This window comes from Gelidibacter maritimus, from assembly GCF_014062315.1.
Lineage (GTDB): Bacteria > Bacteroidota > Bacteroidia > Flavobacteriales > Flavobacteriaceae > Gelidibacter > Gelidibacter maritimus.
The window spans coordinates 1-230,686 of the sequence record NZ_JACGLT010000001.1; the positions used below are offsets into that span (position 1 = coordinate 1).

General features: G+C 37.3%; 204 protein-coding genes, 2 rRNA genes, 1 other RNA gene and 1 riboswitch (1 of these 208 cut by a window edge). Of the genes, 84 read left to right on the top strand and 123 right to left on the bottom strand.

Going from position 1 to position 230,686, the window contains the following annotated elements:
• Positions 1-70 precede the first annotated feature (70 nt).
• Positions 71-2,910: ribosomal RNA gene (locus H3Z82_RS00005) — 23S ribosomal RNA — on the top strand.
• Between the two features lie 125 nt (positions 2,911-3,035).
• Positions 3,036-3,144: ribosomal RNA gene (rrf, locus tag H3Z82_RS00010) — 5S ribosomal RNA — on the top strand.
• Between the two features lie 334 nt (positions 3,145-3,478).
• Here rrf and H3Z82_RS00015 read toward each other — a convergent pair.
• The 11 genes from H3Z82_RS00015 to H3Z82_RS00065 all read right to left on the bottom strand — a co-directional run bounded on the left by H3Z82_RS00015 (position 3,479) and on the right by H3Z82_RS00065 (position 17,030).
• Positions 3,479-3,709, bottom strand: a complete 231-nt coding sequence (locus tag H3Z82_RS00015; protein ID WP_182201829.1) for a DUF6095 family protein — start codon at positions 3,707-3,709, stop codon at positions 3,479-3,481.
• A complete protein-coding gene (gene murQ / locus H3Z82_RS00020) occupies positions 3,687-4,517 on the bottom strand; it encodes an N-acetylmuramic acid 6-phosphate etherase (protein WP_182201830.1) in 831 nt (276 codons plus the stop codon). The genes H3Z82_RS00015 and murQ overlap by 23 nt, the downstream gene beginning before the upstream one ends.
• Positions 4,518-4,700: 183 nt before the next feature.
• Positions 4,701-5,513, bottom strand: coding sequence for a DUF4249 domain-containing protein (locus tag H3Z82_RS00025; protein ID WP_182201831.1), 813 nt, complete (start codon positions 5,511-5,513; stop codon positions 4,701-4,703).
• A 3-nt stretch (positions 5,514-5,516) separates the two neighbouring features.
• Entirely contained in the window at positions 5,517-7,892 is a 2,376-nt protein-coding gene (locus H3Z82_RS00030) for a TonB-dependent receptor (RefSeq protein ID WP_182201832.1), read from the bottom strand.
• A gap of 103 nt (positions 7,893-7,995) precedes the next feature.
• Positions 7,996-10,233 (bottom strand): NADP-dependent isocitrate dehydrogenase, encoded by a 2,238-nt coding sequence (locus H3Z82_RS00035; protein ID WP_182201833.1) that lies wholly within the window; start codon positions 10,231-10,233, stop codon positions 7,996-7,998.
• Positions 10,234-10,327: 94 nt separating this feature from the next.
• Positions 10,328-10,900: a pentapeptide repeat-containing protein gene (locus H3Z82_RS00040; RefSeq protein WP_182201834.1), complete on the bottom strand. Its 573-nt coding sequence runs from the start codon at positions 10,898-10,900 to the stop codon at positions 10,328-10,330.
• A gap of 703 nt (positions 10,901-11,603) precedes the next feature.
• Positions 11,604-11,954 carry a 50S ribosomal protein L19 gene (gene rplS / locus H3Z82_RS00045; protein WP_182201835.1) on the bottom strand — a complete coding sequence of 117 codons (351 nt, stop codon included), beginning with the start codon at positions 11,952-11,954 and terminating at the stop codon, positions 11,604-11,606.
• A gap of 237 nt (positions 11,955-12,191) precedes the next feature.
• Entirely contained in the window at positions 12,192-12,869 is a 678-nt protein-coding gene (gene trmD, locus H3Z82_RS00050; RefSeq protein WP_182201836.1) for a tRNA (guanosine(37)-N1)-methyltransferase TrmD, read from the bottom strand.
• A 341-nt stretch (positions 12,870-13,210) separates the two neighbouring features.
• Positions 13,211-13,828 carry a tRNA (guanine-N1)-methyltransferase gene (locus H3Z82_RS00055; protein WP_182201837.1) on the bottom strand — a complete coding sequence of 206 codons (618 nt, stop codon included), beginning with the start codon at positions 13,826-13,828 and terminating at the stop codon, positions 13,211-13,213.
• A gap of 156 nt (positions 13,829-13,984) precedes the next feature.
• The gene (locus H3Z82_RS00060) at positions 13,985-15,433 is read right to left on the bottom strand and encodes a glyceraldehyde-3-phosphate dehydrogenase (RefSeq protein ID WP_182201838.1); all 1,449 of its coding nucleotides are present in this window, start codon (positions 15,431-15,433) and stop codon (positions 13,985-13,987) included.
• 181 nt (positions 15,434-15,614) lie between these two features.
• Positions 15,615-17,030, bottom strand: a complete 1,416-nt coding sequence (locus H3Z82_RS00065; protein ID WP_182201839.1) for a trypsin-like peptidase domain-containing protein — start codon at positions 17,028-17,030, stop codon at positions 15,615-15,617.
• A 176-nt stretch (positions 17,031-17,206) separates the two neighbouring features.
• Between H3Z82_RS00065 and dapF the strand changes: the two genes are divergently transcribed.
• The 5 genes from dapF to H3Z82_RS00090 all read left to right on the top strand — a co-directional run bounded on the left by dapF (position 17,207) and on the right by H3Z82_RS00090 (position 21,237).
• On the top strand, positions 17,207-17,986 hold the full coding sequence (gene dapF, locus H3Z82_RS00070) for a diaminopimelate epimerase (RefSeq protein WP_182201840.1): 780 nt from the start codon (positions 17,207-17,209) through the stop codon (positions 17,984-17,986).
• Positions 17,986-18,510: a GNAT family N-acetyltransferase gene (locus tag H3Z82_RS00075; protein WP_182202248.1), complete on the top strand. Its 525-nt coding sequence runs from the start codon at positions 17,986-17,988 to the stop codon at positions 18,508-18,510. The genes dapF and H3Z82_RS00075 overlap by 1 nt, the downstream gene beginning before the upstream one ends.
• A complete protein-coding gene (gene mltG, locus H3Z82_RS00080; protein ID WP_182201841.1) occupies positions 18,510-19,553 on the top strand; it encodes an endolytic transglycosylase MltG in 1,044 nt (347 codons plus the stop codon). The genes H3Z82_RS00075 and mltG overlap by 1 nt, the downstream gene beginning before the upstream one ends.
• A gap of 3 nt (positions 19,554-19,556) precedes the next feature.
• Positions 19,557-20,462, top strand: a complete 906-nt coding sequence (locus tag H3Z82_RS00085; protein WP_182201842.1) for a DUF2279 domain-containing protein — start codon at positions 19,557-19,559, stop codon at positions 20,460-20,462.
• Positions 20,463-20,568: 106 nt separating this feature from the next.
• On the top strand, positions 20,569-21,237 hold the full coding sequence (locus tag H3Z82_RS00090; protein ID WP_182201843.1) for a peptidoglycan-binding protein LysM: 669 nt from the start codon (positions 20,569-20,571) through the stop codon (positions 21,235-21,237).
• Here the strand turns inward: H3Z82_RS00090 and H3Z82_RS00095 are convergent, their stop codons facing one another.
• The 4 genes from H3Z82_RS00095 to dnaA form a co-directional block, all read right to left on the bottom strand.
• Positions 21,238-21,954 (bottom strand): SAM-dependent methyltransferase, encoded by a 717-nt coding sequence (locus H3Z82_RS00095; protein WP_182201844.1) that lies wholly within the window; start codon positions 21,952-21,954, stop codon positions 21,238-21,240. It lies immediately after the preceding gene.
• Positions 21,954-23,357, bottom strand: a complete 1,404-nt coding sequence (locus H3Z82_RS00100) for a PQQ-dependent sugar dehydrogenase (protein WP_182201845.1) — start codon at positions 23,355-23,357, stop codon at positions 21,954-21,956. The genes H3Z82_RS00095 and H3Z82_RS00100 overlap by 1 nt, the downstream gene beginning before the upstream one ends.
• Positions 23,358-23,419: 62 nt before the next feature.
• A complete protein-coding gene (locus tag H3Z82_RS00105; protein WP_182201846.1) occupies positions 23,420-23,875 on the bottom strand; it encodes a low molecular weight protein-tyrosine-phosphatase in 456 nt (151 codons plus the stop codon).
• 139 nt (positions 23,876-24,014) lie between these two features.
• Positions 24,015-25,442: a chromosomal replication initiator protein DnaA gene (dnaA, locus tag H3Z82_RS00110; RefSeq protein ID WP_182201847.1), complete on the bottom strand. Its 1,428-nt coding sequence runs from the start codon at positions 25,440-25,442 to the stop codon at positions 24,015-24,017.
• A gap of 191 nt (positions 25,443-25,633) precedes the next feature.
• On the opposite strand from dnaA, the gene H3Z82_RS00115 reads away from it, so the two are divergent.
• Complete coding sequence (locus H3Z82_RS00115) at positions 25,634-26,044, top strand: acyl-CoA thioesterase (RefSeq protein WP_182201848.1); 411 nt, start codon at positions 25,634-25,636, stop codon at positions 26,042-26,044.
• On the opposite strand, the gene H3Z82_RS00120 is transcribed toward H3Z82_RS00115, so the two are convergent.
• Genes H3Z82_RS00120 through ribD form a run of 4 tightly spaced genes read right to left on the bottom strand, consistent with a single transcriptional unit; the run spans position 26,041 to position 29,203 of the window.
• On the bottom strand, positions 26,041-26,661 hold the full coding sequence (locus H3Z82_RS00120; RefSeq protein WP_182201849.1) for an IMPACT family protein: 621 nt from the start codon (positions 26,659-26,661) through the stop codon (positions 26,041-26,043). The two genes, H3Z82_RS00115 and H3Z82_RS00120, sit on opposite strands and share 4 nt — an antisense overlap.
• Before the next feature lies 1 nt (position 26,662).
• A complete protein-coding gene (locus tag H3Z82_RS00125; RefSeq protein WP_182201850.1) occupies positions 26,663-27,526 on the bottom strand; it encodes a GRP family sugar transporter in 864 nt (287 codons plus the stop codon).
• Positions 27,523-28,134: an HAD family hydrolase gene (locus H3Z82_RS00130; protein WP_182201851.1), complete on the bottom strand. Its 612-nt coding sequence runs from the start codon at positions 28,132-28,134 to the stop codon at positions 27,523-27,525. Before H3Z82_RS00130 ends, H3Z82_RS00125 begins: the two co-directional genes overlap by 4 nt.
• A complete protein-coding gene (gene ribD, locus H3Z82_RS00135) occupies positions 28,127-29,203 on the bottom strand; it encodes a bifunctional diaminohydroxyphosphoribosylaminopyrimidine deaminase/5-amino-6-(5-phosphoribosylamino)uracil reductase RibD (protein WP_182201852.1) in 1,077 nt (358 codons plus the stop codon). Before ribD ends, H3Z82_RS00130 begins: the two co-directional genes overlap by 8 nt.
• Before the next feature lie 35 nt (positions 29,204-29,238).
• Between ribD and H3Z82_RS00140 the strand changes: the two genes are divergently transcribed.
• Together H3Z82_RS00140 and prmC are read left to right on the top strand one after the other, a co-directional pair.
• A complete protein-coding gene (locus tag H3Z82_RS00140) occupies positions 29,239-29,730 on the top strand; it encodes a GNAT family N-acetyltransferase (RefSeq protein ID WP_317172378.1) in 492 nt (163 codons plus the stop codon).
• Positions 29,730-30,590, top strand: coding sequence for a peptide chain release factor N(5)-glutamine methyltransferase (gene prmC, locus H3Z82_RS00145; RefSeq protein WP_182201853.1), 861 nt, complete (start codon positions 29,730-29,732; stop codon positions 30,588-30,590). The genes H3Z82_RS00140 and prmC overlap by 1 nt, the downstream gene beginning before the upstream one ends.
• 33 nt (positions 30,591-30,623) lie before the next feature.
• Here prmC and H3Z82_RS00150 read toward each other — a convergent pair whose 3' ends face one another.
• Positions 30,624-31,349, bottom strand: coding sequence for a copper homeostasis protein CutC (locus tag H3Z82_RS00150; protein ID WP_182201854.1), 726 nt, complete (start codon positions 31,347-31,349; stop codon positions 30,624-30,626).
• Between the two features lie 57 nt (positions 31,350-31,406).
• Positions 31,407-33,671 carry a beta-N-acetylhexosaminidase gene (locus H3Z82_RS00155; protein WP_182201855.1) on the bottom strand — a complete coding sequence of 755 codons (2,265 nt, stop codon included), beginning with the start codon at positions 33,669-33,671 and terminating at the stop codon, positions 31,407-31,409.
• A gap of 62 nt (positions 33,672-33,733) precedes the next feature.
• Between H3Z82_RS00155 and ligA the strand changes: the two genes are divergently transcribed.
• The 3 genes from ligA (at position 33,734) to H3Z82_RS00170 (ending at position 38,003) form a co-directional block, all read left to right on the top strand.
• Positions 33,734-35,728 carry an NAD-dependent DNA ligase LigA gene (ligA, locus tag H3Z82_RS00160; protein WP_182201856.1) on the top strand — a complete coding sequence of 665 codons (1,995 nt, stop codon included), beginning with the start codon at positions 33,734-33,736 and terminating at the stop codon, positions 35,726-35,728.
• A 97-nt stretch (positions 35,729-35,825) separates the two neighbouring features.
• Positions 35,826-36,560 carry a hypothetical protein gene (locus tag H3Z82_RS00165; protein WP_182201857.1) on the top strand — a complete coding sequence of 245 codons (735 nt, stop codon included), beginning with the start codon at positions 35,826-35,828 and terminating at the stop codon, positions 36,558-36,560.
• A gap of 678 nt (positions 36,561-37,238) precedes the next feature.
• Positions 37,239-38,003: a hypothetical protein gene (locus H3Z82_RS00170; protein ID WP_182201858.1), complete on the top strand. Its 765-nt coding sequence runs from the start codon at positions 37,239-37,241 to the stop codon at positions 38,001-38,003.
• On the opposite strand, the gene H3Z82_RS00175 is transcribed toward H3Z82_RS00170, so the two are convergent.
• Complete coding sequence (locus H3Z82_RS00175; RefSeq protein WP_182201859.1) at positions 38,000-38,911, bottom strand: bifunctional metallophosphatase/5'-nucleotidase; 912 nt, start codon at positions 38,909-38,911, stop codon at positions 38,000-38,002. The genes H3Z82_RS00170 and H3Z82_RS00175 overlap by 4 nt on opposite strands.
• A 121-nt stretch (positions 38,912-39,032) precedes the next feature.
• Positions 39,033-39,791 carry a 5'-nucleotidase C-terminal domain-containing protein gene (locus tag H3Z82_RS00180; RefSeq protein WP_182201860.1) on the bottom strand — a complete coding sequence of 253 codons (759 nt, stop codon included), beginning with the start codon at positions 39,789-39,791 and terminating at the stop codon, positions 39,033-39,035.
• Positions 39,792-39,858: 67 nt separating this feature from the next.
• Here H3Z82_RS00180 and H3Z82_RS00185 point away from each other — a divergent pair, with 67 nt between their 5' ends.
• The 13 genes from H3Z82_RS00185 to H3Z82_RS00245 all read left to right on the top strand — a co-directional run bounded on the left by H3Z82_RS00185 (position 39,859) and on the right by H3Z82_RS00245 (position 52,593).
• On the top strand, positions 39,859-40,377 hold the full coding sequence (locus H3Z82_RS00185; protein WP_182201861.1) for a DUF6913 domain-containing protein: 519 nt from the start codon (positions 39,859-39,861) through the stop codon (positions 40,375-40,377).
• On the top strand, positions 40,377-41,255 hold the full coding sequence (gene dapA / locus H3Z82_RS00190) for a 4-hydroxy-tetrahydrodipicolinate synthase (protein WP_182201862.1): 879 nt from the start codon (positions 40,377-40,379) through the stop codon (positions 41,253-41,255). The genes H3Z82_RS00185 and dapA overlap by 1 nt, the downstream gene beginning before the upstream one ends.
• A 207-nt stretch (positions 41,256-41,462) precedes the next feature.
• The gene (locus tag H3Z82_RS00195; RefSeq protein WP_182201863.1) at positions 41,463-42,278 is read left to right on the top strand and encodes an outer membrane protein assembly factor BamD; all 816 of its coding nucleotides are present in this window, start codon (positions 41,463-41,465) and stop codon (positions 42,276-42,278) included.
• Positions 42,279-42,291: 13 nt separating this feature from the next.
• Positions 42,292-42,624, top strand: coding sequence for a DNA-directed RNA polymerase subunit omega (locus H3Z82_RS00200; protein WP_182202250.1), 333 nt, complete (start codon positions 42,292-42,294; stop codon positions 42,622-42,624).
• A gap of 5 nt (positions 42,625-42,629) precedes the next feature.
• Positions 42,630-43,862, top strand: a complete 1,233-nt coding sequence (coaBC, locus tag H3Z82_RS00205) for a bifunctional phosphopantothenoylcysteine decarboxylase/phosphopantothenate--cysteine ligase CoaBC (RefSeq protein ID WP_182201864.1) — start codon at positions 42,630-42,632, stop codon at positions 43,860-43,862.
• On the top strand, positions 43,855-44,742 hold the full coding sequence (porD, locus tag H3Z82_RS00210) for a type IX secretion system protein PorD (protein ID WP_182201865.1): 888 nt from the start codon (positions 43,855-43,857) through the stop codon (positions 44,740-44,742). The genes coaBC and porD overlap by 8 nt, the downstream gene beginning before the upstream one ends.
• Before the next feature lie 89 nt (positions 44,743-44,831).
• Entirely contained in the window at positions 44,832-46,484 is a 1,653-nt protein-coding gene (gene recN, locus H3Z82_RS00215; RefSeq protein WP_182201866.1) for a DNA repair protein RecN, read from the top strand.
• 289 nt (positions 46,485-46,773) lie between these two features.
• Entirely contained in the window at positions 46,774-47,589 is an 816-nt protein-coding gene (locus H3Z82_RS00220) for an enoyl-ACP reductase FabI (protein WP_182201867.1), read from the top strand.
• Between the two features lie 81 nt (positions 47,590-47,670).
• Entirely contained in the window at positions 47,671-48,681 is a 1,011-nt protein-coding gene (locus tag H3Z82_RS00225; RefSeq protein ID WP_182201868.1) for a glycosyltransferase, read from the top strand.
• Positions 48,671-49,639, top strand: a complete 969-nt coding sequence (locus H3Z82_RS00230; RefSeq protein WP_182201869.1) for a YbbR-like domain-containing protein — start codon at positions 48,671-48,673, stop codon at positions 49,637-49,639. The genes H3Z82_RS00225 and H3Z82_RS00230 overlap by 11 nt, the downstream gene beginning before the upstream one ends.
• A 3-nt stretch (positions 49,640-49,642) precedes the next feature.
• Positions 49,643-50,236 carry a dephospho-CoA kinase gene (gene coaE, locus H3Z82_RS00235; protein ID WP_182201870.1) on the top strand — a complete coding sequence of 198 codons (594 nt, stop codon included), beginning with the start codon at positions 49,643-49,645 and terminating at the stop codon, positions 50,234-50,236.
• A 65-nt stretch (positions 50,237-50,301) separates the two neighbouring features.
• Positions 50,302-51,879 (top strand): sensor histidine kinase, encoded by a 1,578-nt coding sequence (locus H3Z82_RS00240; RefSeq protein WP_317172382.1) that lies wholly within the window; start codon positions 50,302-50,304, stop codon positions 51,877-51,879.
• Positions 51,880-51,882: 3 nt separating this feature from the next.
• A complete protein-coding gene (locus H3Z82_RS00245) occupies positions 51,883-52,593 on the top strand; it encodes a response regulator transcription factor (RefSeq protein ID WP_182201871.1) in 711 nt (236 codons plus the stop codon).
• 117 nt (positions 52,594-52,710) lie between these two features.
• Here H3Z82_RS00245 and H3Z82_RS00250 read toward each other — a convergent pair whose 3' ends face one another.
• The 9 genes from H3Z82_RS00250 to H3Z82_RS00290 all read right to left on the bottom strand — a co-directional run bounded on the left by H3Z82_RS00250 (position 52,711) and on the right by H3Z82_RS00290 (position 62,337).
• The gene (locus H3Z82_RS00250) at positions 52,711-52,902 is read right to left on the bottom strand and encodes a cold-shock protein (protein ID WP_182201872.1); all 192 of its coding nucleotides are present in this window, start codon (positions 52,900-52,902) and stop codon (positions 52,711-52,713) included.
• Positions 52,903-53,017: 115 nt separating this feature from the next.
• Positions 53,018-53,923, bottom strand: a complete 906-nt coding sequence (gene miaA, locus H3Z82_RS00255) for a tRNA (adenosine(37)-N6)-dimethylallyltransferase MiaA (protein ID WP_182201873.1) — start codon at positions 53,921-53,923, stop codon at positions 53,018-53,020.
• A gap of 24 nt (positions 53,924-53,947) precedes the next feature.
• A complete protein-coding gene (locus tag H3Z82_RS00260; protein WP_182201874.1) occupies positions 53,948-54,811 on the bottom strand; it encodes an ion transporter in 864 nt (287 codons plus the stop codon).
• A 25-nt stretch (positions 54,812-54,836) separates the two neighbouring features.
• Positions 54,837-56,792, bottom strand: coding sequence for a DUF3857 domain-containing protein (locus H3Z82_RS00265; protein ID WP_182201875.1), 1,956 nt, complete (start codon positions 56,790-56,792; stop codon positions 54,837-54,839).
• The gene (locus H3Z82_RS00270; protein WP_182202252.1) at positions 56,789-58,156 is read right to left on the bottom strand and encodes an exonuclease domain-containing protein; all 1,368 of its coding nucleotides are present in this window, start codon (positions 58,154-58,156) and stop codon (positions 56,789-56,791) included. The genes H3Z82_RS00265 and H3Z82_RS00270 overlap by 4 nt, the downstream gene beginning before the upstream one ends.
• Positions 58,157-58,208: 52 nt before the next feature.
• Positions 58,209-58,874, bottom strand: a complete 666-nt coding sequence (locus tag H3Z82_RS00275) for a YggS family pyridoxal phosphate-dependent enzyme (protein ID WP_182201876.1) — start codon at positions 58,872-58,874, stop codon at positions 58,209-58,211.
• A 59-nt stretch (positions 58,875-58,933) separates the two neighbouring features.
• A complete protein-coding gene (locus tag H3Z82_RS00280; protein WP_182201877.1) occupies positions 58,934-60,172 on the bottom strand; it encodes a DUF1015 domain-containing protein in 1,239 nt (412 codons plus the stop codon).
• 152 nt (positions 60,173-60,324) lie between these two features.
• Entirely contained in the window at positions 60,325-61,212 is an 888-nt protein-coding gene (locus H3Z82_RS00285; RefSeq protein ID WP_182201878.1) for a 3-hydroxyacyl-CoA dehydrogenase family protein, read from the bottom strand.
• A 165-nt stretch (positions 61,213-61,377) separates the two neighbouring features.
• A complete protein-coding gene (locus H3Z82_RS00290; protein WP_182201879.1) occupies positions 61,378-62,337 on the bottom strand; it encodes a Gfo/Idh/MocA family protein in 960 nt (319 codons plus the stop codon).
• Positions 62,338-62,622: 285 nt separating this feature from the next.
• On the opposite strand from H3Z82_RS00290, the gene H3Z82_RS00295 reads away from it, so the two are divergent.
• Positions 62,623-63,264 carry a protein-L-isoaspartate(D-aspartate) O-methyltransferase gene (locus H3Z82_RS00295; protein ID WP_182201880.1) on the top strand — a complete coding sequence of 214 codons (642 nt, stop codon included), beginning with the start codon at positions 62,623-62,625 and terminating at the stop codon, positions 63,262-63,264.
• Between the two features lie 7 nt (positions 63,265-63,271).
• Here H3Z82_RS00295 and H3Z82_RS00300 read toward each other — a convergent pair whose 3' ends face one another.
• Together H3Z82_RS00300 and smpB are read right to left on the bottom strand one after the other, a co-directional pair.
• On the bottom strand, positions 63,272-65,752 hold the full coding sequence (locus H3Z82_RS00300; RefSeq protein WP_182201881.1) for a DUF5686 and carboxypeptidase regulatory-like domain-containing protein: 2,481 nt from the start codon (positions 65,750-65,752) through the stop codon (positions 63,272-63,274).
• A 276-nt stretch (positions 65,753-66,028) separates the two neighbouring features.
• Entirely contained in the window at positions 66,029-66,487 is a 459-nt protein-coding gene (gene smpB / locus H3Z82_RS00305; protein WP_182201882.1) for an SsrA-binding protein SmpB, read from the bottom strand.
• Positions 66,488-66,576: 89 nt separating this feature from the next.
• Between smpB and H3Z82_RS00310 the strand changes: the two genes are divergently transcribed.
• The gene (locus H3Z82_RS00310) at positions 66,577-67,341 is read left to right on the top strand and encodes a DUF6503 family protein (protein WP_235982192.1); all 765 of its coding nucleotides are present in this window, start codon (positions 66,577-66,579) and stop codon (positions 67,339-67,341) included.
• On the opposite strand, the gene H3Z82_RS00315 is transcribed toward H3Z82_RS00310, so the two are convergent.
• From H3Z82_RS00315 to clpB, 5 genes are all read right to left on the bottom strand, one after another.
• Positions 67,334-67,843, bottom strand: coding sequence for a SixA phosphatase family protein (locus H3Z82_RS00315; protein ID WP_182201883.1), 510 nt, complete (start codon positions 67,841-67,843; stop codon positions 67,334-67,336). The two genes, H3Z82_RS00310 and H3Z82_RS00315, sit on opposite strands and share 8 nt — an antisense overlap.
• 22 nt (positions 67,844-67,865) lie before the next feature.
• Positions 67,866-68,564: a purine-nucleoside phosphorylase gene (gene deoD / locus H3Z82_RS00320; protein WP_182201884.1), complete on the bottom strand. Its 699-nt coding sequence runs from the start codon at positions 68,562-68,564 to the stop codon at positions 67,866-67,868.
• 35 nt (positions 68,565-68,599) lie between these two features.
• Positions 68,600-69,256 carry a deoxyribose-phosphate aldolase gene (deoC, locus tag H3Z82_RS00325; protein ID WP_182201885.1) on the bottom strand — a complete coding sequence of 219 codons (657 nt, stop codon included), beginning with the start codon at positions 69,254-69,256 and terminating at the stop codon, positions 68,600-68,602.
• 332 nt (positions 69,257-69,588) lie between these two features.
• Positions 69,589-69,981 carry a hypothetical protein gene (locus H3Z82_RS00330; protein ID WP_182201886.1) on the bottom strand — a complete coding sequence of 131 codons (393 nt, stop codon included), beginning with the start codon at positions 69,979-69,981 and terminating at the stop codon, positions 69,589-69,591.
• A 176-nt stretch (positions 69,982-70,157) separates the two neighbouring features.
• Positions 70,158-72,770, bottom strand: a complete 2,613-nt coding sequence (clpB, locus tag H3Z82_RS00335; RefSeq protein ID WP_182201887.1) for an ATP-dependent chaperone ClpB — start codon at positions 72,768-72,770, stop codon at positions 70,158-70,160.
• Positions 72,771-73,201: 431 nt separating this feature from the next.
• Between clpB and ytxJ the strand changes: the two genes are divergently transcribed.
• Positions 73,202-73,612: a bacillithiol system redox-active protein YtxJ gene (gene ytxJ / locus H3Z82_RS00340; RefSeq protein WP_182201888.1), complete on the top strand. Its 411-nt coding sequence runs from the start codon at positions 73,202-73,204 to the stop codon at positions 73,610-73,612.
• A gap of 120 nt (positions 73,613-73,732) precedes the next feature.
• Here ytxJ and H3Z82_RS00345 read toward each other — a convergent pair whose 3' ends face one another.
• Both H3Z82_RS00345 and fahA read right to left on the bottom strand, forming a co-directional pair.
• Entirely contained in the window at positions 73,733-74,914 is a 1,182-nt protein-coding gene (locus H3Z82_RS00345) for a hypothetical protein (RefSeq protein ID WP_220459106.1), read from the bottom strand.
• Between the two features lie 159 nt (positions 74,915-75,073).
• Positions 75,074-76,363, bottom strand: a complete 1,290-nt coding sequence (gene fahA / locus H3Z82_RS00350) for a fumarylacetoacetase (protein ID WP_182201889.1) — start codon at positions 76,361-76,363, stop codon at positions 75,074-75,076.
• 243 nt (positions 76,364-76,606) lie between these two features.
• On the opposite strand from fahA, the gene H3Z82_RS00355 reads away from it, so the two are divergent.
• Positions 76,607-77,878, top strand: coding sequence for a serine hydroxymethyltransferase (locus tag H3Z82_RS00355; protein ID WP_182201890.1), 1,272 nt, complete (start codon positions 76,607-76,609; stop codon positions 77,876-77,878).
• Positions 77,879-77,942: 64 nt separating this feature from the next.
• Here the strand turns inward: H3Z82_RS00355 and H3Z82_RS00360 are convergent, their stop codons facing one another.
• The 4 genes from H3Z82_RS00360 to H3Z82_RS00375 all read right to left on the bottom strand — a co-directional run bounded on the left by H3Z82_RS00360 (position 77,943) and on the right by H3Z82_RS00375 (position 82,003).
• Positions 77,943-79,505 carry a right-handed parallel beta-helix repeat-containing protein gene (locus H3Z82_RS00360; protein ID WP_182201891.1) on the bottom strand — a complete coding sequence of 521 codons (1,563 nt, stop codon included), beginning with the start codon at positions 79,503-79,505 and terminating at the stop codon, positions 77,943-77,945.
• Between the two features lie 170 nt (positions 79,506-79,675).
• Positions 79,676-80,428, bottom strand: a complete 753-nt coding sequence (locus H3Z82_RS00365; protein WP_182201892.1) for a carboxypeptidase-like regulatory domain-containing protein — start codon at positions 80,426-80,428, stop codon at positions 79,676-79,678.
• Between the two features lie 92 nt (positions 80,429-80,520).
• Positions 80,521-80,910 carry an acyl-CoA thioesterase gene (locus H3Z82_RS00370; protein WP_182201893.1) on the bottom strand — a complete coding sequence of 130 codons (390 nt, stop codon included), beginning with the start codon at positions 80,908-80,910 and terminating at the stop codon, positions 80,521-80,523.
• 58 nt (positions 80,911-80,968) lie between these two features.
• Positions 80,969-82,003 carry a glutaminyl-peptide cyclotransferase gene (locus H3Z82_RS00375; RefSeq protein ID WP_182201894.1) on the bottom strand — a complete coding sequence of 345 codons (1,035 nt, stop codon included), beginning with the start codon at positions 82,001-82,003 and terminating at the stop codon, positions 80,969-80,971.
• Positions 82,004-82,091: 88 nt separating this feature from the next.
• Between H3Z82_RS00375 and ffs the strand changes: the two genes are divergently transcribed.
• From ffs to fsa, 3 genes are all read left to right on the top strand, one after another.
• Positions 82,092-82,190: signal recognition particle sRNA small type (gene ffs / locus H3Z82_RS00380), an RNA gene on the top strand.
• Positions 82,191-82,331: 141 nt separating this feature from the next.
• A complete protein-coding gene (locus H3Z82_RS00385; protein WP_182201895.1) occupies positions 82,332-83,135 on the top strand; it encodes an SDR family oxidoreductase in 804 nt (267 codons plus the stop codon).
• A gap of 115 nt (positions 83,136-83,250) precedes the next feature.
• Positions 83,251-83,904 carry a fructose-6-phosphate aldolase gene (gene fsa, locus H3Z82_RS00390; RefSeq protein ID WP_182201896.1) on the top strand — a complete coding sequence of 218 codons (654 nt, stop codon included), beginning with the start codon at positions 83,251-83,253 and terminating at the stop codon, positions 83,902-83,904.
• A gap of 188 nt (positions 83,905-84,092) precedes the next feature.
• Here the strand turns inward: fsa and H3Z82_RS00395 are convergent, their stop codons facing one another.
• Positions 84,093-85,523 (bottom strand): redoxin domain-containing protein, encoded by a 1,431-nt coding sequence (locus H3Z82_RS00395; protein ID WP_182201897.1) that lies wholly within the window; start codon positions 85,521-85,523, stop codon positions 84,093-84,095.
• Between the two features lie 241 nt (positions 85,524-85,764).
• On the opposite strand from H3Z82_RS00395, the gene H3Z82_RS00400 reads away from it, so the two are divergent.
• Entirely contained in the window at positions 85,765-87,390 is a 1,626-nt protein-coding gene (locus H3Z82_RS00400; RefSeq protein ID WP_182201898.1) for an ABC-F family ATP-binding cassette domain-containing protein, read from the top strand.
• Between the two features lie 46 nt (positions 87,391-87,436).
• Here the strand turns inward: H3Z82_RS00400 and H3Z82_RS00405 are convergent, their stop codons facing one another.
• From H3Z82_RS00405 to H3Z82_RS00435, 7 genes are all read right to left on the bottom strand, one after another.
• A complete protein-coding gene (locus tag H3Z82_RS00405) occupies positions 87,437-87,673 on the bottom strand; it encodes a putative signal transducing protein (RefSeq protein ID WP_235982194.1) in 237 nt (78 codons plus the stop codon).
• Between the two features lie 883 nt (positions 87,674-88,556).
• Complete coding sequence (locus H3Z82_RS00410; protein WP_182201899.1) at positions 88,557-88,814, bottom strand: DUF6952 family protein; 258 nt, start codon at positions 88,812-88,814, stop codon at positions 88,557-88,559.
• Positions 88,795-89,109: a thioredoxin family protein gene (locus H3Z82_RS00415; protein ID WP_182201900.1), complete on the bottom strand. Its 315-nt coding sequence runs from the start codon at positions 89,107-89,109 to the stop codon at positions 88,795-88,797. Before H3Z82_RS00415 ends, H3Z82_RS00410 begins: the two co-directional genes overlap by 20 nt.
• Positions 89,110-89,233: 124 nt before the next feature.
• Positions 89,234-89,878, bottom strand: a complete 645-nt coding sequence (locus H3Z82_RS00420; protein WP_182201901.1) for a peroxiredoxin — start codon at positions 89,876-89,878, stop codon at positions 89,234-89,236.
• 212 nt (positions 89,879-90,090) lie between these two features.
• Positions 90,091-91,578: a Na+/H+ antiporter NhaC gene (nhaC, locus tag H3Z82_RS00425; protein ID WP_182201902.1), complete on the bottom strand. Its 1,488-nt coding sequence runs from the start codon at positions 91,576-91,578 to the stop codon at positions 90,091-90,093.
• A gap of 496 nt (positions 91,579-92,074) precedes the next feature.
• A complete protein-coding gene (locus H3Z82_RS00430; RefSeq protein WP_182201903.1) occupies positions 92,075-93,940 on the bottom strand; it encodes a DEAD/DEAH box helicase in 1,866 nt (621 codons plus the stop codon).
• A 173-nt stretch (positions 93,941-94,113) separates the two neighbouring features.
• Entirely contained in the window at positions 94,114-94,689 is a 576-nt protein-coding gene (locus H3Z82_RS00435; RefSeq protein WP_182201904.1) for a non-canonical purine NTP diphosphatase, read from the bottom strand.
• Positions 94,690-95,004: 315 nt separating this feature from the next.
• Between H3Z82_RS00435 and H3Z82_RS00440 the strand changes: the two genes are divergently transcribed.
• Positions 95,005-95,760 (top strand): LytR/AlgR family response regulator transcription factor, encoded by a 756-nt coding sequence (locus tag H3Z82_RS00440; protein WP_182201905.1) that lies wholly within the window; start codon positions 95,005-95,007, stop codon positions 95,758-95,760.
• On the opposite strand, the gene H3Z82_RS00445 is transcribed toward H3Z82_RS00440, so the two are convergent.
• The 4 genes from H3Z82_RS00445 to H3Z82_RS00460 form a co-directional block, all read right to left on the bottom strand.
• On the bottom strand, positions 95,761-96,933 hold the full coding sequence (locus H3Z82_RS00445; protein WP_182201906.1) for an LETM1-related biofilm-associated protein: 1,173 nt from the start codon (positions 96,931-96,933) through the stop codon (positions 95,761-95,763). It lies immediately after the preceding gene.
• A gap of 312 nt (positions 96,934-97,245) precedes the next feature.
• Positions 97,246-98,331 carry an acyltransferase family protein gene (locus H3Z82_RS00450; protein WP_182201907.1) on the bottom strand — a complete coding sequence of 362 codons (1,086 nt, stop codon included), beginning with the start codon at positions 98,329-98,331 and terminating at the stop codon, positions 97,246-97,248.
• 68 nt (positions 98,332-98,399) lie between these two features.
• A complete protein-coding gene (locus H3Z82_RS00455; RefSeq protein ID WP_182201908.1) occupies positions 98,400-99,122 on the bottom strand; it encodes a LytR/AlgR family response regulator transcription factor in 723 nt (240 codons plus the stop codon).
• Between the two features lie 70 nt (positions 99,123-99,192).
• A complete protein-coding gene (locus H3Z82_RS00460) occupies positions 99,193-100,161 on the bottom strand; it encodes a sensor histidine kinase (RefSeq protein ID WP_182201909.1) in 969 nt (322 codons plus the stop codon).
• Positions 100,162-100,476: 315 nt separating this feature from the next.
• Here H3Z82_RS00460 and H3Z82_RS00465 point away from each other — a divergent pair, with 315 nt between their 5' ends.
• The 4 genes from H3Z82_RS00465 to H3Z82_RS00480 all read left to right on the top strand — a co-directional run bounded on the left by H3Z82_RS00465 (position 100,477) and on the right by H3Z82_RS00480 (position 108,986).
• Positions 100,477-103,674 (top strand): SusC/RagA family TonB-linked outer membrane protein, encoded by a 3,198-nt coding sequence (locus H3Z82_RS00465; RefSeq protein WP_182201910.1) that lies wholly within the window; start codon positions 100,477-100,479, stop codon positions 103,672-103,674.
• 11 nt (positions 103,675-103,685) lie between these two features.
• Positions 103,686-105,203 carry a SusD/RagB family nutrient-binding outer membrane lipoprotein gene (locus H3Z82_RS00470; protein ID WP_182201911.1) on the top strand — a complete coding sequence of 506 codons (1,518 nt, stop codon included), beginning with the start codon at positions 103,686-103,688 and terminating at the stop codon, positions 105,201-105,203.
• Between the two features lie 381 nt (positions 105,204-105,584).
• A complete protein-coding gene (locus H3Z82_RS00475) occupies positions 105,585-106,595 on the top strand; it encodes a glycosyl hydrolase family 18 protein (protein ID WP_182201912.1) in 1,011 nt (336 codons plus the stop codon).
• Positions 106,596-106,934: 339 nt separating this feature from the next.
• Entirely contained in the window at positions 106,935-108,986 is a 2,052-nt protein-coding gene (locus tag H3Z82_RS00480) for a beta-N-acetylhexosaminidase (RefSeq protein ID WP_182201913.1), read from the top strand.
• Positions 108,987-109,056: 70 nt separating this feature from the next.
• On the opposite strand, the gene H3Z82_RS00485 is transcribed toward H3Z82_RS00480, so the two are convergent.
• From H3Z82_RS00485 to H3Z82_RS00525, 9 genes are all read right to left on the bottom strand, one after another.
• Positions 109,057-109,902, bottom strand: coding sequence for an SMP-30/gluconolactonase/LRE family protein (locus tag H3Z82_RS00485; protein WP_182201914.1), 846 nt, complete (start codon positions 109,900-109,902; stop codon positions 109,057-109,059).
• Positions 109,903-109,928: 26 nt separating this feature from the next.
• Entirely contained in the window at positions 109,929-110,315 is a 387-nt protein-coding gene (locus H3Z82_RS00490) for a hypothetical protein (RefSeq protein WP_182201915.1), read from the bottom strand.
• Between the two features lie 354 nt (positions 110,316-110,669).
• A complete protein-coding gene (locus tag H3Z82_RS00495) occupies positions 110,670-111,335 on the bottom strand; it encodes an SHOCT domain-containing protein (RefSeq protein WP_182201916.1) in 666 nt (221 codons plus the stop codon).
• 425 nt (positions 111,336-111,760) lie between these two features.
• On the bottom strand, positions 111,761-112,048 hold the full coding sequence (locus tag H3Z82_RS00500) for a helix-turn-helix domain-containing protein (RefSeq protein ID WP_182201917.1): 288 nt from the start codon (positions 112,046-112,048) through the stop codon (positions 111,761-111,763).
• Complete coding sequence (locus H3Z82_RS00505) at positions 112,045-112,386, bottom strand: type II toxin-antitoxin system RelE/ParE family toxin (RefSeq protein WP_182201918.1); 342 nt, start codon at positions 112,384-112,386, stop codon at positions 112,045-112,047. Before H3Z82_RS00505 ends, H3Z82_RS00500 begins: the two co-directional genes overlap by 4 nt.
• Positions 112,387-112,815: 429 nt before the next feature.
• Positions 112,816-113,121 carry a hypothetical protein gene (locus H3Z82_RS00510; RefSeq protein ID WP_182201919.1) on the bottom strand — a complete coding sequence of 102 codons (306 nt, stop codon included), beginning with the start codon at positions 113,119-113,121 and terminating at the stop codon, positions 112,816-112,818.
• 73 nt (positions 113,122-113,194) lie between these two features.
• Positions 113,195-113,905 carry a membrane or secreted protein gene (locus H3Z82_RS00515; protein WP_182201920.1) on the bottom strand — a complete coding sequence of 237 codons (711 nt, stop codon included), beginning with the start codon at positions 113,903-113,905 and terminating at the stop codon, positions 113,195-113,197.
• Positions 113,906-114,167: 262 nt separating this feature from the next.
• Positions 114,168-115,649 (bottom strand): potassium/proton antiporter, encoded by a 1,482-nt coding sequence (locus H3Z82_RS00520; RefSeq protein ID WP_182201921.1) that lies wholly within the window; start codon positions 115,647-115,649, stop codon positions 114,168-114,170.
• A 481-nt stretch (positions 115,650-116,130) separates the two neighbouring features.
• Positions 116,131-117,150 carry a cytochrome-c peroxidase gene (locus tag H3Z82_RS00525; RefSeq protein ID WP_182201922.1) on the bottom strand — a complete coding sequence of 340 codons (1,020 nt, stop codon included), beginning with the start codon at positions 117,148-117,150 and terminating at the stop codon, positions 116,131-116,133.
• A 276-nt stretch (positions 117,151-117,426) separates the two neighbouring features.
• Here H3Z82_RS00525 and H3Z82_RS00530 point away from each other — a divergent pair, with 276 nt between their 5' ends.
• The 3 genes from H3Z82_RS00530 (at position 117,427) to H3Z82_RS00540 (ending at position 121,842) form a co-directional block, all read left to right on the top strand.
• Complete coding sequence (locus H3Z82_RS00530; protein WP_182201923.1) at positions 117,427-117,972, top strand: hypothetical protein; 546 nt, start codon at positions 117,427-117,429, stop codon at positions 117,970-117,972.
• A 197-nt stretch (positions 117,973-118,169) separates the two neighbouring features.
• Entirely contained in the window at positions 118,170-120,509 is a 2,340-nt protein-coding gene (locus H3Z82_RS00535; RefSeq protein WP_182201924.1) for a TonB-dependent receptor, read from the top strand.
• 4 nt (positions 120,510-120,513) lie between these two features.
• Positions 120,514-121,842, top strand: a complete 1,329-nt coding sequence (locus tag H3Z82_RS00540) for a hypothetical protein (protein WP_182201925.1) — start codon at positions 120,514-120,516, stop codon at positions 121,840-121,842.
• Between the two features lie 960 nt (positions 121,843-122,802).
• Here the strand turns inward: H3Z82_RS00540 and tnpA are convergent.
• Positions 122,803-123,255, bottom strand: coding sequence for an IS200/IS605 family transposase (gene tnpA, locus H3Z82_RS00545; protein WP_182201926.1), 453 nt, complete (start codon positions 123,253-123,255; stop codon positions 122,803-122,805).
• A gap of 172 nt (positions 123,256-123,427) precedes the next feature.
• Between tnpA and H3Z82_RS00550 the strand changes: the two genes are divergently transcribed.
• On the top strand, positions 123,428-124,987 hold the full coding sequence (locus H3Z82_RS00550) for a serine hydrolase (RefSeq protein ID WP_182201927.1): 1,560 nt from the start codon (positions 123,428-123,430) through the stop codon (positions 124,985-124,987).
• 4 nt (positions 124,988-124,991) lie between these two features.
• Here H3Z82_RS00550 and H3Z82_RS00555 read toward each other — a convergent pair whose 3' ends face one another.
• The 7 genes from H3Z82_RS00555 to H3Z82_RS00585 form a co-directional block, all read right to left on the bottom strand.
• Positions 124,992-125,285, bottom strand: coding sequence for a cupin domain-containing protein (locus tag H3Z82_RS00555; protein ID WP_182201928.1), 294 nt, complete (start codon positions 125,283-125,285; stop codon positions 124,992-124,994).
• Between the two features lie 70 nt (positions 125,286-125,355).
• Positions 125,356-126,648, bottom strand: a complete 1,293-nt coding sequence (locus H3Z82_RS00560) for an alkaline phosphatase family protein (protein WP_182201929.1) — start codon at positions 126,646-126,648, stop codon at positions 125,356-125,358.
• Between the two features lie 937 nt (positions 126,649-127,585).
• A complete protein-coding gene (locus H3Z82_RS00565; RefSeq protein WP_182201930.1) occupies positions 127,586-127,837 on the bottom strand; it encodes a hypothetical protein in 252 nt (83 codons plus the stop codon).
• A 161-nt stretch (positions 127,838-127,998) separates the two neighbouring features.
• Positions 127,999-128,457: a hypothetical protein gene (locus H3Z82_RS00570; protein WP_182201931.1), complete on the bottom strand. Its 459-nt coding sequence runs from the start codon at positions 128,455-128,457 to the stop codon at positions 127,999-128,001.
• 123 nt (positions 128,458-128,580) lie between these two features.
• Positions 128,581-129,396: an anti-sigma factor gene (locus H3Z82_RS00575; protein WP_182201932.1), complete on the bottom strand. Its 816-nt coding sequence runs from the start codon at positions 129,394-129,396 to the stop codon at positions 128,581-128,583.
• A gap of 1 nt (position 129,397) precedes the next feature.
• Complete coding sequence (locus H3Z82_RS00580) at positions 129,398-129,928, bottom strand: RNA polymerase sigma factor (RefSeq protein WP_182201933.1); 531 nt, start codon at positions 129,926-129,928, stop codon at positions 129,398-129,400.
• Between the two features lie 100 nt (positions 129,929-130,028).
• Positions 130,029-130,610 (bottom strand): superoxide dismutase family protein, encoded by a 582-nt coding sequence (locus H3Z82_RS00585; RefSeq protein WP_182201934.1) that lies wholly within the window; start codon positions 130,608-130,610, stop codon positions 130,029-130,031.
• Between the two features lie 233 nt (positions 130,611-130,843).
• Here H3Z82_RS00585 and hemN point away from each other — a divergent pair, with 233 nt between their 5' ends.
• The 17 genes from hemN to H3Z82_RS00670 all read left to right on the top strand — a co-directional run bounded on the left by hemN (position 130,844) and on the right by H3Z82_RS00670 (position 149,103).
• Positions 130,844-132,208: an oxygen-independent coproporphyrinogen III oxidase gene (gene hemN, locus H3Z82_RS00590; protein ID WP_182201935.1), complete on the top strand. Its 1,365-nt coding sequence runs from the start codon at positions 130,844-130,846 to the stop codon at positions 132,206-132,208.
• Positions 132,209-132,313: 105 nt separating this feature from the next.
• Positions 132,314-133,144 (top strand): universal stress protein, encoded by an 831-nt coding sequence (locus H3Z82_RS00595; RefSeq protein ID WP_182201936.1) that lies wholly within the window; start codon positions 132,314-132,316, stop codon positions 133,142-133,144.
• Between the two features lie 181 nt (positions 133,145-133,325).
• Positions 133,326-134,771 (top strand): copper-containing nitrite reductase, encoded by a 1,446-nt coding sequence (nirK, locus tag H3Z82_RS00600; protein ID WP_182201937.1) that lies wholly within the window; start codon positions 133,326-133,328, stop codon positions 134,769-134,771.
• 158 nt (positions 134,772-134,929) lie between these two features.
• Positions 134,930-135,715, top strand: a complete 786-nt coding sequence (locus H3Z82_RS00605) for a formylglycine-generating enzyme family protein (RefSeq protein WP_182201938.1) — start codon at positions 134,930-134,932, stop codon at positions 135,713-135,715.
• Entirely contained in the window at positions 135,712-136,434 is a 723-nt protein-coding gene (locus H3Z82_RS00610; protein WP_182201939.1) for an SCO family protein, read from the top strand. Before H3Z82_RS00605 ends, H3Z82_RS00610 begins: the two co-directional genes overlap by 4 nt.
• A gap of 60 nt (positions 136,435-136,494) precedes the next feature.
• Positions 136,495-137,754 carry an alginate export family protein gene (locus H3Z82_RS00615; RefSeq protein ID WP_182201940.1) on the top strand — a complete coding sequence of 420 codons (1,260 nt, stop codon included), beginning with the start codon at positions 136,495-136,497 and terminating at the stop codon, positions 137,752-137,754.
• Positions 137,755-138,097: 343 nt separating this feature from the next.
• Complete coding sequence (locus H3Z82_RS00620; RefSeq protein WP_182201941.1) at positions 138,098-138,586, top strand: c-type cytochrome; 489 nt, start codon at positions 138,098-138,100, stop codon at positions 138,584-138,586.
• A 67-nt stretch (positions 138,587-138,653) separates the two neighbouring features.
• A complete protein-coding gene (locus H3Z82_RS00625; protein WP_182201942.1) occupies positions 138,654-139,223 on the top strand; it encodes a fasciclin domain-containing protein in 570 nt (189 codons plus the stop codon).
• A gap of 33 nt (positions 139,224-139,256) precedes the next feature.
• Entirely contained in the window at positions 139,257-141,224 is a 1,968-nt protein-coding gene (nosZ, locus tag H3Z82_RS00630; protein ID WP_182201943.1) for a Sec-dependent nitrous-oxide reductase, read from the top strand.
• A gap of 141 nt (positions 141,225-141,365) precedes the next feature.
• The gene (locus H3Z82_RS00635; protein WP_182201944.1) at positions 141,366-141,980 is read left to right on the top strand and encodes a hypothetical protein; all 615 of its coding nucleotides are present in this window, start codon (positions 141,366-141,368) and stop codon (positions 141,978-141,980) included.
• A gap of 108 nt (positions 141,981-142,088) precedes the next feature.
• Positions 142,089-142,529: a nitrous oxide reductase accessory protein NosL gene (locus H3Z82_RS00640; RefSeq protein WP_182201945.1), complete on the top strand. Its 441-nt coding sequence runs from the start codon at positions 142,089-142,091 to the stop codon at positions 142,527-142,529.
• A 121-nt stretch (positions 142,530-142,650) separates the two neighbouring features.
• Positions 142,651-143,904 (top strand): nitrous oxide reductase family maturation protein NosD, encoded by a 1,254-nt coding sequence (locus H3Z82_RS00645; RefSeq protein WP_235982196.1) that lies wholly within the window; start codon positions 142,651-142,653, stop codon positions 143,902-143,904.
• Positions 143,891-144,598 (top strand): ABC transporter ATP-binding protein, encoded by a 708-nt coding sequence (locus H3Z82_RS00650; protein WP_182201946.1) that lies wholly within the window; start codon positions 143,891-143,893, stop codon positions 144,596-144,598. Before H3Z82_RS00645 ends, H3Z82_RS00650 begins: the two co-directional genes overlap by 14 nt.
• Positions 144,591-145,373 (top strand): ABC transporter permease, encoded by a 783-nt coding sequence (locus H3Z82_RS00655; RefSeq protein WP_182201947.1) that lies wholly within the window; start codon positions 144,591-144,593, stop codon positions 145,371-145,373. Before H3Z82_RS00650 ends, H3Z82_RS00655 begins: the two co-directional genes overlap by 8 nt.
• Before the next feature lie 64 nt (positions 145,374-145,437).
• Positions 145,438-145,833: a hypothetical protein gene (locus H3Z82_RS00660; RefSeq protein WP_182201948.1), complete on the top strand. Its 396-nt coding sequence runs from the start codon at positions 145,438-145,440 to the stop codon at positions 145,831-145,833.
• Between the two features lie 289 nt (positions 145,834-146,122).
• Positions 146,123-146,971, top strand: coding sequence for a hypothetical protein (locus H3Z82_RS00665; RefSeq protein WP_182201949.1), 849 nt, complete (start codon positions 146,123-146,125; stop codon positions 146,969-146,971).
• A 134-nt stretch (positions 146,972-147,105) separates the two neighbouring features.
• Positions 147,106-149,103, top strand: coding sequence for a TonB-copper family protein (locus H3Z82_RS00670; protein WP_182201950.1), 1,998 nt, complete (start codon positions 147,106-147,108; stop codon positions 149,101-149,103).
• A 1-nt stretch (position 149,104) separates the two neighbouring features.
• On the opposite strand, the gene H3Z82_RS00675 is transcribed toward H3Z82_RS00670, so the two are convergent.
• The 12 genes from H3Z82_RS00675 to H3Z82_RS00730 all read right to left on the bottom strand — a co-directional run bounded on the left by H3Z82_RS00675 (position 149,105) and on the right by H3Z82_RS00730 (position 161,190).
• On the bottom strand, positions 149,105-149,566 hold the full coding sequence (locus H3Z82_RS00675; RefSeq protein WP_182201951.1) for a hemerythrin domain-containing protein: 462 nt from the start codon (positions 149,564-149,566) through the stop codon (positions 149,105-149,107).
• Positions 149,538-150,764, bottom strand: a complete 1,227-nt coding sequence (locus H3Z82_RS00680; protein WP_182201952.1) for a hypothetical protein — start codon at positions 150,762-150,764, stop codon at positions 149,538-149,540. The genes H3Z82_RS00675 and H3Z82_RS00680 overlap by 29 nt, the downstream gene beginning before the upstream one ends.
• Positions 150,765-151,014: 250 nt before the next feature.
• Entirely contained in the window at positions 151,015-151,746 is a 732-nt protein-coding gene (ric, locus tag H3Z82_RS00685; RefSeq protein WP_182201953.1) for an iron-sulfur cluster repair di-iron protein, read from the bottom strand.
• Between the two features lie 102 nt (positions 151,747-151,848).
• Positions 151,849-152,283, bottom strand: a complete 435-nt coding sequence (locus tag H3Z82_RS00690; RefSeq protein WP_182201954.1) for an RrF2 family transcriptional regulator — start codon at positions 152,281-152,283, stop codon at positions 151,849-151,851.
• An 80-nt stretch (positions 152,284-152,363) separates the two neighbouring features.
• Entirely contained in the window at positions 152,364-153,065 is a 702-nt protein-coding gene (locus H3Z82_RS00695) for a sulfite exporter TauE/SafE family protein (RefSeq protein WP_182201955.1), read from the bottom strand.
• Positions 153,066-153,512: a FixH family protein gene (locus tag H3Z82_RS00700; RefSeq protein ID WP_182201956.1), complete on the bottom strand. Its 447-nt coding sequence runs from the start codon at positions 153,510-153,512 to the stop codon at positions 153,066-153,068.
• A gap of 128 nt (positions 153,513-153,640) precedes the next feature.
• A complete protein-coding gene (gene ccoG, locus H3Z82_RS00705) occupies positions 153,641-155,065 on the bottom strand; it encodes a cytochrome c oxidase accessory protein CcoG (RefSeq protein ID WP_182201957.1) in 1,425 nt (474 codons plus the stop codon).
• A gap of 67 nt (positions 155,066-155,132) precedes the next feature.
• On the bottom strand, positions 155,133-156,011 hold the full coding sequence (locus tag H3Z82_RS00710) for a cbb3-type cytochrome c oxidase N-terminal domain-containing protein (protein WP_182201958.1): 879 nt from the start codon (positions 156,009-156,011) through the stop codon (positions 155,133-155,135).
• Positions 156,008-156,193 carry a CcoQ/FixQ family Cbb3-type cytochrome c oxidase assembly chaperone gene (locus H3Z82_RS00715; protein ID WP_182201959.1) on the bottom strand — a complete coding sequence of 62 codons (186 nt, stop codon included), beginning with the start codon at positions 156,191-156,193 and terminating at the stop codon, positions 156,008-156,010. Before H3Z82_RS00715 ends, H3Z82_RS00710 begins: the two co-directional genes overlap by 4 nt.
• A 5-nt stretch (positions 156,194-156,198) precedes the next feature.
• Positions 156,199-158,382, bottom strand: a complete 2,184-nt coding sequence (gene ccoN, locus H3Z82_RS00720; RefSeq protein WP_182201960.1) for a cytochrome-c oxidase, cbb3-type subunit I — start codon at positions 158,380-158,382, stop codon at positions 156,199-156,201.
• Between the two features lie 9 nt (positions 158,383-158,391).
• Positions 158,392-158,586 (bottom strand): cbb3-type cytochrome oxidase assembly protein CcoS, encoded by a 195-nt coding sequence (gene ccoS / locus H3Z82_RS00725; protein ID WP_182201961.1) that lies wholly within the window; start codon positions 158,584-158,586, stop codon positions 158,392-158,394.
• A 216-nt stretch (positions 158,587-158,802) separates the two neighbouring features.
• Positions 158,803-161,190: a heavy metal translocating P-type ATPase gene (locus H3Z82_RS00730; RefSeq protein WP_182201962.1), complete on the bottom strand. Its 2,388-nt coding sequence runs from the start codon at positions 161,188-161,190 to the stop codon at positions 158,803-158,805.
• Positions 161,191-161,334: 144 nt separating this feature from the next.
• On the opposite strand from H3Z82_RS00730, the gene H3Z82_RS00735 reads away from it, so the two are divergent.
• The gene (locus H3Z82_RS00735; RefSeq protein WP_235982198.1) at positions 161,335-161,970 is read left to right on the top strand and encodes a Crp/Fnr family transcriptional regulator; all 636 of its coding nucleotides are present in this window, start codon (positions 161,335-161,337) and stop codon (positions 161,968-161,970) included.
• A 131-nt stretch (positions 161,971-162,101) separates the two neighbouring features.
• Here the strand turns inward: H3Z82_RS00735 and H3Z82_RS00740 are convergent, their stop codons facing one another.
• Positions 162,102-164,048: a S9 family peptidase gene (locus tag H3Z82_RS00740; protein ID WP_182201964.1), complete on the bottom strand. Its 1,947-nt coding sequence runs from the start codon at positions 164,046-164,048 to the stop codon at positions 162,102-162,104.
• A 163-nt stretch (positions 164,049-164,211) separates the two neighbouring features.
• Here H3Z82_RS00740 and H3Z82_RS00745 point away from each other — a divergent pair, with 163 nt between their 5' ends.
• From H3Z82_RS00745 to H3Z82_RS00755, 3 genes are all read left to right on the top strand, one after another.
• The gene (locus H3Z82_RS00745; RefSeq protein WP_182201965.1) at positions 164,212-165,339 is read left to right on the top strand and encodes a vWA domain-containing protein; all 1,128 of its coding nucleotides are present in this window, start codon (positions 164,212-164,214) and stop codon (positions 165,337-165,339) included.
• 141 nt (positions 165,340-165,480) lie between these two features.
• Positions 165,481-166,947, top strand: a complete 1,467-nt coding sequence (locus H3Z82_RS00750) for a MoxR family ATPase (protein ID WP_182201966.1) — start codon at positions 165,481-165,483, stop codon at positions 166,945-166,947.
• Positions 166,948-167,104: 157 nt separating this feature from the next.
• A complete protein-coding gene (locus H3Z82_RS00755) occupies positions 167,105-167,254 on the top strand; it encodes a hypothetical protein (protein WP_182201967.1) in 150 nt (49 codons plus the stop codon).
• A gap of 133 nt (positions 167,255-167,387) precedes the next feature.
• On the opposite strand, the gene H3Z82_RS00760 is transcribed toward H3Z82_RS00755, so the two are convergent.
• The 9 genes from H3Z82_RS00760 to H3Z82_RS00800 all read right to left on the bottom strand — a co-directional run bounded on the left by H3Z82_RS00760 (position 167,388) and on the right by H3Z82_RS00800 (position 178,765).
• The gene (locus H3Z82_RS00760; protein ID WP_182201968.1) at positions 167,388-169,010 is read right to left on the bottom strand and encodes a M1 family metallopeptidase; all 1,623 of its coding nucleotides are present in this window, start codon (positions 169,008-169,010) and stop codon (positions 167,388-167,390) included.
• A 3-nt stretch (positions 169,011-169,013) separates the two neighbouring features.
• Positions 169,014-170,351, bottom strand: a complete 1,338-nt coding sequence (locus H3Z82_RS00765) for a M28 family peptidase (protein WP_182201969.1) — start codon at positions 170,349-170,351, stop codon at positions 169,014-169,016.
• A 46-nt stretch (positions 170,352-170,397) separates the two neighbouring features.
• Entirely contained in the window at positions 170,398-171,699 is a 1,302-nt protein-coding gene (locus tag H3Z82_RS19555) for a DUF6265 family protein (RefSeq protein WP_235982205.1), read from the bottom strand.
• Positions 171,700-171,988: 289 nt separating this feature from the next.
• Positions 171,989-173,794 carry an acyl-CoA dehydrogenase family protein gene (locus tag H3Z82_RS00775; RefSeq protein ID WP_182201970.1) on the bottom strand — a complete coding sequence of 602 codons (1,806 nt, stop codon included), beginning with the start codon at positions 173,792-173,794 and terminating at the stop codon, positions 171,989-171,991.
• A gap of 39 nt (positions 173,795-173,833) precedes the next feature.
• Complete coding sequence (locus tag H3Z82_RS00780) at positions 173,834-174,187, bottom strand: four helix bundle protein (protein WP_182201971.1); 354 nt, start codon at positions 174,185-174,187, stop codon at positions 173,834-173,836.
• Between the two features lie 32 nt (positions 174,188-174,219).
• A complete protein-coding gene (locus tag H3Z82_RS00785; RefSeq protein ID WP_182201972.1) occupies positions 174,220-175,413 on the bottom strand; it encodes an acetyl-CoA C-acyltransferase in 1,194 nt (397 codons plus the stop codon).
• 30 nt (positions 175,414-175,443) lie between these two features.
• A complete protein-coding gene (locus tag H3Z82_RS00790; protein WP_182201973.1) occupies positions 175,444-175,800 on the bottom strand; it encodes a four helix bundle protein in 357 nt (118 codons plus the stop codon).
• Between the two features lie 114 nt (positions 175,801-175,914).
• Positions 175,915-178,308 (bottom strand): 3-hydroxyacyl-CoA dehydrogenase/enoyl-CoA hydratase family protein, encoded by a 2,394-nt coding sequence (locus H3Z82_RS00795; RefSeq protein ID WP_182201974.1) that lies wholly within the window; start codon positions 178,306-178,308, stop codon positions 175,915-175,917.
• Positions 178,309-178,312: 4 nt separating this feature from the next.
• Positions 178,313-178,765 carry a MarR family winged helix-turn-helix transcriptional regulator gene (locus tag H3Z82_RS00800; RefSeq protein WP_182201975.1) on the bottom strand — a complete coding sequence of 151 codons (453 nt, stop codon included), beginning with the start codon at positions 178,763-178,765 and terminating at the stop codon, positions 178,313-178,315.
• 185 nt (positions 178,766-178,950) lie between these two features.
• Between H3Z82_RS00800 and H3Z82_RS00805 the strand changes: the two genes are divergently transcribed.
• Positions 178,951-180,885 (top strand): LTA synthase family protein, encoded by a 1,935-nt coding sequence (locus H3Z82_RS00805; RefSeq protein WP_182201976.1) that lies wholly within the window; start codon positions 178,951-178,953, stop codon positions 180,883-180,885.
• 30 nt (positions 180,886-180,915) lie between these two features.
• Here H3Z82_RS00805 and H3Z82_RS00810 read toward each other — a convergent pair whose 3' ends face one another.
• The 3 genes from H3Z82_RS00810 to H3Z82_RS00820 form a co-directional block, all read right to left on the bottom strand.
• Positions 180,916-182,688: an AMP-dependent synthetase/ligase gene (locus H3Z82_RS00810; protein ID WP_182201977.1), complete on the bottom strand. Its 1,773-nt coding sequence runs from the start codon at positions 182,686-182,688 to the stop codon at positions 180,916-180,918.
• A 122-nt stretch (positions 182,689-182,810) separates the two neighbouring features.
• On the bottom strand, positions 182,811-186,518 hold the full coding sequence (purL, locus tag H3Z82_RS00815; RefSeq protein WP_182201978.1) for a phosphoribosylformylglycinamidine synthase: 3,708 nt from the start codon (positions 186,516-186,518) through the stop codon (positions 182,811-182,813).
• 317 nt (positions 186,519-186,835) lie between these two features.
• Complete coding sequence (locus H3Z82_RS00820; RefSeq protein WP_182201979.1) at positions 186,836-188,047, bottom strand: RsmB/NOP family class I SAM-dependent RNA methyltransferase; 1,212 nt, start codon at positions 188,045-188,047, stop codon at positions 186,836-186,838.
• A gap of 154 nt (positions 188,048-188,201) precedes the next feature.
• Between H3Z82_RS00820 and H3Z82_RS00825 the strand changes: the two genes are divergently transcribed.
• Entirely contained in the window at positions 188,202-189,248 is a 1,047-nt protein-coding gene (locus H3Z82_RS00825; RefSeq protein WP_182201980.1) for a WD40/YVTN/BNR-like repeat-containing protein, read from the top strand.
• A gap of 94 nt (positions 189,249-189,342) precedes the next feature.
• Here H3Z82_RS00825 and H3Z82_RS00830 read toward each other — a convergent pair whose 3' ends face one another.
• From H3Z82_RS00830 to H3Z82_RS00860, 7 genes are all read right to left on the bottom strand, one after another.
• Entirely contained in the window at positions 189,343-189,789 is a 447-nt protein-coding gene (locus H3Z82_RS00830) for a hypothetical protein (RefSeq protein ID WP_182201981.1), read from the bottom strand.
• Positions 189,786-190,310 (bottom strand): hypothetical protein, encoded by a 525-nt coding sequence (locus H3Z82_RS00835; RefSeq protein ID WP_182201982.1) that lies wholly within the window; start codon positions 190,308-190,310, stop codon positions 189,786-189,788. The genes H3Z82_RS00830 and H3Z82_RS00835 overlap by 4 nt, the downstream gene beginning before the upstream one ends.
• Positions 190,311-190,343: 33 nt before the next feature.
• A complete protein-coding gene (locus tag H3Z82_RS00840; RefSeq protein WP_182201983.1) occupies positions 190,344-190,886 on the bottom strand; it encodes an RNA polymerase sigma factor in 543 nt (180 codons plus the stop codon).
• A gap of 796 nt (positions 190,887-191,682) precedes the next feature.
• Complete coding sequence (locus H3Z82_RS00845; RefSeq protein ID WP_182201984.1) at positions 191,683-193,509, bottom strand: ABC transporter ATP-binding protein; 1,827 nt, start codon at positions 193,507-193,509, stop codon at positions 191,683-191,685.
• Entirely contained in the window at positions 193,510-195,237 is a 1,728-nt protein-coding gene (locus tag H3Z82_RS00850; protein ID WP_182201985.1) for a phospho-sugar mutase, read from the bottom strand. It abuts the gene before it with no gap.
• A gap of 80 nt (positions 195,238-195,317) precedes the next feature.
• Positions 195,318-196,265, bottom strand: a complete 948-nt coding sequence (locus H3Z82_RS00855; RefSeq protein ID WP_182201986.1) for a glycosyltransferase family 2 protein — start codon at positions 196,263-196,265, stop codon at positions 195,318-195,320.
• 57 nt (positions 196,266-196,322) lie between these two features.
• The gene (locus tag H3Z82_RS00860; protein WP_182201987.1) at positions 196,323-196,847 is read right to left on the bottom strand and encodes a DUF4199 domain-containing protein; all 525 of its coding nucleotides are present in this window, start codon (positions 196,845-196,847) and stop codon (positions 196,323-196,325) included.
• Between the two features lie 239 nt (positions 196,848-197,086).
• Here H3Z82_RS00860 and H3Z82_RS00865 point away from each other — a divergent pair, with 239 nt between their 5' ends.
• The 4 genes from H3Z82_RS00865 to H3Z82_RS00880 all read left to right on the top strand — a co-directional run bounded on the left by H3Z82_RS00865 (position 197,087) and on the right by H3Z82_RS00880 (position 201,039).
• Positions 197,087-197,338 (top strand): type B 50S ribosomal protein L31, encoded by a 252-nt coding sequence (locus H3Z82_RS00865; protein ID WP_182201988.1) that lies wholly within the window; start codon positions 197,087-197,089, stop codon positions 197,336-197,338.
• A 195-nt stretch (positions 197,339-197,533) separates the two neighbouring features.
• A complete protein-coding gene (locus H3Z82_RS00870; protein ID WP_182201989.1) occupies positions 197,534-198,709 on the top strand; it encodes a GlmU family protein in 1,176 nt (391 codons plus the stop codon).
• Between the two features lie 370 nt (positions 198,710-199,079).
• The gene (gene mtaB, locus H3Z82_RS00875; protein ID WP_182201990.1) at positions 199,080-200,405 is read left to right on the top strand and encodes a tRNA (N(6)-L-threonylcarbamoyladenosine(37)-C(2))-methylthiotransferase MtaB; all 1,326 of its coding nucleotides are present in this window, start codon (positions 199,080-199,082) and stop codon (positions 200,403-200,405) included.
• Between the two features lie 124 nt (positions 200,406-200,529).
• Complete coding sequence (locus tag H3Z82_RS00880) at positions 200,530-201,039, top strand: hypothetical protein (RefSeq protein ID WP_182201991.1); 510 nt, start codon at positions 200,530-200,532, stop codon at positions 201,037-201,039.
• A gap of 33 nt (positions 201,040-201,072) precedes the next feature.
• Here H3Z82_RS00880 and H3Z82_RS00885 read toward each other — a convergent pair whose 3' ends face one another.
• A complete protein-coding gene (locus H3Z82_RS00885; protein ID WP_182201992.1) occupies positions 201,073-201,369 on the bottom strand; it encodes an N-acetyltransferase in 297 nt (98 codons plus the stop codon).
• A 209-nt stretch (positions 201,370-201,578) separates the two neighbouring features.
• Here H3Z82_RS00885 and H3Z82_RS00890 point away from each other — a divergent pair, with 209 nt between their 5' ends.
• From H3Z82_RS00890 to cls, 3 genes are read left to right on the top strand one after another with little or no spacing between them, the layout of a single operon-like run.
• Positions 201,579-202,247, top strand: coding sequence for an alpha/beta fold hydrolase (locus H3Z82_RS00890; protein ID WP_182201993.1), 669 nt, complete (start codon positions 201,579-201,581; stop codon positions 202,245-202,247).
• 40 nt (positions 202,248-202,287) lie between these two features.
• On the top strand, positions 202,288-203,217 hold the full coding sequence (locus H3Z82_RS00895) for a lytic transglycosylase domain-containing protein (RefSeq protein WP_182201994.1): 930 nt from the start codon (positions 202,288-202,290) through the stop codon (positions 203,215-203,217).
• 35 nt (positions 203,218-203,252) lie between these two features.
• Positions 203,253-204,674 carry a cardiolipin synthase gene (gene cls / locus H3Z82_RS00900; RefSeq protein WP_235982210.1) on the top strand — a complete coding sequence of 474 codons (1,422 nt, stop codon included), beginning with the start codon at positions 203,253-203,255 and terminating at the stop codon, positions 204,672-204,674.
• Between the two features lie 12 nt (positions 204,675-204,686).
• Here cls and H3Z82_RS00905 read toward each other — a convergent pair whose 3' ends face one another.
• The 3 genes from H3Z82_RS00905 to H3Z82_RS00915 all read right to left on the bottom strand — a co-directional run bounded on the left by H3Z82_RS00905 (position 204,687) and on the right by H3Z82_RS00915 (position 207,054).
• Positions 204,687-205,385 carry a hypothetical protein gene (locus H3Z82_RS00905; protein ID WP_182201996.1) on the bottom strand — a complete coding sequence of 233 codons (699 nt, stop codon included), beginning with the start codon at positions 205,383-205,385 and terminating at the stop codon, positions 204,687-204,689.
• Positions 205,386-205,612: 227 nt separating this feature from the next.
• Positions 205,613-206,176 carry a DUF2892 domain-containing protein gene (locus H3Z82_RS00910; RefSeq protein ID WP_182201997.1) on the bottom strand — a complete coding sequence of 188 codons (564 nt, stop codon included), beginning with the start codon at positions 206,174-206,176 and terminating at the stop codon, positions 205,613-205,615.
• Positions 206,177-206,178: 2 nt separating this feature from the next.
• On the bottom strand, positions 206,179-207,054 hold the full coding sequence (locus H3Z82_RS00915; RefSeq protein WP_182201998.1) for a DUF6263 family protein: 876 nt from the start codon (positions 207,052-207,054) through the stop codon (positions 206,179-206,181).
• A 265-nt stretch (positions 207,055-207,319) separates the two neighbouring features.
• On the opposite strand from H3Z82_RS00915, the gene rpmH reads away from it, so the two are divergent.
• From rpmH to H3Z82_RS00935, 4 genes are all read left to right on the top strand, one after another.
• Positions 207,320-207,481: a 50S ribosomal protein L34 gene (rpmH, locus tag H3Z82_RS00920; protein WP_182201999.1), complete on the top strand. Its 162-nt coding sequence runs from the start codon at positions 207,320-207,322 to the stop codon at positions 207,479-207,481.
• A 168-nt stretch (positions 207,482-207,649) separates the two neighbouring features.
• A complete protein-coding gene (carB, locus tag H3Z82_RS00925; RefSeq protein ID WP_182202000.1) occupies positions 207,650-210,502 on the top strand; it encodes a carbamoyl-phosphate synthase large subunit in 2,853 nt (950 codons plus the stop codon).
• Positions 210,503-210,618: 116 nt separating this feature from the next.
• Positions 210,619-211,122 carry an ankyrin repeat domain-containing protein gene (locus H3Z82_RS00930; protein ID WP_182202258.1) on the top strand — a complete coding sequence of 168 codons (504 nt, stop codon included), beginning with the start codon at positions 210,619-210,621 and terminating at the stop codon, positions 211,120-211,122.
• Positions 211,119-211,898, top strand: coding sequence for a T9SS type A sorting domain-containing protein (locus H3Z82_RS00935; protein ID WP_182202001.1), 780 nt, complete (start codon positions 211,119-211,121; stop codon positions 211,896-211,898). Before H3Z82_RS00930 ends, H3Z82_RS00935 begins: the two co-directional genes overlap by 4 nt.
• Positions 211,899-211,949: 51 nt before the next feature.
• Here H3Z82_RS00935 and H3Z82_RS00940 read toward each other — a convergent pair whose 3' ends face one another.
• From H3Z82_RS00940 to H3Z82_RS00970, 7 genes are all read right to left on the bottom strand, one after another.
• Positions 211,950-212,663: a DUF3307 domain-containing protein gene (locus H3Z82_RS00940; RefSeq protein ID WP_182202002.1), complete on the bottom strand. Its 714-nt coding sequence runs from the start codon at positions 212,661-212,663 to the stop codon at positions 211,950-211,952.
• Positions 212,660-213,277, bottom strand: coding sequence for a transcriptional regulator (locus H3Z82_RS00945; protein ID WP_182202003.1), 618 nt, complete (start codon positions 213,275-213,277; stop codon positions 212,660-212,662). Before H3Z82_RS00945 ends, H3Z82_RS00940 begins: the two co-directional genes overlap by 4 nt.
• A gap of 132 nt (positions 213,278-213,409) precedes the next feature.
• Entirely contained in the window at positions 213,410-213,979 is a 570-nt protein-coding gene (locus H3Z82_RS00950; protein WP_235982212.1) for an acyl-CoA thioesterase, read from the bottom strand.
• A complete protein-coding gene (rmuC, locus tag H3Z82_RS00955) occupies positions 213,966-215,351 on the bottom strand; it encodes a DNA recombination protein RmuC (RefSeq protein ID WP_182202004.1) in 1,386 nt (461 codons plus the stop codon). The genes H3Z82_RS00950 and rmuC overlap by 14 nt, the downstream gene beginning before the upstream one ends.
• Positions 215,352-215,551: 200 nt before the next feature.
• Entirely contained in the window at positions 215,552-216,346 is a 795-nt protein-coding gene (locus H3Z82_RS00960) for an ABC transporter ATP-binding protein (RefSeq protein ID WP_182202005.1), read from the bottom strand.
• Between the two features lie 128 nt (positions 216,347-216,474).
• A complete protein-coding gene (locus H3Z82_RS00965) occupies positions 216,475-217,497 on the bottom strand; it encodes a FecCD family ABC transporter permease (protein ID WP_182202006.1) in 1,023 nt (340 codons plus the stop codon).
• Positions 217,498-217,559: 62 nt separating this feature from the next.
• Complete coding sequence (locus H3Z82_RS00970; RefSeq protein ID WP_182202007.1) at positions 217,560-218,705, bottom strand: ABC transporter substrate-binding protein; 1,146 nt, start codon at positions 218,703-218,705, stop codon at positions 217,560-217,562.
• A 117-nt stretch (positions 218,706-218,822) separates the two neighbouring features.
• A riboswitch (cobalamin riboswitch) is annotated at positions 218,823-219,018 on the top strand.
• A gap of 28 nt (positions 219,019-219,046) precedes the next feature.
• On the opposite strand from H3Z82_RS00970, the gene H3Z82_RS00975 reads away from it, so the two are divergent.
• Together H3Z82_RS00975 and H3Z82_RS00980 are read left to right on the top strand one after the other, a co-directional pair.
• Entirely contained in the window at positions 219,047-220,876 is a 1,830-nt protein-coding gene (locus tag H3Z82_RS00975; RefSeq protein ID WP_182202008.1) for a TonB-dependent receptor plug domain-containing protein, read from the top strand.
• A gap of 4 nt (positions 220,877-220,880) precedes the next feature.
• Positions 220,881-221,939 (top strand): DUF5074 domain-containing protein, encoded by a 1,059-nt coding sequence (locus H3Z82_RS00980; protein WP_182202009.1) that lies wholly within the window; start codon positions 220,881-220,883, stop codon positions 221,937-221,939.
• A 63-nt stretch (positions 221,940-222,002) separates the two neighbouring features.
• Here H3Z82_RS00980 and H3Z82_RS00985 read toward each other — a convergent pair whose 3' ends face one another.
• A complete protein-coding gene (locus H3Z82_RS00985) occupies positions 222,003-223,481 on the bottom strand; it encodes a S41 family peptidase (RefSeq protein ID WP_182202010.1) in 1,479 nt (492 codons plus the stop codon).
• 155 nt (positions 223,482-223,636) lie between these two features.
• Here H3Z82_RS00985 and H3Z82_RS00990 point away from each other — a divergent pair, with 155 nt between their 5' ends.
• Genes H3Z82_RS00990 through H3Z82_RS01005 form a run of 4 tightly spaced genes read left to right on the top strand, consistent with a single transcriptional unit; the run spans position 223,637 to position 225,839 of the window.
• Positions 223,637-224,146, top strand: a complete 510-nt coding sequence (locus tag H3Z82_RS00990; protein ID WP_182202011.1) for an RNA polymerase sigma factor — start codon at positions 223,637-223,639, stop codon at positions 224,144-224,146.
• Positions 224,133-224,645 carry a hypothetical protein gene (locus H3Z82_RS00995; protein ID WP_182202012.1) on the top strand — a complete coding sequence of 171 codons (513 nt, stop codon included), beginning with the start codon at positions 224,133-224,135 and terminating at the stop codon, positions 224,643-224,645. Before H3Z82_RS00990 ends, H3Z82_RS00995 begins: the two co-directional genes overlap by 14 nt.
• A 19-nt stretch (positions 224,646-224,664) precedes the next feature.
• Positions 224,665-225,291, top strand: coding sequence for a DUF4252 domain-containing protein (locus H3Z82_RS01000; RefSeq protein WP_182202013.1), 627 nt, complete (start codon positions 224,665-224,667; stop codon positions 225,289-225,291).
• Between the two features lie 2 nt (positions 225,292-225,293).
• Positions 225,294-225,839 carry a DUF4252 domain-containing protein gene (locus H3Z82_RS01005; protein ID WP_182202014.1) on the top strand — a complete coding sequence of 182 codons (546 nt, stop codon included), beginning with the start codon at positions 225,294-225,296 and terminating at the stop codon, positions 225,837-225,839.
• A 21-nt stretch (positions 225,840-225,860) separates the two neighbouring features.
• Here H3Z82_RS01005 and H3Z82_RS01010 read toward each other — a convergent pair whose 3' ends face one another.
• The 3 genes from H3Z82_RS01010 to H3Z82_RS01020 all read right to left on the bottom strand — a co-directional run bounded on the left by H3Z82_RS01010 (position 225,861) and on the right by H3Z82_RS01020 (position 228,133).
• A complete protein-coding gene (locus tag H3Z82_RS01010) occupies positions 225,861-226,049 on the bottom strand; it encodes a hypothetical protein (RefSeq protein ID WP_182202015.1) in 189 nt (62 codons plus the stop codon).
• Positions 226,050-227,393, bottom strand: a complete 1,344-nt coding sequence (purB, locus tag H3Z82_RS01015; RefSeq protein WP_182202016.1) for an adenylosuccinate lyase — start codon at positions 227,391-227,393, stop codon at positions 226,050-226,052.
• A gap of 167 nt (positions 227,394-227,560) precedes the next feature.
• Positions 227,561-228,133, bottom strand: a complete 573-nt coding sequence (locus tag H3Z82_RS01020) for an adenylosuccinate lyase (protein WP_182202017.1) — start codon at positions 228,131-228,133, stop codon at positions 227,561-227,563.
• Positions 228,134-228,243: 110 nt separating this feature from the next.
• Between H3Z82_RS01020 and H3Z82_RS01025 the strand changes: the two genes are divergently transcribed.
• Entirely contained in the window at positions 228,244-229,476 is a 1,233-nt protein-coding gene (locus H3Z82_RS01025; protein WP_182202018.1) for a glycosyltransferase family 4 protein, read from the top strand.
• A 48-nt stretch (positions 229,477-229,524) separates the two neighbouring features.
• Here the strand turns inward: H3Z82_RS01025 and H3Z82_RS01030 are convergent, their stop codons facing one another.
• Together H3Z82_RS01030 and egtB are read right to left on the bottom strand one after the other, a co-directional pair.
• The gene (locus H3Z82_RS01030; protein WP_182202019.1) at positions 229,525-230,472 is read right to left on the bottom strand and encodes an L-histidine N(alpha)-methyltransferase; all 948 of its coding nucleotides are present in this window, start codon (positions 230,470-230,472) and stop codon (positions 229,525-229,527) included.
• A gap of 3 nt (positions 230,473-230,475) precedes the next feature.
• On the bottom strand, positions 230,476-230,686 hold the 3' end of the coding sequence (egtB, locus tag H3Z82_RS01035; RefSeq protein ID WP_182202020.1) for an ergothioneine biosynthesis protein EgtB. 938 nt of this gene lie beyond the right edge of the window; only the last 211 of its 1,149 coding nucleotides appear in the window; the start codon falls outside the window, past its right edge; its stop codon occupies positions 230,476-230,478.

Below are 230,686 nucleotides of genomic sequence, written 5' to 3' on the forward strand. Positions count from 1 at the left end.
TAGTAACACGTAGTCATTCCTGGTTTACGAGCTAAGGGATGATTGCAAACTCATTAAAAGACAAAAAGTACAATAAGCTACATAAGAGCGTATGGGGAATGCCTAGGCTCTCAGAGGCGATGAAGGACGTGATAAGCTGCGAAAAGCTGCGGGGACTGGCACATACAGGTCGATCCGCAGATATCCGAATGGGGCAACCCACCATATTGAAGATATGGTATCCAGCAATGGAAGCAAACCCGGAGAACTGAAACATCTAAGTACCCGGAGGAGAAGAAAACAAAAGTGATTCCGTAAGTAGTGGCGAGCGAACGCGGATTAGCCCAAACCGGCCTTGTTACGGCAATGTCGGGGTTGTAGGACCACAATGTTCGATGCATCAAGAACCAGAGCACGTTGGAAAGCGTGGCCATAGACGGTGATAGCCCGGTATGGGCAATTGATGTTGAGATAGTGGTATCCTGAGTAGTGCGGGGCACGTGAAACCCTGTACGAATTTGGCGGGACCATCCGTTAAGGCTAAATACTCCTGAGAGACCGATAGTGAACCAGTACCGTGAGGGAAAGGTGAAAAGAACCCTGAATAAGGGAGTGAAAGAGAACCTGAAACCATACGCTTACAAGCGGTCGGAGTCCCGATTTATCGGGATGACGGCGTGCCTTTTGCATAATGAGCCTACGAGTTACCGTTGCCAGCGAGGTTAAGTGGTTAAGCCACGGATCCGTAGCGAAAGCGAGTCTGAACAGGGCGCTTTAGTTGGTAGTGGTAGACGCGAAACCGTGTGATCTACCCATGGGCAGGTTGAAGTTTAGGTAACACTAAATGGAGGACCGAACCGCCAGACGTTGAAAAGTCTTCGGATGACCTGTGGGTAGGGGTGAAAGGCCAATCAAACTCGGAAATAGCTCGTACTCCCCGAAATGCATTTAGGTGCAGCGTTGATTTATAGTTCTGTAGAGGTAGAGCTACTGATTGGATGCGGGGGCTTCACCGCCTACCAATTCCTGACAAACTCCGAATGCTACAGGATGTTGATCAGCAGTGAGGGCTTGGGTGCTAAGGTCCAAGTCCGAGAGGGAAAGAACCCAGACCATCAGCTAAGGTCCCCAAATATATGTTAAGTTGAAATAACGCGGTCGAACTGCACAGACAGCTAGGATGTTGGCTTGGAAGCAGCCATTCATTTAAAGAGTGCGTAACAGCTCACTAGTCGAGCGGTTCGGCATGGATAATAATCGGGCATAAACATATTACCGAAGCTATGGATCCGCCACGTGCGGATGGTAGGGGAGCATTGTAGTGTCGTCGAAGGTGTGATGTGAGTCATGCTGGAGAAGCTACAAAAGAAAATGTAGGCATAAGTAACGATAATGCGGGCGAGAAACCCGCACACCGAAAGACTAAGGTTTCCTCAGCTATGCTAATCAGCTGAGGGTTAGTCGGGACCTAACGCGAACCCGAAAGGGGTAGTGGATGGACAACCAGTTAATATTCTGGTACCTGCTCACGTTAAAAGTGACGGAGGCGTATATTTGGTGCGTGCTGACGGAATAGCACGTTGAAGCGAGCAGCAATGCCGCGATAGTACACCGAGGCTACGGCCAAGGTGATAATCCAGAGAAGCGACTTCCAAGAAAAGCGAGTGAAGCAGCCCGTACCGCAAACCGACACAGGTAGTTGGGATGAGAATTCTAAGGTGCTCGAGAGATTCATGGCTAAGGAACTAGGCAAAATAGACGCGTAACTTCGGGAGAAGCGTCGCCCCCCTCCGGGGGGGCCGCAGTGAAAGAGTCCAGGCGACTGTTTATCAAAAACACAGAGCTTTGCTAAATCGAAAGATGACGTATAAGGCTTGACACCTGCCCGGTGCTGGAAGGTTAAGAGGAGGGTTTATGCGCCTCGGCGCAGAAGATCTGAATTGAAGCCCCAGTAAACGGCGGCCGTAACTATAACGGTCCTAAGGTAGCGAAATTCCTTGTCGGGTAAGTTCCGACCTGCACGAATGGTGCAACGATCTGGACACTGTCTCAGCCATGAGCTCGGTGAAATTGTAGTATCGGTGAAGATGCCGATTACCCGCAGTGGGACGAAAAGACCCCGTGCACCTTTACTATAGCTTAGTATTGGTTTTGGATAAGTAATGTGTAGGATAGGTGGGAGACTTCGATCCTGCGTCGCCAGGCGTAGGTTAGTCATTGTTGAAATACCACCCTTTGCTTGTCTAGAGTCTAACCCTTGGACAAAGGGGACAGTGCTTGGTGGGTAGTTTGACTGGGGTGGTCGCCTCCAAAAGAGTAACGGAGGCTTCTAAAGGTTCCCTCAGCACGCTTGGTAACCGTGCGCAGAGTGCAATGGCATAAGGGGGCTTGACTGAGAGACAAACAGGTCGATCAGGTACGAAAGTAGAGCATAGTGATCCGGTGGTTCCGCATGGAAGGGCCATCGCTCAAAGGATAAAAGGTACGCCGGGGATAACAGGCTGATCTCCCCCAAGAGCTCATATCGACGGGGGGGTTTGGCACCTCGATGTCGGCTCGTCACATCCTGGGGCTGGAGAAGGTCCCAAGGGTTGGGCTGTTCGCCCATTAAAGTGGCACGCGAGCTGGGTTCAGAACGTCGTGAGACAGTTCGGTCTCTATCTACTGTGGGCGTTAGAAATTTGAGTGGATCTGACTCTAGTACGAGAGGACCGAGTTGGACGAACCTCTGGTGCACCAGTTGTCACGCCAGTGGCATTGCTGGGTAGCTACGTTCGGAAGGGATAAGCGCTGAAAGCATATAAGCGCGAAACCCACCACAAGATGAGATTTCTTTAAAGGGCCGTGGAAGATGACCACGTCGATAGGCCATAGGTGTAAAGGCAGCAATGTCACAGCCGAGTGGTACTAATAGCCCATAGGCTTATTGTACGCCTGTTTTTTAGAGTACAACAGTTTTTTATGTATAGACACACCAAGTGTGCTTTTTTCAATATGTCACGATATTTGTCTTTCTTTTAAAGAAAGAGATCCCGCATCAGGTGCGGGATAAAGCTTAAGGTGGTTATAGCGACGGGGCTCACCTCTTACCATTCCGAACAGAGAAGTTAAGCCCGTTTGCGCCGATGGTACTGCATCTCGTGGGAGAGTAGGTCGCCGCCTTTTTTAGAGAATCCCTTCATGGAAACATGAAGGGATTTTTTTTTTGCGCTCTACCGACAGGCCCAGGCCTGGCAGTACGCGCAATCTGTCCCTAACCTTACCTGAATCTCATCAGAAACCAATGACAACCGTAGAGTGTCAGTTAATCCGAATCAAAAAAATGGATTCTATTAACGAAATGCAAAATCTCATTGATACAAAATACCGGTCAATAGCATCATTAAATCAACGGTAATCCGAATGCGAATTCTTGTTCTTTAAGAAAATTGTAAATAATGTTTGAAGAAATTGTCAATACTGATACCAATAGCTCGGAGTAGAAAGCTGCTGAAATTGGTTAATCATTGAACAAACTTTGCATAATAATATAGATGCCTCTAAATAAAAAGAAAATAGCTCCAATACAAAGTAGAATAGCAAGAATCAGAACTAAAATATAGGTGGGCTTATCTTGATTGCTGAACGCAAGATAGAGGACGGTTGGTCCTGTAAACATCAGTACTAGACATATGCCCAAATTCTGAAGTCCTTTAACCAAAAGATTTTTATTTGTGCGTTTTGTTTCCATAAGTGTAGTTTTGAATTGCAGACCTTACATTTTGGTGGGTTTCTAAAAGTGCTTGAGCTTCCATAAAATCAATATTAAGCTCCGTCATAATCATTTTAATACCTCTATCTACCAATTTATTATTGCTTAATTGCATATCCACCATTTTGTTGCCTTTAATTTTACCTAGTTGGATCATTGCAGCTGTCGAAATCATGTTCAATACCAACTTTTGAGCGGTACCAGCTTTCATTCTTGAACTACCGGTTACAAACTCTGGACCAACGATAACTTCTATAGGAAATTGTGCGGTTTGAGATAGTGGACTATTATGGTTGCAGGAAATGGAACCTGTGATAACATTATGAGTATTGCAGGCTTCTAAGGCAGAAATCACGTAAGGCGTAGTTCCGGAAGCAGCGATACCAATTACAACATCATTAGAATTGACATCGTAATCTTGTAAGTCATGCCATCCTTGGTCTGTAGAATCTTCTGCAAATTCGACCGCATTTCTAATTGCTCCGTCACCGCCTGCAATCAAGCCAACTACCAGATCAGGGCTTACACCGAAGGTTGGCGGACATTCTGAAGCATCCAAAACACCCATGCGTCCACTTGTACCTGCACCGATATAAAATAGGCGTCCTCCTGATTTTAATTTTGGAATGATTTGCTTGATCAAAGCCTCAATTTGCGGCATTGCTTTTTCGACAGCAAATGCTACCGTTTTGTCTTCTGCGTTGATGTTGATGAGTAATTCTGAAACGCTCATTTTTTCCAAATGATCGTAAGGTGAATCTTGTTCTGTGGTTTTATTGAATTGCATAAGACAAAAATACGAAATTTTGTTAATGACTCTAATAATATGGGTGGGTTAGTGATGGTAACGGCATCCTTTTTATGCGCGTTTGATTTGAATTCAGAAGCTATACCTTATTCGCATAAAAAGATACAGTGAACAGCACGCCGCTTTGAACAGTAAAGTGAAAAGCGGAACCTCCAAATAAATCTACTGAATGGTATAAATTACCTCTGATACTTCAGAAAGTCTAAAATAACCTAAAGGGAAGTTGTCAGGATTGGTTTCATTAATACAATTACCTCTGACTGTGGTGGGCTGGGCTTCAAATGGACCACCACCATTACTATTCTGCTGGAGTAAAATGAACATATAGTTGTAAAACCGTTCAGATACGCCGTGGTTGCGAATAGTGACTTGGTCTCCAACATCTAAGTCTTCTTCTGAATAAAAACCAAAAATTTGATTGCCATTATTATATTTATCATCGTAAACGGCCAAGGTTGGAATGGCCGGAATATCACTTATGAATTCGAAAAAATAAAAATTAGTTTCATCGGCAGGATCGGTATAGTAGGCCTTCAGTTCGGTGTCTTCTCCTGAAAAACCGCCTTCAAGGGTTTGTCCCACATAATCAATAGGTACAACAGATTTCATAGTCTCTGTGGCTATGTATACTTCCTCATCATAGGTAATTTTTAATGAATAAGTGTTGTTGATAATAGGAGCAAATTCGGTGTTCTTATAAATGCCTGTCGTTCCTTCTTCCACAAAGTTGTAAACCACATTATCTTGGTCTGTAATAACAACGGTAGCCCCGTTGGCTGGTGGAATAGTGTTGTTAAAATAAGGAGCTGTTAGTGAGAGCTTCACAAATTGCTTATTGCCAGAAGTACCTTTAATCCAATTTATGGAGGCTTCAATTACCAATTTCGGTTCTGTATTATTTAGATCGGGGTCAATGATATCTTCACATGATGTTTGAAGAAATAGTATAGATAATATGAATAAATACTTTTTCATTTTCTAAAATTTAAAATTATATGAAATTGAAGGGATAATTCCAAAAAGTGACAGTCTGCTAGCTTCATTGACACCGGTATCACGATTTTCCTTGAATGCTATTGAGGCTGCATTTTTACGACTATACAGGTTATAAATACTAAAAATCCATTCTCCTTTCCATTTTTTTGCAGAATTTGGATGTGGATTGTAATTGGCAGACAGGTCCAACCGGTGATAATTGGTTAGTCGGCTGGAGTTTCTCCCTTCATAATTGGGAATGGAAATTCCGTTGTATTCATATTGGCCATTTGGAAAAGTAGTTGGCTGCCCTGTCTGAAAGATAAAATTACTGCTCAAGCTCCATTTCTTGTTCAACTCATAACTTGATGTTATGGAAATATCATGAGTTTTATCGTACGGTGTGTTGTACCAATTACCATCGTTAATTCCAGTCTCAAAAGAAGTCCTGCCTGGAGTTTGCTGTTCCGATTTTGAAAGCGTATAGGCCATCCATCCTTTTAGACGTCCGTCGTTTTTTCTTAGCAGTACTTCCAATCCGTAGGCTCTGGCTTTTCCGTTTAAGATGACCTGCTCGATGGCATCGTTAGCAATAAGGTTGGCACCATCTATATAGTCAATCCGGTTTTTGATGTCTTTATAGAAGGCCTCAACTTCCAACGAATATTTGGTGTCTTTAAATGTTCTAAAATAGCCCAAAGCGACCTGATCCAAAAGTTGTGGTTTGATATATTTACCACTTGGTGCCCACACATCCAATGGGGTAGGAGAGCTGGTATTGGAAAGTAGGTGCAAGTATTGACTCATTCGGTTATAGCTTGCCTTAATTGATGAAATCTCATTGATTTGGTAGGCCATGGCCAATCTCGGTTCGAAATTTATAAACGACTCTATTACATCAGATCGGTTATAATTATCGACACCAATAGCTTCTGCCTTTTCATAAATTTGAAGATCTTCATTGAAACTGACTGGCTGATTATTATCGTAGCTATTTAATTCTGTCTGTCCCAACCGATGGAATGAGCTCAATCTTAACCCGTAAGAAATGGCAAAATTGGTATTTATTTGATGCTCGGCGTCGATATAGATGGCATTTTCGAAAGCATATTTCTTAATGAGGTCATAAGGATTAATTCCGGAAGTTTCCGAGGTCGGATTTATTTCTCCGGGATTAAAAGTAAGGTAGAGGCTGTTTAAACCATATTCCAGCTTAAAGTTGGAAGAGATATAATGTTTAAGGTCGTATTTTAGATTGAAGTTTTTAATTCCTGATGTCCAATCAAACTCCACGAATTTAAGCGCTAACCCGTAGTAGTAATCCGAATAAATGAGAGACAGGTTCGAAAATAATTTATCTGAATACAAATGGTTCCATCGGAAATTCAATACCGTATTTCCGTAGCTATTATCAAAACTGTCGGAAATTTGAAAAACGTCTCTGCCAAAATAACCAGAGAGGTAGATATTATTATTGTTATTGATGTTCAAACTTATTTTGGTGTTGAGATCATAAAAATAGGCCTTGCTATCGAGGTCAAATAGAGGGAAGAACAAGTGCGCGTAGCTTGAACGACCACCTAATAAAAACGATCCTTTTTCCTTTACTATGGGGCCTTCGGCAAGCAATCTGCTTGAAACGATTCCGATGCCACCGTTCATTTGAAATGTATTGCTATTGCCTTCCTTTTGATATATATCCAAAACAGAAGATACGCGTCCACCGTATTTTGCGGGAATTCCTCCTTTGTAAAGCTTTAAATCCTTTATGGCATCTGGGTTAAAGACGGAGAACAAACCAAAAAGATGCGAGGAATTAAAGATGATTGCTTCATCTAAAAGAATTAAATTTTGATCTGCCGCACCACCTCTGACATTAAATCCGGAAGAACCTTCTCCAGCATTGCTGACGCCAGGTAAAAGGGTAATTGATTTGATGACATCTACTTCTCCTAAGACCACCGGAATCTGTTTGATAGTATTTATGGATAAGGAATTGACACTCATTTGTGGTTTACGAATGTTCAGTTTCTCAACATTTTCAGTAATAACGATCTCGTCCAAGCTTTCAGTAGATTCGGTAAGTTTGAAATTGAGTGTTTTGTTTTCATCCATCGTAATGGTTTCGGAAATACTATTAAAACCCAAATAACTGATTTGAAAATTGTAATTTCCTTTTGCCAAGGTGATGGAATAGAATCCGTATTCATTGGTAATGGTTCCCGTTTGCAGCTCTGGAAAGATAATATTGACCCCGATTAAGGTTTCATTACTATGTTGATCTGTGATTTTTCCGCTTAGCGTAAATTTTTCCTGTGCGGTGATATATAGTGACAAACATAGCGTCAGCCATAGACATACTTTAAGTTTAGAGGTCATCTGCAATTTTTTATTAAAAATAAAAAAAGCTCCTCGATAAAAGGAGCTTTTTGTGTTAATTTTGTTTAATTATTTTTTAATAACTATAAACAAATTTGAACCTTTAAATAGTTTTATTCTTATTATTAATAATCGCATTTAACGTTGAACTTGGTCGCATAGCTGTGCTAAGCTTCTCTTCATTTGGATTGTAATAACCGCCAATTGAGACAGGTTTGCCTTGAACCTCGATTAGTTCTGAATTGATAACGCTTTCATTGGATTTTAGCACCTCCGAAAGTGTTTTGAATTCTTCTTGCAATTGCATGTCCAATGTTTGGTTAGCCAAGGCTTCTGCCCAATAGAGAGCCAAATAGAAATGACTGCCTCTATTGTCCAATTCGCCTGCTTTACGTAAAGGTGATTTTCCATTATCCAATAATTTACCGGTCGCTTCATCTAAAGTGTCCGCTAAAATCTGAGCTTTAGGATTGTCATTTGTTTCCGCCAAATGCTCTAAGGATACCGCTAAGGCCAAAAATTCGCCCAACGAATCCCAGCGTAAATGATCTTCTTCAACAAATTGTTCAACGTGTTTTGGAGCAGATCCTCCAGCACCTGTTTCAAACAGTCCGCCTCCATTCATTAAGGGCACAATAGATAACATTTTTGCACTGGTTCCCAATTCTAAAATAGGGAAGAGGTCTGTTAAATAATCACGCAAAACATTTCCTGTCACGGAAATCGTGTCCTTTCCATCTTTAATGCGTGCCAAAGTAAAGGTGGTTGCTTCTGATGGAGACAGGATTTTTATGTCCAAGCCTTGAGTATCGTGGTTTGGAAGGTATTGATTCACTTTCTTGATCAATTCAGCATCATGTGCTCTATTTTCGTCCAACCAAAAAACAGCAGGCGTATCAGAAGCTTTTGCTCTTGTTACAGCTAACTTTATCCAATCTTGGATTGGTGCATCTTTAACTTGGCACATTCTCCAAATATCTCCGGTTTCAACATCATGTTCAATGATTGTTTTTCCTTCTGAATTGATGACCACAACTTTTCCATCATTGGTCATTTCAAAAGTTTTGTCATGAGAACCATATTCTTCGGCTTTTTGTGCCATCAGACCAACATTGGGAACTGTCCCCATAGTTGTTGGGTCAAAAGCACCATGTTTTTTACAGAAATCGATGGTCGCTTGATATAAACCAGCATAACTGCTATCAGGAATAACGGCTAAGGTGTCTTCAGGTCTTCCTTGGGCGTTCCACATTTTACCAGAGGTTCTGATCATTGCTGGCATGGAGGCATCAATAATGACATCACTTGGCACATGAAGATTGGTGATGCCTTTATCTGAATTAACCATAGCCAAATCCGGACCGGCAGCAATGGCATCTGCAATAGCAGTTTTAATCTCATTGCGTTTTGCTTCAGGAAGTTCGTTCAGTTCATCATATAAATTAGCTAAACCATTGCTTGGACTGAACCCAATTTGTTTAAATTCGGCTTGATATTTTTCAAATACATCTTTGAAATAGACTTGCACGGCATGACCGAAAATGATCGGATCAGAGACCTTCATCATGGTTGCCTTTAAATGCACAGAAAGAAGCACATCTTTAGCCTTGGCATCAGAAACAGCTTCTTTTAAAAATGCAATCAATGCTTTTTTGCGCATGACTGAAGCGTCAATAATTTCACCATCCTTTAATTTCAAATTATCTTTCAAAATGGTTTCTTTCCCTTCCTTTCCAATAAATTTAATGCTGACGATATCCGCCTTAGAAATGGTTAAGGATTTTTCTGTATGAAAGAAATCGCCCTCAGACATGGTCGCCACCTGAGTTTTTGAATTTGGTGACCATTCGCCCATGGAATGCGGGTTTTTCTTGGCGTAATTTTTAACAGCTCTCGGTGCCCGTCGGTCAGAATTCCCTTCACGAAGTACTGGGTTAACTGCACTTCCTTTAACTTTATCATAACGTGATCTGATGTCTTTATCTTCTTCTGTCTGAACTTCGTCAGGATAATTTGGAATATTGAATCCTTGAGATTTTAGCTCAGCAATAGCTTCTTTAAGTTGCGGCACTGAAGCACTGATGTTTGGTAGTTTAATGATATTTGCTTCAGGCTCTTTAACCAGTTGCCCTAATTCGGCCAAGGCATCTGATACTTTTTGATCTTCATTCAAATAATCAGGAAAAAGTGCTAAAATCCGTGCTGCCAATGAAATGTCCTTGGTGGCAATCTCAATATTGGACGATGCGGTAAATGACTTGATAATTGGTAATAACGATCGGGTTGCCAAAGCAGGTGCCTCGTCTGTTTTTGTATAAATGATAGTGGAAGTTTTCGGCATAAGTACTGTGAATTTAAATTTTATAGATTAGCCCGAAATTAGGCTGTGCAAATATACGAAAATGAGTTTAGCATCGAAAGCAGAAAGCGTTCAATTAAACGATATTGATTTGATAATGATGTAATAATCCCAGCACATTTTCTTTAGAGAACTTAGCTCGTACAATGGTGTTGTTTTCAGGGTTTATAACAAAGTTTTTTGAGCTGCTTAAATCGCTGCTTTTAAGATTGGTCTGCTCGAAAATTGCATGTTTAAAATCGCAGGCATCAAATAACGCATTGTTTAGAACTGCTTCAGCGAAATTGACTTGATTGAGATTGCACTTGACGAACTTGATACCATTTAATTTCAATTTGTAAAAGGAAGAAAATTGGAGTTGACAATTTGCAAAATTAAAGGATAATAAAAACGGGTTGCAATCCTGAAATTGGGCTCCAACCAATTTACAATCCATAAAATCAACGTCTCTAAAGATGGTGTATTTAAGATTGGCGTTGCTGAAATTGCAGGTATTAAATTCGCATTCTATAAAAGTGGTGGAGGACAAATCAGCTTCAGCGAAGTTGCAGTTTGTAAAAACACAATTGTCGTATTCTGCTTTTTTAAATGGCTTTACGGTAAAATCTTTATTAGAGAAATGTTCGGAATCTATAAAGGTTGGTGTCATGGGTTGGATTAAGAAATGAGCAGCCGAAGTTAGGTGTAATCTATTATAAAAACAAAAGCCATATCATTGTAGTTAAACTACCTTGACATGGCTTTCTTTTGAAACAGTGACGTGATCTAATTAACATTGCTGTTAAATCAGCCGACTAAAACTCACGTTTTACAATCGTCTTTTTCAATTCAAGTTTACTATTTCAATAAAACATTCCTTAACTTTCAAAATGTATTGACCTGTTAACGAAATGTTCTGGTAATTGTTTTTCTTGATGTCATAAATCTTGCAACTCGTTTTCACGACATACAACATCTATAACATTGCTTCCTACCTTAGTATTTACTTTCGTTGCTACCATCTTTGGAAACTTTCAACTTTCCTAGTTACACCCTGCCGAAGCATGATGCACTTTTTAAAGTATCATGATTTTTCAGTTTTTCACGCATACACGTAACTCTTGAAAAACCTCAAAAAACAATCTTATAAAGAACGTTACTTTATTCGATTTGAATTAAATTCAATTTTTTATGTTAAAACCAACACTGAGGTTGTTATCAAATCGTTTTACTAATTTACAAAAAAAAGTTGTCCTGGCCAAAATATTTAGCTGCTTAGTTATCAACTGGCTATAAACTTAACTTATTAACAATTGTTCATAAAAAAAAGCCTTGAATACATCAAGGCTTTTTTAAATATATGTTTGAGGTTATTATCCTCTTCTTTCTTTAATTCTTGCTTTTCTACCAGTAAGATCTCTAAAATAGAAAATACGGGCACGTCTAACTTTACCTCTCTTGTTCACTTCAATTTTCTGAAGGGCAGGAAGATTGATTGGAAAGATACGTTCTACACCAACTATCCCAGACATTTTACGGATGGTAAAGGTTTCTGAACTTCCAGAGCCTTTACGTTGCAATACCACACCTCTAAAGAACTGAGTACGTTTTTTATCACCCTCTCTAATTTCGTAATACACAGTGATTGTATCACCTGCACCGAATTGAGGATATTCTTTTTTTTCTACAAATTCGTCTTGTACAAATTTCACTAAAGAATTCATTTCTTTTAATTTTTAAGATTGATCCAGACCAACATTCACGTAAATCGTCAGAGGTTAATCTGAAATTGGATGCAAAAGTAAGGAATAATTAATAATTAACAATTAATATTTAAAAAAAATATTCTTTCCAGTTTTTAGAGAAGTTGGGTATTGAAGCACGCTTTAAATATGGTGGATCAAGCGCCAAGTTCCAACATCATTTTGAATTAAATGTCAGAACTCAATATGGGGCAACGATCAATCCTTTAGCAAATCCGGTCGTCGTTCCTTGGTATGTTCGTAGGCTTGCTCTTCCCGCCACTTTTCTATATTCGCAAAGTGACCAGAAAATAAAACTTCAGGTACTTTCAAACCTTTATACTCCCGAGGCTTGGTATAAATAGGGGGTGCCAATAAATGATCTTGAAAAGAGTCAGTCAAGGCGGATGTTTCATTTCCCAGTACGCCTGGAATTAACCGTATGATTGCATCGCATAGGACAGCCGCGCCCAATTCGCCTCCTGAAAGTACGTAATCGCCAATTGAAATCTCTTTAGTAATCAATAAATCCCTTACCCGTTGGTCCACACCTTTATAGTGGCCGCACAGAATTATAATGTTTTTTTTAAGAGAAAGCGTATTGGCCATACCTTGGTTCAAGGTATGCCCATCGGGTGTCATATATATGATTTCGTCATAATCTCGTTCTTCCTTTAATTTAGAAATGCACTTGTCAATGGGCTCAATCATCATCACCATTCCTGCACCGCCACCAAATTGTGTGTCATCTATTGATTTATAGCGATCTGAGGTGTAGTCTCTTAAATTATGAAAATGCACTTCAACCAGGCCTGCGTCGATTGCGCGTCTTAATATGGAGGCTTCAAAAGGGCTTTTAAGTAACTCTGGTAAAACTGTGATGATATCTATACGCATGTTATTCAGTCATTAATTGGCAGTCCACAGGCATCGAAAAGAATTGAAGTCATCTGCTTATTACTATTTGGTGGGTTAGGTAGTAGCTCTTGCACAGTGATAAGAACTGTCTCAGGCCAACCATCTATAAATTATGTTAAATCTTTTAATCTATCTTCTAATGTGACTATGCTTCAGGAAAATAAAGAAACCTTAAGTAGTTAAATCAAGAGAAACTGTGACTAATGGTTTTAGTTAAATGCAAAGATGCGAAAAACTATATGATTTTCTGTAATGCTTCCAGACTTCTGTAATAATGGAATCAAAAAAAAATCTGCAAGGTGCTTACAGATTTTTTAGATTTATTTTATTGTTTTTTGTTTGTTGATTTCGTCCTGTAGCTGTCGTCTCACTTTCTGTTCACGCTCCAGCGCTGTTCGTCTGTGCTCTTCGAATTCTTCTTCTGTTTCCAACAATGATTTTTTTGCTAATCTGGTTACAGAGTTGCTGTTTCTAAATTTATAAATAAAAATTAACAGCAACGCAAAAAGCGCCCCGATGATGCTCCACATTAATACGTTATAATTATTTTTACTCATTTGCAACCCGAATAATGCCATATTGTCTTTCTCCTCATTGGTGTCAGCCAAAGTGGCTTGGGTTTCAGATAAATTACTTTTTAGAGTTGTAATTTCTGCAACTTGACTGTCAACTACATTTTGAGTATCTACTAAATCTTTTCGGATGGCCTTCAACGAATCCATGGTATGGGCCTTTAATGTATATAGCCAGGTTTTTTTGACCACCTTATAATCCTGGTAATTATTCGACTTTTGAATCACATATTCAAATTGATTGTCCACTGTGCCTTCGGTTAACGATAGTTTGTCATTTTCGTCATTGGTTGTTTGTTGGGCATGTGAAACGATAGAAAACAAGCAGCAAAATATTGTGATGCTTAAAGATTTTAATGAATGCATTTGTTTGATTTTTCTAATGTGGTTAAATTTCGAACAAGATAAAAAAAATATGTAGATGTATACTAATATTTAAAACAAATAGCCTCACGGTTAGGAGGCTATTTTATATACGGTTGAAGTTTTATTTTAGATGTTTTACGATTGGAAGTTCCACAACTAATAATAGGTGAAACGTCTTACTTTAGAAATATATTTTGCCAGCCTGATAACTTGGTGGCTATAACCATACTCATTATCATACCAAACATATAAAATGATGTTTTTGCCACCCTCTCTTACTATAGTTGCTTTGCTGTCATAAATTGCTGGTGCAGAACAGCCCACAATATCGCTGGATACGAGCTCATCGTTCAGTTCAAATTTTATTTGTTCAACAAGATTGCCTTCCAGGGCATATTTTTTCATAATGGTATTAATGCCGTCAAGCGATGTGGGTTTGTCAAGCTCTAAATTCAATATGGCCAATGACCCGTTTGGAACTGGAACACGAATGGCATTGGAGGTCAATTTCCCCTCCAGGGTTGGGAGTGCTTTTGAGACCGCACTTCCGGCACCAGTTTCTGTAATAACCATATTCAAAGCTGCTGCGCGCCCACGACGGTATTTATTATGGAAATTGTCTACTAAATTCTGATCATTGGTATAGGAGTGTATCGTTTCTAAATGGCCATACTTCACACCAAAGGTGTCTTCAATGACTTTTAATACTGGTGTAATTGCGTTGGTGGTACAGGATGCAGCAGAAAAAATATCAACTTTATCCGGATTGTAATCTAAATGATTGACCCCGTGAACAATATTTGGGACCCCTTTACCAGGTGCCGTCAATAGCACCTTGCTGATGCCATTTGATTTGAGGTGTCTGTTTAGTGCTTCTTGATCTCTGAAAGCACCAGTATTGTCAATGACCAAAGCGTCTTTAATGCCGTATTTTGTATAATCAATATCTTCTGGGGCATTGGCTGAAATAACGTTTACCGTTGTGCCATTAATAATAAGCGCACTGTTTTCAAGATCGGTAATTACAGTACCTGAAAAATTGCCATGTACAGAATCGTTTCGAAGCAAGGACGCTCTCTTTTCTAAAACAACTTGATCGATTTTTCCACGGGTGACAATAGCTCTCAGACGCATTTGACTGCCTTTGCCGGTTTTTGCCATTAGTTCTCTTGCCAATAACCGGCCAATTCTTCCAAAGCCATATAAAACGACATCTTTGGGCTTTATAGAATCAATTTTTCTTGCGCTTTTAAGTTTATCGGCAACAAAGGCGGTGGCATTGGAATATTTCTGATCTTCCAAATGGAATTCATAGGTCAATTTTCCGATATCCAATTTTGCTGGAGGTACATCCAAGGTTTTGATGGCCTGAGCAATTTCTACTGAATCGAAAATTGAAATTGGTTTCTGAACAAATTCACCGGCATATTCATGCAGATTTAATATGTCGCTGACATTTCTATCAATCAGTTCATTTCTAAATAGAACAAGCTCAATGGATTTGTCATACCATAAATCGCTAACTATCTTAATAAATTCAACCGTTGCTTTTCGTCTATCCGCCTGAAAAGCCAATTCATTTTCATAAGTTCCGTTCAAACTCATTGTTTTAAAAGTTTATGTGTCCCCATGGTATGAAGACACGTTGATGTTGTGTTTTTATCCGAAGTTTCGGACTGCAAAAGTAACATATTTCAATCGTTTTCGTAACGTTTTGCAGAAATAAAAAACCCTATGGTAAAGTTGGTTACCATAGGGTCATTACTGTAATAACGATTGTTATATTTTATTTAAAAATAAAACTCTCTTTTTGGCCTGAACTATTAATGATGGATAACTTTCTAAGGTTCTTCTCAAGATTATCACCATGTTTTTGTTTTAATTTGATAATGTCATCCACGCTGTTGATTTTTTGATCATTAATTTCCGTAATGATATAACCTCTATTGATACCTAAATTCTTGTAAAGTGCATAATTCTCATTTTTAACGACGACTACACCATTATTGATGTTTGCACTTTTTTTAAGGTCATTCGGAATATTTCTCAATTGCATGTTTAAAAAATCAACGGTCATAATTTCCGTTTTCGATAAGGTAACCGGAATAACTTTTTCATCTCCATTTCTAATCAGAGTTAGATTAACCACGTCATTCGGTCGTTTTGTGCTCAAATAGCCGCTCAAATCGGAGAATTTGGAAATATTAATATTGTCAATTTTTTTGATGATATCACCTTTCTTGACGCCAGCTTTTTCTGCGCCTGAATTTTCTTCTACATCGCTAACATAAAATCCTTGAGTTGTATTGACCTCAAAAGTTTCAGCAGATTTACTGTTCAGTTCGCCTCCTCTAACTCCTAAGATGCCTTTTTGAACATTACCAAACTCCATAATGTCCTCAACAACTTTCCTGGCGATATTACTAGGTACTGCAAAGGAATATCCAATATAAGAACCAGTTTGTGATGTAATGGCCGTATTGATTCCAATGAGTTCACCACGCGTATTGACCAGGGCTCCACCTGAGTTACCAGGGTTAACGGCAGCATCGGTTTGAATAAACGATTGTGCCTGTGTCCCAGATAGGTCTCTGGATTTTGCGCTAATAATACCAGCAGTAACTGTGGAGGTTAAATTAAATGGATTGCCCACTGCCAAAACCCACTCACCAACTTTAGCTTGATCAGAATCTCCAAAAGTTGCAAAAGCCAAATCAGTACTGGCATCAATCTTTAATAAGGCAATATCTGTTTTTTCATCGGTTCCGATAAGTTCGGCATCATATATTCTATTGTCATTTAACGTTATGGAAAGCTTTTGGGCGCCATTGATCACATGGTTATTTGTAATGATATAACCGTCTGGCGAAATAATAACACCACTGCCGGTTCCCACTTGGGCGCGCTCCGTGTTTCTACCCATAAACAGATCCTGTAGGGTCATAGGGGCTCTGCTGATAGTTGTATTTTTTACGTGCACTACAGTATGAACAGCATCATTTGCCGCCTCAGTAAAATCTGGAACATTTAATGTACCGTAAGACGCCACTGCCTTATGGCTGGTAGGAAAATAAGATAAGGTAGGTTCAGAGCTCGTTGTAATCAGAGCTTCACTTTCTTCCTCAATAAAAAACTTATAGGCAGAAAGTGTCATGATTCCACCTAATGCAGAGACTAAAATTAGGGTTAAAATCTTTTTCATTTTGAATATAGTTTATTAATGAATTATGAAATTAATAAGATAAAATATGGGTTTATAACGATTAAAATTAGCTTTTTGTTGCACGAAAAATGTTTGTTTAACGGATTTTAACGCCAACTTTAACGGTCGTTTAACACCTCAATAAACCGTCAATAATCCTTATATTTGCCAAATCTATGAAACAGACCTTCTATAAATATCAAGGCACAGGCAATGATTTTGTGATGATTGACAATCGTTATCTATCTTTTGACAAAAACGATACCAAACTCATAAAATCCATGTGCAGCAGACGTTTTGGCATTGGAGCTGACGGGCTTATCCTTTTAGAGAACCACGAAACCTTGGATTTTAAGATGGTTTATTTTAATGCTGACGGCAATGAAAGTTCCATGTGTGGTAATGGAGGAAGGTGCATTGTTGCCTTTGCAAAATTCCTTGGGATTATTGAAAACCGTACAAGTTTTGAGGCCATTGACGGCCTACATCACGCTGAGATAGCAAAGACTACTGTAAGACTCCAAATGCAAGATGTCAGTCATTTGGAAAAATTTGATTCGCACGTTTTTTTAAATACAGGTTCACCACACCATGTGCAAATGGAAGATGATTTGACTCAACTTGATATAAAAAAAATTGGCTCTACAATTAGGTATGGTGCTCCGTATAATGAAGCGGGAACAAACGTAAACTTTGTTACGAAGATTTCAGACGAATTGTTTTCAGTAAGAACTTATGAGCGGGGTGTTGAAGATGAAACCTTGTCTTGTGGTACGGGAGTGACGGCAGTTGCATTGGCGATGAACCATATTGGAGAAACAAATAATAATCTAATAACCTTAAATGTTCAAGGAGGAACGCTTCAAGTGTCGTTTGAAAAAAACGGGCTAAGCTTAGGCTATAAAAACATTTGGTTGATCGGGCCTGCGGTTCAGGTTTTTAAAGGAGAGATATGATGGTCACGTTAAAGGGGATACACATTTATTTAAGAGCTTTAGAGCCTGAAGATATAAGCTTTTTGTCTGACATCGAAAACGATGAACGTTTATGGGAGTTGAGCCATACGCAAACACCATATTCCCAGTACATCTTAAAGGAATATCTGGCAAATTCACATCAAGATATTTTTGAGGCCAAGCAGTTGCGTTTGGTTATATCCGATTATGAAGATCATCCTCTGGGGATGATTGATTTATTTGATTTTGATTTTAAGAACAGTCGCGCCGGCGTTGGGATTTTAGTCAAAAATATTGAAAACCGACAGAAAGGATACGGAAAAGAGGCCCTCCAGCTATTGATTAATTATTGTTTTACGCATCTTAATCTGCATCAACTTTATTGCAATATTTCTGAAGATAACCTTGATAGCATCAAATTATTTACCAATCAGGGATTTGAAAAGGTGGGTCTCAAAAAAGATTGGACCTTTCATAAAAACGTCTATAAAAACGAATATTTACTCCAACTCATAAATCGCTAATGTATATAAAAAAAATTCTCGTTGCCATTGCACTCATTGGCTTAGTAGTGGCCGCTGTAATAGCCTACATGATATATCAAACCATGTTTGTTTCCAATACGGCATTTAATAATGATGTTGCCTATATTTACATTCCGACCAATGCGACCTATCAGGATGTTCGGTCAGAATTGGAGCCCTTATTAAAAGATCTTGATAAATTTGATGCTCTTGCCGAACGCAAAAAATATACAACCAATATTAAAGCGGGTAGGTATGCCATAAGGAATGGGATGAATAACAATGATATTATCAATTCCATTAGGAGTAACAATATCCCCGTAAAATTATCATTTAACAATCAAGAGTCTTTGCAACGGTTGGCGGGACGTGTTTCTACTCAAATAGAAGCGGATAGTTTAGAATTGTATGCTGTAATGTCTTCTTCTGAGTTTTTAAAAGCTAATAACTTTTCATCCAAAACAGCTTTGGGGATGTATGTTCCCAATAGTTATGAGTTTTTTTGGAATACTTCTGCTGAACAATTTAGAGAGCGCATGCTCAAGGAGTACCATCGCTTTTGGAATGATGAGCGAATGGCAAAGGCAAATGCGTTGGATTTAACCCCAGATGAGGTGATGACAATGGCGTCAATTGTGCAAAAGGAGACCGCAAAAGTAGATGAACGTAAGCGTGTTGCTGGTGTTTATATGAATCGGTTGAAGATTGGAATGCCCTTGCAAGCAGACCCGACGGTTATTTATGCCATAAAACATACCTCTGGAGATTTTGATCAGATAATCAAACGCGTGCTTTATAAAGATTTGGTCATCGACTCCCCTTATAACACTTATAAATACGCCGGATTGCCACCGGGTTTAATTACGATGCCAGATATCAGCGCCATTGATGCTGTTCTCGATTATGAAAAGCACGATTATTTTTATTTTGTGGCAGACGTCAAAAATTTTGGCTATCATAAGTTTGCCAAGACTTTGTCGCAGCATAATGTCAACAGACAGGAGTATGTACGGTGGATTAATCAGCAAGGGGTTAACAGGTAAATTATGTCAAGATTAAAATTTATTTTAATTTTATTTCTTGCTACAAATTCCTTTGCTCAGTCCAAACTTAATGAATTTCTAACTCCAAGTGATACTCTCAATACATCCAGGAGGGCTGCAGTTTATATAACAGAAGCCGCGGTTGGAGGTTTGACTTTATTAGCACTCAACCAGTTATGGTACGCTGATTATGAGCGCTCCAAATTCCACACCATAAACGATAATAACGAATGGTTGCAGATGGATAAAATGGGCCATGTCTTTTCTTCCTATCAAATGGGTAGGCTGGGAGCAAATGCCTTAAATTGGAGTGGAGCCAGTAAGAAAGAACAATTGATTTATGGTGCCACATTGGGCTTTACATTTTTAACCGCTGTTGAAGTTTTTGACGGATTTAGCAAAGAGTGGGGTTTTTCTTGGGGAGATATGTTGGCTAATGGTGTGGGTAGCGGATTATATATTGGTCAGGAACTGCTTTGGGAAGAACAACGGGTATCCTTGAAGTTTTCATTCCATCAGACCAAATATGCTCAGGTAAGTTCCGATAAATTAGGCAACGGATTTTTAGAAGAACTTTTAAAAGATTATAATGGACAAACTTATTGGTTGAGTTTTAATATCAATTCCTTCTTAAATGGTGATCAAGTTCCAAAATGGTTGAATCTTGCTGTTGGCTATAGTGCGGATGGCATGGTATTTGCTCATAATGAGCCTGTTAATAACTTTAATGCCAATAAAAGCAGAAAACGGCAGTTCTATTTAAGTTTAGACCTGGATTTATCAAGGATAAAAACAAATTCAAATGTCTTGAGATCCGTTTTTGATGTTTTGAACGTCATTAAGGTGCCTTTTCCAGCCATGGAGTTTACCGATGAAAATGGCATAAAGTTCCACGGCATCTACTTTTAGCGACTATAATCGATTAGTTTTGAAGGTTTAATAAAAATTATTACCTTTGCACGCTCAAATTTAAGTCTGCTAAAAATATAAAAAGGCTTTACAAAGATTAGGAATTATGTTAAAAAAGATCACTAATTATTTTGTTATCCCTTTTGCAATCTGTGTCATTTTAGCCACGACACTTTTTCCAAAAACAACTGTAGATATGACCAATTTTTCTACAGAAGGATTAGAATTAAATTATACAGTTTCCGAGGATATCGCACTTTCCGCAACTTTTGAAGAAACATCTCACCAGACAAATTACAATAAGTTTTTCCCATATTTAGGTAAGTCTTACTTAGGCTTTAAAGAAGCATTGGCTTTTAAAGAATCGCGGGGGAACTACTTTACGGTTAATGATTTGGGTTATTTGGGTAAGTATCAATTTGGAGCGGAGACCTTAAAGCTCCTTGGAGTTTATAATCCTGAATATTTCTTGTACACACCAGAATTGCAAGAAAAAGCATTTTTGGCCAATTCGGCGCGTAATAAATGGATCTTGAGAAAAGATATTGCACGTTTTGTGGGGACAGAAATTCACGGCACGACCATCACTGAATCGGGGATTCTTGCAGCAGCCCATTTGGCTGGGCCAGGCAGTGTAAAGAAGTTTTTAAGAAGTCGCGGAGGATACAATCTTTCTGATGCTTATGGAACTTCCATTTCTTATTATATGAAGCGATTTTCTGGCTACGACACTTCTTTTATAAAACCAAACCAAAAGGCAAAAGCCAATTTGTAGTTAGTCTTTGTGGATGATGAATATCGCGGGACGTTTATGCAAATTTACATTAATTTGTTTCCACTCGTTAGCGGTAAAAGTTTTTATGTATTCTGAAGATAGGGTAAGGTCACAAGCGACACATACCCGAGTCTGCGCATTCAGGGTGGTACATAAATCCTCTAACATCTTGTTATTCCGATAAGGAGTTTCAATAAACAATTGACTTTGGTTTTGATCATAGGATAATTTCTCCAACCGCTTTATTTCCGCTTTCCGTTCGTTTTTACCAATGGGTAAATAACCATTAAATGCAAAGCTTTGTCCGTTCATGCCAGACCCCATTAAGGCCATTATTATGGAAGATGGTCCAACCAATGGTACAACTTGAATGTTTTGTTGATGAGCCAGTTGTACGATGTCAGATCCAGGGTCTGCAATTGCTGGGCACCCCGCTTCAGAAAGCAGGCCTATTGATTTTCCTTCTTTACAAGCGTTTAAAAATGAAAGTTTCTCAGCGCTTTCAGTAAATTTATTGAGGACTTGTAACTGGAGTGATTGTTGTGATTTTTTTGGGTGTATTTTTTTAATGAAACGCCTAGCAGATTTTTCATTTTCTACGATATAGTCATCTATTATATCTATTACCGCTTCTATTGATGCGGGCAAAACATCCCAAACAGGATCATCTCCTAAGTTCGTGGGAATCAAGTATAGCTTACCGATGGTACTTTTCATTAATTTTTAACGAATTTTCGAGTTGTTTTTTGACCATTGCTATAATTGATCTCTATAACATACAAGCCTGTAGCCATGTTTTTAGTTGAAATTCTTGATGAATTATTCTTGAAGCTGATTGTTGTCTTCATCTGTTGTCCGTGAATGTTGTAGACGGAAATCTTGGGAGATTCGTTATTTGATGTTCCAAAATCTATTGTTAACTCATCGTTTACAGGATTTGGAAAGAGTTTGATCTGCGAAAAAGTAGCCTCTTTTATACTTAACGTGGCGTCCTTAATCTTATAAATTGAGCCTGAACTGATATCAGCTATATATAACTCACCATTAATATCCTCACCAAAAGTGCTCCAGTTATTACCATTAAATGCTTCGGAAAATGACATTGTCCAATTGCCATTATCTTCTATGAGCATTCCAATCTCAGAACTGCAAAAATCGGCAAAGAAATAAATGCCAGAAAAGTTTGGTTGTGCAGTACCTCTATAACGATAGCCTCCCGTAATTGAACATTTAAAAACGCCGCTATTTTCGTGTGAATATTCGGCAATTGGAAAGGTTAATGTGCTCTCATCCGGACAATTGTTGAGGTTGAATGGGGTGTTTCCTTCATAACATCGCCACCCGTAGTTAACGCCAGCTTCTGATTCTGGCACTTTATTGATTTCTTCAAAAAGCTGTTCGCCCACATCGGTAAGCCAAATCTCATTTGTGGTTCTGTCGATTGAAAACTTCCAAGGGTTTCTAAGACCAGAGGCCCAAATTTCGTTACGCGCATTTGGATTATCGACATAAGGATTGCTATTAGGGATATTGTAGTTTTTTCCGTTTTGAGGATCGTTGATATCTATTCTCAAAAGTTTACCCAATAATGTTTCCAGGTTCTGGGAATTGTTGTCTCTGTCATCAGAAATACCACCATCACCAAGAGATATAAGAAGATACCCGTTGCCGTCAAAAACCATTTCTCCACCATTATGATTTACATGAGGCTGTTTGATAGTCATAATATTAAATTCGGTATCAGCATCTGCGAGATCAATATCGCTCTCATTTCTCGTAAATCTTGCAATAATAGTTTCTAAATCATTATTGACATAATTGACATAAAAATAACCATTGGAGGCGTAATTAGGATGAAATGCTAAACCTAATAGCCCACGCTCATCGCCTCCGTCGCTAACTCTATCGCTAATGTCTAAAAACGGTGTGTCGTTTACGGAGCCATTCTCGTTTATAATTTTAATAAGACCAGCACGCTCGAGAACGAATAAACGCGAGTCGCCCGCATTCTTTATGTTGACTGGGTTCGAAATACCTGATGCAAACAATTCTATTTCAATCTCTTGTGCAAAGCTTCCCATGCTCAATATCAGGGCTAATAAAAGTAATTTTTTTTTCATGGTCTTAGTGATTTTGTTAAAAATTAGCCTAAGCTACAAAAAAATAAAAAATTTTAATAGTGTTACATGCTTAAATTGTAGGAAATTTTCTCACAAGCCTCATCCAATAACATAAAAACCTCTTCAAAATCTTGTGTACTCCCCCAATACGGGTCTGGAACTTCTAAGATCTTAGCTGATTGTGCATCCTTTAGAATCAGCTTTACCTTGGCAATATCCTCAGTATTTCTTGCCAATTTAACCACATTGTCATAGTTAGATTGATCCATGACATAAATGATATCGAAATTGTCGAAATCTGAAACCACAAATTGTCTGCACTGTTGGCCGGAAATGTCGATACCCTTCTCTTTAGCTATAGCAATGGAACGATGGTCAGGAGATTTGCCAATATGGTAATCTGCTGTTCCGGCAGAATCTATTTTAAACGAATCAGCTGGCAGTTTCGATTCCAAAATGCCATGCGCTAATGGTGATCTGCAAATATTTCCTAAGCAAACCATTAAAATCCTTGTCATAATAATTCGATTTTTATGTTAGTTATTATACGAAAGATAAATGAAAGTAATGAAGTCGTCAAATTGCTCAAGGCCGTTGGACTGTTTTTAACTCAAGATTAGGATGGTAAGTACAGAGAATTCAATTTGGATATGGGTCTTAGAGTGCTAACTTTTTGGCAATGTCCTCAACATATTTTCTGAATTGTTTATCAGTTGAAGAGAGATTGTCAACAGTTTTACATGCATGAAGAACAGTTGCATGGTCGCGTTTGCCAATTTGTGAACCAATGCTTGCAAGAGATGCTTTCGTATATTTTTTAGCGAAAAACATGGCCAATTGTCTCGCTTGCACAATATGTCTTTTTCGTGTTTTTGATTGTAAGGTGTCAACATCCATTTGAAAGTAGTCAGAAACAACTTTTTGAATATAATCGATGGAAACTTCCCGTTTGGTGTTTTTAACAAACTTCTCAACAATTTCCTTAGCAAGGCTTATTGTAATTTCTTTTTTATTGAATGAGGATTGTGCAATTAAAGAGATTATGGCGCCTTCTAACTCTCTGACATTGGTTTTTATATGTTTAGCGACATAATCAACAATATCATCAGGCATTTCGACACCATCTCGATACAATTTATTTTTTAGGATAGAAACTCTGGTTTCAAAATCTGGACTTTGCAGTTCGGCAGAAAGTCCCCACTTAAACCTAGACAACAAACGTTGTTCTATGTCTTGCATGTCCACAGGAGCTTTGTCACTCGTTAAGATAACCTGCTTTCCGTTTTGGTGCAAGTGGTTGAAAATATGAAAGAATACATCTTGAGTACCTGTTTTTCCTGATAGGAATTGAACATCATCAATAATTAAAACATCAATGATTTGATAGAAGTGAATAAAATCATTCCTATTGTTCTTTTTAACCGAATCAATGTACTGTTGTGTGAATTTTTCAGCAGAAATATACAGTACTGTTTTTTCAGGATATTTGTCTTTAATGTCTATTCCAATGGCATGTGCCAAATGGGTTTTACCAAGACCAACGCCCCCAAAAATCAATAGCGGGTTAAAAGACGTTCCGCCAGGTTTATTCGCAACCGCCAAACCTGCATTTCTTGCTAAACGATTGGAGTCGCCTTCAAGGAAGTTTTCAAAATTGTAATTTGGATTGAGTTGTGACTCAATTTTTACGTTTCTAATTCCAGGAATAATAAATGGGTTTTTCAGTTCTGGATTTTTATTCTTTAGCGGAATATCAACATCTTGAGATTTAACCGCACTTCTATTGGAGCTTGGTATTTTTTCAGTAAAAGGTTGTTTGTTGCCATAAGTGTTTTCCATCTTAATGACATATACCAATTTTGCCCGATCACCAAGTTCTTTGTTTAAGGCTACTTTAAGGATTTTGACATAATGCTCTTCTAACCATTCATAAAAGAATTTACTGGGTACTTGTATGCTTAGAGCATTGTCAGTAAGCTTTACTGCTGTAATAGGTTCAAACCAAGTTTTGTATGCTTGGGGTTGGATGTTGTCTTTTATAAAAGATAAACAATTTTTCCAAACCGATTGCGCAGTTACCTCCATTGTAATTAGTTAATTTTTTGTTGTTAGTCAGATTAGCAAAAAAAAGAGAAATTCGTGTATTCTCTTGAATAATTTCTGAGACAAATATGTGAACAAATTTCTGAAAAAAAAAATCAAAAGCTATTGAATATTCAGAATTAAATCCCCATGTTTAATCCGCGATGAAAATACAAAAAATAAACCAAACAAAGATGTCAAATCCTTTATATTACCACGAAATTGAACTTAGAGTACGTTACGCTGAAACCGACCAAATGGGGATAGTCTATTACGGAAATTATGCCCAATACTTTGAGGTTGGAAGAGTTGAGTGGTTGCGAAATTTCGGAATTTCCTACAAAAGCATGGAGGAGGAGGGCCTCATGCTACCGGTCATTAGTCTAAGTGTAAAATACAAAAAGCCAGCGCATTACGATGACCTCATTAAAGTAAAGACTCAGTTGGTAAAATTGCCGTCCGCGAGTATAGAATTTAATTACGAAATCACGAATGAATCGGGAGAAATTTTAACCCATGGAAATACGGAATTGGTGTTTATGGATGTAAATAGGAAAAGACCTACAAAATGTCCAAAATATCTTTTAGACAAACTGCGGAATTAATCGTCCAAAATTTTTAATTGCACATCGAAAATTGGTTCAAAAGCCGTTAAAACAGTTTTTATTTTTTTTAATCTGACAGAAAGAACGATGGTGCAGGTCAATTCTAAAGATTGTCGCACTATTTTTAAATTTTTTTCTTTGATAACCCGCATCACTTTATTCATGTCTTTATACTCAAATTTGAGTTCTATTTCCTGATTTATGGTTTTTGTGACGATTTTTGAATGTTCCAAAGCCATTTGAGCGGCTGTTTTGTATGCGGTTATAAGTCCACCAACTCCCAATTTTACACCTCCAAAATACCTGACCACTACAATTAATACATTGGTCACCTCAAACGATTGGATTTGGCCATATATTGGCATGCCTGCACTGTTGTTTGGCTCTCCATCATCGTTGACTCTAAATTGGTGTTGATTTTCTTTAACCCCCAATTGATAAGCATAACACCAATGTCTGGCAGAATGGTGCTGTTTTTTTAAATCTTCAAGATGAGTTTTGACATCATCTTCTGTTTTGACGGGGAATGCATACCCAAAGAACTTGCTGTTTTTTTCTTTAAATAAAATTTCCGTAGAAGGTTTGGTTAGGGTTTTATAGGTGTCTTTTTCTATCATGTCATGCAAAAGTTACTAAATAAATGGCAATAAGAGCCAATCCTATTCCTGTCCAATTCCGCTTGGTTAAATGCTCTTTAAAAAACCAAAGACCAATTAGCGTAGAGATCATGACGATAGCGACGTTGTTTAGGGTGAAAAAAGTGGAACTTTCCATGTTTGGTGATTGCAGTGCTTTAATGATATAATATAAGGATGCATAATTGGCAAGGCCTAAGATGACACCACCGGGAATACTTCTTGGATCCCATTGCAATTGATTGTGCATTCTTTTTACACTTATAATGAGCATTCCGATTATTCCAGCAAATCCGAATACACAAGCCGAGAATAATGGTATATCTTCATCGGAAATGGACGTTTGCTGCAAATAATTGATATACGTGTCACTGAGTCCTGAGCCTAAAAATAGCGCTAATGGTAGCATCAGATTTTTCTTGAAATTGATCGTGGTTTTTGATTTTGCTGAAACTAAATATACAGCCATAAAAGCTAAAACAATCCCGATAATTTTTTGATACGCAATACTTTCATGAAATAGAATTACTCCAAAAATAATAGGAATGATAACGCTCATTTTTGAAGCCACAGAAGCTACAGAAAGCCCGTTTTTCTGCGCCGTCCATGCCATCATGGTAAAAAGTCCGATAAATAGGGCACCTACAATAATACTGCCCAAGAACCAATCAGAATTTAATATGCTATGAATGGTAATCGGTTTTTGAACACTTAAAATCCCAAAACCAAAAGCAATGCCATAATTGATGACGATCGTTTGAAAGGTGTTGACCTTTAATTTCTTCAGTAACTTAAAAACGACAAAAATGCATATTGATGCCGTTACACTGAGAATAAGGTAAATCAAAACAATTCTTTTTTGGTTGACAGTAACGTGCTGATGTCGTCAGTTTCTGGGTTGATATGCCACGTGTGGAACCCTAATTTAGACGCGGCAATGATATTTTCTTCCGTATCATCAATAAATATGGATTCTTCTGCTTTTATATTGTTCTCATTTAAGACGAATTCAAAAATATTGGCGTTTGGCTTTCTTAACTGAATTTCATGTGATAGATAAAATGCGTCAAAATGTGACTTAAATTCTTCGTAGAAATTAATATTCTCTTTTACCCAATTGATATGCAGATCATTGGTGTTGCTCAATAAAATCAATTTGTACTTTTTATCAGCCGCCAAAGCTTCTAAAAACTCTAACCTGTGTAATGGGAAGCCCCTTAAGATAAAATTCCAAGAATCTAAAAGCGTATCTCTGTCATGGTTTGGGAAATTATCCATATAAAATTCCAGGAACTCATCAGTACTCATGAGGCCTTGCTCATATAGCGTATTTATGGCGTGTATCTCATCAGAGAGTTCATCCATTTCGAACAGTTCAAGAGCTTTTGACATCGCGCCTTTTTTATCAAGATTGATGAATACATCTCCAAAATCAAATATTATATTTTTAATCATTGTTGTAAAATTTTAAAGTATCGTTGATGATCTTTTCTTCTGAAAGTAATCTTCCTGAAAAATGGGGTGCTTTTGTACCGCTGGAAAAATTTAGTGCGCCTTTGAAAACTCGTGCTTCATCCCATAGGTTCTCATCAATAAAGGTTTGAAGTGTTTGGCGCCCTCCTTCAATAATCACGGAATTAATATCATGCTTATAAAGAGTTGAACAAATTTGGTGGGCAATTTTATCTTTTAAATCCCAATTTATAAATTCAGTCATTGCTGATTGGTGAGTTAACTCCATTTGGTCATGAGTTTCCGCGTTTTGAGTTTTGTTTGCCAAGCTTATTAAGATTGTTGTTGCCTTACCATCTAAAATTGCAACCTCTTGAGGTAGTCGATTGTTTTTGTTGAGCACTACCCGAATCGGATTTTTACCGTACCAATCTCTCGTGGTTAAACTCGGATTGTCCTCAATGACCGTACGAGTTCCAACTAAAATAGCTTGTTCTTGGGCACGCCATTTATGCACCAATTGCCGTGATAACTTATTAGTGATCCAAACTGGTTTTTGTTCGTCTCTTGTGGTGGGAGCAATGAAGCCATCAGCAGTTTCTGCCCATTTTAATATGATATAGGGGCGTTTTTTATTATGAAATGTAAAAAAACGCTTATGATGTGCTTTGACTTCTTCTTCCAAAACACCTACAACAACTTCGCATCCAAATGTTTTTAGTTTTTGAATTCCTTTCCCAGCAACTGCATGGTGTGTGTCCATAGTGCCAATAACAATCTTAGGAATTTTTGATTTGATTATAGCATCTGAACACGGCGGTGTTTTTCCATAATGGGAACAGGGTTCTAAGGTGACGTAAAGTGTCGATTCGGGAAGTAAATGTGTTTTTTTTACGTTATTAATGGCATTTACTTCGGCATGTGGTCCCCCGTACGGACTTGTAAAACCTTCACCTATAATCTTATGGTCATGTACAATAACACACCCAACCATAGGATTTGGGGCAGTGTTTCCAAGTCCGTTTTTGCCAATTTGAATACAGCGTTTTATATATTTTTCATGTATCTTCATCCCGATAATTATCGGGACAAAAATAACATATTATCGTGAGCAAAGCCGCTATCTTGATCAGAGAAATTAAAACGGAAGATGATGCCCAGGTGGCAAAGGTTATTCGTGCGGTTTTGATTGAAATGGGGGTTCCTAAAGTTGGAACGGCATACGCCGATAAAGCTCTTGATGAAATGACGGCCACCTATAGTAAGAATAATGCCACTTATTTCGTTATTGAGGAGCATGGAAAAATTATTGGAGGTGCAGGGATAGCTCAATTGGAAAATTGTGACGACCTAATTTGTGAATTGCAGAAAATGTATTTTTTACCAAAGGCAAGAGGAAAGGGTCTTGGAACTAGGCTGATGGAAGTATGCTTGGAAAAAGCCAGGGCGTTTGGTTTCGAAAAATGCTATTTGGAAACCTTGCCTTATATGAAAGCTGCCACAAAACTTTATGCCAAATCTGGATTTCGGCCTTTGGAGGGACCATTGGGAGATACAGGACATTATTCGTGTAATGTTTGGATGCTAAAATCGTTATAATGCTATTAAAAACATTGCGTGAGCACTTTTATTCATCGCTGAAAGGGGACTATCCAGAAACGGAAATCCAATCTTTTTTCAATTTATTGGCAGATTGTTTTTTGAAAATGAAACGCGTGGAAGTTAGCTTAAATCTGTATGCACCTATTTCAGGAAAGAAAATACAAAAATTTAACAATGCCATTACAAGACTTAAAAATCAAGAGCCGATTCAATATATAATTGGGTCTACCGAGTTCTACGGTTTGCCATTTAAGGTTACTGAAAGTACGTTGATTCCAAGGCCAGAAACTGAAGAGTTGGTGCAGTGGGCGGTGAAAATTTCAAGCTCTAAACCTGAAAATCTGTCAATTCTTGATATTGGAACCGGAACCGGATGTATTGCGATTTCTTTAGCCAAAAACACACCTTACGCCACTGTGCGTGCAGTAGATATTAGTAAAAAAGCATTGACAGTGGCCAAGACTAATGCGAAACTAAACAAGGTGGATGTAGAGTTTATGGAATTAGATATTTTGAATTGGAATTTGGAATTTGAAAATATTGAATTTGATATTATCGTATCTAATCCGCCGTATGTTAGGAATTTGGAAAAATCCCAGATGAGCGAAAACGTATTACGGCATGAGCCGGACTTGGCCTTATATGTAGAGAATGAGGATCCACTTATTTTTTATAAATCAATTGTAGAGTTTGCAAAGGCACATCTAAAAAATAATGGACAACTTCTCTTTGAAATCAATCAATATTTAGGAAATGAAATGATTCAGTTGCTTGAAGATTCTGATTTTAATGAAATTGAACTTAAAAAGGATATTTTTGGCAATGATCGGATGATTTCCGGTACTTGGAGGTCTTAAGTTTTGGTTATAATAAAAATATAAGGATATAAGTCAACCTTTAATCAGTTGAAGCATTGCTTCAATGACTTCTTGGTTGGATGCCATTTCCTTTCCCTCATTTAAGAATTTTGGGGTATTTAAAGGAATAGCCGATTTTGTCTGGATTTCTGGTGATAAAACAGCCGAGCAATGTGCTTCTTTGAATCCCGCGCCTTTAAATATTAAGATGTTTTTTGGGTTTATGCCAGATCCAGGAAGTATGGTCAATGCGCCGTCTGCCAATTGATGTAATTGGTTTAATATTAGGATGCCTTTTTCTGCCGAAATAGCCTGACCTGATGTCAAGATTCTATCCACTTTAAGTTTCATTAATGTATTTAAAGCGTCAAAAGGATTCGGTGTCCGATCAAACGCACGATGGAATGTAAATGGTAACGGCCTCGAGAGCTCTATCAGTTCTTGTGTCCGATCAATATTAATGGTATTGTCCTGATTTAGGACACCTGACACAATACCTTTGCAGCCCAATTCTTTACAGATTTTAATATCCTGTTTCATAATTTCAAATTCTGTATCAGAATAAGTGAAATTGCCGCTTCTTGGTCGGATGAGCACAAAAACCGGAATCCTTAGGTTTTCCATAACCTGTTTGATCAAGCCGTAAGAAGGTGTAACGCCACCAACTGCCAATTCTGAACATAATTCAATCCGATGTGCTCCAGCATTTTGGGCATTTACTGCTGATTGATAATTGGAGGCACAAATTTCTAAAGTCATAGTTGTTTTTTTAAGATTTGACTGCTCCGATAGCTATCAAAACTGTCAGATCGAATTTTAATTTATTATTATTTCATCAATAAACGTCCACGGTTTATGTCCTGCCCCTGACTTGCCTTCTGGAATCAATCCGGAATTAGGAATTCTCAAATAAATATAACGCGTGGTTGCATTCAGGTCAATCTTAATATTGGCATGGGTGTCTTGACTCTCTGGGATTTCGACCTTAGAACCGGTGCCATGCTCATCGAACTTATATTCTATGACCTTTGGCGCATAGATCCACATCCAAGGGGCCTCGTAAAATCGTGTTTCAATTGAACTGATGGTCATTTCTTCACCTAAATCAATAGTGATTTCTAAATCTATTCCGTCAAAACCAAGCCATTCTTTATCATTTACTCGGGTGTCGCTTCCCGTAATACCATTTATCAATCCATCAATGCCACTGCCTGCATAAGTTTTGCTTGGTTGAGCATTAATCCTGATCTTTTTTCCAAGAGCTTTGTGGTAGTTGATAGGTTGGGTAAATGTTGCGCCCAACTTTTTATCGTTGTCAAAAACAGCTGCTTTTATATTGAGGTCTTTGTCGATTGGAATGGCGCCAGAATAAACTTCCGAAGTGCCGTTCGGCTCGGTGCCGTCAATTGAATAGCGGATGGTTTTATTGTCAAGGATAGATTTAAGTTGGTAGCCTGCAGGTACGACCTCGCCCTCCACTTCATACAAATGGTTGGCATAATTAATATCCAGGGCATCCAGGCGTTGATGGAAGTTTTCTACTCGTGCTGCAAAATCGGCGTAATCTTTATTTTCCGTAGAGGTCCATAACACTTCAGTCATGGCAAGAATTCTTGGGAATACCATATACTCCACCTGTTTTTCGTTAGGGATATATTCCGTCCACACATTGCCTTGACCGCCCAAAACGTATTTGGATTCTTCTCCAGAAAGTTCCTCTGGGATAGGATTGAAATCATAAACTTTTTCTAAAGGCAAAAACCCGCCACTGTTGGCCAAAGGTTCACCTTCGTTATCCGACTGTTTATAGTCAAAATAACAGTGAGACGTTGGCGACATAATAACATTATGGTGTTGCTTGGCCGCTTCAATAGCGCCATCTGTACCACGCCATGACATAACGGTGGCGTTTGGTGCCAACCCACCTTCCAAGATTTCGTCCCAACCAATAATTTGTCGGCCTTTACTATTAAGATATTTTTCTATTCTTGTGATAAAATAATTCTGAAGTTCATGCTCATCTTTCAAGCCTTCCTCTTTAATACGTTGTTGGCAATTAGGGCACTTTTCCCAATGTGTTTTTGGTGCCTCATCACCTCCAATGTGAATATACTTGCTCGGGAAGAGTTCTAAAACTTCATCTAAAACATTTTCCAAAAACTCAAAGGTTTCATCTTTAGAGCAGAAGATATGGTCAAAAACACCCCATGTTTCGGCTACTTTAACCTGCTCACCCGTACACCCCAATTCAGGGTAAGCTGCAATGGCCGCTTGGGCATGTCCTGGCATCTCAATTTCAGGAATAATGGTCACATGTCGAGTTTGAGCATAGGCCACCACATCTTTGATTTCCTCTTGGGTGTAAAAACCACCGTAGCGCTTGCCATCAAATGCTTGCTGATCAGGGTCGTAGCTGCCAATGAGCGTTTGGTCCCGGAAAGCGGCTATCTCTTGTAGTTTTGGATATTTTTTAATCTCAATGCGCCAACCTTGATCTTCTGTCAAATGCCAATGAAACGTGTTCATTTTGAGCATGGCCAAAGCGTCAATGTATTTTTTGATGAAATCTACCGAAAAGAAATGACGACCAACATCCAGATGCATACCCCGATGTTGAAATTGTGGTGCATCGTTTATTATTATACACGGGATAGCAGTGCTTTTTGAAGTGAAACTGCCATTTTCAAAGTTGGCAGGCAGTAGTTGCCGTAAAGACTGTACCGCATAAAAAGCGCCTTGATCGGTTTTTGCCCTAATTTCAATTTGCTTTGGTGAAACGTTCAATTGATAGCCTTCATCATTTGCAATGGCATTGTCTTGAATAAAACGTATTTTATTGTTCTGTTGTAGCTGAATTGCACTGCCATTTTCGATAAATTCCTTTAAAAAAGTAGCAGAAATTTTAAAATTATCATCAAACGACAAGCCTGTGGAATTGTCCAAAACAAATTCCCCTTGGGTGCTTTCAGTAAGCATCGGCATTGGAATAATTTGTGGCTTTTGATTTTCAGGGATTGGCGATTCGCAATTGTATAAGAATGTGATAAAAACTATAAGTACGGCTGTTTTCTTGATTTGCATTTTAGTATATTAGAGGCCTCAAAGATAACTCAAAAAAGACAATTTACCTCTTAATTAACTCCATGGATATTCAGCAGCAAATAACAAAGCTTCGTGACGAACTCAATGAGCATAATTATAATTATTATGTCCTTGATCAACCTACGGTCAGCGACTATGATTTTGACATGAAATTAAAAGAATTACAAACGTTGGAAGATGCACATCCGGAATTTGCGGATGCGTTTTCCCCAACCCAACGTGTTGGAGGCGCAATTACAAAGAATTTTGAGACGGTGGTTCATGACTACCGTATGTATTCTTTGGATAACTCCTATTCTAAAGAGGATCTGCTGGACTGGGAAACACGGGTCAAGAAAATGATTGATGGTGAGGTTCAATATGTATGTGAATTGAAATATGATGGGGCATCCATTAGCCTGACCTATGAAAATGGAACGCTGTTAAAAGCTATAACCCGTGGCGATGGCGTACAAGGTGATGATGTTACGGCCAATATAAAGACCATCCGTTCAGTGCCATTGCGGTTAAAAGGAGATTATCCACCACGGTTTGACATTAGAGGAGAAATTGTGCTGCCTTTTGAAGGTTTCATGAAAATGAATGAAGAGCGTATTGAAATGGGAGAGGAGCCCTATAGAAATCCGAGAAATACGGCTTCTGGTAGTTTAAAACTTCAAGATAGTGCTGAGGTGGCAAGACGTCCATTGGAATGTTTATTGTATAATATTACAGGGAATAATTTAAATTTAAGTACGCAATTTGAAAGTTTAGAAAAAGCGCGTGCCTGGGGCTTTAAGGTGCCTGATGCAGCTACCTTGGCAAACTCTACATCGGAGGTGTTGGAATTTATAGATTATTGGAATGTGCACAGACATGATTTGCCTTATGAGACCGATGGTGTTGTAGTAAAGGTTAACGATTTGCATCAACAGGAAGAACTGGGTTACACATCAAAATCGCCACGTTGGGCCATTGCTTATAAGTTTAAAGCTGAGCAGGTGTCAACACTCCTGAATGAGATAACCTATCAGGTAGGACGAACTGGAGCCATTACACCGGTAGCTAACTTAGAACCTGTAGAATTGGCGGGAACCACGGTTAAACGCGCTTCATTACATAATGCCGACCAAATTGAAAAATTGGACATTCGGGAAGGGGATACTGTTTTTGTTGAGAAAGGTGGTGAAATCATTCCAAAAATTATTGCGGTAGATTTATCAAAGCGGCCGGCAGACTCCCAACCCACACATTATATCAAACACTGTCCTGAATGCGGAACTGAACTCGTACGGACCGAAGGAGAGGCACAACATTACTGTCCGAACTATAATGGCTGTCAGCCACAAATTATTGGTCGTATCCAACATTTCATATCAAGAAAAGCTATGGATATTGAAGGCTTGGGTGGCGAAACTGTTGCCTTGTTGGTAAAAGAGAATCTTATTAGTGACTATTCAGATTTATACACACTAAAAAAAGAAGAAGTGATTAATTTGGAGCGTATGGCGGAAAAAAGTACAGACAATTTAATAAATGGTATTGAGGTTTCCAAAAAGGTGCCTTTTGAACGTGTTTTGTTTGCCCTTGGCATCCGGTTTGTAGGTGAGACTGTGGCGAGAAAATTGGCCACCCATTATAAAAGTATCGATAAATTAGCACTGGCAACGACGATGGATTTAGTGACAGTTGATGAAATCGGAACGCGAATTGCCGAAAGTGTGGTCGCATTTTTTAAATCTGAGGAAAATCAAAACATGATTGATCGGTTAAAAAATCATGGGGTGCAATTGGAGATTTCTGCTGAAAAACTCGCGAATCAAACCAACAAACTTGATGGTTCCACATTTGTCGTTTCCGGAGTTTTTGAATCCGTGTCTAGAGACGAACTGAAAAAAATGATTACGGATAATGGAGGAAAGGTATCCAGTTCTATTTCTAAAAAAACAAGTTATGTCATTGCTGGGAATAATATGGGCCCAAGTAAAAGAACAAAAGCAGAACAATTGGAGATCCCCATAATTACAGAATATGATTTCAAAACATTGTTGAGCTAAAATTCTTACAAATAAAAACATATTATCGATTTAATTCGCTTTTACTCGTGTAGTTGTCTAAATTTCTTATGTTTGTATGATCAAGTGATGTCTTAATATGAGTGTATCAAAAATTCTAATCGGTGTTTTAATAGCGTTATCAGTAGTGTTTTTAGGCTTTCAAATTTCTGAAATGGAAGTTGAAGCTGCAGGAATAAGAACGTTATTAATATTGTTTTTAACCTTGTTGTATTATGTTAGAGTTAAAAATAAACGCCTCTACTTTATTTTGTTTTTAATCACTTTTTTGATCGCAGAAATATTAAACTTCATTGGTTGGTTGGTGCCTCTTGTGCCAGATACTGAGATTGATTATTTGTACTTTATTGGGAATTCCATGTATATTTTATCATATTCATTATTGACGGTTCAGATCTTAAGTTCCATGAATGTAGTCAACATTGTAAAGAAACTACCATTTCACCTTCTTATTTTAGTCATTCTCGATGTGTTTTGTGTAATCGTTGTTACAAATACAACTATTGAACGGTTAAATTATAATGAGTATTATGTAGAGCTCATTTATAACTCTATCATTATGATTTTGTTGACAGTGGCATTAATAAATTACATCGATAAAAATGACAAAAAAGCCATTAACCTTCTACTTGGCTCTATTTTTATATTTTTCTCAGAGGTGATACAATTGGCCTATTTTTACGTTTCAAATGACAATGTGCTCAATGTATTTTGCTCGCTATTCCTTGTGCTTGCTTTTGTGTTTTTCTATTTACAATCTCGCCTATCTTATGAGCCCCAAGAAGCAGCCTTATATCCGAACTTATTGACTTAAACTTGAGCGATGCAATGAATATGAGCCTGCTGGAATAGATTTTATATCATAGATCGGCTTCAAGCTGGTTTATTCAATAAACTATTTTAGAATTATTCAATAAAACGCAGTAGATAAATGTTTATTTTGTCGAGTTCATTCTTGAATGCATCTGAAAATGAGATCATAGCGCTTATCAGTTAAAGCCCAGTCAAAAGTCTTTTAAATGCAAGTATTGGTCTTTGATTTTATTTCGTAAGCTATCTGCTTTCAAAAAATATTTTTAAATCCGTTAATTTTCAACTTAAAATATGTTGTAAATAGAGATCATAAGAATGAATTAAGTATTGGTTTCTAAAATTCAGATATATTGAAGAGCTTTTACATCCCGGAAGCTATACCTTAATGCATCGTAAAGTTCTTAACACGCTTTCCAAACGCTTCATATTCTTGCCAATCACGTTTCTTACGTTGAGTCCAGCCCAATCTATTCTTTGGATATGAAAAATCTGTTTTCACTACAGGTTGCTATACGTTCAACAATACTGATACGTGAGTTGTTTCAGATACTGGCCCTTTTTCAAGCTTATGAAAAAAAATCTGATCAATTTTAACAAAAAACTCGACGAACTGCACGGAATCAAGGATTAAAGTTATTTTTTTTCTTATATTTGCCGAACCTACTTATACTGAATTACTATGAAAAGATGGCATGCCTTATCCCCAAACTGGGCAATAACCATATTGTTGACTCTCATTATTTCGCTCAACCTTATCTGTGCTTATTTTGGTTTTTTTCTATTGACCAAAACATTGATCTTAGCTATTATTCCGCTATTGCTAATGCTTTACTTTTACAAGAAAAGAGTTATGCCAGCGATATTTTACACCATTTTTACCATCTATTTTTTTGGGATAACCTTAAACATCGTCGATCCTTCCAGTCTTTCTTCCAAATTGTCAGAGTCGTGTTATACAATAGCTTATCTATTGCTAATTATTGTGATGATAAGGAAGCTAAAAACCATAAAATTTGATAGGCTTGTGTTATGGTATTTAGTCATAGTTTTTGCTGTCAGCACTTACATTGTATTGCTCACGTTTACAGCATTAAAAAGTAATTTTTATGATATTTTAAGCTTCACCTTAACCATGAGTAAAGGAGTTGCGCTTTTAGTGATGGCATTTTTGGCATTCGCTATTTATTTGAGCAAGGAGTCTGCTCAGTCCATTATATTCTTAATGGTGGTATGCTGCTTTGTTTTTTCTGATATATTAAGTTTTATCACGACATCCTATATTCATTTCTGGTTGTTTGAAGGCGTTCAAAAAATATTCCAGAGCATAGGCCTTGTTTTATCGTGTGTATACGTTTTTAATTATAGAGAAAGTGCTGTTAGTGGTGTTCGAAGAAAGGTATATAAGCCGATTTCGTCAACCAGTCGGATGTCTGTTCAATCTTAAACCAAGATAGAAACGCCTTCTGACGATTTGTTTTTGGCGCTATCAAAGTAAAAATCGATTTTACCAAGATTAATTCCGAAGCAACCTACCTGATTCACCAACACATTCTTGTCGATGCTGTTTTTTACAACTGTAGGTTTTTTCAAAAAGGTATGGGTGTGACCACCAATGATTAAATCAATATCTTTGGTAGCAGCAGCTAAAGAGAGGTCGCTTGGTTTTTCAGAATTGTTGCGGTAGTTATAGCCTAAATGTGACAAGCAAATAATTAAATCGCATTTCTCATTTTCCTTTAATATCCGCGACATGTCTTGCGCAATCTCAACCGGGTTGAGATAAACTGTTTCTTTGTACATGTTCTTATCCACCAATCCCGCTAGTTGAATGCCCAAACCAAAAACTCCAATTTTAATTCCGTTTTTTATAAATATTTTATAAGGTTTGGTATGCGTGTCCATGATGGTGTTTGAAAAGTCATAATTGGCACTTACAAAATCGAATTTGGCGTGTGGCAATTGCGCGTATAATCCTTCAAGACCATTGTCAAAATCATGATTTCCGATGGTTGCGGCATCGTATTTGAGCATGCTCATGAGTTTAAATTCAAGCTCGCCGCCATAGTAATTAAAATAGGGCGTTCCTTGAAAAATATCCCCTGCATCCAATAGTAAAGTGTTCGGATTTTCAGCTCTAATTCCTTCAATCAAGCTCGCTCTTCTGGCAACACCACCTTGATTTGGGTTCCTGCCATCTTGTGGGCCAAACGGATCAATATGACTGTGCACATCGTTGGTATGCAAAATGGTAATCTTTTTGGGACTGCTTGAGAACGACTGAAGTCCAAATCCGCCCAGGCCCACCAAAGCTGTAGCAGCCGTTGTTTGTTGAATGAATTCTCTTCTTTTCATGTGTTAGTTTGTTTTTTAAATGATTACATTCTGTTCACCATTAATAATTCCCACGGGGATTGAAAACTTCAGAATGTTTATTTAATAATTTTAAAAACTTGAATTTAAACAGGTATGATCGTTAATCTGTTAACTGAATAAATCGATCATCAGCGACAGGGTTGATGGTATCTGTTTTCATAAAATAATCAATAAGAGCATTTCTTATTTTATAATCCAATACGTAAACCGCTTCGCTACCTTTAAAAAAATCCATGCCATCACCCCCATTGATAAGATAGTCGTTGGTGGCCACATAATAGGTTTTATTAAAATCGATTGGGACTTGATTTACAGAACTTTCTGCCAGATAGCCGTCTTTGTCCAATACTATTTTTAATTTGGAAATGGGATGGGCACGTTTAGCTTTGGCTAAGTAATCTAATAATTCTTTCACGTTGGCACCCGGTAATTTTGAAACAACAATGGAGTTTTCAAAAGGCATCAATTCAAAAGCCGTCCGTTTGGATATTGGACCTTTTGAAATGATGGATCTGATACCGCCGTGGTTCATAAGCACAAAGTCAATATGTGCTCCAGTTCTTTTAAAAAATACTGGATCCGCTTCTTCATAAATCACGTCTGCCATTAAATTGCCAATGGCGGTATTTAAATGTCCATCCGATTTGGAGTAGGTATCCACCGAGTAGGCCAAAATACTGTCCAAATCCCTATTGATGTTTTCTCTGTAGGGCTTGATGAAGTTTTCGATGCTTGTTATCGATTGCAGGCTATCATTGATATTAATGTTTTTACCTTCAATTTTGGAAACATCCTTTTGCGTTTTGCAGGACATGGCCAGCAATAGCCCTAAAATTAGAAACAGATTTTTAAAATTCATCGAATAACTTCTAAAATGTTAATAGTTAAATGTATTGTGTTTACTACCTTTGCCAAAACAAAAGTAAATGATTTTAAAGGCATTTAGAGGAAAATCTGACCAAAAGTTTATTGATAAGCTCTTAAGTTCTAAAAGCACTGCCATTAGTGATAAAAAAATAGAATCTGTAGGTGTGGTTATTGATGCCAGTGAGTTTTCTGATGCTGAAGTATTCAAAGATTTTTTCCACGATTTGGGAATCCAATTGCCAAAGATTAAAGTGGTTGTTTTTGTTGATGATGTGAAGAAAACAGAGCGTTTGTGGGGTAATTATTTTACTAAAAAAGATTTTGGTTGGAGAGGAAAAGTAAAACACTCTGAGCTGCAAATGTTTTTGGATACTGAATTTGATGCGCTTTTAGGTTTTTATAAAAACGATGCTATCGAACTGAAAATGGTTACTGCGCTCTCAAAGGCGAATTTTAAAATAGGATTAACAGGCGTTGACGATCGCTTGTTTGATTTTATCTTGGACGTTGGAATCACAGATTTGGAAGTCTTTAAAGCAGAACTTAAAAAATATCTAACCATATTAAATAAAATATAATGACAACATTTTTTGGAACAGGTGTGGCCTTGATCACCCCGTTCAAAACTGATTTAAGTATTGATCATAACGCTCTCGCTACTATTGTTAATTACAATATTGACAACGGAACAGAGTATTTGGTGATATGTGGTACCACTGCAGAAACTGCAACACTAACAAAACAGGAAAAAAAAGAGGTCATTACAACCATAAAAAGGGCCAACAATGGCAGGTTACCACTGGTTTTGGGTATTGGTGGCAACCATACTGCGGAAATAATTGAAGAAATAAATTCGACGGACTTATCGGATATTGATGCTATTTTATCAGTATCGCCTTATTATACCAAGCCAACCCAAGAAGGGATATATCAGCATTTTAAAGCTGTTGCTGAAGCTTCCCCAAAACCTATCATTCTTTATAATGTACCGGGACGGACGGCTTCAAACATGCTACCTGCAACCACATTGCGACTTGCCAATGATTGTAAGAATATTATCGGCATCAAGGAAGCAGGGAATAGCGTTGGACAGTATTTGCAATTGTTGAAAGACAAACCCGACGATTTTTTAATAATTTCAGGCGATGATGATTTAGCTCTTGGTGTGGTTTTGGCAGGCGGAGCTGGAGTGATTTCAGTATTAGGACAAGCCGTGCCTAAAGATTTTTCTAAAATGATCCGTCTCGGGTTGGAAGGGAAAGCTAAGGAGGCCTATCAATTGCATTATAAATTAATGGATGTTACCGCACAGATTTTTATGGAAAACAATCCGGCAGGAATTAAAGCGGTTTATGAAGCTCTTGGTTTGGCGCAGGATACAGTGAGACTCCCGTTGGTTGTAGCATCAGACGGGTTAAAAGAGAAAATTAAAAAAAGTGTGGCGCTCCTCAAATAAACAGTAAACGTTAAATTTTACTTAAACGTCTTCGTAGCCTAATTTCAACACTTATTTTAGCTTGAAATTTTTATTTTATAATACGTTATAAATGTGTATTTTTGCATTCTGTTTAAAAATGTCGATGTACCGTTAAACCTAACATGATCTATGACTATATTTAATCAGACATTACCATTAAAAAACACGAAGAAGAACCACTCTTGGATGAAAAATATTTTTTACACTTTATTGCTCACTGTAGTCCTGTCTTCTTGTAGTGAATATCAAAAGGCGTTAAAGTCTGAAGACATTGCTACAAAATTCAAAATGGGAACAGAGCTTTATGATGCTGGTAAATATAGTAAGGCCAATAAGTTGTTTGCTCAAATTGTACCGCAGTATAGAGGGAAGCCTCAAGCAGAAAAGTTGATGTATATGTATGCCAATACGTATTATGAGATGAGAGATTATTATTTGGCAGGTTATCAGTTTGAACGTTTTGAAAGCCAGTATCCAAAGAGTGAAAAAGCTGAAGAGGCGTTGTTTTTAAGTGCTAAGAGTTTCTATGAATTGTCTCCAGTTTATAGTAAGGAACAAATTGAAACAGTTACTGCCATAGAGAAACTTCAAATGTTTATTAACAAGTATCCAGAGTCGGAGTATTTGCCCCAAGCAAATAAACTAATTCAGGAATTGGATTATAAATTAGAACGTAAGGCTTTTGAAATAGCGAAGCTTTACAATAAGATTGCAAATTTTGAATCTGCGGATTACGAAGCTTCAATTAAGGCTTTTGATAATTTTCTTTTAGATTATCCAGGAACCACCTTTAGGGAAGAGGCCATGTATTACAGGTTTGATTCTGCATATAAATTAGGGATTAATAGTGTGGAGTATAAGCGTGAAGATCGTTTAAACACCGCCATCAAATATTACAATGCATTTCACAAAGCCTATCCAGAATCTGAATTTAACTCTGAGGCTGAAGAAATGATCAACGAATTGCAAACTGCAATTCAACACTATAGTATAAAAAGTTAATTATATAGAAATGATGAATTTGAAAAAGACCGACGCTCCAGTAAGTACCATTACTTACAACCGAAATGAGATTGATGAGCCAACAGGAAACATCTACGAGGCTATCTCGGTTATTTCGAGAAGAGCTGAACAAATCAACACAGACATCCGTAGAGAACTGGTTGATAAACTTGAAGAATTTGCGACTTATAATGACAGTCTTGAAGAGATCTTTGAAAACAAAGAGCAAATTGAAGTGTCTAAATTTTACGAACGACTACCAAAGCCGCATGCACTTGCAGTTCAGGAGTGGTTAGACGATAAAATTTATTTCAGAAATACTGAAGACGATATTAAAGAAGCATAATTATTATGTCAATTTTAAGCGGCAAAAAAATACTTGTGGGCATTACTGCTGGTATTGCTGCTTATAAAACAGCTAACCTTGTTAGGTTATTTATTAAAGCAGGCGCTCAGGTAAAGGTCGTGATGACGCCTGCTTCTAAAGACTTCATTACACCTTTAACACTCTCAACCTTATCCAAAAACCCTGTGCATTCGTCATTTGTCAATGACGATGATGATCTGCCTGCAAACATGCAGGAGAATGCCATGTGGACCAACCACGTTGAACTTGGTTTATGGGCCGATTTTTTTATCATTGCACCTGCAACAGCAAATACCATGGCAAAAATGGCCAATGGCGTGTGTGATAATCTGTTGATGGCAACTTATCTTTCAGCTAAATGCCCTGTTTATTTTGCACCTGCAATGGATTTGGATATGTATAAACATCAAAGCACTTTAAACTCTTTTAATATTTTAAAGGGCTACGGAAATATTATGATTCCTGCCACGAGCGGTGAACTAGCTAGCGGATTAGTGGGGGAGGGCCGCATGGCAGAGCCAGAAGACATTGTTTCTTTTATTGAAAATAATATTATTGGCAACTTGCCACTGTATGGCAAAAAAATCCTGATTACTGCAGGACCAACTTATGAGGCTATTGATCCTGTTCGTTTTATCGGGAACCATTCCAGTGGTAAAATGGGTTTTGAAATAGCGAAGGCCGCAGCCAATTATGGTGCTGAGGTCATTTTGATTTCCGGACCAACCCATCAAACGGTTTCAAACGCACTTATTAAAGTGATAGATGTTGTCAGTGCCGCACAAATGTATGACGCCGTACATAGCCATTTTGAGACTGTTGACATTGCAATTCTTTCTGCTGCCGTTGCCGATTATACACCGAAAAACGTTTCAGACACTAAGATAAAAAAGAAAGATCCTGCGTTTTCAATTGAGCTCGAGAAAACAAAAGATATTTTGGCATCACTTGGCACGATTAAAACCAATCAGTTTCTGGTAGGTTTTGCATTGGAAACCGACAATGAATTGGAAAATGCAAAAGGAAAATTAAAAGCGAAGAATTTAAATATAATTGTATTAAATTCGTTAAAAGACAAAGGTGCTGGCTTTGGAGGTTCCACCAATAAGGTTACTTTTATAACCAAAGACCAAGAGATCATTCAGCACGATTTAAAGTCCAAAGAAGAAGTAGCGGTCGATTTAATGAATCAAATTATAAAACAAATCCATGCGTAAATTGCTTATCATATTGCTGGTTTCCTTTACTACGGTTGGGGTTGCTCAAGAGTTGAATTGTAATGTGGTGGTTAATGCGCAACAGACAGGACAAGAAAACGTGCAGGTTTTTAAGACTTTGGAACGGCAGCTCAATGAATTTGTGAATAATACACAATGGACCAATAAAAGTTATAAACCTCAGGAGCGTATTGACTGTAGTATGATCATTAACGTCAGTAACTATAATAGTGACGTATTTCAGGCAACCATTCAAGTACAATCGTCGAGACCTGTTTTTAATTCTACCTATAGTACGCCGATCTATAATTTTAACGACAAGCACTTCAGTTTTAGATATCTCGAATTTGAGAACTTAGTCTATAATGCCAATCAATTTGAATCCAATCTAGTGTCGGTTTTAACCTACCATGTGTTCATGATCTTAGGTTTGGATGCAGATACGTTTGAATTGAATGGTGGCGACCCATACTATCAACAAGCACAGACCATCACCAATTATTCCCAACAAGGTAACTTCAAGGGATGGAAATTGGAAGATGGGCAACAATCCCGTTTTGTGCTAATAGACAACATCTTATCGCAAACTTTCTCGGAATTTCGGACAGTGCTGTACCACTACCATCGGGATGGTCTGGATGTTATGGCCAATAATAACAAGCAAGGTAAAGAGGCCATTGCCGATGTTTTTGAAGATTTAAGGACGATGAACAACAGAAGACCAAATTCGTTTTTAATGCGGGTTTTCTTCGACGCCAAGGCCAATGAGATTCTTGATATTTTTAGTGGAGGACCAAAAGTAAATATCACTGAAATCAAAGATGTGCTTAATAGAGTTGCCCCTACACATGCCTCCAAATGGCGTGAAATCAGTTTTTGAAAAAGCTTGAGACTCAAACTACAATTGACATCAAAGTGCTACCATAAACCCAGAACTTTGAATCCAAAACCATAACACGATACCCAAAAATGCTCACCACACTTTCTATAAAAAACTATGCTTTAATTGATAGCCTTCAGGTTGATTTCAACAGCGGCCTGACCATTATTACAGGAGAAACAGGTGCGGGGAAATCTATCCTATTAGGAGGCCTCTCTCTTATTCTAGGTAAAAGAGCAGATCTGAGTAGTGTTAAGAATCCTTCAAAAAAGTGCATTATTGAAGCCACTTTTGATATTGCCAATTATAAGCTCAAGGGGCTTTTTAAAGCAGAGGATTTGGATTATGAGCCGCAAACCATCATCCGGAGAGAAATTTTACCTTCAGGAAAATCGAGAGCGTTTATAAATGATACCCCAGTCAACTTAGATAGTTTACAAGCTTTAGGCGAAAAGCTTTTAGACATTCATTCACAGCATCAAACCTTACAATTGACCAATGATAATTTTCAGTTTCAGGTCATTGATGCCTTGGCAGGAAACGGAAATTTACTTCAAAATTACAGCTTACAATTAGGCAAATACAAAGCTTTAAAATACGAATTTAAAAATCTTCAGAACCAAAAAATAGAAGCGGCCAAAGAGCTTGATTACAATTTATTTCTGTTGAAAGAATTGGAAGAGGCCAATTTGGTTGATGGAGAAATGGAATTGCTCGAAGAAGAATACGAAACGCTCAATAATATAGAAGAAATAAGTGAGCGACTTGCCGCAACTCATGAATTGTTAAACAGTCAGGAAATTGGTGTAATCCCGCATTTGACCGAAGCAAAAAATCAACTCTCAAAATTGGCAGATTTTTCAGCAAATTATAATTCCGTTTTTGAAAGGATTACGAGCTGTGTCATTGAACTTGATGATGTATTTACAGTTATAGAAGAGTTACAGGAGTCCTTGGAGGCCGATCCAAACCGTTTAAATACGGTTAATCTAAAGTTGCAGGTTTTACATAACTTGATGCAAAAGCATACCACATCTGATATTTCTGAACTGATTCAGATTCGTGATGCGCTGAGTGAAAAAGTTTCAATTACAGAAAATTTAGACAGTGTAATTGCTCAAAAGGAATCGGAAGTATCAAGTCTTGAAAACGAACTCAATGCCCTTGCTGTAAAAGTTAGCGAGAATAGAATAAAAGCAATCCCAGGTTTGATCGGACAACTGGAAGAACTTCTATCCATCTTAGGCATGCCAAATGCAAGATTTAAAGTGGAACTGGTCCCATCAAATACGTTTCTAAATAATGGTAAAGATGATTTAAAATTTTTGTTTTCTGCCAATAAGGGAGGGCAATTCAATGAACTTAAAAAAGCAGCTTCAGGAGGTGAGTTATCCCGAATTATGTTGGCTATAAAATCAATTCTGACAAATTATACCCAGTTGCCAACAATAATGTTTGATGAAATTGATACGGGTGTTTCCGGAGAGATTTCCAATAAAATGGCCTCTATTATGCAACAGATGAGCAAGACCATGCAGGTGTTTACTATCACCCATTTGCCACAAATTGCGGCCAAAGGGGATACGCATTATAAAGTTTTTAAGGAAGATGTGGATGACGTCACCCAAACTCAATTAAAACGCTTGAACCAAGATGAACGTATAGTGGAGATTGCACAAATGTTGGGAGGCATCAATATGTCCGATTCCGCAATTGAGCATGCAAAGCAATTACTGAACTGATGGCATTAAAAATACATTGAAGACTGGTTAATAACGGGGTTCACATTTATAGATTATTCTGAAACTTAGAGGGCTTCTCTTCATACAACATATACAAGTGTCTTGGGCAAATAACTGCCAGCTTGAACTCCAGTGGACAGAGATTTGGGAAATGAAGACCTTTGATGATTGATTTGATGCAAGTGCGTACCTTATTTAAGATTTTGAAATTAAAACGAAGCAATACGTTCAAAGTTTTATTAACTTTGAATTTTAAATGGAGTAGCATTAATAAAAAACAATTAAAAACATGGCATACAACTTATTAAAAGGAAAACGAGGAATTATTTTTGGAGCATTGGATGAGAATTCAATTGCTTGGAAAACAGCAGAACGCGTTCACGAAGAAGGAGGTACATTTGTCCTGACCAATGCACCAATTGCAATGCGAATGGGGCAAATTGATGAATTAGCCAAAAAAACAGGTTCTCAAATTATTCCTGCGGATGCAACTTCAGTTGAAGATTTAGAAAATTTAGTAGCGCAATCTGTTGAAACCTTAGGCGGAAAACTGGATTTCGTGCTTCATTCTATCGGAATGTCAGTTAATGTGAGAAAAGGCAAGCATTATACGGATCAAAACTATGATTGGACCCAAAAAGGAACCGATGTTTCTGCAATGTCCTTTCATAAGGTGATGCAAACCCTATACAAAGCAGATGCTATGAATGAGTGGGGAAGCATTGTAGCATTAACCTATATGGCTGCACAGCGCGTTTTTCCTGATTATAATGATATGGCAGATAATAAGGCCTATTTAGAAAGTATTGCCCGTAGTTTTGGTTATTTCTTCGGAAAGGACAAGAAGGTTAGGGTCAATACTATTTCACAATCGCCTACACCTACAACCGCAGGTCAAGGCGTTAAGGGTTTTGATGGCTTTATTGCCTATGCCGATAAAATGTCACCGTTAGGAAATGCTACAGCATTGGATTGTGCCAATTATACCGTAACCTTGTTTAGTGACCTGACCAAACGTGTAACACTCCAAAACCTTTTTAATGATGGTGGGTTTAGTAATATGGGGGTGAGTAATGAGGTCATGGAAGCTTTCATTAGAGAATAGTAGATAAAAAATAAAATTCACATCGTTTCAAAGGCCACCAATCGGTGGCTTTTGTATTTTGATTCGTTACCTTTGTTCTTTATGGAACCATTACATTTTTCATTTATAATACCTGTTTATAACCGGCCAGAAGAGGTGCATGAGTTATTGGACAGCTTCACGAAGCTTGAAGGGAATTTTGAGTATTCCATTTGCATTATTGAAGATGGTTCCTCAATTTCATCAAAGGAAATTGTAGAGAGGTTTAATGAGCAATTGAATATCTCCTACTTTTATAAGGAGAATTCAGGACCAGGAGATTCAAGAAACTATGGCATGTCACGTGCACAGGGAAACTATTTTATTATTCTGGACTCTGATGTCTTGTTGCCTAAAGACTACTTGCAAGTAGTCAGCAACAGCTTATCCGAAAATTACGTAGACTGTTTTGGTGGTCCAGATGCTGCGCATGCCTCATTTTCAAATCTTCAAAAAGCAATCAACTTTGCCATGACTTCTTTCATTACCACTGGAGGCATAAGAGGAGGGAAGGATTCTGATAAATTTCAGCCCAGAAGTTTTAATATGGGCTTGTCAAAGAAGGCCTTCGTTGCCACCGGTGGATTTGGGACCATTCATCCAGGTGAAGACCCAGATCTGTCATTGCGTCTCATCAATTTAGGTTTTAAGAGTAAGTTGATTAAAGATGCTTTAGTATATCATAAAAGACGTATCTCTTGGACAAAATTTTATCAGCAGGTTCATAAATTTGGTATGGTGAGACCAATTTTAAACAGTTGGCATCCAAAATCTGAACGATTTATATTTTGGATGCCCACATTGTTCTCTCTCGGATTTGTGTTAAGTATCATCCTGTTTTTGTTTCAGGTAAATTGGCTATTGTACATTTATATCGTTTATTTTATTATTGCCTTTGCAGTGGCTCTGCTCAGTTCAAGAAGTATTATCATAGCTTTTCTTGCCGTAGTCGCCATTAGTGTCCAATTTTTTGGCTACGGTTACGGTTTTTTAAAATCGACAATTGCCATCAAATTTTTAAATAAGAATCCTGAAAAAAGGTTTCCAAAATTGTTTTTCAAACATGTTCAATAAACTAAAGAAGAAACTTTCAAAATCACTAAAGAGCGGAAAACTTAAAGTTTTCAGTATGTTCTTTATACTTTCCTTTTTGTTTTTGGCATTAACTAAGCTTTCAAAAAATTATACGGAGACCATAACATTTGAAATTGTTTATAAAAATGTGCCAGAACAACACCATGTTGATATTGACAGCACCAAGAAAGTAAATGTTTCCGTTAATGCCTATGGATTTAGTTTACTCAAATACTCTTTTTATAAACCGAAATTAGAGATTGACTTTGAGACTGATGTGGTATTGAAAAATAAAACCTATCTCTGGAATGCACAACAGAACGCCCCTAAATTAAGCGCGAATTTTAAAAACTCAGTAGATGTTATTTCAATCCAACCGGATACCCTACGCTTTCCCTATCAAACATTGGCCGTTAAAAAAGTGCCAGTTAAATCAAATGTTTCAATTGAATTTGCTGCTGGTTATGACATGTCAACTACACTTAAACTTGTTCCGGATTCGATAAAAATTATTGGTTCAGAAAAATGGGTTTCTAAAATTGATTATGTTACGACCAAAAAAACTGAATTCAAAAACATTAATTCCAACATCGAAAAATCTTTAGATATTGAATTAAATGAAGCACTCAACCATGTAAAAATGTCTAAAAAAAGTGTAGTTGCTAAGGGGCATGTTGAGAAATTCACTGAAGGCACATTTAATGTGCCAGTTACCATTATTAATCTCCCGTCAGATACCAATATAAATTACTTTCCAAAGACAATTCCAGTGGCTTACAATGTTAGTCTTAATAATTACAAACAGGTACGAGCTTCTGAATTTAGGGTTGAATGTAACTATAGGGATATTAATAATACTGAAAAGACCTTCTTAATCCCTAAACTGGTAAAAGTGCCCGAAATTGTAAAAAGTGCAAGATTAAAACAGCACAAGGTGGAATTTATTTTGATACAATAGCTTATGAAAATCGTCGGAATAACAGGTGGAATTGGGAGTGGTAAAACCACCGTTGCAAAAATGTTTCAAGATTTGGGCGTGCCCTTGTATATTGCTGATGATAGAGCGAAGGTATTGATGAATACTTCTGACATAATAAAATCGAAGCTTACACAATTATTTGGAGAGCAGGCTTATAAAGATAATAAGCTTAACCGACCGTTTTTAGCATCTAAAATTTTTGAAAACGCCGACCTCTTAAAGCAAATGAATGCTATTGTACATCCTGAAGTGGGCGCTGACTTTGAGCAGTGGAAAAACAAACAGGACGCCGCATACGTGTTAAAAGAAGCCGCTATTATTTTTGAGAACAACTTGGCAGATCAATACGATTTTATTATCACTGTAGTTGCAGATTTGGACCAACGCATAGCCCGAGTTATGAAAAGAGATGATACTACCGAAGCCAAGGTCATGGCCATTGTCAAGAACCAGTTATCAGATGAGCAAAAGGTAAAGCAATCAGATTTTGTGATTAAAAATCACGATTTAGATGAAACCGAGCGTCAAGTGTTAGATATTCATCAGCAATTGCTTAAAACCGTGGACAAAAAATAATCTTCATATTTTGTTAAGGTAAGGTTAAAGCAAGTGACTCCTAAATGTTAAAATGTTAAATTTGGATGATGGGCAGAAAGCTATTCATTTTGTTGGTTGTTCTGATGAGTTTGTCGCTCATAGGCATAATTTTCGTTCAAATATATTTCATTGACAACAGTCTAACTAACGAAAAAAAGCAGTTTACACTGAACGTTAAACGTTCTTTGAGCAATGTTCGTAATCTTATAGAAGATAGGGAGTTTAAGTTGTACAGTAGTAAATATCAGGAAATGCTAAGTAGTGGCAAAAGTCCTGATACAACTAATATTAAAGGAATTCTGTTATATAGTTATGACGATGTTTCCAATGAAACAACAATCTATCAAAACGGCATTCTTGAAGAAAGTTTTAAAGTGCCATCATTGTTCTTTGACATTGGCGGTTTAGATAGTTTAAACATCAGTCGCGTTAGCAATCAAAAGGAAATCAGAGTATTTAAAGAGAGTTCCATTGATAATCAAGTTCATATTACCCCAGAAAAAACGGTGATGCAGTACACTGAATTAGATGATATGGGAAAGAAAATCTTTGAAACTGCCTACCGAGACTTGTTTAAAAATTATCCTATTTACAAAAGAGCATCTGTAGCAGATCTGTCTGCATTTTTGACAAAACAATTCAACGAAAATGGGATTGAGATTGATTTTGAATTTGCCATTTATGATAAAGACTTGGCTACAAAAGTACAATCTGATAATTTCGAATTGGATCCCGAAAGCACTTATGGTATACCAATGTTTCTGGATAATAATAATGAAAGCGATTTCAATCTGTATGTCAATTTCCCGGAACGACAAAAGTTTTTATGGTCTTCCATTTTAACTATGACGGTATTGTCCATAATATTCACGATTATTATCATTTTAGCCTATACAAATGCTATTTATCAAATTATAAGACAACGGCAGATATCACAAATTAAAACGGATTTCATCAATAATATGACGCATGAGTTCAAAACGCCAATCGCCACAATCAATTTGGCTTTGGATGCGATGAAAAATCCTAAAATGATTGACGATAAAGAAAAGACCAGGCGTTATTTGAAGATGATTAAAGATGAAAACAAACGGATGCACGCTCAGGTTGAAAACGTGCTCAGGATATCTAAACTGGAAAAGAACGAACTTAATATTAGTAAGGATAGGGTTAAGCTTCACGACTTAATTAAAGATGCCATCATGCATGTTGAATTGATTGTAGAAGATAGACAGGGGTATGTCAAAACCCATTTGAATGCTGAAAAATCATCAGTTTTGGCCAATGACACCCATTTTACTAATGTTTTGGTAAATATTCTTGACAATGCTATCAAATATTCTGATGACGCGCCGAGAATTGATGTCACTACAGAAAATGTAGGAAATAATATAATATTGAAAATTGCCGATCACGGTAATGGAATGACAAAACAGGTTCAAAAGAAAGTTTTTGAAAAGTTTTATAGAGAACACACGGGTAATGTGCATAACGTTAAAGGGCATGGTTTAGGTTTAGCCTATGTAAAACGTATGGTTGAAGATCACCAAGGCCATGTGTCCGTTGAAAGTGAAAAAGGAAAAGGTAGCACTTTTATAATTAAACTACCATTAATATCATAAATTATGGAAGAACAGAACAAAAAGATTTTATTAGTAGAAGACGATCCGAATTTTGGTACCGTCCTAAAGGATTACCTTAACATGAATGACTATGATGTGGTTCATGCTAAAAATGGAATGGAAGGCTTTGAGAAATTTAAAAAGGACGATTTTGACCTTTGTATTTTGGATGTCATGATGCCTTATAAAGATGGGTTTACTTTAGCCAAGGAGATCAGAGAAAAAAATAGTGATGTACCTATTATTTTCCTGACTGCAAAAGCCATGAAAGAAGACGTGCTCAAAGGTTATAAAGTTGGTGCAGATGATTATCTGAACAAACCATTTGACAGTGAGGTGCTACTCATGAAGATCAAGGCTATTATTCAGCGCAAGGCAACAGACTCCGTGGCAGATAGCAAACAGTTTGAATTTAAGATCGGTAATTTTGATTTGAATTCTAAACTACGATTCTTAAAGTTCAAGGATGAACCGGCAATTAAATTGTCTCCTAAAGAAAACGAATTGTTGCGTTTGTTGGCCTTACATGAAAATGATTTAATGCCCAGAGAATTGGCCCTAACTAAGATATGGAGAGATGATAACTACTTTACATCAAGAAGTATGGATGTCTATATCGCTAAATTAAGAAAATACTTAAGACCAGATGAAACCGTTGAAATTTTAAATATTCACGGTGAAGGCTTTAGGCTGGTCGTCAATCAAGACGATTAATTCCTATTAGCTGATTGTAATAATTTCGTGTCCGAAGTTATTGAATTAGGTCCGTGTGAGATACAAAAAAAGCCCATCGATAAGATGGGCTTTTGTTTTAAAAAATTGAAACGAAAATTATATAACTCTTACGTTTACTGCGTTTAAACCTTTCTTTCCTTCTGTTAAATCAAATTCTACAGCATCACCTTCGCGAATTTCATCGATCAATCCAGAAATGTGTACAAAATGTTCTTTGTTGTTGTCGTCTTCAGTGATGAAACCAAAACCTTTAGTGTCATTGAAGAATTTTACGGTACCTTTGTTCATAATAATAATTAATGTTATTTAAGCCGCAAAGGTAGAATTAATTAATTGATAAATAGAGCTTTTAATTTTTTATTTTTATTTTTTTATTTTTTCAATATTGATAATGAGATTGTTATCATATAATACTTTTAATTTTTTCTAAAATATTAGATATTGGTGTTTGATAATCAAACCAAATGATATCTTCTTTTTTTCTGAACCAAGTCATTTGTCTCTTGGCATATCTTCTTGAGTTTTTTTTGATTTCGGATATGGCAAAATCAAGCGGCCATTCGCCATTCAAGAACTTGAACAACTCACTATAACCCACTGTGTTTAACGCATTCATGTGCTGATGATGGGCGAGTGATCTTACTTCGTCCAATAAACCTGCATCCATCATCAAATCCACTCTTTTGTTAATACGTTCGTAAATGGTGGCTCTTTCCGCTGTTAATCCAATGGTAGTGGTTTTAAAATCTCTGCTATTTTTGGGTTTATTTAGAAATGAGGAGTAGGGCTTGCCGCTACCTATTGAAATTTCTAGGGCTCTAATCACCCGACGCGGATTTTCAATAGAAATGCTGTCATAAGCTACTGGGTCTAATGTTTTGAGTTTATCTTGTAAAGACACCATGCCTTCTTTTGCCAGCGTATCATTTAATTGTTTTCTTACTGAAGGGTCTACTTTAGGGAAATCATCCAGCCCCTTCGTGATGGCATCGATATAAAGACCTGAACCGCCTACCATCACCAGGATGTTGTGATCTTTAAAAAGTGTATTTAAAGTCTGAAGCGCTTCTTTCTCAAAAGCTCCAACATTATAATCATCCAAAACCGATTTATGATGAATAAAGTGATGTGGTGCTGCATTGAGTTCATCTTTTGTGGGCGCAGCCGTACCAATTTGCATTTCTTTATAGAACTGCCTTGAATCTGCAGATAAGATATGCGTTTTAAATTGTTGGGCAATATGAATGCTTAATGCGGTTTTTCCTATCGCGGTTGGGCCAACAATACTAATGAGATGTTTCTGATTCAAGGAAATTACTTTTTTAATAAATATTTACGAATAGTCGCTCAACGAATGCCCACAATTATAACAATATTTAGCGTGATCCTTGTGTCTTTCTGCGGAACAGTTGGGGCATGACTCCGTGTTTAAATCCACTGCTGGAGGTGTTGGTACACCTGTGGATCTACCTTTATTTTGTTGGACATATTCGGCAGAAACGATTCCCGTTGGTACCGCAATGATACCATAACCCAAAATCATAATAAATGAAGCTATAAACTGCCCAAAGGGTGTTACCGGCGTAATATCTCCAAATCCAACTGTGGTCAAGGTTACAATACACCAATACACACTCACTGGGATACTGGTAAAGCCGCTTGCCTCACCTTCAACCAAATACATTAAAGTTCCAAAAATGATACTTACGATAAACACTGCAAATAAAAACACTAAAATTTTTGGTCGACTTGCCTTTAATGAATTTGCGAGCATATTGGAGGCGCCAAGATAGCGCGCTAACTTTAAAATTCTGAAGACACGTAAAAGTCGTAACGCTCTCAGCGCGATAAATACTTGTGTTCCAATAAATATTAATGAGATATATTTGGGAATGGTTGATAAAAAATCAACAATGCCATAAAAACTAAAAATGTATTTGAATGGTTTTTTTACAGCAATAATCCTTAAAATATACTCTATTGTAAAAACAATCGTAATGATCCATTCGGCAATATCCAGAAAATTATGATAACGCGCATCAAAGCTTTTAATACTCTCAAGCATGACAAAAATGATACTCGCAATAATGGCAATCAGAAGTATAACATCAAATAGTCTCCCATTAGGCGTGTCGGCTTCATAGATGATTCGATGAAGTTTGGCTTTCCAACTTTTATTGGGATGTTTATCGTGCATAAGATCAAAAGTACTAAAAGATTGGTTATATTTTCTTTAATACAACCAATGAATTTGACTGGACGTCCAAGACCTTGTCAACATAGGCCTTTAATATATTATAGTAGTCTGGACTATATAAACTTTCATTAAAATTCAATCTGAAGAAAAGCATTAATTTCTGTTCATTCAAACTTGTATTTATAATAAGTTGCCCACTATTGTTCGGTAATTTGGCGAGAATTTCTTCAGGTTTCTCTATAAGCTCATAGGTGTCCCCAAGATCAATTTGAATACTATAGAGATAGCTTTTTTTATAACCAAAATCTATAGGGTAGGTGCGTTGCTGTAGCTTAAATGGATTATTTTCAAAAATTCGAAAAATAAAGGGATTTATATAAACCATGTCATTGCCAGTGTTATCGGTACTTTTTTCAATACGATAGGTTTCAGAAAATCCTTTGGCATTTCTTTCTGTATCTTGGACCTCATGGTGGCTAATTTTATAATCAGACTGTAAATCTGCAATATGATCTTTATAAGTGCTCTTATTTCTAAAAAATGCCTTCCTTTTATTCAATGCATCGTAACCCATATGTTTTGCTTTTACTTTTCCTGTAACGCTATCATTCTCAATTTTTAAATCGACTTGATATTGAATGCCTGAAAAAATATTGGTACCAATGGGAATCCATTCGCTACCCAATTTAAAATCAAGTAAACGGCCATATTGGTTTAAGCATCTAAAGGGCAATTCGCCAAAGTTCAGATAAGGATCTGTAGCATCTAACAGATAAGTTTTGCCGTCAATGGATGCTTGAACAATCATATAGTTGAACTCAGAAATTACAGGGAATAACTGAGTAGGCAATCCGTTATCTCTTGTGGATAGCAATATAGGTTTGACAGAAATATCGTGTTCTTCAAGAAGATTATGTAGTAAAATATTGATCTCCGAGACTTTTCCCGATTTCGATTTAATAAGGTTTTTTACGGACACATCATTAAATATCTTGTATTCCCCATTCCATACATAAGTGTCTTGTACATACTTGTAGATATCCTTTGCAACGCTCAAAGTATTTTTTGGGTCGGTGAGCATATTTGCCACTTCAGCTTTTTGTGATGTACTTTTGCCAATTTGTCTACCGATATTTGCATCCGTCTTAAGCTCTTTATCGGCGTCTTTCCAAGTTTTTGTAATATTGTTTACGGTGCCATCAAAGCCTTTGAAAACTTTGAGTTCATATTCAATTCGAGAGAGGTAATTTTTCTTTGTAGTCATGAAATCTTCCGCAATAAAAGCTGGAATATTGGTCATGATGTAGGTTGTATTGGCGCAGTCTGCCGCAGAGTTTCTAGGACCACTCAAACAATTTTTAACCACCGTCGATTCTTCTTTATCTAGTTTTTGGTCACCAACAAGTTTAATATTGTATTCATAATTGCCTGGTATACTTGTATTATATTCACTGTATATTTTAGGAATCTCATCTTGAAATTCCCACGGATAATACTTATAAACAAAAGGGGACTCCAAGACATAGCTGTAGGTCAACACCGAACCTTCTTGGATATTTGGTAACGTGAATTTTACAATCGTGTACTTTTCATTATAGATTTCTTCAAAAATGTCATCGGACTTTAACTCACTTTTAATGACTTCACCATTTTCGATATTGTAGGTGGTAGCAAAAATTTGCGATACTTTTTCCTTGCGCTTGCCGTCGTTAAAAAGATAAATTTTAGCTGTTGCCCATTCGAATCCATTCCTATTTAAAATTTTGATCTTTCTCCTGATCTCCGTTTTAAGTGCATAATTCCCCTTATCAAAAAAGCTGTTGCCTTGTTCATAAATAATTAGTGCGTTGGCTGTAGAATCTGTATTAAAAGTGTGTGTTGAAATATCATTTCTACTAACTGTAAATGAATCGGAATTAAAAGATGTTTGACTAAATGAGAGTGCAGTTATAAGCAGGGTGATGAGGTAGATATGTTTCATTTATTGAGCTCAATGATTTTAACCTGTTTGTTTTTTCTTAAATAATTTTGGATGATATGCTCCACTTCCTTATTGTTTTCCATTGGTGTTATAATAGAGTCCAATACTGTTTTATTGGTTATTTGAAAGTTGAGGTCATAGTAGCCCAAACCTTTAAAAACACCATTCTCAATAAGTATAACACTGCGCTCATCAAGTGTTCGTCCTTTATCAATTATGAGCAAATTTTTGTCTTTATAATTGCTCCTAAGAATTAGCTCTTCGATGCGCAGATTATAGTCGGTGGGACTTTCTATGTTTGCACAGGCGCCGTTACATTCGTGTATGTGATATTTAAAACACGTGGTTTTGGAAGGGTCCAAGCCTACCAATTTTGGACATAGCTTATCTTTTTCTATAGCCTTTATCAGAAACTGCTTGCCACTTTGGTAATTTGAAAACGTAGTAATGGCTTTCTTACGACCATCTGCATTTTCAATTTTTAGGTTGATATATCCATTTTCGTCCGTAAATTGATACAAGGCGTGCGTGAAAATAGGCTTTCTCCGTGTTCGGTTAAACGAGGGTTTATTCAATTTTATTTCTGCATGCTCTTTGAGGAAAGCTATGAGTTCATTACCAGTAACTTCATAGGTCACGGCAGCAACCTGTTTTTGCATTTTTATTGATTTGGGATTCGTACTTGTAAAATGCTGATTGACCCTATTTCTGATATTCTTGCCTTTGTCTATGTAAATGATTTTGCCGTAAGTATTGTGAAAATAAAAAACTCCGGTTCGCGATGGCAAATCTGCAATTATTGATTTGAGGTTAGTTGCCATTTCATATTTGGGCTCGGCTTTAACTGCGTCCTGAATAATATGCTTATTAAGATCTTTGGCCAACAGCATCTTGAACAATTTAACTGTTGCAATAGCATCTCCTGAAGCCCGGTGTCTATCACCTACCGGAATGCCTAATGCGCTTGTAAGTTTGCCTAAACTATAAGACTCCTGCTCTGGCATGATTTCTTGCGCTAGTGCCACGGTACATAAGGTTTTACGTTTAAACTCAAAGCCCAGCCTGCTAAATTCAGTACGTAAAATACGGTAGTCAAATTCAGAGTTATGGGCTACAATAATACAATCCTCTGTTATTTCAACAATGCGTTTTGCAACCTCATAAAATTTAGGAGCTGTCCGTAACATTTTGCTGTTTATTCCGGTTAAATTGACTACAAAGGGTTGAATTTCCCGTTCTGGATTGACAAGACTAATGAATTGATCAATAACGGCATGCCCGTCAAATTTGTAGATAGCTATTTCAGTGATACCTTCTTCATTGAACTTGCCACCCGTGGTCTCTATGTCTAATATTGCGTAAATAATATATGTTGTTTAAATGTGAGGTTAAGTTGTTTAAGACTACGACTGATCATTAATAATTTCTTTCGCCAAAAATACGACTTCCAACTCTAATCATGTTACTTCCACAGGTAATAGCCAATTCATAATCGCCACTCATGCCCATGCTTATGGTTTTTAAATTGCAGTTTTCAGTAGGTAATGCTTTCAGTTCATCAAAAGATGTTTTCAAATTTTTGAACTCCTGCTCAATTTGACCTTCATCGTCGGTAAAAGTAGCCATTCCCATAACGCCTATAATACAAACATTCTTAAGTTCTGAAAATTCGGAAGATTGCAGAATTTCTTGAGCCTCCTTTGACGACATCCCAAATTTGGAGTCTTCTTCCGCAATCTTTATCTGAAGTAAACAATTAATGGTCCGATCATTTCGTTTTGCCTGTTTGTCAATCTCTCGTAATAATCTAAGACTATCAACGCCATGAATAAGACTGACAAATGGTGCCATGTGCTTGACCTTGTTGCGTTGAACATTTCCAATCATATGCCATTCAATGTCTTTAGGCAATTGTGCTTCCTTTTCAACCATTTCCTGGATTTTGTTCTCACCAAAAACACGATGCCCTGTGTTGTAGGCTTCCATGATTTCATCAATAGACTTGGTTTTTGTAACAGCTACCAGGGTAACGTGTTCTGGCAGTTCTGATTTAATATGCTTAAGATTTTCTTGTATATCCATTTAATTTTGATATTATGTGTTATGCTGTTCTAAACAATCATTTAACAACAGCTTAATGATTAAAATTCATAAATTGTAATCCCACTCCTTAGTTTGGGCTCAATAAAGGTACTCTTTGGCGGCATTTTCAGACCATCATCTGCAATAGCTTTCATCTCGGCAATGGAGACTGGCATCATGCCAAACCCAACTTTATACGCGCCGTTATCTACGGCATTTTTCATAGATATGATGTCGTCTTTACCATTAATATAGCCAATTCTTTTATCGTTTCTTAAATCATGAATCCCTAAAATAGGCTCTAAAATGGATTTATACAAAATTTGAGTACCCAAAGCGTCCAAGGAAGACTCCGTTTTATAAACGGTTTTTCTTAAGTGAAGCGAATAAAATTCACCATCCAGATACATACTAAAATGATGCGTCTTGGTTGGCTTGTAGGGCGTATGGCCTCTATTTTCTATACGATAAACCATGTCTAGTTGAATTAAAAACTCCTCTTTGGTCAATCCGTTCAAATCTTTGATGACCCGATGAAATTCATGAATTTGTAAATTGGATTGAGGAATGAGATAACTCATGAAAAAGTTGTAAGGTTCGTTGCCTGTATGTGAAGGATTATTGGTTTTTAGATCCTTGTATAGCAAATAAGAAGATGCTGATCTGTGATGGCCATCGGCAATATAGATAGTTTCCATTTGTTGGAACTCATGCTGTATGCTTCTTAATTGTTCTTTATTCTCAATTTTCCATAACAAATGAGTGTCTCTGTAGGTTGTGGTAAATTCAAATTCAGCACGCTCTTTCTGAACCACTTTTATTATTTGCGCAATTACATCATTGTCAGGATAGGTGAGGAGTACTGGTTCGGCGTTAAAACCAACAGTTTTTAAATATTCTTTGAAAACAACCTCCCGATGTGCTATGGTGTCTTCGTGTTTTTTAATGATGTCCTTTTCATAATCTTCAGCGCTGGTAGCGGCAATAACACCATTAAAAACCTTCCGATCTCTATCGGTAATTTGATAGATATAATAACATGGCTGATCATCTTGAATAAAGATGGCATCCTCCTTAAATTCCAAATATCTGTTTCTGACAAGATTATAACGTGCTTCACCGGAGATTTCCTTGTCGTATTTGTAACCCGGATTCACGATATGCAAAAATGAAAATGGATTGTCCCTTAATCGCGACTCACGCTGTTGAAGCGTATAGCTTTGATAGGATCGTGCCGCGACCAAACTCACTTTATCTCGTGTTGGTCTTACAGCTTTGAATGGGATGATATTGGCCATTTGTTTTCAATTTTCAATTTCAAATCTGCAGTCTTCAGTCGAGCAATCTTTTCAGATCAGTTTTGGATTTAATAAACTTTAATCACAATACTGCGCATTTTGACTTCTTGTCCATAACTTTTTGCTGAGGACTTATTACCGAGGACTGGAGACTACAAAAACTGCTCCGCTACCGTTTCCGCTTTTCTGCTTTCAGAATAATCATAAAACCCTTCTCCAGATTTGATGCCTAATTTTCCAGCTCTTACCATATTTACCAGCAATGGGCATGGTGCGTATTTTGGGTTTTTAAAGCCATCATACATGACATTTAAAATGGAAAGGCATACGTCCAAGCCAATAAAATCGGCCAATTGTAATGGTCCCATAGGGTGGGCCATACCAAGTTTCATTACCGTATCTATCTCTGCAACACCGGCAACTCCATTGTACAGGGTTTCAATAGATTCATTGAGCATTGGCATCAATATTCGGTTGGCTACAAATCCGGGATAATCGTTCACCTCAACCGGGTCTTTCCCTAAAGTTTTGGAAAGCTCCATAATGATCTTGGTTACTTCATCACTCGTATTATAGCCGCGAATAATTTCCACCAACTTCATAATTGGCACAGGGTTCATAAAATGCATCCCAATAACTTGGTTTGGTCGCGTGGTGGCAGCAGCAATCTGAGTGATGGAAATTGAGGACGTATTGGTGGCCAATATGGTTTCTTTGGAACAAATAGTGTCCAATTGCTTGAAGATCTTAAGTTTTAAATCGAGGTTCTCGGTAGCGGCTTCCACAACGAGGTCGGCGGTTTTAACACCTTCCGACATATCGGTAAATGTCTCAATATTACTCAGGGTTTGCTGTTTCTCAGCTTCGGTAATTCGTTCCTTAGACACCATTCTATCCAAATTTTTTGTAATGGTTTCTAATCCTTTTTTGAGTGAATCTTCACTAATATCAATTAATTGGACCTTAAAGCCACTTTGAGCAAATGTATGCGCAATGCCATTGCCCATGGTTCCTGCTCCAATTACAGCTATATTTTTCATTGAAATATTGTTTTGTTCTCCGTCTTCTTGTAGGTATTGAGAAAGACAGAAAGGTTGAACTTGTATGGTTAAACGTTTTATGTAAACTACTTTCTAAGCGTCTGAAAATGAGTGCAAGTCAAAATTGGCCATGTTTAGCATAATTAATTCAGATTCCCAACAGAATCAAAACTGATTAATAATCATGGTGGCTACGCGTAAAGCTTCGGTGCCATCGTGTAGTGTGACAATTGGCTTTGTATCATTATTTATGGCATCTGCAAAAGATTCCAATTCGTCCAAAATGGCATTATTAGAGGAAATTTCGGGATTGTCAAAATAAATTTGCTTTTTTACACCTTCTGCGTTTTGCAGAATCATATCAAAATCTCCAGGATTTAGTGGGGCATCTTTCATTTTAACAACTTCACATTTCTTCTCTAAAAAATCGACTGAGATATAAGCGTCCTTTTGAAAGAATCGTGTTTTACGCATGTTTTTCAAGGAGATTCTACTTGCGGTTAAGTTTGCCACACACCCATTCACAAACTCAATACGAGCGTTGGCTATATCTGGTGTTTCACTAATAACCGAAACGCCGCTTGCGGAAATATTCTTCACTTTAGAATTCACCACACTCAAAATAATGTCAATATCATGAATCATCAAATCCAAAACAACTGGCACATCGGTACCTCGCGGATTGAATTCTGCCAATCTATGACTTTCTATAAACATAGGTTTGTGAATCTGATCTCTGACTGCCTTAAATGCAGGGTTGAAACGTTCTACATGCCCTACTTGACCTTTCACATTATTTTGTGCTACAAGAGCTCGGATGGTTTCAGCCTCCTCAACGGTATTGGTAATGGGCTTTTCAATAAAGATGTGTTTGCCTTTAGAGATGGCTAATTTTGCACACTCATAATGAGACAGAGTGGGCGTAACAATAGAAACGACATCAACCGCATTGACGAGGGCTTCGATGGTTTCAAAATACTTATATCCAAATTCTGTTTCAATTTTTTTGGCGTTGGCCTCATCGGCATCATAAAATCCCACTAAGTCGAACTTATCAGATTGCTTTAAGAGGCGCAAATGAATCTTACCAAGATGACCAGCACCAAGAACTCCAGCTTTTAACATAGACAATACGTTTTATACAAAAATAGCTTTTTTTTAAGGCAGAAAAAAGGAAAATTAAAAGAGAAAAAGAAGGTCCGCCAGGCAACAGACGGCTAATGGTTATTGACTGAATATGGATGTTAAAACATAATAAACCTTTCTCTTCACGATGTAAGTTTTTCTGAGTAGACGATTTTGATTTGTAGTAGGCGTACTTGCTGGGGAGGGATAAAATGGGAATTTGGAATTTTTGATTTGTCTTTTGCTTTTTTTTAAAGTAGTTTAGCCAATAAACTTACCACCGCTTTGAAAGATACGTTTAAACATAAAGGCCTGAGACAGCAACTTGTTGAGGTTGTTAAGGATAAAGGAATTACTGATAAAAAAGTGCTACAGGCCATCGGTAAAATTCCACGTCATTTATTTATGGATTCCAGTTTTTTGGATCATGCGTACCAAGATAAGGCGTTTCCCATTGCGGCAGACCAAACCATTTCGCAACCCTACACGGTGGCATTTCAAACGGAGCTTATGCAAGTTAAGCCTGGAGATACGGTCCTGGAAATTGGTACAGGTAGTGGGTATCAAACAGCTGTTTTATGCGAATTAGGAGCTAAAGTCTATAGTATTGAGCGTCAATTGGAACTTTTTAAAATCACGAGTAAGTTTCTTCCAAAGCTTGGATACCGTCCTAAAAAACTTATTTTTGGCGACGGATACAAAGGTCTAAAAGAAGAAGCTCCTTTTGATAGTATTATCGTTACTGCCGGGGCACCTTTTGTTCCGAAACCACTAATGAGTCAGCTTAAAATTGGAGGCCGATTGGTAATCCCAGTTGGAGACCAGGTGCAGACTATGACCTTGTTCATCAGAAATGGCCCAAAAGATTTTGAAAAGCATGAATACGGCGAATTTCGATTTGTACCGCTTTTAGAGGATAAAAACTAACCGTTTCTTATTCGATGATATTCAAAAACTTTAATCCGAAAATCACCGCATCGCCTTGATAACCATGTTGGTAGGAGCGCACATAGTCCACACGTAAAAACCTGAATTTCTTAAAGCCTATATTGTCAATTCCAATTGAATACTCCTGATAAGGTTTGATATTCTCTGTAGCAAAGGCATGTGCGCCAATTACTAGGTTATAATTGAGCTTATTTAATAATGGCACGCGACTTAAAAGAAGTCCTTTAAAGTCATGTTCGACGTGCATTTCAAAATAAGAAGAATTTGTACTCAAAGCATAATATGGTAGGTTGTTGAATACATTAAGATAATTGCTGGAAGTGCCAACATGGGTTTGGTTACCATTGGGATGATAATAGTCCATAAGTCCAATATCCTCTGCATTAAAAAACGTGCCTGCTTTTAGGTTATATTTAAAATTGCCTTTATTGCCTAAATTAAAACTTTGGGTTAATCTTGCCTTGAACTTATCAAAATTATACTGTTTTTCTGAGGCTGCAAATCCTTTTTCATACCCTATATACAACGTCGGATATTTACTGTTTGGGATATTGATCTTACTATCGGGATAGCTCATATATTCTTGCCCAAAATTAAAACGCGTGTTCAGGTTGAACTTTAAAAGTTGATGTGTTTCAAAAGCCGGAATGCCATAAATATTTGGATTTTGCGGATCATTACTGGAATAAACATCGTTTTTATCGTTGAAAAACACTTGGTCTGTCGTGTTGAATAGTGATTTTCTGCGCTCGTAGGCCAAGGTGCTATAGATGTTAAAACCATTAGTAATTTCTTGTGTGTAACCAGCCTGAGCGAAGCTTTTATCATAAATCTTCATGAAATTATTCTCAAAAAACAAGGAGCTCACGGAGTTGATCAATGGCGAAATAGGCTGGGCATCATTGAACTGTTGGGTTTCAACACCACCGGATAGCATTAAAAATGGCGATTTGATATTATTGAATTTATAGATAAAAGAAGCTGTACCTCTCAAGCGGTCATCTGATATGCCATACTGTAAAGAGGCGTTGGCTGAGAGGTAACGACGGTATTCATCCTGGTTTTTTCGGTAATAAAAGTTCAGTTTGGAATTATAGCCTTGAACGGTATTAAACTGAAAGTCGGAGAGTGGTGAGCTATATCCAATGGACCAATCTTCAAAAGAGTTTCGGTAACTGTATCCAAAGAGAAGGTTTTGAATTTTGAACCTGTTGTTTTTGGCATCAATAGAGTCTAAATAAGGTTTTGACTCCCTAACGGTTTGAATACTGTCTTTAAGTAAATAATCACCTATCTCTTCATCTGTTAAAGGAACTGGCCTGAAGCGGTTCCAATAGGTGGAATCTTTTTTATTGGCACTATCACCAAATGATAAGATTTCCTTTCCAAATGATTTCTTGGTCACCTCAGTAGAAAAATCATAATTGCTATACACTGCGGTGTACCGTCCATCACCTTGAAATCCGAAAAGGGAATAACTGAATTCAATACCTTGTGAAATCATAACCCAGAGTTGATCAATATCTGAATAGGAAAAATTTTGCTTGATGGTAATGACTTCGGCTGGCGGGATTTGTGCCTGAACGCCAGTAATTGCTAATTCTAAAGCGTAAACCGTCCACTGATGCTCCACTATATAAATACTTCCTGAGAAAATCCGGTCATTTTCACGCTTAGGAATGACCTTAATTTTGTTGATAAGATTGCCCTTGTCGTCATAAAAAACGCCTTCCAGTTTATAGTCATAATAATTAAAAGCATAATCGGCAATTGGGGAGATAATTTGATTGCCGAGGTCAATGGTATTATTGTAAAAATTGAAATCCACATCACTGGCAGTATTGAAACTGAATCCGTTATTGTCGCCACTTACTTTTGATGCGATAATTTTTTCTTTCAGTTTATCGGGTCGCAGGTATTCAATTTCCGAAATGGTTTCTGATAGATACAAAATACCACTTCTTGTAGAATCCAATCCCACCATAAAATCATCCAATTCCTGACCAAAGAATTTTTCAGGTACATTTTTTATCCGAATCAAACCACGGGAATAAAAGTTGGCCTTGAAAGCATTTATTTTTTCTAAATTTACTTGTCGTGATGCAATCGCTTTTCGCATAATAATATCCGCCGGATTTTCATCAGTATTGATCACCACCTCATTCAATGAGATTTGTTCTTCGGCAAGAGTAGCATTTAAAGTGTATGGAAATTTCGCGATTTCTATCTCTTTCTTTACTGTTTTATAACCCAAAAACTGAAACACAATGGTGTAGGTAGCTGGTGTATTTAGGTTGAGTTCGTAGTAGCCTTCATCGTTACTGGTAGTGCCGGTAAATGTGTTTTCTATATAAATGTTAACAAAAGGAAGCGCCGCGTTATTCTGGTCGGTAATATGTCCTTTGATTTGAGAAAACGCCTGAAAACTAATTAGAACAATAATGAAAGAGAGTAAGTTTTTAGTCATAAAGTTTGGGTTCTAATGCTATAGACGCAATTGTTCCACCTATGGTTTTTACTGGCAGAAGCTTGCTCAGATCAATAAACCACTTCATTATTTAAAATTTGTGGATTACCAGAAAGAGTCTTGGCTTAAATGGTTGCCTATGAGCATTTCAAACTTAACTATAAAAACTACTGATGATTGTTATAACAATCTTAAATAATTGATTGTTTTTTAGCTATTTAATTTTAAAACTTAGTGTGATTATTGGGATCTATAAAAATACTATTTATGCCATGTTTAGCTATATATCTTCTTGATCCGATCTAAATTGCGCTTATTGTCACGGTCTCTTATGGTGTTACGCTTGTCATAAAGTTTTTTACCTTTCCCTAATGCTATTTCCAATTTCGCAAATCCTCTATCATTGATAAACAACCGTAACGGAACAATGGAATAACCTTTAATTTGAACGTCCTTTTGAAGCGATTTGAGTTCTCTTTTGTTCAGTAGTAATTTGCGTTCGGCTTTTGGCCTATGGTTGTTGTAGTTACCAAAGGCATACTCTTCAATATTCATGTTGATTACAAAGAGCTCGCCTTTTTCATTAAACTCACAAAAACTTTCAGCAATAGAGGCTTTACTGTTTCTAATGGATTTTATTTCTGTACCTGTCAAAACAATACCAGCCACATATTTATCCAATAATTCATATTGAAAACGTGCTTTTCTGTTTTTTATGTTGATGTGTTTCTGCATAAGAAGCCAAAGGTAAAACATTTAAGATAACTTTTGAGGAAGACCCATCTGTAATCTTTAAATTTACTCATTCAATTTAAATAAAAAGTATGTTTCGAAGTGTATTGATTTTGGCCATTTTGTTTTTGTTATATAATTGTAAGGAAGATGCATCTCAAGAGCGTACAACGGCATCACCTGAAGACATCATCAAAAAATCCATTGAAGTTGCGGGCGGAGATTTGTTTGACCACTCCGATATCAATTTTGATTTTAGGGACATTCATTATAGAGCCCTTCGAAATCAGGGCAGATATGAGTTGACGCGTCATTTTGAGGATTCACTTTCCGAAGTAAAGGATGTTTTGAGTAATTCTGGATTTGAGCGTTTCCGGGACGATAAAAAAATATCTTTGTCTGATTCTCTCACCTCCTTGTATAGTAATTCAGTTAATTCAGTCCATTATTTTTCTGTACTGCCTTATAGTTTGGACGGAAAGGCGGTGCACCATAATTATTTGGAATTAAAAACTATTAATGGGAGGGACTATCATAAAATAAAAGTTACGTTTTCTGAAGAGGGTGGTGGTGAAGATTTTGATGACGTATTCATCTATTGGATTGATAAAGATTCTTTTTATATAGATTATTTGGCCTATTCATTTAAGGAAATTGATGACAGTTTGGGATTTCGGTTTAGGGAAGCCTATAATGCAAGGAACATCAAAAACCTACGTTTTGTAGATTATAAAAACTATAAGCCTGTTACACCCAGTGCCGCTATTGAAGTCTTAGATGATATGTTTATGACAGATCAACTACAACTTCTTTCAAAAATAGAACTCGAGAATATTCAGGTGGATATACTTAATTAATCGTCAGCAACATATCGGAAGAAACGCCGTCAATAATTGTGATAATAAAAAGATTGCCGTTGTTGGTATCTTCAATATCATTGTACTTTTCATGCCCAATCACGTTATTCACAAAATCTGGTATGGTATTGCTATGGCCAACAACTAAAATTGTTTTGCCTTTTGTGGCTTTTATAAAAGTGTCATCATAACTGTTGGTTACAGGGTAAGTATTGATTTCCAGTCGATTATTATCAGCAGTTGGTTGCGCAGTTTCTTTGGTTCTGTTGAAGTTTGTGGAATATATGGCGTCAAAAGGAACATTTTGAAAGATGATGCTCCAATTTTGTGCTCTCTGATGGCCTTCTTCTGTTAAATGGGCATCCTTTTCTGTGGGATCACTACGGTCTTTTTCGGCGTGACGAATAAAATAATAGGTTGTGATTTCGGAATGCGTTTCTTCTTGTGCAAATGCATTAGTTGCCAACAAGGTGACACAAATAATGATGAGGTAGCGTATCATAAGATCTATGTTTATGAATTGTTTAGGCCAACTCCAAGGCGATTTCAATCATCTCCTTAAAGGTGGTTTCTCTTTCCAATGTCGTGGTACGTTCTCCAGTTACCAAGGAATCTGATATCGTCAGAATGCTTAACGCATTGACATTGTGTTTGGCAGCAACGGTATAAAGACCGGCTGTTTCCATTTCAACACAAAGGATCCTGAATTTTGACCATTTTTTATAAGATTCAAAATCGTCAGCATAAAACTCATCACTCGTCAGTATATTTCCTGCCTTTATGGGTATGTTCTTAGCTTTTGCGATGTCAACTGCTTTTTGAAACAAACCAAAATCTGCCGTCGGGGCGTAGTCTGCACCTTCAAAACGCAGTACATTGATGCCAGAAGTTGAGGACGCGGCCATGGCTAAAACAATGTCCCTTAATTTTACATCTTTTTGATAGGACCCCGCGCTTCCCACTCTTATCAGGTTTTTAACATCATACTCTGTTATCAGTTCATGGGCATAAATAGAGATGCTGGGCACACCCATTCCAGTGCCCATAGTAGAAATAGATTGTCCTTGATAAGTGCCGGTATAACCAAGCATACCCCTAACATTATTAAAGCGTTTAGGGTTATCAAAAAATGTTTCGGCAATCCATTTTGCTCTTAATGGATCTCCCGGAAGAAGGATGGTTTCAGCAATCTCTCCTTTTTTAGCTTCAATATGTACACTCATGGAATTGTTTTAATTCCTAAAGATAAAAATTAAAATCAAGCTGTTGCTATTTTATCATTCATCATTGCAACTCCAGATGAAGTTCCAATTCTATCTGCACCCGCATCGATATATTTCAGGGCAGTTTCGCGGTCTCTTATACCTCCGGAAGCTTTTATTTTTGCCTGATCCCGAACTGTTTTTTTGATGATTTTTACAGCGGTCAAGGTAGCGCCGCTTTTTGAAAATCCGGTTGAGGTTTTTATAAAATCAACTTTAGCATCCAAACATATCTCACAAATCTTTACGATCTCGTTTTTAGAAAGTTCGCTAATTTCAATAATAACTTTCAACGGTGTTTTGCCAATAGCATTCTTAACATCTGAAATGTCCTTAAAAACAGCAACATAGTTTTTGCTTCTGAGATATCCGATATTAATAACCATATCAATCTCATCGGCTCCTTCGTTTACAGCATTTTTAGCTTCAAAGACTTTAGCCTCTGTAGCCATGGCACCCAACGGAAATCCGACAACGGTTACAACTTTTACGGCTGTTTTAGAAAGTAATTGTTTGGCTAAGGCAACATAGGAACTGTTGACACAAACCGCATAGAATTCATATTTCTTTGCTTCATTGCATAAATCGATAATTTGCCTTTCAGTAGTGCTTGGTTTTAAAAGCGTATGGTCTATATATTGATTGATGATCATAAGTGTTTTATAGGTTAAGTGTCGTAAAAGTACGATAAACGGTTGTCTCTTTAAAGTAAATTACCGTTTATTAGACGAACGGTTAACAATTTAATTTTACAAATCCATTAATTAGCTTTGTTTGAGATTAATAGGATTTTCAAACATTAAACGCCAATGTCGCCATATTATTTACGTTTGAATTCATTAAAAAGACTACCAAAAATTTATATATGACTTCCATTTATAAAATGATTAACCTTCTGTAGCATCTTTCCTTTTCAATGGGCTTTTGAAGGCTCCTCCTGTCTCTATAAAGAAAAATCATTTCTTATTTGTGCTATATGCACTGACTATTCTGATTTGTTTTCCATATTGGTCATGATATTCTGCACCCAAACGATGGCATTTGTTAAGTTATCAAAAATCTCATAAGGCTTGTTGAAAAATTCCTGCTCGTATTCTGCATTTCTACGCATGAGCCCAGTTTTAGGGATAATGGCAATGGCAATAAGGTTTGGAATCTTTTCGGCCTCGGGATAAATTAATGGGTTTACTGAATAAGACTTTACTCGATTGGAAATGTATACCATATTTTTTCCGCTGAAATGTTCTTGAACAATCTTATTGAGAATATCATTATGATGGGGCTCTATAACCACAGCTTCTTTAACTTGGTTAATAATGAAACCATCAAATATAAAGACTTCACTATCCTCAAAATTGTAATACTTGATAATCCCCATTCGATTCTGTTTAACTTGATAAACGTTAATTTACAACTTCGATGGCGTTTTAATTGACTCATTTGAAAAAAAACAGCACTCATCTTTTTAAAGACTTGTGCTGTTTCTAACCAACCAATTATTATGAAAAATCCTCTCGGACTTTTAAACGCCGACATTCAAGATGCCAACGTTTGCTATTTCTGGACCTCGTCCACCAATTGGTCTTGGTTTCTGAAGACCAGTTTGTTGTTAAATGAATCCAACAAGACAATACTATCTGTGGTAATATGACCCGCAAGTAATTCTTTACTCAACTCATTTAATACTTCCTTCTGAATGACACGTTTAACAGGTCTGGCGCCATACTCAGGATTGTAACCTTTCTCAGCTAAATATGCAATGGCCTCATCGGTAGCGTCAAAGGTGATGCCTTGATTGTCCAACATTCGTGTCAAGCCTTTCAGCTGCAACTCTACAATATCAATAATATTTTGTTTTGATAATGGAGTAAACATAATAATATCGTCAATTCTATTTAAGAACTCCGGACGTACATTCTGTTTTAATAATCCCAAAACTTCAAGCTTAGCCGATTCTACAGCCGTATCAATATCCTTTGCCGCTTCAAAACGTTGCTGGATGATGTCACTCCCCATATTGGAAGTCATGATAATGATGGTGTTTTTGAAATCGGCCACTCGGCCTTTATTATCCGTCAAGTGGCCTTCATCTAAAACCTGTAATAAAATATTAAACGTGTCTGGGTGTGCTTTCTCTATTTCGTCAAGCAGTACCACAGAATACGGTTTTCTTCTCACAGCTTCTGTTAATTGCCCACCTTCATCATAACCAACATATCCAGGAGGTGCGCCAATCAATCGGCTAACACTGTGACGTTCTTGGTATTCACTCATGTCAATTCGGGTCATGGCAGCCTCATCATCAAAAAGATATTCTGCCAAAGCTTTTGCCAGCTCTGTTTTTCCAACCCCAGTGGTTCCTAAAAACAGAAATGTTCCGATGGGTTTTTGAGGGTTCTGCAGTCCGGCGCGACTTCTCCTTACGGCATCACTCACAGCTATTATAGCTTCTTCTTGACCAATGACACGCTTATGCAGTTCATCTTCCAATTTTAGAAGCTTTTCTCTGTCACTTTGTAGCATTTTTGTTACAGGAATCCCTGTCCATTTGGCTACAACCTCTGCAATATCCTCATAAGTTACTTCTTCTTTAATTAATGAGCTCCCCGATTGGTTGGCCTGTAATTCCTTCTGAAGTTTCTCAAGTTCCTCTTGGGCTTCTTTGATTTTTCCGTAGCGAATTTCAGCTACTTTGCCGTAATCTCCTTCACGTTCAGCACGTTCTGCTTCAAGTTTAAAATTTTCAATGTCGGATTTAGCGATTTGAATATTGTCTACAACTTCTTTTTCACTCATCCACTTGGCATTCATTTCATTGCGTTCTTCTTTAATGTTGGCAAGTTCAGAACGTAAATTCTGTAGTTTGCTTTCATCTTTTTCACGCTTAATGGCCTCGATTTCAATTTCCAACTGCATAACCTTTCTGTCTAATACATCGAGTTCTTCTGGTTTGGAATTGATTTCCATTCGTAGTTTAGAAGCCGCTTCATCCATCAGGTCAATAGCTTTGTCCGGTAAAAATCTGTTGGTAATATACCGTTCAGATAACTCTACGGCACCTATAATGGCCTCATCTTTAATACGTACTTTATGATGGGTTTCATATTTCTCCTTTATCCCTCGTAGAATTGAAATGGCACTTTCAGTATCTGGCTCGTCTACCATTACTCTTTGAAAACGACGCTCTAAGGCTTTGTCTTTCTCAAAATATTTCTGATATTCATCGAGTGTCGTTGCTCCAATGGCGCGTAACTCTCCTCTTGCTAAAGCTGGCTTTAAAATGTTTGCCGCATCCATGGCGCCTTGCCCGCCTCCTGCACCAACAAGCGTATGGATCTCGTCAATAAATAATACAATATCACCATCACTTGAGGTGACTTCTTTGATAACGGCTTTTAAACGCTCTTCAAATTCACCTTTGTACTTGGCACCCGCAATAAGCGCTCCCATGTCTAAAGCAAACACCTGCTTGTCTTTTAAGTTCTCAGGAACGTCTCCATCGATAATACGATGGGCTAAGCCTTCCGCAATAGCTGTTTTACCTGTACCCGGTTCTCCTACAAGAATTGGGTTGTTTTTGGTGCGACGTGAAAGGATTTGTAAAATTCTTCTTATTTCCTCGTCACGGCCGATCACCGGATCCAAACGACCATCCTTGGCCATTTGGTTGAGATTCTTTGCGTATTTGTTCAGAGAATTATAAGTGTCTTCTTGGCTTTGTGAAGTGACGCGATCGCCCTGACGCAATTCGTCAATGCCAGCAGTAAGTGCCTTTTCAGTAACGCCTTGATCTTTGAGCATTTGCGCTATTTTGCTGTCTGATTTAAAAACAGCCAAAAGTAAATGCTCGACAGAAACATAGTCATCCTTCATCTTCTTAGCGATAATAGAGGCTTCATTCAGCGCTTTATTCGCCTCTCTGGAAAGCATGATGTCGCCACCAGATACCTTCGGAAAACTCTCCAATTGCTTGTCTAAAGTCTGTTCTAAAAGATTCATATTGACATTTAGTTTTTTTAGAAGAAATGGCAATACGTTTTCGTCAACTACAGAAATGGCTTTAAAAATATGCTCATTTTCTATCTGTTGATGGCCATAACCTTGAGCAAGCTGTTGCGCGTGCTGGATGGCCTCCTGTGATTTTATGGTATAATTATTAAAGTTCATAATATATGGCCCGTTTAATCGGGTAAATGTTTTTACGTTAGTTTTTTATTTTATATGTTCTCCTCCTTAATTGGAGATATGTTTGATTAAATTTGTTGTTGTTTTCATTCTGTATTTCAATTACCTTACCAAGCTATAAAGCACGACAAAATGTCGCTTAACGCCAATAGTAGCGTGACGTTTCGTCAGTTTGTAAGGGGTTTGGCTTATCATCGACTGTTGTATAAAGTTATTTAAAATTTGGGTGAGTAAAGTGACATTTAGAATAATTTTAACGCCCAAGTAAGTGATGGTTTGAGATAATCAATTTACGATTGCAGAATGTAAAGTTTTTGGATAATGTAGAAAGAACAAAGCATACAAGACTGATTGATCAAACGAGAGTTCATTTAAACAAATAAATCATAACACAAAAAATAAATACTACTTACATGGGACTATTTAATAAATTATTCGGTGCTAATTCAGATTCGACAACCGGTTCGGATCAACCAAAACAAGATAACGAAACACCTTGGATCAACTTAAATACTGTTGAGCAATTGGATGCCATTGTAGAAAAATCCTCAACTAAACCACAATTTATATTTAAGCATTCCACAAGATGTGGTATCAGCAGAATGGTTATTGGTCAATTTAAGGGAGGCTATCAGTTTTCTGAAAACCAAGCCGACCTGTATTATTTAGATTTACTGGCCCACAGACCAGTATCCAATGCAATTGCTGAAAGATTTCAAGTGATGCACCAATCGCCACAATTACTTGTGGTTAAGAATGGGGTAGTGGTAGCCCATGAAAGTCATAGTGGGATTAATGCTATGGATTTAGGGAAGTTTGTTTAATTTGTAGTATCAGTGTAGCGAAACAGTGCGAGGAATGAAATGATGGTTAAAGTCGCAATTCACCTTATGAGATATTGAGCATAAAAAACTCCTAAAAATTTATTTTAGGAGTTTTTCATTTTAATGCCTTATTTTATAAGAACTGATAATCTGCTTTAACTGCAGTTTCAAGTCTTCGCCAGTATCATACACCATATCAGCATTGGAAGGAAAGCGCAAGCGTCTATTGCGCAAAAGTTCCCGGTCCTGAGCATTCAGTGCGCGCTCATCACCTTTTATGGTGGCAAAGAAGTTTTCAAAGACAAATTCGCTATCAATTGGAAAGACATCCAAGGTTTGATTGTTTTTTAAGTCCATATAAACAACATCCGCAAGAATTTGAGTCGATTTGAATTGGTGATATTCATTAAATTGGGCTCTTATATTGATAATGTTATCAATTTTGATGTCATTTCCTAAACTGTCTTTAACCACGTTTCCTTTTCTATCCTTTTGATACTTCCAGCCATCTACAATTTGTCTCTCTCTAAGCGATTGCTTTTCATTAAATTTTTCCGGTGAAATATTGATGCGTTTTAATTGTAAAGCCATGGCATAGTCATAATCTATTCGATTATCAGGAAGGGCATGGTAAACCGTCCAAAACTGATTCAATCCATAGGTATCAAAGTTCAATAGATCATCCTCCAAGCGCTTTGGAATGATTTGATCGGTCTGATTTTCAATCGTCACAATCACATAGTCAGAACCAAGATTATGGGCTTCCTCCATTAAATGACGAACGTCTTTATATTTTGGGTTAATACGATCTATATACTGAAATGTGTGGTAGGCCTCTTTTAGATCTTGTTTGTTATTTGAGTCCATTAGTGCCAATCCAGTATCGTACAGATACGCAGAAACTTCGTTGCGGGACTGTGCAATAACATGAGAGTAATCTTTAAAATCTAAACGGAGCGGCTTATTATGAATTTGTAAGGGTAAGATGGGCTTGATTTTTTCCTGACGTGAATTCAATTTGAGGTAGGTTTCATAAATAGCCTTATAATGTTCTGGATTTCCGTCCTTCCTAAGATGTTTAATCGTATTTAAATCGCGCTCGACTGCCTTTTCAAAGGCGTTTTTGAGCATGACCACAAAGTCCTGTTTGCGTTCTTTATTTTTGTTGTTCTCAAGTTTTCTTAAGGCATCTTCAATGGCCAGATCATAATTTCCAGAATGAAGTGCTTTCTCAATCTGTTTTTTTCCACTACAAGAAACAAGTAATAGAATGATTACACTGAAACGTAGTTTTGCTATCATAAATCTGGTGTTTAAATTGTTAAAGTTAAAGGATTCCAACTTACATGCCAAATGTGAAAAAAATAGAAATTGGAAGCGGGGAGATAGAAGGGAATGGAAAAAAAAAGCACGAAAATCAGTGCCTACCAACCTTCGTGCTTCAATTTTCAAGATTTTAACTTATTTTTTCTTCTGATTATAAATCGGCAGTAATTGTGTGGAAACCTCTCCAAATCCAATTCTGGTACCGTCTTTTTCACAGTGCCCTCTCATGATAACGGTATCGTAATCATTAATAAACTTACGTTCCGTGCCATCTTTCATTTTTAAGGGCTTTTCACCTCTCCAGGTCAATTCTAACATAGACCCGTAAGAATCTTCTGTTGGTCCAGAAATGGTGCCGCTGCCCATCATATCACCTGAGTTGATAGGACAACCATTAATAGTATGATGTGCCAATTGTTGGGACATATTCCAATACATATATTTAAAGTTGGATTTGCTCACAATGGTTTCTTTAGCATCTTTTGGACGTATTGCAACTTCTAAACTGATATCGTAGCCTTTTTTGCCTTTCGATTTTAAATATGGTAATAGCGGTTTGATGGGTTTCGGACTTTCTACTTTAAAAGGCTCTAGGGCGTCAAGTGTAACAATCCAAGGCGACATGGAAGATGCAAAACTTTTTGCCAAGAATGGTCCTAAGGGCACATATTCCCATTTTTGGATATCTCGAGCAGACCAGTCGTTAAAAAGAACCAAGCCAAAAATGTACTCTTCTGCCTCATTGACTGGGATCGATTCGCCCAAATCGTTGGCGTCAGTAGTAATAAAAGCCATTTCCAATTCAAAGTCGATCAATTTTGACGGACCGAAAACAGGTTCAGTAGCACCATCTGGCAAGGTCTGCCCCTGTGGTCTGTGGACCGGAATTCCAGATGGAATAATCGAGGAGCTGCGGCCATGGTAGCCAACAGGGATATGCAACCAATTTGGCATCAAAGCATTGTCAGCACCTCTGAACATGGTCCCAACATTGGTGGCATGCTCAAGGCTCGAATAAAAATCGGTATAATCACCCACCTGAACTGGCAATTGCATTTCTATTTCATCCAATCTAAAACAGACAATTTCTTTATGTTTAAGATTGTTTTTTAATGCGGTATTATTACTGTCAAAAATATCAGCGATTCTATTTCTTACGGCACGCCATGTTTTACGGCCATCAGCTATAAAATCATTTAGGGTATCCTGAAGAAAAATATCATCAGTCAACGGAATGCCTTCAAAATAACCTAATTGGTGTAGTGCCCCAAGATCAATGGCTGTATCGCCAATTCGCGTCCCAATGGTAATGATATCGTCTCGTGTTAAAAAAACCCCAAAAGGGATGTTCTGTATAGGAAAATCGGAGTTCTTTCCCACGTGAAGCCACGACGTACGATCGGGGTTATTTGCTGATATAGACATAGTTTTGCAATTAATTTGTTTTATATTAAATCTATTCAAACCTACATATTTTTTTTAATTTACAAACAAAAAAAGACTTAAAGTTATGTTGTTTTTGAGGAAATCAAAATTCCATAAAATTCAGATGAATAATTCTTTTTTTGGCCTAATTAACTATTGTATTTAGTATTTTTGGGGAAATTTGTGAAGATATTATTAAGAATAAAATTCCCAGCTTTGCGGGAGTGATTAAAAATTTAATTTATGCAACGTGACCAACAAATATTTGAGCTTATAGAAGCTGAAAAAGAGAGACAGTTAAACGGTTTGGAACTTATTGCTTCAGAAAACTTTGTAAGCAATCAGGTAATGGAAGCTGCCGGATCAGTATTAACCAATAAATACGCCGAAGGCTACCCGGGAAAACGCTATTATGGCGGTTGTGAAATTGTAGATGAGGTTGAGCAGTTGGCCATTGATCGTGCTAAAGCTCTATTTGGCGCTGAATATGCCAATGTGCAGCCACATTCGGGAAGTCAGGCAAATACTGCTGTATATTCAATGTGCTTAAAGCCTGGCGATAAAATTCTTGGTTTTGATCTGTCGCATGGTGGGCATTTGACTCACGGGTCTCCAGTAAATTTTTCAGGAAAACTCTATAGTCCTTCTTTTTACGGTGTAGATAAGGCTACTGGTTTGATTGATTATAATCATTTGGAAGATACCGCCAAAAAGGAAAAACCAAAAATGATCATAGCCGGAGCTTCAGCTTATTCACGTGATATGGATTTTAAAGCTTTCAGGCAGGTTGCTGACCAAGTTGGTGCTGTTTTGATGGCAGATATTGCCCATCCTGCAGGATTAATAGCCAAGGGCATTTTAAATGATCCAATGCCACATTGCCATATTGTGACCACAACAACCCACAAGACATTAAGAGGTCCGAGAGGGGGGATGATCATGATGGGCGCAGATTTTGAGAACCCATTTGGAAAGAAAACGGCAAAGGGTAACTTAAGAATGATGTCTTCGTTATTGGATTCTGGTGTTTTTCCAGGAAATCAAGGAGGGCCATTGGAGCATATCATTGCTGCTAAGGCCATTGCATTTGGTGAGGCCTTGACCGATGATTTTATGCAGTATATGTTGCAAGTTAAGAAAAATGCTGCTGCCATGGCAAAGGCCTTTGTAGCTAAGGATTATCATATCATTTCTGGAGGAACGGACAACCACATGATGTTGATTGATTTGCGAAATAAAAACTTAACCGGTAAAGCTGCCGAAGAAGCCTTGACAAAGGCCGATATTACGGTAAATAAAAATATGGTCCCTTTTGACGATAAATCGCCATTTGTAACTTCCGGTATTAGAATTGGAACTGCAGCGGTGACGACCAGAGGCTTGAAAGAGGTGGATATGTCAACCATTGTCGATTTGATTGATGAGGTTTTAAATAACCACGATGATGAGACCAAATTGGATGCTGTTGCGAAAAAAGTGAATGAAATGATGAAAGGGAAACCTTTGTTTTCGTAGGTCAGTTATCTGATTGTCAATCCAACCTGAAAGTCCCAATACTTAGTGAGACTTTCAGGTTTTTTTATTCTTCAAAAACCACATGTTGGTAAGCACCCAAATCAGGAGCAGCAGTGCGTGACACATTTAATATATCAAAAGGCACCGCATTTGAAAACGGATTGTTCCCAATCACATTAATTGCAGCGGATTCTTGTCCGATATTCAACTTATTTTTGGCCGTATCCATAAAGTCTGGATCTTGATTGAATACGACATTTCCATATAAAGCCACATTATCAAAACCATAGTTTGGATCTGAAGCAAACTTGTTATTCGGGTCATTAAACTTGATCAGGTTATTGGTAAATTTAAAGTTAAAACCAGAACCTTCTTCTTCCTCTACTAGAAACTCCGGATTATCATTACCATAAATAATACAATTGTTGAAATTGGCAGCAGACAAAGCATTGGTAACAATTGTATCGTCTTCCAAAATCAAATAATTGTTTAGGTATAACGCAGGAAACTGTCTAAAACTATTTGTCCAGTAATTGGCTATGGTGCAATGGCTAAAGTTGTACGTTCCGCCATAAGTCCCTGCAAAGGCAGATTGGCCCGCATTGTTCAGCACTACGTTTTCGGCGGTAATGGAAGTAGCACGTCCTAAAATTCCGAAGTTACTGGAATTGTAAATTTTTGAATTCTTGATTGTTAACTTCGGAATGGCAGTGGTAGGATTGTTTTCTGATAATATACCAATAGTAGCATTTTTTATCGTTGCAAAATTGATGTTATTTTCCTTACTGCCTTGAAATAACCAAATAGTGCCCCATTGTCCTGGAATATTATCAAAGAAAGGTTCCAATCTGTCGCTTTCAAAAACGACTTCGTTTGCCATTGTGGATTGGTCAGGACTATATTGGCCGTTCACTTTTAACGAGGCATTATTGGTGATCAATAAACCCGAATTTGCATGAAAATGTACGCGCGCACCGGCATCAATAGTTAGGGTTTTATTTTCGCCAACAGCGGCATAACCATATATAACGTAAGGTTTTTCTTTGGTAAAGGTCAATTCTGCATCGGTTAAAAATCGACCTTGAACGTTGGTTTCATCATCAATGCCATCGCCATCTACATCAAAGGTTAAAGTTTCCACAACGCCTTGGGCATCCCGATTTGGGTAAATAAAAACGGCATCCTTAACTAAGGTTACCAAGTCCACCTTTTGATAATTTGATCCGCTGTCAAATTCGATGATATCGGTATATAGAAACTGGTTATTGGCAGTTACAACACTTTGAATATCAAAAGTGGTCTCAATAAAAATATACATGCTGTCTTTTGCCAAAAGTTCTACATCTTGAAACTCCTTGCCTGACATGCCATCTACGTTGAGTCGGTAATGAGATGCTTGGCCTTGACTCAGACGTAGGGTAGGAATCAAAATGTCTTTATTGCTGCGGTTATAGACTTTCAGATTGTAGGTGCTTGATCCAATATTGGTGAAAACCGTATCTAAATAAACAGTGTCTTTGGAAAAGGTTAAGGCACCCTGACTCGGTTCAAAATCGAAATCTTTCCGACAGGAACTCCATAAGATCAACGTTGATATAGTAAGAATAAAATAAAAGCTTCTTTTCATTATGGTGGTTAATTCAAATTGAAATTCAAAAATATGACTTTTGGAATTATGAATTCATAAGAACCACTTATTTAATTCCCCGATACTTGCCACGGACACAAAGATACTTTCCTATAAAAACGTTATAATATAACTGTTCGTGCTCATCGGTCGGTCTCGATGTTCTTGACTCATTGTCTTTGACTTTCCTTTAAAATCGTTCGAAACGCTTCACTATACTCTAAAAACTTGTCAACAAGATAGATTCTATTTTCTGGTTGCAACAGAGAAGGTGACATGATCTTTGATTCGCAGTAGGCAAAGAAGAGGTGTTTATAGTCCTTAGTGATGTTCAAGTTCAATACTAAAAATTTATCGTTAAAAAATTTGTCTGTTTTGAAAAGCGCATCAAGATCTTCTGCTTCGATGGGAGTTGCTACTATTATTTGTTCTTTGGTGGTTTTTCTTTTGAAAAGTTTTGTAATACGTCTGCCAATTTCCAGAATATCAATCCCGCCACTATTTCTATTTGGCCTTCTGTACAAGTGTGGATTTTTTTCTACATCTGTTTTAAATTGTTTGTTTTGCCTATTGGTTTCCTCATCCTCAGTCATTTGTTTTGGTGTGATTGCGCCTTGGACTTCCACTTCATTAAGTTCATTCACTATTTTTCTTAGTTCAAAAACTTGGATGTTCTTAAGGTGCGATTCACTTACCACCAATTGCTTGGTATGATGAAATAATGAACTAAAAATTAGCGTATCATTAAGTTTTGCGAAAATGTCAAAGTTGCCACGACTATCGGTTGAAGTGATGCTTTTTGAAGTGATGTTCATGATTTTAGCTCCAGAGATGGCGGCCTCCGCATCGTAAAGTGTTCCTGAGATGTTCTGTGACAACATCAAAGTGGAGCAAAGACATAAAAGAATGGTAATTTTGGTCACTAGGCAAAGAGATTGATTACCATCAAATTAAACCATTATAGTTTTTTAAAAGGGATCTATTAAGAGACTTTAACAATCCATTTAATCAAGGTTTAACTAAACAGGGTCCTGATTTCTTCGGTAATCCTTGCCGGTTTCATGTTCTCTTGAGATACCAGACACCATTTTGTTTCGGAAGAGGCAAGCAATTTGTCAGTGTTCTTATTATAGATTTCAACCACCCGAATGCAGGTGACGCCGCCTGACTCTTTAATGTAGGTCTTGAGTTTGAGCACATCGCCTAAAATGGCCGGGTTTTTATACTCAATGGTGTGTTTGAGAAGAATCCAAAAATAATCTGAAAGTATTTTGTCCGTTGCTTTTTCATGCCAATGTTTTTCCGCTACATCTTGTACCCACTGTACGTAACGCACATTATTGACATGGTTGAGGTTGTCTAAATCGTCTTGGGTTACAATAATGTGAATTTCAAAGGTTTGCATAAATATTATCTTAGATTGTTCTGTAACGGTCTCTTTAAGTGTTTGTGAATCTTAATCATTATTTCACGAAAACTTCCACTTCAAATAGTTTGTCCCATTCTTTTCCTGTTACAAAAATGGTCTTAGTTGTCGGGTTATAGGCAATGCCGTTTAAAACATCTAAAGATGGATGTTGTTTAACTAATTTTTGTAGGGGTGAAAAGTCAATCACTCCTTCAACCGCGCCATTTTCCGGGTTGATGATCAAAACCCCATTGCGTTGGTATATGTTAGCGTAGATTTTTCCTTCAATATATTCCAATTCATTCAATTTATCAATTTTACCGGTATTGGTATATATTTGGATATAATCCTCCTCAGCCAGCGTTTCTGTATTGAGTTTCCATATTTTGTTGGTGCCATCGGTTTTGTAAATCACCTCTCCATCATTGCACAATCCCCAACCTTCTTTACTTTTCCCATAATTAAAGCTACCCGTTTTCTCAAACGTATCAAGGTTATAAATGAATCCGATATTCTCTTTCCACGTGAGCTGGTAAATGTTATTATTCATTATTGTAAGACCTTCTCCAAAATATTGATTGGTTAAATTGATGTTTTTAAGAACCTTTCCCGTTTTATAATCCACTTTTCTAAGCTTGGACTTTCCGTATTGCCCAGTGCTTTCGTATAAAACATCATCATGAAACTCTAAGCCTTGAGTATAGGAGGTAATATCATGCGGATATTCATTTAAAATTTTATAGCTGTAAATTTTCGGGGCAACATCATTTAAAACAGTCAAGTTTGTAGATGTCTCTTCTGTAGTTTCACCATAAGTAACAGTGGCTGTGATCTTATGCACCCCAAGGGCTAAATTTGTAACCTTGAAGTTTTCCTCAATCGGGGTTTCATCAAGTTTATAGCTTATATTGGAAATTGATTTGTTTTTCGGATTTTCTACTGACAGTTTAACTGTTTCGCCAAGGGTCGTGGTATTGTTTTTGGCATCTGTAGAAATTGAAAAATTACTTTTTTTACCATTTGGGTTATCACCACAAGTCAAGAAAAAAAGACTTAAAACAGTGATTATAAAAAGTTTAGTTGAAGACATGCTGATGTTTGTTTTTTGAGCAAGGTATTTAAATAAATTCAGTTTTGAAAATCATTGCAAAAGTAGTAAAAGTTTGTATCTTTGCACCTGGCAAGTCCTACACAACCAGCTCCTGCTGAATCCTCCAGGGCGGGAACGCAGCAAAGGTAAGCGGTCGTAGCGGTGTGATGTAGGTAGCTTGCCTTTTTTTGTTCCTATAAGTTAAGGAATTCTGCAGTATAGACGCTTAAATTACATCATCCACTTCCTTTTCAATTCCATCATAAGCTTAAATTTTATCGTATTTTTGAAAAATTAAGTATGCTTAATGTTTAACTCATACCCGAATATGTCAAAAGTTGTTTTAATTACCGGAGGTTCATCTGGAATTGGCAAATCCATTGGAGAATTCTTGACCGAAAAAGGATTCATAGTTTATGGTACCAGCAGAAATCCCGAAGGATACTTAAGCAGTAAATTTAATTTGGTCAAATTGGATGTTTCTGATGTTGATTCCATAGAGTCTGCTATTCAAAAGGTCATTGCCGAACAAGGTCATATCGACGTATTGATCAATAATGCTGGTGCTGGAATAACTGGCCCTATTGAGGAAATTCCGGATGCTGAAATCCAACGTAATTTTGAAACCAATTTTTTTGGTCCCATCCGCGTCATAAAAGCAGTGCTGCCACAAATGAGAACCCAAAGATCAGGTCTGATTATCAATATCACCTCCATTGCGGGTTATATGGGTTTGCCATATAGAGGTGTTTATAGTGCAAGTAAAGGCGCTTTGGAATTGCTGACGGAAGCTTTCAGAATGGAAATTAAAGACTTCAACATTCAAATGACCAATGTTGCTCCTGGTGACTTTGCAACAAATATTGCCGCAGGACGTTATCATGCGCCGGTTTTGGAAAATTCGCCCTATAAAAAAACTTATGGAGAAACTTTAGATCTTATGAATGCACATGTAAGCGAAGGTAAGGACCCTAAAATAATGGCGACAGCGATTTATAAAATAATCAACACCCAAAATCCAAAAATTCATTATAAGGTTGGAGAATTCATGCAGAAGTTTTCTATTGTTTTGAAACGAATTTTGCCAGATAAAGTCTATGAGAACATGTTGATGAAACATTACAAACTATAAAACCACTTTGACAATTAAGGTGTTGATATGTTTTAATTAAAAATTCAATGACATCTTTGTTATTAATCGTAACTTCGCAACACTTTAAAACACAACCTTTATACGACTATTATTTATGAAATTTTTTATTGATACTGCTAATTTAGAGCAAATTAAGGAAGCCCAAGACATGGGGATTTTAGATGGTGTCACTACCAATCCGTCGTTGATGGCCAAGGAGGGCATTACAGGAACCGACAATATCATGAAACATTATGTAAACATTTGCAATTTGGTAGATGGCGATGTGAGTGCGGAAGTCATTGCAACAGATTACGATGGCATGGTAAGAGAAGGAGAGGCTTTGGCTGATCTTCACGATCAGATTGTGGTTAAATTACCAATGATTAAAGACGGTGTGAAAGCTTGTAAGTATTTTAGTGATAAAGGCATTAAGACCAATATGACTTTAGTGTTTTCTGCAGGCCAGGCATTATTGGCTGCAAAAGCTGGGGCAACTTATGTGTCTCCATTTATTGGCCGCTTGGATGATATTTCAACTGATGGATTAAATCTTATTGCCGAAATCAGAATGATTTATGACAACTACGGATTTGAAACTGAGATTTTGGCAGCTTCGGTACGTCATACCATGCACGTTATTGATTGTGCCAAATTAGGTGCTGATGTCATGACTGGACCTTTAAGTTCAATTACTGGATTGTTAAACCATCCATTAACCAATATTGGCTTAGAGAAATTCTTGGCAGATTACAAAAAGGGAAATTAATTTTTCTATATATTAAGTAAAAGGAGGCTTCAGAGATGAAGCCTTTTTTTTATAAACGCCATCATAATACCCAAATGCTAATGCCCAGTGCACTATTTCTAAATTTTTGAGCTAAGCTGTTAGGGGATCAATTCTGTTTTAGCAGAATTTTAGGGGAAATGTGTTATAAATCTAATTGCGGATAAAAGCTAATTATTAAGTTCCTGCAGTTTGTCTTCAAATTTACTGTGGAACATGTTGTAGTAAGTGTCCACAATGCGCATTTCCTTATCTACTACAATAATTTTATAAACGGTATTGAGCACCAAGGTTTGTTTGGCGTTAAATGGATCCTTGAACTGGTATTCGCTGTCAATTGGAAACTTGAATTCATCCAAGGTTCTTTTCCAATATTTTTTATCGCTATCATTAATATTTATCGCTATAAAATTGATATTGGGATATTTCTTCTTTAAATCCCTGATTTTATAATGGCTGTTCTTATAATGGATTTTTAAGTTTGACGACCAAAAATAAATTACGGTAGGCTGTGTGATCAAATCACTAAATTTATAGTCTTCATTATTATAACTGACCAATTCTACATCAGGAATAATCTTACCAGGTTTTAATTTATTAATGGCTTTTGATAGTCTTTCAATATATACTCTATCGTCCGCATTTGTTGTTTTTTGTAGATATGAAGCTAAAACCTGTTTTACGGCCGCCGTATCTTCGCACATGGAAATAAAATCGCGCGCTGTATTTTTTAATAATTTGTTTTTTATGGTATCATTTGTAATGCGCTCGTTCATCAACCTCAATTTCTCTAAATTATAAACTACTGAGTTTCTATTGAAAACAGCATCTTTAGGAGCATTAGCATAAAATTTCTCCAACGCCATGTTATTGAAATGAGCATAAAGAAAACGGTTGTAAATAAAGAAATCTCCTAAGGAGCTAATATTGTAATCGATATCTTTTCTGTAATCATAAAAACTTGATGGCAAATCCTTATAGTTTTTTAAGTTTTTGTAACCATAATAGGCAAAAGGATACATTTCTTTAGCGCTGAAATAACCATAATTGACACTGGTTTCGGCAACTTTATCAAAAAGTGGGGATAGGTTTCTTTGATTGGAAAACTCAGAAAGACCATTTAAGCGTTCAGTTCGTGAAGAGTCAATATAACTTTCAAATTTTTCAGGCTCCATTTGGGAGAAGTTGATGAAATTTGCCCGGTCAGCTTCATTTTCAAGAAAAATATTAATCAGAAAATTATTCTTTCTTGCCCCATCACCAGTAAAAACCAAGGATTCATCAAAGTCAATGGTATTTAATCGTAACATAACACTATCTCTTGGTTCTAAAAGGACCATTTGGTATTGACCACCATGAATAAACGTGTACAAACCTGATTTTAATGGAGATAGTTTGGTGAAAAAGCGATTTTTATTGTTTAGAAAAAGCGTATCTGATTTATTATTTACTTGAGAATTCGGAGAAAATAGCAGGACGTAATCGTTGGTTGGATTAATAATCTCCCCTCCAAAGTAGGCAGATGTATCAGCCTCATTAGCTTCTTTTTTACAACTAAAAAGCGTTGTCAAAAGCATAAATGATATTATGTGAATTCTCATAAACTTAAGGGATTTCTGGAGCTAGTTGGAATATGAACAAAAATAAAACTTGTTTGTGCATCAAGCTGTTAAGGCGCTGTTAAATGTTTGGGCATTTAGAGGTGATATGATCCCAAAACTACTATAAACACTGATATTATCAAAGAATGCCATGCACTGAGGGACCGTTTAAATATAAGTACTTAAGTTTCTTAAAATGGTTGGTTTTTTCTACTTTTGCAGCAAATTTAAAATACGTAAAATGTTATCAGTTTCTAATCTTTCGGTTCAGTTTGGCAAACGTATCCTATTTGATGAGGTGAATACCAGCTTCAATCAAGGTAATTGCTACGGTATAATTGGTGCCAATGGTTCAGGAAAGTCGACTTTTTTGAAAATTTTGGCGGGAAAAATGGAGCCTACTTCTGGTCATGTCCACCTGGAGCCTGGAAAACGTATGTCTGTTTTAGAACAGAATCATAATCTATATGATGAGCATACGGTATTGGAAACCATTATTATGGGGAATAAGCCACTCTATGATCTGAAATCACAAATTGACGCACTATATGCCGATTACACTGATGAAAACGCTGATAAAATTGGAGAGCTTCAGGTTCAATTTGAAGAAATGAACGGTTGGAATGCGGATAGTGATGCCGCAGCAATGCTATCCAATTTGGGGATTAAAGAAGAGTATCATTACACGTTAATGAAAGATCTGGACGGGAAACAAAAAGTTCGAGTCTTGTTAGCTCAAGCTTTATTTGGAAATCCTGATGTGTTGATTATGGATGAGCCTACCAACGACTTGGATTATGAAACTATTACTTGGTTGGAGAATTTTTTAGCAAATTACGATAATTGTGTGATTGTGGTTTCTCACGATAGACACTTTTTAGATTCGGTATGTACCCATATTTCTGATATCGATTTTGGTAAGATTACCCATTATTCAGGTAACTACACGTTTTGGTATGAATCTTCTCAATTGGCCGCCAGACAACGTTCGCAACAAAACAAAAAGGCTGAGGATAAAAAGAAAGAACTCGAAGAGTTTATACGTCGTTTTTCGGCCAACGTTGCAAAGTCCAAGCAAGCGACGAGTAGAAAAAAGATGATTGAGAAATTAAACATTTCAGACATCAAACCTTCAAGCCGACGTTATCCGGCTATTATTTTTGAACGGGATAGAGAGGCAGGAGACCAAATTTTGAACATCAGCGGACTTGAGGCGTCTATAGAAGGTGAAGTGTTATTCAAGAATGTAGATATTAATTTGGCCAAAGGCGACAAGGTAGTTGTTTATTCAAAAGACTCTCGGGCTACAACTGCGTTTTATCAAATTATCAATGGCAAGGAAAAAGCTGATAAAGGCACCTATAATTGGGGGATAACAACAACACAATCTTATTTGCCATTGGATAATAGTGAATTTTTTGAGAATAAATTGACGCTTGTAGACTGGTTACGCCAATGGGCAACGACAGAAGAAGAGCGTGAAGAAGTCCATATTAGAGGGTTCTTGGGCAAAATGATTTTCAGTGGTGAAGAGGCCTTAAAAACTGCCGACGTTCTTTCTGGAGGCGAAAAAGTACGTTGTATGCTTAGTAGAATGATGATGATGAGAGCGAATGTTTTGATGCTGGACGAGCCTACCAACCATTTAGATCTCGAAAGTATTACTGCTTTTAACAATTCGCTGTCAAACTTTAAAGGCACGATTTTGTTTACCACGCATGATCATGAGTTTGCGCAAACGGTTGGTAATCGAATCATTGAACTTACACCAAATGGGGTCATTGACCGTTATATGACGTTTGATGAGTATATGGACGATAAGAAAATTAAAGAACAGAGAGATAAAATGTATGCGGTTAACGCTTAATTGAATTTCAAAAATTTAGAAAACCCTGAATCGCTTCAGGGTTTTTTTATGCTTCCAATTCTCCTTTTACGGCTTCTACAATTGGAACTGCATGCTCTAATTCTTCCTTAGATACATATAGTTCTTGAAACCCTTGAAAGGAAGAGCCAAATCCTGCCATTCTTGCGGATTCGGATTCGTCCTTCACAATAGCAGTAATGCCAACACTATCTAAACGGTCCACAACCAGTTGTACGATAATGAAGGTTCCTGAAAAAATCTTCACGTAATCATTGTTCATCATAGTTTCAACTATTAGCATTTAAGATACGAAAAATAAACTCATAAAACTATCTGTTTTATTTTTATCAATGTGATTTTAAACAGTGAGACATTTGGGGGCCAAAAAGATCATTTTAGATGTATATCTCATAGACTTGTAAACTTATTTCGTGCGAAAGAAATTTATGTGCATGATTTGGTTATTTGGATTGGACATCTTCTAATATCAAAAATAATGACATCCAATATATGGAAAATTGTGCATTATGGTGAATGAAGAATATTTAGAATTGACGTTACTTTAAGCATTCATATTTGCAGATGCTAATGCCCTAATGCCGCTGTTTTAAACATATACCATAAGTACATATAAAAACTTAGGCATGTTATCATAAATTTGACTTTTCTATTGACTGGGTTTCACAATATGGCCTGCGGATATTAGAGTCAGCAATAAAGGATTTGATAGCACACGATATAAAAAATCGAAGTGATTGGAAAGTGTCTGATGTTTAGGTGTTAGCCGTTTAAGAAAATCAAATTGAATTGTGGCTCTAGTCGTGCTAAACATTTTTATCTCAAAATTGTTAGTGTTTAATAGGCAAGGTTGAAATGAAAACTGTTCAAGAGTTAACCTAAATTGGAAACGTAAACCTATTAGTTCAAGCCAAGCCACCGTATTGGGCATGAAATCCTATTATTAACAACCTTAAGCTTATGAGAAATTGATTAAGAATTAGGTAAAATATCAAGTAAAAGAAGAGCTGCGAAGGAATGTCGGATAATTTTTAAAATTGCCGATGCCGCCCCTGGTGGGACCAACTAAAGCCATCTTCCTATCACTCATAAAAAAAGAGCGCTGTTTCGGCACTCTTTAATTATTTTCTAATTGTTATTCTACTGGTCTATTTATCTATCGATCCCATAACGCGAGACATGAAAGTATTGAGAGCCTCTTTGTTTGGAGTGCCCTCTTTAATCATTGCATGTACTTCCAACGCGCCATACATATTGGAGAGAAGTTCTCCAATTACATCGAGTTCCTCATCTTTTAACGAAGGTACCTCCGTAAGGTTTTCTAATGTTTCAATGGTCTCTATGACAAAATCTTCGTCGTTGTCCTCAATAAATTGAGTGAGTTGTCTAATTACTGGTAACTTCATTGATTAAATCTTTTAAAACATCAAATTTATTGGTCTGTACCTGATTGACGAAAGTTCCATTTTTAAAAACAGCAAAAGTAGGCAAGTTGTCTACATTGGCTAATTTTCTTGACTCAGGAAATTTTTCTGCATCCGCCATTATAAAGGTCATGTTTTCGTTTTCCGTTGCCAGTTTTTTAAATCTCGGCTTCATGATTCTGCAATTACCACACCAACTCGCCGAATATTGAACAACTACAGTATCGTTGTCTGATACCAGCTGCTCTAAATTATCTTTATCTAGTTCCTTTACCATAATTTTAAATTTTATAATTAATGAGACTTCCTGTCGGTTGACAGGAAGTCAATTTCCAATTCAATGCCGAGGGATGATACCAAGGGATTGAATTCTTATACACTTTTTCAATGCCTTTAAAGGCTTAGTTTGAAAGTGTTTTCAAATACTCAGCAGTAGCTTTTGAAGTCGCTTGCATTGCATCTTTACCTTCTTCCCAGTTAGCTGGACAAACTTCACCTTTTTCTTGTACGTGCGTATAGGCATCAATTAAACGAAGGTATTCCTTAACGTTTCTTCCTAATGGCATGTGATTGACACTTTCATGAACAACAGTTCCTTCTTCATCAATAATATAAGTTGCTCTGTAAGTAACGTTATCACCTTCAACAGTTACAACACCCGTATCCTCGTTGTAAGTTTCATTGGTTATATCCAAGATACCTAAGGTGGATGCTAAATTTCTGTTAGAGTCAGCCAAGATTGGATATGTGACACCCTCAATACCACCGTCGTCTTTTGAAGTATTTAACCATGCAAAGTGAACTTCAGCAGTATCACAAGATGCACCAATAACAATCGTATTGCGTTTTTCAAATTCAGCTAAATCAGCTTGGAAAGCGTGTAATTCAGTTGGACATACAAAAGTGAAATCTTTTGGGTACCAAAATAAAAGGACTTTTTTATTATTTTTTGTTGCTTCTTCAAGAACGTTAAGGCCGAAAGTTTCGCCCATTTCATTCATTGCGTTTACAGTTAAGTTTGGGAATTTTTTTCCTACAATTGACATAGTTTATAATTTTAATGATTCATATTTAACACCAACAAAAATAGCCATATCATAAGAGTTTAGCTATAGAAATTGATTATATAAAATTATATTGTCATAAGTTTTATCAATGAGCAGTGTATTGATCATTGAACCCCAATAAAGAGATAGTTGGAAACGGAGCGTTATTATCTGGGCTATACCTCCTTATATGAAATAAAACGGTGCCGCACTTAAGCGTTACTTGTAGTTAGCTCTCTAATTTTTATTCGGAACGCAGCAAACAATAAGGTCATAAATGGACTCAGCCAGTTAAAAATGGCATAGCCTGCATAGTGTAAGGTGTCAACACCCAAAACGCCACTGTGGTAAGCTCCACAAGTATTCCAAGGCACTAAAACCGAAGTGACCGTCCCACTGTCTTCAAGCGTTCGGGATAAATTTTCAGGAGCCAATCCTTTATCTTCATAGGCCTTTGCGTACATTTTTCCGGAGACCACAATGGCTAAATATTGATCACTCGCAGTCACGTTTAATGCTAAACAACTGGCTACCGTACTGGCAAAAAGACCAAAAGTGGTATGGAATAATTTTAATAGACTTTTACTAATTGCAGATAACGCACCAATGGCATCCATAATGCCACCGTAGACCATGGCACATAAGATCAACCAGACAGTACCTAACATACTCGCCATGCCACCAGAGGCAAAAAGTCCTTTTAGAGCTTCATTTTCTGTAGGAATTGCCGTGTCAACTGTAATGGCATCCATAATTCCTCTATATCCCGTCGCGAAATTTAGGGAATTTCCGCCGCCAATGGCTGCAACAATATTTGGTTGAAAGATGAGCGCTGCAAGACCACCTAAAAGCGTGCCGCCCAAGAGAGCAACAAGGGGAGGGGCTTTTTTGACGATTAAGATGATGACGATAACAGGAACTAGAAACAACCAGGGACTTACATTAATTGACGAATCGAGTGCGGTTAGGATGCGTTCGGTGTTTGCGGATCCCGTGGTGTCAATATTTAAACCGATAACCACAAAAACTATTAAGGTGATAATTAATGTGGGTACAGTGGTATAGAGCATATATCTGATATGGGTAAACAAGTCTGTTCCAGCCATGGCCGGAGCGAGATTGGTTGTATCGCTCATTGGTGAAATTTTATCTCCAAAATAGGCTCCAGAAAGGATGGCACCAGCAGTCATACCCAATGAAACATCCAAGGCTTGTGCTATTCCAATAAGGGCTATTCCCACCGTTGCCGATGTGGTCCAACTGCTTCCGGTAGCTACCGAGATGATGGCGCAAATGATCACGCAAGCTGCTAAAAATATGGTCGGATTTAAAACCTGTAAACCATAATAAATCATAGTGGGAATAATACCACTAATCAACCAAGTACCGGCAAGTGCCCCCACCATAAGGAGAATGATAATGGCGCTGGCCGTAGATTTAATGTTTTCAGAAACCTCCTCCAGCATTTGTCCAAACGATACTTTATTAAAAACACCTACAACCGCCGCTACGGCGCCCCCCATAAGTAAAATGAATTGATTAGACCCACTTAAAGCATCACCGCCATACACATACACGTTATAAGCTAACATTATCACCAAGGCTATTACCGGAATCAAGGCCTCCCAAATGTTTAATTCTTTGTTTTCAACGATGTGTTCATCTTGAGGCTCTCTTGGATTAATGTTTTGGCTCTGCATATGTCATAAGTCGGTTAGAGATTATAGTACGTAATGTTACGATTTTCGACAAACCTATGCAAATCAATTTAAAATGCTGCTTTTAGGAAATTCAGTTAAGGTTATGAATCGAAATCCTCGTTAGCCTTTTAGTGCTCAGCAATAAACGAGTCGAGCAGAGAAGAATATAAGGTGTAGAGATTGAAAGTACTGCACCTCAGAGCTACTTAGTGTGGCATTAACATATTTCTCTACTTGGGTTATTGAAAATCATAACATTATTTTAAAAAGTTTTAATTACAAATGCCGCTATGATAGAGCGGCGGCAAGAAATATAAAAAATAAAGATGACGCATTTGTCGCAGCAAACGAATCGTTTATATGCAATATTTGAAGGTATAAAATAAAAAAACGAAGTGGGCATTTAAGGTCCCACTTCGTTATAGTTAACTTTCTAAGTATTTATTTGGTATCGGTCACCAGTCGCCTTTAACGTCTGTAATGTCCAAAGTTAATTTTATCTGCGCGATTGTCTTGGTCTTGAAAAACTGGCATCATCTGATTTTTCATTCATCTTTGCACGTCTTTCACGTCTGTTAGGACCTGAGCTATCTGCTGAACGTCTTGGTCTTGAGTCGTCAGAACTCCTTCTTCCGGAAGATTTAAAATCACTACCAGAACGTCTTTCGCCACGTCGTTTAAAGTCGCCACCTGATCGTCTGCCGCCAGAGCGTCTTTTATTTCTGCTTGTGCCTGCACCTTGATCCTGACTGACCTCAACATTTACAAATCGGCCATTGTGCTTAAAGTCATTGAAAAAAGCCAATACTTTCTCCTGCAATCCTTTTTCGGTGTTGAAGAATGAGAAACTGTCCTTAACATCTACTTTAAAGACATCATCTCGGCCAAGATCAAGAACCTCCTTTAAGAAATCCTTTAAGCTCATCCAATCATAGCCGTCTTTTTTACCAACATTGATAAAGTAACGGGAAGAATCACCATTGCTACTAAAACCACGACCAAAGTCTCTTTCAGAACCGCTATCACTTCCGCGGGAATCAGGCACCGATAAGCTTTTTGACTTATTGTAATAATTAAAGAATCGGGTAAATTCGACCGAGAAGAATTTTTGGATCAATTCATCTTTAGAGGTGTTCTCAAACAATCCGTTAATACTAGTAAGGTACTTTTCAATCTCAGGATTGATTTCCGTATTATGGATTTTATTTGCCAAAGACATAAGTTGTACTTCGCAAATCTCCATACCATCCGGAATGTCTTTTTTGACAAAGCTCTTATTGATGATACGCTCAATACTTTTTATTTTGCGCAATTCACTTTTTGAGACAATAACAATTGAGACTCCCGTTTTACCTGCACGTCCTGTTCTACCTGAACGGTGGGTGTAGGTTTCAATTTCATCTGGCAATTGGTAATTGATAACATGTGTAATATTGTCCACATCAATTCCACGTGCTGCTACATCAGTAGCCACCAACATCTGGATCTGGTTCTTACGGAACGAATTCATGACCAGGTCACGTTGGTTCTGACTCAAATCGCCGTGCAAGGCGCCTGCGCTATAACCATCTTCTATCAGCTGCTCCGCCACTTTTTGGGTGTCGCGTTTGGTGCGACAGAAGATAACTGAAAATATATCCGGATTAGCGTCGGCCAAACGTTTCAAGGCTTGGTAACGGTCACGAGCGTTTACAAGGTAATACTCATGCGATACTTGATCAGTACTTTCATTTTTTTTCCCAACCGTAATTTCAACTGGCGAATGCATGAATTTTTTCGCAATATTTGAAACTTCTTTTGGCATGGTTGCCGAAAATAACCATGTGTTTTTATCCTCTGGAGAATGGGAAAGAATATCAGTAATATCCTCGTAAAAGCCCATGTTCAACATTTCATCAGCCTCGTCAAGTACAGCGTATTCAATTTTTGAAATGTCAACCATTCTACGGTTGATCATATCTTTCATACGTCCGGGCGTAGCAACAATAATTTGTGCGCCTCTTTTTACTTCTCTTGCCTGTTCGCTAATACTGGCACCGCCATATATAGCCGCAACGTTAAAGCCTTTACAGTATTTGCCGTAGTTTTTTAATTCGTTGGTAATTTGTAAACATAGCTCACGAGTAGGAGAGAGGATCAAGCCTTGGGTAGTTCTGCTATCTGTGTTAATTTTTTGCAACATAGGAAACCCAAAGGCCGCAGTTTTACCTGTTCCTGTTTGTGCTAAAGCCACTAAATCAGTGTCTTTTTCTAATAAAATTGGAATTGCTTTTGCTTGGACATCACTTGGCGATATAAAACCAATATCAGTAATAGCCCGTAATAGGTCATCATTAAGACCTAAATCTTGGAATGTGTTCATTCGATTTAATAAGTATTTGATTATGTTCTTTTGGTGTTACAACAGAAGCGAATCGACATACTAAACCTAAACCTCCAGTAACACATCCTCACCTTGAGGAAATTTTACAAGGTGCAAAAGTACAATTTTATTTATTAAATAACCTAATTATTATATGGTTGATTTGGAGTAAGTTAAATGCGGTTCAAAAAATCAACGAGCTGATTGACAGCTTTTCCTCGGTGTCCAATTCGATTTTTTTCGTCTAAAGCTATTTCGGCAAAGGTTTTTTGATAGCCTTCGGCTCTAAAAATGGGGTCATAGCCGAAACCATTTTCACCGCTTTTACCGTAAGTAATCTCCCCTTTGCAAATCCCGGTGAATTGATGTTGAACACCATGAAGTTCTAAGGCGATAACAGTTTTAAACTGTGCTTTTCTATTGGATGAATCTTTAAGATTCTCAAGAAGCTTCTGAATATTGTCTTCTGAACTTCGCTGCTCGCCAGCATACCGGGCAGAATAAACCCCGGGTGCACCGTCAAGTGCGTCCACTTCCAATCCTGTGTCATCAGCAAAACAGTCATAGCCATAGTGCGTTTTGATATATGCCGCTTTTTGAAGGGCATTGCCTTCAATGGTATCTTGAGTTTCAGGAACATCTTCAAAACAACCAATGTCTTCAAGGCTTAATAATTTAATGTTTTTAGGAATTAAGCTTTGGACTTCTTTTAGTTTGTTGAGATTGTTGGTGGCGAAAACGAGTTGCATAGTAAAAAATTTGTTGGTAAAATTACTTTAATAATTTCAAACTTGCCTAAGATAATATGGACTTTTAGACACTATAATGTATGTGTGTAATAAAAACCTTTTAGGCTAATATGTTCTCAGTAACAACAATAGTCAATGCCTGTTTGGCCATACCGATAGTATTAGTCCTGCAAAGCTTCTGATTCAAGTGCCTCTAAGCAAGTTTTTAAGATTTTCAAACCCACTGGAGGCTTCAATTTTTTTGCTGGGGCCGTGATAAAGTAAATTGATGATTATATTTGATTTTGAAAACTAACCTCTAATGCTTAATAAAAAATGAACATCATTATAATAGAAGATGAAAAACCCTCAGCAAGACGCTTGCAGCGTATGTTGGCCAATCTTCAAATTGAAGCCAACACCTTATTGCATTCTGTTGAGGAATCGATTGCTTGGTTTTCAGAACATACGCACCCCGATTTGATTTTTTTAGACATTCAATTAAGTGATGGCTTGTCGTTCGAAATCTTTGAAGCTTTAGAAATCACTTCGGCCGTTATCTTTACAACCGCTTATGATGACTATGCTTTACAGGCCTTTAAACTCAATAGTATTGATTATTTGTTAAAACCTATTGATGAAGACGATCTCGCAAAAGCAGTTGAAAAATATAAGTCACGCTTGCCGAAACAAAAATCGGTAGTGGTCGATTTTGATGACATCCGAAAAATGTTGATCAATCCGTTGGACCGAACTTATAAAAAACGGTTCTCGGTAAAAATCGGACAACATTTGAAATTGATTACAGCCGAAGACATCGAGTGTTTCTATAGCGAAAACAAAGGCACTTATGCTTATACAGCCGATGGACGAAGTTATCTTTTGGACGTGAGTTTAGAACAGTTGGAATCCGATTTGGAGCCTGCTAAGTTTTTTCGGGTCAGTAGAAAATTCTATGTAAATATAGATGCCATTGTGGATATGATCAGTTATACCAATTCACGAATTCAAATCAAATTAAAAACTTTTAACGAACACGACATTATCGTGGCACGAGAACGGGTGAAGGATTTTAGGGCGTGGCTTGAATAATTAATTGTCTATTCTATTGTCATCAAATGCCGATGGTAATAGTTTTGGAATAAACTTAATGAATAGAGGCAATAAAATGGCACCGCCAGGCAACATAAATATGGCTAAACTGGGTATGGATTTAAAAATATCCAACAGTTGTTCCTGAATTTTTTTGTGTTCTTCGTCCGTCAGATCTCGTTGGGTGGACTGGGTCAATAGTACCATCAACTCTTTGCTTTCTTTAAGTTCCGTTACCAAACGTTTACTATTTCTGCTGATGAGTTTAATCACCATCTTACTGGAATTATCATAAAAACTCTGAACAAAATTCTTAGAGCCCAAAGAAGCTATCCGGTTGTCATTGTGGGAGTAAAATTCGTCTATATCTTGTATGGATTGTTTTAAGACGGCCGGATCCAGGTTCAAATGACTGCAAAACTGCGTCAAGAATATATTTTCACTTTGATCAACAGTTTTATCTGTCCAAGATGCCATGCAGGCTAAATCAATGGTGTACTGCTTTTCCAATTCGGTATTGAGCGCAGAAATTGCATCACCATAATCCATCGGATCATTATTATGATACCGTCTTGAGGCTTTGAACAATTTTGTCAAACTATCATCATATTTGCTTTTTTGATGCTTGGACTCAAAAACTTCAATCACAATCGTTTCTATCGCGTTTTCTAAAGTTTGTAAGTATTTGTCAGAAACGTTGCCGGTGTTTAAAAACTGTTTATAGGCAAGGAGGTCTACAAACAGAAGCGCATTGATAATAAAATAATTAAAGTTTTTAGTAAAAATATTATCGTCAATATGGATGCGCTTATGAACTAAGTCTTCCAAAAGTGCGGCGGATTTCTTTTTGCCCAAGATGGCGTCCAGAATTGTAGTTTTACTAACAGTAATGGCACTATAAAAACTGATGACACTATCAATGAAGTTTTCTTCGGATGGATTGTTTTCGAAAAAATAGTAGAAAGCCAATATAAGATTTGCCTTGCACATTTCTTCATCGGTAAGATCGTTTTTTGGAACTGCATCACTCACTATGCCTACGTTGCTCCCATAAATAAAGCCACAAAACTTGAGTTCTTGGTAGAAGGACTCAAGAGGCTTATTCACGAACGTTTCTTCAGCAGAAACCTCGTTGAGCAGTTTTTTTATCCAGCCTGATGCAGAAGGATTCATAGTCGTCAATCAATTAGGCTGTAAATATAATTAAATAAATCCCACTCGTAGGTTATAATATGACAAGGGACTATATTTATAGAAACTAATTTTGACTAATAAAAAGCGACTATTTTCTACGATGAGGAGAGGTAGATAGTAGTGTTTTTAAATTGTTATGCTTGCAAAAAATGCTAGCTACAATGTTATGATCAAATTCTATCTTGAGTTAGATTTTTTTTAGTGACGGTGTATTTCATTTTCAGCTATAGACTTTAATATCGTAGAAGCATTTCTTTCAAAAAAGATGATCAATTAAAGCATCATTCTTCTCTATACTTTTATAAATATTCTTTTTCGAAACATAAGGTAGCCCAAGCCTATATAAAATAACACCACGGATAGCGCATATAGTAAAGACGACAGTTTAAGGTCGAAAAATGGCTGGAAAAAAATGGTATTATAGAGCCAAGAATGAATACTTTGCTGCCCGTCAACTTTTATAAGGTACATGCATTTAGAGATGAAACTTGATAAAAAGTAGATGGTAATGGCATTCATGCCCACGTATTTAAAAACAGTGCCAAAATCATATTGCTTAATATCTTTGAGATAATAGATGATAGCAAGGATAAAGGTTCCCCAGCCGCTGGTGACCAAAACAAAACTGCTGCTCCAGATGGCCTTATTTATTGGGAAAACCAAACTAAATAGATAGCCTGAAATCAGCATGCCAAAAGCAGCAAAAAATAAGTATTTAATATGGGTAAGTCCGTCCAACAGCTTCCCGATTAAAATTCCGGACAAACACGTAACTACTGCGGGTAAGGTGCTCAATATGCCTTCAGGGTCATAATCTGGTTGCCACATATGTTTTCCTAAAATGGTCAGATCAATATAATTTGCCCAATTATTGGGCGCTCTGTCAAATGTAGGCGGCATTCCGTTGGGCAGTGGTACAAACCCCATAAACAACCAATAACCGACCAAAACAAGACTTGAGATCACAATTAAGTTCTTCCAGGTACAATTAAGGTACAGTACAGCAGAAATGAAAAATACAATCCCAATTCTTTGCAGCACACCTGGAAATCGTAAGGTTTCCAAATCGACCACAAACGGAAAGTAAGGTAAAAATAACCTTAAAATCATGCCTAACCCGATGAGCTTTAAACTCCTTATGGCTATTTTTTTATAGGTAGCAGCTGAATTTGACTTGTTCTTATAGGCGAAATAAATGGAAATTCCGACAATGAACAAGAAGAACGGAAAGATCAAATCGGTTGGTGTCAACCCGTGCCATTCTGCATGCAGCAGCGGTGCGTAAACGTTACCCCAATCGCCAGGCGTATTTACCAAAATCATGGCAATTATGGTAAATCCTCTTAAAATGTCAACGGATTCTATTCTTTGTTTCATCGTTAGTTTAGTTAATTGATTAGCGGACTACCATTTTGAAAATCAACTCCAAAATGGCGGATTGGCGGTTAATTCTCAGGTTTCTCATTAATGTTAAAAATACGCTCTTTAACTTGTTTGGTATAGTTGCGTCCAATTGGGATTTTTCTATTTGAAATCTCCACAGTGTTCCCCTCAAGTGCATCAATTTTATTGATGGAAATTGTATAGGACCGATGTATCCGCATAAAATTAGATTGTGGCAACTCCTCTGTAATGGCTGTAAGCGATTTGTGAACGACATAATCGCCAATCACGGTAATCACTTTTATATAATCTTTCAGACTTTCGATATAAAGGATATCGTTCAGATTTGTTTTGATGAGTTTTTTGTTGACTCTTAAAAAAATATGAGGTTCTTGCTGTAAACTCGAATCGGTTTTGGAAGTGCTGTGGTAAACATGTTGATACACTTTATTTATGGTTTTTAAAAACCGATTGAATGGAATGGGCTTAACCAAATAATCCAAGATATTAAGTTCGAAACTTTTTACCGCATATTCACGATACGCGGTTGTTATCACAATTAGAGGCTTATAAGAAAGGTTTTCAATAAAGGCAAAACCAGTCAGTTGCGGCATATTAATGTCGAGAAAAATGAGATCTATTTTTTCCTTTTCCAAAACGCGATAGGCACTTAACGGATTGGTAAAGGTTTCAACAATCTCTATATAATCAAAATTCTTCAAATGGGTTTCAATCACAGAAATTGCCAAAGGTTCATCATCAATAATAAGACACTTAATTTTCATTTGATTTTCTTTTTAATAATGTAATGTCATCTTTAACCAGTTTATACCGTTACGTTGCTTATGTTCAACTTTATTTAAAGCGTACCGGAATTTTCAAATACAAGGTATAAGTATCGTCCTGTACTTTAGTTTCTAAAATAAAATTGTTTGAAAACAGTAACATCAACCGGCGTTTGGCATTTTCAATCCCAATTCCGCTACTCTTAGGCTTTGTGGCATTGGGATTGAAATTATTGATGAATGTCACTTCCAAATAGCCCTTATTTGACACATTAAAACTCATATTTATTTTAAGGTGATCATTATCTTTCATACCATGTTTAAAACAGTTTTCAGCAAAAGAAAGCAACAATAATGGTGGTACAATTACATCTTCAATATCACCAGTGATGTCCACTTCGGCATCTACACGATCTTCAAATCGAAGCCGCTCAATATCAATAAAATTATTAATATGGGTTATTTCTTCCAACAAGCTCGCCTTGGAGCTTTTTACTTCGTATAAAATATACTGCATCATATCTGAAAGCTTGATGACTAATCGGGGAGCGTTTTCAGATTTGTTTAGTGTAAGTGCGTATAGATTGTTCAGGGTATTAAAGAAGAAATGCGGCTGTATTTGCGTGCGTAAATATTTAAGCTCTGTGCTCATTTGGAGTTGTGCTAATTCTTCATTCTTTCGTTTTTCAATAGACCAATCAATCAGCAATTTAATTGCGGTAACAAATGCAATGACATAAAGCTCTCCAAGGATCACCACAATAATATGGTTGAGTTCCATAAATTGACCAGATTCGCCTGCTTCGGGCCAAATGTTTTTTGTCACCAAAAAATAAATAAGTGCAGTTCTGATCATATACACCAAAGCCAACATAAATGACAATGAGGCGATATAACTCCAGTATTGTTTGCGAAGGATGAATTTGGGAATTAAATAATAGATATTGATATATACCAAAATGATATGTATGGGGAACTCGACCAGGTTGGATTTAAAAGAATACCAATAATCGTCAAAATAACTTCCCCACCGAACCATATTGAATAGGAAATATACCAACCAAAAAAGGATGTGATATCTAACGGGGATGGTATCGCCTATTTTCTTTTTAAATAGAGTAATGATTTTTGGATTTTAAGTGATTTCTGTGTGAAAGTTCTGCTTTAACGTAGCAATTTTAGTGATATAATCAGTAATTAACAATTAAATTGATAAATCTTTATTTGGTCAAAATCACTAGTCGAGTTTATCGTGCCGTCTGCATACAAAAGCATGTCGTTGATATAAATTCTTTTAAAACTATTTATTTAATAGATAGTTTGGACAGACTAAACAAAACCAAATAATAAAATTATGAAACAAAATTTACGAACACTTTTCTTGTTTTCGTTTTTGTTGCTGACGGTCCAAGTGATGGTTGCGCAGGAAAAAGAAATTCAAGGAACAGTTACCTCCAAGGTCGATGGCCTTCCACTTCCTGGAGTGAATGTGATAGTGGAAGGTGCATTTAAAGGCGTCCAAACCAACATTGACGGTCATTTTTCCTTATCGGTAAATGTTGGTGATATTCTTAAATTTTCATACATAGGTATGAAAACAGAAACGGTCACTGTAGGTGCAGATGCAACTATTAATGTAGCTTTAGATGAGGCTTTAGAGTCGTTAAGTGAAGTCGTTGTAACTGCCTTAGGAATTAAACGGCAAAAGAAAGAATTAGGATATGCTGTTCAAGAAGTTCAGGGAGATGATTTGAATAGAGTGATTACCACCAACGTGGCGTCGTCACTTTCAGGAAAAGTTTCCGGTGTGGATGTGTCCATGCCATCAACCGGTATTGGTGGGTCCACCAGAGTTGTTATTCGTGGCATCTCGAGTATTGGAGAAAATAACCAGCCTCTGTATGTTGTTGATGGGATTCCTATTGATAATACGGGACTTTCCAATGACAATGAAGCCACCGGAATGTGGTTTAATGGAAGTGACGATGGCGATGGTATTTCAAGCATCAATCCCAACGACATAGAAAGTCTTTCCGTTTTGAAAGGGGCTGCGGCTGCTGCGCTTTACGGTTCAAGAGCTTTAAATGGTGTTGTTTTAATAACCACCAAAAAAGGAAGTTCTGGAAAACTTGAAGTGGAACTTACAAGTGGTATCAGTGTAGATCACGTAAACGCCAACTATAAGGATTTTCAAACCGATTACGGTTCTGGAACCAATGGACGATTGCCCAACCCGGACAGAGGGCCCTCTGAGGTTTATGGTTATACCACCACCGCATGGGGACCAAAGTTCTCAAACAGTGTTGGACAATCGCTTGTTATTTTTGATGGTTCAACAAGACCTTACGAAAGAGCCAATAATGCCAATGATTTTTTTAGAACTGGTTACACCGTAAATAACGGCATCTCTTTGTCGGGCGGTAGTCAAAATGGTTTTATAAGGTTTAGCTATAACAATGTAAAAAATGAAGATGTCATCCCGAAGGCTGGATTGGAAAGAAACAGTTTTAATTTGAATGGAACCCTCAAAACTGAAAAATTCACTTTTGATGCGAAAGCGAATTATATTACGGAGCGTGCTAAAAACAGACCAGAATTAGGAGACTCACCTAATAATATAGGGTATTCTTTAAGTGGTTTGGCGCCAAATATCGATCAAGCGTGGTTGAAAAATTATAAAGCAGAGGATGGGTCGATTTATAGATGGAACACAAATGACTATTTGTTAAATCCATATTACGTACTGAATGAAAATAGCAATGAAACTCAAAAAGATCGTTTTATCGGATATATAAGTGGCTTTTATCAAGTAAACAATTGGCTAAGTGCTAATTTTAGAACCGGAATTGATACCTATACTTTTAATTCAAAAGATTTTATGGGAAGTGGCCATACTTGGCCCGGTAGAGCAAATGGGTATCTTGGATTAAATAATATCAGTGTGTCAGAAATCAACACCGATTTGATATTTAATATTGATGGTGTTAAGTTGGCTGAAGATCTAACCTTCTCCAGTATTTTAGGGTTAAATAGAAGAGATTTTCTTAGAGAACAAAATTCTCGATTTGGAAATAATATTATTGAACCTGGCACTAAATATATTAGTAATTTTGCCATTCAGACAGAAAACGCACCTTCTGAAACGAAAACGAGAACAAATTCGGTATTTGGATCAGCTAAGTTTGATTACAAAGGCTATTTGTTTGCTGAATTTACAGGGAGACAAGATTGGTTTAGCGTTATTGACGATTCGGCGTTCTATCCAGCGGCATCGTTAAGTTTTGTGTTTTCTGATGCCTTTGATCTCGTGGGCGATGTCTTTTCTTATGGAAAGTTCAGATCCTCATGGGCTCAGGTTTCCAACGCACCAGGTGCCTACAAAAACGCTTTAAATTATACGGTGCTGCCTTCTTTTGAAGGAAGTAGTATCGTCAACATTAAAAATGATGCGGCGCCAAATCCTAATTTGACCTATCAGTCAAAAACAGGAATCGAATTTGGTGTCGATTTAGCCTTTTTCAAAAATCGTTTAAGAGCTGACTTTACTGTATATCGTGAAGATATTGATGATCAAACTATGGATTTGCCATCTTCGGCGACTTCGGGTTATGAATATATCTCTGTAAATGCTGGTAGATTGCGTAACCAAGGTATTGAAGTGCTTTTATCAGGATCGCCTATAAAAACCAATGATTTTACCTGGGAAGTCAATGTAAATTTCAGTAAAAACAAAAACGAAGTCATTTCACTTCATCCAGATATTGACACTTATGTGATTTCCGAAGCTCGTTGGGCCGGAGCTGCGATAGTAGCCCCAGTTGGTGGGAACTACGGTTCCATTGTTGGAAAGGATTTTTTAAGAACCGATTCAGGCGAAGTCATCCACAATGCTAATGGACTCCCATTGTTTACAAATGATAAAGTAGTGTTGGGCAATGGTATTCCTGATTGGACTGCTGGGTTGAGCAATCGCTTTTCTTATAAAGGACTGACGCTTCAGTTTTTATTGGATATCAAACAAGGTATGGATGTATACTCTATGACCAATTCTGTTGGTGCTTCCAAAGGTCTTTTAAATGTAACCACTCAAGGTAGAGATGCGTTTAACGCCGCAAGAGAAGCCGCTGAAGCAGCAGATCCGGATTTTGATATCAATGCATGGGTGCCTACAGATGGCTATGTATCTACTGGTGTCGTCAACACGGGTACAGCAGAAAATCCTGTTTATGTACAAAATACAACACCGGTAAATCCGCAGAGCTATTGGAATACGGTTTTCAACAATACGCCGGCGCCATTTATCTATGACGCATCGTATGTGAAATTGAGAGAGTTGAGCGTAGGTTATGACTTTCCTAAAAAGATGGTTAATGGTCTTAAAATGACTTCGCTTAACATGTCACTATTTGCAAGAAACTTGTTGACGTTCAGTAAAAACCTACCAAATATTGATCCGGAATCTATGTACACTTCAGGAAATGGTCAAGGCTTTGAATATGGTTCATTGCCATCGCGACAATCTTATGGTTTCAATATTAAAGTTACCTTTTAAATAAAAAAATTATGAAATATAAACACATCATAGCTATAGTAGGAATACTTGTAGCATTTAGTAGCTGTACAAAAGATTTTGATACACTAATTGAAGATCCAATTGCACTGTCTTCTAATCCTGACGGACAGCTTTCGTTTGTTCAGTTGAGCATGTCCGGAGACCGCTATTACCAATGGCGGGCCAACTTGATTTATTCAGGTGGTTTTGTGCAACATTATTCTGGCGCATGGAACGTTACAGAGTTTGGCGGAAAATTCAAGAAAAACGACGATTATGCGCATGCATTTTGGAGAAGAGCGTATTCTATTGAAATGAAAAATATTGTGGATATTATTGGCAGAACCAATGATATTCCAGAAAAAGCGAATATCAATGCCATAGCGAAAATTGTTCGTGTAATGATTGGCCAACGTTTAACCGATTTATACGGTGATGTGCCTTACTCTGAAGCAGGCGTTGGTTTTTCACAGGGTAGTGTAGCACCAAAATATGATAAGCAAGAAGATATTTACATGTCATTCTTTGCTGATTTGGAAGAAAGCTTCAACCAATTGAATGATAATGGAGGAACGGTTACCGGCGATCTTTTTTATGATGGTGATATCACAAAATGGAAAAAATTAGCCAATACATTACGTTTGCGAGTGGGAATGCGTATCTCTGAGGTTGCGCCTGCCGAGGCTGAAAAACAAGTAAAGGCAGCATTGGCCAATGGCGTTTTTGAAAGTAATGCCGATAATTGCATTTTGCAGCATGGAGACATCGCATTTAATGGCGATTTAGCAGATTATCGTGGCAACGGCTTGGCACATGCATTTGTTGGAAATGACAATGCCGATCACTTTAGCTCCTTATTGGTGGACTTTTTAAGAGATCATGACGATCCGAGATTACCAATGATCGCCACTCCAAAAACATCCAGTGGTGTTATATGGGGTGGTGAAATTCAACCTGGAGAAGACCTTTACGTGGGTGTTCCTGCAGCTTCTTTCCAATGGGATGTATTTGGCGGTGCTACGGCAACATCTGGAATTCAAGATTATCTAAAAGAGAATACGACTCCTTTTTTACATGTTAGTTATTCTGAAACACAATTATTGTTGGCAGAAGCCGCTTTTAGAGGCTGGGTGTCCGGGGCAGCGTCAGATTACTATAAGAACGGTGTAGAAGCTGGTATCAAGCAGTTGGCAATTTATGGCGCCACAGAAGCATCTCAAGGTGATATTGAAACTTTTTTAGCGGCAAACCCTTTGCAAGTTGGAAGTGAGTTGGAGCAAATAAGTACACAACTCTGGGTAACCTATTTGTTCAATAGTATGGAAGCGTATTCCAATTGGAGAAGAACAGGCTTCCCTGTATTGGATCCGATCACTGTACCTGATTCTGAAACTGGCGGGGTTGTACCAAAACGATTGTATTACCCGAACGATGAATTGCAAAAAAATGAAGCCAACTATCTGGAAGCTATAGACCGAATGGGAGGTAATAACGATTGGTTGAACAAAGTATGGTGGGACGCCAATTAACTAAAGTATAGTAACAGCACCCTAACGCATTTTTAATAGCAAGTTGATAAGCGAGGCGATCTTTTTCTCCTCGCTTATTTTTAAAATTATAGCTGTAGGACGCGATATTTTAATATCATGTTTATTGCCTGGCCATCTAACGTGGCTATATGCTTTTGAGATGTCAAATTCTATCGTAACCAAGATAGGTTCAATTGGTATATGACCATTCAACTTCTCAGTTGATCAAAGATGCAACGGAAAGCTGATGTGAACTTTCCATAAAAAAAGGGTCGTTGAAAGCTTTTTTACGCAAAAGAACCCTGTTTATTGTCTTAACTTTCGCCGCTACTTATTAACAATAATAAAATCTATATTTAAATTAAATTAAATCTTGTCATTATGAAGAGAATAGCGATTGTAGTACCTCTTTTGTTCAGCATGTTGTTTTTAAATGGATGTGGCTCCGGACAAACCAATGAGGCTACTAATATAGATGGAAAGAATCAAAACGTACGTAAAGTGGTCATAGGATATATTCCAACTTGGAAAAATATGCGAAAAACAATTGATGATACCGATTTGAACATCTTGACGCACATCAACTTGTCTTTTCTCAACCCAGATGCATCAGGAGCATTTTTATTAAATGGAGAGCCCATTTGTAGTGATGGTGCCTCGGCAGATATCAAATATGTGGTGAAAAAAGCACACGATAAGGGCGTTAAAGTACTTGTGTCTTTGGGTGGAGGAACAATTCCTCAATGTTCTGGTGATTGGAAGGCATTACTGCAAGATTTCAAGAGATCAACAGTTGTAAAAAACTTGAAAGGATTGGTCGATTTTTATAACCTTGACGGAATTGATGTCGATATTGAAGGCGGTCTTTTAAACGCGATTAGTGAAGCTGGCGATTATACGCCATTTATACAGGAGTTAAGAGCCGTGCTTAATCCGCTTGGTAAATTGGTGACCTGTGCTACGGCGAGCTATGTAGGAGGGATGATCCCAAAATCATCCATTCCATTTTTTGATTACATCAATATCATGGCCTATGATAATAACTGGAAAAGTACTGAAAACCATGCCACCTACGACCACGCCGTTAGAGATATGGAATTGTGGCTTAGTTTAGGGTGTCCGGCTGATAAATTGGTGTTGGGCGTACCATTTTACGGTTATTCTGGACTTGTCGGTAGTGGTGGTGTATCCTATAAGAGTATTGTTGAACAAGATGCGAATGCAGCGCAGTCCGATGTCTATAAAGATAACAAGTATAACGGCATTCCTACCATGCAAGCCAAAACAGAGTATGCCTTCAAATATGGTGCTGGAATCATGATCTGGGAAATTTCTCAGGATGCTTCCGGTGATTTGAGCTTATTGCAGGCTATTGGAAAGCAATTAAAATAGATGATAGCAAACTTGAACCTTAGATAGGAGTTGACCTTTAATACCGCTGCTGATTAACATAACAAACCTCTTAACCCGATTGCCACGCGTCTTCATCAACTATTAAAACGGACTGAAAATACATTGGTGTATTTTTTGTAAACCTAACTAAAAGATTCGCTTTTTAATAATCTGATTATTATTTAACAATGCTCTTGCGAAATGCATATTCCGGACAATTCTCTATCGTGTATTATGCGTTGTCTATCTGCCAAGCTACGTCGTTGATATAAATTCTTTTAAGATTATTAGTTTAAGTCATAGCTTGGCTTAGCGCTACTCTTTAAAACTTAAATTGAAATGAACAAAACTATATTATTAATCTTATTTCTGTGTTTTTTAAATCACGATGCGAGATCACAAAACGATTTGTCAGAGACCTTAAATCTGATGCCTTGGCCGAAAAGTGTTGTAGCAAAACCCGATAGGTTTGTTATTGATAGTAGTTTGACCATTTCAATACAACCTAAAAATCAGGAACGCGTCCATAATGCCGCGGTTAAATTTTTAAGACGTCTCAGTGGAAGATCAGGTGTGTTTTTAAATGAAGGTTTTCCAGTAACTGACAAACAAGGTTCCATCCATATTACTTATGATACAGCATCCAAACTTAGCATTGAAAACGACGAATCGTATACTTTAAATGTAGCGGATGGGGCAATTAATATCACTGCTAAAACTGATATTGGCGCAATCAGAGGTCTGGAAACGCTGTTGCAGCTTACTCAGAATAATGCTACGGAATATTATTTTCCAGGTGTAACGATTTATGATGCACCTCGATTTGTTTGGAGAGGATTGATGATTGATGCGGCAAGGCATTTTCAACCTGTAGGAGTTATTAAGCGAAATTTGGATGCGATGGCGGCCGTAAAAATGAATGTATTCCACTGGCATTTAACTGATGATCAAGGCTGGCGGGTAGAGTCAAAAGTATATCCTAAACTTCACCAAGAGGCTTCCGACGGTTTGTATTATACCCAAGAACAAATAAAAGACGTGGTGGCTTATGCCGATAATTTAGGGATTCGGGTGATTCCTGAATTTGATGTTCCAGGACACGCGTCCGCTATTTTGACCGCGTATCCGGAGTTGGGAAGTAAAGAAGGTTATGATTATTCTATTGAACGGTATTCTGGAGTTTTCGATCCAACATTAAATCCAACAATAGATATTACTTACGAGTTCTTAGGGCGTTTGTTTGCTGAGATGACCCCTTTATTCCCAGATGATTATTTCCATATTGGAGGCGATGAAAATGAGGGTAAACATTGGGATGAAAATAAGATCATTCAAAAATTTAAAAAGAAGCATGATTTAGAAACCAACCACGACTTACAGACTTATTTTAATATTAAGCTTGAAAAGATTCTCAACAATTTGGGTAAAAAGATGATGGGTTGGGATGAGATAATGACCCCCAATATGCCAACCACCACGGTAATACATTCGTGGCGTGGCGCCAATGAAGGACTTCCGGAAGGTAACTCTTTGATTGCTGCTGCAAAAAGAGGCTATCAAACGGTACTGTCAAACGGTTATTATATTGACAGAATGGAGCCCGTTGAGAATCACTACTTAGTAGATCCTATTGGTGATGCGGAATTGACAGAACGAGAACGTTCCCGCATTTTAGGTGGAGAAGCCACCATGTGGAGTGAATTGGTGACACCATTAACCATCGACTCCAGAATTTGGCCAAGAACCGCTGCTATTGCTGAACGTTTTTGGTCACAAGCAGAGGTGAAGGACGTAAGCAATATGAAAAAGCGTTTGAAGCAGGTTTCTTTTACTTTAGAGGAATTGGGCATTACACATATCCGAAACCGAGACGTGATCTTAAGAAATGTGACCAACAATCAGGATATATCTGCGCTTGTTACGCTATCCAAAATCTGCGAACCTTTAAAGATATATTCCAGAAATAAAGGAGGTATTGAATATAAAACCTATTCGCCGTTTACTCTTTTTGCAGATGCTTGTGTGGTAGATGCTGAAGACGCTGCTCCTTTTAATCAGGCAGTTGGAAGATTTGTAAGTGATTCAAATAATAGCAGTGTCAATGAGGTTTTAGCCTACTTAAAATCTTGGGCTGAGAATCATGACCAGTATAAAGCATTGACCAAGAACCCTAAAATAGATCCGTTGGAAACGCTATCGGCAAATCTCTCAAAAACAGCCTTGTTGCTATTCAAAGCAGTTGAAAATAAATCCTTGTCATCAGAAAATCTCAGCAAAATTAAAGAAGGTCTTGTTATTTTAGATCAGCCGTTTGTAGATGTTGAAGTGGTAGTCATAGACGCCTTAAACACATTAACGACGTATTGCGAAAATCATTATTTAATGAATTAAGTATCAGTCAGATACTTTATAAAGTGCGGTCTGCAGTAAAACTGTAGGCCTCATGGAGATCAGCAATATGCTACAATTCTACCACTTCAAGATTACCTCGGTCTGCCATGGTGATATAGCATCTTTTGTAGTCATTGCTAAAGGTAATGTTAGAGGGATTCAGGCCTTTTAATTCTATTTCCCTGACGACTCGCCCAGAGGAAGACAATACAACAACAGTTCCTTTGCCGTACCGACAAACGTACAAATTGCCACTACCGTCAAAACGCATGCCGTCCAAGCCAAAATCGTCAAAAGAGATAAGCTCCTGTTTGTTTTCTATAAAACCATTGTCAAGGATATCATAAACCCATATTTTTCTTTGGACAGATTCATTCACATATAACTTTTTACCATCAGGACTCACTTCAATACCGTTGGTGGTTCCCATGTGTTCTTCCAGCAGTTCAAATCCGTTTTCTTTGGTCACTTTCCATAGTTTACCAGTATTGTCTGACCAATTCGGGTCGCTGGCGTAAAGCGTACCGTTTGGAGCAATAGCGATATCATTGGGTTGATTGGCAGTTGGCTCGTGGGCAAAGACCTCGATTTTTTTAGTTCTCAAATCAATTTCCAGAACATTGTGATTGACATAATCTGCCACAAACATTTGGTGTTTTTCGCCAAACCGAATACCATTACCTACGCTGCCATTAGGGAGTTTTACAAACACCGAAGCTTCGCCATTTGGAGTGACTTTCCCTATGGTACCTTGTTCTTCAAAATTGACGGCATATATATTTCCTTCATAATCGGTTGCGGGACCTTCAATGCCTTCTGTAAAACTTCCTTCTTTAGTAAAATCACTGCTCTTTAACTGTTGTGCACATGAAGTAGTCAAAACCAATAGTAGAGCTAAATTTGTAATTGTTTTCATTTATATGATGTTAGTGTATATCGGTTTTAAGTGATTTCAAGGTTTAAGCGTTTTAAGAAAGTCATCAAGTCTATTAAATATTTATCTTCAATAAGTCGCGTATCGATGACCAATTCATCAGTGTCGGTTTTGAGTTTATAATCCCCAGCAAAAAACTTAATGGATTTAATGTCTTTCAGATTTATTGTTTTTGAAATCAGTTGATTTTTGGTGATTGTTTCATTTTCTATGGTAAGATAGTGCTTGTTGTGTTCAAAAAGGTAGATCCCGAAATATAAACTCCCGATTATCAAATATCCGTAATTGAAAATGTTGTTTGAAAAAAAGATGACGGCAATGATACCAAAGATTAACCATATCATCCCGAAGATTAAATTGGTTCTAAGTCGTTTTTTTTTAAATGGTATTTTCATTTTTTGGCAATTATTAAATTATTGTGTTTAGGCCGTTGTGTGCCTCGGCACGAACCATTAAAAGTACAAAATTCCGCTGGAAATTCCGAAGAAAATTTCAAGTAGGCAGGAACCTGGGATTTTTTTTCGTAATGAGAGGAACCGTCAACCACTTATATATCTGTCCCGATTGTGCCAATTGGATTAGCTTTAATTATATAATTGTAGAATGATAAATTTGCGATCCTCAATCGAACATCTTTTCCTAAACTTTCTTATAAGTAGATCTACGTATTTTAAATTTATTCTATGGGTGATTGTGGTCGATAGTAGATGATAGCGCGAGCGGGACGCAAGTGCCAACAGGGGGTTCTATTAACACTTGATAATTTCATTAGCTCGTTTGTTAAATGAACTCTCATTTTCGAAGCGTACAAAACAATTTTTATTAACTTCATTATTTTCTATCAAATACGCTATTCTACCTATAGATACTGGACCGTATTGATTCCCTCCAGAGATGTAGTAAAGTTTAGAGTTAACATCTATTCTTTCGATATTAAAATTATCAATTTGATATTTTCCTTTTAATGCAATAAGTTTATTATTAAATTCCTCTTTAGTTATAATCTTGTTTTCAAAAAGATTAGTTAGCTTTTCTTTCTTTAAATTGAATTGAGAAGCACGTTCATTCTTAGATAAAATAGATTTTTTTGAAGTCAAAAATTTAACTTTTTTTTCTTCGAATTCTATTTCATTAATAAATCCATCATTATAAGCTTCTTTTAACATTTTTAATTTTAATTCAATTTGTTCGATATTAGGCAAATGAACTTCGTCTTCTGATAAAAGTGTTACGTTTGTTTTTACTCCTGGTTTAAGCGCACTTTTAAATAAAAATATCCCAATAATAAAAACAATTAGAATAGGAATAAATTCCGCATAAAGTGCTAAGTTATTATAGACAGGAATTCCATTTTTAAATGTATTTATTGTTAGTACAAAACAAAAAAGCCCCACTATGATTTTTATAATTTTCATTTAAATTGATTTAATCGGTGGATTTAATTATTACCAACTTATATGCATAAGTACCGAAAGCTCACATATCTACTCTCAGTGTGCTAATAAATGCAGCTTCATTTTTGAATTGTGTCGATCCAAATTGGCAACTTCCAATCTAACATCTTTTCCTAAACTTTCCTATTAGTAGATCTACATATTTTTTTAGTCTATATTATTAGGTTTTAGTATTCGATAGTATTTGTGAGCACGAGCGGTACGCTCGCGCCAGTGGGGTGCTTAATTTTTATTTAATCTCATTTTTTTTTAAAGCTAACGATTTTATGTATGATTAGTGGCGTGTCTAAGTACCTAATTTAGCAAATAAAAACCGAATAGAAAATCCGCGAGAATTTTCGTAAGTAGGCGAGATCCAGCCATTTATTGCACGGCAAATCGTTGTTTTACATTTGAAGACTTAAATTTAACTTAGCTCCCAAAGCATCAAAAATTCGCATTACGGTTTCAAAAGTCACGTTACCAGTGCTGTTTTCAAGTCTCGATATTTGTGATTTTTTTACTCCAACTAATTCTCCTAATTGCTCTTGAGTCAGTTTTCGTTTTTTTCGCGCGGTTTTTATCATATCGCCAATCAATTCAAGTTTCAACTCAAATTCATATTCATCTCGTTCTTCAGTTCCCTTTTTTCCAATTAAAAGGTCTTCTGCTTGGTCTAAAGTGTAACTCTTCATTTCTTTTTATTTTTAAAATATGTGTTTCTTATTTTCTCCGCTTTGTCGATTTCTTTTTTATCCACTTTGCTTGTTTTCTTAATAATTCCGTGAGTTGCAAAAACTAACGTCTCGGTCTTATCATCCTTGTCCCAAAATGCTAAAAGACGGTATTGAACTCCAGAATATAAAGTTCTGAATTCCCAAATATTATCAGTCAGTTTTTTAAAGAATTTTGGATCAGATTGTTGTTCGGCTCTTCTTATATTTTGAAATATCTTTTTCCTTGCTTTTAGGTTTTGCTTTTCTATAAATTCAAAAGCTTCTTCGAGCAATTTCGTTTCAAATCGTTTTATCATTCTTATTGAAAATCAAATTTGATACAAATATAAATAAGGTTTCGTTAAATGTAAACTTTTGTGTGAGTTTTTAATTCTGACTAACGTAAAATTTACTATAATTTTCCTACACAAAAGTTTTACTCGTTAGCGAAAGAAATTAACAGGTTTTTCTTGTGTGGGGAATGTTTGCCAACTTATCTATACAAGCATCTCATATACTGAAAACATTCAAATTCATGGATATATAATGACTGCGGCACGCATGAAAGTAATAGGATGTACCGTTTTGCCACTCATTAAAATCGTTGTCAATAACCGCGCACCAATCGCAAGTAATTCTTTAAATAATATTCATAGTTTGAAAATGCGTCATCTTTAAACATTGAAAGGCTGCGCCAAGATTGGGGATGAAAACTCACCAAATTATCTTCTATATTTCAGAAAGGCTTACGAAAACTTTTCTCCAAGTCTCAATAACTTGTTTCTCTGAATCAAATAGAAGATAGATGAAATTGAAGGCATAATGAACATGGTCAAAACCCAAAAAGTTTTATGGTATATGTTGTGCTTTAACATATCGCTCAAAATAATGATCCATGTGATGAAGAAAAGGATCAGTCCCATGACCAATAGCGTTTGGGAAAAACCCCAATTTTGAATTTTTCCCAAAGCGCCAACAATCATCAGCAAGCTGTTGGTAATCACTAAAACCCAAACGGTTTTGATGCTCATCTTAAAGTCTTGGTTTTCCATATTATTAAAATGAATAGGGATGCTTTTATAAATCCTTAAATTAGTTTAAAACCTTTATTTCAATCGCTTTAAATCATTCTCTAAGGCTCCAAATCTCGTGGATAGGATCGCCTTTACTGGAGAACCCCGAATGGTGCCATTGTCCATCAATCAGTTCGTAGTTGAATTTTAAGCTCATGCCAACTCGCGAATCGTCTCTTGAAAAGAATTCGATGTTCTCAGTGTATTCACCATTAATCGTAGTATAGGTGCCTCCACCCGTACCCATAAATTGTTTGGTTTCAGTGTTGTAGGCAATCCACTGAAAACGGGTTCCAGATAGAATTTTCATCGTTTTACGTGGACCGCTCGTATCACGCGTTTGGGCCTTGCCATCTACAACGCGACCGGACATGAGCCAAGCGCCCTGTAGTGCTCCCGGTTGACCACGGTCAATTCTTGTGAATTTAAGATTTCCATCTAAAATCTCAAGATTATTTTCTTCAATACGGACTTGAGAACTTGTTTGAGTGCCAACGCGTTCTGGGTTTTCTGTATCAAATTCTACCGTTTCTGTAAGTACATCGCCATTAAATGTCCAGCTACCGCCTACTGTTTTTACGAATTTTCCAGTAGTGGCATCAAAGGTTGTTAACACTTGGTAGCCATCCACAAAAACGAGTACGTTTTTCAAGCGCTCGCCATTTTCAGATGTTGAGAAACGCTCCCATGCGCCAATGATACCCGTGGCATGAATTCCTAATGTTATGAACGTACAAAGTAAGGTTAGTGCTATTTTTTTCATGACTTTCAATTTTGGTGTTTTTCGTACAGTTTCTTCCGGATGTATGGATTGCTTTACCAATTATCAGAATCCTTTTGAGACTTTAGAGGACCATGTATTTAGTTGACCCCTAATATACTGAAAATAACCAAAATCTATGCCTATTCCCACCAGTGTGTTTAAAATCTCAAGGCTTGTTTTAATTGAAAAGACAAACGCGTAATCATATCTCATGCCTTTCGACCGTGCCGACCGGATGGGCTCTGAACTGATTCATGTTTAGTTATGAAGATCTGGCATATTTTGGATGGTAAAGGCAGTCTTCCACCTTTTGATAGTCCTCAGGTCTATCTGCAAGTACCATCAAAACGTCGTTAGCTTTAATTTCCGTGGAGCCTCCAGGTCGAATATATTGATCATCACGTTTAATCATAACGATAAATGCCTCGGGCGGAAAATGTAAATCGACAATTCTTTTATTTACTGGAGAATATTCGGGCGAAACCGTAAATTCCTGCAATGACGATTTCGGGAGATCCAATAGCAACTCATCTATTGGTGTAATCCTTTTGGCTTGTTCTGGAATGCCAACCCTTAACCATTTTGCCACCACGCCCAATGAGGTGCCTTGAATAAGTACCGAGGTAACCGATATAAAAAACACGATGCTGAAAATCATATCGGCCTTTTCAATGCCGGCCAATAGCGGATAGGTTGCAAACACAATCGGAACGGCACCACGCAAACCAACCCACGAAATGTAGAAGCGTCTTCTCAATTTCATTTTAAAGAAGACCAGGCTTATAAAAACGGCCACAGGACGCGCCACAATGATTAGGAATAAGGAAATGAGCATCCCTACACCAAGATAAGGCACTATTTTAGATGGGAATACCAATAGCCCTAATGTAAGGAACAAGACGATTTGCATAAGCCAGGCTAAACCATCATACATTTTTAAAATGGTTTTCTTTTGGATGATGTCTTGATTTCCGAGGTAAACCGCGCAAATGTAAATGGCTAAGAAGCCGTTTCCACCAACAAAATCGGTGGCCGAAAAAGTGATGAACATCATTGAAATAACCAGTACGGGGTAGAGGCCTTCAAATCCAAGATTGATTCGATTGATGATATGTTTACTGAGATAGCCAAATCCAAAACCTGCGGCAGCTCCAACTACCATTTGCTGTAAAAACATAGGAACAACAGAGCTAATGCCTTGATCTTGATTGATTACTAATGTTAAAAAAGCAATAGTCAATACATAGGCCATCGGATCATTACTACCGCTTTCCAGCTCTAAGGTTGGTCTGATATTTTTTTTCAGCGCCAGGCTCTTTGAACGTAAAATCGAGAACACCGCGGCAGCATCTGTAGATGAAACGATGGAGCCTAAAAGCATACTTTCGTAAATGGTAAAGTCGGTGACATAATAGACAAAGCCACCAAGTGAAAGTGCAGTGAGAAGAACGCCAAGGGTTGAGAGAATAACCCCTTCCTTAAGAATGGGTTTTATGGAGCTCCAATTGGTATCCAGACCTCCTGAAAATAAGATGAAATTAAGTGAAATGACGCCAATAAGTTGTGCGTTTTTAGGGTTGTCAAAGCGAATGCCACCAATGCCTTCAGAACCGGCCAGCATACCAATAGTCAAGAATAATAACAATGTAGGAACACCAAATTTATAAGAAGTTTTACCCACGATTATGCTTATAAAAAGCAAGATAGAACCTACTAATAAAATATTCTCACTGGTTAAACTCATAGTTTACACTTTCCTACATTCGATTTTTGCGAATATACTTCTTTTTATTTTTATCAAATCAACTTTATGGTCATTTGGATTTTATACCGATTTAATTTTGTGATGTTGCACAGAAAATGAAGTTGCTTTTTCGTTATAAAACCCTGCTACTATTTTGCATCCGCCGAGGCGGATGGAAATGATGAAAAACCCGCCAGACCAGAACGAGCAGGTGAAATAGAACGGTAAATGAACGGGTTTGAATGCGAACTTACATTGTTAACATGGTATTATGCAGGGATTGGTTTTGAATGACACTATGATTTTGTTTGTATTCCGTATCCTTACATCATCTGAGGAGTTTGGTTTTGAGCCTTGCGATTACATGTTTGATTTTTGTTCATATTCTAATCTTAAAATGAAGTGATCAGATTTTTAAAATGATCGCAGAAAAAAAAGCCAGCTGTAAAACTGGCTTTTTCTAATCTCAATTTCTTGTTTTTTACATTTCAAATGGCGATTGCTTTACATCCTCTGGAATATCTGAAGAAAGACTGCCTAAGAACGCTACAATATCATTCACCTCCTCATCGGACAGGTCAACATTCCGCTGGAGTTTCCCCATAATTCTTACGGAATCATCCAAATCCTGTACGGATCCATCATGGAAATAAGGAGCGGTATGAACGATGTTTCGCAATCCAGGGACTTTAAAGAAATATTTCTCTGATTCTCTTTCGCTGATATCGTACAATCCAAGATCGACAGCTTCGGACTCTGTATGTTTCCAATAATCATGGAACAAACCAAACTTCTGCAACATCTGACCACCCAATGCAGGACCACTATGGCAGGTAATACATCCGGAATCGATAAAGGCTTTCAATCCTCTTTTCTCATTAGTGTTCAATGCGGATTGGTCACCCTCTAAATACTTGTCAAATCTACTTTCAGGTATCAATGTGCGTTCAAAAGCCCCGATGGCATTGGTTAAATTATCAAACGTAATGGGGTCCTCATCATCATAAGCCTTTGAAAAAAGCTCAAGATATAGATCTACTTCTTTCAATCGGTCAACCAGTTGTTGCTCGTCTTTAATATTATGTTCCAACGGATTTAAAATTGGACCCCCAGCTTGTTCTTCCACGTCCGCAGCTCTACCATCCCAAAACTGCATTTTGTGGAGTGCCGCATGAAATACGGTTGGAGAATTTCGACCACCTACAGTTCCGGGAGCATCCCCTGGAGAAAAGCGTTCGTTGTCCACACCATAAGTATTTAGGTTATGACAAGAATTACAGCTGATATTCCCTTCTCCCGATAAACGGGTGTCAAAGAATAAATGTTTGCCCAGATTCACTTTGTCAGCATCTGGTGTTTCAAGATCCAATGATGAAATTGGTTGGAAGAAGTTGGTGGCAATAGGGTGCAGATCTTCATATCCATCGTTCGATTTTTCTTTTTGTTTATTTCCACAGGCAATCAAAGCGGGTAGTATAAAGATGATGAGATATTTTTTCATAATGATAGTATTAGTGTTAACCTGAAAATTACAAAATAAAACAGAACAATCAAATGACTTATATCATACCAGATGTCATTTTAACTCGGTGATACAGTACTTTTTCTGAAATTTACAACGTCATTTTCTATCATCCACCGTTAAATTCTTAATGGCAGTCATGTGATTTTTAGATTTCGAGATCAATTTTAAATATTTTGGAAAAACTAGTGATTCCATTTAGTCTTATTCTAAATAAGGCTTAAATTTGCATGAAATTTTAAAAAATCAAATTCTATGAAAAAATTAGTTTTATTGAGTGCCGTCGTTTTTGGATTGGTGTTTTTTTCTTGTTCTAGCGACGACGATAATGGCACAGACGACACGGTGAGCTTAGTAGGCGAATGGCGATTGACCAATGTGGATTTTATTACCATGACAGAAGGTGGAATCCCTGCCAGTGATGGTTGTATTGTGGAACTTGTTACTGGCTATGAATTTCATGCAGACTCCAAATTCTATTTTATTTTGGCTGATTCTGAGCGTCCATTGTTTGATCCTTATGCCAAAGAGTATTGGACCTGGGAAGGGGATGGCAAGGACTTTAAAATTGAGCAAACTAACCCAATGAGTCCTCCTTATAACTTTGGCTTAAATCCTCAGAACATTAAAACCAAACAGGTGGATGGTAAGTTAACCTTGACCTTTCAATCAAAAATGGGCAATGGGTCTGAAGCCAACTTTACGCTTGTAAAAGAACCTATTGACAAAAGTAAGTCACCAGTATTGACCGATTCTGATGGTGAGCCTTATTATTGTGGATTCTTTGATGGTCCAAGATAAATTTTCCGATTTTAATTAAAAGCTCCATGTCGGGCTTTAAATGTCTGTTTGGGCGCATTCTGCATCTGTCAATATGAGTTTGAGACAGTAGGAATGCGCCCGATGCAGATAAAATAATTAGGAGTTTTAAATGGCTCCTCCTTTCTATGCTTAGGAATTTTATACCCTTTTTTTTAATGTGTTTTACTGTGTTTTCTATGGCACAGAATTCCGGAACACTGCAAGGGAAGCTGATCAACTTACTTGATGACCAGATAGAAAATGTTGAAATTCGTTTGGTCGAAACCAATGCGCGCACGCTGACCAACAACAAGGGGGAATTTGTATTTAAGAATCTACCTTCCGGTTTCTATAATATTTATCCCGTGTACGATGGCTTTCAGTTTGACATCGAAAACGTCTTAGTCAGTGCAGGTGAAGTGCAGGAAGTGACGCTCTACATCAAAATGATGACTTATAATCTTGATGAGATAAAACTCCGAACGCTTAGCATCAGCGAAAAGTTAAAGAGCAGCGCCATTAAGGCTAACATTATCTCTGTGGAAGCCAATACAAGGCGTGCCAATTCTGTGGAAGATTTGGTCGATAAGAGTCCAGGGGTGAAAATACGGAATGTTGGCGGTCTTGGATCAGCCAGTAATATTATTGTTGGTGGCTTTACTGGCAATGCCGTCAAGTTTTTGTATGATGATATTCCCATCGATTATTTAGGTTCTAATTTTGGCTTGACAAAAGTACCTACCAATGCTATTAGCCGTGTGGAAATCTACAAAGGTGTTTTGCCTACCAAGATAGGCGTGGATGCTTTGGGCAGTGCCATCAATATTGTCCCTAAATCCAGTAAAAAAACATCCGGCACGGTGTCTTATGAAACTGGATCTTACAATACGCATATCGCAACGGCCAATGCAAACATAAAATTAAACGATCACCTTTTTCTTGGTGTCAACAGTTTTTATAACTATTCTAAAAACAATTATAAGGTTGATAATCTTCCTTACAAAGACCCCAATAGCGGTCAAGTGGCCTATATTAGAGAGCGCCTATTCCACAATGGGTTTAATCAGCATTCTTTAGAGTTTTCCTTAGAAGCGCGACAATTATCCTGGGCCGAATCCTTTGAATTTAAAGTGAACTCCTATGGGCTGAAAAGAGATATTCAAAACGATCCGTTTTCCAGAGCCAGACCTTTTGGAGAAGTTTACCGACAGGAACGTGGAAACTTCATTCCATCACTGAAATACAAGAACCATTTTTTCGAAAACAAATTGAGCATCAACCAATTTTTGGTTTATAGTACAATTGATTTTGAAGTTTTTGACCAAGGGAAAAATGTGTATTATGACTGGAAGGGCGTGGCACATTCCACAAATTCGGCTTCTGAAATGGGGAATATGCTCCTTGAGAACGGTTATATGCATACTAATTTTGAGCAATTCACTTCCCGAACCAATCTAAATTATTTGATTAGTAATTATTTTCAAATAGAGAACAATACGGTTTATAGTAATTATAAGCGAAAATCCAATCTTGGCGATCAGAATCTGAATGGAACTACCTATAATAAGCTCATTACCAACTTTGCTTTGAACGCCCAATTTTTTGATAGGCGATTGGAATCTAACACACAATTCAAATTTTTATTTGGCAACTTTACCGGTCGCTACAATGCGTCTGATAATCCGTTGGAAGAGCATATTGTGGATAAGGAAGTGGTCAATAGAGGTTTGAGCTTCGCGCAGGCCCTAAAATATAATATCAACGAGAAAAGTTATGTTCGGGTGTCTTACGAAAATACGTTCAGACTGCCGGAGCAGCAAGAATTGTTCGGCGACAATAATTTCATTGTGGCCAATTATGAATTGACCCCAGAGGAAAGTAAAAATATAAATTTGGGATATACCTATGCGGCTGAAGCTTTTGGATTTGAAATAAATACCTACTATCGCGATACCCAGAACCTGATTCGTTTAAAAGATTTAAATCAATATCAAGCCATCAATCTCAATCTTGATAATGTGAAAGGCTTGGGCGTAGAGCTACAAGCAAATTATGAGCCTGTAGAAAAGTTGAAGCTCTCGGGGAACTTAACTTGGAATGACTTCCGCTTACAATCATCTAGAGATAAATACCTAAACAATCAGCATTTTAAAGATGCCCGGATTGCTAATATGCCTTTTTATTATGGCAATGTCAGTGCTTCGTACAATATCAAAGAGTTGTTAAAACTATCTACAGATCTCTCCTTTTTTTGGGATTATTCTTATGTGCATCAGTATTATCTCGACTATATTGAAAAACAATTTGAGCCAGATGGGTTTTTGGGTCTTTTTGGAAATTCAAAAGTCAATACCAGCCGTATTATACCAAACCAGCACACTCATAACATCGGGTTTATTTATGTTCGTGATTTTACCAAACAAAGCATATCCTTTAGTGCCGAGCTTAAAAATGTCCTTAACGAGAACATCTATAACGAATTTAAAATGCAAAGCCCAGGCAGACATTTTAGAATGAAAATAACCTATAGCTTTTAAGCGTATGAAGTCTTCAATTATATATCACTTTTGTGTTGGTGCCCTGTTGTTCGGATTGATGTCCTGTGAGGTTAAAAATCTGGATGATGAGAATAAAAACCCAAAGTTGGATTATACTTCCAATAATTATGTTTTAGCTACCGAGGATGCTTCCACAGCCGATATCACCCGATTTTTTAATTTTGATTTGGAGGGATTGGAAGCCGATAAGGAATATGATCTGATTCAAGACAATCAAATTTTTGTCAATTCAGATCCGTCAACGTCATCAGGACATCAGTTCTTCAAGAATTTCATCTTTAGTATGGCCAAGGATAAAAGAGGCTATTCGTCCACACCTGGGCTCTTTCGACTCAGCCTGAATACGTCCGACCAAGTGTTTATTGATAGCGAAATCTATATTGGCAAGGGCAACCTCTTTCCGTCTCGTAAGTTGGCTTTGGTAAACGATAGCTTGGGCTTTTATTATAACGAAGACAGTGGCGGACAAACCATTCAGTCTTTCAATCCATTGACGATGCAACTGGGAGACGCATTAGATTTACGCCCTTATATTAAAGCATTTCGACCTGATGTGAGCTTTGAGGATGACTTTGGGAATAACTTGGTAAGAACGGGATCGTTGGTGTTGGATTATAAAGACGATAAACTTTATGTGAGTGTTGTGTTTTTGGAACAAGCTAATTTCAATCTGATTTCTGAAGACGAAGAAAATTTCTATTTGGCGGTTATTGATATACCGAGTGTTAGCTTCGATAAAATTATTCAGTATCACGGCGCTAAAACAGTTGGTTTTTTTGTTTCAGAAAATAATCCGACGACTAAAGATGAGGACGGAAATCTATACTTCTGTTCTTGGGGCTGGAATCAATTTAATGAGCATACACCTTCAAAAATCTTTAGAATCAAAGCTGGTGAAACAGAATTTGATGAGGAATGGGAGATTGATATTGAATCGTTGTTTGGAGAGGGTAGGATCGCGCAATCGATAATGTCGTATAATAATAAACTATATCTGCACATATCCGAGGATCCTTATTTATTTGAGTCCAGTGAAGAGGTCGAAACTCGGAATGGCTTAAAACTTTCCTATTATGAATTTGATACTGCTTCCCCCGAAAATTACGTCAAATTGGAAGTGCCAGCATCCAATCCAGCCTCGCGGATGAATGTGTTCAATATTGTGGACGACCGACTTTTTATGGTGGTGCCCAATGCCATTGCGCCTAATTTCAATGGGGTCTATGCTCTTGATCGTGAAGGAGCACTGAAAAAGGAACTACAAATTTCAAATAAATACCGACCAACGCGATTTTATAAACTTGTGAAATAATGAGTATGCCGCCCTTTCAGGGCTATATGGTTAATTGGTTTATTCCATTAGCATAGGTCTACGCCCAATGCTAATATATGACGCTCTTTCAGAGCTCAAAAGCTCATAATTTTCGCCATTATAATTCAGCGAACATGATGTAACCCTAAAAGGGCGCCACTTCATAATTCGTGACGCTAGTCTTGAGTTATGAATGTTTGGGGAATAACCTGTATGCCACCCTTTTAGGGCTAAATGGTAAATTGGTTTATTCCATTAGCATAGGTCTACGCCTAATGCTAATGTATGGCGCTCTTTCAGAGCTCATAAAGCTCATAATTTTCGTCATTATAATTCAGAGAACATGATGTAACCCTGAAAGGGCGCCACTTCAAAATTCGTGACGCTAGTCTTGAGTTATGAATGTTTGGAGAATAATGTGTATGTCGCCCTTTCAGGGCTATTTGGTGAATTGGTGTTTTTTATTAGCATAGGCCTACGCACTATGCTAATGTATGGCGCTCTTTCAGAGCTCATGAAGCTCATAATTTTCGCCATTATAATTCAGAGAACATGATGTAACCCTGAAAGGGCGCCACTTCATAATTCGTGACGCCAGTCTTGAGTTATGAATGTCTGGGGAATAATGTGTATGTCGCCCTTTCAGGGCTGTTTGGTGAATTGGTGTTTTTCATTAGCCCAATGCTAATATATGGCGCTCTTTCAGAGCTCATAAAGCTCATAATTTTCGTCATTATATTTCAGAGATCAGAATGTAGCCCTGAAAGGGCGTCATGTCATAACTCAAGGCGGTAGACTTGAGAAGTGAGAATGTATATCTATAAGGGATACAGCCCTGAAAGGGCGCCATAGCATAACTCAAGGCGACAGTCTTGAGTTATGAATGTCATGAGAAATTAAGCCCTGAAAGGGCGAGATACTTGACTAATACTAAGTTTTTGTTTACTTAGACATTCTTCTCTAATCCCAGATATAGCGGTCATCATATTCCATCTGGTTGCTCTCGAGGAATGCACGATATTCGTCCTGAAAAGTTTTGCTTCTGTGATGCTCTTTCTGGTTGGCGATATACTGAATGACCACATCAACCTCTGAAGCTTTTAAAGAAAATGCGCCATAACCATTCTGCCAATAAAATTGTCGATACGCATCCCCTTTCGTTTTTATCCATTTTGAGGAATTAGCTTTCAATTTCGACATAAGCGTTGCCAACGTTATATTTTTAGATAATAAGCACAGAATATGGACGTGATCTTGATAACCGCCGACCTTTATAGCCGGGCACCCTAAATTGTTGCAGGTGCCACCGAGATATTTATAGAGTTCATCTTCGATGGATTCATCGATTAATTTTTGGCGGTACTTGGTGCTGAATACAATGTGCAGATAATTTTTGACTAATGATTGTGACATAGGTTTCGTTTTTTATAGTCCTATTTGAGCTACCCAGGACTGTCACCCTGGGGATAAATATGTCGCCCTTTCAGGGCTGATTATGCCACTAACTTACGATATTTATTGCATGTTAATCACATGGTGGTAGATGTGTAAACTTGTCAGTATCTTTGCTTAAAATCAATTTATTATGACTTCTATTTCTTTTGAGCGCTATCAGATAGTGTTATTCGTTTTTGTAAGTTTATTTTTTACCTCAATTGTGGCCCAAGAATCGTTGCCTAAGAATTTCGATGCGTGGGTGGAATCAAGCAGACAGGATTGGAAAATTCCTGGTATGGCAGTGGGTATTGTAAAAGATGGTGAAGTGGTTTATGCTAAAGGGTTTGGAGAAAAACGTTTGGGAAGTGGGGAGAAGGTTGATGCCAATACCATTTTCAGTATTGCCTCGGTCAGTAAGAACATGACCGCTGCAGCCCTTGGTATTTTGGTAGATGAAGGAAAAATAGATTGGGATGATAAAATCACAAAACATATGCCTTGGTTTCAGTTAAAAGATTCATGGGTGACCCAGGAAATCACCATTCGCGATGCTTTGATCCATCGGGTGGGATTGGGACGAAAATTAGGTAACAGACTTCAGTTTATGACCAATAGCTCACGAGACAGCGTTCTGTATCAGATGCGCTATATGGAACTGGAAAAACCGTTCCGTTCATCTTTTGTTTACAATAATGTCATGTACTCCTTAGCAGGGCAGATGATTGAATATGCTGATGGACGCACTTGGGACGACTTTTTAAAAGAACGCTTATTTGAGCCACTTGAAATGAATTCTGCAAGTACAAGCATCACTCAGATAAAATCTAATGATAATCAAGCCTATCCACATCAAGAGATTAGAGGAAAAGTAGTGCCGATTTCAAGAAGAAATTGGGATAATGCCGGGCCTGCCGGTGGTGTCAACGCATCAATAAACGACCTGAATAAATGGATGTTGATGCAATTGGGAGTTGCTGGCGAGTATAAAGGGAAAACCATTATTAGTGAGAAACAAATGAATGAGATCCACAAACCACAGATGGCCCGTCCATCAGCAGATGCCATGGCAGCACAGAGCAGCTATGGTTTTGGCTGGACCATTACCGATTATAATGGAAAACGTGTATTAACCCACGGTGGTGCAACCGATGGTTTCAATACGGCCATGTATCTCATGCCGGAATTGGAATTGGGAATCATTGTGGTAGGTAACAATTTCAATAGCTTGGGCAATGCTGTTGCTTATCGGGTGATGGATGCCTATTTAGGAAAAAGTGATGTCGATTGGAATGAGCGATATTTACAAGGCTATAAAAGGTCATTTGCACGAGCTGCAGAAGCCCGAGAAAAAATTCATCAAGCTCAAATATTAAAAACAAAGCCGAGCTTAGACTTGGATGCCTATATAGGCCTATACCAATCTGAGGGATACGGACAAGTAGAAGTTAAAAAAGAGGGTGAGGAATTGGTATTACATTTTTGGGACACCGATGGTTTGGAAGCTAAACTTGAGCATTGGCATTACGACACCTTTAGGGCAGTTTGGAAAAACCCTGCGCAACGTGAAGAATTTATGCAATTCCATTTAGGCAAAGATGGCAAGGTAGAAGCTTTGGATTTCGAGTTTTCCTTACGCCCATTATCCTTGCAGGTAGGCGCGTACCCCTCCAATTACACGCATACGGAGCGATTTATTAAGCAGAAATAACGAGTCAGAAGAACTTAAACTTGATCTCTTTGGGCATAAAATGAACCCCTTTAAAATCGGTAATGGCTTTAATTTGATGCCTGACTTCGGGTGGTACAATAATCGTATCGCCTTGTTTTAAAATTTGTTCTTCATTGTGCATTTTAAAGATACATTCGCCTTCACGGACAAACACAATGGATTCGAGATTGGCAAGATGTTCTGGCAATAGTTGACCGGCGTCGGCCTGCATTTGTTTGGCGACCAATACGCTGCCTTCTGCTAATGTTTTTACCTTTGGTGGCGTTACTTTTTCCATGATTTTATAGCTTTAAAGTTATAGATGTCGGTTGTGATCACCCTAGTGGTTCTCCACTTCTACAATTTAATCAATCATTGTCAGGTTTCAAAATATCTTGCACTATGCTTAATGAGCCATCAATGTTAGCAGGGATCTCAAAACCTAGAATGTCACAGATTAACGGATAAATATCAATGTTTTGAAATGAAGGTATGGTATGTCCAGTTTTAAAGGCAGGACCATTGGCGTAAAATATCCCATGCATATCTTTGTCGTTGCTGTCAAAGCCATGCACACCAATAGTTTTAATGTTGTTTTGGTTCAAAAGTGCTATATTTTTTGCATTAGAAAAATAATAGCCAACATCTGGTATCAATTGGATGGCACCCCAATCCTTATTTTTTGGTGTATATTCAAATCCTGGAGTGTCTTCCGTTTTATAGACCTTAAAATGATCTTCTTTTTGCTTTAGGTAGTCGAGTACAACCTCAGTTTCAACGTCTTTTTTCGGATGAATGTTGACCATTGACCCATTATCGATGGCAAGAAACAAATCGTTATTTTGAATGCGTTCAATCGGTATCAGTTTATCTGTAGATTGCGCTGCCATTCCATGATCTGAGACAATGATGATGTTTATAGGCAAACCGGATGCTTTCAGGCCAGTGAGTAAGACGCCTAAATTCTTATCCAAACTATGGAGTGTTTTTTGAATTTCTGCTTCGTTATTGGGACCATATCTATGACCTGTATCATCCATATCCGAAAAATACATGGTTATTAAATGTGGTCTTTCTTTTTTTGGTAAGGCCAACCATTCTAATACTTGTGAGATTCGGGTTTCATTTTTTACCTTGCCATCATAATCTTTAGAGTAGCTTGGTCTTATACCTTGTATTTCTACATCAGAACCTACAAAAAAATAGCTTGCGGTAACCATAGAATTTCGGTCAGCGAGACTCCAGATTGGGGTGCCTCCGTAGAAATCGCCATCGGTCACAACCTCTCGGTTTCGGATGCTATAGATTTTGTCCTTCTTAGTGCTATAAAAGGAATTGCTTATAATGCCATGATTGTCAGGATACATGCCTGTGGCAATGGAATAGTGGTTGGGAAATGTTTTAGAAGGGAAGGTTGAGATCAGCGATTTGGCGCTGACACCATTCTCAACAAAATTACTGAGATGCTGAGGTTTGTATTTTTCTACATAATCCCAACGAAAACCATCTAAGGAAATCAATAGCACATAAGGCTTTTTTTGTGACGCTTTAGAATTGACGGTAGGAGAGGGTGTGCCTAAGTTTGTACTAGATCCACAGGATACTATTGTCAATGACAATAGGACAGAAAAAATACTGTAAATAAAAATTCTTTTCAACATAATTCTTTTAATTGAGCAAGGCTTTAGTCATTTACCAAGAAACGCATGGCAATGTCAATTGCGAATTTAAAGAAATTAAAAGGTTAATCGAGAGCCTTCCATTTTAAAATTTTGGTAGTATGGATTATAAGCATTTTTCGAGTAGATTGAAAAAACACTCTGATCGTAATGACATTCTGTAACTAAAAGAAGAATAATTTAGAATTTTCCCAAATTTGGTTTTAACTATGTTCTCCTAAATAATAGGATATATCGTCTGGCTTTATTAAATTATAATTTCCGTAGCTCATTTCCTAAAGGAAAAACAGCTCTTTAAGTATATTGTTCCTTATCAGCTATCCAATTTATTTTTTTATGATGAAAATATATGAGGTTATCACATTCAATTGAATTCATCCAGAACCTGATTAACCTTCGCTATTGTATATAGTTTTTTCAGGTAATCTCTCTTCAAAACATTCCACCTGATCGTGAGGTTGTGGTCTCATCTTTTTGGGATATGCTGTCAAATAGTTAATGGCAATGTTTTGAGTTATGTCAATTTGCTTATTACTCAATTCGGTCAGATAGGATTTTAGATTTTTGAAAGATTTTTAATCGAGTTGACCAAATTTTTTCCGTGTAACCAATAAATCGATTTGAGTTGTATCGTTCTTAAAACATAAGTCTAAAATCTATCTGTAATCCTTGGTCTCAATAAATTGTTGTTTACTTATTTTTCTCCGCCTTCAGTGTAGAAAACTATAGGTTCTTCTTGCCCAAAGAATGAACAGGTAAATAATAAAAACATCAATCTTATTCTCAAACTTTGTAGTACAGTTTAAAACTCCAAGTTTCTCAATTTTATATCCGCCAGCGGGTTTTTAAGCTTTTCCATCCCTGTAAAGGTCAATACATATAAGCTTGTGGTACGAAATGTCAAATGCGGTATTTTTGATTATTGCTTATTGTATTTTTTATGTTCAATTTTCTTCTCCTTCAAAATGGCGTAAAATTTTCGTGGTGATATTTTTAAGTCTTTTGTTATATCGCTCACTTTTTTCTTACCTTTTTTATACAACTTTAAATTTTCGTTCACTTTTTTATTGAAATAGTGTTTTTCGAGCTTTTCAACAATTTGTAATCCAGTCAATTTTGAGCTATTGGCATAATTATCAATCTCCGATTTAATGGTTTTTAAATTACTCATAATGGTTGTTTTTTACGGTTCTTATCAACGATTATTAACGGGTTTAACTAAAACCGGTTAGTTGTAAAGACACTAAAGTAAGTAAATAAAACTGAAATTAAAATCCGATTAGATTTTAAAGAGAGCAATGACAATCCATCGATTATAGGGGAGCGTGGTACTTATTTCCAATTTGCAATGTCAGGAATTAACGCCGCGATGACTCCAGGGTCAGCTATGAAAAAAATCTTATGCAATTCAGACTTTTTAATTGTTTTATAAACTTTAACGTTGAGTAGTTGATTTTTGGAATCGTAATAAAAGTTTGAGGTTTTCGCCTCGGCGGTAGAAGTCAATTTAAATTTCGGATTGAGCTCTCGTGCCAGTTTATGGAACCTGTCATTACTTATTGGTTTTGAGCTTTCAATTTCAATTATATCCACTATGTTTTCAAGGTTATAGGTAAACTTTATGGATTCAGTTTCGTTTAATGCTTTTACCTGAAATAATTTTTCCTCAGCTTTATTTTGAGTAATATTTTCAATGCCATATTTTTTTTGAACTTTTTCATAAGTCCAATTAAGTTGAGAGAAACTAATTGTTGATATTCCTAATAATATTATTGTAAAAAGGTATTTCATATAATCGGTTTTTCATCCTTTTAAACTTAAGATTCCGTAGACACAATATATACATAGCTTTCTTAAAATAGTTGTGCCCCTAAATTAATAGGACTTTGCTGATTCTTTCAAAAAAGATTTTCTTTATGGCGCTGGCGCGCTCACCATACCCAAAGTGTATAATTGATCCATAGTTGGTGTTTCACTACCACCTTCCGGTTCTAATGTAATTCCGAAGGCCTCACTATTGTAGGCATTGGCAATGGCAAATATTTTATTGTCATCGGTATTGAAATCATCAATGGTTCCTAAACTTGTTGGCGTTAACGGATCGAGTTTTAAAGACCACACCTGATATACTTTTCCTGATGGTGCTTCAGGAAGTCCTTGAGCATCTAAGTAAATGCGGTTATCCTCTTGATTCCAGTACACTTTGGCGTAGCTATTTGCAAATTCGCCTTGACCGCCCAATGGTACTGAAATGATGTTTTTATCACGCAGGAAATCCAGCAATTCTTTTGAATCAGCAAGCTCAGCTCTGGAAATTGAAATCTGCTCCTCCAAAAATGTATTTTCTGTTTCGACAGTATTTAAATTGGATTCGAGTGTTTTATTCTGGTTCAGCGTCCAGAATAATCCGGCGCCAATAATTATCGCTGCCGCCCATCCAGTATAGGTCAACCAATTGTATTTCGGCTTAGTAATTGTAATGATTTTAGTCTGGGTGTCTGATGGAGTAAAGGTTAATTTGTCCTTGATGCTTTGAAGTATTGCTGTGCTCTTATTATTAGAGGTGGCAGCGGTAAGTTCAATAATGGCAGCTTCTATTTCTAAAACCTCCTGAAGGATTTCGGGATGTTTGCGCATGAGTTGATAGACGTCTTTGTTGTCGTCCTCGGAGAGTGCTCCGGCTACGTAAAGCTCTAAAATCCCAGATGCTATGTAAGCGTTGATATCCATATTATTTGAGTACAATAGTTCTTAGTTCCTTAATGCAATTCCTGTTTCGTGTTTTGATGGTGCCTATGGGCATGTCAAGAGTTTCTGAGGCTTCTTTTTGGGTAAATCCCTTGAAGTACAAAAGCTCAATCACTTCAATACATTTTTTGGCAAGTTGGCTCACAAACTTTTTGATGCCAATGGCGTCAGTCTGATTATCTAAATTATCACTGTGTTGAAGAATATCTACGAAATATTCAGCATCCAGGTTTTTTCTGGAGTTCTTAAATGCTTTAGACCGCGTTTTGTCAATGGCAGCATTTCTGGCAATGTTCAAAATCCAGGTAAAAAATCGTCCTTTTTCGGCGGAATAGCTGTTTGCGTTATTCCAGGCTTTTATAAAAACATCCTGCATGACTTCTTCCGCAATGGTATGGTCTCTCACAATATTATAGATGACGCCATGCATGCTATCACCATACATATGATAGAGCTCTCCAAATGCTTTTTCGTCTTTTTGTTGAAATTTTGAAATCAATACGTCTAAGTGCATATAAATTATTTAGATATTCTTATGTAAATTTAAAATTGAGAAGAAAAAAGCCACTTAATTAAAGTGGCTTAGGTTTGTCATGATATCTTAACGTGACGGATTATTGAATAATTCCTCCGCAACTTATACGCCCGCCTGCATCACCTGTTGGTTGACTTACAAAATCATCAACACCTTCGTGCACAATTATGGCTTTACCTATAATATCTTTATTGGCATCGCCACATCCAATACACCACTCGTCCGTTGACATTGTAATGGTTGCATTTCCATTGGCATCGGCTTGAAGGTTTCCAATATCGCCTTTGTGATAGCCATCCGGACTGCCCCATTTGCCGTGTGGTTGATTGGTTGGATTCCAGTGTCCTCCGGAAGAGGTGCCGTCATCTGCTGAACAATCAGCTTTTTCATGTAAGTGGATCGCATGTTCACCTTCGGTAAGTCCATCAAGGACTACAACCAGAGTAACCACGCCATCTTCTTCAGTAAACACAGCGTTACCTTTTACATCGCTGCCGCTTTTGGCTTCCAATGCCACTTGCAATTTTATAACTTCATTGACAGGAGCCTCTTTTGATATTTCTTTTGTTTCATCGACCTTAGTTTCCTTTTTGTCATTTTTACAAGAAGTCGTGATGGTCAAAGCACAAACTGCTAAGAGTATCAGTGATATTCGTTTCATGATTATTGTTTTTAGTGTTTATAAATTAATTATGAAGGATTAAAGTTACAGTAATTTTACGTCTATTTAGCTATAGGGATTGTAAAATATTAAGATCCATCTCAAAAAGCTTCCATAGACCTGTGTTGATCTGTGGGCTAAAATTACTTTAAAACGAAGGAGTTTTATGACTTATATCATATTTTTAATAACCTATTTAAGATATTTTTGAGGCAGATTTAATCGATACAAAAATGAAAAAGTCATTGATAGATAAGTATAATGTGGCTGGACCAAGATATACAAGTTATCCTACGGTTCCGTATTGGATTGATGACACATTTTCTTTGAAAGCATGGAAGGATTCGCTTTTTACATCATTTAACGAAAGCAACGAAGAGGAAGGATTGAGTCTTTATATCCACCTTCCATTCTGCGAGAGTCTATGCACGTTTTGTGGCTGTCATAAACGAATTACAAAACAGCATAGTGTTGAAATTCCATATATAAATGCGTTAGTCAAAGAATGGGACCTCTATTGCGACCTGTTACCGTCGAGACCCATAATAAAAGAAATGCATTTTGGGGGCGGTACACCAACCTTCTTTTCGCCTACACATTTAAGCATGCTCATTAATTGTATTTTAAGACGTGCTACATTGGCCGACGGTTATGAGTTCAGTTTTGAAGGTCATCCCAATAACACGACAGCCGAGCATTTGCAAACCTTTTATGACCTAGGGTTCAAACGGGTCAGTTTTGGGGTGCAGGATTATAATGAAACCGTGCAAAAAGCAATTCATAGAATCCAACCTTTTGAGAATGTCAAACGAGTGACTGAGCAAGCCAAAGCCATTGGTTATACGTCGGTAGGACATGATCTTATTTTCGGATTACCATTTCAAACCGAAGCACATGTTCGGGAATCCATAGCCAAAACGAAGCTTCTCAAACCCGACCGGATCGCCTTTTACAGTTATGCGCACGTTCCATGGATAAAGGGCAACGGGCAACGTGGTTTTGACGAGAGTAATCTGCCCTCTGGATTGGCTAAAAGAAAGCAGTATGAGTTAGGGAAGACCTTACTCTTTGAGGCAGGTTATCATGAAATTGGAATGGATCATTTTGCGTTAGAATCAGATTCCTTGTACCAATCTATGATTACTGATCAACTCCACCGAAATTTTATGGGATATACCGCATCAAAAACCAAGGCGATGATTGGCTTGGGCGTATCGGCAATTAGCGATAGTTGGTACGGATTTGCGCAAAACGTTAAGAACTTGGAAGATTATTACCATTTGGTTAATGAGGGCATAATTCCTGTAGTGAAGGGTCATATTTTAAATTCAGAAGATCTCATCATCCGAAAACACATTCTTAATTTGATGTGTCGTTTCCAAACCTCATGGACACCAAATACACTCTATTTTGAGGAGCTGCCAGAGATCTTGGCATATTTAACAGAAATGGAACAAGATGGTTTGCTGGTTCGTAGCGAAGGGCAGTTGACTATTACGCCAAAAGGGAAACCATTTGTTAGAAATGTTTGCATGGCCTTTGATTTGCATTTAAAAAGAAAAAAACCTGAAACACAATTGTTTTCAATGACTGTGTAAGAATTTGCGCTTTAAAACATATAGTTGATAGAGATTTTCATTTGTCTCTTTAACTAAATATTAGTACCTTTTATTTTTAATCATTTTAATACATAAAACCTACCTATGAAAAAGATCATTGTTCCCATAGATTTTTCCAAATATTCTGAATATGCTTTAGAAGCTGCTGCAATATTGGCAAAAAAGAATAATGCAGAGATTTTTGCTTTGCACATGTTAGAAATGTCCGATGCCATTTTGACCGCTTCAAATGATGGCCCCAAACCAAGAGTGTTGTTTTTCTTGAAAATTGCACAACAGAAATTTGATGAGTTCTTGAGCAAGGATTATTTGAAAGGTGTCCAAGTGACGCCAATTGTCAAATATTCTAAGGTGTTCAGTGAGGTCAGTGAGGTGGCAGAAGAACATCAAGCCGATTTGATTGTTATGGGATCGCATGGTGTAAGTGGGTTTACCGAGGTTTTTGTAGGGTCCAATACTGAAAAAGTAGTACGTCATTCTAAACTTCCAGTTTTGGTGATTAAGCAAAAACCGAGCAACTTAAATTTTGAAACGGTTATTTTTCCGTCAGACTTTACAGAAAAGAGTGTGGACGTTTATAAACGTGTTTTAAATTTGTTGGGAGAAACTTCCAACGTGCATTTATTATATGTGAATGTTCCTGGAGAGAACTTTAAAAGCACGACGGAAATGGAGAAAAACGTGGCCAACTTTTTAATGAAGGCAGAAGGAGATATGAACAACTTAAATAAAGTGCATTATGTTTCTGACTATACCATACAACAAGGGATTATGAATTTTTCAAATCTCTTTGGCGCTGACTTGATCGTGATGCCAACCCATGGAAGAAAAGGATTGGCTCATTTTTTTGAAGGTAGTATTTCTGAAGATTTGGCAAATCGAGCCAATCTTCCGGTAATGACATTTAAAATATAGAAAAAATATATGATATATATAATGATGGATGATATTTTAGGTCATGTAACATGCAGACTTTGAGTCTGTTTGTTAGGTGGCTTTTTTAAATAGGACAAAAATGTCCGAAATATGACAAAAATCATATTATATATATGTGTATATCGGTAATTTTGAACCATAAACCAATTATAACTAGAATATGAAATCAAAACTAAAATTTACAGTACTCATTGCAACAGTGTTTTTATTTAGCTGTTTCAATGAAAAAAAAGAAAAATATACGGCTGCGGAAGATATTCCTGTAAGTCGTGAGATGATTGCAGAATTGACGGCACCGCCTCATGTACCTAAACCAGTTGGGAAACGTAAAGCAAAAAAGCTTATCGTTAAAATGGAAATTCTCGAAGCTGAAGGTGAAATTTCAAACGGAGTGCGTTACGTTTACTGGACTTTTGGAGGTTCGGTACCGGGGAGTTTTATTAGAGCTCGTGTAGGTGATGAAATCGAATTTCATTTACAAAACCACCCTGACAATAAACTACCTCATAATATTGATTTACATGCTGTCAATGGTCCAGGTGGGGGTGCAGAATCATCATTTGTGGCTCCTGGGCACGAAAAGGTGTTTTCATTTAAGGTGTTAGCTCCAGGACTATATGTGTACCACTGTGCTACAGCTCCGGTTGGAATGCATATTGCCAACGGAATGTACGGACTTATCTTGATAGAACCAGAAGGTGGTTTGCCACCGGTTGATAAAGAATATTATGTGATGCAGGGTGATTTTTATACTGCCGGTCCTAACGGTGAGCGTGGCCTACAACCTTTTGATATGCAAAAAGCTGTTGACGAAAAAGCAGATTATGTGGTCTTTAACGGTAGTGTTGGTGCATTGACTGGAGATGGCGCATTGACCGCAAAAGTAGGTGAAACCGTAAGACTCTTTATGGGTAATGGTGGGCCCGGTTTAGTGTCCTCTTTCCATATTATTGGAGAAATATTTGACAAGGTAACCGTTGAGGGCGGTAGTCTAGTTAATGAGAACGTTCAAACCACTTTGATTCCTGCCGGTGGTGCAGCAATGATAGAATTTAAAGTAGATGTTCCAGGATCTTATGTCTTGGTAGATCACTCCATATTCAGAGCGTTTAATAAAGGTGCTTTAGGCCTGTTGAACGTTACAGGAGAGGAAAATGAAAAAATATACTCGGGAGAGCTTATGGATAATATTTATCTTCCAGAAGGTCCGGGAATTCAAAAAATGCCAACCACCAGCGAGGTCAAAGAATCGGATATTCCTGCTAAATCGTTCGATGAGCAAATGAAGTTTGGAAAACAAATTTACGGTCAAACCTGTATTGCTTGTCACCAATCAGAAGGGCAGGGTATTCCAAATGCATTTCCGCCGTTGGCTGAATCCGATTATCTAAATGCTGATGTTGACAGAGCTATTGAAGCGGTACTCTTCGGGTTGAGTGGAGAGATTACTGTAAACGGTGAGAAGTACAACAGTATCATGACCGCTCAGATGATTTCACAAGAAGAAGTGGCCAATGTAATGACCTATGTCTATAACAGCTGGGGCAACAATAAAACCGTAGTAACACCGGAAATGGTGAAGAAAGTAAAAGAGAGTAGAAAATAGTTCAAGTCAATTCCGAGCTATCGGGATAGATTTAAAATTGAAATTGAAGTTGAAGTTGCAGTTGAGTCCCGATCGGGAGAAGTTCAAAATGATGTTTTTGACAACCGACGACGACCAACTGACAGCACAGATAATTAATTAATAAAAAACAACAAACCATGCGTACCAAATTCTTCAGATTGTCCTTTGTTTTGATTCTTGTTCACATATTTAGTTATGGGCAATCTGAAGATATGGCGCGTATTGAAGGCGCACGATATATACCTCTATATGGAAGGGATTCTACAGTAGTTGAAGTTAAAGATTTTGATTTGGATAAATATCCAGTCACTAATGAGCAGTATATGGAATTTGTCAAGCAATTTCCAGAATGGCAAAAGTCAAACGCTAAAAAAATATTTGCAGATGGCATGTACTTGAAGAATTGGAAGAATGACTTTGAACTCAGTGAGGGCGCTAAATTAAATAGTCCTGTCACCTATGTCAGTTGGTTTGCAGCTAAGGCCTATTGCGACTGTCAAGGTAAACGTTTGCCCACTATGGATGAATGGGAATATGCCGCCATGTCAGATGAAACCACTAAAGATGCTCGTATTAAGAAATCTTATAATGAACGGATTTTATCTTGGTATGAAGCGCCACGATCCAATGAAAATCAAATTGGTCAAAATCCAAAAAACTATTGGGGAGTGTCTGACTTACATGGTTTAGTATGGGAGTGGACCTCAGATTTTAATTCGGTCATGCTTTCCGGCGAATCAAGAAAAGATAAAGATGGAGACAATAATCTATTCTGCGGAAGCGCCTCGTTGGGTGCTACTGATTTGATGAACTACGCAGCCTTTATGCGCTACGCCTTTAGAGGAAGTATAAAAGCCAATTTCGCGATAAAGAATCTCGGATTTAGATGTGCCAAAGATATTGAAACCCCAAACCAATTATGAAAAAAACACTTTTTATTCTTTGTAGTATTCTTTTTATAGCATTTACTGCATGTAAAAACGACAGTTCCAAATCATCGGATGAAGCCATAGCATATTACTGCCCAATGGAATGTGAAGGTGATAAAACCTATGATGAACCAGGCAGTTGCCCAGTTTGTAAAATGGATTTGGTGCCCGTTGAAACGATAGCGGAATCAGAAAGAAGCGCAGATGAAATTTCAGACCTTTCAATTTTCAATATAAAATCAACATGGACCAATCAAAACGGCGAAGACCTTCAGTTTGAAGATTTAAAAGGTGATGTGTTGGTTACAGTCATGATTTATACCTCTTGTAAGGCAGCGTGCCCACGATTGGTGGCCGATATGCGGAATATTGAAGAGCGATTGTCAAAAAGCACTAAAGAAAATGTCAAGATGGTGTTGGTAAGTATCGACCCTAAGGTTGACACGCCTGAGCGCTTAAAGGCGTTTGCAGAAGAAAATTATATGGATAAACACCCATGGTTATTTTTACGTTCTTCAGAAGACAATACCCGTGAGTTTGCAGCCGTTGTGGCAGTCAATTATATGAAAATTTCACCAATTGATTTTTCACATTCTAACATTATTACCGTGTTTAATGATCAAGGTGAAATGGTATTTCAACAGGAGGGGCTTGGTGTCAATTCCGATGCCACTGTTCAAAATATTGAGAAAGCCGTGGCCGCCATACAATAGACTAAAACTGAAATGGCTACACGATAACGCAATAATAACAGATTCTAATAAACAAAATTCATGAAAAAACTACTCCTTTTAATGTGCTTTGCCACATTGAGCCAGACATTTTTTGCCCAAGAATTTGGTATTGATCTTCAATTAAGACCACGTGCTGAATACAGGCATGGTTTCAAAACCTTAGTTCCTGATGCAGCTGATGCTGCTACGTTTATATCACAACGTTCGCGACTCAATTTTAACTATGCAAGTGACAATCTTAGTGCTTATGTTTCCTTGCAAAATGTTAGAACTTGGGGAGAGGTCAGCACCTTATCTGCCAGCGATGTGAACGGCACCGTCATCCATGAAGCATGGGCGTCATTCAAATTGGATTCGGAGTTCTCATTTAAAATGGGACGGCAAGAAATAATTTATGACGATTCAAGAATTTTCGGTAATGTGGATTGGGCACAGACGGGCAGAAGCCACGATGCTTTTATAGCAAGCTATCAGCCAAATTCTATAAACCGATTGGACGTGGGTCTTGCCTTAAATGAAGAGGATGAAACGCTGTTTAAAACCGATTATGACGTCAATAATTACAAAGCTTTTCAATATGTCTGGTACCATACCAGTTTTGATAAGGTAAACTTGAGCCTATTGGCACTCAATACAGGGTTTACATTCGATAAGAATGGTAAACAGGAAGTGGATTATAATCAAACGCTTGGTGCTTTTATCACCTTTGGAAAGAATCAATTGAAGGGGAATGCTTCGGCTTATTATCAAACCGGAAAAATTGCCGATAGGAATTTGAGTGCTTATAATTTAGCAGGTAACATACATTATCAAATCAATTCAGAATTTACTTTTGGCCTCGGCGCCGAATTGCTTTCTGGTACCGATATGGACGCAGGCTCCAATAAAATCAACTCCTTTAATCCTTTGTTCGGAACCAATCATAAATTTAATGGATGGATGGATTATTTCTACGTTGGAAATCATATCAACTCTGTCGGACTATTGGACATTAGTGTACCATTAAAATATCAAAAGGATAAAGTAACACTACAATTGGTGCCGCATCTATTTTCATCTGCTGCCAATGTATTTGATAGTTTTGGAAATGAAAAGGACAATTATTTGGGCACTGAAATAGATTTTTCATTTGGCTATAAAATCGCCTCAAATATTGATTTCCAATTGGGATATTCCCACATGTTTGCAACAGATACCATGGAAGTTTTAAAAGGTGGCAACAGAAACAATACCACTAATTGGGCTTGGGCCATGTTTGTATTCAAACCAAAATTATTCACACATACACCAAGCAACTAATTTCTATTTTTAGTTCAAATTCCAACAAGAGGAATTACGAACATAATTCGACAAATTATCCTTCAAGGTATGACCAATAAGGCTCTTGAAGGATTTTTTTTTCTTTCATATTCGCTTTATCATAGAGGTTTGTTGTAGAGGGTTTTACCATTTAAAATTTGATTAAATCACCTTAAATTCCAAATTTTAACCATAATGAGGATAAAATTGTCCGAAATATGATTATTGTCATGTTTTTCTTAAGATTATCGACTTAGATTTGATCAATAAATACAACTTAACGAGGACTAGATGCACATACAGATAGTTCTGAAAATGTTATCACAACTTAAATTTTATAAAAATGAAAAAAACACTAACAATTTTGACTGTATTGAGCGTAATGCTATTTATGGGATGTGGTGATGGAGAGAAAAAGAAAGATGATCCATACGGGAAACCAGCATCTACAGAGCAGGCCAAACCTGTATCCACTGTGCCTGCTTCTCAAAGAGTAGACTTGACCAATAAAGGTATCGGACCGATTAAAAACGTTGAGCTTGGCGAAACAATTGATATGGAAATGGCCGCTAAGGGAGAGGAAGTTTACAATATGAATTGTACTGCTTGTCATAAAGTAGATAAGAAATTTATCGGACCTGCTCCAAAGGGAATTTTGGAAAGAAGAACACCAGAATGGGTGATGAACATGATCTTGAATCCTGAGGAAATGACTAAAGATGATCCGCTTGCTCATGATCTTTTGCTAGAGTTTAACGGTTCGCCAATGGCAAACCAGCACATGACAGAAGAACAGGCGAGGCAGATGGTAGAATATTTTAGAACACTATAATATAGATTCCAACAACCAGTCGACTTTTGAAAATTTAAATCACTTCTTGGCTTAAAACTAATCACGTATGAAAACAACTCTTAAAATGCTCTTTATTTCGTTTGCATTACTTGCGTTTGCCGCTTGCAAAACTGAGACAGACACCGGATCGTCAGTAGAGCTTTCCACTCAACCCGATACCGAAATCAATAATCAGGGGCAAGCTTTTATAGAAGATGATGAATCGCAGCCAAATATTCTTCAAATAGCAATAGGATCTCCAGACCATACCACATTAGTGGCGGCTGTACAAGCAGCAGGTTTGGAAAACTCATTAGTTAATGCTGGACCTCTTATGGTTTTTGCACCGGTCAATGAGGCCTTTGAAGCGCTTCCTGCCGGAACTGTAGACGATCTTTTAAAGCCAGAGAATAAAGAAAAATTGGCCATGATCCTTAAGAATCATGTCACACCTGGTAACTATACTAAAGACTTTTTGAAAAAATTTAAAAAAGTGGGGCAGGCCAGTGGCGAAGATGCTGCTGTTGAAGTGCAAGGTGAGGATGTTTATGTGGGTGGTGCCAAAATATTGGCAAGTGTTCCAGCCGGAAATGGGATTGTTCACGTCGTGGATAAAGTAATATTACCAGTAAACTAACTATAAATCAATTTAATTTAAAATAATGCGACAATGAAAAAATCAATTAATATTTTATTTTCCTTGGTTATAGCTGCCGGATTGGTTAGCTGTAACAATGGAAACGACAGAAAGTCGAGCAAGGGTCAAGGTGGCCTGTCAACAAACGCAGCAGAACGTGTGTATGTTGCACCGGGGGAACTTGACGAATACTACGCTTTTATGTCTGGAGGCTTTAGTGGCCAACTTAGTGTCTATGGTCTGCCATCGGGGCGGATGTTGAAAGTACTTCCAGTATTTTCACAAAACCCCGAAAATGGCTATGGTTATACTGAAGAGACCAAACCGATGCTAAACACATCTTATGGGTTTGTGCCTTGGGACGATTCTCACCACCCTGACATTTCACAAACAAATGGAGAATTGGATGGCCGTTGGATTTTCATCAATGGTAACAACACACCTCGAATTGCCAGAATTGGTTTACAGAATTTTAAAACTGAGGAAATTATCGAAATTCCAAACAGTGCGGGTAACCACAGTTCATCGTTTATTACCGAAAACACCGAGTATGTTGTTGCCGGAACACGCTTTTCTGTGCCAATTCCACAGAAGGATATGCCGATAAATGAATACAAAGGGAATTTTAAAGGCTCTTTAACCTTTATCAGCGTTGATCAAGAAACGGGACGAATGGGAATTAAATTCCAATTGATCATGCCTGGATTTAACTATGACCTTTCTCACCCTGGACGCGATAAGAGTCACGGTTGGTTCTTCTTTACTACTTATAATACTGAGGAAGCTCACTCATTATTGGAAGTTAACGCTTCACAAAATGATAAAGATTTCATCGCTGCCATTAACTGGAAAAAAATTGAGGAATATGTTAACAATGGTGGCGGGAAAATGGTGCCTGCCAACTATGCACATAACGTGATGGATGAACATACACATTCTGCAACGTCTACCATGTTAAAAGAAGTATTGACCGTAAACCCAATGGATGTTCCGGGAGCAGTTTATTTCTTGCCTACTCCAAAATCGCCTCACGGTTGTGACGTAGACCCAACAGGAGAATATATTATTGGTAACGGAAAACTTTCTGCCGACCTAACGGTGCACAGTTTTACCAAAATGCTTGATGCTATTGAAAACAAGAAATTTGATGGTGAGGCTTATGGTATTCCAATCTTGAATTTTGAAGATATCCTTGCAGGTGTTGTTAAACAACCAGGTTTAGGACCATTGCATACAGAGTTTGATGAACACGGAAATGCATATACAACTTTCTTTATTTCTTCTGAAGTTGTAAAATGGAAAGTCGGAACTTGGGAAGTTTTAGACCGTCAGCCAGTGTTTTACTCTGTAGGTCACGGAATGATCCCTGGAGGGAATTCACGCAAACCATTTGGTAAATACTTTGTAGCCCTAAACAAGATTACAAAAGATAGATATCTGCCAACAGGACCAGAGTTGACTCAATCTGCACAATTGTTTGATATTACAGGTGATAAAATGGAGCTCTTGCTCGATTTTCCAACCATTGGAGAACCACACTATGCCGCTGCCATCCCTGCGGAGATGATTGCAAAAAACTCTAGAAAAATCTATAAGCTTGCAGAAAATAAACACCCATACGCCTCTTTTACTAATGCAGATGCAAAAGTTGTGCGCGAAGGCAAAGACGTACACATCTATATGAATATGATACGAAGCCATTTTAACCCAGATAACATTGAAGGGGTTAAGGTAGGTGACAAAGTGTACTTCCATATTACAAACCTTGAACAAGACTTTGACGTTCCTCACGGTTTTGCGGTAATTGGTGCTAATAATGCTGAAATGCTTATTATGCCAGGAGCTACTGAAACCTTAGTTTGGGAGCCAAAAGAAGTAGGTGTGTGGCCGTTCTATTGTACTGATTTCTGTTCTGCGCTTCATCAGGAAATGCAAGGCTATGTCCGTGTATCACCAGCAGATTCCGATATTGAGTTGTCTTGGTCTTTAGGTGAAGATTAATTATAAAGGACCAAAGTATAAGAATAAGGAAATTTTGTTTTAGTGTTTATTTCCTTATTCTGAGGCGAGAGTTGAATTATCGCTCTCGCCTTTCTTTTAAAAATGCTATTAACTGAATGGTTAATTTAATTTGAAATTATTATGAAAAAAGCTGGTATTATAATGATAATAGGATCGCTTTTGTTGTTAGGACTATTCAAGTTTCCCTTGTGGAATATCATGTTAGGAGCACCACAATATCCAGATCCACTTGGAATGAATATTTATATTCAAGGTATAGAAGGTAACGAAGAATTTGATATACAAAACATTGACGGTCTTAACCACTATATTGGGATGAAAACCATTCCTAAAGCTGAAGAGATGTGGGAATTTGACGTATTTCCTAAGGTAATTGGGTTTATGGTGGTGCTTGGCGTCATCATAGGCGTGCTTGGTTTTATTGGGAAAGTGAGCTATAAATGGTTCCTTGGGTGGTTTGTATTAATGTCAGTTTTGGGAGCATTGGGAATGTATGATTTCAATTTATGGTTAATAGATTATGGTACTGATTTAGATCCTAAAGCTATTATGGCATATACCCATCCAGATGGTACGCCCATGACCTATAAACCTCCACTGATTGGCTATCAAAAGATGCTTAACTTTGATGTGGACTCTTGGCCAGCAACTGGAGCTTATATGATATTTGTTGGCATGTTGCTTACTGTAGTAGCTTTCTTTGTTGGGAAAAAGGAGTCTAAACAAGTTGCTTAAATGGCATGAAGTGGACCTTTTACCAGGTATAATTTCAGACAGAAAATTTGAATGTAGATTTTTCAAACTAATAAAAATATTATTGCTCAATTTTAAAAATATGCACAAATGAAACAATTTTTGTTCCTAAGTATAGTCAGCTTAATATTAATGTCTTGTAACGTGAGTCCACAGCCTATAAATTACGGTTCAGATGCCTGTCATTTCTGTGATATGACCATTGTAGACAAGCAACATGCATCGCAATTGGTGACGACTAAAGGTAAAGTATATAAGTATGATGCCATTGAATGTATGGTACATTCCGTACAAGATGAGTTTAAGGATACTGAAATGGCCTATTACTTAGTAGCAGACCTAAATGCGCCGGGGGAGCTTATTGATGCTACAAAAGCGACTTATTTGGTCAGTGAACGCTTGCAAAGTCCCATGGGAGAGAATCTATCCGCATTTATAAATGAAGAAGCGGGGAAGAAAGCCCAAGAAAAATTTACAGGAGACCTCTATTCCTGGAAAGAAATTCAGGACCATTTGAAAATCATAAGATAAAACTAATTTCAACAGGTTTTGAGTTAATAAACAGATCAGGAATTTGCTGCTGAAACCTTATTAATTTCAAATAAATTTCTCCAATGAGAATAACTTTATATTGCTTAACATTTACTTCATTTTGAAATACAGATACTACATAATCTTCTTTTTTGCGGCATTGTTTTCCATTACCAACTTATGGGCAGAAACTATAACGGTTTGCGCCACTTGTTCGGTCAAAACAATTCATGAAGCAATTCAACAGGCGTCGGAGGGTGATACTATCCTGGTGAAAAAAGGTGTTTATAAGGAGGCTAACTTAAAAATAGAGAAGGGCATTACACTGATTGGTGAGGGGCTTCCAACGATAGATGGCCAAGAAAAAGGAGAAATTATAACCATAGGTGCAAATAATGTCACTCTGGATGGTTTTAAAATTATAAACGTAGGTGTCAGCTATACCACCGATTATGCCGCTGTAAGGGTGGTTAGGAGTGAAGGATTTACGATTCAGAATTTGGTGTTGGAAAAATTATTTTTTGGCATATATCTTCAGAAATCCAATAATGGAAAAGTGTTGAATAATACGGTTAAAGGAGAGGCTGTGACCGAATTTAATTCTGGAAATGCCATTCATTTATGGTATTGTAGCAATGTGGAAGTCCGTGGCAATGATGTCCGAAATGTTAGAGATGGGATTTATCTTGAATTCTCTGATCAAATAACCATTATAGACAACTTTAGCAAGAACAACGTACGCTATGGGCTGCATTTTATGTTCAGTAATAACAACAGTGTCATTAATAATAGGTTTGAAACCAATGGTGCCGGAATAGCCCTAATGTTTTCCAAATTGATGGAAGTAGAAAATAATATCATTACCAAAAATTGGGGAACTGCTTCTTACGGGTTACTGTTGAAAGAAGTAAACGATGTCAACCTCAAGAATAATATTTTTAAGGAAAACACGGTTGGCATCACGGTAGAAGGGAGTAACCGTTTGGTATATGCCAACAACGATTTTATAAGTAATGGTTACGCCTTAAGAGTAAAAGGTGCATGTTATGACAATCAAATTGTTAAGAACAATTTTCTTTATAATTCATTTGATATTTCCTATAACGGAAGAATTCATGACAATATATTTGATAACAATTTCTGGAGTAATTATACAGGCTATGATTTGGATAAGGATGGGATTGGCGATGTCCCGTACCGACCGGTAAAATTGTTTTCATATATAGTGAATAGAACCCCAGAAGCCATAATCCTTTTGCGAAGTCTGTTTATTGATTTGATAGATTTCTCAGAAAAGGTATCCCCAGTGTTTACCCCAGACGATTTGATGGATGAAAATCCGAGAATGAAACGCATAGACCATGATAAAAATTAAGGATTTATATAAGAGATTTGGTAAAAATGAGGTTTTAAGTGGCCTTAATTTAGACATTGGAGAGGGTGGTATATTTGCCATTTTAGGTCCAAACGGATCAGGCAAAACAACGCTTATTAAATGTCTATTGGGCATGGTAATTCCAAATAATGGTGCTATTTCTGTATTAGGTGAGAATATTAAAAGAGGCTCTGATTACAGGCATAAAATCGATTATTTACCTCAAATCGCAAATTTCCCCAACAATCTAAGAGTAAAGGAATTAATTACCATGATCAAAGATCTGCGTGGCAAGACCAACTTAGATCAAGAACTCATCAGCCTATTTAAATTGGAACCATTTTTAGATAAGAAACTGGGAAACCTCTCCGGAGGTACCAAACAAAAAGTAAATCTCGTATTGACCTTTATGTTTGACAGCCCTTTGGTCATATTGGACGAGCCAACTTCTGGATTGGATCCCATATCATTATTAAGATTAAAAAAATTGATCCAAGCAGAAAAGGCTAAGGGTAAGACCATTTTGATCACCTCGCACATCATGAGTTTTGTAGAAGAGATTTCAGATGAAATCGTATTCCTTTTGGAGGGTAAAATTTATTTTAAAGGTAGTATTACTGAGCTTAAGGATAAAACCAATCAACCGGATTTCGAACATGCCATCGCATCCATATTAACTGAAAACCATGCTTAAAATATTGAAATATAGTTTTTACGATTTAATGCGCAGCCGTTGGAGTTACGTCTATTTTGCATTTTACTTATTACTTGGTGTGGTACTTTTGTTTTTAAACAACGACTTATCCAAAGCAGTCATTACCTTAATGAATGTCATTATTGTTTTGGTACCGTTAATTGGAACCATTTTCGGGGTCATGTATTATTACAATTCCAAAGAGTTTACAGAACTGCTATTAGCACAACCTTTAAAACGCTCTTCAATTTTCTTGGGCCAATATTTGGGCGTTGCCATTTCGTTGTCCATGAGCTTGATTTTAGGGCTGGGCATTCCATTTATTTTTTACGGCTTGTTCATGTCCAACGCTATATGGGATTTTTCATTATTACTTATTACAGGAACGTTCCTTACCCTCATATTTACAGCCTTGGCTTTTAATATTGCCTTATCCAATGAAAATAGAATTAAAGGTTTTGGCTATGCCATTTTACTGTGGTTGTTTTTGGCCATTATCTATGACGGCATCTTTCTAATGTCACTGATTATATTTGAGGATTATCCTTTAGACAAACTCTCTTTGATTGGGACAATGTTAAACCCTATCGATTTATCGCGTACCTTAATCTTGCTTAAGTTGGATATATCTGCACTGTTAGGATATACCGGTGCGGTATTCAAACAGTTCTTCGGCACCAATTTCGGATTGATTATTTCTTTTTCCGCATTGACCCTATGGGTGGTTTTGCCGGTATTGAGAATTGCCATGAAAGCTAAGAAAAAGGACTTCTAATAATTAGGATTGGATAGTGATAAATATCATAGGGAATTCAAAATATCTTGGTTAAATTTGGACAATGATTGCGACTATTGCACATAAAATCACGGCCTATATTCTGGTGTTTATATTATTTGCACATAATATCAATACACTCATGATAATAGGTGATTTTTTGGTAAATCAAGCAGTCATAGCAAAAAACCTATGTATTCAAAAAGACGATCAGCAGGGCTGTAATGGTAAGTGTCAATTGACAAAACAGATTGTTGAAAGTACCCCAGATTCCAATACCGATATACCAGTGCAAGAAACCAGACGCATGTCATTGGATGCGTTTTGTTTATTTCAAATAAATGTGACAGAAGCTCAGTCTGAGAATTCTATTGTGTCAGGGCGTTCATTTTTTGGATACACACCCGCCATTCTTCTTCAATATCTGGATATTGATACACCTCCACCCAATTTTATTTAACTTTTAGGTATAATAACCTTTTTTTTACCTTTTCTGGCTTGCTTTTGACAAGCGAGCAGGAGTCTTCAAAACTATTTCAAACTTTATCCTTACTGTCTGATGAGTATGGTAAAACGTTAATATACCCTTGTAAACAAAGAATGTTATGTGTTTTTTTAATTAACATCTTTGATTTGTAACCTGTTTCTACGGGAACTGATTGGGCAATATTAATAGAACCACCTTGTGATTACAAGTTGCTTGCAATCAAGTCTTTATCGAGCACTAACGGAACTTAATATTCAAAAAAATGAAACTAAAATATATCATCCCTATTCTTTTTGTCACCTTAATTACAATGTCATGTTCTACTGATGACGATAATTCAGACCTCATCATCAACGAGGTTGAAAATCTTAAAAAAATAAAGGAATTGACCAATGCTACACATACTATAGAATTGTTCAATGCTACTGGTAAATTTGAAACTGGATATAATGCCATAACCATCAGAATCAAGGACAATGCCACCGATAATTATGTTGAAAACGCCTCTTTATCTTGGATGCCTGTAATGCAAATGCCTACAATGAAACACTCAGCTCCAAAATCTGATATTTCTAAATCGTTGGGTACGAAAACACTTTATGAGGGGTATATTATTTACCAAATGGCAAATCTTGACGGATCAGGATGGTCATTAGCAATTGATTATGCCATAGATGGCATTAATTATTCAATTACTTCAGATATAACCGTGTTGCAAAGCGAGTACCAAAACGTGACCAGTTTTATGGGTGCCGATGATAAACGCTATATCATTGCTATGATAGAGCCAAGATCCCCAAAAATAGCGATTAACAAGTTGCAATTGGCTTTGTTTGAGATGGAAACCATGATGTCATTTCCTGTTGTTGCAGATTATAAAATAACCTTGGATCCGCGTATGCCAGGCATGGGCAATCACAGTTCGCCCAACAATACCGACTTGACCTATAATTTGGCAACCAAATTATATGAGGGAAATTTATCCTTAACCATGACCGGCTATTGGGTGCTTAATCTCAAGTTATTAAACGATTCTGATGAGGTTTTGAAAGGTGAAAACGTCACCGAAGAACATCCGAAAAGTTCTCTGTATCTGGAACTTGAATTTTAAATCGTCCTAATTTAATAAATTCTACAAAGCTATCTATTCACTTCTTCTTTCAGATTGAGAATGGTTATAAATTCAATGTGGTTTCGGCTGCGCTCAACCTGAAAGAAAGGATAGTTTTTATAAACTCTACTATTATGAAAAAACTCATAGCAGTTGTCATTGGCGTGTTCTGTGGCGGATTGATGTTCGCTCAGGAACCGCACGACACTAAAAAAGATACCACCAAATTAGATGAAATCACCTTGGTTGGTAGACGTAAATTAAGCCATCATCGTCAAGAAAAAACCTTATCGAGTATTGATGATTATTTAGAAAAATCAAATAAAATTACCATGATCAAGCGCGGCAATTACGCTTGGGAACCTGCTATGAACAATATGAATAGCGAGCGGTTAAATGTCACGATTGATGGCATGCAAATTTTTGGGGCGTGTACCGATAAAATGGACCCCATAACGTCTTACGTTGACGTTTCCAATTTGCAGAAAGTAAGTATTGGCTCAGGCCAATCAGGATCTGAAAACGGGCATACTATTGGTGGCGGAATCGATTTGAAATTACCAAATTCTAAATTTCACGAGTCAGGTTTAAAATCAAGTGTTGATTTAGGTTACGAAACCAATGGCAGTTATAGAACGGGTGGTGTAGATCTTGAATATTCCGGTAAGAAGTTCTACCTAAACGCTGATGGCATCTATCGTAGGTCAGACAATTACGATGCAGGCAATAGTGAGGAAGTTTTGTATTCGCAATTTCAAAAATATAATGTGTCGCTGCAAAGTGGCTTTCAATTAAATGAGAATCACACATTAGAGACCGCTATTATTTATGACAAAGCCACGGATGTTGGTTATCCTGCATTGACTATGGACGTTTCGCTTGCCGAGGCACTGATTACTTCGGTCACGCATAAGTTCGAAAATGATTCTACCTTTATTCAGTCTTTGGAGTCTAAACTGTATTATAACACCATCACGCATATTATGGACGATTCCAAACGTCCTGTTGTGCCTATTCGAATGGATATGCCGGGATGGAGTGATACTTATGGCTTTTATAGTAAAGCCAAGACAAATATAGATAAACATGCCCTTGAGGTCAACCTTAATGGGTTCTATAACCGCTCCTTGGCAGAAATGACTATGTATCCCAATGACCCTAACCAATCGGCAATGTTTATGTACACATGGCCAGATATTAGAACCTTATATTCAGGCATTTACGTTAAGGATACGTATGCAATAAATGATCATAATTCGCTATCAGCCGCCTTAAGAATCGGATTTCATCAAAATGAAATTGCCAAAAAAACTGGCTTGGAAAGTCTTCAGATATTTTATCCAGAAATTGAGGCTACCAAAAATAGAGTGCTCACCAGTTTTTCCACGAATTACCAAGTTAAAAGAAAGCATTATGATATGTCTTTTGGTGCTGGTTATGGTGAAAGAGCGCCATCAGTAAGTGAAGGCTACGGATTTTTCCTATTCAATAGTTTTGATAATTATGATTATATAGGCAATCCGACCTTAAAAAATGAAAAGTCGATTGAAGCCAATTTTTCGACGAATTACCATGAGAATAATTTTCATTTAGGATTGGACGCTTCTTATTTTTATGTCATGGATTATATCATTGGCCGTATTGATGGAAGCTTGAGTCCAATGACCATTGGAGCTGATGGGGTCAGAATATACGACGCACTTTCAAATGCTAAAATATTTAATGTGTACTTGAATTCATCTTACAAGTTTTCAAATTCATTTTCAGTAAACGGAACCGTGGGTTACAATTATGGAAGTGGTAGTAATGGTGAGAACTTACCTTTGATAAAACCTTTCTCATATTTGGCGGAAGTAAACTACTCCATTCCAAAATTTAACGCTGCCCTACAATTGGAAGGTAATGGAAACCAAACCCGATATAGCAGTTTTTATGGCGAAGATGAAACACCAGCGTACGCTATTTTAAACTTAAATTTAGGTCATGAATTTAATCTTAATGACAATAAGATGGTCTTGAAATACGGTATCGAAAATATTATGGATACTAATTATTCAACTTATGCCGACTGGAACAGTATTCCACGACAAGGCCGAAACTTTTATATAAATTTATCTTATATCATCTATTAGCTTAAATCCAAAATTCATCCGACACATTATCCACAAAGCCTTCATCATGATGCACTTCTGCAATGAGGGCTAACTGGGCTTCAGTAGCGGTTTTTTGTATCTCAGGGAAAAGAATGCGTTCTTCAAAGCGGATGTGCTGTTCAAGTTCTTCTTCAATTTTGTGTAAGGATTTTTCAATATCCTTTTCGTCGTTGAAAAGACGTTTTAGTCGCCGGTGCTCAGCTAAGGCCCGTTTGATCAACTCATGGTCAGCGTCTAAAAGCGGAAAGATATGAGCTTCTTCAAGCTCAAAATGTGGAATTAATTCATTCTCGAAAAACCAATCGGCGTAGGTTTTAATACGCTCTATTTCGATGTTCTTACTGAATCCAGTTCTAATCTTCCATGACAGCAATAATCCATGATGGTGTTCTCTACTAAAAGGTTGAAGTGCTTTATGTCGTTTTAATGGTTTTGGTTTCATTTTTTAAAATATTTAAGGTGAAAATTAAAATGCCCAAAGGCAAGAATATACTGCTCACAAAAAGCAGTAAATAATAATTAGGAATCATCCCAAGGGCAAAATAGTAAAAAAGACCCTGAATAAGTAATAAAACCTCTGTAGTGATGAATCCGATGATAAAACAATAGACCCCAAAAGTCAGGGTCTTCCGTTTAATCGAAACTATTGAAGAATTCAAAAGGAATGCAAACAAAAATCCGGAAATGACCCCTAACATCATCAAATGGATAAAACCAATGACGAAATTATGATATTGATAGGCCATTTTAGAAATTGTAGGAACGATGGAGCTTGTTTGCAAAGCAATTTTAATAATAAATGAGATGAGTGCCAGAACATACATCCATTTGGCCAATTTCGGGGTTTTGGTCCAGAATTCTGACCAGTATGGACGAAGTAATAAGATAAAATAATACCCGGTTACTAACTGTAATAAGACCCCAAGACCATTAATCCATAAGAGCAGGGGGTGGAAGGCATACCAACTTACGGGTAAAGCAAATGTCAAAACAGTAGCGGCAACCAATGTTTTAAAAAAACGCTGAAAGACTTTGCTGTTTTTCAGATGAAATTGATGTAGAAAAAGCGCTAAAACAGCAAACATGAACCAACCATTGAATTGAAAGTGCAAGAAAAACTGAATGGCTATTTGAAAAAATGCCGATTCAATCCCCAGTTTTGCAGCAGCTGGTCCTAAGCACCAAATACCCATGGTGGAAATAAACATAAATATTAATGAGCCTTTCAGTAGTAACTGTATGGGTTTTGACTGTATTTTATGGTTTTTCCAGATCAATCGGATAAATAAATAGCTACAGATAATATGCAAGGTTGAAAAACTAATGGAAATTGCAGCGTAGCCTTGAAACGGGAAACTGACCATCATACCAATCACGGCAATCTCGGTGAGCCAAAATAAGCGATTATAAACCGGCTTTTTATCTGGAATAAAATGATGGACTATCAGCACGTATAACATGAGATAGACCCAACCCAACATAGCGCCATGCGAATGAGCGTGCATGAGGCTCCTAAATTCAAAAGGTAGCGGTTTTACGATGTCATGAAGTGGAAGTACAAAAACATACCGTAACATCAATCCCATTATGGCAGCTACCAAGAAGTTGATGAGACATACAATAACAAGTTTTTTTTGCATTTAAGAGGTTTTCATTATTGAATAAATGAATCCACTATAATAGGATTTTTTGTGACCAATAAAGAATTTGCAAAGTAGAATTCTTTGGTTATTTCTCAAAATGTTTTGTAAATAAAGGAAGCTCTAAAAAAAAACACTTCCTATCGTTTCTTTTATAATGGCATTTGGTTTTCCCTCAAAGAAACGTGCAAATACCCTCTACAGGTCAAGAAACGAAACGGAAGTGTTTCATCAACAATTAAAACCAAAACTAATTGAGAGTTTGCTCCAGCGCGATTGCTTTAGGGAACAAAATATTATTTTCTAAATGGATGTGCAGGTGTAAATCTTTTTCAAATTCATCCAGCATGGCAAAAGTGACTCTATAGGTGTTACAGGCATCAGCTGGTGGCGTATAATTATTTGTAAGTTCTACGATTTTTCTGAAGCGGTCACCTTCAAGCTCATGATCATGTTTCATCAAGGCAATTGGATTCTCTACGGTAGTAAATTGTGGAGAATCAATTTTGGTACCTTCCATTTGGGCCTTCACCATGCGTTTTATAAATGGAAAGAGGATGAGCTCTTCTTTTTTCATATGTGAAGCCATTTCTTTGGCGCAGCCAATAAAAAGTGTCGTAATTTCTAATAATTCTGGATGTCTCCTACCGTGTACTTTACAAAGCTTATCTAAGAATTGACGTAATACAGGTGTTTTTTCTTCAACATACCTATGGTGCTTCTTTTCAATATATTCTGCCAATAAATCTAGTGGCCATGATTGATAATCAATTGATTGTTGATTGTTTGAGATTTGAATTTCCAAAAGTTTACCCAGTAGTTCTTCAACCTCGATATTGTTTTTTTTACAAACTTCTTCAACCGTTCTATCGCCTTTACAGCAAAAGTCAATGCCATAGTTTGAAAATACTGCGGCGGTTCTGAAATCGTCAGCTACAAACTGACCGATCTGTTTCTGTGCGTCTCTATGTAATGTTTCCATAAATTTTTTCCCATCCTCTAAACACAAGGATATCTTTGGGGTTTTTTTGATTAGACAATTATTATTTCGGATAAATTTATCCTATTTAGATGTAAATTTTTTTTAAATTTTTAAAAATGATGCTCCAGACTTGATGTCTAAAGCCATTTGCTCAAGATTGGTGCTTTCTAACATAATCTTTAATTCGTTGCGTATGGTTTTAAATTGATCATGCACCGGACAAGGATGGTTTTCATCACAAACGTTAAGTCCCAAGCCACAGCCATGATAGATACTGTCGCCGTCAATGGAGTTTACAATTTGAGAAAGTTTAATGGAAGCAATGGCTTCCTTCGGAATTTCAAATCCCCCATAAGCACCTTTTACTGAATTGATTATTTTATCCCTTACTAAGGCTTGGAGAATTTTAGCTGTAAATGCCTCAGGAGAATCAATTTCCTTCGCAATTTCCTTTAAACTGACCCGATTGCCATCATAAGAATTCAAGGCTATATAAATAGACGCTTTGATACCGTATTCGCAAGCTTTTGAAAACATATAAGGTTTTTTATTAAGACAAATATACATTAAATTTTAATTCGGACAAAAATATCCGTATTAAAATGTTACTATTAATTTTAATCACAGTCAATCGTGCCTTGGACCATGTCTACAACTGGAGCAGGGGAGATGTAAGGAATACCTAATCCCATGCCTCGCAGAATAAATAAAAGCCCTATAATGACCACAAATACTGGAATTGCTTTTTGAATGCGCTGTTTCACTTTGGTATTTAAAAATTTACCGAGATAAATAGCTGTAGTCATTAATGGGATGGTGCCTATGCCAAACAATGCCATATATAAACTCCCTCTCAGAGCGCCTTCCATTGCCAAAGAAGCAAACACTGCCATATAGACGAGTCCGCAAGGGAGAAATCCATTGAGAAATCCGATTGTCAGAAACGTGTCTGCTGTTTTTTTCTTAAATGCTTGACCTAAAGCTGATTTTACTTTAGAAATGAGCTTATAGATAGGTTTTGAAAAATTGTACTTATTGAAAACTCTGGTGGGTAGGAGGACTACAATGATCATTAAAATTCCGATAAATATGGAAAGTTGCTGTTGTAAGCCAAAAATATAAAGACTTTTACCAACCAACCCAAAAAAGAGGCCTATGATGCTATAGGCTAATATTCGTCCAAAGTGATAGGTAAATATCTGGAAGACTTTTTTTCCGGTATTTTCACGATCAACGGGTAGCATAAAAGCGATTGGACCGCACATACCCACGCAATGAAAACTTCCTAAAAGGCCAAGTATGACAGCAGACCAGAGCATTTAATAGACAATATCCTTTTTATATAAATAAAGATCGTCGTTATATGCCCAATCCACTTTGATGTTCCAACGACCACCTAATAAACTTTTGTCAGGTATGAGCAAATTATGTTCAGACAATGAAATTTCTTTTTCAAAGTCCAGCTGTTTATTAGATGGTCTATATAGAAACACTCTTCCGGTTATTTTCGACGGTTCCATATCTTTTGGAAAACTTAAAAGAAGGCCTTCAGGAATGCGCTTCCAAGAAATATCTTCTGAAAGAAGTTGCGCATTTTTCTGTTTGCTCATGTCATTTTCAAACTCCAATTCTTGGTTGTAGTAGTTTTCAACGACCAAGTCATGTTCATATTTTTTGTTGACGGTCATGGAAATGACAAAATATAATATAAAGCTTATAAAAAATATAAACGCCAACACAATTCCTGTACCCCAATTTATTTTCATAGTCTCTACACGCCTGCAAAAGCAGGAATCTTCATTTTTAACTTGTTAATATGTTTTGGAAACCTACAGGCGCTACCATTTTTTGTGGGCAAACCTTGCAGACTACCGCATTATTCTTTTTCGGAAATCTAATTATAACTTCGCGGTCCTAAGAAGTTAACCGATGTTGTTTCAATCAATTCATCGCCACTGTACACCTCGATCATTACTTTGTTCTTATCCGAATTTAATTCACTTTGGTCAATTTCAATAAACATCGTGCCCTCGGCCAAACCTTGTTCTGGAACGCTAAAACCATCCTTAGCAGAAACGAGCTTGACAACACCATTATAACCTCTCAATTTGAAATTAACCTCTGGGATTTCCTTGGTAGTCTTATTGATCAGTTTATAGGTAAATACATTACTAATGATGTTATTATCCTTTTGCTCGTACAATTGACCAGGAAGCCTCAAGACACGCGCTTGTAAATCATTTCTTAAAAGCAACATCCCTAAAAGAAGGCCTGTTAAAATTACCAAAACAGCAGAATAGCCTTTTAAACGTGGCGTAAATTCAAATTTCTTTTTCTTTTCGATATTTTCTTCACTGGCATATCTAATAAGGCCTTTTGGCAGATTGATACTCTCCATAATATGATCACACTCGTCAATACATGCCGTACAATTGATACATTCTAATTGTGTACCGTTTCTAATGTCAATACCCGTTGGACAAACATTAACACATTGAAAACAATCAATGCAGTCTCCAAAACCAAGCGCTTCCCGATCTTCGTTTTTTCTGAATTTCTTTCTGCCATTTTCACCTTCACCCCGTTTGTGATCATAGGCCACAACGATGGATTTATTATCCAATAGAACCCCTTGTAACCTGCCGTAAGGACAGGCGATAATACAAACTTGCTCTCTGAACCAGGCAAACACAAAATAAAAGACACCCGTAAAGATAAGCAAAGGAACTAAAGTGCTGGCGTGCGCTACAGGACCTTCAGCTATATAAACCAACAATTTGTCACTGCCAATTAAAAAAGCCAAAAACACATTGGCAATGATGAAGGATATGGTTAAGAAGAGAAACCACTTGAATCCTTTTTTTCTAATCTTTTCCGCATTCCATGCTTGTCGGTCCAGACGCATCTGTGCACCCCTATCACCCTCAATGGCATATTCAATTCTTCTAAATACCATTTCCATAAAAATGGTCTGTGGGCAAATCCATCCACAGAATATACGACCAAATGCCACGGTAAATAGGGCGATAAAAATCACTCCAATTAACATTGAAATGACAAAAAGATGAAAGTCTTGTGGCCAAAAAGGAAATCCGAAAATATTAAAACGGCGTTCTAATATGTTGAACATTAAGAACTGGTTACCGTTGATTTTAATAAATGGTGCTGATAAAAAGAAAGCTAACAGTATATAGCTCACCCACTTCCGGTAATCGTAAAATTTTCCGCTTGGTTTTTTGGGAAATACCCATTTTCGATTACCTTCTTCAGTAAGTGTGCCTATTGAATCTCTAAAACTTTCGTTCCCTGGTGTTTCCACAATATTTTATATTTTATCCCTTAGGATATGATCAGCATTTCAAAACAAAAAGCCGAATACTTTTAATCTATTCTTCTACCCAAAGCTCACCCTCTGGCTCTTTTGGATTGGCAGGTGTTGTACCTTGGAAGGTCAGAATATAACTTGATACCTGAGCCATTTCAACGGGTTTTAGAGTGGATTTCCATGGTACCATTCCTTTTCCACTACGTCCACCTTCACTTACGGTGTGGAAAATATTCTTAATGCCACCACCCAATATCCAATATTCGTCGGTGAGGTTTGGACCAATTCCACCACCGCCATCTGGCATGTGGCAGGCCACGCAATAAGCGTCATATACGACTTTTCCATTAGCTAAATCAGCAGGATCTGTCATGACGGTTACCGACTCAGCATCAATCAGGTCTGGTGCGTTTTTCTTATATTCCTCCAACTCCATTTTAGCAAGTTCTAAAGTAGAATGTAACTCGTCATATTGAGTGGGACCGTTGAATACATGGTAACGCAACATATAGATTGCAGCGAATACAATTGAGGCGTAAAAACCATAGCGCCACCATGGCGGAAGATCGTTGTCCAACTCCCTAATGCCATCATAGTCGTGGTCGAGAATAATTTCACCTTCCTTTTCAATAGGCTTGGATCCCAACATTTTTTTGTAGGTTTTTTTGACCCATTCCACAATCTTTGGTGTGGAGGTTTTAGTTGTCAGATACCTGGCTTTAGCAGCTTCATCCAAACTTTGAAACATTACATTCTCCAAAGCCGCAATTATCGCTTCAATACCTATTATGAGAAGTAATATCAGTACCAAGAACAATACAACCATGGGATTGTTCATAAATGCAGGTTCGTGCGGTGTCCCAACAAATAGTTCTATGATACCCCAAATAATAAAGAATATTACGGGTACCCTAACATAAGACGGAATTAAATTTCTCATAATTGTGTATCGTTTTGGTTGTCTAAAGGAATGTCGCTCATTCTATCGATATATTCTTTTTTGGCGGTGAATACCCACCAAAAAAGAGCAACGAAGAAAATGAAAAATATGAGCAAGGAAATCATTGGGTATATTTCAATACCAGAAATGCTATCCATGTGATTTTTTATATATTTCAACATAATGGTTAGTTTAGTGTTGTTTCTACATCTTTAACTTTAATATCAGTGCCGAGACGCTGTAAGTAGGCGATAATGGCCACAATTTCACGGTCACGCATTTCAACAAAATCAGCACCACCATTTTCTTTGTCTTTTTCGTAAGCCTCTGCAAACGCCGGATCACCGTATAGGTTCTCCTCAATTTCAATTCCTTGTTCGGTCATGCTTTGCTGTGCATTTGCCACGTCTTCTTCAGTATATGGCACGCCCAAGGTCATCATCGTTCTCATTTTTCGCTCCGTAACCGACTTATCCAACTTATCAGTGATCAGCCATTTATAACCTGGCATAATAGAACCGGATGAGGTACTCTGTGGGTCATACATATGATTGAAGTGCCAACTGTCAGAGTATTTGCCGCCAATTCTGTGTAAGTCTGGCCCTGTACGCTTACTTCCCCATAAGAATGGATGGTCGTACACGTATTCACCAGCCTTGGAGAATTCACCATAACGCTCTACTTCGTCTCTAAATGGTCTAATCATTTGAGAGTGACAGCCTACACAACCTTCTCTAATATAAAGGTCTCTACCTTCAAGTTCGAGCGGGGTATATGGTTTTACACTCGTAATGGTTGGAATGTTGGAATCTATCATAATGGTTGGAATAATTTGCACAATCCCACCAATAAGTATAGCTATTGTTGCTCCAATAGTTAATTGTACAGGTCTACGCTCTAACCAACTGTGCCAGTGTTCGCCAGCAACCATGCCTTTAGAAACGCGTTGTAGTGCTGGGGCCTCTGCAAGCTCGTCAGTAACTGTGCTACCCTTTCTAACCGTTTGAACAATATTATAAATCATGACAATCATTCCCGTCAAGTATAAGGTACCACCGATTGCTCGCATCCAATACATTGGCATAATTTCAGTAACGGTTTCCAAGAAGTTACCGTAAACCAAAGTACCATCAGGATTGAATTGTTTCCACATACTGGCTTGCGTAAAACCGGCAACGTATAATGGCAAGGCATACATGATGATTCCCAATGTTCCTATCCAGAAATGCAGATTGGCCATGCCAGTAGAATAGAGCTTTGATTTGGTCAAACGAGGAATCAACCAATACACCATTCCAAAAGCTAAGAATCCGTTCCACGCCAAAGCTCCTACGTGAACGTGGGCAATAATCCAGTCTGTATAATGCGCAATGGCATTTACGTTTTTGAGCGATAACATCGGACCTTCAAACGTGGCCATTCCATAACCGGTAATAGCAACTACCATAAATTTAAGAACAGGATCTGTTCTTACCTTGTCCCAAGCACCACGAAGGGTTAAGAGTCCGTTGATCATCCCTCCCCAAGAAGGCATTAATAACATGACTGAGAATGCCACACCTAAATTTTGTGCCCATTCTGGTAGGGCAGTATATAATAAGTGATGCGGCCCTGCCCAAATATAAATAAAGATCAACGACCAGAAGTGAACTATGGAAAGCCTATAGGAATATACAGGTCGGTTAGCTGCTTTAGGTACAAAATAGTACATCAGACCTAAAAACGGCGTGGTCAGGAAAAACGCCACGGCATTATGTCCATACCACCATTGTACTAAAGCATCTTGAACCCCTGCATAAACCGAATAACTTTTAAATGCGCTAACAGGAAGTTCTAAACTGTTAAAAATATGAAGTACGGCAACCGTAACAAAAGTGGCAATATAAAACCAAATGGCTACATATAAATGGCGTTGTCTTCTTCTTAAAATTGTACCGATAAGGTTCCACCCAAAAACAACCCAAACAAATGCAATAGCAATATCAATAGGCCACTCTAATTCAGCATATTCCTTGGAGGTTGAAAAACCCAACGGTAGTGTAATTGCCGCAGCAGCAATGATTAATTGCCAGCCCCAAAAGTTAATATTACTTAAGGCATCACTGAACATTCTGGCTTTTAGCAATCGTTGCGAGGAATAATATACCCCAGCAAAAATGGCATTACCCACAAATGCAAATATAACCGCATTGGTATGTAAAGGTCTCAACCTTCCAAAACTTAACCATGATATGCCATCGGTAAGATTAGGGAATAGGAATAGAAAAGCTAATAAGAGCCCCACGATCATACCAATAAGCCCCCAAAACAGGGTGGCATAAAGGAATTTCTTAACGACTTTGTTATCGTAATAGAATTGTTGCATTTCCATAGTAAAAAATTATTCTTGGTTAGTTAGTTTTGATTTTTTTAATGTTTTTGGTTTTTCTTTTACTAATTCGTCTTCAAAAAGCATACGTACAGAAGGCGTGTAACTATCATCATACTGTCCGTTTTTTACGGCGAAAATGAAGGCAACAAAAAAGATGACGGCTACTAAAATACTAAGACTCAGTAATAAATATATAACACTCATACCTAATAGAAGTTATGGCTCAAAATTACATTTGACGGTTTTATTATTTTATGATATTTATCATGTTTTAAATATTCGAATTACGAATATCGGAATATTTTTATAAACTTTCTCTTTTTAATGCTGCGTTAATTCCTACGTTTTAATCGAGTAGGTTTTTGGATTTTGATTATCTAATATCTTAAATTTCCATGAAGCACGATCAGAGAATTCAATCTATTTTTCATTTTTTTTTAATTTACGCGCCGCCAAATTTGTTGTAATGGTTGTAAAAACAACGATACTGATTGAGCTTAAAGGCATCAAGATGGCTGCTACAACAGGTTCCAATCGTCCGGTGATGGCAAAAGAGAGACCCACAACATTGTACATAAATGAAAGTACAAAAGCCCATTTTACAATTTTAATGGCCGATTTTGACAAGTTAATAAAATCGCTGAGACTATTAAATCTTTCGGCGTCCAAAATAGCATCACAGGCAGGAGAAAACACATTTACGTTTTCTGAAAGCGCAATTCCAACGTTGCTTTGCGCAAGCGCCCCTGCATCATTCAGTCCATCTCCAATCATCAGTACCTTAGCGCCTTCGCTTTGATGGTGTTTGATATATTCCAACTTATCATCCGGCTTCTGATTGAAAAGTAATTTGGTTCTGGCAGGAAGCAATTTTTTTAAATTTTCCATTTCGCCTTCATTGTCTCCAGATAGGATAGCCAAATCATAATTCTTTTTAAGTTGATTAAACAATTGCGACAAGCCTTTGCGATAACTATTATAGAATGTGTATTTTCCTTTGTACGCATCGTTACTGCTAATATGGACAGAAGTATTCAAAGCAGCAGTTTCGTTTGTTTTTCCAACAAAATTTGCCGATCCAATTTTAATGCTGTCTTTTAAGTGCACCCCTTGAATACCTTGACCTACATGCTCTTCAAATTGATCGAGCATGATAATGTCATTTTCTTCCAATAAGTCATAAAGCGTTCGACTTAAGGGATGGTTGGAACCTCTCAGCGTGTTTTTCAATAACAGCGCTTCAGATGGAGAAAGGACATCGCCTTCATAAGTGGCAGTACTTTGTTTGTTGGAGGTAATGGTTCCGGTTTTATCGAATATAATTGTATTTATAGCTGCCAATTGTTCTATAACTGTAGCGTTTTTTAAATAGAATTTATGTTTGCCAAAAATACGAAGGATATTACCGAGTGTGAATGGTGCTGCGAGGGCAATGGCACACGGACAGGCAATAATCAAAACCGAAGTAAAAACGTTCAATGCCTTGCTGGAGTCAACAAATAACCAAAATGCTGTAGAAATAAAGGCGATACTCAGAATAACAATGGTAAACCGTTTACTGATCAGGTTGGTCAAGGTTGTAAATCCGTCTTCCTTAACATTGTTGAACACATCATTGCCCCATAATTGAGTCAAATAACTTTGCTCCACACTTTTCAAAGCCTCCATTTCAATACTTCCTGAAGTCTGTCTGCCACCGGCAAAAATTTTGTCTCCAGAAACCTTAGTAACTGGATCCGATTCTCCCGTTACAAAACTGTAATCGATTTTTGCCCTTCCTTTGATAAGGACCCCATCTACCGGAATCAATTCTTCATTTCTAATAAGCAGACGATCTCCTTTTTTAATATCATAAACTTGGATGGGTTGCTCCTGACCAGCTTTGGAAATTTTGGTTATAGCAATTGGAAAATAGGATTTATAGTCGCGTTCAAACGATAGAAACGAATAGGTTCTTTGTTGAAAGAATTTGCCCAGTAATAAAAAGAACAATAAGCCGGTTAAACTATCAAAAAAGCCTGACCCCAAATCAAACACAATATCCCACGTGCTTCGTAAAAATAGTACAATGATTCCTAAGGCAATCGGCACGTCAATATTTAGAACTTTGGCCCGAAGACCTTTGTAGGCAGAAATAAAATAATCTTGTGATGAATAGAAGACCACTGGAAGTGAAAACGCAAACATTAGCCATCTAAAAAATGGTTTGTACTGTTCCAACCAAAACTCTTTTACTTCAAAATACTCAGGAAACGATAGGAACATCACATTTCCAAATGCAAAACCGGCAATTCCAAGTTTGTAAATCAATGAGCGATTGACTTGACTTTTACCTGTGGAAAAATCCTCTAAACTGATATAAGGCTCATAGCCAATGGAGCTTAGTAAAATAACGGCTTCCTTTAAACTGTAATTTTGGGAGTTGAATTGGAGTCGCACCGTTTTTTTGCCAAAGTCAACCTGCGACGATGAAATATTTTTATTAAGCTTGTTAAGGTTTTCAAGAATCCAAATACACGAGCTACAATGGATTTGTGGAATATAAAGAGTGGCTATTTGCGATTTGCCGTCATCAAACTCTACCAGCTTGTCTATAATATTTTGCTGGGTTAGGAAATCGTATTTTCCTTGAATGTCTTTAGGTGTAGATCCTGGAGCAGATTGAAGATCATAATAGCAGGTGAGATCGTTTTCTGAAAAAATTTCATAAACCGTTTTACAGCCTTGGCAACAGAAAGTTTTATCGTCATAGAAAATAGTGGACGAATCAGAGAGATCTCCACAGTGGAAACAAGTTGAAGATTCCATAATTATGCTCATTTTTACCTTGTGCAAAGGTCGGAAATGATTATCATTTAAACTATGATAATTGTCATGATTTTCTTAATTTTGGGGGTCAATAAATAAGGCATGAGTAGATGTGAACAATGCATTGCACGTCAATTGAATTCGATGAAAACTTTAACTAAAGAAGAGCTTAAAGAGGTCGCTGCATGTAAGAGAACAATTTTTTATAAGAAAGGGGAGGTCATATTTGGAGAGAATGAAATGCTTTCTGGCGTTTATTGCGTTAGAGAAGGTATTTGTAAAATGACCAAATTGAGCGCTAATGGCAAGGATCATACAGTAAAATTGATGGGGAAGGGGAAGCTCATTGGACAGCGTTCGGTAATTAGTGATGAACGTACCCATTTAAGTGCCGTTGCTCTCAACGATGTGGAGTTGTGCTATGTGCCCAAAGATCAAATTTTGGGAAATATTAAATCTAATCAAGAATTTTCTTTTCATGTGTTGCAGAATTTGGCCCAAGATTTAAGGGAAGCCGAAGGGGATTTGATTAATATGGCCCAGAAATCTGTGAGACAGCGACTGTCAGAAGCTTTGACCTATGTGCGAGATAATTTTGGTGAAACTGCAGATGGTTATTTAAATGTTAACCTTTCCCGCGAGGACTACGCCAGTATCGTTGGGACTGCAACTGAATCAGCAATTAGAATTTTATCACAATTCAAAAAAGAGGGTCTAATCTCTACTGCCGGGAAACAAATTAAAATTGAGAAACTTCACGAATTGAAGCGTGTAGAGTAATACGGTTTCTTAAGTTTTTATACATAATAGCACAGTGGTGCATTCTCTTTCAAAAGGAAACCCTAAAGCTTTTAATGCTTTAGGGTTTTTTTTCAAAGTGTTATTCAAAGTTTGCTCAATGTTTCAAATCGCTAAGACTCGTCTTTAGCTTTAATCTCAGTAGCTTTCATTTCGCCATCGAGAGGTGCATTGGCATTTTTCAAATATTTATCTAAAAACTGCAGCACTCTGCTGTAGGCTTCAATCTGATTTTCTTTTTTGATAAATCCGTGTCCTTCATCCTCAAAGAGAACGTATTCTACTGGAACCCCATTTTCGCGGACTCCTGCTACAATTTCATCAGATTCTACCTGTAATACCCGTGGATCTTGAGCGCCCTGTAACACAATCAACGGCTTGGTTACTTTGTCTGTATGGAATAATGGCGAGATACGTTTGAGCCGCACAGAATCTTCTGTAAATGGATCGCCTAACTCTAAGTACAGTGATTTTCTCATGGATTCCCAATAAGGCGGAATACTCTTTAAAGTCCTGATCCAATTGGTCACCCCAAATAAATTGACGCCTACATCAAATTCTTCAGGAGCGTAGGTCAATGCTGCCATGGTCATATAGCCACCATAAGAACCGCCGATAATTCCAATTTTATCACCATCAATTTCCGGCTGGGTGGCCAGCCAGTTTTTGCCTTCCACACAATCCTGTAAATCCTTTTCACCGTGATTCAAATCGTCCATTTGATAAAAAGTTTTGCCGTACCCGCTGCTGCCGCGATTATTAACGGCCAAAACCGCATAACCATGGTTGACCATATATTGAATAAACGAATTAAAGCCTTGGCGTGACTGCCCTCCAGGTCCACCGTGTACCCAAACCATTGCAGGAACCTTGTTGTCCTTTGATGCTTGATGAGGGAGGTAGTAAATGGCCGGGATCTCCAAGCCATCAAAAGATTTATAACGAATAACCTTGGCGGTCACCAAATCTTCTGGATGAATCTCATCGTTGAGGACATTGGTCAGTTGATATTGTTCTTGTGTTTTAAAATTATAGGTATAGAGATTGGATGGCATATTAGAGCCTCCAACATACAAGCGCATCCATTGTTCATCATCACTAAATCCAACGCTGGAAATGCTTTGTACTCCGAAATCAGGTAAATCGATTGGCGTGTTGGTAGCGACATCTATAACTTCAATGACATTTTTCCCATCTTCGTTCACATAAACGACCATATAGGTGCCGTTTTTGGTGAAACCTGCACCCGCAATATCCCACGATTTTTCAAGAACCTTAGATTTCTCTTCGGTTTTGAGATCATATTTCATCAAATAAGAAAATTCCCCTCCATCATCGGTAGTATAATAAAGATTATCATTTAGAAAATCCTGTGCAGAGTTGCCGCTTTGACTGCTGTTGACTTTGGTTTTTTGTCTTGTTTTTACATTATAAACATATAAATCGCTGTCATTGGTGTTTAAGGATTGCGCTAAGGCAATATAATTTTTGTCCTTTGAGATCCCGCTGAAATTTAAGCCATCATTGTTTTGATATATCATTTTGGCCTTAAAGTTGGAAATGTCCATCTCATACACATCGAAAAATTTTGGATTCATTTTATTGGATCCATAGTAAAAGGATTTACCGTCATCCGCCCAACCATAAAATTGCGATTTTGCACTTTTTTCTGGGGTCAGATCTTTAATGGTTCCTGTAGTGTCGCGTAAATAAATATGGTCTATTTCATCGCCATTGCCGTCTGCAGACAGTAACATGCGATCATCATGGGGGAAAAATGATTCTGCAAAATAGGACGTGCTGTCGGAAGCAGTGATTGGCGTGTAGTTACCTCCAGTGATAGGCACCGTGTAAACATTGAAAATTCCTGATCGGTTACTTGAAATCAGGAGCTTGGAATTGTCAAAAGAAAAACTGCCACCAGTTACGGCTTCGTTATCCATAAATTGTTCAATAGTGTACTGCTCAACTTTGATGGCAGTATCTTCCTTTTTCTCCGCTTTTTGGTCTTTGCATGAAATGTAGAGAAGAAGGGTAATTGCAATAATGAAATGTTTCATGATTTTAGTGTTTTAGTTGGCTGTATGCGAATATAACTGATATCAGAATAATATCGCTCTATCAACGCGTTGATTTAAAGATAATAAAAAGGCATAAGTTGATTCATAAAATAGATGTTAATAGATTTATCAGTCGAGTAAAATATCGTATTTTTATCATGCTATGACAAATACAAACCCAATACGCAAAGGTTTCGTCTTCAAGACCTATGAAGCGCCTTTTCAATCACCTTTTGACAAGCTTTTCGAAATTTTCAAGGAATTGATTACCCATACTTCAGGAGATTTTGATGAGGCCATTGATTGGTTGAGAGAACTGGATAAAGAATATAAGTTGACCACCTCGGAATATACCATTGATGATTTCATTGAAGACCTCAAGAAAAAAGGTTATATAAGAGAAGAAATCGATCCGGACGGCAATGGTGGAATGGCCATTACTTCAAAAACAGAACGTGCCATCAGACAGCAAGCACTCGATCATATTTTTGGACAGATCAAACGGAGCGGACAGGGCAACCACAAAAGTAAAAGCCCTGGAATAGGCGATGAGCATACGGGCGATTTTAGAAATTATCAATTTGGTGATGCCTTGGATAAGGTATCGATAACCGAAAGTTTAAAAAATGCACAGATCAATCACGGTATTGGCGATTTTAGGCTCTCTGAAGAAGATTTGGTCGTGGAGGAAACCTTGCACAAATCGCAAATGAGTACGGTCTTGATGATTGATATCAGTCACAGTATGATTTTATACGGTGAAGATCGGATCACTCCTGCAAAAAAGGTTGCAATGGCTTTGGCCGAATTGATTACTACCCGATATCCAAAAGACACTTTGGATATTTTGGTGTTTGGAAATGATGCCTGGCAAATTGAAATCAAGGATTTACCGTATTTAAAAGTGGGCCCCTACCATACCAACACCGTTGCGGGATTACAATTGGCCATGGATTTACTCCGAAGAAAACGAAATACCAACAAACAAATCTTTATGATTACCGATGGAAAACCAAGTTGTTTACGACTTCCAGATGGTCAGTATTATAAAGACAGTGCGGGATTAAACCCGTATATCATGAATAAATGTTATGCCATGGCGCAGCAGGCCAGAAGATTGCACATTCCAATTACCACCTTTATGATTGCGCAAGATCCGTACTTAATGCGTTTTGTAACGGAATTTACAAAAGCCAATCAGGGGAAGGCGTTTTACACCGGGCTGAAAGGATTGGGTGAGATGATTTTTGAGGATTATGAAACCAACAGGAAAAAGCGGATTAGAGGATAGAAAGTTGGAAGAACGAAGCACGAAGCACGAAGCACACTCAACCTGCAAGGTTTCTAAAACCTTGTAGGTTTGAAGGAAATAACGATGATATAACAGTTCTAAAATAGTAAAACAAGAACTTTTTAAGCACAAGAATAATTTATGAAAATAGAAACTATAAAAACATTAGGCGAATTAAAAAAAGCCAATTATCAAAGCAAATCGATTAAAGACGAATTGCGAGATAATCTAATTCAGAAAATCAAAAATAAAGAAACCACATTTGAAGGCGTCCATGGCTATGAGAATACGGTGATTCCGGAATTGGAACGTGCCATACTTTCACGGCATAATATAAATTTATTGGGATTACGCGGACAAGCTAAAACAAGGTTGGCGCGTTTGATGCTCAACCTCTTGGATGACTATATTCCGGTGGTAGCAGGTTCTGAAATTAATGACGACCCTTTAAACCCCATTTCTCGATATGCCAAGGAATTGATCAAGGAAAAAGGCGATGAGACACCTATTGAATGGCTGCACAGAAGTGAACGATTTGCTGAGAAATTGGCAACGCCTGACGTAACGGTCGCTGATCTTATTGGTGATGTGGATCCAATCAAAGCAGCGAATTTGAAATTGAGCTACGCCGATGATCGCGTGATCCACTACGGGATGATTCCGCGCGCCAACCGCTGTATTTTTGTGATTAACGAATTACCGGATTTACAGGCAAGGATACAGGTGGCACTATTCAATATTTTGCAGGAAGGCGATATCCAAATCAGAGGCTTTAAGTTGAGATTGCCCTTGGATATTCAGTTTCTGTTTACTGCAAACCCTGAAGACTACACCAATAGAGGAAGTATTGTGACACCATTAAAAGATAGAATTGGCTCTCAAATCTTGACCCATTACCCAATTGATATTGAAACTGCCCGATTAATTACTGAACAAGAGGCGAGGGTAGTAGAAGAGCAGAATGACAAGGTTGCAGTTCCTGATTTGGCTCGGGATTTATTGGAGCAGATTGTTTTTGAAGCTCGCGAAAGTGATTTTATTGATTCTAAAAGTGGGGTGAGTGCCCGTTTGAGTATTACCGCTTTAGAGAACTTAATGAGTACGGCAGAACGTCGGGCTTTATTAGCTGGCGATGGGAAAACAATGGTGCGGTTAAGCGATTTTGTAGGGATAATTCCGTCCATAACCGGTAAAGTAGAATTGGTTTACGAAGGTGAACAGGAAGGTGCTGCCGTTGTCGCTTATAATTTAATTGGCGAGGGCGTTAGAAGTTTGTTCGAGGAATTTTTTCCAAAAATTGAAAAACTTAAGAAAGAGGATGCTGAAACCCCTTATGACGAGATTGTCTCTTGGTTTTTCAATCAAAAGGACGGCTTTGAACTTTTGGATGATTTGAACGATACAGACTATAAAATTCTTTTGGATACCATTTCACCATTAGATAAGCTGTTGGGTGAGTATCAACCCAATTTAGCCAAGGAGGAAAGTTACTTTGTCAAGGAGTTTGTGCTTTGGGCTCTGGTGGAATTCAAGCAATTGAACAAATTCCGATTTTCAGAAGGGATGCAATTTAAAGATCCTTATGGTAGTTTTATAAGTGGGATTTAAATTTTTGAAGAAATTTTGATGGTCTTAATTTGCTATGCAATTTTTATAAGTGTACTGATTTAGGTCAATTAAATGCTTCGTTGGGATAAATAGACTAATTGAATTACATTAACTTCATGCAGGTAGTTAAAAAATTATAACCTAAAAAAAGCAAATCATGAAAAACGACAAAGAGGAAGAAAATAAAAATAAGCAAAGTAAAAAAGATCACGCGATCAATATAAAAGGAGATGTTTCAGATGGTAACGAAACTAATCCGCAGGTTGAACAAAAAAAGGATATTCATCAACCAAGAGATCATGCGTAATTGTTTAAAGCTGTGCATTTAATAAGGTAAACAGCGAACATAAATCCAAATAAGGCATTCCGCTTGATAAAGCGGAATGTTTTGTTTTTGATTAGTTTATGAATCTAATTTTCTATTGCCAGAATTAATTTTGTTAGAGCTTATTTACGGTTATGTAAAAATCACTACTTACGCTAAGATCATCTGTCTTTATCAGGGTCAGGGACCAATCTGCTTTCGGATACAACCATTTTTCCGCACCATTAATAGAAACTTTCACCGGCATTTCAAAACCGTCTACAATATTGGTCCATCGGTATTTCAATTGTTGGTCTTTTATCTCATACTCCAATGTTGGAATTCTGACATCTCTCAAATATTGATTAAAAAAAGCAGACAAGTCAATTCCAGAAGTTTTAGAGATATAATTTTCAATCTGTTCTGTAGTGACTGTTTGATGATAAAATGTTTTATTCAGACCTCTTAAAATCTGTCGCCATTGCTCATCATTGTTAATCCATTGTCTTAGCGTATGCAACATATTCGCACCTTTGTAATACATGTCTCCAGATCCTGATTGGTTGACATTATACGGGCCTATAATGGGTACATCGTTTTGAATCCCCTGTCGTGTGCCGATAACATATTCTGCCCCGGCTTTTTTCCCATAAAAATACTCTACAAAAATACTTTCGGCATAGGCCGTAAAACTCTCGTGGATCCACATATCGGCAATATCCTTATAGGTAATGTTGTTGGCAAACCATTCGTGAGCTGATTCGTGGATGATGATAAAATCGAATTTTAAACCCCATCCCGTACCGGAGAGATCCCGACCTAAATAGCCGTTTTCATAGCCGTTGCCATAAGTAACGGAGCTTTGATGCTCCATACCCAAATAAGGAACTTCCACCAACTTATACCCATCTTCATAAAACGGATAAGGCCCAAACCAATGTTCAAAGGCTTCCATCATTCTTGGCGCATCTTTAAATTGTTTTTTGGCCTTTTCGAGATTATATTTTAGTACATAGTAATCCATTTTCAAGATGCCCTTTTCACCATTATAATCTTCAGAAAAATGGGCATAATCACCAATATTGACATTGACGCCGTAATTGTTGATGGGATTATTGACAAACCAATGATAGGTGCTTGTGCCATCTTTATGATCTTCAACGCCGCGCAATTGTCCGTTGGAAACCTCCATTAAAGCTTTTGGAACCCGAACGCTAATGAGCATGCTATCTACTTCATCATACATATGGTCTTTGTTGGGCCACCAAACGCTTGCGCCAAGCCCTTGACATGAAGTAGCAATAAAATCATTGCCATTGTCATCCTTTTTCCAAGAAAAACCACCATCCCAAGGAGCTCTTATGGCTTCTTTGGGTTGGCCTTCATAATAAACATCTAAACTTTGGAGGCTACCCTTTTTCTGATCACTCTTTAGCGTGATAAAGTGGGCGTTGCCTTGATGATCTACGCTTAACTCTTCTCCGTTTTGAGTGACTTTGGTGATGTTTAATGGGGCCTGTAAGTCGATTTGAAGTACAGAATTAGGTTCTAATACTTTATAATGCACGGAGTTTTTTCCTTTTATGGATTTTGTACTCGGATCAACAGAAATATCCAAATGATAATAGGTCAAATCCCACCAGACTCGTTCAGACGTAATGGAGCCTCTTAGACTATCTTGTTTTGTAAAGCTATTGTTCTGGCCGCTGAGGGTTTGAAATGATACTAAAATTAAAAGGAAAAAAATAGATTTGTTCATTGACTAATTTCTTAAGATTGAATTTGGAAAAACGACCACGCTTTCATAGCCATCTTTTCCTACGGAAGCAACGCCAAAATACGAATTGTCAATGACAATACCTTTCAGTGTAAATTCGTCAATATCTCCAACATATCTGGAATGGTCCCAAGTAGGTGAGGTTGTATCTCTCCAGTAAATTTTATAGCCCTTGGCGCCTTGCACTTTGTCCCATTTTAATTTCGCCGAAGCTTCTACAATCCCACCAATGGCAACGGATTTAGGTGGAGGTGGAGCAGAGGCTAGACTGGCCATGTTGATGGCATTGACTGCGGTCAATTTTGCGGCATACGGGAAATTAACATGTTCAAAAGTGTCGCCATAATTGATGCCATTTTCTGTGCGGATATCTTGATGTTGCTGCGTATAATTCTCATGCGCTTCCATGATACGGATGCCAGGATATCCTAAATCGTTGAACGGACGATGATGGCCGCCACGACCAAAACGGTCGAGTCTGTAAACCATCATCGGATTCATTTCGGGCATATAAGTTTGAGTCGTTTTATGAACGTAACGCGCCAATTGACGTGATATTCCATCCACTTCACCACCGTAAAAACGACGCATTTGACGTTCCCGATCGGTTTCTGTTGGAGGCACAGGCTCTGAAAATATTCTAAACGTTCGGTTGTCGATGACACCATCAACGCCTTCAATATTTCCAATCATATCATTATTTAGCACACCAATGATATCCCAGCCCTTTTCCTTGGCATAGGCAGCCAATCCTGCACCACCAAAAAGACCTTGTTCTTCACCGGAAAGCCCAACATAAACGATGCTGCTTTCAAACTTATATTTAGATAATACTCGGGCGGCTTCAATAGTTCCGGCCATTCCCGAGGCGTTGTCGTTGGCCCCTGGAGCATCTACGGTAAAATCCATGGTGTCGCTGCCGCGTGAATCGATATCACCACTCATTATTATGTATCGGTTTGGATATTTGGTGCCTCTTTGAATGGCTACCACATTAACGATCCAAGCATCATGAGGCACGCGATTATTGCCTTCTTTGGTGACAAAATCTTTTTGATAAAAAACGTCTAAACAATTCTGACACTCTTTAGAAATGGTTTCAAACTCTCGTTTAATCCAACGTCTGGCGGCTCCAATTCCACGAGTCTCAGAAACAGTGTCGCTAAACGTATTTCTAGTACCAAAATCGACAAGTGTTTGGACATCGTTTTTAATCCGGTCGGCAGATACGGCATCAATAATATCGTAAATTTTTTGATCTGTTTGAGCATTGAGATTTAAACAAAGAAAAAATACAATGCTGGATGTAATGAAATGGTTCATAGCATGAGTTATTTAGGTGTTGGAATGTTAACTTATAGATTCTGTTTTATTTTTTATAATCAAACTTGACGGTTTCAACACTGCCATCGTCTTGCCTGATATCAACATAAATGGTCATTTCGTTGGCACTGATTTTTTCAAAGGTCATGCCTTCAAAAACGACTTTATTTTCGGTGATTTCCTTTAGTGGGAAATCGATGGTTTTATCCTTTTCTTCCCAACCTTTAAGATCGTTTCCAAAATGTTTGAGCTGTAGGATGAGTGTGTTCTCCAATTCACGAATGATTTCAATTTCATAAAAAACCACTTTGCCGTTGTCAATCAACTTAAAAGTGGCCATCATCGAACCACCCGACGGTTCGCTCCAGTTTTCTTCCGTTTGTCCACCAAAAGCTTCACCTTTCCAATTGCCCGCTATCCATTTGATGTTTTCGAGCTTGGGCTCAAGTATCGCAGATGTATTTTCTAATGGGTTTGTGGCTGAGGTTGTCAACTCTCCAACAATGGCTAATTTTTTTCCGTCAGGACTCACTGCCATACGGCTAAGGTTTTGAATACCGTATGATTTCAAAGAAACTATTTCTATCCAGCCTAATTTGTTTTTGGGATTTAATTTGAAAAGTGCATCGTTTTTGGCCATCAGGATGCTCCCATCGGCCAGCCAACACATATCTTCAACTCCAAAAAGGGTGGGAGCTATGGTTTTTATGGATCCAGTTTTGGGATTTAAAGATTTTATTTCTGAAGTACCATCCATGTTTTTAGAAATAAAACTGATCAAGTTTGAATTTGGGATATGATGTAAGGACCTGCCAACACGTGGTGTTATTCTTTTATTTTTACCTGTTTTTAAATCAGAGCTATAAAGAGACAGAAAATCTGATTCTAAAACAGAAGAAATAATAGTGTTTTTGTCAAACCAAAGGTGGTATCCAACCACTAAAGTATCTAACAAAACAGTATTCGTACTGTTTTTTAAGTCATATCTATAAAGGCGTTGTTTCCCGTCAGGATCCAATCGGATGGCTGAAACAGCATTTTGGTTTGGAATTTTTAATGGGGAATATTCACCACCTTCTGTAAAGCAAATCCAGGTTTTTGTATCGTAATTGAGGTCGTATTTAACGATATCGGTTTGGCCATTGCGGGTACCGGCGTATAAAAGGGTTTTATCATCTAAAAATGAAGGCTGATTATCATAGCCCTCATTGTCTGAAATATTTTTGAAATTAGAGAGTTCGATGCCTCCATTTTCAATGTTTAAATCGAATAAGAAGACCTCAGTATTGGGTTGAGTGAATCCTATTAGGGATCCAAAAGCAAACAGAATTAGGAAATTTAATTTCATAGAGGCTTATTTTTATAAAGATATAATTTTTGGATGTAAATTGGGTATTAAATTTTCAGGGCCATTAGTGTTCTCTACAAGTTTAATGAGGAAAAGGAAGAGAAGTTAAAATGAGATTTTATCAATCAAGAACATTGAGGTATTAAAACCATTGGTGGGTGGAAATCAAAAAGCCAATTCAAATTAATGAATTGGCTTTTCTTTGTTAATCAAATTTGAGTTAGTCAAAATTTCAGAAACAATTTATGTATCGGATTGTTTCGCACTGAAGTTTCAGGTTGAAAATTAATTATAAATTATACATATTATCCGCTTTAACTTTTTCTGCAATAGTGTTGCGCAAATCTACAATATCTGGGTAGTTGGTGTATTTCACATAACGTCTCAAGCCCATCAATAACATGCGTTGCTCATCGCCTTCTGCAAATGAAATAATACTTTCTTTTCCATTTTTCTCAACAATAGAAACCGCATTGTACAAATACAATTTCGCCATGGCGATTTGAATTTCCTGCTCTTTCTCACCAAAACGCTTTGCGTTTTTCTCTGCTCTTAAAATGGTAGATTCCGCCATGTAAATCTCAATAAGGATGTCTGACGCCGCCAACAATAATTGTTGGTGACCTTCTAATTCTGGACCAAATTTTTGAACTGCGGCTCCAGCTACCATTAAGAAAACCTTCTTAAGTTTGGCAATCATTTCCTTTTCTTCAGCAAACAACTCAGAGTAGTCTGGAGTTTCAAAAGATGGGATACCCAATAATTCGTCAGCGACAGCTTGAGCTGGACCCAATAAATCCACGTGCCCTTTCATGGCTTTTTTGACCAACATACCCACAGAAAGCATTCTGTTGATTTCGTTGGTTCCTTCATAGATTCTTGCAATACGTGCATCTCTCCAAGCCGCTTCCATCGGCGTGTCTTTAGAGAAGCCCATCCCACCAAAAATTTGGATGCCTTCGTCAGCACAGTTCTGAAGATCTTCAGAAACAGCAACTTTCAAAATGGAACACTCAATGGCATATTCTTCAACACCTTTAAGTTCCGCTTCCTGATGCGAGTTGCCAGCTGCTTGACGCATGGCAATGCGGTCTTCTATGTTTTTGGCAGCTCGGTAGGAGGCTGATTCACCAGCGTAAGTACTGGTAGCCATTTCGGCTAACTTCATTTTAATGGCACCAAAATCTGAGATTCGCGTATTGAACTGCTTACGCTCATTAGCGTATTCAACGGCAGTTGTTGTGATTCTTCTTTGCGAATCCAAACAGGCTGCAGCCAATTTAATACGCCCAATATTCAAGGCATTCATGGCTATTTTAAAACCTTCACCACGACCGGCCAACATGTTTTCTACAGGAACAACGGTGTCACTAAAAAAGACTTGTCTTGTTGAAGACGCGTGGATTCCCAATTTATTTTCTTCCTCGCCTAAGGTAATTCCATTGGAAGGATCTTGCTCAACTATAAAACCAGTGATATTTTTATCATTCTCTATACGTGCAAATACAATGAACAAGTTACAGAAGCCCGCGTTAGAGATCCACATTTTCTGTCCGTTGATTTTGTAAGACTTTCCATCTTCAGATAACGTAGCCGTAGTTTTTCCAGAATTGGCATCAGAACCAGCGCCTGGTTCAGTTAGTGCATACGCACCAAACCATTCTCCGCTCGCTAATTTAGGAACGTATTTCTGTTTTTGTTCCTCAGTTCCATAGAGGGTGATTGGCATAGTTCCAATTCCTGTATGTGCTCCAAAAGCCGTACTGAATGATCCAGTTCCACTGGAAATGTATTCACAAACAATCATGGTTGAGACAAAGCTCATGCCCATTCCGCCATAAGCTTCAGGAACAGAGACGCTCAAAAAGCCCATGTCGCCTGCTTTACGCATGACTTCCTCAGTCAATGCATAATCCTTGGCTTCAAAACGATCTTTATGCGGAATAATCTCACGATCATTAAACTCCTTGACGGAGTCGCGCATCATTTTTTGCTCTTCATTAAAATCTTCTGGTGTGAAGACATCTTCGCATTTGGTTTCCTTGACGATGAACTGGCCACCTCTTAGTATTTCTTTTTCTTGTTGTGTTTCCATAGTAGTTAGATTATAAGTATCAAGAGCCAGGAGCCAAGACTAAAGATTTAGTCCCGATTGAAATCTTGAAATCATTTTTTGAATATGTGTTATTTTTTGTTCTAATTCTTTAAATTTTTCTTCTGATAAATAGTTTTCATTGAATGCTACTATCAATTGTGTTTCCCACTCGAACGCTGAGCCTAAACTGTCTTCAAGATATTTATTGAAATGCTTATCAGTGCTTTTGCTTGAACCTTCAGATATATTTGAAGGAATTGATATAGCACATCTATTCATTTGTGACACCAAAACGAATCTTTCAAAATCAGGAAACGTCCGGGTTAATTTGTAATTATCTTTAACCAAACTAATACCTTCCTGCCAAATTTTTAACTTTTTGAAGTTGTGCATAGTCTTGCCTCTTGGTTCTAAAAGTCCTGATTCTATTTTAGAAATTCAAATACCCCACAAGCCCCTTGTCCTGTACCAACGCACATCGTGACAGCCCCATATTTTCCTTGCATATTGCGTTTGCGCATCTCATCAAATAGCTGCACCGATAATTTTGCACCAGTACACCCTAGTGGATGGCCCAACGCAATGGCGCCTCCGTTGACATTGACGATGTCTGGATTCAAATTGAGTTCTCTGATTACTGCTATGGATTGCGATGCAAATGCCTCGTTTAATTCAATTAATTCCAAATCCTTCTGTTCCAAACCTGCCAGTTTTAATGCTTTTGGAATGGCTTTTACTGGACCGATACCCATAATGCGAGGTTCGACACCCACAGCGGCATAATTGACTAAGCGCGCAATTGGCTCAAGATTCAATTCCTTGACCATAGCTTCACTCATAACCATTACAAAGGCCGCACCGTCACTCATTTGTGATGAATTTCCAGCCGTAACACTGCCGTTTGCAGCAAATACCGGACGTAATTTTGCCAGCACTTCTATGCTTGTACCAGCTCTTGGACCTTCATCTTTGGTAACTGTATAGGATTTGGTCGCTTTTTTACCTTTTGCATCTACATAAGTTTGATCGACCGTGATAGGTACAATCTGATCTTGAAAACGATTTTCGGCTTGTGCTCTTAAAGCCTTCATGTGAGAATTGTAGGCAAATTCATCTTGGTCTTCACGAGATACTTTAAACTGGTTGGCAACAGCTTCTGCCGTATTTCCCATGCCCCAGTAATAGCTTTCGTGACCAGATTTAACGATGTCATAGTTCAATTCTGGCTTGAATCCGGTCATTGGTACCGAACTCATGCTTTCGGCACCTCCTGCAATGATACATTCGGCCATACCAGATTGAATTTTTGCAGTCGCCATGGCAATGGTCTCTAATCCTGAAGAACAAAAACGATTGACCGTCACTCCTGGCACATCAACACTGTCCAAACCAATCAACGAAATAAATCGTGCCATGTTCAAGCCTTGCGAGCCTTCTGGCATGGCGTTGCCCACCATCACATCATCAATTCGTTTCACATCAAGATTTGGTAAATCTTTCATCATGTGCTGGATGGTTTCAGCACCCAATTCATCGGCTCTTTTAAATCGGAACACACCTTTTGGTGCTTTCCCAACTGCGGTTCTGTATGCTTTTACTATGTAAGCTTGTTTGCTCATAATTTGTATTAAGATTTTGAGTATTAAGTATTAAGACTTTTTGAGTGTTCTTTGAAGAGAATAATTCATTTTACTAACTTCAAGTACCTCATTAATAATTGGTCTTACTTTATCTTCGGTTATTAAATCTAATCTTTTAGACAAGTATAATTGTGTTAGTAATTCAAATGATGATCCATTAGCAATTCCTAAGAACTGCGTAAATTCTCCATTTGTGTTTCTTCCTGCTCCTTCAGCGATATTTGAAGGAATAGAAATTGCACTTCTTCTAAGCTGAGAAGTCAATCCATATTTCTCTTCTTCAGGGAAATTCTCAGTGGCTCGATAGCAGTTTTCAGTAATATCCATTGCTTTTTGCCATATTTTTAACTCTTCGAATCTGTGCATGTTACTGGTATTAAGATATTAGTATTAAGTGAATTTTGTTCTATTTAAATGCATTATGAATTCCATAATCGATGTGTTTTATGATTAACCGTCTTTGTTCTTAATACTTTGTACTTAGTTCCGTAAAGGCTTGCCCGTTTTCAACATATGCTGAATTCTTTCCAAAGTTTTTCTTTCTGTACAAAGTGACAAAAATGCTTCACGTTCCAAATCCAATAAATACTGCTCATTGACCAACGTTGGTTCTGATAAGTCACCTCCAGCCATGACATAAGCTAATTTATTTGCGATTTTTCGATCGTGTTCACTGATGTAATTGCTGTCTTCCATGGAGTCTGTTCCAACCATAAACATCCCGAGGGCTTGTTTTCCAAGCACTTTAATATCATTGCGTTTAACCGGTTGAGTATACCCAGCATCGGCCAAGAGTTGAGCGTGTGCTTTGGCAGTTGCCAATTGTCTGTCTTTATTGACAACGACAATATCTTTTCCTTTCTGAAGAATTCCTAAGTCGAAAGCTTCATAAGCAGAAGTGGATACTTTAGCCATCGCAACAGTCAAGAAATACTCTTGCAACGTATTCAACTCAACATCACCTTTTCTAAAAGTATCTTGGGCCCGGAGCGCCATTTCTTTAGAGCCGCCTCCACCAGGAATTACACCAACACCAAACTCTACCAGTCCGATATAGGTTTCTGCAGCAGCAACTACTTTATCAGCGTGCATGGATAATTCACAACCTCCACCAAGAGCCATACCGTGAGGTGCAGCAACAGTTGGGATTGCCGAGTAACGCATGCGCATCATCGTGTCTTGGAAATATTTGATGGCCGTATTGAGCTCATCGTACTCTTGCTCGGCTGCCATCATGAATATCATTCCGATATTGGCACCTACCGAGAAGTTGGCTGCTTGGTTGCCAACCACCAAACCTGCGAAATCTTTTTCAGCAAGGTCGATTGCTTTGTTCAACCCAGAAAGCACATCGCCGCCAATCGTATTCATTTTAGATTGGAATTCCACATTTAAGATGCCGTCTCCTAAATCTTCAACAACGACGCCTGAGTTCTTGTAAACTTCTTTTGACTTACGTATGTTATCCAAGATGATAAACGCATCCTGTCCGGGTACTTTTTCTTGTTTTTTGGATGGAATGTCGTAAAAGAACGTATTTCCCTCTTTAACAGTGTAAAATGATTTGTTCCCAGATTCCAGCATCTCATTGACCCAAGCGGCTGGTTCAAGATTTTCTGCTTTCATCAATTCAATACCTTTCTCAACACCAACAGCATCCCAAATTTGGAAAGGACCATGTTCCCAGCCAAAACCGGCTTTCATGGCATCATCTATTTTATAAAGTTCATCGGTGATTTCCGGAATTCTGTTAGAAACATAAGCAAACATCGCTGCAAAATTCTTTCTGTAAAACTCTCCGGCTTTATCTTTTCCTGAAATTAAAATCGGAAAACGATCAATGACTTTGTCAACGGTTTTAGTCAGTTCTAAGGTGGCAAATCGTGCTGATTTTCGATCTCTATATTCAAGTGTATTTAAATCCAAGGTTCTAATATCCTTGCCTTCCTTTTTATAAAAGCCTTGACCGGTTTTACTTCCAAACCATTTGTTTTCCACCATTTTATTGATGAAATCTGGAAGTTTAAAAAGCTCGTGCGCTTCATCCTCCGGGCAATTTTCATAAATGCCATTGGCAACATGCACCAAAGTATCTAGACCAACAACGTCAACGGTTCTGAAGGTGGCCGATTTAGGACGACCAATAACTGGCCCAGTCAACTTATCAACTTCTTCAACAGTCAAGTCCATTTCCTTAACTTGGTGGAAAAGGCTTTGAATTCCGAATATTCCAATACGATTTCCGATAAAGGCCGGGGTATCTTTTGCAATAACTGAAGTTTTTCCAAGGAATTTTTCGCCATAATTGTTCAGGAAATCCAATACATCCTGAGATGTTTTTGGTCCAGGAATAATTTCAAATAATTTCAAGTAACGCGCAGGGTTGAAAAAGTGAGTTCCGCAGAAATGCTTTTGGAAATCTTCACTTCGACCTTCACTCATAAAATGGATCGGAATCCCTGATGTGTTTGAGGTAATCAAAGTACCTGGAGTTCTGTGTTTTTCAAGTTTTTCAAAAACTTGTTTCTTAATGTCCAAGCGCTCTACAACAACCTCCATGATCCAGTCGACATCTTTTACTTTGGCAATGTCATCTTCAAGGTTACCAGTGGTGATCCGGCTGGCGAACGATTGGTGATAAATAGGTGAGGGCTTCGATTTTAGGGAGGCAGTCAAAGAATCGTTAACAATTCTGTTTCTAACAGCTTTGTCCTCTAAGGTCAGACCTTTAGCTTTTTCAGCATCATTCAATTCTCTTGGAACAATATCAAGAAGTAATACGTCAACACCGATATTGGCAAAGTGACATGCAATACCGCTTCCCATAATCCCAGAGCCTATAATGGCTACTTTTTTTATTCTACGTTTGCTCATATTATTATAAACTATTTTCTTTTTGGTTGTATATATTTTTATTGGAGATCATATTATTGATGATTTCGGCTACCTCATAAAAATGCTGTAACTGTTCCTCTGATGTATTTTTACGTATGGCCTCATTAAAAGTCAGTACTTTTTCTTTAGAGTAAGCTCGTTTTTTCTTTCCAAAATCGGTTAAAAAAATCAAAACGCCACGTCCGTCTTCAGGATTGGGACGCCGCTCAATCAAACCACGTGCTTCCATCGACTTTAAGGTTCTGGATAGACTTGTGGCTTCCATGCCCATTTTAGGACCCATTGCGGTTGAAGGTGTGCCTTTTTCGGGATCAATGCTTAGTAGTGCGAAGCCTGTCGCCATTGTACTGTCAAACTTTGAAGCTTCTTCGTTGTACATTTTAGTAACCGCTAACCAAGTGGTTCTAAGAACATAATCAATGGTTTTATCTTTCATTGTATTTCATAAGGATTCCAAATATACAAAAATTTACTATGCACGCATAATAAATTAAAAATATTTTTTATGAATTATATTTCAGATTCCAATTCATTTATGAAGACTTTTAAATCTTCCTTATCGAAATTGGTTAAACAGTTATTTGTACTTTTGCGCAATTATTAACATTACATTTGTTTTGCATGAAGTTGTTCTTTAGGAAACAGGAATATTTAATTCTACTTTACCGTCTGTTTTTAGCATATGTCTTTTATTTTATTGCAAGGGTTTTGTTCTTCTTCTATAACTATGATGTTTTGGAAGTCCATTCTGTTGGCGAGTTTTTTAAACTGTCTTATTATGGCTTGGCATTTGATACGGCGGCTATATTGTATGTCAATAGTCTGTTTATTGTACTGTCCCTTTTGCCACTTCGTTTGACCGTTTCTTCCTGGTATCAAAAATTAGTGTTCTACGTTTATTTTGTGACCAATTTGATCGGTTATGCCTTCAATTATGTGGATTTTATTTACTACAAATTTAATTTCGCGAGAACAACGCTATCGGTTTTGGAAGTCGTAGAAAATGAAGCCAATAAAACAGCCATGTTTTTTAGATTTATGGTGACTTATTGGCACGTGTATCTGCTTTTTGTTTTAGTAAGCATGCTATGGATCTTTCTATATAAACGCGTCAAACTGAAACCATCGGCCCACCGATTGTCAACCGTTACTTATTATATGTCTTCTTTGATTGGTTTTGTGGTCATTGCTACCTTGATAGTGGGCGGTATTAGAGGAGGCGATTTCAAAAAAAGCACGCGTCCCATCAATTTGGTAGATGCCAGTAAGCATGTCAAAAAAATGGAACAGGCAGATTTGGTACTTAATACCACATTTGCATTTATCAGGACCTTTGGAAATAATAGCTTTAAGAAAGTAAATTATGATATTTCCGATGAAGAAATTCAATTCTACATCAAACCCATTAAACAGTACGCTAATTATGAGTCAACAAAACCGAATATTATCGTCATCATTACCGAAAGTATGGGTAGGGAATATTTGGGGGCTTTTAATAAGGACATTGGAGTGGAAAACTATGTAAGCTACACGCCATTTTTAGACTCCTTGGCACAACACAGTCTTATTTTTCCAAATGCTTTTGCCAACGGCGCGAAGTCTATTCATGGGATGTCTTCTGTTTTGGCAGGGATCCCATCCTTTGTGGACGCCTTTACATCTTCAAGCTATTCCAATCAGAAGATCCAGAGTTTGGTTTCTGTTTTGAACGATTTGGATTATGATACGTCCTTTTTTCATGGTGCACCCAACGGCTCGATGGGTTTTTTGGGCTTTAGTAATATTTTGGGATTCGATCATTATTATGGGATGGAAGAGTATGGTAACGACGATGATTTTGATGGCAGTTGGGGCATTTGGGACGAGCCCTTTTTACAGTACATGAAATCTACTTTAGATCAAAAACAGCAACCATTTTTTGGCACTGTTTTTACAGTATCATCACATGAACCCTTCAAAATACCTAAAGAATACGACGGTAAATTTCCAAAGGGACATGTTAAAATGCACGAACCTGTTGGCTATACAGATTATGCGTTTAAAGAATTCTTTAATGCTGCTAAGAAGGAGCCGTGGTTTGACAATACCATATTTGTCCTTACTGCCGATCATCCTAACCAGGTGTATTATGATGAGTATAACAAGGTCATCAATAGGCGTGCGGTACCGATCCTGTTTTATAAGCCGGATGGAAGTTTAATAGGTGTAGATAATGAATTGGCACAACAAATAGATATTTATCCTACTTTAATGGACCTCATAGGATACGATAAGCCTTTTAGGAGTTGGGGTAGGAGTCTGGTTTCAGATGATGGTGTTGTGCCGTTTGCAATCAACCATAACGCAGCTCAATACCACATGTTAAGAGGGAACTATATCTGTACTTTTGATGGCAAGCGCGCTACTGGCTTTTACGATATCAACGATAAAAGTCTTGAGAACAATTTGATTGCCAATAGAACGCCTGAAATGGATGAAACCGAAAAAGCCTGCAAAGCATTTTTGGAGGATTATTTTGAGCGGATTGTTGATAAGAAGTTGAGCTTGGATAAATAAAAAAAGCTTCGGTTTAGGAAGCTCTTTTGTTTACGGTCGATATATCTTTTCAATAAGATCTTTGTACATGTTTTTAATGATTTTCCGTTTCATTTTCATGGTTGGCGTTAGTTGACCCCCTTCAATGGACCAAATATCGGGCGTTAATTCAAATTTCTTTATTTGTTCCCATTTTCCAAAATGCTCATTGGTATTATCAATTTCCTTTTGAATTCGCGCCAATACGACATCTGATTTTATAATGGACTTATTATCCAATGCAACGTCTTTGTCTTTATGTTTGATCCACTCTTTAATAAATTCAAAATTTGGCTGAATCAGCGCAGCAGGCATTTTTTCACCTTCCCCGATGATCATGATTTGTTCTATAAATCGGGACTGCTTTAATTCATTTTCCAATAGCGCTGGAGCTACATATTTTCCTCCCGAGGTTTTGAACATTTCTTTCTTACGATCAGTGATTATTAAAAAGCCATCGTCATCTATTTCCCCAATGTCGCCAGTATGAAAATAATCGCCGGTCATGACGGACTTTGTTTGTTCAGGTTCGTTAAAATAGCCCAGCATGATATTAGGGCCTTTTACCAAAATTTCCCCGTCCTCAGCAATTTTCACCTCCACATTATCAATGATTTTTCCAACAGTGCCCACTTTGAATCCTCTGTTTCTCATGTCGTTTACTGAAATTACCGGAGAAGTTTCTGTTAATCCATAACCTTCCATGATTGGCATTTCGGCAGCGGCAAAAGTTCGTGTCAATCGCGGTTGCAAAGCTGCACTTCCAGAAACCATCATATCCAATTGACCTCCAAGACCCTCTTTCCATTTGCTGAAAATAAGTTTTCTTGCAAGTTTGAGCTGCACTTCATACCACCATCCGTTGGCGCCATAAGGCTCATATTTGAGTCCGAGATCAATGGCCCAGAAAAATAATTTCTTTTTGATGCCGGTCAATTCACCTCCTTTGGCAACAATTTTATCATATACCTTCTCATAAAGTCGCGGTACCGCTGTCATCACATTCGGTTTGACTTCCTGAAGGTTTTCACTCATTTTCTCAATGGATTCAGCAAAATATATTTCCACGCCACAATATTGGTACAGGTATAAAATCATACGTTCAAAAACATGGCAAACAGGCAGAAAACTTAAAGCCTTAGATTTTCCGTATTCAAAAGGGACGCGTTTCTTGCTGTCCAAAACATTGGACACCAGGTTGTTGTGCGAAAGCATAACGCCTTTTGGCTTTCCTGTAGTTCCAGAAGTATAGATTAAAGTGGCTAAATCGTGCGGTTTCACTGCCGTCATACAAGCGTCTACTTCATGTTGATTGCTCTCGTCTTTACCTAATTCTAAAATGTCATTCCAACTTTTCTCACCCTTGATATCATCAAAAGTATAGACAGCTTTCAGTTTGGTGTTTGCTTTGATGGCATTTATTTTTGCCAACACCTCTTCATCCGAAACAAAACAGATTATTGAACCGGAATGGTTGAGGATATATTCGTAATCAGATTCAGAAATTGTAGGATAAATAGGTGTGTTTTGCGCCCCTATTTGCAAAATACCAATATCCATTACGTTCCATTCAGTTCTATTATTGGATGAGATAACCGCTATTTTATCGTTAGGTTTAACCCCTAGGCGCAACAAACCTCTGCTAATGGCATTGGCTTGATCAATATATTCTTGAGTGGAAATTGAGGTCCATTTCCCGTCATATTTTGTTGTTAATGCTTTCTCAAGGCTGTAATGTTTTAATTGATACCTTGGAAAATCAAAAATTCTGGTAACGTCAGTCATTAGTTATATGAAGTTTAGGTTATGCAAAGTATGAAAATAAATAGGATATTCAAATGAGGACATAAAAAAAGGGGCTTTTAATAATAAAAACCCCTTTATATTCCTAATGTGGCAACTGATCTCTATTGGTTTTCAATCCATTTGCGAGCATTGACAAAAGCTTCCAACCAAGGCGAGATTTCATCCTTTCTGCCATCTGGATAATACGGCCAGTTCCATTGGAAGATTGATCGCTCAATATGCGGCATGGTCACTAAATGTCTACCAGTTTTATCGCACATCATTGCCGTGTTAAAATCGGAACCATTTGGATTTGCTGGATAGGCGTCATAACCATATTTGGCCACGATATTATAGTGTTCCTGAGAGAGCGGAAGTTTAAATTTACCTTCGCCGTGCGAAATCCAAACACCAAGGGTGCTCCCAGCCAAACTTGATAACATCACCGAATTGTTTTCCTGTATTTTTACAGAACTAAAACCACTTTCGTGCTTATTGGACGTATTATACGTCAATTTACCATGAGTTTCATGTTCCGGATTTACCAAGCCCAATTCCATCCATAACTGTGCGCCATTGCAAATGCCAACAGACAGGGTATCTTCTCTTTTGAAGAAATTCTTTAAGGCGAGATTGGCTTTTTCGTTGTATAAAAATGCACCGGCCCATCCTTTTGCAGACCCTAAAACATCCGAGTTTGAAAACCCTCCAACGGCACCAATAAATTGAATGTCTTCCAAAGTTTCACGACCTGAAATCAAATCGGTCATGTGCACGTCTTTGACATCAAATCCTGCCAGGAACATGGCGTTTGCCATCTCGCGCTCAGAGTTGGAGCCTTTCTCTCTTAAAATAGCTGCTTTAGGGCGTGCTTTATGGTCAAGTCGCGACTTGACCATACCTTCCAATTTTCCTGTGAAATGCTCTGGAAATTTATACTGTAATGGCTGATTTTTATAGTTTTCAAAGCGAGCCTTTGCCAAGCCGTTTGCGGTTTGCTTTTGATCGAGTAGGAAAGAGGTTTTATACCACATGTCACGCAACTTCGAAACGGTCATGCTAAACACATCGCTTCCATTGAGGATATTTAGGAAAGCGCCTTCAACCACCTTTCCGATCTTGAAAAACTCAATATGGGCATCGGTTAGTATTTTTTCTGCTGAAGTGTCCTTGGTTTGAAAAACGATTCCTGCATTTTCAGCAAAAAGTAATTTGAAAGAATCCTTTTCTCCGATGTCGGTCAGGTCAAATTCTGCACCCAAATTGTTATCGGCAAAACACATTTCCAATAAGGTGGTAATGAGTCCCCCAGAAGCCACATCATGTCCTGCAACTATTTGCTCATCTTTAATTAAGCCTTGAATCGTATTAAATACATTTTTCACATAGTTTGCATTCTGTACCGTTGGCGTTTCGTTACCTATTTTATTCAAGATTTGTGCAAAAGAGCTACCGCCCAATTTAAATCCATCCTGAGAAAGGTTGATATAATAGATGTTTCCTGCATTTTTATTTAAGACAGGTTCGACAACCTTAGTAATGTCGCTACAGTGTGCTGCTGCCGAAATAATGACGGTGCCAGGAGAAATAACCTCTTCTTTTGGATATTTCTGCTTCATGGAAAGTGAATCCTTTCCTGTTGGAACGTTGATGCCCAGATCAATGGAAAATTCAGAAACGGCTTTTACAGCGCTATAAAGTCGGGCATCCTCACCTTCGTTTTTACAAGGCCACATCCAGTTGGCTGAAAGTGAAACACTTTGTAAACCGTCTTTTAAAGGTGCCCAGATCATGTTTGTAAGTGCTTCTGTAATTCCATTTCTACTGCCTGCAATTGGATCTATCAAGCCCGAAATAGGAGAGTGACCTACCGAAGTGGCAACACCTTCTTTTCCTTGATAATCTAAGGCCATAACGGCAACATTATTAAGTGGTAATTGAAGCGGTCCGGCACACTGTTGTTTCGCAACCTTACCGCCCACGCAACGGTCCACTTTATTGGTCAGCCAATCTTTACAGGCAACAGCCTCCAATTGCAATAATTGGTCTAAATAATCGTAAAACTTATCCTTTTGATAGGAGACAGCGTCGTAATTTCTGCTGATGGTTTTATCTGTCATGATCGTTTTTGGAGAGCTTCCAAACATATCATTGATTTCCAAGTCCATTGGTTTTTTACCTGTGGTCATGGATTCAAAAGTAAATCGGTGGTTTCCGGTAACGTCTCCAACGGTGTATATTGGCGAACGCTCGCGGTCTGCTATCTTTTGTAGTGTTTCTAAATGTTTCTCTGCAATGACCAAGCCCATACGCTCCTGAGATTCATTGCCGATAATTTCTTTTGCAGAAAGTGTTGGATCGCCGACTGGTAATTTGTCCAAATCGATCAACCCACCGGTATCTTCAACCAGTTCACTTAAACAATTCAAATGGCCACCGGCACCGTGATCATGAATGGAAACAATATGGTTTTCTTCACTTTCAACCATACCTCGAACCGCATTGGCGGCACGTTTTTGCATTTCCGGATTGGAACGTTGAACGGCATTCAGTTCGATACCCGTTGAGAATTCACCAGTATCAGCGGATGATACGGCGGCGCCACCCATCCCAATTCGGTAGTTTTCACCCCCAAGGATGACCACTTTATCACCAACCTTAGGTGTGTCTTTTAAGGCTTGATCAGCTTTTCCGTAACCAATACCTCCAGCTTGCATGATGACTTTGTCGTAACCAAGTTTACGTGGTGATCCTTCAGTTGTAGACATTGTGACATCTGAACTTTCATCATGTTCAAAAGTCAAAACGGAACCACAAATTAGCGGTTGGCCAAATTTGTTACCAAAGTCTGAGGCACCATTACTGGCCTTAATTAAAATATCCATTGGGGTTTGATACAACCACGGACGGGCTTTCATCTTCTGTTCCCAAGAACGGTCAGCCTCCAATCGTGAATAAGCCGTCATATAAACTGCTGTTCCCGCTAATGGCAAAGAGCCTTTCCCGCCAGCCAATCGATCTCTGATTTCTCCTCCTGAACCTGTAGCAGCACCGTTAAAAGGCTCTACCGTAGTTGGGAAATTATGCGTTTCTGCTTTTAAAGAAATAACGGATTCAAAGTCTGAGGTTTTATAAAAATCAGGTTTGTCGGCTGTTTTTGGTGCAAATTGTTCAACGACCGGACCTTTTACAAAAGCGACGTTGTCTTTGTATGCCGAAACAATAGTATTTGGGTTTTTATTCGAAGTTTCACGAATCATCTTGAAAAGAGAGTGCTCCTTTTCATCACCATCAATCACAAAAGGACCATTGAAAATCTTATGGCGACAATGTTCGCTATTGACTTGCGAGAATCCGAAGACTTCTGAGTCGGTCAGCTTTCTGCCGATCTTTTTGGAAATCCCTTCTAGATAGTCGATTTCCTCCTCATTCAAAGCCAAACCTTCTTGTTGGTTGTACGCCGAAATATCATCGATATTGACGATAGGCTCCGGTTGGATATGAATGGTGAATGACTCTTGATTGATCCCCTTATATTTTTCAGAGATCATTGGGTCAAAGTCTTTAAAATCTTCAGTTACAGACTGAAATTCTTCTATACGGATGATATCGGAAATGCCCATGTTCTGCGTAATTTCAACAGCATTCGTACTCCAGGGCGTAATCATGGCAGCACGGGGGCCAACAAAAAAAGCATCGAGAGATGCTTGTTCAATTTTAGGTTGGTTGCCAAATAACCATACCAATTTATCAATGGTTTCTGTTGTTAATTCTTTTGTGGCTTGAACAGCAAATACCTTGCTATTTTGGTTTCCGAAGAAATGAATCATTATGTCTTAGTTTATGCCTGACTTTTTGGACAGACAGTTTGTATTTTGAAAGAGCAAAATTAGTCTTTTTTAAGGATATTATTTAGAAACTATTCATAAATAAATGTGGCTTCCACTTCAATAAGATTAGTCACCAAAGTGAAACCAGCATTAAAAATCTATTGACCAAAATCAATAGAACTATTAGATAATTTTTGATACCTATGTTTTAGACTAATAAGAGCATGATTACGTGCTAAATTACTCCGATTGTAATTAGAGAATTTATATTAAAACTGCCTACTGATAACATAGTTTATGCTTCACCACTCAATGCCTTACTTTTTCTGTAAGAGTGCCATATAAAACCCATCAAAACCAGAGGTGTGAGCCAATATCTTGTTATCTTTTACAAACTTAAAACCCTGTCCCGCTTCTGAATCTAAAAACGCTTTTACTTGATCTTGGTTTTCAGATGGCAATATCGAGCAAGTTGCATAAACCATCTGCCCGCCTGATTTGACCATTCTTGAATATTGTTGGAGGATCTCCTGTTGGGTTATCTTTATTTGCTCAATGAACTCAGGTTGCAGTTTCCATTTGGCATCCGGATTTCTACGCAATACGCCCAAACCAGAACACGGTGCGTCTATTAAAACGCGATCGGCCGTGTCATAGAGTTTTTTGATGACCTTGGTCGAGTCGATAGCTCTTGTTTCTACATTGAAAACACCGTTGCGTTTGGCGCGTCGTTTAAGTTCGTTGAGCTTGTTTCCATAGATATCCAAAGCAATAACCTGGCCTTTATTTTCCATTAATGCGGCAAGATGCAAGGCTTTTCCACCGGCACCGGCACAGGCATCCACCACACGCATTCCTGGCTCAACATTTAAAAACTGTCCTACCAATTGTGATGAGGCATCCTGAACTTCAAAATGTCCATCTTTAAAAGCCTCCGTTTGAAACACGTTGGCGCGCTCTTTTAATTTTAAGGCATCGGGATAGTTTGGAATAAAATCGGTTTCAATATCCAGGTCGAATAACACGGCTTGCAACTTCTCTTTGGTCGTTTTTAAGGTATTCACCCTCAAAATCACATCAGCTTGTTCATTTAATGCGCTGATTTCCTTGGTCCATACGTCATTGCCCAATTCTTTTTCACCCAATTCGTCCAGCCAATCAGGAATGGATTCCTTGAACTTTCTGATTTTGGAAAGTTCATCAAACCGTCCTTTTATTTTTCTGGTAGGCGTGTTCTCAAAATACGGCCAATCAGGAAGTTTAATTCCTCTTAGGGTTGCCCAAACGGCAAACAATCTCCAAATATTATCTCTATCAAATGGCTCCTTTACTTCTGCTATTTCGGCATATAAGCGCTTCCACCTCACAATGTCATAAGTGGTTTCTGCAACAAAAGCGCGATCCCGGGCACCCCAGCGTTTGTCGCGTTTTAAAAGTTGCTGGATGACCTTATCCGCATATTGGCCCTCATTAAAAATCAACATCAGTCCATCAATAACTGCAAAAGATATATTTCGGTGTAATCTCATTGTTTAATTTTGTTAATTGTTTGTCGTTAGATTGAACGACTGCAAGCTTTTCTATAAAAATTGCGACTGCAAAGTTACATTAAAATGCCACGACTGCGCGACTATTTTATATTTTTGATTCTAAATCGATTATCTTTCGGCAAAAAATGTGACCATGCGAATATTGACCAGTCTATTATTGTTAACAGCAATTTTATCTTGTAAACAAAAAGAAACACCTATCAAGCCTGAAATCTCCTCAGTTGAGATTGAAGAGATTTTTAAAGACAGTACATTAAGTATTAGAGCGATTGATGTTGCTTCGGATAAAAGTTTAGCTTTTGCTGCCAACAACGGCGTTTTTGGATTGTATAATCCTCAAACTGACGAGTGGGCAACGGCAACACAAAATTATGACACTTTAAATCTGCAGTTTAGAGCGGTGGCAAGGACATCCAATGACTTTTTTATGTTGAGTGTAGAGAATCCTGCATTATTATTTAAGACAGGAGAAAATGGTGAAATGGAAGTGGTTTATAAAGAGGAACATGAAAAGGTGTTTTATGATGCCTTGAGTTTTTGGAATTCAGAAGAGGGTATTGCCATAGGAGACCCGATTGATGGCTGTATGAGCATAATCATCACCCGAGATGGTGGCGAAACTTGGACTAAACTACCTTGTGAAGTCTTGCCGAAAAGCATGGAAGGTGAGGCTGCGTTTGCAGCTAGCAATACCAACATTGCTATAGTAGGTAACAAAACCTGGGTAGCTACTGGTGGGAAAACGAGTAGAATATTATTTTCTGGTGATAAAGGCAAGTCTTGGGAGGCATCTGGAACACCAATGGTCAATGGTGAAAACACGACAGGCATATATTCCGTTGATTTTTATGATGAAACTAATGGTTTTGCAATTGGTGGAGACTATACCAAACCAGATGAAAGCAAGGCCAATAAGATGCGAACTTCAGATGGCGGAAAAACTTGGCAATTGGTTGGTGATGGAGAAGAACCAGGTTATCGAAGCTGTGTGCAATATGTTCCGAATAGTCAAGGGAAGAAGCTTGTAGCCATCGGTTTTAAAGGCATTGACTATTCTTCGGATTCCGGTAGTACTTGGAACCATTTAAGCGATGAAGGATTTTACACCCTCCAATTCTTAAATGATACTGTGGCTTATGCCGCTGGCAAGGGGAGAATAGCACGATTGAAATTTCAATAAAACAAAAGAAATCTCAATAAAAAAAAATCCAATTTCCAATTATTTAGTATTGGAATTTGGAATTTTTAGTTTTCGAAATTTGAGATCTTAATTATTATTTTCCATGTGGATCACCATGACGCTTTCGGTATTCCTGGAGCATTTTTCGGTTGAATTCATCCTCAGTTGTTCTTAACTGAAGAATTTTCTTTGCAGGCAATACATTTTGCTTCAACAGAGTTTCAATAAAATCGATTCTCAAATTCTCTCTGTTTCTTTCAAATTTTATGAGATCATTCAGCGCAATTTTGGCTTCTGCTTCAGTGATGTTGTCCGAAATCTGTTTACGTTTTTCATAGCCAAGCCTACGTTGATTATCTTTTTCAGTTTCGTAGGCATTGTAAATAGGCCAAAATTTTTGGGCTTCGGTCTGGGTCAATGCCAAACGCTCAGTAATAAAAGCTACTTTAAGCGATTTTATTCTTTCCCTTTTATCAGAGTTCTGTGAGAATGTTGACCAAGAGGTCAAAATCATCAAAAATATAAACGTTATTTTTTTCATTTTCCAAATATTAAATCTTCGAGAGAGGTGTGGTTAAGAAGGTAATTTTCTAAGGATTCTTCTGTAAGTGTTGTGGATACAAAGTTATCTATATTCAATTCATCATCATCCAAATAGGATGCAATATCATAATCATTGAGGTTTTCATTATTAAGATAGGCTTCTATTGAAGCTGTTTCAACCTGATTGATGGATAAAGGGTCGTCTGATTTTAAAACTAAAGTAAACAACAGCAATAAAGTGGCCGCCACACCTGAAATAACCATAGCACTTCGCCACGATATTAATGGGACGATTTTAGATTTTGCTGATGACTCACCGTCCGCACTTAAACGAGCTTGTAGATGTGTGTCAAACGCTTCAAAATAATTTTCTGGAACAGTGTAACCAGGATCTTTTATAGTAGCCATCTCGTCTTGAACGGCCATTTTATCCATTAGGCGCTTCTCAAAAGAATCAAAATAAGAATCAGGGATCGTAAACCCTGTCTCTTTGATATTATGTAACTGACTTTTCTTCATGCTATTACTAAGACTTTTAAATTATAAAAAGGTTTAATCGTCGGTTAAATAAGCCTCTATTTTTTTTACGGCAATATGGTAAGAGGCTTTTAGGGCCCCCTCACTGGTCTCTAAAATTTCTGACATGTCAGCGTATTTTAAATCGTCAAAATACCGCATGTTGAACACCAATTTCTGTTTTTCAGGCAAGGTGGCAATGGCTTTTTGCAGTTTCAATTGAATCTCATCGCCCTCAAAGTAAACATCGGCCTCAAGGTTATTAATGGTATGATCATGTAACTCCTGACTGCCAATACTCTTTAATTTTGAATTGCGTTTTAAATGCGTCAAGGCTTCATTGGTGGCAATACGATAGATCCAAGAGAATAGTTTGCTCTCACCCTTAAAACCGTGGATGTTTTTATAAACCTTAATAAAGGTATTTTGTAAAACATCATCCGCATCGTCATGGCTTACCACAATTTTTCGAATATGCCAATATAACCGTTCCTTATATAGCGTGAGCAATTCCTTAAAAGCGGAATCTTTGGTGACCTTAGATGTTAATCTTAAAATGAGTTCTTCGTCGCTATGCACAAAAACGTTTTTTAATAAGACGGTTGAAGATATGAAAAGTTTAATGCAATTATTTAAAATTTATTCCAACAATCGATTTTAATTCCCCAAGCATTGTCTCGATTTAAAAGATATCTTCCCAGATATACCTAATGGACTTGTCCTTACTTACCAATCGAATGGACCCCAAGATTTTTGGTTCAAAATAACTTTATTGATAATCAGTTATTTAGGAGAAATAATATCGATAAGGTGTTAAAATTATCGATGAATTGCATTTTTTTCTTGGTTAGTAAGATAAAAAGTAATAGGTTTGTACCTACCTAACCTACTTATTTGTTAATGACTTTATGGGCATTGACGCAAAATTGAAAAGGATGCGCATTGGTAGTGGCATCCTTTTCTTATTAGTAAAACTCTGGTTTAAAAAAGGAGCAAAGCTCCGCATATAAAACAGATGGTTGAACTCATCTCCGCTTTTAGCAGGATAATTTACTTCTCTTTTATTTCCACCAATAGGATTTAATACCGATTATAATTTTAATGTCGCTTAAATGCTCCTTAAAAATTTATATCGGCATTATATCCTATAAAAATAAACACGATATTTAAAAATTTAATTGGCATAATACCTCAAGGCTTGCCTCGATTGAAAAGTCAATTCCTTATTCATACCTCGTGGGTTTGACAGAGGTTCTTGAATATTCATCAAGCTAATTTATCGATCTTTCTGACTGTATGTAGGCTGAACCAGATCGTAGAGCTGATCCTCGAGGTTTTCTGATTAACAGAATCTCAGTTGTAATAATTGATAGATCTACTCAAAACTTTGCATATCCACCAACATTTTGTAAACTCCATTTTTTTCAATGAGCTCATTGTGTTTACCTTGCTCAACAATTTCACCCTTTTGCATGACTACAATTTCATCGGCATTTTGGATGGTTGATAATCTATGGGCTATGACAACTGATGTTCTGTTACGCATCATATTTTCTAAGGCCGATTGAACTAGACGCTCACTTTCTGTATCTAAAGCTGATGTAGCTTCATCAAGGATCATGATTGGAGGATTTTTCAGGACCGCTCGAGCAATACTTAAGCGTTGTTTTTGACCTCCCGACAATTTATTTCCAGAGTCGCCAATATTGGATTCAATACCATTAGGAAGATCTTTTACAAACTCCCAGGCATTGGCAATTTTCAAGGCATCAATAACCTCCTCATCGGTAGCGTCTTGTTTGCCAATTTTAATATTGTTGGCAATGGTGTCATTAAATAAAATAGAATCTTGGGATACCACACCCAGCATGCTTCTTAATGAGGTTTTGGATAGGTCTTTAATGTCTATGCCGTCAATGGAAATGCTGCCTTCATTGACATCGTAAAATCTTGTAATCAAATTGGCAATGGTACTTTTACCGCTTCCGGATTGCCCAACAAGTGCCACAGTTTGTCCTTTTGGAACATTAAGGTTGAAATTTCTTAACACCAAATGATCATCGTACTTGAAGGAGATATTGTCGATTTTGATGTCAGATTCAAATTCATTTTTGATCACCGGGTTTTCAATTTCCTTAATGGTGTTTTCCGATTCCAAGAATTCCAGAATTCTATTGGCTGCACCATTTCCTTTTTTAACCCCATAACTAGCCTTGGCGATAGCCTTTGCAGGGGTAAGGATGTTATAGGCCAATGTAATGTATCCTATAAAAAAACTCGGATCCATGGAATTATCTATAAACACTAAATAACCACCATACACCAGAAGTATCCCTATTACGATGATGCCTAAGAATTCACTGACGGGAGATGCCAAATTTTGACGATTCAGCAGAGTATTGGAGTATCTGTAGTAACGTTCATTGGAGTCTTCAAATTTTTTGGCAAAAACATGTTCCACGTCAAAAGCTTTAATAATACGCAGGCCAGACATAGTTTCCTCAAGAATGGATAAGAATATACCCTGTTCTTGCTGAACTTTTAAAGAGCCTTTTTTAAGTGACTTGCCGATTTTTGAAATAATGAAACCCGAAATCGGGATAAATATAAAAACAAACAAGGTCAATTTGGCGCTCAAGATGAGCATGGCAATCAGTGAGAATAAAATGGTAAGCGGTTCTCTAACCACCATTTCCAAGACTGCTAAAAATGAGTTTTTAACCTCGTCTACATCCGCACTAACACGAGAAATGGTGTCGCCCTTGGTTTTTTCAGAATAGAAGGCAATTGGTAAGGTGACGATCTTATCGAATAATACATTCCGGATATCTTTTAAAACGCCATTTCTCAAAAAAGTAATATAGTACATGGCGAGATAATTGAAGAGGTTTTTTAAAAGAAACATACTGATAATGATCCCGACCATGAGCATAAGCACCTTAAAATCGCCATGCGTTTCAATTTTGTCAGCAATAAAAAAGTTGAGGTAATCTTCCACATAAGTTTTAATGCTCCCCAGGCCTTCAAATTGAGGTTCCGTAGCAACTTTGCGCTGGCCGCTGAAAATAACTTTAAAAACCGGAATTAAAGCAACGAAAGAAAGTGTGCTAAATAGCGCATAAAGAACGTTGAAAAATATATTGAGGTAAGCATGTTTTTTATACGGGATTATAAACCGATAAAACTTTTTTAAATACTCCATTTAGCTCAGGTTCATGTCTTTAAGTATGGCGTCAATTTTTTCCTGTAATTGACTATCAACAGCAGCATATTCTTCAATAGAAGATAATGGGGCATTAACGCTCATATAAAACTTAATTTTAGGCTCCGTACCACTTGGTCTCAAGGCTATTTTACTGCCATCTTCGGTATAGTAAATAATGACATTCGATTTAGGAATGGCGATGTTCTCATCGGTATTGCTGACAAAATTTCGCGCTTTTGAGGTTTGATAATCCTCAATTCTCGTTACTTTGGAACCATTGATTTCCTTTAACGGATTTTCTCTGGCGTCAATCATCATTTGCTTAATCTCCTGGGCGCCTTCCATGCCTTTTTTGGTTATTGCCACTAAATGTTCTTTATAAAGTCCGTGAGTAACGTAAAGCTGTAAAAGTGTCTCGTAAAATGAGCTGCCGTCTGCTTTTGCTTGTGCTTCTATTTCGCAAGCCAATAGGGTAGAGGTTACCGCATCTTTATCTCTAACAAAATCGCCCACCATAAACCCAAAGCTCTCTTCACCGCCTCCAATAAAGTCGAGCTCAGGAAAATCCTTGATCATTTTGGCAATCCATTTAAATCCGGTTAAGCCTTCTTTATATTCAACCCCGTAAGAGTTTGTCAAAACCTTAACCATTGGTGTGGAAACTATTGTGGAGCCTACAAATTCATTCCCATCTAGTTTGCCTTGTTTTTTCCATTGTCTTAATAAAAAATCGGTCATTACCAACATGGCCTGATTACCATTGAGAAGGATTAATTTACCTTCTAAATCTCTAACGGCTACCCCTAAACGGTCGCAGTCAGGATCTGTTCCGACAACAATATCTGCATTGACTTTTTCTGCAAGCTCTAAAGCCATTTTGAGAGCTTCCGGTTCTTCAGGGTTTGGCGATTCTACCGTCGGGAAATCACCATCTGGCTCGGCTTGTTCTTTGACAACATGAACGTTTTTGTAACCTGCACGTTCCAACGTTTCAGGAATGGTAACTATTGAAGTTCCATGAAGTGAAGTGAAGACAACAGTAATGTCATCTTTTGCTTTCTGATCGGTAAAGTTTCCATTCTTTACTGATGCATTTATAAAAGCCTCATCCACTTCCTTACCAATGATTTTTATGAATTGTTCATTGGATTTAAAATTAATTTCGGAATATTCCAAACTGTTAATTTCAGTTACAATTTCAGCGTCTTGAGGCGGAACCAATTGGCCACCATCTTGCCAATAAACTTTAAAACCGTTATACTCTGGAGGGTTGTGGGATGCTGTTAAAACAATGCCACATTGACAACCCAGGTGTCTTACTGAAAATGATAATTCAGGGGTGGTGCGTAAATCTTCAAACAAATAAACTTGAATATTGTTTGCTGAAAATACATCGGCTACAACCTTAGCCAAAGTTTTACTGTTGTGACGACAATCGTAGGCAATGACCACCTTAGGCGTTTCGTTAGGAAACTGCTCGTGTAAGTAATTGCTCAGACCCTGTGTGTTTCGTCCAAGGGTATATTTATTGATACGATTGGTGCCAACGCCCATAATTCCACGCATTCCGCCAGTGCCAAATTCTAAATCCTTATAAAATGCTTCTTGAATTTCCTTAGGCTGAAAAGCGATACTGTCCTTGATTTTATCTTGTGTTTCTTTATCAAAAGTTGGTGTTAGCCAAGTGTTGATACGTTCTAAAATTTTTGGTTCAATGTGGATCATGGCGGTGTGATTAAAGTTAATATTACAAAAATAGGCAATTAAGCAAATGCTGGTCGATTAAAGACTATTAATTTAATGAGTTAAAAGTTCAATTCATCATGAACAAGATAACGTTTTCTGTCGTCTTTGTTGCGCAAAATAATTTCGCCCAAAAAGCCAGCGATAAAAAACTGTGTTCCAATTATCATCGTGGATAGTGCAATATAGAATTGTGGACGATCTGTAATCAGGCGTCCTGCCGTATTTAAAAAGAGTTTATCTATACCCAAATACAATGTAAAACCAAGTCCTATAATTAGCATTATTGCACCTAAGGCACCAAATAGATGCATTGGTCGTCTTGCAAAACGGGAAACAAACCAAATAGTCAACAAATCCAGAAACCCATGAATAAACCGATTCATACCAAATTTGGTAGTGCCGTATTTACGAGCTTGATGGCGGACTACTTTTTCGCCGATATTTGAAAACCCAGCGTTTTTGGCCAATACAGGGATATAACGATGCATTTCGCCGTGGACATCAATATTTTTTACAACGGTGAGGTTGTAGGCTTTAAGACCACAATTAAAATCGTTTAATTTCACTCCAGAGGTACTACGTGCTGCCCAATTAAAAAGCTTGGAAGGCAGGTTTTTAGAAAGCACAGCGTCGTAGCGTTTTTTCTTCCACCCTGAAACCATATCGTAATGCTCTTGGACAATCATCCTGTAGAGTTCGGGAATTTCTTCGGGACTATCCTGCAAATCGGCATCCATGGTGATGACTACATCGCCTTGCGCCTTTTCAAATCCGGCGTGAAGTGCTTGCGATTTGCCGAAATTCCGCATAAAACGAATGCCCTTAACATTCGGATCTTTTTCTGATAACTTTTTAATAATTTGCCATGAACCATCCGTACTACCATCATCAATAAAGATAATTTCATAAGAAAAATGATTGGACAGCATCACTTTTGCAATCCAATCATATAATTCAGTTAAAGACTCCTCTTCGTTGAGTAGTGGTATAACTACTGATATGTTCATTTAAATGGTTTCAAGTTGAGATGATTCAAAAGTAATAAAATAACTCCAAAGCAAGTTTTATTGTGTTTTCATTATTAAACCAGCAATAAGCGAATAAATAAGGGCAAAAAGACTACTCATAGCCACCCAAATAGCTCCCATTATCCAAGGATTGGCAAACATTTCAACAAATTTCATGCTTTGATCAAGCATCTCTTGAGTCATCTCAGGATTTTCTACAAGCATCTTATCTTTGGTCACATCCATCATTTGATTAACAAAATCAGGATCTATGACATAACTGAATATTAAAGAGTAGATGACAAATACTACGGCACTTATTACACCAATCAGTACACCTACCTTAAGTGCATCGCTTAAACTTAAGATGTTGGCATTTCGTTTTTTATACTGAGAAATCGCATAAAATATAACAATAGGAAAAACAAGATAATAGATAGCTGGAGGCCATTGCGCACCTTCTAGAGCTAAACCTGTTACATAAGTGAGGACAGAAATTACGACCATTATAAGTCCTAAGATCACGCCGTAATTCATTGCAAATTTCCCTGGAGGAAATTTTTCTGTTTCCATGATGTCCATAATAATTGGTTTAATTGGTTTATATATTAGTTAGTAAGCAAATATAGAAAAACGTTACAAACTAATATGAGATAAAATTGCATTCTTACGGGTTATAAGCGCTAATTTTACGCTGAAAATGGCAGCATAAAAATCAATACTTTGTAAAAAGTGAAAATTTAAACCAAATCTATTGTGCATTTGCAAAAAATACTTAAATTTGCACTTTCAAAAATTGAACGATTTTAAAGTATTTAGAGATGAAAAAAGGTATACATCCAGAAAATTATAGACTTGTAGCATTTAAAGACATGTCCAATGACGACGTGTTTATAAGTAAATCTACAGCTGATACAAATGAAACTATTGACGTTGATGGTGTTGAGTATCCACTTGTAAAAATGGAGATTTCAAGAACATCTCACCCGTTCTACACTGGTAAATCCAAGTTGGTAGATACTGCTGGTCGTATTGATAAGTTTAAAAACAAATACGCTAAATTCAAAAAGTAATTTAGTAACTAAAATAGTAAAAGCCTTCAGATATTTTCTGGAGGCTTTTTTGTTTTCTATAAATACACTACTTTTGAGCCTTGAAATTTTCGAAATCGAAATAGTTGTAAAATTAAAGAAAAGCATTTTCGCTCTTAATTCGAGATTTTGTCATTTGCTAAACTTTTCGATTCCTAACCAATTTTGTTTTAATACATGAACTACATCCTTTTTGACGGCCCTTTTAGAGATAATCTTTTACCTTTTACCTATACCCGACCAGTAGCCGATTTAAGAATAGGAATTTTGACTATTAGGGAAAAATGGGAAATGCATTTGGGATACACTACAACCACAATTACCGAAGATTACCTTTCGGAAAGATATCCGATGGTAGAATTGGATGAGAATATAATGATCAATGCATCTTATTTACCCAATAAAGAACTAGTGCACTTGGTGAAAAACCTTAATGAAAATCAAGCTATTTTCCAAGATGAAGATGTGATTGCCTTTTTTACGAAGGATGCCCAAGAAGATATTGATTTTAATTCTTTTGACGCCATTGAATACGACGGTGAAGCAATTAAAGTGGAGTATGTTTGGGATATATTCTCAAAAAATGGAGTGGCCATCCAAGAAGATTTCAATTTGGTAACAATTGGCAGGGATTCACAGCCAATTTCATCCACAAATAGTGTTATAGCCCCACATAATATCTTTCTGGAGGAGGGAGTGGTGATGGAGTTTGCCACCCTCAACGCTTCTAAAGGAGCGATTTATATTGGCAAGGACTCAGAAATAATGGAAGGTGCCATGATCAGAGGGCCATTTGCACTTTGTGAGCATTCTATTGTTAAAATGGGCGCTAAGGTTTATGGACCTACAACCGTTGGACCATATTCTAAAATAGGAGGAGAGGTTAACAATTCTGTTCTCTTTTCTCATGCCAATAAAGGCCACGAAGGATTTTTAGGAAATTCGGTTATAGGAGAATGGTGCAATTTGGGAGCTGATACCAATACTTCAAATCTTAAAAATAATTATGCTGAGGTTAGGGTTTGGGACTATGCTACCGAAAGTTTTCAGAAAACTGGATTGCAGTTTTGTGGCCTTATGATGGGCGACCACAGTAAATGTGGAATCAATACCATGTTCAATACAGGAACAGTAATTGGTGTGAGTGCAAATATCTTTGGAAGTGGTTATCCTAGAAATTTCATTCCAAGTTTTAGTTGGGGAGGTGCTTCCGGTTTCACAACTTTTCAAACCAATAAAGCTTTTGATGTGGCAAAAATGGTCATGGCAAGACGTCAAATAGAGTTTTGTGACATTGATAAAACCATTATGAATCATATCTTTGAGATTACTAGAAAGTTCAGAAGGGATTAACTTCGGCTGTATTAGATTAAGATATCTTGTTTTTTTACCAAAAATAAATTATCAGTTTTTCAATGTTATTGCTGGAGCGTCTGCTAAAGAACTATATTCTTGTGTTTAAGATTTAAAATCTCCAGTTATTGGTTATCCCCATAATTCAATATAATTTCTTATCCCAAAATTGTGTATGCTCGCACAACCATCTAAGTTGAAAAGCCTTGCAATCTTCTCAATTTAGTGGCTTAAATCTTCCAGTCAAATTTTACGATATTGGTATTACTTTCAAACAATTGCGTAACTTTGCGCTTCAAAATCCAAAATCAAGTTAAATTTGTGTTCTCATGTACATATAGCTTGTGTTTTAGAAAATGACGATTGAATTATGAGAAAAAAAGTAGCGTTTTATACTTTAGGGTGCAAACTGAATTTTTCAGAAACCTCCACCATTGCAAGAACTTTTGTAGATGAAGGTTTTGATCGTGTGGACTTTAATGAGGTTGCAGATATATATGTGATCAATACATGTTCTGTGACCGAAAATGCCGATAAGCGATTTAAGTCCATCGTAAAATTGGCCCAAAAAGCTAATCCTGATGCGTTTGTGGCGGCAGTGGGTTGTTATGCGCAATTAAAACCTCAGGAGTTGGCTGATGTCAATGGTGTAGATTTAGTGCTCGGCGCAACAGAGAAGTTTAAAATCACCGATTACCTAAATGATCTTTCTAAAAACGATATGGGAGAGGTACATTCTTGCGAAATCGAGGAGGCTGATTTTTATGTTGGAAGTTATTCCATTGGCGATAGGACGCGGGCTTTTTTAAAGGTTCAAGATGGCTGTGATTATAAATGTACATACTGCACCATTCCGTTGGCTCGAGGCATTTCGCGAAGCGATACTATGGAAAGTGTCATTGCCAATGCCAAAGAAATTGCCGGCCAGAATATTAAAGAAATTGTATTGACGGGGGTTAATATTGGCGATTATGGTAAAGGGGAGTTCGGCAATAAAAAACACGAACACACCTTTTTGGATCTGGTTACGGAATTGGATAAAGTGGCGGGTATTGAACGTTTACGAATTTCTTCTATTGAACCAAATTTATTGAAGAATGAAACCATTGATTTGGTTTCTAAATCGAGAGCTTTTGTACCACATTTCCATATTCCTTTACAAAGTGGGAGTAATGACATTCTTAAAAAAATGAAACGTCGGTATATGAGAGAGCTTTATGTAGACCGGGTTTCAAAAATAAAAGAAGTCATGCCTGAAGCTTGTATTGGTGTTGACGTTATTGTTGGTTTCCCGGGAGAAACTGACGAGCACTTTCTGGAGACTTATAATTTTTTGAATGAACTTGATATTTCTTATTTGCATGTATTTACTTATTCCGAACGGGACAATACTGAAGCAGCTGAAATGGAGGGTGTCGTTTCTAAAAATGTGAGAGCAAAACGCAGTAAGATGTTAAGAGGGTTATCGGTAAAAAAACGTCGAGCATTCTATGAAAGTCAACTGGGAAGTACAAGAACCGTATTGTTTGAAGGCGAAAATAAAGAAGGCTACATTCATGGGTTTACCGAAAACTACGTTAAAGTAAAGCACCCTTGGAATCCGAATCTTGTCAACACTATACATCAAGTAGAACTTACTAAAATTGATACTGATGGTATGGTGAGGTTTGAGTTTGCGTCGGTACTTGCACATTAAATTTTCGTTATCAACATCTTAAGGTGTTTCTTGTCTGTCTTTTTAGCCATTTATCCCATTTTTTTTAGATAATCAACACTTATCAATAAATTTGGCTTTGATCCCAGATCTAAATATTGATAAGATGAAAACTTCTATACGCCTACTTTTATATACTTTCAGTATTATTTTTTTCCTAAGTGTTTCAAAACCTACGGACAATAGTCCATTGGTTGGTGCTTGGGAATTGACGACCTGGACTGTGGGCATTCCTATGGCGTTGAATGATAATACCCAGTTGACCACCAATCTTTTAGATCAAACAGCCTGTGACGTCAATGAGATTTTAACCTTTGACAATAAAGCGATTGTGATTTCTCAAGATTCGTTTAGCCCGGATATTACAATTCGTTTAAAAGAGGGAACTACAGATGTTTATATAGTTGAAGAAACCTGTGCTGAAGGTGTGATTGGTTATGCAACAGATTATTCGCAAGATGCCAATGGAGACGTTCAATTTAATGGCACCGTAGGGGTTTTGTCTAATAATCAATTGACCGTAATCTACAAGAACGCCATAAAAATTTATAATGAAGCTTTGACCGAGGTAATTGAGAGTAGAGATCTTACCCTCATATATACAAAAAAAGGATAAAAAATACCGAAGCATAACTTCGGTATTTTAATTTTAAATTCTGATGCCCACTGGAAGCATCTTTTGGTATTTTCTGTTCCTTCTTACAAATTTAGCTATTTCTGGACTCGTTGGTACGACGCTAATATTGCGTTCGGAAATATTCTCGAATACCATAACCAAGAAATTAGTTTCAAATTCCTCAGATGTTACATGTTCAGGAATAGATAATTTGGTTAAGAAAATTTTACGATCTTGAAGAGAATATTCTATTTTTGCCATATCATCTTCAACTTTAAGCTCAAATTGACGTAAGAAGTCATTATCAACTAGTTCTGTTGCATCAATCATAATAGTATATTTAATTTATTTAATTGGGCTGGAAGGTGCTTTCACTACATTTTTATATAGCTTTGCATTACAAATTTACGAAAAATAAGCATAGCATTCGACTTTATGAATGTTAAATACTTAAGAAGTAAATGTTTACGAGAGCTTAACGATCGTATTTTTTGGTAACAATACTTAAAGCCTTTGACTGAAGATTGAAATTTTCAAAAATGGAGAAAGATATAATACCTGTTTATCTTATGCCTGGAATGGCGGCCAAGCCAACCATATTTGAGCGGATTAGACTGCCTAAAGATCAATTTAAGGTTTATTGGCTGGAGTGGATGATTCCTGAAGAGAATGAAAGTTTAGAAGCTTATGCCAAACGCATGGTTTTAAAGATAGAACATGACAATCCAGTGCTTTTGGGAGTTTCTTTTGGTGGTATTTTGGTGCAGGAAATGAGTAAGTTGATGAAGGTAAGAAAATTGATTGTGGTAAGTAGTGTCAATTCGCGCCATCAACTCCCTAAACGGATGAAACTTGCCAAGTTTATCAAAGCATATAAATATGCACCAACTCAATTGCTTTCAAATCTGGACGTTCTTAAAAAATATGCTTTCAACGATACCATTTCTAAACGCATTGATCTTTATAAAACTTACCTTGCAGTAAATGATAAACGGTATTTAGATTGGGCTATCAAAGAAATGTTGCTATGGGACCAGGAAGAACCTAATGAGAACGCCGTATATATTCACGGAGATAAGGATGCTATTTTTACACATTCTTGTGAAGGCGACTGTATTTTGGTAAAAGGAGGCACTCATATCATGATCGTTACAAAATACAGATGGTTCAATAAACATCTACCAGAATTAATAACTGGTGCCAAGTGAAACGTGTTAAATTATTTTTTACATTTATAAAAAAATTAAAATGAAAATTATTAAGAATTTATTAGCTATTGTGGGTCTAATCAGCATTTCAGGACTGTTTATATTTGCGGTCCAAAAACCGATAGAAAACGATATCAAGCCTGAACAGAATACGGATGGGGGCTATAATATTTATGCTTTAAAAATACCTGATGACCTAAACTTTGCCAATGAACCCTTGCCTTTATCTATTCCAGATGTTTATGAGCGAATGGATAGAGAACTTTTAGTAAATACGTATTGGCAATCTAATGCTCTTTTAATGTTTAAACGTGCCCAAAAATACTTTCCAGTAATTGAGCCTATCTTGGAAAAGCATGGAGTTCCTGACGATTTTAAGTATTTGGCCGTGATTGAAAGTGGCTTGATGAATGCTGTTTCTCCAGCTGGTGCAAGAGGCATTTGGCAAATTATGCCAGCTACTGCAAGAGAAAATGGATTGGAAGTGAATAGTAACGTCGACGAACGGTACCACTTAGAGAAATCAACTGAAGTTGCCTGTAAATACTTATTGCAGTCAAAACGAAACTTGGGTTCATGGACATTGGCAGCAGCAGCTTATAATGCTGGCAATGCAGGAATATCAAGGCGTTTGAGAGAACAAGGCGTTACTGATTATTATGACCTTTTGCTAGGAGAAGAAACAGGACGCTATATGTTCAGAATTGTGGCTTTAAAAGAAATTATGACAAATCCTAAAACCTACGGATTCAACTTTGATGTGAACGATCTCTACGCCAACATTCCAACGTTTAATGTTGTGATTGATACGGAGGTTCCTGATTTTACGGCATTTGCTCAAGAGTATGGAATCAATTATAAAATTCTTAAAATCCATAATCCTTGGTTAAGAGAAGCCCGATTAAATAATAAATCGAGAAAGGAATACGTCATAGAAATTCCTGAAAACGGACATTACTCTATTAACTAGTGTTGGCCCATATCTCCAATAATATTTGGGTCATCTTGATAGCCATAAACTATCTCTTAGTTATTTTAACAGCATTCACCGTGCTGACCAAAAACTTAAATCCGACCAAAACGATATCCTATATTATCGTTTTGGTGTTTTTTCCATTTTTCGGGCTCATTGTCTATTATCTTTTTGGACAGGAATATCGGAAAAATAAAATCTTCAACAGAAAACATGTTCTCAATCAAAAAATAATTGCAGATGTTAGCGAACGTTTGAAACCTGATAAAAAGGAGGTTAAAGACTTGGAGGAGGATGTTTTAGATGATAAAATCAAGCTTGTAAAATTGCTTCACAGTAGTCAAAATGCACCGTTGACGATAAATAATGATGTAAAGATTATTAAAAATGGAGAAAACAAGTTTAAATTACTTTTGGCCGACTTAAAAAAGGCTAAGCACCATATTCACATGGAATACTATATTCTACGTGACAACAAGATTGGAATGAAAGTGATTGATGTCCTTTGTGAAAAGGCAAAAGAAGGTGTAAAGGTAAGGTTGAGCATAGATGATGTAGGCAGTAGCATTTCAAGAAAGAATAAGCGAAAAATGGAGGAAAGCGGTGTGGAATGGCACTCGTTTATGCCGGTTCTTTTTCCAAATTTCACAGGTAAAATGAATTATAGAAACCATCGTAAAATCGTTATTATTGATGGCCAAATAGGTTATATAGGTGGCATTAATATCTCTGACACCTATGTCAATTATGATGATTCTGATGTTTTTTGGCGTGATACGCATTTAAGGATTACTGGAGAAGCCGTAAAATCCTTACAAATTCACTTCTTGATGACTTGGGAATTCGTTTCCAACGAAAAGATAGAAATATTAGTTGATTTTTTTCCAGAGGATAATTGTAAAACGTGTGTTCCTATGCAAATTGCGGCCAGCGGACCAGATACAGATTGGGCCAACATTATGGAAGTGCTTTTTACGGCCATTGTTACTTCCGAAAAATACGTGTATCTGACAACTCCTTATTTTATTCCGAACGAACAAATTATTACCGCGTTACAAGTAGCGTCCAAAAGCGGGGTTGATGTTAGGCTGCTCATCCCAAAGGACTCGGATTCTTGGACGGCCAAACACGCTACCAACTCCTATATAGAGTGCTTGTTAGACGCCGATATTAAGGTTTACAGATATTGCAAGGGCTTTATCCATGCCAAAACAATCGTTATTGATGATGTGTTCTCTACCGTAGGAACCACTAATATGGATTATAGAAGCTTCAATATCAATTTTGAAATTAATGCCATTATTTACAACCAGGAAAATAGTTTGGAACTGAAATCACACTTCTTAGAGGATTTAAATGAGAGTGAAATCATTGATAAGGAAAGGTGGATGAATCGGCCAAAGATCGAAAAATTAAAAGAGTCGTATTGCCGCTTATGGGCGCCATTGCTTTAGCTTAGTTCTATTTTAACGATGCGCCTTTGGTGTTTGGAGTAAGGCGGTGTCAGTTTGATTTGCTAATAATTCAGCAATGCTTCTGTGTGCCCTGTCAGCAAATAATTCCTGTGTGGTCTCATTTAGGTTTTTCAAGAAAAATTTTCGATCTATATCAGAAATCTGTTTGTACTGATTGATATAGAAGCATGCCGGAGTGCCAAAAGAATATTTTAACGCTGAAAGCGCATGGTTAAAGTCATTCCGACGTTCATCAGCATAAACCACTATGATATTTTTGTTGTAATGACGGGATTCGTTTTTGGCAATCGCCTTCTTGTTCCAATATAAAACTACAACAGCCACTTTCCCGTTATATGCGTTTGCAAGTGCATTAATTGTTTTTATTTCCTCCTTTGACTGAATGATCGCGGAATTTTTTGTGATCAGTAAAAATGGTTTGTCAATATGTTCGGTATGCAGTGTGCCTCCCGTTATTTTTTTGAATTTTAAATCGGAAATATAGGTGTTTTTGATATGGGTTCTTATCAACGTATCAAATAGGGCATCCACTTTATGAGGCATTTCATTTTTGATAGCCAGATCAGATTTGATATTAAATTTCCCTATATGTTGCGCCAGTGCATCATCAAAATATACTTTACTCTCTTGAGCAAATAGCAGAGGAATATAAGTGATAAGTAAAAACGTAAGTAGTTTTCTAAAAACCATAAGCGGTAGGGGTTTGTTAAGAATGAGCAACTTAGTCTATATTTGAAACAATCTCAAAACTTATCGATAAGCGCTTAAAAAACCCTGTTAATGTTCAGTTTAGAATCCATGATGAGAGGGTAAAATCTACAGTTGGGAATAAAAAAACAATATTATAGAGAAATGTTTTATGTTTTAATATGGAATTACTGGATCATCTTGGTTTTTGAGACTTTAGAAAAAGCTTTCTATCGTCGCCTTCCCTGTCTGTTTCCACCGTAATGTTGATTGGGCATTTGCGCTTTTTTCATGCTGTCCTTCATCATTTTTATTTGGTCTGCAAGCATGTTGCGTTTATCAAGTTTTTGAGCTTCCTTCAAAAGCATTTTGGCTTCTTGAGGACGTCTTTTACTAAATGCAATTCCTGCAAGATTCAATTTTGCCATAGCCATATCATGGTCCATTGACAATCCGAAAGACAACGCCTTTTTGAAATATTTTTCAGCTTCATTCATATTGGTTTGAGAAACCATAATGCCGTGGAGGTAATTGTAATAGCCCTCTTGTTTTTTAACCAAAGCGCTTGACGGATTTTTAATCATATTAAGCCACTTTTTAGCACCGACAAAATCTTGCTTTCGCAACCTCAAAAATGCTAACAGGATAAATTCATTTTTAAAATAAAGGAATACGAAAATAGTAGATAATAATATAAACATGATGCCATTTCCGATATAGCCTTCAGTAAATTGATAAACGGCATAAGCTACGATCAACGCAGTTATTACAAGTTTTATGTTTTTGTTGTACATGGTTAATTTAAGATTTTATAAGTAATAGTAGATGATATCTTAGTGGGTACGTCTACGTTTTGAGCTTTTATTTGTGTGTTGCCCATATAAACCCCATCAACTGTAATTTCTTCAAATAGCCCTGTTTTTGAGTTGGCATGAATTGTTGTTTTTTGTGATCCAGTAAGAACCATTGTTACATTCTCATCAATATTGGACATGGTAACGTCCGCAGTTCCAGAAACCGTATATGTTGCCTCATTATAAGCCAATAATGTCCATTTATTGATGGCTTTTAAATCGCCTTGATAAACATTTTCCCATGTATCATTAAGGCTTACGGCCTTGGCAGGCAAAAAATAGGTCATTTGCTCAAAACTGTTGGAAAGTGCATCACTCCCAAATTGCTTCTCAAATTGTGCTTTGTTGGCTTCAATGGTGGCACCATCTGTAATATTAGCAGCCTTGAACATCGAAGCAATTAAGGCGTCACCACCAGAAATAGATTGGATTTTTCCGGTACGTTCCATAATCAAGGTTACAGGAATATTTAAAGTACCCTTAAACATTTGTGAAGTCAGATCAGAATCGTCTAAATTGGCGGTGTCTGCATTAAGCAGCTCACCAAGTTCAGGAGAGGACATGACCATTTTTAAATGCTGAAAGGTCATTTCCAAGGTGATTACATCTTGTGCAACTTTAACCACTTTAAACTGCATTACGCTTTTTAAGTTGTTATCAATAATTTGATCAACACCGTTAATATCTTGTGTAATGTGTTGTTTAGCTTGTTGTTCAACCTTAAAAGTGTCATCTGCATTAAGAGCATACTGCAGCACTCCCTGAGCGGTTAAACTCAAAGATGAGCAGAAAATGAGCGAAAGAATCCATGCTTTCATTTAACTATTGAATGGGTCTGATTACAAATCACAAAGAAACTAATTTTTTTTAAGTTGGCATTGATATATTCTATCTTATTAAAGGCGATTCTCCATAGAAATAAGTTGTAATTTTGAATCCTCAATAAGGAGATGAAAATATAATAAAATATTTTAAAATTTGATTTGCCAGAGTAAAAAGTCTTTGTATATTTGCCCGCAGTTTTGAAGAAAGAATCAAGACGAAGTTTTAGACGATACAAGATTATTTTAAAGATATAAAAAAATGAGTAAAAGAACGTTTCAACCATCGAAAAGAAAGAGAGTAAACAAGCACGGGTTTAGAGAAAGAATGGCTTCTGCCAATGGAAGAAAAGTCCTTGCTCGTAGAAGAACAAAAGGAAGAAAAAAGCTTTCTGTGTCTTCAGAAATAAGCCATAAAAAATAATGATTAACAATTGTTGATATTAAAAAGGTGTTACTTAGGTGTAACGCCTTTTTTTGTACCTAATTCATACTTATTTTTGTGCGGGAATTTTAAACCGCAAAGAATATCAAAGATTAAAATAGCCATAAATTTTCACGATTTTAAAACACTGAAAAACAATTCAACATAATGCCTAGAAACAAAAACATTAAATCTGTACTTATTATTGGATCTGGACCAATCGTTATCGGACAAGCTTGCGAGTTTGACTATGCAGGTACCCAGGCCTTAAGATCACTTCGAGAAGATGGTATAGAAACCATCCTCATTAACTCAAATCCGGCAACCATTATGACAGATCCTACCATGGCGGATCATGTTTACTTACTGCCGCTTACTACAAAATCAATCGTCCAAATCTTAAAGGAACATCCACAAATTGATGCTGTTCTACCAACAATGGGTGGGCAAACGGCATTAAATTTATGTATTCAGGCAGATGAAAAAGGCATTTGGGAAGATTTTGGAGTCAAACTAATAGGTGTAGATATCAATGCCATTAATATTACCGAAGACCGTGAAGAATTTAGGGAATTAATGATAAAAATAGGTGTTCCAATGGCCCCTCAAGCTACGGCAACGTCCTACTTGGAAGGTAAAGAGATTGCGCAAGAGTTTGGTTTTCCATTGGTTATTAGAGCTTCTTATACTCTTGGTGGAGAGGGCGCATCATTTGTACACACGGAAGATCAGTTTGACGAATTACTGACGCGTGGCCTAGAAGTTTCTCCAATTCATGAAGTCATGATTGACAAAGCCTTGATTGGATGGAAAGAATATGAATTGGAGCTACTTCGTGATAAGAATGATAACGTAGTTATTATCTGTACGATAGAAAATATGGATCCAATGGGTATTCATACAGGCGATTCTATTACCGTTGCTCCTGCCATGACCTTGTCTGACACAACTTTTCAGCGCATGCGCGATATGGCCATTCATATGATGCGCAGCATTGGTGACTTTGCCGGAGGGTGTAATGTTCAGTTTGCCGTAAGTCCGGATGAAAATGAAGATATTATCGCTATTGAAATCAATCCACGGGTGTCCCGCTCTTCAGCACTGGCTAGTAAAGCTACTGGGTATCCCATCGCAAAAATTGCTTCAAAATTGGCCATTGGCTATAATTTGGATGAATTGACCAATCAAATTACAAAATCAACATCTGCTTTATTTGAGCCTACCTTAGATTATGTGGTCGTAAAAATTCCGCGTTGGAATTTTGATAAATTTGAAGGTGCTGACCGTACTTTAGGATTACAAATGAAAGCAGTTGGCGAAGTGATGGCAATTGGCCGATCGTTTCAGGAAGCGCTCCACAAAGCCACTCAGTCGTTGGAAATTAAGCGTAACGGACTTGGTGCCGATGGAAAAGGATATAAAAACTATGATCAGATTCTCGAGAAATTGGAAAATGCCAGCTGGGATCGGGTATTTGTAATTTATGATGCCATCCAAATGGGAATTCCGTTGAGTCGGATCCATAAAATCACCAAAATTGATATGTGGTTCTTAAAACAATATGAAGAACTGCACCATCTCGAAAAGGAAATCTCAACCTTTACTATTGAAACCATTGAACATGATTTGCTCTTGGAAGCAAAGCAAAAAGGCTATGGCGACAGACAAATTGCGCACATGTTAAACTGCTTGGAAAGTCAGGTTTATAAAAAACGTGATGAGTTGAATATCAAACGTATCTATAAATTGGTAGATACCTGCGCTGCCGAGTTTAAGGCACAGACTCCGTATTATTATTCGACATTTGAGAATAATGTGGAATTTCCAGACGGCACACAAATGTCAGCTAACGAAAGTGTGGTGTCTGATAAGAAAAAAATTATTGTCTTAGGTTCGGGACCCAACCGAATTGGACAAGGTATTGAGTTCGATTATTGTTGTGTCCATGGCGTCATGGCTGCTTCAGAGTGTGGCTATGAAACTATCATGATCAATTGTAATCCTGAGACGGTTTCTACAGATTTTGATATTTCCGATAAACTGTATTTCGAACCAGTATTTTGGGAACATATATATGACATTATCCGTCACGAAAAACCAGAAGGCGTTATTGTGCAATTGGGCGGACAAACCGCTTTGAAATTGGCTGAAAAGTTAGACCGTTATGGGATTAAAATAATCGGAACAACTTATAAATCGTTGGACTTAGCTGAAGACAGAGGCAGCTTTTCAAAATTATTGAAAGAAAACAATATTCCTTATCCAGAATTTGACGTGGCTACAACGGCTGATGAAGCTTTGGCAATTTCTGATGTTCTTGACTTTCCTATTCTGGTAAGACCGTCATATGTTCTTGGAGGTCAAGACATGAAAATTGTCATTAACCGACGTGAATTGGAAGAGCACGTGGTAAATTTACTCCGAAAAATGCCAGATAACCAATTGCTTTTAGACCGTTATTTAGATGGTGCCATTGAGGCGGAAGCAGATGCAATCTGTGATGGTGAAAACGTTTATATCATCGGAATTATGGAGCATATTGAACCTTGCGGTGTTCATTCAGGAGATAGTAATGCTACCTTGCCACCTTTTAATTTAGGCGAATTTGTATTGCAACAGATAAAAGATCACACAAAAAAGATTGCTTTGGCATTAAATACCGTTGGGCTTATCAACGTTCAATTTGCCATTAAGGATGATATTGTTTACATTATTGAGGCCAACCCAAGAGCCTCCAGGACTGTTCCTTTTATTGCTAAGGCCTATAAAGAACCTTATGTGAATTACGCCACTAAAGTGATGTTGGGAGCGAAGAAGGTTACAGATTTTGATTTTAATCCACAGTTAGAAGGTTTTGCCATCAAACAACCTGTATTCTCATTTAATAAGTTTCCAACGGTCAACAAACAATTAGGGCCAGAAATGAAGAGTACGGGGGAAAGTATTCTATTTATTGATAGCTTGAAGGATGACCAGTTTTATGATCTGTATTCGCGACGTAAAATGTACTTAAGTAAATAACAAGTCATTAGCGAATTTATTCGTTGAAATGCGTTTTATGTTTTATTTATAAATTGTAATTTAGCTTGCTTGCTAATGAAATTTATGTAATGAATATAAAATGCATTTTTTTTTTGATGTCCTTTTTTGTGTTTCTTGTAGCGCATTCCCAAAAGAGTGTTTTTGAAGTAGCACGTTCTGGTTCAGTTAATGAGATAAAGGCTTTAATGGCTATTAATGCGGATACAATCAATGCGGTTGAAGATTCAGGATATTTACCTTTAACCTTAGCCTGTTACAATGGAAATAATGAGGTTGCCTTGTTTTTGGTAAATCATGTCAAGGATATTAATGGCAATAGTAAGATGGGGACACCATTAATGGCTGCAGTTTATAAGAATGATGAGCTTGTCGTGCAAGCCTTGTTGGCTATGAATGTCAATCCAAATATTGCGGATGCTAATGGCACAACGGCCCTACATTATGCTATTATGAGCAGAAATGAAGCTATTGTCAAGTTATTGATTGATGCCAATGCTGATGTCGCTTTTACGGATAAACGAGGGAACTCTGCTTTAGACTATGGCAAAATGACCCAAAATCAAAACATTATTAATCTATTGAAAAAGAATAAAATATGAAAAAAACTACTTTGGCCTTTTTGGGCATTTTATTAACCTCATTTTGTTTGGCTCAAACTTATACTACTGGAACCATGGAACTTTACAATCAAAATGATGATGTTTTTACCGCCAGAGTAGATGTTACAAGTACTTTGGTAACCTTAACCTTAGTTGGTCCTGACAATAGTTATTTAGGGTTTGGTTTTGGAACTCAAACAATGGGGTCTGGTGGCGATGTTGTGCTTTTTTATGATGATGTTGACACTCCGGCCGAAGATTTTCAGTTGTCTGATAGAAAATTCATTGGAACAGGACCGGTGCCAGAAGTTGATACGCATCAAGATTGGACCTTAGTATCAAATACTCTTGAAAATGGTCAGCGTACTGTGGTAGGGACGAGAGTTTTAGATACAGGACATGATGACGATTATGTGTTTTCGACCTCAGATAGTTCATTGGATTTTGCTTGGGCAATAGGTAGTAGCTATGAACTTAAACGTCACAGTGCAAGGGGTGGCTCTATGCAATCTTTCACCCTGAGTCAAGATACGTTCACTTTGAGTGATTTTGTCATGACTCCTAATCCTGGACTTTCTAAATTTGAGTTGCGACTTCCTTCTGGGGTTAGCAATGTAAAACTTCAAGTCTATGATGTGTTGGGGAAGAATATCTTTTCTAAAATATTGACTACACTTTCAACGACGGTTGATGTTTCAAAATGGAATAGCGGCGTGTATTTGGTAAGAGTAACGTCCAACAATGGTTCGCAAACCAAACGTTTTGTAAAACAATAAAAGTTAAAAAATTAAAACAATTGACCATCAACTCTAACGTTGATGGTTTTTTTATGAAATCAAAGGAACACTCACCAAGTAAAGCAGTCCAACTAATATGGCAATTCCAAAACTGATCAGGGTTCCAATTAAAATGTATTCCGTCAACTTACGCTCTTTTGATTCTCTAAGATCTCCAAACCTAAATACTGATTTTGCCGTGATCAAAAATCCCACAGCTTCCCAATGATCTAAGATTACAAATACAAATACTAAGACACGCTCCAAGATTCCGATATACTTTCCTGCATCCTTGAGCGATTCGTTACCTTCAACTATTTTTGAAATGTTCCATTTTAAAAAGATGGTCTTCATAATGATGGAAACTGGAATGGTTAAGAATAGCACACAAGTTAGAAGTAGGAGGGTTTGATCTGTTAGTAGATGCTTTACACTTGGATCTGAGGCGATAAATAGCCAATAGACCAACAAAATAACCAGAAGGTGTAGAAACTGATCTATAAAAAATAGAAGTCGTTTTGTTTTTTTGGTTTGAAACTTCAGTTTTAAGATATCAATAGCAAGATGTGATACCCCGATGATTACTATTATTGGCCATTTTGAAATATCCCAAAGGATTACGAACAATAGAACAATATGAATCAGAACATGCAGATATAACTTTGGTGATCTCAATATTTTCTTTTCCTTTTCCTTGACCCATGAATAGGGCTGAAGAAAAAAATCACCAATGAGATGCGCGAGAATGAGCTTTATGAGTATCATGCCTTTAACGGTATTATTTTATAACGGTAATGCTGTTCCAACTGCATAATGAGTTCCAAATGGGCGCGTTTTTGTCTGCTGCTCACTGCATTTTGATTGATGCCTATAAGTTTGCCAAGTTCTTCCTGTAAGGCATTTGGTTGTTCTATATGTAATTTTACAATTTCTGCCGAGTTGGTGGTCCATTGATCCATAATGGTCAAAGCCAGTTTGAAGTAGAGATTGAGATCTTGATTCAATGGTGCATTTCTGGTTTTGATCTTGAGGTTGACTTTTTCTTTTTTTAAATTTTCTAAAGTGTCACCCGAAAATTGGAACGCCTCTCCGTTAGATTCTACGATGGTCTGACCAGTAAATGATTTCTCGCCAATCCCTATGGCAATGCGTACGTCGAGACCTTTAATGGTTTTTATGCAAGCTTTAATATATAGAGCAGCTTTTAAACTTTCGGTAATATTTTCCAACTCCAATTGGAAGCTGTCGCCTCTATAGATTTCCCATTGAGACTTATTTTGCGTGCATGCACCTAATGCTTCCTTTAAGGTGGTAAGCCATATCTCAGGGTTTTTGATAGATCGTGATTTGATGATGTCTCCGGTTAATACACTCGTCATGTAACTACATTATTAATTTAAATATCACTTCATAAAATGATAACACATATTATCATGTATTTAGCGGATAAATTAGATTATCATTTTATTAGATGATATTCAAATGTATCACTTATTAACGAGATAAACAAGTTACGGAATAGCGACTTTTACCTTATATCCTTCTAAAATATGTAAATAATCATTTGGTGAAAAGTTTTTTTCCTTAAATTCTTTCTGTCTCATGCGTTTCATGTCGTTTCGCTTGAGGCATTTTAAAAACCGTCTGACTTCTTGTTTGTCGTTAATGATTAATCCTGGAACCTCAACAGAGTTTCCGTCAGCATCTTTGGCAACCATTGTAAAGTATGAAGAGTTGCAGTGTTTTATTTCACCGGTTCTAATATTTTCAGCTTCCACACGAATGCCGACCACCATGGACGTATTGCCCACATAATTGATAGATGCTTTCATGGTCACCAACTCGCCAATTTCAATCGGATTTAAGAAATCGACCGTATCTACAGAAGCCGTAACACAATAGGTTTTTGAGTGTTTTGAAGCGCAGGCAAAAGCAATCTGGTCCATTAAATTTAAAATATAACCGCCGTGAATTTTTCCATTAAAATTGGAATTTGATGGAAGCATCAATTCAGAAATTAAAATTCTTGAATCATCTATTTTTTTAAACTTAGTTTTGTCTTTCATACTATTCGTCGTCATTGGCACGTTTTAAAAGTTTTTCGTTTTGTTGTTTACTGGCTTTGGCACCTAGTGTTTTCAGAGTTTCTACACGTTTGATTAAATTGCCTTTCCCAGTTAATTTAATCATCGCACTGTCATAAGATTTTTGGACGGTTCCTATTTGATTACCCACTTTAATCAATTCATCGGTTAAGTTTACAAAAGAATCATATAATCGTCCTGCTTGCGTGGCAATTTCGATAGCATTTGCCTTTTGTTTTTCGTTTTGCCACATACTATCAATGGTTTTTAAAACGGCAAGTAGGGTAGTGGGGGTAACGATGATAATATTCTTATCAAAGGCATCGTTGTACAAAGCTGGATATTCCATAGAGGCGATGGCAAAAGCAGATTCAATAGGAATGAACAACAGTACAAAGTCCGGGCTTTCCATATCGTAAAGTTGGTGGTAGTTTTTTTCTCCCAATTCACTCACTCGTTTTCTAATCGAAATTAAATGGTTTTTTAAATGTGAAGCACGTTCTGTTTCGTCAACATCATTGATATATCTTTCGTAAGCGACCAAAGACACTTTAGAGTCAATAATCATTTTCTTGTCCCCTGGTAAAGAAATGACCACATCTGGCAAGACACGTTTACCTTCTTCTGTGGTAAAACTTTGCTGTACAAAATATTCGCTGTCTTTTTGAAGTCCACTGCGTTCCAGAACACGCTCCAAGACCAATTCGCCCCAATTTCCTTGCATTTTAGTATCACCTTTCAAAGCTTTGGTCAAATTAGTAGTCTCTTTGCTCATTTGCTCGTTAAGCTCTTTTAAACCGATGATCTGGCGACGCAAATCGGCGCTTCTGGTAATATCTTCCTTGTTGGTTTCTTCCACGCGTTTTTCAAAGTGCTGAATTTTTTCGTGTAAAGGTTTTAAGATGGCGTTTATATTCTCCTTATTTTGTGTAGTAAATTTGGTCGATTTTTCATCAAGGATTTTATTGGCTAAATTCTCAAACTCTAAAGTGAATTTCTCCTGCAACTTTTCTACTTCGGCTTTTTGTTCTTGATGTTTTGTAAAGAGATTTTCGAAATCAGCATTTTTCCGCGTCAATTCAGTGTTTAAAAAATCCTTTTCATTGCGGATAAACTCTCGATCTTTTTCAATTTTGGCTAAAGAGTCATTAAGCGAACTTATTTGAGCTGCATTATTCTGTTCCATTTTTTCAATCTCCAGATCATATTGTGCTCTTGAATTATGAAGTAGCTGTTGAAGATTTAAAATGCGTTCTTCAAGTGTACTTTGTTCGCTCTTATTTTTAAGTTTGGTAATAGTGATGCCAATATAGGCACCAATTACGCCAGAGACAAGAATGGATATAATAAGGATAATGCTGTCGTTCATTTAAAAAAATCAGTTTTATCAAAGATAGATTTTTTTTCGAAAGATGATGGAAGAAAGAAGGTGGAAGCGTGGAGCATGAAGCAGAGTATTCGGCGAATTGAATTGCGGAGAATGCGGTTAAAAATTACAATTTTCAATTTGGCAATAACTAGGATAATGTGTCAACTGCCGACTGTTAAGCACCAAACAAAAACTATGGCTTATTTCTTAACTCTAAATGTACCTGTGTTTTCATCAAAAGAGATCAGATCCTTTGGAAATAAATTATTAAAAGTACCTTTGGAAATAAGCTGACATGGTGGGCCTGAAATGACGTCGTTTTCGCTCATCACGATGATATTATCGCACAGTTGAATGACTAAATCTATTTCATGGGAAGAGAATAAAATAGTTTTCCCAGTCTCTTTCGATAATTTCTGAAGCAGTTTTAAAATATACGCCTTGTGGTACATATCAAGATGAGTAGTTGGCTCATCTAAAATGATCAAGTCGGTATCCTGGGCCAAAGCACGGGCAATCATTACTTTTTGGAGCTGTCCATCACTTAGTTCAAAGCATTTTTTAGTTTTTAAAGCTTCAATATTGGTCTGACCCAATGCTTTATTGGTAATGTCGATATCTTCCTGAGTTAAAGTCCCCATCCAATTGGTATACGGTTGCCGTCCTAAAGCAACCAATTCAAAAACGGAGAGGTTTTTTGAAGCAATCTGCTCAGTAAGCACAAGACTTAATTGTTTTGCCAAGTCAATCGGTTGATAGTCTAATACCGATTTGGAATTGATATAGATCTCACCCGATAAAGGTTTTTGCACATTGGTCAAAGTCCGTAAAAGCGTTGATTTTCCGATACCGTTGGCGCCAACTAAACCTACCAATTGTCCTTTTTCTAAAATAACATTGATACTATCAGCTACACAGGTTGATGCTTTTTTGGAAATATAACCAATGGATAGATTTTTGGTTTCAAGGACGATATGTTGAGGTGTTTTTATCACGTTCTATTTAGTAAAATTCCAATTAGACTTTGTTGTCTGTTGTCTGTTCGTAATCTGAGTAATATTTCTATATTCTATATTCGAAATTGGATATTCGATATTCATTTTGTCTCTAATTCCTAATACCTCTAAAATAACATTTTCCGTTTCCTGACCAACAACCAAATCACCACTGGCGCACCAACCAATGAGGTTATGGCATTAATAGGTAGTGTATAATCACTGGTTGGCAATTGCGCAATGCTATCACAAATAAGCATCACTATGGCGCCAAACAAAAATACGGCAGGCAATAAGATTTTATGGTTTGAGGTATGAAAAACTTGGCGTGTCATGTGTGGAATGGCGAGACCAACAAAGGCTATCGGCCCTGCAAAAGCCGTAATTGTCCCTGCCAATAAACTTGTTGCGATTATTATAATGAGTCTGCTCTGTTTTAAATTCAGTCCCAAACTTTTAGCATAATTCTCACCTAATAATAAGGTGTTCAGGCCTTTTATTGAGACAATGGTCAGCAAAACACCTGCGAGATAGATTAAAAAGAAAATTAAAAGTTCGTTCCACGAAAGATTACCAAGACTTCCAAAACCCCAAAAAACATACTGTTGGAGTTGTTCTGCAGAACTAAAATACGAAAGAACGCTAACCACAGCAGCGGTGATGCTTCCAAACATTAACCCAATAATAAGGATGGCCATAGTGTCCCTGATCTTTGACGAAACAATCATGACTGCCAAGAGTACCAAAAAACTTCCTAAACTTGCAGCAATCACGACGCTCCATTTGGAGATCAGTAAGGTGGTAAAAACACCGCCAAAAAAGCCGGAACCCAAAATTACCAAAGCAACCCCTAAGCTTGCTCCAGAACTTATGCCCAAAACAAATGGTCCTGCCAACGGATTTCTAAACAGGGTTTGCATCAACAAACCTGAAATGCCTAACCCTGAACCCACTAAAATTGCCGTAAAGGCTTTTGGTAAACGGTAATTTTGAATAATGTATTGCCAAGACTCGTTATCAACATGGCCAATTAAGCTCTTGAAGATTTCCTTTGTTGGTATGGACACAGACCCCAAACTAATGTTTACAAGAAAGCAGATGATAAGGAGCGCTATCAGAATTAGGAATGGAGATGTGTATTTATTGTTCATACTTTTTAGACCTGATAGGTTTTGTCCCGTTAACGATCGGATGGTTAGGTCTTAATGATTTATTATTTTAAACGCTCAAAAAATGTCGGGTCATAGTCACTTAAAAGTTCTGGATGAGTTATTTTGATCAAATCCTTTAAGACCAAGTCTGGCCTCGCCATCCCCATTTCAAAATAGGTAACACCTCCCGTTTCTCCTGTGGTATTGACAAAAGAATAAACTGCTTTATTTTGGAAGGCTTTAAACTTGGTATAATGTTGGTTAGCCTTCTCGATGGCTTCCAAACTTGAATAATATGACGGACTGATCCATACATCAGCATCTTTGGCCTTTTCAAAAACAACTTCAAAATTAAGTGAAAGACTGCCCTTATCGGTTGTTTTACTCCATAAATAATTAGCGTTGGCGTCCTTTAATAATATGGCCTCTGAACTGGTACCACTTGGTAAGTACCAAATATCCTTGTACATAGCGCCACTTAAAACCGTTGGACTATGAGTCACATCTTGGGCAATCTTTTTGGCGTCCAAATAATCGGCTTCAATGTTCTTAAAAATCGAATCGGCTTCTTTTTCCTTATTGTAAAGTACACCAAAAAACTTAATCCATTCGGCTTTGGCCAAAGGCGATTTTTCTACCCAATCGCCATTAAAGATGACTGGAATTCCCGCTTTCTGAATGTTGTCAAAAGTTTTGTTGTTACCATCAATACCAAAGCCAATCACCAGTTCAGGTCTGAGCTCCAATAAGACTTCCGTATTGATACTTTCATTCTTGCCCAATTCCCTGACCAAGCCTTCATCAATTAATGCTCTTGTTTTTTCTGAAGACACAAAATTGGTGTCAGGAAATCCAATCAATGTGTTTTCTTCATTAAGCAGTTCCAAGGCGGGAATGTGTGTGGTGGAGGTGACCACTATTTTTTCAATCGGTGTAATTAAAATGGCGTCAAATTCATCTTTGTTTAATGTGATTTTTGGTGCCATTTCTTTACGGATAAGTGCATAGCGATATATTTTATCCGACTTAGGCCACGGGTTCCTGATTTCCAATACCTTAAAATCTTGATGGTGCTCTATGGTAAAACCCTCTGCGTAAGCAAGCAATGTGTTTTCTTTGGTGGTTACTTCAGGTTCTACAGATAATCCTTTGTTTTCTTTGCAGTTAACAAAGATTAAAAACAGTAATAACAATGATATTTTTTTCAAAATCTTTATTTTTCACCTCAAAAGTAAGATTATTAACTGAAATACGAGACTTGCCTGCAGGGAAGATTATAGAATCAAAACATTTTAAGCCTACGGATTTTATCCAATTAAAATGATTATTTTTGCACCGAATTTGGTTTGATATAATAATCTATGTCAATTAAAAGGGAATTTGGTTGAAATCCAAAACTGTTCCCGCAACTGTAAGCTATAAAGCTTCATGTTACACTTCAAGTCACTGTTTCTATTAGCGAAATGGGAAGGCAAACATGAAGACGCAAGTCAGGAGACCTGCCAATTTCATCATCAAAAGCGGCTTTCGGGTAAAGAGCCTTTAGATTATGAAACGACTGCTTTATATTTTATTTGTTTTGGTTATTGGCAACTTCAATGTTGTCCAAGCACAGCTGGACTCTATCCAAAAACTTGATGAAGTTCTCTTGAGCGATGTAAAATTAAAACGCTACACTTCAGGCTACAAAGTGACGGTGTTAAAAGATTCTATTTTAAGAAAAAGCCCATGGTCATTGACCGATTTACTTCGACATAATTCAAATATATACTTTAAGGAAAACGGTTATGGCATGGTGTCCTCACCATCTTTTAGAGGTACGAATGCCTCACAGACCGCTGTGGTTTGGAATGGCATCAACATCAATTCCCAACTTAATGGTCAAGTCGATTATAATACCATCAACACTTCAAATTATGATTCGGTCGAAATCCGCAGTGGTGGTGGCAGTGTACAGTATGGCAGCGGCGCCATAGGAGGAAGTTTGCACTTGAGTAATGCACTATCTTTTATGAAGCACACCGACCATATGGTTAGAATCAGTTATGGTAGTTTTGATACCAAGCGGGCAAATTATCGCCTTTCAACAGCTTCAGAGCAATGGTCGCTTAATCTGGGAGTGGCCTACGTCGATTCGGAAAATGATTACAAATATCTGGGCACCGATAAAACCAATAAAAATGGTCAATACAATAATTTGAGTTTAAATCTCAATGCAGGTTATCTGCTTAATGAGCATCATGTATTGAAGTTATATCACCAAAGTTTTTTAGGCGATCGAAATTTTTCAGGAACGCTCTTGGCACCGTCAAAAAGTAAATATGAAGACACCAATTATAGGTCGATGCTAGAGTGGGGCTATTTTCATAAACAGTACACTTCAAAAGTGAAGGTGGTACATCTTCTTGAGGAATTTAAATACTTTGAGAATAAAGATGCAGACTACTATTCCTCTGGTCGGGTGCAGAGTTTAATAGGCAACCACAATCTCAATATCAAACTGACTGAAACTATTGATTTGCGGACGATTCTTGAGTTTGCCAAGTACTCTGGAAACGGTGATGATTTTGAAAATCCGAATAGAAATGCATTTTCCGCCACCGCATTATGGCGACATCAAGTTTCTGAACCTCTGATTTACGGATTGAGCATCAGAAAGGACTTTACATCAGATTTTGAAAGTCCGCTCGTGTTTTCTGTAGATGGCGCATATCATTTTAGCGACAGTTATACCATTAAGTTAAATGGTTCTAAAAATTTCAGGGTGCCCACTTTTAACGATTTGTATTGGAATCCTGGTGGTAATCTCGATTTGCTTCCTGAATCATCTTATCAAGTGGATTTAGGTCAAGAATTTTCATCAAATTTCATCGACCTAAAATTGAACGCTTATTATATCGATACTAAAGATATGATCCAATGGGTGCCCGATAACACTGGATTGTTCCGTCCGCAGAACATTAATAAGGTAAAAAGTTATGGTGCAGAATTTGAAATTTTCTTAAAGCACACTATTGGAAGTCATAATTTGAATCTCAATTCAGGATATTCTTATACCATTTCTGAAAATGATACCAGTGCTCAACAGCTCATTTATGTACCCTTACATAAAGCTAATTTAAATTTTGGCTATCGTTTTAAAGCTTTGGATGTGTTTTACCAGCATTTATTTAACGGCGATGTGAACATTATTGGAGGACAATTGGATGGGTATAACGTGGGTAATTTAGGGTTTTCCTATAAATATGAGCTCTTTAAAAATGTCCATTCCATTTTACAGTTTAATATCAATAACCTTTATAATACAACTTATGAAAATGTGGCGTTGCGTCCAATGCCCAATCGAAATTATCAATTACAATTAACTCTCAAATTTTAAAACTATGAAAATTAAAAACAATTTAGTATTAGCATTATCAGTGCTTATTTTGTCATTCTCTTGTAGTAGTGATGATGATAACCATCAGCAAGAACCACAAGGCGCATATGAAGATGGTATTTTGGTTACAAACGAAGGTAATTTTGACCAAGGCAATGGTGCAGTCACTTTTATATCGGATGATTTCGCTTATGCCGAACAAAAAGTGTTCTTCAATGTCAATGGAACGTTGTTGGGCGATACTGTACAAAGTATAGATTTTTATGGTGATTTGGCTTATATCGTGGTGAACAATTCACAAAAGATAGAGGTGGTCAACCGCTATACATTTCAATCGGTAGCAACTATTGACTCTGGCTTAAGCAATCCGCGCTATATTACTTTTTTATCAGGAAAAGGCTATGTGACCAACTGGGGCGATGGTTCGAATCCGGATGATGATTACGTGGCAGTTATCAATTTAGAGAACCATACAGTTTCAAGTACAATTTCAGTAGAAGAAGGTCCTGAAAGAATAGTTGCAAATGAAACCTCTATTTACGTAGCACACCAAGGTGGCTACAGCCAAAATAATGTTGTCTCGGTAATTAAACCGAATTCTGATGAGGTAGAGACGATAACTGTTGGTGATGTTCCAAATTCAATGGTTTTTGATAGCCAAGGGATGTTATATGTGTTGTCTGGCGGCATACCAGCTTGGACAGGAAATGAAACTGGCGGTCAATTGGATGTTATCAATACGAGCTCTAATACCGTTTCAACAACTATTGAGTTTGTTGATAATGAGCACCCATCCAACTTATCTTACGGAGAATCTCTTTATTATACTTTAAATGGCGGCGTTTATAAATTAGCTATAGGTAGCCAAGAGTTGTCGACCACACCAGAAATTGAAGGTGTCAATTTTAATTTTATGACGGTACACGATAATATTTTATATGGTGTAGGTGCAGAAGATTATACATCAAATGGAACTTTAGAAAGTTTTGACTTAGCTACCAATGCGATATTGCATTCAAAAGAGGTGGGCATTAATCCTGGAGGAATCTATTTTAATGATTAATTTCAATCATAAAATTCAATAAAAAAGCCGCTTAAATAGCGGCTTTTATATTGTTTAATATTTTTATCTCAAATTTTCAAATGTTGGAAGATGATCCAACACGTCAATATACATTTCCTTATCCATCAATTTTCGATCAACATGATCCTGCAAAGGTGTCAGATAATTGTCAGCTGATTGAAGTGGGCGTCCTGCAACCCCTGTAATATCAGCAATAGCCTTAGCTAAAAATGGTTCGGTTGGTTCGCCTAAAATGCCATAGAAATTTACAGCTTCTCTCATCTGAAACTGCTCCATAGAATTCAAGAAACCATTAGGTGGCACACGTGTATCATCTTTATTCACAGATACAGCTACTAAAGGCTGTATGGCGTACGTATGATTTGGATTTGCGTTTTGCTTCGTAAAGTTCTCAGAGTCATATAAGGTGACTGAAGCTTGAGATTTGCCCGTTGTTCTATCCCCGATTTGAACCACATCAATATAAGCGGAAAGCCCGTTGATAATGAGCTCACTGGCAGAGGCTGTTCTATTGGTTGTTAAGACGTATACCTTTTCTAAATTCAGAGAATTAATAGCGCCAACACCTTCAGGAGCATTGTTTTTAAATGTATATGCAGTGTTTTCAGATTGTAAATTTTCATTCCAAACAAGTTTGGAGAAAACTTCACCATTAAATTGACCGGTAATCATACTGGCCAAAAGGGCTGCAGAATTGACTGAGCCGCCGCCATTATATCTTAAATCTAAAACTAAATGCTGAACGCCAGCAGATTTTAATTCCCCAAAAGCTTCGTTCAACTGAGGGTCATAATTGCTGGTAAAGCTAGTATACATTAAATAACCAATTTTTGAACCATTGATGTCCAATACTTTGGTGGTGTGAACTGGGTTCTCGTTATAAGGTTTTTTGGTCAATGTTGCCGTCTCAGAAGTCGAGTCTACGCTGTCGTCATTAGGTGTTGGCGTACCGTTATCGTTGTAAGTGGCCAAATTTAAAGTGTAGGTGTCTTGATTTAAAAGTGTATTGAAATTGTCCCTGGTCATTGGAACACCATCAATCGCATTAAAAGCTTGTCCGCGCTGTAAACCTGCGGCACTTGCCTCACTGTCATTTAATACCAGTCTAACAATTCCAAATACCTTCGTATCACTGCCAGGTTGGAGATAATAATTAGACTCTAAGCCATTGGTTTTGAATTCACCCTGAAACTGTTGTTCTAATGCAATATAATCTGGAGTTATAAAACTAAAACGATCCACAACCTCTCTTTGAAATATTAAACTTTCAAAGAACTCTTCAGATACGGAATATCCGTTAATATAGTTTGTATAGGCTTCATCGCTTGGAAACCTGCTGTTTGCTAAATTAGGAACATCTGCTTTATAGAGATAAAAAATGTTCATCGCTGTCCATATATAATCATTGACTTCATTTTTAACGACAACCGGAGGTGGCACTTCATCATCTTTGTCTTTAGAACAGCTCATATTTAAGCTGAAAACAATAAGAGCGAAAAGGGCAAATTTTAAAATTTTCATGGGACTTATTTTTTTTATATAGTTAATTGGTCGGTAATTTAACTCGAAATTTACTTACATTATTGTAAAATCGAAAATATTTGTAACAAAACTGAAAGTCTTTCGTCGTAAGAACAGGGAACAGGTTTAACTCACCTGTTATAAAACCAACCATAATGACACAAACTAATTTTGTAAAATTGGTACTGCCTTTTAAGGATAAGGTCTTCAGACTTGCTAAACGGCTTCTAGTCTCCAGAGAGGAGGCTGAAGATGCCACTCAAGAGATTTTGATGAAATTATGGAACCATAAGGAGAAGATAAAAGATTACAAAAATGTTGAGGCTTTTTCGATGACGATGACTAAAAACTTGTGCTTGGACCGATTAAAATCAAAACAAGCACAAAACTTAAAAATTGTCCACAGCAATTATCAGGATTATAATATATCATTACAAAAACAAATAGAAGCCAATGATAGTGTGGACTGGGTATCGAAAATTATGGAGGAATTACCTGATCAGCAAAAAATTATTGTACAACTTAGAGATATAGAAGAATACGGTTATGATGAAATTGCTAAGGTTTTGGAAATGAACGAAACCGCAGTGAGAGTGGCTTTGTCAAGAGCAAGAAAGACAATAAGAGAGAAATTGACTAAAAAACACAATTATGGCATTAAATAATATAGAACAACTTTTAGAAAAATACGATAATGCTGAAACAAGCTTGGCTGAAGAAGCACAGATTAGAGCGTATTTTGCCCAAGGCGATGTGCCTGCACATTTGGAACCTTATAAATATTTGTTTCAATACGTATCGGATTCAAAACAAGAGCAGTTTACCAAAGACGTTCCATTGCTCCCGAAAGCTTCCAGGATTAGACGCACTAAATTGTACCAGTGGATTTCTGTCGCAGCTGTAGTCGTTCTTATGTTGGGTGGTTATTATCAAGTGACTCAAATGAATCAGAAAGCAACTTTGAGTGATTTGGACCAAGAACAATTAATGGCGTACAATCAAACTATGGAGGTGTTCAATTTAGTGTCCTCTAAACTCAATAAAGGTTCCAGTAACTTAGGAGCTTTAACTTTAGTGTCCTCGAAGTTGAATGAAGGAGCTGAAAACTTAATCCATATTAAAGAATTTAATAAAGCAACAAATAAAATAATTAAAAACAAGTAACCTGATAAATAAAGAAAGTATGAAAAAATTAAAAAATCTTCGCGTCTATCTTCAAAGAAAGCATGACGTGAGCAAAAAAGCAGTTCTATTATTGGCCATATTGATGGCGCCAATCTTATCCTTTGGTCAGAGCTTTTTTGATAAATATGAATCCATGAAAGGCGTGACGTCTGGAGTCATCAGTCAAAAAATGTTTAAGATGATTGCTACTATAGACGTAGATCTTGATGATCTGGAGGCTCAGAGCTTTTTGGATATGGTCAAAAAAATACAGAGCATCAAGGTATTAAGTACAGGCGATTCAAATATCTCTTCAAGTTTGGCCGCTGATACAGAAAAGTATATTAGCAGTTCAAAATTAGATGAATTGATGCGCTTTAAGGATGGTGATCAATCGGTAAAGTTTTACGTCAAAGAAGGATCTGATGCCAACCATGTCAAAGAACTGTTGATGTACATTAGCGGTTTGAAAGAATTGACCGAAGACGCGAATATTGAAATTAATGGTGAAAAAAGAGCGTTTGAAACCATCTTGGTGTCCATTATTGGCGATGTTGATTTGAGAGAAATATCAAAAATCACAGATAAAATGAATGTTCCAGGTGGCGAACATCTTGAAAAAGCAGGAAAAGGTAAAAAACAATAATTATGAAATCATTAATCAGAAATCTAACAGTAATGACTCTTCTGATGGCAACGCTTTATAGTTGCAATCAAGGGCCGTCGTTACAGAGTTATTATGTTGATAGTCAAGAACAACCTAATTTTCTTTCAATAGATGTACCCTTAAGTATGTTAAATCTTGATCAACAACAATTGACTCAAGATCAAAACGACGCTTATAAATCCATCCAAAAGTTAAATATGTTGGCTTACAAAGTCACACCGGACAATATTATGGAATATGAAGCAGAAATGGCAAAAGTGAAAACTATTTTGGACAATCCGAAATATGAAGAATTAATGCGCGGAGGCAGCCCTGAAGAAGGGACCTTTACCATTAAAACCTTGGGTAAAGACGATGATATTGATGAGTTTATCCTGTTTGGAAATATTGATAGTAGAGGCTTCGCTATTGTAAGGGTTTTAGGGAGAGATATGAACCCAAATAAAATCATGACATTAGCATCTGCGTTGGATAAAGCAAATATAGATGATTCACAACTCAGTCAGTTTACAGAGTTTTTTAAATAATCGGGAAATCACCCAGAAACATTAGGATTCTGGGTGATTTTGATTTTCATATAATCTGATTAACATATATAAAACTAAAAAGATAAAAGTTCCAAACAACAAAAACTTCACTATAAAGTAATCGAGCACACCAAAAACGCCAGCAATTAAAAAGCCAATCCCGACAACCCCTGTAAGGATCCGTGCAATTATGTCAATTTTTGCCATCATTTATATTCCTGTGTAATTACTTGGGGTGATTTGTTTGAGTTCTTCCTTAATAGCCTCTGAAACTTCTAAGGTATTAATAAAATCTGAAATCGACTTTTGATTAATTGTGGTATTGGTTCGCGTTAATCCCTTTAAGGCTTCATACGGATTTGGATACGCTTCTCTTCTTAAGATGGTTTGGATAGCTTCTGCAACAACGGCCCAATTGTTCTCAAGGTCTTCTTGAAATTTAGGTTCGTTCAATACTAATTTCCCTAAACCAGTCAAAGTACTTTTGAATCCGATAAGAGTATGCCCAAAAGGAACACCAACGTTTCTCAATACCGTACTATCGGTTAAATCGCGTTGTAAGCGTGAAATTGGCAATTTTGCGGATAAATGCTCAAAAATGGCATTGGCAATTCCTAAATTTCCTTCGCTGTTTTCAAAATCAATGGGGTTGACTTTGTGTGGCATAGCACTACTGCCAACTTCCCCTTCTTTTATTTTTTGTTTGAAATAATCCATGGAGATATACGTCCACATATCTCTATCTAAATCTATAAGGATGGTATTGATGCGCTTTAAACTGTCAAATAAAGCTGCGATATGGTCGTAATGCTCAATCTGTGTTGTAGGAAAGGAATGGTGTAAGCCTAATTTTCCTTGCACAAATTGAGTTCCAAATGCTTTCCAGTCAATCTTTGGATAAGCAACTTTATGTGCATTGAAATTTCCTGTAGCACCACCAAATTTAGCCGCACTCGGGATATCATTTAGCAAATTGAATTGTTCTTCCAATCGCACTATAAATACGTCAATTTCTTTGCCCAATCGTGTCGGCGATGCAGGTTGCCCGTGCGTACGTGCCAACATCGGAATGTTTGCCCACTCTTTAGAAAGTGCTTTCAGTTTTTTAATAACATTTTGGTATTCAGGAACGTAAACGTCGTTCATGGCTTCCTTAATACTGAGTGGAACTGCCGTGTTGTTAATATCCTGAGAGGTCAATCCAAAATGGATAAACTCCTTGTGGGCCTTCAGATCAAGTGCGTCAAACTTCTCTTTAATAAAATATTCAACCGCCTTAACATCATGGTTGGTTACTTTTTCAATGGCCTTGATCCTTTGTGCATCTTCAGAAGAAAATTGCGTATAAATAGCTCTTAAATCATCAAATTTTGAAGTGTCAAAATCTTTTAGCTGAGGCAGTGGTAGTTCACATAATGCAATAAAATAATCGATTTCTACCTGAACCCGATATTTGATGAGTGCTTCTTCTGAAAAATAATCGGCTAAACTGCTGACTTTGTTTCTATATCTTCCATCAATTGGAGAAATAGCGTTTAAAGGTGATAATGACATTAGATATGTTGTTTTTTGATTTAAAAAGAAGTTGTAAAGATAATAAAGAAAGTGAGAAGTTAGGAGCAGGAAGCTTGAAGTATGTTCGAATATTAATATGACTCATGTCGCCATGGTCTGCAACGATTTATTACAAGTTTAGATTTTACATTCTGTTCTCCATGTTTTTACTCGTATTCTTTTTTTATTTTTGTAAGAATTTGACGTGCGCGCGCTTTAAATCCAGCGCTTTGCCTATGGAAATCCCGTTCTAAAATAAGTGTCAATTCTGGGTGGATCCAATCAAAATCTTGACCAAACAAATAAAGGGTATTCATTGAATAGGCTTTTGTAGCAACTTTTTCATCACTGATCATCCAATCAAAGCAAGCTGTAATGATGAGGTCTTTGTGGCTATCAGATAAAACTTTAAGTACTGTCTCTTCGGTTTTTGAGTAATAGGCTTTGGTCAGGTATTCACATATCTTTGCAACGGGTCGGACTGCCGAGTCTAAATGCACACGATATATATTTTCAGTAAAAAGTTCCAAATACGGAATAAAAGCTTCAAGATTTTCGCTGCACACAAATTCAAGAATCCAAGCAGCCTTGCACGAAGTTTTATCGTCAACCTTAAAAACGATGCTTAGTAATTCTGGAATCAATTCCGGTTGTTCCAGTATTAAATTGGCGTATTTTAGCCTATTGGCACGCGAATGGTCAACGTAGTTTAATTCGGCATAAAGTTGATCGGTAGTCACTCGTTTTACTTATTTTTAAGCCCGATATCAAATATATCAAATTTCAATTATTTGAAGTCTCATTCGAATTTGCAATTTAAATATTTTGAATTTCAATTCTAAGCAGCTCTATGATAAATAAATTACTCATCATCGGTCACGTATGGCCAGAACCTAAAAGTTCGGCCGCTGGTAGCCGGATGATGCAGCTTATTGAAGCCTTTCAAAAAGAAGATTACGAAATTATCTTTGCGAGTGCCTGTGCCAAAAGTGACAAGGCATTCGACTTATCAGAGATTGGCATCGTCCAAGCGAACATTGAGATGAACCAGTCCAGTTTTGATCGTTTTGTAAAGAGTTTTAATCCGGATATTGTTCTTTTTGATCGCTTTATAACTGAAGAGCAATTTGGTTGGCGCGTGGCGGAACATTGTCCAAATGCATTGAGAATACTTGACACTGAAGATTTGCACTGTTTGAGAAAAGGCAGGCAGCAAGCTTTTAAAGATGGAAAGGATTTTGACCAATCTTATCTCCTCAATGACTTTGCAAAACGTGAAATGGCCAGCATTTACCGTTGTGACCTGTCCTTGATTATTTCAGAAGTGGAAATGGATATTTTGATAAACCATTTTAAGATTCCGAGCAGCTTACTCATTTATGTGCCGTTTTTGCTTGATAAGATTTCTGATATAGAGATTTCCAAGCTTCCTGAATTTGATAAGCGCGAGCATTTCATAACCATCGGTAACTTTTTGCACGAGCCTAATTATAATTCAATTTTATACCTAAAGGAAACAGTTTGGCCTTTAATCAGGAAGCGATTGCCCAAATCCGAATTACATATTTATGGAGCCTACGCATCTCAAAAAGTAAATCAATTGCATCATGAAAAGAGTGGGTTTTTGATCAAAGGTTTTGCGGCAGATGTGAATGAGGTCATGGCAATAGCCAAAGTGTGTTTAGCACCATTACGTTTTGGTGCGGGACTAAAAGGAAAATTAGTTGATGCCATGAAAAATGGTACAGTTTGTATGATGAGTTCTATAGCTGCAGAGGGTATGTTTGGAAATATGGTGCCGAATGGGAGTATTGAGGATGATCCAAATATATTCGTAGATAATGCAGTTCTACTTTATAAAAATGATGCTCTTTGGAAAGAGAAACAGCAAAATGGCTTTAAGGTGCTCAACCAACGATTCGATAAGATGATTTTTCACGATCGGTTGTTCGCTAAGGTCAAAACCACCATTCAGCATCTGCAGGATCATCGACATAACAACTTTACGGGTCAGATGCTGCAGCATCATTTGCTTCAAGCTACCAAATATATGAGCAAATGGATTGAGGAGAAGAATAGGTGATTCTTGGCCTAAAAGTTGGGTTGTAAGCCGTCTTCAGTCTCTTATTTATTAATATTTTTCCAAAATATAATCCGCAAAAAGATGTTGTGAATCAGTCAATCGATCAATAATTTTTAATGATGATCCTGCCAATATTCCATTTAAAATAAGATCGTTATATTTTCTGCTGGTTTCCATATGGATCTTTTCACCCTTTTGAAATGTGAAAGTTTTGTCTAAGCCCTTGACTAAAACCTTCTGATCTTTTGTGCTTACCAAATAGCTTCTGGCCACGCCTTCTTCTTCGTTGTATTCTGGTTGGTGATCAAAGGTATTGACATCAAAATTGGCATTCAATTCTTTATTGATTCTTGTCAATAGATTGAGATTAAATCGTTTGGTAATACCTTGGGCATCATTATAAGCAGGCAAAACAACAGATTTTGGTTTTATCAAGTCGACACCGAGTAAAACTTTATCCTCTTTTTTTAAATTATAATCAAGCTTCTGAATAAAGTCATTGGCCCTCTCATCGGTTAAATTTCCAATATTTGAGCCTAAAAACAAGACAATTATAGGGTGATTAGAGGTTTGTAGACCACTCAAAACGTTAAAGTAATCGCCTTGTTTTGGATGGATCTGCACCGTTGGCAGTTCTTTGGTTATTGACTTTTTCAGCTGGTTCAGCGCATTTTCTGAAATATCAATGGGAACATATTTAAAATTATAATTCTGATCATTTAATGTTTTGAGGAGCTGTTTTGTTTTTGTTCCGTCGCCAGCACCTAATTCCACAAGCTCAAAAAAGGTGTTTTTTTCAAGTTTTAACGCTTTTATAAGCTCTTGATTCTGATTTTTGAAAATATCAAACTCTGCATTGGTGAGATAATATTCCGGCATATTCATGATTTCGACAAATAGCGCATCGCCAATTTCATCATAAAAATATTTGGAGGGTAAGGTTTTATTTTTGGCACTCAAGCCTAAATCGATGTCTTTTTGAAAGTTTCTGTTCATATATTATTTAGCGAGTCTGATTCCTGAAAATTGCCATTGTGCTTGAGGGTGAAAGAAATTCCGGTAGGTATGACGGCTATGGCCCGGTGCAGTGGCACTGGATGCACCTCTCAAAACCATCTGATTGATCATAAATTTGCCGTTGTACTCTCCAACTGCTCCTTCAGCTGTTTTAAATTTTGGATAGGGTAGATAGGCGCTGTTGGTCCATTCC

What these genes read in the sequence shown, in the direction of transcription:
- H3Z82_RS00015 (WP_182201829.1), bottom strand. Translation starts at nt 3,709, where the DNA reads ATGGAAACAAAACGCACAAATAAAAATCTTTTGGTTAAAGGACTTCAG.
- murQ (WP_182201830.1), bottom strand. Translation starts at nt 4,517, where the DNA reads ATGCAATTCAATAAAACCACAGAACAAGATTCACCTTACGATCATTTG.
- H3Z82_RS00025 (WP_182201831.1), bottom strand. Translation starts at nt 5,513, where the DNA reads ATGAAAAAGTATTTATTCATATTATCTATACTATTTCTTCAAACATCA.
- H3Z82_RS00030 (WP_182201832.1), bottom strand. Translation starts at nt 7,892, where the DNA reads ATGACCTCTAAACTTAAAGTATGTCTATGGCTGACGCTATGTTTGTCA.
- H3Z82_RS00035 (WP_182201833.1), bottom strand. Translation starts at nt 10,233, where the DNA reads ATGCCGAAAACTTCCACTATCATTTATACAAAAACAGACGAGGCACCT.
- H3Z82_RS00040 (WP_182201834.1), bottom strand. Translation starts at nt 10,900, where the DNA reads ATGACACCAACCTTTATAGATTCCGAACATTTCTCTAATAAAGATTTT.
- rplS (WP_182201835.1), bottom strand. Translation starts at nt 11,954, where the DNA reads ATGAATTCTTTAGTGAAATTTGTACAAGACGAATTTGTAGAAAAAAAA.
- trmD (WP_182201836.1), bottom strand. Translation starts at nt 12,869, where the DNA reads ATGCGTATAGATATCATCACAGTTTTACCAGAGTTACTTAAAAGCCCT.
- H3Z82_RS00055 (WP_182201837.1), bottom strand. Translation starts at nt 13,828, where the DNA reads ATGCATTCATTAAAATCTTTAAGCATCACAATATTTTGCTGCTTGTTT.
- H3Z82_RS00060 (WP_182201838.1), bottom strand. Translation starts at nt 15,433, where the DNA reads ATGAGTTTGAACGGAACTTATGAAAATGAATTGGCTTTTCAGGCGGAT.
- H3Z82_RS00065 (WP_182201839.1), bottom strand. Translation starts at nt 17,030, where the DNA reads ATGAAAAAGATTTTAACCCTAATTTTAGTCTCTGCATTAGGTGGAATC.
- dapF (WP_182201840.1), top strand. Translation starts at nt 17,207, where the DNA reads ATGAAACAGACCTTCTATAAATATCAAGGCACAGGCAATGATTTTGTG.
- H3Z82_RS00075 (WP_182202248.1), top strand. Translation starts at nt 17,986, where the DNA reads ATGGTCACGTTAAAGGGGATACACATTTATTTAAGAGCTTTAGAGCCT.
- mltG (WP_182201841.1), top strand. Translation starts at nt 18,510, where the DNA reads ATGTATATAAAAAAAATTCTCGTTGCCATTGCACTCATTGGCTTAGTA.
- H3Z82_RS00085 (WP_182201842.1), top strand. Translation starts at nt 19,557, where the DNA reads ATGTCAAGATTAAAATTTATTTTAATTTTATTTCTTGCTACAAATTCC.
- H3Z82_RS00090 (WP_182201843.1), top strand. Translation starts at nt 20,569, where the DNA reads ATGTTAAAAAAGATCACTAATTATTTTGTTATCCCTTTTGCAATCTGT.
- H3Z82_RS00095 (WP_182201844.1), bottom strand. Translation starts at nt 21,954, where the DNA reads ATGAAAAGTACCATCGGTAAGCTATACTTGATTCCCACGAACTTAGGA.
- H3Z82_RS00100 (WP_182201845.1), bottom strand. Translation starts at nt 23,357, where the DNA reads ATGAAAAAAAAATTACTTTTATTAGCCCTGATATTGAGCATGGGAAGC.
- H3Z82_RS00105 (WP_182201846.1), bottom strand. Translation starts at nt 23,875, where the DNA reads ATGACAAGGATTTTAATGGTTTGCTTAGGAAATATTTGCAGATCACCA.
- dnaA (WP_182201847.1), bottom strand. Translation starts at nt 25,442, where the DNA reads ATGGAGGTAACTGCGCAATCGGTTTGGAAAAATTGTTTATCTTTTATA.
- H3Z82_RS00115 (WP_182201848.1), top strand. Translation starts at nt 25,634, where the DNA reads ATGTCAAATCCTTTATATTACCACGAAATTGAACTTAGAGTACGTTAC.
- H3Z82_RS00120 (WP_182201849.1), bottom strand. Translation starts at nt 26,661, where the DNA reads ATGATAGAAAAAGACACCTATAAAACCCTAACCAAACCTTCTACGGAA.
- H3Z82_RS00130 (WP_182201851.1), bottom strand. Translation starts at nt 28,134, where the DNA reads ATGATTAAAAATATAATATTTGATTTTGGAGATGTATTCATCAATCTT.
- ribD (WP_182201852.1), bottom strand. Translation starts at nt 29,203, where the DNA reads ATGAAGATACATGAAAAATATATAAAACGCTGTATTCAAATTGGCAAA.
- prmC (WP_182201853.1), top strand. Translation starts at nt 29,730, where the DNA reads ATGCTATTAAAAACATTGCGTGAGCACTTTTATTCATCGCTGAAAGGG.
- H3Z82_RS00150 (WP_182201854.1), bottom strand. Translation starts at nt 31,349, where the DNA reads ATGACTTTAGAAATTTGTGCCTCCAATTATCAATCAGCAGTAAATGCC.
- H3Z82_RS00155 (WP_182201855.1), bottom strand. Translation starts at nt 33,671, where the DNA reads ATGCAAATCAAGAAAACAGCCGTACTTATAGTTTTTATCACATTCTTA.
- ligA (WP_182201856.1), top strand. Translation starts at nt 33,734, where the DNA reads ATGGATATTCAGCAGCAAATAACAAAGCTTCGTGACGAACTCAATGAG.
- H3Z82_RS00165 (WP_182201857.1), top strand. Translation starts at nt 35,826, where the DNA reads ATGAGTGTATCAAAAATTCTAATCGGTGTTTTAATAGCGTTATCAGTA.
- H3Z82_RS00170 (WP_182201858.1), top strand. Translation starts at nt 37,239, where the DNA reads ATGAAAAGATGGCATGCCTTATCCCCAAACTGGGCAATAACCATATTG.
- H3Z82_RS00175 (WP_182201859.1), bottom strand. Translation starts at nt 38,911, where the DNA reads ATGAAAAGAAGAGAATTCATTCAACAAACAACGGCTGCTACAGCTTTG.
- H3Z82_RS00180 (WP_182201860.1), bottom strand. Translation starts at nt 39,791, where the DNA reads ATGAATTTTAAAAATCTGTTTCTAATTTTAGGGCTATTGCTGGCCATG.
- H3Z82_RS00185 (WP_182201861.1), top strand. Translation starts at nt 39,859, where the DNA reads ATGATTTTAAAGGCATTTAGAGGAAAATCTGACCAAAAGTTTATTGAT.
- dapA (WP_182201862.1), top strand. Translation starts at nt 40,377, where the DNA reads ATGACAACATTTTTTGGAACAGGTGTGGCCTTGATCACCCCGTTCAAA.
- H3Z82_RS00195 (WP_182201863.1), top strand. Translation starts at nt 41,463, where the DNA reads ATGAAAAATATTTTTTACACTTTATTGCTCACTGTAGTCCTGTCTTCT.
- H3Z82_RS00200 (WP_182202250.1), top strand. Translation starts at nt 42,292, where the DNA reads ATGAATTTGAAAAAGACCGACGCTCCAGTAAGTACCATTACTTACAAC.
- coaBC (WP_182201864.1), top strand. Translation starts at nt 42,630, where the DNA reads ATGTCAATTTTAAGCGGCAAAAAAATACTTGTGGGCATTACTGCTGGT.
- porD (WP_182201865.1), top strand. Translation starts at nt 43,855, where the DNA reads ATGCGTAAATTGCTTATCATATTGCTGGTTTCCTTTACTACGGTTGGG.
- recN (WP_182201866.1), top strand. Translation starts at nt 44,832, where the DNA reads ATGCTCACCACACTTTCTATAAAAAACTATGCTTTAATTGATAGCCTT.
- H3Z82_RS00220 (WP_182201867.1), top strand. Translation starts at nt 46,774, where the DNA reads ATGGCATACAACTTATTAAAAGGAAAACGAGGAATTATTTTTGGAGCA.
- H3Z82_RS00225 (WP_182201868.1), top strand. Translation starts at nt 47,671, where the DNA reads ATGGAACCATTACATTTTTCATTTATAATACCTGTTTATAACCGGCCA.
- H3Z82_RS00230 (WP_182201869.1), top strand. Translation starts at nt 48,671, where the DNA reads ATGTTCAATAAACTAAAGAAGAAACTTTCAAAATCACTAAAGAGCGGA.
- coaE (WP_182201870.1), top strand. Translation starts at nt 49,643, where the DNA reads ATGAAAATCGTCGGAATAACAGGTGGAATTGGGAGTGGTAAAACCACC.
- H3Z82_RS00240 (WP_317172382.1), top strand. Translation starts at nt 50,302, where the DNA reads ATGATGGGCAGAAAGCTATTCATTTTGTTGGTTGTTCTGATGAGTTTG.
- H3Z82_RS00245 (WP_182201871.1), top strand. Translation starts at nt 51,883, where the DNA reads ATGGAAGAACAGAACAAAAAGATTTTATTAGTAGAAGACGATCCGAAT.
- H3Z82_RS00250 (WP_182201872.1), bottom strand. Translation starts at nt 52,902, where the DNA reads ATGAACAAAGGTACCGTAAAATTCTTCAATGACACTAAAGGTTTTGGT.
- H3Z82_RS00260 (WP_182201874.1), bottom strand. Translation starts at nt 54,811, where the DNA reads ATGCACGATAAACATCCCAATAAAAGTTGGAAAGCCAAACTTCATCGA.
- H3Z82_RS00265 (WP_182201875.1), bottom strand. Translation starts at nt 56,792, where the DNA reads ATGAAACATATCTACCTCATCACCCTGCTTATAACTGCACTCTCATTT.
- H3Z82_RS00275 (WP_182201876.1), bottom strand. Translation starts at nt 58,874, where the DNA reads ATGGATATACAAGAAAATCTTAAGCATATTAAATCAGAACTGCCAGAA.
- H3Z82_RS00280 (WP_182201877.1), bottom strand. Translation starts at nt 60,172, where the DNA reads ATGGCCAATATCATCCCATTCAAAGCTGTAAGACCAACACGAGATAAA.
- H3Z82_RS00285 (WP_182201878.1), bottom strand. Translation starts at nt 61,212, where the DNA reads ATGAAAAATATAGCTGTAATTGGAGCAGGAACCATGGGCAATGGCATT.
- H3Z82_RS00290 (WP_182201879.1), bottom strand. Translation starts at nt 62,337, where the DNA reads ATGTTAAAAGCTGGAGTTCTTGGTGCTGGTCATCTTGGTAAGATTCAT.
- H3Z82_RS00300 (WP_182201881.1), bottom strand. Translation starts at nt 65,752, where the DNA reads ATGACTAAAAACTTACTCTCTTTCATTATTGTTCTAATTAGTTTTCAG.
- smpB (WP_182201882.1), bottom strand. Translation starts at nt 66,487, where the DNA reads ATGCAGAAACACATCAACATAAAAAACAGAAAAGCACGTTTTCAATAT.
- H3Z82_RS00310 (WP_235982192.1), top strand. Translation starts at nt 66,577, where the DNA reads ATGTTTCGAAGTGTATTGATTTTGGCCATTTTGTTTTTGTTATATAAT.
- H3Z82_RS00315 (WP_182201883.1), bottom strand. Translation starts at nt 67,843, where the DNA reads ATGATACGCTACCTCATCATTATTTGTGTCACCTTGTTGGCAACTAAT.
- deoD (WP_182201884.1), bottom strand. Translation starts at nt 68,564, where the DNA reads ATGAGTGTACATATTGAAGCTAAAAAAGGAGAGATTGCTGAAACCATC.
- deoC (WP_182201885.1), bottom strand. Translation starts at nt 69,256, where the DNA reads ATGATCATCAATCAATATATAGACCATACGCTTTTAAAACCAAGCACT.
- H3Z82_RS00330 (WP_182201886.1), bottom strand. Translation starts at nt 69,981, where the DNA reads ATGGGGATTATCAAGTATTACAATTTTGAGGATAGTGAAGTCTTTATA.
- clpB (WP_182201887.1), bottom strand. Translation starts at nt 72,770, where the DNA reads ATGAACTTTAATAATTATACCATAAAATCACAGGAGGCCATCCAGCAC.
- ytxJ (WP_182201888.1), top strand. Translation starts at nt 73,202, where the DNA reads ATGGGACTATTTAATAAATTATTCGGTGCTAATTCAGATTCGACAACC.
- H3Z82_RS00345 (WP_220459106.1), bottom strand. Translation starts at nt 74,914, where the DNA reads ATGATAGCAAAACTACGTTTCAGTGTAATCATTCTATTACTTGTTTCT.
- fahA (WP_182201889.1), bottom strand. Translation starts at nt 76,363, where the DNA reads ATGTCTATATCAGCAAATAACCCCGATCGTACGTCGTGGCTTCACGTG.
- H3Z82_RS00355 (WP_182201890.1), top strand. Translation starts at nt 76,607, where the DNA reads ATGCAACGTGACCAACAAATATTTGAGCTTATAGAAGCTGAAAAAGAG.
- H3Z82_RS00360 (WP_182201891.1), bottom strand. Translation starts at nt 79,505, where the DNA reads ATGAAAAGAAGCTTTTATTTTATTCTTACTATATCAACGTTGATCTTA.
- H3Z82_RS00370 (WP_182201893.1), bottom strand. Translation starts at nt 80,910, where the DNA reads ATGCAAACCTTTGAAATTCACATTATTGTAACCCAAGACGATTTAGAC.
- H3Z82_RS00375 (WP_182201894.1), bottom strand. Translation starts at nt 82,003, where the DNA reads ATGTCTTCAACTAAACTTTTTATAATCACTGTTTTAAGTCTTTTTTTC.
- H3Z82_RS00385 (WP_182201895.1), top strand. Translation starts at nt 82,332, where the DNA reads ATGTCAAAAGTTGTTTTAATTACCGGAGGTTCATCTGGAATTGGCAAA.
- fsa (WP_182201896.1), top strand. Translation starts at nt 83,251, where the DNA reads ATGAAATTTTTTATTGATACTGCTAATTTAGAGCAAATTAAGGAAGCC.
- H3Z82_RS00395 (WP_182201897.1), bottom strand. Translation starts at nt 85,523, where the DNA reads ATGAGAATTCACATAATATCATTTATGCTTTTGACAACGCTTTTTAGT.
- H3Z82_RS00400 (WP_182201898.1), top strand. Translation starts at nt 85,765, where the DNA reads ATGTTATCAGTTTCTAATCTTTCGGTTCAGTTTGGCAAACGTATCCTA.
- H3Z82_RS00405 (WP_235982194.1), bottom strand. Translation starts at nt 87,673, where the DNA reads ATGATGAACAATGATTACGTGAAGATTTTTTCAGGAACCTTCATTATC.
- H3Z82_RS00410 (WP_182201899.1), bottom strand. Translation starts at nt 88,814, where the DNA reads ATGAAGTTACCAGTAATTAGACAACTCACTCAATTTATTGAGGACAAC.
- H3Z82_RS00415 (WP_182201900.1), bottom strand. Translation starts at nt 89,109, where the DNA reads ATGGTAAAGGAACTAGATAAAGATAATTTAGAGCAGCTGGTATCAGAC.
- H3Z82_RS00420 (WP_182201901.1), bottom strand. Translation starts at nt 89,878, where the DNA reads ATGTCAATTGTAGGAAAAAAATTCCCAAACTTAACTGTAAACGCAATG.
- nhaC (WP_182201902.1), bottom strand. Translation starts at nt 91,578, where the DNA reads ATGCAGAGCCAAAACATTAATCCAAGAGAGCCTCAAGATGAACACATC.
- H3Z82_RS00430 (WP_182201903.1), bottom strand. Translation starts at nt 93,940, where the DNA reads ATGAACACATTCCAAGATTTAGGTCTTAATGATGACCTATTACGGGCT.
- H3Z82_RS00435 (WP_182201904.1), bottom strand. Translation starts at nt 94,689, where the DNA reads ATGCAACTCGTTTTCGCCACCAACAATCTCAACAAACTAAAAGAAGTC.
- H3Z82_RS00440 (WP_182201905.1), top strand. Translation starts at nt 95,005, where the DNA reads ATGAACATCATTATAATAGAAGATGAAAAACCCTCAGCAAGACGCTTG.
- H3Z82_RS00445 (WP_182201906.1), bottom strand. Translation starts at nt 96,933, where the DNA reads ATGAATCCTTCTGCATCAGGCTGGATAAAAAAACTGCTCAACGAGGTT.
- H3Z82_RS00450 (WP_182201907.1), bottom strand. Translation starts at nt 98,331, where the DNA reads ATGAAACAAAGAATAGAATCCGTTGACATTTTAAGAGGATTTACCATA.
- H3Z82_RS00455 (WP_182201908.1), bottom strand. Translation starts at nt 99,122, where the DNA reads ATGAAAATTAAGTGTCTTATTATTGATGATGAACCTTTGGCAATTTCT.
- H3Z82_RS00460 (WP_182201909.1), bottom strand. Translation starts at nt 100,161, where the DNA reads ATGGTTCGGTGGGGAAGTTATTTTGACGATTATTGGTATTCTTTTAAA.
- H3Z82_RS00465 (WP_182201910.1), top strand. Translation starts at nt 100,477, where the DNA reads ATGAAACAAAATTTACGAACACTTTTCTTGTTTTCGTTTTTGTTGCTG.
- H3Z82_RS00470 (WP_182201911.1), top strand. Translation starts at nt 103,686, where the DNA reads ATGAAATATAAACACATCATAGCTATAGTAGGAATACTTGTAGCATTT.
- H3Z82_RS00475 (WP_182201912.1), top strand. Translation starts at nt 105,585, where the DNA reads ATGAAGAGAATAGCGATTGTAGTACCTCTTTTGTTCAGCATGTTGTTT.
- H3Z82_RS00480 (WP_182201913.1), top strand. Translation starts at nt 106,935, where the DNA reads ATGAACAAAACTATATTATTAATCTTATTTCTGTGTTTTTTAAATCAC.
- H3Z82_RS00485 (WP_182201914.1), bottom strand. Translation starts at nt 109,902, where the DNA reads ATGAAAACAATTACAAATTTAGCTCTACTATTGGTTTTGACTACTTCA.
- H3Z82_RS00490 (WP_182201915.1), bottom strand. Translation starts at nt 110,315, where the DNA reads ATGAAAATACCATTTAAAAAAAAACGACTTAGAACCAATTTAATCTTC.
- H3Z82_RS00495 (WP_182201916.1), bottom strand. Translation starts at nt 111,335, where the DNA reads ATGAAAATTATAAAAATCATAGTGGGGCTTTTTTGTTTTGTACTAACA.
- H3Z82_RS00500 (WP_182201917.1), bottom strand. Translation starts at nt 112,048, where the DNA reads ATGAAGAGTTACACTTTAGACCAAGCAGAAGACCTTTTAATTGGAAAA.
- H3Z82_RS00505 (WP_182201918.1), bottom strand. Translation starts at nt 112,386, where the DNA reads ATGATAAAACGATTTGAAACGAAATTGCTCGAAGAAGCTTTTGAATTT.
- H3Z82_RS00510 (WP_182201919.1), bottom strand. Translation starts at nt 113,121, where the DNA reads ATGGAAAACCAAGACTTTAAGATGAGCATCAAAACCGTTTGGGTTTTA.
- H3Z82_RS00515 (WP_182201920.1), bottom strand. Translation starts at nt 113,905, where the DNA reads ATGAAAAAAATAGCACTAACCTTACTTTGTACGTTCATAACATTAGGA.
- H3Z82_RS00520 (WP_182201921.1), bottom strand. Translation starts at nt 115,649, where the DNA reads ATGAGTTTAACCAGTGAGAATATTTTATTAGTAGGTTCTATCTTGCTT.
- H3Z82_RS00525 (WP_182201922.1), bottom strand. Translation starts at nt 117,150, where the DNA reads ATGAAAAAATATCTCATCATCTTTATACTACCCGCTTTGATTGCCTGT.
- H3Z82_RS00530 (WP_182201923.1), top strand. Translation starts at nt 117,427, where the DNA reads ATGAAAAAATTAGTTTTATTGAGTGCCGTCGTTTTTGGATTGGTGTTT.
- H3Z82_RS00535 (WP_182201924.1), top strand. Translation starts at nt 118,170, where the DNA reads ATGGCACAGAATTCCGGAACACTGCAAGGGAAGCTGATCAACTTACTT.
- H3Z82_RS00540 (WP_182201925.1), top strand. Translation starts at nt 120,514, where the DNA reads ATGAAGTCTTCAATTATATATCACTTTTGTGTTGGTGCCCTGTTGTTC.
- tnpA (WP_182201926.1), bottom strand. Translation starts at nt 123,255, where the DNA reads ATGTCACAATCATTAGTCAAAAATTATCTGCACATTGTATTCAGCACC.
- H3Z82_RS00550 (WP_182201927.1), top strand. Translation starts at nt 123,428, where the DNA reads ATGACTTCTATTTCTTTTGAGCGCTATCAGATAGTGTTATTCGTTTTT.
- H3Z82_RS00555 (WP_182201928.1), bottom strand. Translation starts at nt 125,285, where the DNA reads ATGGAAAAAGTAACGCCACCAAAGGTAAAAACATTAGCAGAAGGCAGC.
- H3Z82_RS00560 (WP_182201929.1), bottom strand. Translation starts at nt 126,648, where the DNA reads ATGTTGAAAAGAATTTTTATTTACAGTATTTTTTCTGTCCTATTGTCA.
- H3Z82_RS00565 (WP_182201930.1), bottom strand. Translation starts at nt 127,837, where the DNA reads ATGAGTAATTTAAAAACCATTAAATCGGAGATTGATAATTATGCCAAT.
- H3Z82_RS00570 (WP_182201931.1), bottom strand. Translation starts at nt 128,457, where the DNA reads ATGAAATACCTTTTTACAATAATATTATTAGGAATATCAACAATTAGT.
- H3Z82_RS00575 (WP_182201932.1), bottom strand. Translation starts at nt 129,396, where the DNA reads ATGGATATCAACGCTTACATAGCATCTGGGATTTTAGAGCTTTACGTA.
- H3Z82_RS00580 (WP_182201933.1), bottom strand. Translation starts at nt 129,928, where the DNA reads ATGCACTTAGACGTATTGATTTCAAAATTTCAACAAAAAGACGAAAAA.
- H3Z82_RS00585 (WP_182201934.1), bottom strand. Translation starts at nt 130,610, where the DNA reads ATGAAACGAATATCACTGATACTCTTAGCAGTTTGTGCTTTGACCATC.
- hemN (WP_182201935.1), top strand. Translation starts at nt 130,844, where the DNA reads ATGAAAAAGTCATTGATAGATAAGTATAATGTGGCTGGACCAAGATAT.
- H3Z82_RS00595 (WP_182201936.1), top strand. Translation starts at nt 132,314, where the DNA reads ATGAAAAAGATCATTGTTCCCATAGATTTTTCCAAATATTCTGAATAT.
- nirK (WP_182201937.1), top strand. Translation starts at nt 133,326, where the DNA reads ATGAAATCAAAACTAAAATTTACAGTACTCATTGCAACAGTGTTTTTA.
- H3Z82_RS00605 (WP_182201938.1), top strand. Translation starts at nt 134,930, where the DNA reads ATGCGTACCAAATTCTTCAGATTGTCCTTTGTTTTGATTCTTGTTCAC.
- H3Z82_RS00610 (WP_182201939.1), top strand. Translation starts at nt 135,712, where the DNA reads ATGAAAAAAACACTTTTTATTCTTTGTAGTATTCTTTTTATAGCATTT.
- H3Z82_RS00615 (WP_182201940.1), top strand. Translation starts at nt 136,495, where the DNA reads ATGAAAAAACTACTCCTTTTAATGTGCTTTGCCACATTGAGCCAGACA.
- H3Z82_RS00620 (WP_182201941.1), top strand. Translation starts at nt 138,098, where the DNA reads ATGAAAAAAACACTAACAATTTTGACTGTATTGAGCGTAATGCTATTT.
- H3Z82_RS00625 (WP_182201942.1), top strand. Translation starts at nt 138,654, where the DNA reads ATGAAAACAACTCTTAAAATGCTCTTTATTTCGTTTGCATTACTTGCG.
- nosZ (WP_182201943.1), top strand. Translation starts at nt 139,257, where the DNA reads ATGAAAAAATCAATTAATATTTTATTTTCCTTGGTTATAGCTGCCGGA.
- H3Z82_RS00635 (WP_182201944.1), top strand. Translation starts at nt 141,366, where the DNA reads ATGAAAAAAGCTGGTATTATAATGATAATAGGATCGCTTTTGTTGTTA.
- H3Z82_RS00640 (WP_182201945.1), top strand. Translation starts at nt 142,089, where the DNA reads ATGAAACAATTTTTGTTCCTAAGTATAGTCAGCTTAATATTAATGTCT.
- H3Z82_RS00650 (WP_182201946.1), top strand. Translation starts at nt 143,891, where the DNA reads ATGATAAAAATTAAGGATTTATATAAGAGATTTGGTAAAAATGAGGTT.
- H3Z82_RS00655 (WP_182201947.1), top strand. Translation starts at nt 144,591, where the DNA reads ATGCTTAAAATATTGAAATATAGTTTTTACGATTTAATGCGCAGCCGT.
- H3Z82_RS00660 (WP_182201948.1), top strand. Translation starts at nt 145,438, where the DNA reads ATGATTGCGACTATTGCACATAAAATCACGGCCTATATTCTGGTGTTT.
- H3Z82_RS00665 (WP_182201949.1), top strand. Translation starts at nt 146,123, where the DNA reads ATGAAACTAAAATATATCATCCCTATTCTTTTTGTCACCTTAATTACA.
- H3Z82_RS00670 (WP_182201950.1), top strand. Translation starts at nt 147,106, where the DNA reads ATGAAAAAACTCATAGCAGTTGTCATTGGCGTGTTCTGTGGCGGATTG.
- H3Z82_RS00675 (WP_182201951.1), bottom strand. Translation starts at nt 149,566, where the DNA reads ATGAAACCAAAACCATTAAAACGACATAAAGCACTTCAACCTTTTAGT.
- H3Z82_RS00680 (WP_182201952.1), bottom strand. Translation starts at nt 150,764, where the DNA reads ATGCAAAAAAAACTTGTTATTGTATGTCTCATCAACTTCTTGGTAGCT.
- ric (WP_182201953.1), bottom strand. Translation starts at nt 151,746, where the DNA reads ATGGAAACATTACATAGAGACGCACAGAAACAGATCGGTCAGTTTGTA.
- H3Z82_RS00690 (WP_182201954.1), bottom strand. Translation starts at nt 152,283, where the DNA reads ATGTTTTCAAAAGCTTGCGAATACGGTATCAAAGCGTCTATTTATATA.
- H3Z82_RS00695 (WP_182201955.1), bottom strand. Translation starts at nt 153,065, where the DNA reads ATGCTCTGGTCTGCTGTCATACTTGGCCTTTTAGGAAGTTTTCATTGC.
- H3Z82_RS00700 (WP_182201956.1), bottom strand. Translation starts at nt 153,512, where the DNA reads ATGAAAATAAATTGGGGTACAGGAATTGTGTTGGCGTTTATATTTTTT.
- H3Z82_RS00710 (WP_182201958.1), bottom strand. Translation starts at nt 156,011, where the DNA reads ATGAGAAATTTAATTCCGTCTTATGTTAGGGTACCCGTAATATTCTTT.
- H3Z82_RS00715 (WP_182201959.1), bottom strand. Translation starts at nt 156,193, where the DNA reads ATGTTGAAATATATAAAAAATCACATGGATAGCATTTCTGGTATTGAA.
- ccoN (WP_182201960.1), bottom strand. Translation starts at nt 158,382, where the DNA reads ATGGAAATGCAACAATTCTATTACGATAACAAAGTCGTTAAGAAATTC.
- ccoS (WP_182201961.1), bottom strand. Translation starts at nt 158,586, where the DNA reads ATGAGTGTTATATATTTATTACTGAGTCTTAGTATTTTAGTAGCCGTC.
- H3Z82_RS00730 (WP_182201962.1), bottom strand. Translation starts at nt 161,190, where the DNA reads ATGGAATCTTCAACTTGTTTCCACTGTGGAGATCTCTCTGATTCGTCC.
- H3Z82_RS00735 (WP_235982198.1), top strand. Translation starts at nt 161,335, where the DNA reads ATGAAAACTTTAACTAAAGAAGAGCTTAAAGAGGTCGCTGCATGTAAG.
- H3Z82_RS00740 (WP_182201964.1), bottom strand. Translation starts at nt 164,048, where the DNA reads ATGAAACATTTCATTATTGCAATTACCCTTCTTCTCTACATTTCATGC.
- H3Z82_RS00745 (WP_182201965.1), top strand. Translation starts at nt 164,212, where the DNA reads ATGACAAATACAAACCCAATACGCAAAGGTTTCGTCTTCAAGACCTAT.
- H3Z82_RS00750 (WP_182201966.1), top strand. Translation starts at nt 165,481, where the DNA reads ATGAAAATAGAAACTATAAAAACATTAGGCGAATTAAAAAAAGCCAAT.
- H3Z82_RS00755 (WP_182201967.1), top strand. Translation starts at nt 167,105, where the DNA reads ATGAAAAACGACAAAGAGGAAGAAAATAAAAATAAGCAAAGTAAAAAA.
- H3Z82_RS00760 (WP_182201968.1), bottom strand. Translation starts at nt 169,010, where the DNA reads ATGAACAAATCTATTTTTTTCCTTTTAATTTTAGTATCATTTCAAACC.
- H3Z82_RS00765 (WP_182201969.1), bottom strand. Translation starts at nt 170,351, where the DNA reads ATGAACCATTTCATTACATCCAGCATTGTATTTTTTCTTTGTTTAAAT.
- H3Z82_RS19555 (WP_235982205.1), bottom strand. Translation starts at nt 171,699, where the DNA reads ATGAAATTAAATTTCCTAATTCTGTTTGCTTTTGGATCCCTAATAGGA.
- H3Z82_RS00775 (WP_182201970.1), bottom strand. Translation starts at nt 173,794, where the DNA reads ATGGAAACACAACAAGAAAAAGAAATACTAAGAGGTGGCCAGTTCATC.
- H3Z82_RS00780 (WP_182201971.1), bottom strand. Translation starts at nt 174,187, where the DNA reads ATGCACAACTTCAAAAAGTTAAAAATTTGGCAGGAAGGTATTAGTTTG.
- H3Z82_RS00785 (WP_182201972.1), bottom strand. Translation starts at nt 175,413, where the DNA reads ATGAGCAAACAAGCTTACATAGTAAAAGCATACAGAACCGCAGTTGGG.
- H3Z82_RS00790 (WP_182201973.1), bottom strand. Translation starts at nt 175,800, where the DNA reads ATGCACAGATTCGAAGAGTTAAAAATATGGCAAAAAGCAATGGATATT.
- H3Z82_RS00795 (WP_182201974.1), bottom strand. Translation starts at nt 178,308, where the DNA reads ATGAGCAAACGTAGAATAAAAAAAGTAGCCATTATAGGCTCTGGGATT.
- H3Z82_RS00800 (WP_182201975.1), bottom strand. Translation starts at nt 178,765, where the DNA reads ATGAAAGATAAAACCATTGATTATGTTCTTAGAACCACTTGGTTAGCG.
- H3Z82_RS00805 (WP_182201976.1), top strand. Translation starts at nt 178,951, where the DNA reads ATGAAGTTGTTCTTTAGGAAACAGGAATATTTAATTCTACTTTACCGT.
- H3Z82_RS00810 (WP_182201977.1), bottom strand. Translation starts at nt 182,688, where the DNA reads ATGACTGACGTTACCAGAATTTTTGATTTTCCAAGGTATCAATTAAAA.
- purL (WP_182201978.1), bottom strand. Translation starts at nt 186,518, where the DNA reads ATGATTCATTTCTTCGGAAACCAAAATAGCAAGGTATTTGCTGTTCAA.
- H3Z82_RS00820 (WP_182201979.1), bottom strand. Translation starts at nt 188,047, where the DNA reads ATGAGATTACACCGAAATATATCTTTTGCAGTTATTGATGGACTGATG.
- H3Z82_RS00825 (WP_182201980.1), top strand. Translation starts at nt 188,202, where the DNA reads ATGCGAATATTGACCAGTCTATTATTGTTAACAGCAATTTTATCTTGT.
- H3Z82_RS00830 (WP_182201981.1), bottom strand. Translation starts at nt 189,789, where the DNA reads ATGAAAAAAATAACGTTTATATTTTTGATGATTTTGACCTCTTGGTCA.
- H3Z82_RS00835 (WP_182201982.1), bottom strand. Translation starts at nt 190,310, where the DNA reads ATGAAGAAAAGTCAGTTACATAATATCAAAGAGACAGGGTTTACGATC.
- H3Z82_RS00845 (WP_182201984.1), bottom strand. Translation starts at nt 193,509, where the DNA reads ATGGAGTATTTAAAAAAGTTTTATCGGTTTATAATCCCGTATAAAAAA.
- H3Z82_RS00850 (WP_182201985.1), bottom strand. Translation starts at nt 195,237, where the DNA reads ATGATCCACATTGAACCAAAAATTTTAGAACGTATCAACACTTGGCTA.
- H3Z82_RS00855 (WP_182201986.1), bottom strand. Translation starts at nt 196,265, where the DNA reads ATGAACATATCAGTAGTTATACCACTACTCAACGAAGAGGAGTCTTTA.
- H3Z82_RS00860 (WP_182201987.1), bottom strand. Translation starts at nt 196,847, where the DNA reads ATGGACATCATGGAAACAGAAAAATTTCCTCCAGGGAAATTTGCAATG.
- H3Z82_RS00865 (WP_182201988.1), top strand. Translation starts at nt 197,087, where the DNA reads ATGAAAAAAGGTATACATCCAGAAAATTATAGACTTGTAGCATTTAAA.
- H3Z82_RS00870 (WP_182201989.1), top strand. Translation starts at nt 197,534, where the DNA reads ATGAACTACATCCTTTTTGACGGCCCTTTTAGAGATAATCTTTTACCT.
- mtaB (WP_182201990.1), top strand. Translation starts at nt 199,080, where the DNA reads ATGAGAAAAAAAGTAGCGTTTTATACTTTAGGGTGCAAACTGAATTTT.
- H3Z82_RS00880 (WP_182201991.1), top strand. Translation starts at nt 200,530, where the DNA reads ATGAAAACTTCTATACGCCTACTTTTATATACTTTCAGTATTATTTTT.
- H3Z82_RS00885 (WP_182201992.1), bottom strand. Translation starts at nt 201,369, where the DNA reads ATGATTGATGCAACAGAACTAGTTGATAATGACTTCTTACGTCAATTT.
- H3Z82_RS00890 (WP_182201993.1), top strand. Translation starts at nt 201,579, where the DNA reads ATGGAGAAAGATATAATACCTGTTTATCTTATGCCTGGAATGGCGGCC.
- H3Z82_RS00895 (WP_182201994.1), top strand. Translation starts at nt 202,288, where the DNA reads ATGAAAATTATTAAGAATTTATTAGCTATTGTGGGTCTAATCAGCATT.
- H3Z82_RS00905 (WP_182201996.1), bottom strand. Translation starts at nt 205,385, where the DNA reads ATGGTTTTTAGAAAACTACTTACGTTTTTACTTATCACTTATATTCCT.
- H3Z82_RS00910 (WP_182201997.1), bottom strand. Translation starts at nt 206,176, where the DNA reads ATGTACAACAAAAACATAAAACTTGTAATAACTGCGTTGATCGTAGCT.
- H3Z82_RS00915 (WP_182201998.1), bottom strand. Translation starts at nt 207,054, where the DNA reads ATGAAAGCATGGATTCTTTCGCTCATTTTCTGCTCATCTTTGAGTTTA.
- rpmH (WP_182201999.1), top strand. Translation starts at nt 207,320, where the DNA reads ATGAGTAAAAGAACGTTTCAACCATCGAAAAGAAAGAGAGTAAACAAG.
- carB (WP_182202000.1), top strand. Translation starts at nt 207,650, where the DNA reads ATGCCTAGAAACAAAAACATTAAATCTGTACTTATTATTGGATCTGGA.
- H3Z82_RS00930 (WP_182202258.1), top strand. Translation starts at nt 210,619, where the DNA reads ATGTCCTTTTTTGTGTTTCTTGTAGCGCATTCCCAAAAGAGTGTTTTT.
- H3Z82_RS00935 (WP_182202001.1), top strand. Translation starts at nt 211,119, where the DNA reads ATGAAAAAAACTACTTTGGCCTTTTTGGGCATTTTATTAACCTCATTT.
- H3Z82_RS00940 (WP_182202002.1), bottom strand. Translation starts at nt 212,663, where the DNA reads ATGATACTCATAAAGCTCATTCTCGCGCATCTCATTGGTGATTTTTTT.
- H3Z82_RS00945 (WP_182202003.1), bottom strand. Translation starts at nt 213,277, where the DNA reads ATGACGAGTGTATTAACCGGAGACATCATCAAATCACGATCTATCAAA.
- H3Z82_RS00950 (WP_235982212.1), bottom strand. Translation starts at nt 213,979, where the DNA reads ATGACGACGAATAGTATGAAAGACAAAACTAAGTTTAAAAAAATAGAT.
- rmuC (WP_182202004.1), bottom strand. Translation starts at nt 215,351, where the DNA reads ATGAACGACAGCATTATCCTTATTATATCCATTCTTGTCTCTGGCGTA.
- H3Z82_RS00965 (WP_182202006.1), bottom strand. Translation starts at nt 217,497, where the DNA reads ATGAACAATAAATACACATCTCCATTCCTAATTCTGATAGCGCTCCTT.
- H3Z82_RS00975 (WP_182202008.1), top strand. Translation starts at nt 219,047, where the DNA reads ATGAAACGACTGCTTTATATTTTATTTGTTTTGGTTATTGGCAACTTC.
- H3Z82_RS00980 (WP_182202009.1), top strand. Translation starts at nt 220,881, where the DNA reads ATGAAAATTAAAAACAATTTAGTATTAGCATTATCAGTGCTTATTTTG.
- H3Z82_RS00985 (WP_182202010.1), bottom strand. Translation starts at nt 223,481, where the DNA reads ATGAAAATTTTAAAATTTGCCCTTTTCGCTCTTATTGTTTTCAGCTTA.
- H3Z82_RS00990 (WP_182202011.1), top strand. Translation starts at nt 223,637, where the DNA reads ATGACACAAACTAATTTTGTAAAATTGGTACTGCCTTTTAAGGATAAG.
- H3Z82_RS00995 (WP_182202012.1), top strand. Translation starts at nt 224,133, where the DNA reads ATGGCATTAAATAATATAGAACAACTTTTAGAAAAATACGATAATGCT.
- H3Z82_RS01000 (WP_182202013.1), top strand. Translation starts at nt 224,665, where the DNA reads ATGAAAAAATTAAAAAATCTTCGCGTCTATCTTCAAAGAAAGCATGAC.
- H3Z82_RS01005 (WP_182202014.1), top strand. Translation starts at nt 225,294, where the DNA reads ATGAAATCATTAATCAGAAATCTAACAGTAATGACTCTTCTGATGGCA.
- H3Z82_RS01010 (WP_182202015.1), bottom strand. Translation starts at nt 226,049, where the DNA reads ATGATGGCAAAAATTGACATAATTGCACGGATCCTTACAGGGGTTGTC.
- purB (WP_182202016.1), bottom strand. Translation starts at nt 227,393, where the DNA reads ATGTCATTATCACCTTTAAACGCTATTTCTCCAATTGATGGAAGATAT.
- H3Z82_RS01025 (WP_182202018.1), top strand. Translation starts at nt 228,244, where the DNA reads ATGATAAATAAATTACTCATCATCGGTCACGTATGGCCAGAACCTAAA.
- H3Z82_RS01030 (WP_182202019.1), bottom strand. Translation starts at nt 230,472, where the DNA reads ATGAACAGAAACTTTCAAAAAGACATCGATTTAGGCTTGAGTGCCAAA.